At 70.3% G+C, this 161,687-nt stretch carries 163 protein-coding genes and 1 pseudogene; 89 read left to right on the plus strand and 75 right to left on the minus strand.

Annotated features, from left to right (window positions below):
- A partial coding sequence (locus tag JHN63_RS00005; RefSeq protein ID WP_200676511.1) for a maltotransferase domain-containing protein occupies positions 1-828 on the minus strand: 828 nt, incomplete at its 3' end.
- Between the two features lie 72 nt (positions 829-900).
- Positions 901-1,209: a DUF5133 domain-containing protein gene (locus tag JHN63_RS00010; RefSeq protein ID WP_200676512.1), complete on the minus strand. Its 309-nt coding sequence runs from the start codon at positions 1,207-1,209 to the stop codon at positions 901-903.
- Between the two features lie 298 nt (positions 1,210-1,507).
- Between JHN63_RS00010 and JHN63_RS00015 the strand changes: the two genes are divergently transcribed.
- Together JHN63_RS00015 and glgX are read left to right on the plus strand one after the other, a co-directional pair.
- Positions 1,508-2,011 (plus strand): pep a2, encoded by a 504-nt coding sequence (locus tag JHN63_RS00015; protein ID WP_200676513.1) that lies wholly within the window; start codon positions 1,508-1,510, stop codon positions 2,009-2,011.
- A complete protein-coding gene (gene glgX / locus JHN63_RS00020) occupies positions 2,008-4,143 on the plus strand; it encodes a glycogen debranching protein GlgX (RefSeq protein WP_307781769.1) in 2,136 nt (711 codons plus the stop codon). The genes JHN63_RS00015 and glgX overlap by 4 nt, the downstream gene beginning before the upstream one ends.
- 234 nt (positions 4,144-4,377) lie before the next feature.
- Here glgX and JHN63_RS00025 read toward each other — a convergent pair whose 3' ends face one another.
- The gene (locus tag JHN63_RS00025) at positions 4,378-5,181 is read right to left on the minus strand and encodes a VOC family protein (RefSeq protein ID WP_200676514.1); all 804 of its coding nucleotides are present in this window, start codon (positions 5,179-5,181) and stop codon (positions 4,378-4,380) included.
- A 143-nt stretch (positions 5,182-5,324) separates the two neighbouring features.
- Between JHN63_RS00025 and JHN63_RS00030 the strand changes: the two genes are divergently transcribed.
- The 4 genes from JHN63_RS00030 to JHN63_RS00045 all read left to right on the plus strand — a co-directional run bounded on the left by JHN63_RS00030 (position 5,325) and on the right by JHN63_RS00045 (position 8,180).
- On the plus strand, positions 5,325-5,780 hold the full coding sequence (locus JHN63_RS00030) for a MarR family transcriptional regulator (RefSeq protein WP_200676515.1): 456 nt from the start codon (positions 5,325-5,327) through the stop codon (positions 5,778-5,780).
- Positions 5,777-6,655: an ABC transporter ATP-binding protein gene (locus JHN63_RS00035; protein ID WP_200676516.1), complete on the plus strand. Its 879-nt coding sequence runs from the start codon at positions 5,777-5,779 to the stop codon at positions 6,653-6,655. The genes JHN63_RS00030 and JHN63_RS00035 overlap by 4 nt, the downstream gene beginning before the upstream one ends.
- On the plus strand, positions 6,615-7,475 hold the full coding sequence (locus JHN63_RS00040; protein WP_200676517.1) for an ABC transporter permease: 861 nt from the start codon (positions 6,615-6,617) through the stop codon (positions 7,473-7,475). Before JHN63_RS00035 ends, JHN63_RS00040 begins: the two co-directional genes overlap by 41 nt.
- 189 nt (positions 7,476-7,664) lie before the next feature.
- Positions 7,665-8,180 carry a hypothetical protein gene (locus JHN63_RS00045; RefSeq protein WP_200676518.1) on the plus strand — a complete coding sequence of 172 codons (516 nt, stop codon included), beginning with the start codon at positions 7,665-7,667 and terminating at the stop codon, positions 8,178-8,180.
- Positions 8,181-8,221: 41 nt separating this feature from the next.
- On the opposite strand, the gene hemC is transcribed toward JHN63_RS00045, so the two are convergent.
- The 9 genes from hemC to JHN63_RS00095 all read right to left on the minus strand — a co-directional run bounded on the left by hemC (position 8,222) and on the right by JHN63_RS00095 (position 18,443).
- A complete protein-coding gene (gene hemC, locus JHN63_RS00050) occupies positions 8,222-9,157 on the minus strand; it encodes a hydroxymethylbilane synthase (RefSeq protein WP_200676519.1) in 936 nt (311 codons plus the stop codon).
- A 72-nt stretch (positions 9,158-9,229) separates the two neighbouring features.
- Positions 9,230-10,798: a glycosyl hydrolase family 65 protein gene (locus JHN63_RS00055; protein WP_200676520.1), complete on the minus strand. Its 1,569-nt coding sequence runs from the start codon at positions 10,796-10,798 to the stop codon at positions 9,230-9,232.
- Between the two features lie 77 nt (positions 10,799-10,875).
- Positions 10,876-11,652 (minus strand): NPP1 family protein, encoded by a 777-nt coding sequence (locus JHN63_RS00060; protein WP_200676521.1) that lies wholly within the window; start codon positions 11,650-11,652, stop codon positions 10,876-10,878.
- Between the two features lie 152 nt (positions 11,653-11,804).
- A complete protein-coding gene (locus JHN63_RS00065; RefSeq protein ID WP_307781770.1) occupies positions 11,805-12,776 on the minus strand; it encodes an ATP-dependent DNA ligase in 972 nt (323 codons plus the stop codon).
- Positions 12,777-12,934: 158 nt separating this feature from the next.
- The gene (locus JHN63_RS00070) at positions 12,935-13,624 is read right to left on the minus strand and encodes a response regulator transcription factor (protein ID WP_200676522.1); all 690 of its coding nucleotides are present in this window, start codon (positions 13,622-13,624) and stop codon (positions 12,935-12,937) included.
- On the minus strand, positions 13,621-15,144 hold the full coding sequence (locus JHN63_RS00080; protein ID WP_234475546.1) for a histidine kinase: 1,524 nt from the start codon (positions 15,142-15,144) through the stop codon (positions 13,621-13,623). Before JHN63_RS00080 ends, JHN63_RS00070 begins: the two co-directional genes overlap by 4 nt.
- Before the next feature lie 243 nt (positions 15,145-15,387).
- Entirely contained in the window at positions 15,388-16,032 is a 645-nt protein-coding gene (locus tag JHN63_RS00085; protein WP_200676523.1) for a response regulator transcription factor, read from the minus strand.
- A 22-nt stretch (positions 16,033-16,054) separates the two neighbouring features.
- Positions 16,055-17,218 (minus strand): sensor histidine kinase, encoded by a 1,164-nt coding sequence (locus JHN63_RS00090; RefSeq protein ID WP_200676524.1) that lies wholly within the window; start codon positions 17,216-17,218, stop codon positions 16,055-16,057.
- A gap of 460 nt (positions 17,219-17,678) precedes the next feature.
- Positions 17,679-18,443: an SDR family NAD(P)-dependent oxidoreductase gene (locus JHN63_RS00095; RefSeq protein WP_200676525.1), complete on the minus strand. Its 765-nt coding sequence runs from the start codon at positions 18,441-18,443 to the stop codon at positions 17,679-17,681.
- A 354-nt stretch (positions 18,444-18,797) separates the two neighbouring features.
- Here JHN63_RS00095 and JHN63_RS00100 point away from each other — a divergent pair, with 354 nt between their 5' ends.
- Both JHN63_RS00100 and JHN63_RS00105 read left to right on the plus strand, forming a co-directional pair.
- Complete coding sequence (locus tag JHN63_RS00100) at positions 18,798-19,520, plus strand: response regulator transcription factor (protein ID WP_200676526.1); 723 nt, start codon at positions 18,798-18,800, stop codon at positions 19,518-19,520.
- Between the two features lie 358 nt (positions 19,521-19,878).
- Positions 19,879-20,916, plus strand: a complete 1,038-nt coding sequence (locus JHN63_RS00105; protein ID WP_307781771.1) for a cytochrome P450 — start codon at positions 19,879-19,881, stop codon at positions 20,914-20,916.
- A 175-nt stretch (positions 20,917-21,091) separates the two neighbouring features.
- Here JHN63_RS00105 and JHN63_RS00110 read toward each other — a convergent pair whose 3' ends face one another.
- Positions 21,092-21,988, minus strand: coding sequence for a DMT family transporter (locus tag JHN63_RS00110; protein ID WP_234475547.1), 897 nt, complete (start codon positions 21,986-21,988; stop codon positions 21,092-21,094).
- A 68-nt stretch (positions 21,989-22,056) separates the two neighbouring features.
- Between JHN63_RS00110 and JHN63_RS00115 the strand changes: the two genes are divergently transcribed.
- The 10 genes from JHN63_RS00115 to JHN63_RS00155 all read left to right on the plus strand — a co-directional run bounded on the left by JHN63_RS00115 (position 22,057) and on the right by JHN63_RS00155 (position 30,572).
- Positions 22,057-22,911 carry a LysR family transcriptional regulator gene (locus JHN63_RS00115; RefSeq protein WP_200676527.1) on the plus strand — a complete coding sequence of 285 codons (855 nt, stop codon included), beginning with the start codon at positions 22,057-22,059 and terminating at the stop codon, positions 22,909-22,911.
- A gap of 63 nt (positions 22,912-22,974) precedes the next feature.
- Positions 22,975-23,388 carry a hypothetical protein gene (locus JHN63_RS52295; RefSeq protein ID WP_234475548.1) on the plus strand — a complete coding sequence of 138 codons (414 nt, stop codon included), beginning with the start codon at positions 22,975-22,977 and terminating at the stop codon, positions 23,386-23,388.
- The gene (locus JHN63_RS00120; RefSeq protein WP_307781778.1) at positions 23,370-23,915 is read left to right on the plus strand and encodes a tannase/feruloyl esterase family alpha/beta hydrolase; all 546 of its coding nucleotides are present in this window, start codon (positions 23,370-23,372) and stop codon (positions 23,913-23,915) included. The genes JHN63_RS52295 and JHN63_RS00120 overlap by 19 nt, the downstream gene beginning before the upstream one ends.
- A 188-nt stretch (positions 23,916-24,103) precedes the next feature.
- A complete protein-coding gene (locus JHN63_RS00125) occupies positions 24,104-24,754 on the plus strand; it encodes a GntR family transcriptional regulator (protein ID WP_200676528.1) in 651 nt (216 codons plus the stop codon).
- A gap of 61 nt (positions 24,755-24,815) precedes the next feature.
- A complete protein-coding gene (locus tag JHN63_RS00130) occupies positions 24,816-25,565 on the plus strand; it encodes a PIG-L deacetylase family protein (protein WP_200676529.1) in 750 nt (249 codons plus the stop codon).
- Between the two features lie 2 nt (positions 25,566-25,567).
- A complete protein-coding gene (locus tag JHN63_RS00135) occupies positions 25,568-26,272 on the plus strand; it encodes a 4-carboxy-4-hydroxy-2-oxoadipate aldolase/oxaloacetate decarboxylase (protein ID WP_200676530.1) in 705 nt (234 codons plus the stop codon).
- Complete coding sequence (locus JHN63_RS00140) at positions 26,269-27,417, plus strand: 4-oxalomesaconate tautomerase (protein ID WP_200676531.1); 1,149 nt, start codon at positions 26,269-26,271, stop codon at positions 27,415-27,417. Before JHN63_RS00135 ends, JHN63_RS00140 begins: the two co-directional genes overlap by 4 nt.
- On the plus strand, positions 27,398-28,348 hold the full coding sequence (locus tag JHN63_RS00145) for a catechol 2,3-dioxygenase (RefSeq protein ID WP_200676532.1): 951 nt from the start codon (positions 27,398-27,400) through the stop codon (positions 28,346-28,348). Before JHN63_RS00140 ends, JHN63_RS00145 begins: the two co-directional genes overlap by 20 nt.
- Positions 28,349-28,474: 126 nt before the next feature.
- Positions 28,475-29,812: an aromatic acid/H+ symport family MFS transporter gene (locus JHN63_RS00150; protein ID WP_200676533.1), complete on the plus strand. Its 1,338-nt coding sequence runs from the start codon at positions 28,475-28,477 to the stop codon at positions 29,810-29,812.
- A gap of 190 nt (positions 29,813-30,002) precedes the next feature.
- Positions 30,003-30,572: a hypothetical protein gene (locus JHN63_RS00155; RefSeq protein WP_200676534.1), complete on the plus strand. Its 570-nt coding sequence runs from the start codon at positions 30,003-30,005 to the stop codon at positions 30,570-30,572.
- Positions 30,573-30,578: 6 nt separating this feature from the next.
- Here the strand turns inward: JHN63_RS00155 and JHN63_RS00160 are convergent, their stop codons facing one another.
- Positions 30,579-30,992 carry a cupin domain-containing protein gene (locus JHN63_RS00160; RefSeq protein ID WP_200676535.1) on the minus strand — a complete coding sequence of 138 codons (414 nt, stop codon included), beginning with the start codon at positions 30,990-30,992 and terminating at the stop codon, positions 30,579-30,581.
- Between the two features lie 233 nt (positions 30,993-31,225).
- On the opposite strand from JHN63_RS00160, the gene JHN63_RS00165 reads away from it, so the two are divergent.
- The 12 genes from JHN63_RS00165 to JHN63_RS00220 all read left to right on the plus strand — a co-directional run bounded on the left by JHN63_RS00165 (position 31,226) and on the right by JHN63_RS00220 (position 42,455).
- Positions 31,226-31,816 carry a carboxymuconolactone decarboxylase family protein gene (locus JHN63_RS00165; protein ID WP_200676658.1) on the plus strand — a complete coding sequence of 197 codons (591 nt, stop codon included), beginning with the start codon at positions 31,226-31,228 and terminating at the stop codon, positions 31,814-31,816.
- Positions 31,813-33,315, plus strand: a complete 1,503-nt coding sequence (locus tag JHN63_RS00170; protein WP_200676536.1) for a sugar ABC transporter ATP-binding protein — start codon at positions 31,813-31,815, stop codon at positions 33,313-33,315. The genes JHN63_RS00165 and JHN63_RS00170 overlap by 4 nt, the downstream gene beginning before the upstream one ends.
- The gene (locus JHN63_RS00175; RefSeq protein WP_200676537.1) at positions 33,312-34,325 is read left to right on the plus strand and encodes an ABC transporter permease; all 1,014 of its coding nucleotides are present in this window, start codon (positions 33,312-33,314) and stop codon (positions 34,323-34,325) included. Before JHN63_RS00170 ends, JHN63_RS00175 begins: the two co-directional genes overlap by 4 nt.
- Positions 34,326-34,406: 81 nt before the next feature.
- Positions 34,407-35,357, plus strand: a complete 951-nt coding sequence (locus JHN63_RS00180) for a sugar ABC transporter substrate-binding protein (RefSeq protein WP_200676538.1) — start codon at positions 34,407-34,409, stop codon at positions 35,355-35,357.
- Between the two features lie 180 nt (positions 35,358-35,537).
- On the plus strand, positions 35,538-36,449 hold the full coding sequence (locus JHN63_RS00185; RefSeq protein WP_200676659.1) for a LysR family transcriptional regulator: 912 nt from the start codon (positions 35,538-35,540) through the stop codon (positions 36,447-36,449).
- Between the two features lie 98 nt (positions 36,450-36,547).
- On the plus strand, positions 36,548-37,468 hold the full coding sequence (locus JHN63_RS00190; RefSeq protein WP_200676539.1) for a VOC family protein: 921 nt from the start codon (positions 36,548-36,550) through the stop codon (positions 37,466-37,468).
- A gap of 31 nt (positions 37,469-37,499) precedes the next feature.
- A complete protein-coding gene (locus JHN63_RS00195) occupies positions 37,500-38,948 on the plus strand; it encodes an NAD-dependent succinate-semialdehyde dehydrogenase (RefSeq protein WP_200676540.1) in 1,449 nt (482 codons plus the stop codon).
- Positions 38,949-38,954: 6 nt separating this feature from the next.
- Complete coding sequence (locus JHN63_RS00200) at positions 38,955-39,725, plus strand: fumarylacetoacetate hydrolase family protein (protein WP_200676541.1); 771 nt, start codon at positions 38,955-38,957, stop codon at positions 39,723-39,725.
- The gene (locus JHN63_RS00205) at positions 39,722-40,093 is read left to right on the plus strand and encodes a VOC family protein (RefSeq protein WP_200676542.1); all 372 of its coding nucleotides are present in this window, start codon (positions 39,722-39,724) and stop codon (positions 40,091-40,093) included. Before JHN63_RS00200 ends, JHN63_RS00205 begins: the two co-directional genes overlap by 4 nt.
- A gap of 26 nt (positions 40,094-40,119) precedes the next feature.
- Complete coding sequence (locus JHN63_RS00210) at positions 40,120-40,923, plus strand: alpha/beta fold hydrolase (protein ID WP_200676543.1); 804 nt, start codon at positions 40,120-40,122, stop codon at positions 40,921-40,923.
- On the plus strand, positions 40,920-41,423 hold the full coding sequence (locus JHN63_RS00215; protein WP_200676544.1) for a heme-binding protein: 504 nt from the start codon (positions 40,920-40,922) through the stop codon (positions 41,421-41,423). The genes JHN63_RS00210 and JHN63_RS00215 overlap by 4 nt, the downstream gene beginning before the upstream one ends.
- Positions 41,424-41,426: 3 nt before the next feature.
- Positions 41,427-42,455: a methionine synthase II (cobalamin-independent)-like protein gene (locus JHN63_RS00220; RefSeq protein ID WP_200676545.1), complete on the plus strand. Its 1,029-nt coding sequence runs from the start codon at positions 41,427-41,429 to the stop codon at positions 42,453-42,455.
- 51 nt (positions 42,456-42,506) lie between these two features.
- Here JHN63_RS00220 and JHN63_RS00225 read toward each other — a convergent pair whose 3' ends face one another.
- Positions 42,507-42,794 carry a putative quinol monooxygenase gene (locus tag JHN63_RS00225; RefSeq protein ID WP_200676546.1) on the minus strand — a complete coding sequence of 96 codons (288 nt, stop codon included), beginning with the start codon at positions 42,792-42,794 and terminating at the stop codon, positions 42,507-42,509.
- A 247-nt stretch (positions 42,795-43,041) separates the two neighbouring features.
- Between JHN63_RS00225 and JHN63_RS00230 the strand changes: the two genes are divergently transcribed.
- The 5 genes from JHN63_RS00230 (at position 43,042) to JHN63_RS00250 (ending at position 49,565) form a co-directional block, all read left to right on the plus strand.
- Positions 43,042-44,490 (plus strand): aldehyde dehydrogenase, encoded by a 1,449-nt coding sequence (locus JHN63_RS00230; protein WP_200676547.1) that lies wholly within the window; start codon positions 43,042-43,044, stop codon positions 44,488-44,490.
- 33 nt (positions 44,491-44,523) lie between these two features.
- A complete protein-coding gene (lhgO, locus tag JHN63_RS00235) occupies positions 44,524-45,732 on the plus strand; it encodes an L-2-hydroxyglutarate oxidase (protein WP_200676548.1) in 1,209 nt (402 codons plus the stop codon).
- 145 nt (positions 45,733-45,877) lie between these two features.
- The gene (locus JHN63_RS00240; RefSeq protein ID WP_200676549.1) at positions 45,878-46,738 is read left to right on the plus strand and encodes an amidohydrolase; all 861 of its coding nucleotides are present in this window, start codon (positions 45,878-45,880) and stop codon (positions 46,736-46,738) included.
- A gap of 13 nt (positions 46,739-46,751) precedes the next feature.
- Positions 46,752-48,464, plus strand: a complete 1,713-nt coding sequence (locus JHN63_RS00245; RefSeq protein ID WP_200676550.1) for a thiamine pyrophosphate-dependent enzyme — start codon at positions 46,752-46,754, stop codon at positions 48,462-48,464.
- Positions 48,465-48,485: 21 nt separating this feature from the next.
- Positions 48,486-49,565, plus strand: coding sequence for an Ldh family oxidoreductase (locus JHN63_RS00250; RefSeq protein WP_200676551.1), 1,080 nt, complete (start codon positions 48,486-48,488; stop codon positions 49,563-49,565).
- 78 nt (positions 49,566-49,643) lie between these two features.
- Here the strand turns inward: JHN63_RS00250 and JHN63_RS00255 are convergent, their stop codons facing one another.
- The 3 genes from JHN63_RS00255 to JHN63_RS00265 form a co-directional block, all read right to left on the minus strand.
- Entirely contained in the window at positions 49,644-50,579 is a 936-nt protein-coding gene (locus JHN63_RS00255) for an alpha/beta hydrolase fold domain-containing protein (protein WP_200676552.1), read from the minus strand.
- A 254-nt stretch (positions 50,580-50,833) separates the two neighbouring features.
- The gene (locus JHN63_RS00260) at positions 50,834-51,847 is read right to left on the minus strand and encodes a M56 family metallopeptidase (RefSeq protein WP_200676553.1); all 1,014 of its coding nucleotides are present in this window, start codon (positions 51,845-51,847) and stop codon (positions 50,834-50,836) included.
- Between the two features lie 4 nt (positions 51,848-51,851).
- The gene (locus JHN63_RS00265; protein ID WP_200676554.1) at positions 51,852-52,286 is read right to left on the minus strand and encodes a BlaI/MecI/CopY family transcriptional regulator; all 435 of its coding nucleotides are present in this window, start codon (positions 52,284-52,286) and stop codon (positions 51,852-51,854) included.
- A 174-nt stretch (positions 52,287-52,460) separates the two neighbouring features.
- On the opposite strand from JHN63_RS00265, the gene JHN63_RS00270 reads away from it, so the two are divergent.
- The 4 genes from JHN63_RS00270 to JHN63_RS00285 all read left to right on the plus strand — a co-directional run bounded on the left by JHN63_RS00270 (position 52,461) and on the right by JHN63_RS00285 (position 56,031).
- Complete coding sequence (locus JHN63_RS00270) at positions 52,461-53,900, plus strand: glycosyltransferase (protein ID WP_200676555.1); 1,440 nt, start codon at positions 52,461-52,463, stop codon at positions 53,898-53,900.
- A gap of 216 nt (positions 53,901-54,116) precedes the next feature.
- The gene (locus JHN63_RS00275) at positions 54,117-54,860 is read left to right on the plus strand and encodes a polysaccharide deacetylase family protein (RefSeq protein WP_200676556.1); all 744 of its coding nucleotides are present in this window, start codon (positions 54,117-54,119) and stop codon (positions 54,858-54,860) included.
- A gap of 77 nt (positions 54,861-54,937) precedes the next feature.
- Positions 54,938-55,429: a carboxylesterase family protein gene (locus tag JHN63_RS52300; RefSeq protein WP_267953687.1), complete on the plus strand. Its 492-nt coding sequence runs from the start codon at positions 54,938-54,940 to the stop codon at positions 55,427-55,429.
- A gap of 80 nt (positions 55,430-55,509) precedes the next feature.
- On the plus strand, positions 55,510-56,031 hold the full coding sequence (locus JHN63_RS00285; RefSeq protein WP_200676558.1) for a MarR family winged helix-turn-helix transcriptional regulator: 522 nt from the start codon (positions 55,510-55,512) through the stop codon (positions 56,029-56,031).
- Positions 56,032-56,078: 47 nt separating this feature from the next.
- On the opposite strand, the gene JHN63_RS00290 is transcribed toward JHN63_RS00285, so the two are convergent.
- Positions 56,079-57,182 carry a dihydrodipicolinate reductase gene (locus tag JHN63_RS00290; RefSeq protein WP_307781772.1) on the minus strand — a complete coding sequence of 368 codons (1,104 nt, stop codon included), beginning with the start codon at positions 57,180-57,182 and terminating at the stop codon, positions 56,079-56,081.
- A gap of 53 nt (positions 57,183-57,235) precedes the next feature.
- A complete protein-coding gene (locus tag JHN63_RS00295; protein ID WP_307781773.1) occupies positions 57,236-57,901 on the minus strand; it encodes a TetR/AcrR family transcriptional regulator in 666 nt (221 codons plus the stop codon).
- Between the two features lie 146 nt (positions 57,902-58,047).
- Between JHN63_RS00295 and JHN63_RS00300 the strand changes: the two genes are divergently transcribed.
- The 6 genes from JHN63_RS00300 to JHN63_RS00325 are packed head-to-tail and all read left to right on the plus strand — an operon-like array spanning position 58,048 to position 64,141.
- Complete coding sequence (locus JHN63_RS00300) at positions 58,048-59,328, plus strand: acyl-CoA dehydrogenase family protein (protein ID WP_200676559.1); 1,281 nt, start codon at positions 58,048-58,050, stop codon at positions 59,326-59,328.
- Positions 59,325-60,347 (plus strand): phosphotransferase family protein, encoded by a 1,023-nt coding sequence (locus JHN63_RS00305; RefSeq protein WP_200676560.1) that lies wholly within the window; start codon positions 59,325-59,327, stop codon positions 60,345-60,347. Before JHN63_RS00300 ends, JHN63_RS00305 begins: the two co-directional genes overlap by 4 nt.
- The gene (locus JHN63_RS00310) at positions 60,344-61,315 is read left to right on the plus strand and encodes an NADPH:quinone oxidoreductase family protein (RefSeq protein WP_200676561.1); all 972 of its coding nucleotides are present in this window, start codon (positions 60,344-60,346) and stop codon (positions 61,313-61,315) included. The genes JHN63_RS00305 and JHN63_RS00310 overlap by 4 nt, the downstream gene beginning before the upstream one ends.
- Entirely contained in the window at positions 61,305-62,156 is an 852-nt protein-coding gene (locus JHN63_RS00315) for an acyl-CoA dehydrogenase family protein (RefSeq protein WP_200676562.1), read from the plus strand. The genes JHN63_RS00310 and JHN63_RS00315 overlap by 11 nt, the downstream gene beginning before the upstream one ends.
- Positions 62,153-63,301 (plus strand): acyl-CoA dehydrogenase family protein, encoded by a 1,149-nt coding sequence (locus JHN63_RS00320; protein WP_200676563.1) that lies wholly within the window; start codon positions 62,153-62,155, stop codon positions 63,299-63,301. The genes JHN63_RS00315 and JHN63_RS00320 overlap by 4 nt, the downstream gene beginning before the upstream one ends.
- Before the next feature lie 21 nt (positions 63,302-63,322).
- A complete protein-coding gene (locus tag JHN63_RS00325) occupies positions 63,323-64,141 on the plus strand; it encodes an enoyl-CoA hydratase (protein ID WP_200676564.1) in 819 nt (272 codons plus the stop codon).
- A gap of 22 nt (positions 64,142-64,163) precedes the next feature.
- Here JHN63_RS00325 and JHN63_RS52305 read toward each other — a convergent pair whose 3' ends face one another.
- Genes JHN63_RS52305 through JHN63_RS00345 form a run of 3 tightly spaced genes read right to left on the minus strand, consistent with a single transcriptional unit; the run spans position 64,164 to position 67,365 of the window.
- On the minus strand, positions 64,164-65,810 hold the full coding sequence (locus JHN63_RS52305; RefSeq protein ID WP_234475570.1) for an SDR family NAD(P)-dependent oxidoreductase: 1,647 nt from the start codon (positions 65,808-65,810) through the stop codon (positions 64,164-64,166).
- Positions 65,807-66,334 carry a nuclear transport factor 2 family protein gene (locus tag JHN63_RS00340; RefSeq protein ID WP_200676565.1) on the minus strand — a complete coding sequence of 176 codons (528 nt, stop codon included), beginning with the start codon at positions 66,332-66,334 and terminating at the stop codon, positions 65,807-65,809. Before JHN63_RS00340 ends, JHN63_RS52305 begins: the two co-directional genes overlap by 4 nt.
- An 8-nt stretch (positions 66,335-66,342) precedes the next feature.
- Positions 66,343-67,365, minus strand: a complete 1,023-nt coding sequence (locus JHN63_RS00345) for a zinc-binding dehydrogenase (protein WP_200676566.1) — start codon at positions 67,363-67,365, stop codon at positions 66,343-66,345.
- A gap of 124 nt (positions 67,366-67,489) precedes the next feature.
- On the opposite strand from JHN63_RS00345, the gene JHN63_RS00350 reads away from it, so the two are divergent.
- On the plus strand, positions 67,490-68,083 hold the full coding sequence (locus JHN63_RS00350; protein WP_200676567.1) for a TetR/AcrR family transcriptional regulator: 594 nt from the start codon (positions 67,490-67,492) through the stop codon (positions 68,081-68,083).
- A 31-nt stretch (positions 68,084-68,114) separates the two neighbouring features.
- Here the strand turns inward: JHN63_RS00350 and JHN63_RS00355 are convergent, their stop codons facing one another.
- From JHN63_RS00355 to JHN63_RS00375, 5 genes are read right to left on the minus strand one after another with little or no spacing between them, the layout of a single operon-like run.
- On the minus strand, positions 68,115-69,338 hold the full coding sequence (locus JHN63_RS00355; RefSeq protein WP_200676568.1) for an amidohydrolase family protein: 1,224 nt from the start codon (positions 69,336-69,338) through the stop codon (positions 68,115-68,117).
- A gap of 6 nt (positions 69,339-69,344) precedes the next feature.
- The gene (locus tag JHN63_RS00360; RefSeq protein ID WP_200676569.1) at positions 69,345-69,665 is read right to left on the minus strand and encodes a hypothetical protein; all 321 of its coding nucleotides are present in this window, start codon (positions 69,663-69,665) and stop codon (positions 69,345-69,347) included.
- Entirely contained in the window at positions 69,652-70,917 is a 1,266-nt protein-coding gene (locus tag JHN63_RS00365) for an aromatic ring-hydroxylating dioxygenase subunit alpha (protein WP_200676570.1), read from the minus strand. The genes JHN63_RS00360 and JHN63_RS00365 overlap by 14 nt, the downstream gene beginning before the upstream one ends.
- A gap of 4 nt (positions 70,918-70,921) precedes the next feature.
- A complete protein-coding gene (locus tag JHN63_RS00370; protein ID WP_200676572.1) occupies positions 70,922-71,554 on the minus strand; it encodes a carboxymuconolactone decarboxylase family protein in 633 nt (210 codons plus the stop codon).
- Positions 71,551-72,255 (minus strand): SDR family NAD(P)-dependent oxidoreductase, encoded by a 705-nt coding sequence (locus JHN63_RS00375; protein ID WP_200676573.1) that lies wholly within the window; start codon positions 72,253-72,255, stop codon positions 71,551-71,553. Before JHN63_RS00375 ends, JHN63_RS00370 begins: the two co-directional genes overlap by 4 nt.
- A gap of 236 nt (positions 72,256-72,491) precedes the next feature.
- Between JHN63_RS00375 and JHN63_RS00380 the strand changes: the two genes are divergently transcribed.
- The 14 genes from JHN63_RS00380 to JHN63_RS00445 all read left to right on the plus strand — a co-directional run bounded on the left by JHN63_RS00380 (position 72,492) and on the right by JHN63_RS00445 (position 85,488).
- On the plus strand, positions 72,492-73,223 hold the full coding sequence (locus tag JHN63_RS00380) for an SDR family oxidoreductase (protein WP_033282944.1): 732 nt from the start codon (positions 72,492-72,494) through the stop codon (positions 73,221-73,223).
- Positions 73,220-74,659 carry an aldehyde dehydrogenase family protein gene (locus JHN63_RS00385; RefSeq protein WP_200676574.1) on the plus strand — a complete coding sequence of 480 codons (1,440 nt, stop codon included), beginning with the start codon at positions 73,220-73,222 and terminating at the stop codon, positions 74,657-74,659. Before JHN63_RS00380 ends, JHN63_RS00385 begins: the two co-directional genes overlap by 4 nt.
- Positions 74,656-75,861, plus strand: coding sequence for a CaiB/BaiF CoA-transferase family protein (locus JHN63_RS00390; RefSeq protein WP_234475575.1), 1,206 nt, complete (start codon positions 74,656-74,658; stop codon positions 75,859-75,861). Before JHN63_RS00385 ends, JHN63_RS00390 begins: the two co-directional genes overlap by 4 nt.
- A gap of 41 nt (positions 75,862-75,902) precedes the next feature.
- Positions 75,903-77,267, plus strand: coding sequence for an ABC transporter substrate-binding protein (locus JHN63_RS00395; RefSeq protein WP_200676575.1), 1,365 nt, complete (start codon positions 75,903-75,905; stop codon positions 77,265-77,267).
- A gap of 42 nt (positions 77,268-77,309) precedes the next feature.
- Positions 77,310-77,504 carry a ferredoxin gene (locus tag JHN63_RS00400; protein WP_200676576.1) on the plus strand — a complete coding sequence of 65 codons (195 nt, stop codon included), beginning with the start codon at positions 77,310-77,312 and terminating at the stop codon, positions 77,502-77,504.
- 37 nt (positions 77,505-77,541) lie between these two features.
- Positions 77,542-78,915 carry a cytochrome P450 gene (locus JHN63_RS00405; protein ID WP_200676577.1) on the plus strand — a complete coding sequence of 458 codons (1,374 nt, stop codon included), beginning with the start codon at positions 77,542-77,544 and terminating at the stop codon, positions 78,913-78,915.
- Positions 78,912-80,573, plus strand: coding sequence for an OB-fold domain-containing protein (locus tag JHN63_RS00410; protein WP_200676578.1), 1,662 nt, complete (start codon positions 78,912-78,914; stop codon positions 80,571-80,573). The genes JHN63_RS00405 and JHN63_RS00410 overlap by 4 nt, the downstream gene beginning before the upstream one ends.
- Positions 80,570-81,487 carry an alpha/beta fold hydrolase gene (locus tag JHN63_RS00415; protein ID WP_200676579.1) on the plus strand — a complete coding sequence of 306 codons (918 nt, stop codon included), beginning with the start codon at positions 80,570-80,572 and terminating at the stop codon, positions 81,485-81,487. The genes JHN63_RS00410 and JHN63_RS00415 overlap by 4 nt, the downstream gene beginning before the upstream one ends.
- Complete coding sequence (locus JHN63_RS00420; protein ID WP_200676580.1) at positions 81,484-82,068, plus strand: DoxX family protein; 585 nt, start codon at positions 81,484-81,486, stop codon at positions 82,066-82,068. The genes JHN63_RS00415 and JHN63_RS00420 overlap by 4 nt, the downstream gene beginning before the upstream one ends.
- A complete protein-coding gene (locus JHN63_RS00425; protein ID WP_200676581.1) occupies positions 82,068-82,919 on the plus strand; it encodes an NAD(P)-dependent oxidoreductase in 852 nt (283 codons plus the stop codon). Before JHN63_RS00420 ends, JHN63_RS00425 begins: the two co-directional genes overlap by 1 nt.
- Positions 82,920-82,989: 70 nt before the next feature.
- Entirely contained in the window at positions 82,990-84,285 is a 1,296-nt protein-coding gene (locus JHN63_RS00430) for a cytochrome P450 (RefSeq protein WP_200676582.1), read from the plus strand.
- Positions 84,282-84,470 (plus strand): ferredoxin, encoded by a 189-nt coding sequence (locus JHN63_RS00435; RefSeq protein WP_200676583.1) that lies wholly within the window; start codon positions 84,282-84,284, stop codon positions 84,468-84,470. Before JHN63_RS00430 ends, JHN63_RS00435 begins: the two co-directional genes overlap by 4 nt.
- Before the next feature lie 10 nt (positions 84,471-84,480).
- Positions 84,481-84,792, plus strand: a complete 312-nt coding sequence (locus tag JHN63_RS00440) for a DUF1330 domain-containing protein (RefSeq protein WP_200676584.1) — start codon at positions 84,481-84,483, stop codon at positions 84,790-84,792.
- Positions 84,793-84,915: 123 nt separating this feature from the next.
- On the plus strand, positions 84,916-85,488 hold the full coding sequence (locus JHN63_RS00445; protein ID WP_200676585.1) for a TetR/AcrR family transcriptional regulator: 573 nt from the start codon (positions 84,916-84,918) through the stop codon (positions 85,486-85,488).
- Here JHN63_RS00445 and JHN63_RS00450 read toward each other — a convergent pair.
- From JHN63_RS00450 to JHN63_RS00460, 3 genes are read right to left on the minus strand one after another with little or no spacing between them, the layout of a single operon-like run.
- On the minus strand, positions 85,454-86,263 hold the full coding sequence (locus tag JHN63_RS00450; RefSeq protein ID WP_307781774.1) for an alpha/beta hydrolase fold domain-containing protein: 810 nt from the start codon (positions 86,261-86,263) through the stop codon (positions 85,454-85,456). The two genes, JHN63_RS00445 and JHN63_RS00450, sit on opposite strands and share 35 nt — an antisense overlap.
- Positions 86,256-86,975 carry an enoyl-CoA hydratase/isomerase family protein gene (locus tag JHN63_RS00455; RefSeq protein ID WP_200676586.1) on the minus strand — a complete coding sequence of 240 codons (720 nt, stop codon included), beginning with the start codon at positions 86,973-86,975 and terminating at the stop codon, positions 86,256-86,258. The genes JHN63_RS00450 and JHN63_RS00455 overlap by 8 nt, the downstream gene beginning before the upstream one ends.
- 4 nt (positions 86,976-86,979) lie before the next feature.
- Positions 86,980-88,017, minus strand: coding sequence for a ferredoxin--NADP reductase (locus tag JHN63_RS00460; RefSeq protein ID WP_200676587.1), 1,038 nt, complete (start codon positions 88,015-88,017; stop codon positions 86,980-86,982).
- 64 nt (positions 88,018-88,081) lie between these two features.
- Between JHN63_RS00460 and JHN63_RS00465 the strand changes: the two genes are divergently transcribed.
- From JHN63_RS00465 to JHN63_RS00505, 9 genes are read left to right on the plus strand one after another with little or no spacing between them, the layout of a single operon-like run.
- Positions 88,082-89,620, plus strand: a complete 1,539-nt coding sequence (locus JHN63_RS00465; protein WP_200676588.1) for an AMP-binding protein — start codon at positions 88,082-88,084, stop codon at positions 89,618-89,620.
- Positions 89,621-89,655: 35 nt separating this feature from the next.
- Entirely contained in the window at positions 89,656-90,834 is a 1,179-nt protein-coding gene (locus JHN63_RS00470; protein ID WP_200676589.1) for an amidohydrolase family protein, read from the plus strand.
- Positions 90,831-92,258, plus strand: coding sequence for a FadD3 family acyl-CoA ligase (locus JHN63_RS00475; protein ID WP_200676590.1), 1,428 nt, complete (start codon positions 90,831-90,833; stop codon positions 92,256-92,258). The genes JHN63_RS00470 and JHN63_RS00475 overlap by 4 nt, the downstream gene beginning before the upstream one ends.
- Positions 92,255-93,856 carry a methylmalonyl-CoA mutase family protein gene (locus JHN63_RS00480; protein WP_200676591.1) on the plus strand — a complete coding sequence of 534 codons (1,602 nt, stop codon included), beginning with the start codon at positions 92,255-92,257 and terminating at the stop codon, positions 93,854-93,856. The genes JHN63_RS00475 and JHN63_RS00480 overlap by 4 nt, the downstream gene beginning before the upstream one ends.
- Positions 93,856-94,254, plus strand: a complete 399-nt coding sequence (locus JHN63_RS00485; protein WP_200676592.1) for a cobalamin B12-binding domain-containing protein — start codon at positions 93,856-93,858, stop codon at positions 94,252-94,254. Before JHN63_RS00480 ends, JHN63_RS00485 begins: the two co-directional genes overlap by 1 nt.
- Positions 94,255-94,285: 31 nt before the next feature.
- Positions 94,286-95,242, plus strand: coding sequence for an LLM class F420-dependent oxidoreductase (locus JHN63_RS00490; RefSeq protein ID WP_200676593.1), 957 nt, complete (start codon positions 94,286-94,288; stop codon positions 95,240-95,242).
- Complete coding sequence (locus JHN63_RS00495; protein WP_200676594.1) at positions 95,239-96,297, plus strand: CaiB/BaiF CoA-transferase family protein; 1,059 nt, start codon at positions 95,239-95,241, stop codon at positions 96,295-96,297. Before JHN63_RS00490 ends, JHN63_RS00495 begins: the two co-directional genes overlap by 4 nt.
- Positions 96,294-96,746, plus strand: coding sequence for a VOC family protein (locus tag JHN63_RS00500; protein WP_200676595.1), 453 nt, complete (start codon positions 96,294-96,296; stop codon positions 96,744-96,746). The genes JHN63_RS00495 and JHN63_RS00500 overlap by 4 nt, the downstream gene beginning before the upstream one ends.
- Entirely contained in the window at positions 96,743-97,576 is an 834-nt protein-coding gene (locus tag JHN63_RS00505) for an SDR family oxidoreductase (RefSeq protein WP_200676596.1), read from the plus strand. The genes JHN63_RS00500 and JHN63_RS00505 overlap by 4 nt, the downstream gene beginning before the upstream one ends.
- Positions 97,577-97,595: 19 nt before the next feature.
- Here the strand turns inward: JHN63_RS00505 and JHN63_RS00510 are convergent, their stop codons facing one another.
- The 3 genes from JHN63_RS00510 to JHN63_RS00520 form a co-directional block, all read right to left on the minus strand.
- Positions 97,596-97,778 (minus strand): hypothetical protein, encoded by a 183-nt coding sequence (locus JHN63_RS00510; RefSeq protein ID WP_200676597.1) that lies wholly within the window; start codon positions 97,776-97,778, stop codon positions 97,596-97,598.
- A 128-nt stretch (positions 97,779-97,906) separates the two neighbouring features.
- A complete protein-coding gene (locus tag JHN63_RS00515; protein ID WP_307781775.1) occupies positions 97,907-98,677 on the minus strand; it encodes an SDR family NAD(P)-dependent oxidoreductase in 771 nt (256 codons plus the stop codon).
- Positions 98,674-99,435 carry an SDR family NAD(P)-dependent oxidoreductase gene (locus JHN63_RS00520; RefSeq protein WP_200676598.1) on the minus strand — a complete coding sequence of 254 codons (762 nt, stop codon included), beginning with the start codon at positions 99,433-99,435 and terminating at the stop codon, positions 98,674-98,676. The genes JHN63_RS00515 and JHN63_RS00520 overlap by 4 nt, the downstream gene beginning before the upstream one ends.
- Positions 99,436-99,501: 66 nt before the next feature.
- Here JHN63_RS00520 and JHN63_RS00525 point away from each other — a divergent pair, with 66 nt between their 5' ends.
- The 3 genes from JHN63_RS00525 to JHN63_RS00535 are packed head-to-tail and all read left to right on the plus strand — an operon-like array spanning position 99,502 to position 102,883.
- Entirely contained in the window at positions 99,502-100,923 is a 1,422-nt protein-coding gene (locus JHN63_RS00525; protein WP_200676599.1) for a class I adenylate-forming enzyme family protein, read from the plus strand.
- On the plus strand, positions 100,916-102,064 hold the full coding sequence (locus JHN63_RS00530) for a thiolase family protein (protein ID WP_200676600.1): 1,149 nt from the start codon (positions 100,916-100,918) through the stop codon (positions 102,062-102,064). Before JHN63_RS00525 ends, JHN63_RS00530 begins: the two co-directional genes overlap by 8 nt.
- A gap of 57 nt (positions 102,065-102,121) precedes the next feature.
- A complete protein-coding gene (locus JHN63_RS00535; RefSeq protein ID WP_200676601.1) occupies positions 102,122-102,883 on the plus strand; it encodes an SDR family NAD(P)-dependent oxidoreductase in 762 nt (253 codons plus the stop codon).
- A 46-nt stretch (positions 102,884-102,929) separates the two neighbouring features.
- Here JHN63_RS00535 and JHN63_RS00540 read toward each other — a convergent pair whose 3' ends face one another.
- The 4 genes from JHN63_RS00540 to JHN63_RS00555 are packed head-to-tail and all read right to left on the minus strand — an operon-like array spanning position 102,930 to position 106,071.
- Positions 102,930-103,733, minus strand: coding sequence for an acyl-CoA thioesterase II (locus JHN63_RS00540; RefSeq protein WP_200676602.1), 804 nt, complete (start codon positions 103,731-103,733; stop codon positions 102,930-102,932).
- 42 nt (positions 103,734-103,775) lie between these two features.
- Positions 103,776-104,561: an acyl-CoA dehydrogenase family protein gene (locus JHN63_RS00545; protein ID WP_200676603.1), complete on the minus strand. Its 786-nt coding sequence runs from the start codon at positions 104,559-104,561 to the stop codon at positions 103,776-103,778.
- A 2-nt stretch (positions 104,562-104,563) separates the two neighbouring features.
- Entirely contained in the window at positions 104,564-105,679 is a 1,116-nt protein-coding gene (locus tag JHN63_RS00550) for an acyl-CoA dehydrogenase family protein (protein WP_200676604.1), read from the minus strand.
- A complete protein-coding gene (locus JHN63_RS00555) occupies positions 105,676-106,071 on the minus strand; it encodes a nuclear transport factor 2 family protein (protein WP_200676605.1) in 396 nt (131 codons plus the stop codon). Before JHN63_RS00555 ends, JHN63_RS00550 begins: the two co-directional genes overlap by 4 nt.
- A 210-nt stretch (positions 106,072-106,281) precedes the next feature.
- Here JHN63_RS00555 and JHN63_RS00560 point away from each other — a divergent pair, with 210 nt between their 5' ends.
- The 7 genes from JHN63_RS00560 to JHN63_RS00590 are packed head-to-tail and all read left to right on the plus strand — an operon-like array spanning position 106,282 to position 112,501.
- Complete coding sequence (locus JHN63_RS00560; protein WP_200676606.1) at positions 106,282-108,396, plus strand: ABC transporter permease; 2,115 nt, start codon at positions 106,282-106,284, stop codon at positions 108,394-108,396.
- Complete coding sequence (locus JHN63_RS00565; protein WP_200676607.1) at positions 108,377-109,087, plus strand: ABC transporter ATP-binding protein; 711 nt, start codon at positions 108,377-108,379, stop codon at positions 109,085-109,087. Before JHN63_RS00560 ends, JHN63_RS00565 begins: the two co-directional genes overlap by 20 nt.
- On the plus strand, positions 109,084-109,791 hold the full coding sequence (locus tag JHN63_RS00570) for an ABC transporter ATP-binding protein (RefSeq protein ID WP_200676608.1): 708 nt from the start codon (positions 109,084-109,086) through the stop codon (positions 109,789-109,791). Before JHN63_RS00565 ends, JHN63_RS00570 begins: the two co-directional genes overlap by 4 nt.
- Positions 109,788-110,171, plus strand: a complete 384-nt coding sequence (locus tag JHN63_RS00575; protein WP_200676609.1) for a hypothetical protein — start codon at positions 109,788-109,790, stop codon at positions 110,169-110,171. Before JHN63_RS00570 ends, JHN63_RS00575 begins: the two co-directional genes overlap by 4 nt.
- Positions 110,137-110,454 (plus strand): hypothetical protein, encoded by a 318-nt coding sequence (locus JHN63_RS00580; RefSeq protein WP_200676610.1) that lies wholly within the window; start codon positions 110,137-110,139, stop codon positions 110,452-110,454. Before JHN63_RS00575 ends, JHN63_RS00580 begins: the two co-directional genes overlap by 35 nt.
- 26 nt (positions 110,455-110,480) lie before the next feature.
- The gene (locus JHN63_RS00585; protein WP_200676611.1) at positions 110,481-111,776 is read left to right on the plus strand and encodes an amidohydrolase family protein; all 1,296 of its coding nucleotides are present in this window, start codon (positions 110,481-110,483) and stop codon (positions 111,774-111,776) included.
- Positions 111,773-112,501, plus strand: a complete 729-nt coding sequence (locus JHN63_RS00590) for an enoyl-CoA hydratase-related protein (protein WP_200676612.1) — start codon at positions 111,773-111,775, stop codon at positions 112,499-112,501. The genes JHN63_RS00585 and JHN63_RS00590 overlap by 4 nt, the downstream gene beginning before the upstream one ends.
- Before the next feature lie 59 nt (positions 112,502-112,560).
- Here JHN63_RS00590 and JHN63_RS00595 read toward each other — a convergent pair whose 3' ends face one another.
- A complete protein-coding gene (locus JHN63_RS00595; RefSeq protein WP_200676613.1) occupies positions 112,561-113,535 on the minus strand; it encodes an enoyl-CoA hydratase/isomerase family protein in 975 nt (324 codons plus the stop codon).
- 70 nt (positions 113,536-113,605) lie between these two features.
- Between JHN63_RS00595 and JHN63_RS00600 the strand changes: the two genes are divergently transcribed.
- Positions 113,606-114,640, plus strand: a complete 1,035-nt coding sequence (locus JHN63_RS00600; protein ID WP_234475579.1) for a CoA transferase — start codon at positions 113,606-113,608, stop codon at positions 114,638-114,640.
- Complete coding sequence (locus JHN63_RS00605; RefSeq protein ID WP_307781776.1) at positions 114,589-115,884, plus strand: amidohydrolase family protein; 1,296 nt, start codon at positions 114,589-114,591, stop codon at positions 115,882-115,884. Before JHN63_RS00600 ends, JHN63_RS00605 begins: the two co-directional genes overlap by 52 nt.
- Position 115,885: 1 nt before the next feature.
- Here the strand turns inward: JHN63_RS00605 and JHN63_RS00610 are convergent, their stop codons facing one another.
- From JHN63_RS00610 to JHN63_RS00660, 11 genes are all read right to left on the minus strand, one after another.
- The gene (locus JHN63_RS00610; protein ID WP_200676668.1) at positions 115,886-116,611 is read right to left on the minus strand and encodes an SDR family NAD(P)-dependent oxidoreductase; all 726 of its coding nucleotides are present in this window, start codon (positions 116,609-116,611) and stop codon (positions 115,886-115,888) included.
- A gap of 46 nt (positions 116,612-116,657) precedes the next feature.
- A complete protein-coding gene (locus JHN63_RS00615; RefSeq protein ID WP_200676614.1) occupies positions 116,658-117,806 on the minus strand; it encodes an acyl-CoA dehydrogenase family protein in 1,149 nt (382 codons plus the stop codon).
- An 11-nt stretch (positions 117,807-117,817) separates the two neighbouring features.
- Entirely contained in the window at positions 117,818-118,963 is a 1,146-nt protein-coding gene (locus tag JHN63_RS00620) for an acetyl-CoA C-acyltransferase (RefSeq protein ID WP_200676615.1), read from the minus strand.
- Positions 118,956-119,789 carry an enoyl-CoA hydratase/isomerase family protein gene (locus tag JHN63_RS00625; RefSeq protein ID WP_200676616.1) on the minus strand — a complete coding sequence of 278 codons (834 nt, stop codon included), beginning with the start codon at positions 119,787-119,789 and terminating at the stop codon, positions 118,956-118,958. Before JHN63_RS00625 ends, JHN63_RS00620 begins: the two co-directional genes overlap by 8 nt.
- Positions 119,786-120,985, minus strand: a complete 1,200-nt coding sequence (locus tag JHN63_RS00630; protein WP_200676617.1) for a CaiB/BaiF CoA-transferase family protein — start codon at positions 120,983-120,985, stop codon at positions 119,786-119,788. The genes JHN63_RS00625 and JHN63_RS00630 overlap by 4 nt, the downstream gene beginning before the upstream one ends.
- A gap of 16 nt (positions 120,986-121,001) precedes the next feature.
- Positions 121,002-122,600 (minus strand): FadD3 family acyl-CoA ligase, encoded by a 1,599-nt coding sequence (locus JHN63_RS00635; RefSeq protein WP_200676618.1) that lies wholly within the window; start codon positions 122,598-122,600, stop codon positions 121,002-121,004.
- Positions 122,601-122,615: 15 nt separating this feature from the next.
- Positions 122,616-123,755 carry an acyl-CoA dehydrogenase family protein gene (locus tag JHN63_RS00640; protein ID WP_200676619.1) on the minus strand — a complete coding sequence of 380 codons (1,140 nt, stop codon included), beginning with the start codon at positions 123,753-123,755 and terminating at the stop codon, positions 122,616-122,618.
- The gene (locus JHN63_RS00645; protein WP_200676620.1) at positions 123,752-124,726 is read right to left on the minus strand and encodes an acyl-CoA dehydrogenase family protein; all 975 of its coding nucleotides are present in this window, start codon (positions 124,724-124,726) and stop codon (positions 123,752-123,754) included. Before JHN63_RS00645 ends, JHN63_RS00640 begins: the two co-directional genes overlap by 4 nt.
- Positions 124,727-124,728: 2 nt before the next feature.
- Positions 124,729-125,529: an enoyl-CoA hydratase/isomerase family protein gene (locus JHN63_RS00650; RefSeq protein ID WP_200676621.1), complete on the minus strand. Its 801-nt coding sequence runs from the start codon at positions 125,527-125,529 to the stop codon at positions 124,729-124,731.
- Positions 125,530-125,611: 82 nt separating this feature from the next.
- Positions 125,612-126,412, minus strand: a complete 801-nt coding sequence (locus JHN63_RS00655; protein ID WP_200676622.1) for a FadR/GntR family transcriptional regulator — start codon at positions 126,410-126,412, stop codon at positions 125,612-125,614.
- Positions 126,413-126,521: 109 nt separating this feature from the next.
- Positions 126,522-126,692: an Arc family DNA-binding protein gene (locus tag JHN63_RS00660; protein WP_200676623.1), complete on the minus strand. Its 171-nt coding sequence runs from the start codon at positions 126,690-126,692 to the stop codon at positions 126,522-126,524.
- Between the two features lie 28 nt (positions 126,693-126,720).
- Between JHN63_RS00660 and JHN63_RS00665 the strand changes: the two genes are divergently transcribed.
- The gene (locus JHN63_RS00665; RefSeq protein WP_200676624.1) at positions 126,721-127,998 is read left to right on the plus strand and encodes an RNA-guided endonuclease TnpB family protein; all 1,278 of its coding nucleotides are present in this window, start codon (positions 126,721-126,723) and stop codon (positions 127,996-127,998) included.
- On the opposite strand, the gene JHN63_RS00670 is transcribed toward JHN63_RS00665, so the two are convergent.
- Positions 127,955-128,722: an SDR family NAD(P)-dependent oxidoreductase gene (locus JHN63_RS00670; protein ID WP_200676625.1), complete on the minus strand. Its 768-nt coding sequence runs from the start codon at positions 128,720-128,722 to the stop codon at positions 127,955-127,957. The two genes, JHN63_RS00665 and JHN63_RS00670, sit on opposite strands and share 44 nt — an antisense overlap.
- Positions 128,723-129,889, minus strand: a complete 1,167-nt coding sequence (locus JHN63_RS00675) for an acyl-CoA dehydrogenase family protein (RefSeq protein WP_200676626.1) — start codon at positions 129,887-129,889, stop codon at positions 128,723-128,725.
- A 121-nt stretch (positions 129,890-130,010) separates the two neighbouring features.
- Here JHN63_RS00675 and JHN63_RS00680 point away from each other — a divergent pair, with 121 nt between their 5' ends.
- The 3 genes from JHN63_RS00680 to JHN63_RS00690 all read left to right on the plus strand — a co-directional run bounded on the left by JHN63_RS00680 (position 130,011) and on the right by JHN63_RS00690 (position 133,253).
- Entirely contained in the window at positions 130,011-130,391 is a 381-nt protein-coding gene (locus JHN63_RS00680; protein ID WP_200676627.1) for a DoxX family protein, read from the plus strand.
- Positions 130,388-130,855: a peroxiredoxin gene (locus JHN63_RS00685; protein ID WP_307781777.1), complete on the plus strand. Its 468-nt coding sequence runs from the start codon at positions 130,388-130,390 to the stop codon at positions 130,853-130,855. Before JHN63_RS00680 ends, JHN63_RS00685 begins: the two co-directional genes overlap by 4 nt.
- 64 nt (positions 130,856-130,919) lie before the next feature.
- A complete protein-coding gene (locus JHN63_RS00690) occupies positions 130,920-133,253 on the plus strand; it encodes a SpoIIE family protein phosphatase (protein ID WP_200676628.1) in 2,334 nt (777 codons plus the stop codon).
- A 9-nt stretch (positions 133,254-133,262) separates the two neighbouring features.
- On the opposite strand, the gene JHN63_RS00695 is transcribed toward JHN63_RS00690, so the two are convergent.
- Both JHN63_RS00695 and JHN63_RS00700 read right to left on the minus strand, forming a co-directional pair.
- On the minus strand, positions 133,263-133,697 hold the full coding sequence (locus JHN63_RS00695; RefSeq protein ID WP_200676629.1) for a cupin domain-containing protein: 435 nt from the start codon (positions 133,695-133,697) through the stop codon (positions 133,263-133,265).
- A gap of 99 nt (positions 133,698-133,796) precedes the next feature.
- Complete coding sequence (locus JHN63_RS00700) at positions 133,797-134,627, minus strand: aldo/keto reductase (protein ID WP_200676630.1); 831 nt, start codon at positions 134,625-134,627, stop codon at positions 133,797-133,799.
- Between the two features lie 149 nt (positions 134,628-134,776).
- Here JHN63_RS00700 and JHN63_RS00705 point away from each other — a divergent pair, with 149 nt between their 5' ends.
- Together JHN63_RS00705 and JHN63_RS00710 are read left to right on the plus strand one after the other, a co-directional pair.
- Positions 134,777-135,334 (plus strand): HEAT repeat domain-containing protein, encoded by a 558-nt coding sequence (locus JHN63_RS00705; protein WP_200676631.1) that lies wholly within the window; start codon positions 134,777-134,779, stop codon positions 135,332-135,334.
- A 142-nt stretch (positions 135,335-135,476) separates the two neighbouring features.
- Positions 135,477-136,451, plus strand: a complete 975-nt coding sequence (locus JHN63_RS00710) for a TauD/TfdA family dioxygenase (RefSeq protein WP_200676632.1) — start codon at positions 135,477-135,479, stop codon at positions 136,449-136,451.
- A gap of 8 nt (positions 136,452-136,459) precedes the next feature.
- Here the strand turns inward: JHN63_RS00710 and JHN63_RS00715 are convergent, their stop codons facing one another.
- The gene (locus JHN63_RS00715) at positions 136,460-137,488 is read right to left on the minus strand and encodes an LLM class flavin-dependent oxidoreductase (RefSeq protein ID WP_200676633.1); all 1,029 of its coding nucleotides are present in this window, start codon (positions 137,486-137,488) and stop codon (positions 136,460-136,462) included.
- 72 nt (positions 137,489-137,560) lie between these two features.
- Positions 137,561-139,066 (minus strand): metallophosphoesterase, encoded by a 1,506-nt coding sequence (locus JHN63_RS00720; RefSeq protein WP_200676634.1) that lies wholly within the window; start codon positions 139,064-139,066, stop codon positions 137,561-137,563.
- Positions 139,067-139,154: 88 nt separating this feature from the next.
- Here JHN63_RS00720 and JHN63_RS00725 point away from each other — a divergent pair, with 88 nt between their 5' ends.
- Complete coding sequence (locus JHN63_RS00725; RefSeq protein ID WP_200676635.1) at positions 139,155-141,443, plus strand: zinc-dependent metalloprotease; 2,289 nt, start codon at positions 139,155-139,157, stop codon at positions 141,441-141,443.
- A 63-nt stretch (positions 141,444-141,506) separates the two neighbouring features.
- Here JHN63_RS00725 and JHN63_RS00730 read toward each other — a convergent pair whose 3' ends face one another.
- From JHN63_RS00730 to JHN63_RS00775, 10 genes are all read right to left on the minus strand, one after another.
- Entirely contained in the window at positions 141,507-142,397 is an 891-nt protein-coding gene (locus JHN63_RS00730; RefSeq protein ID WP_200676636.1) for an MHYT domain-containing protein, read from the minus strand.
- 153 nt (positions 142,398-142,550) lie between these two features.
- Entirely contained in the window at positions 142,551-142,733 is a 183-nt protein-coding gene (locus JHN63_RS00735; protein WP_200676637.1) for an antitoxin, read from the minus strand.
- An 86-nt stretch (positions 142,734-142,819) separates the two neighbouring features.
- Positions 142,820-144,064 (minus strand): MFS transporter, encoded by a 1,245-nt coding sequence (locus JHN63_RS00740; protein WP_200676638.1) that lies wholly within the window; start codon positions 144,062-144,064, stop codon positions 142,820-142,822.
- A 59-nt stretch (positions 144,065-144,123) separates the two neighbouring features.
- The gene (locus JHN63_RS00745; RefSeq protein WP_200676639.1) at positions 144,124-145,050 is read right to left on the minus strand and encodes a sugar phosphate isomerase/epimerase; all 927 of its coding nucleotides are present in this window, start codon (positions 145,048-145,050) and stop codon (positions 144,124-144,126) included.
- Positions 145,047-145,658 carry a nucleoside deaminase gene (locus JHN63_RS00750; RefSeq protein WP_200676640.1) on the minus strand — a complete coding sequence of 204 codons (612 nt, stop codon included), beginning with the start codon at positions 145,656-145,658 and terminating at the stop codon, positions 145,047-145,049. The genes JHN63_RS00745 and JHN63_RS00750 overlap by 4 nt, the downstream gene beginning before the upstream one ends.
- A gap of 14 nt (positions 145,659-145,672) precedes the next feature.
- A complete protein-coding gene (locus JHN63_RS00755; RefSeq protein ID WP_200676641.1) occupies positions 145,673-147,199 on the minus strand; it encodes a GMC oxidoreductase in 1,527 nt (508 codons plus the stop codon).
- Positions 147,200-147,233: 34 nt separating this feature from the next.
- A complete protein-coding gene (locus JHN63_RS00760; RefSeq protein ID WP_200676642.1) occupies positions 147,234-148,364 on the minus strand; it encodes an ROK family transcriptional regulator in 1,131 nt (376 codons plus the stop codon).
- A gap of 79 nt (positions 148,365-148,443) precedes the next feature.
- Positions 148,444-149,340, minus strand: coding sequence for a carbohydrate ABC transporter permease (locus tag JHN63_RS00765; RefSeq protein WP_200676643.1), 897 nt, complete (start codon positions 149,338-149,340; stop codon positions 148,444-148,446).
- Positions 149,337-150,248 (minus strand): carbohydrate ABC transporter permease, encoded by a 912-nt coding sequence (locus JHN63_RS00770; RefSeq protein WP_200676644.1) that lies wholly within the window; start codon positions 150,246-150,248, stop codon positions 149,337-149,339. The genes JHN63_RS00765 and JHN63_RS00770 overlap by 4 nt, the downstream gene beginning before the upstream one ends.
- Before the next feature lie 7 nt (positions 150,249-150,255).
- Positions 150,256-151,560, minus strand: a complete 1,305-nt coding sequence (locus JHN63_RS00775; protein WP_200676645.1) for an extracellular solute-binding protein — start codon at positions 151,558-151,560, stop codon at positions 150,256-150,258.
- Positions 151,561-152,012: 452 nt separating this feature from the next.
- On the opposite strand from JHN63_RS00775, the gene JHN63_RS00780 reads away from it, so the two are divergent.
- Positions 152,013-154,388 (plus strand): M4 family metallopeptidase, encoded by a 2,376-nt coding sequence (locus JHN63_RS00780; RefSeq protein WP_200676670.1) that lies wholly within the window; start codon positions 152,013-152,015, stop codon positions 154,386-154,388.
- 65 nt (positions 154,389-154,453) lie between these two features.
- On the opposite strand, the gene JHN63_RS00785 is transcribed toward JHN63_RS00780, so the two are convergent.
- From JHN63_RS00785 to JHN63_RS00825, 9 genes and pseudogenes are all read right to left on the minus strand, one after another.
- A complete protein-coding gene (locus JHN63_RS00785; RefSeq protein WP_200676646.1) occupies positions 154,454-155,641 on the minus strand; it encodes a glycoside hydrolase family 64 protein in 1,188 nt (395 codons plus the stop codon).
- A 185-nt stretch (positions 155,642-155,826) separates the two neighbouring features.
- On the minus strand, positions 155,827-156,588 hold the full coding sequence (locus JHN63_RS00790) for a dienelactone hydrolase family protein (RefSeq protein WP_200676647.1): 762 nt from the start codon (positions 156,586-156,588) through the stop codon (positions 155,827-155,829).
- A gap of 97 nt (positions 156,589-156,685) precedes the next feature.
- Positions 156,686-157,306 carry an L-threonylcarbamoyladenylate synthase gene (locus JHN63_RS00795; RefSeq protein ID WP_200676648.1) on the minus strand — a complete coding sequence of 207 codons (621 nt, stop codon included), beginning with the start codon at positions 157,304-157,306 and terminating at the stop codon, positions 156,686-156,688.
- Positions 157,307-157,544: 238 nt separating this feature from the next.
- Entirely contained in the window at positions 157,545-158,771 is a 1,227-nt protein-coding gene (locus tag JHN63_RS00800; RefSeq protein ID WP_200676649.1) for a cytochrome P450, read from the minus strand.
- On the minus strand, positions 158,768-159,985 hold the full coding sequence (locus tag JHN63_RS00805) for a cytochrome P450 (RefSeq protein ID WP_200676650.1): 1,218 nt from the start codon (positions 159,983-159,985) through the stop codon (positions 158,768-158,770). Before JHN63_RS00805 ends, JHN63_RS00800 begins: the two co-directional genes overlap by 4 nt.
- Complete coding sequence (locus JHN63_RS00810; protein WP_200676651.1) at positions 159,982-160,605, minus strand: ATP/GTP-binding protein; 624 nt, start codon at positions 160,603-160,605, stop codon at positions 159,982-159,984. The genes JHN63_RS00805 and JHN63_RS00810 overlap by 4 nt, the downstream gene beginning before the upstream one ends.
- On the minus strand, positions 160,577-160,939 hold the full coding sequence (locus JHN63_RS00815) for a DUF742 domain-containing protein (RefSeq protein WP_200676652.1): 363 nt from the start codon (positions 160,937-160,939) through the stop codon (positions 160,577-160,579). The genes JHN63_RS00810 and JHN63_RS00815 overlap by 29 nt, the downstream gene beginning before the upstream one ends.
- The gene (locus JHN63_RS00820; protein ID WP_200676653.1) at positions 160,936-161,358 is read right to left on the minus strand and encodes a roadblock/LC7 domain-containing protein; all 423 of its coding nucleotides are present in this window, start codon (positions 161,356-161,358) and stop codon (positions 160,936-160,938) included. Before JHN63_RS00820 ends, JHN63_RS00815 begins: the two co-directional genes overlap by 4 nt.
- Positions 161,355-161,687, minus strand: a pseudogene (locus JHN63_RS00825) (ATP-binding protein); the annotation flags it as partial. The pseudogene JHN63_RS00825 and the gene JHN63_RS00820, both read right to left, overlap by 4 nt.

Here is a 161,687-nt window from a genome sequence, read left to right on the forward strand (position 1 = left end):
GGGCGAACCGATCGCCCAGGGGACACCCGCATCCTCGGGCCCGGCGGACAACGAGTTGTTCGGGCCCTTGCGGAAGGCCGTCCCGATCGGATGGATCGGCGGCAGATACACCACGTCGAAGCCCATCGCCGCGATCGCGTCGAGTCGCCGCACGGCCGTACGGAACGTGCCGTGCGGGGTCTCGGAGGTGCCTTCGGAGCGGGGGAAGAACTCGTACCAGGCGCCGTAGAGCGCCCGCTCCCGTTCCACCAGCAACGCGCGGGGCTCGGAAACGGTCACCAACTCCCGTAGCGGACAAGCCTCCAGGACCCGCTCCACATCCGGCGTCAGCGCGGCCACGAACCGCGTCCCCACCGGCAGTGTGTCGTCGCGCAGCGTCTCCGCAGCGGCCAGCACCGCGGCGCGGGCCGGTCCCTCGGGCACCCCGGCGGCGGCGCGCGCGTGCAGCTCCGCGCCCTCCTCCAGCATCAGGCCGACGTCGATGCCGGCCGGGATCTTGACGCGGGCGGCCCGGCGCCAGGTGGCGACGGGATCGCCCCAGGCCTCCACGACGTAGGACCAACGGCCCGGCGCGTCCGGGGTGACCTCGGCGCCCCAGCGATCGCTGCCGGCGGACAGTTCGCGCATCGGGGTCCACGGGCCGGGGCGGCCGTTCTCGTCGCGGAGAACGACGTTCGCGCCGATCGTGCCGTGGCCCTCGCGGAACACGGTGGCGGTGACCTCGAAGGTCTCGCCGACGACCGCCTTCGCCGGGCGCGCGCCGCCGTCCACGGCCGGGCGCACGTCACGTACCGGAATGCGGCCGATGGCTGCCGGGGTCGCGTTCATGGGTCTCACCTCCGCCGTGTTCGAGGCCGGGCTGTTCACCCGGCCGGGGTCCGAGCTGCGCCGGAAGGGGGACTACCTTCCGGCGGGGGAACGCCGGTCGGCGGCGGCGGTGACGGGCGGCCCGCGGTGCACGACAGCCGTCGTACGGGGGCGTCCGTTCTGCTCCTGGAGGTACGAGCCCGCGCTACTGCGCAGATAGCGTTCGGCGGCTTCCGCGGCCTCGCGCGCGCAGCGCTTCCCCATCAGCACGCACAAGGTGTAGCCCGAGTCCTCGAAGGTGGCCCGCACCGTCCGGTCGTCCGGCGACGCGAGCATCACGCGTTCCCACGCCCGATAGCGCCGCAGTTGGCGGGCGACTTCGGCTTTGGCGGGTAGCAGCATGGCGCTGTTCACCTTCCGCCTCGGCGGACCGCGTTTCCCGACCGTCGGGTGGCGGCCGTGCGCGGAGCGGCATGGCTCCGGCACGGCAGTCGAGGCTTTCACTCATGGTGCACAGATGATGACCAAGCGTCTTGTTGGATCTTCAACTACCCCGCCCGTCGCTCGTGTTGCACGAATGGCCTAGCGCTCGCACGCTGGAGCTGACTCAGAAGCGATCATTGCTCACGCTTCGTGTTCGGGGCCCCGGCCCCGCAGGGCGAGGGGAAGCGTGAGCTTCGCCGGTAGGGAGCCAACGACGATGAAGACCGCAGTGCCCTGCTACTACCACCTCGATGTGGACGTCACTCCGGACCGGGTCGGGCAGGTCGGGCGCATCCTGGCCGCCCACCTCCGGCTCTGGGACCTGGAGATCCTCGTGGAGCCCGTCCGCCGCGGCGCCGAGCTGCTGCTGCGGGCCATCGACGAGCACGCCACGGACAAGCACACGTCGATAGAGCTGTGGTGGAACGGCCAGCACCTGATCACCGCCATCGGTGACAACGACCGCGATCTGCGCCCGGACCAGGACCTGCGCGCCTGCCTCGCCCGGATCGCCGCGATGAGCGACGGCTGGGGCTGCTGCGCCACCGACGCCGGAAGCAAGATCATCTGGTTCTCCCAGCGCGCCCGCAGCGGCGAACGCGTCCCGCGTGTCCCGAGGACGCCCGCACCGCGCCTGCGGGAGACGCTCCAGCTCCCCCGCGAGGTGCCTGCCGCCCTGCCGGCCCGTCCGAGACCCGGCCTCCTGGAGGACGCCCGGTGACCGCGAGCCCGCGCAGGAAAGGGGTGTCCGTGTGGAGCGGGCACCCCCATCCATTGGGTGCCTCCTACGACGGGAACGGCACCAACTTCGCCCTGTTCAGCGAGGTCGCCGAACGCGTCGACCTCGTCCTCGTCGAGGACGACGGCAGCCACCGCGACGTTCGGCTGACCGAGACCGACGGCTTCGTGTGGCACTGCTATCTGCCGGGAATCGGGCCGGGCCAGCGGTACGGCTACCGGGTGCACGGCCCGTGGGCTCCGGCCCTCGGACACCGCTGCAACCCGGCGAAACTGCTCCTCGACCCGTACGCCAGGGCGGTGGACGGACAGATCGACAACGACCCCTCGCTGTACGAGCGTTCGGCCGGACCCGCCCCCGGCGACAGTGCCGGACACGGCATGCTCGGCGTGGTCGTCGACCCGGCCTTCGACTGGGGCGACGACCGGCCGCCCCGGCGCCCGTACGCCGACACGGTGATCTACGAGGCCCATGTGAAGGGCCTGACCCGCACCCACCCGGAGGTCCCCGAGGAACTCCGCGGGACGTACGCGGGACTCGCGCACCCGGCGGTCGTCGACCACCTCGCCCAACTCGGTGTGACGGCGGTCGAGTTGATGCCGGTGCACCAGTTCGTGCAGGACGGGGTGCTCCAGGACCGCGGCCTGTCCAACTACTGGGGCTACAACACCATCGGCTTCTTCGCGCCCCACAACGCCTACGCCGCGCACCGTGAACGCGGGGGACAGGTCACCGAGTTCAAGTCCATGGTGAAGGCGCTGCACGCCGCCGGGCTCGAAGTCGTCCTCGACGTCGTCTACAACCACACCGCCGAGGGCAACGAGAAGGGCCCCACCCTCTCCTTCCGGGGCATCGACAACGCCTCCTACTACCGTCTGGTGGACGGAGACTGGGGCCACTACTACGACACGACGGGCACCGGGAACAGCCTGCTGATGCGGCACCCCTACGTCCTTCAGCTCATCATGGACTCGCTGCGCTACTGGGTCACCGAGATGCACGTCGACGGCTTCCGCTTCGACCTCGCGGCCACCCTGGCCCGGCAGTTCCACGAGGTGGACCGGCTGTCGGCCTTCTTCGACCTGATCCAGCAGGACCCGGTGATCAGCCGCGTCAAGCTCATCGCCGAGCCGTGGGACCTGGGCGAGGGCGGCTACCAGGTCGGCAACTTCCCGCCGCTGTGGTCGGAGTGGAACGGCAAGTACCGGGACGCCGTACGGGACTTCTGGCGGGGCGGCGAGCATACGCTCGGCGAGGTCGCCTCCCGGCTCACCGGTTCCTCCGACCTGTACCAGCACAACCGGCGACGGCCGCGCGCCAGCGTCAACTTCGTCACCGCGCACGACGGGTTCACCCTGCGCGACCTGGTCTCGTACAACGACAAGCACAACGAGCCCAACGGGGAAGGGAATCAAGACGGCGAGAGCGCCAACCGGTCCTGGAACTGCGGAGCCGAGGGCGAGACCGACAACCCCGCCGTGCTGGAGCTGCGCGCCCGTCAGCAGCGCAACTTCCTTGCCACACTGCTCCTTTCGCAGGGCATCCCGATGCTCGGCCACGGCGACGAACTGGGCCGCACCCAGCGCGGCAACAACAACGCCTACTGCCAGGACAACGAACTCGCCTGGATCGACTGGGAGTCGACCGACGAGCAGCGCGAACTCGCCGCCTTCACGCGGTACGTCATCGGGCTGCGCGCCGCACATCCCGTGCTGCGCCGCCGCCGGTTCTTCCGCGGCGAGACCGCCGTGCACGCCGGCCAACCGCTGCCCGACCTGGTGTGGCTGCTGCCCGACGCCCGCGAGATGGCCGACCGGGACTGGCAGCGCTCCGACGCGCACTGCGTGGGCGTGTTCCTCAACGGCGACGCCATCGCCGAGCGCGACCCGCACGGCGGACCCGTCGTCGACGACTCCTTCCTGCTCCTGCTGAACAGCTACTGGGAACCCGTCGACTTCCGCCTCCCCGACGCCACCTACGGCGAGCGCTGGACGACCCTGATCGACACCGCCGAACCGCAGGGCACCCCGGACGAGACGGAACACAAGGCGGACACGGAGATGGTCGTAGAGGCGCGCAGCCTGGTGCTGCTGTCGAGGCCCGCCCGGCGCTGAGGGGGCAGGCGGCCGGGCCGCGTCCGCGAAGTCCCGCCCCCCAGAGGGGGTACCCCCAGCCCCGCCGTGCCCGGCACGGCACGCTCCTCCGTGGGAGGTGACCCCACTCGCCGCACCGGGCGAAAGCCCAAGTGAGTCCGGTGCGGGGGCTTCCGCCCGGCGCTCCTCCAGCCTTCGGCCGGGAGGCCCCCGGAGCACGCACCGGACGCCGCGGGGCCCGCCCATGGCTGAGCGTCAGGCGGCGTCGCGCGAGGTCACCGTGAACCGGGCGCCGTCCGGGTCGCGCAGCACGGCCTCGTGGGCGTTCTCCCGCAGGATGCTCCCGCCGTACGCCTCCGTGGCCCGGGCGCAGGACCGGATGTCCGAGACCGCGAAGTGGACCTGCCAGTGCGGCCGGACGGTCGGGTCCGGGGCCGCCTCCAGCGCGCCCGAATCGATCCGCGCCACGACGTTGCCGCCGCTGCGCAGGACCACCTCGCCGCCCTCGTAGCGGACCTCGCAGCTGGCCGGGTCCGCCGACTCCCAGTCGAGGACCTCGCCGTAGAAGATCGCCGCGTCGAAGGCGTCGCGGGTGTGCAGGCGGACGAAGGCCGGGGCCGAGCGGCGCCAGGTCTCCCAGCCGCCCATGAGGTCGCCCTCCCAGATGCCGAAGGTCGCGCCGTCCCGGTCGGCGAGCAGGGCCGCGCGGCCGGGCGGGAAGGAGAGCGGTCCCACGGCGACCGTGGCGCCGCGCTCACGGACCCGGGCCGCGGTCACATCCGCGTCGGGCACCGCGAAGTACGGCGTCCAGGCCACCGCGACCTGCCACATGGAGGCCACCGCGGCCAGACCGGCCACCGGAACGTCGTTCGCCGTGGCGATCCGGAAGCGGTCACCCAGGCGGGCGGAACGCCACTTCCAGCCGAACACGGCCTCGTAGAACGCCTCGGTGGTCTCCACGTCGCGGCTCGTGAGACTGACCCAGCAGGGGGCGCCGAACACCGTACGGGTGGAGACGGAATCCGGTTGTCCGAAGGGCGGTTTCCTGTCGTGGTTCATGGCAGTCGCGTTTCCGATCTCGTGGACCGGCGGCCACCGGTCTCCACCAGTGTCCGACCGGAACCGGTCCGACGGCCTGCCGAGCGGGTGTCTTGACCATCCTTTTGGGTTAGTTACCTCTGCTAAAGAGGTAATCTCCAGATGTGGAGACGGAGAAGTTCCCGGAAGAGCTGGCCGACGCGCTAGTCGGTGTCCAGCGGCTGATCCGCAGGCGATTGCGCAGCGAGATGACCCTGCCGCGACTGCGCGGCGCCGAGGTGGAGCTGCTGCGCCTGGTCGAGGTCCGGCCGGGCATCGGTATCTCGGAGGCGGCCAAGGAGCTGTTCCTCGCGAGCAACTCGGTGTCGACGCTCGTCAACCAGCTCGCCCGGGACGGCTTCCTGATCCGCGAGACGGACCCCGCCGACCGGCGCGCCGCCCGCCTCCAGCTCACCGAGGCGGCCAAGACCCGCCTCGGCGACTGGCACGCACGGCGCGCGGCCCTCGTACGAGGACAGGTCGACCGTCTCGACCAGGCGGACCGGGACGCGCTGCGCGCAGCGATCCCGGCCCTGCACCGGCTGGCCGTCAATCTGCACGAGGAGGCCGAGGACTCATGAAGCCGTCCGTCGACGCTGACACCGACACCGCCACCGAGCGGTCCGCAGCCGTCAGCTGCACCCGGCTCGCCTACTCCTTCGGCGAGACCACCGCGGTGGACGGGCTCGACCTGTCCGTGGGGGAGGGCGAGGTCTTCGGCCTGCTCGGCCCCAACGGCGCCGGGAAGACCACGGCCATCCGCTGTATCACCACCCTCCTGCCGGTCCCGGCGGGCATGGTCCACGTCTTCGGCCACGACACGGCCAAGGAGCAGATGTCCGTGCGCCGCATGCTCGGCTACGTCCCGCAGCAGCTGTCCGCGGACAGCGGCCTCACCGGCCGCGAGAACGTCGCTCTCTTCGCCCGCGTCTTCGACGTACCGCGCAGAGAACGTGCCGCCCGCGTCGCCCAGGCGCTCCGGGCCGTCGACCTCACGGACGCCGCCGACCGGCTGGCCAACACCTACTCCGGCGGCATGGTCCGCCGCCTCGAACTCGCACAGGCCCTGGTCAGCGCGCCCCGCCTGCTCATCCTCGACGAACCCACCATCGGCCTCGACCCGATCGCCCGCACCAGCGTGTGGGAGCACATCAACGCCGTGCGCGAGGCCACCGGCATGACCGTCCTGGTCACCACCCACTACATGGACGAGGCCGACCAGTACTGCGACCGCGTCGGCCTGATGCACCGCGGCCGCATCCGGGCCCTGGGCACCCCGGACCAGCTCCGCGAGGGCCTCGGCGAACGCCGCCGCGCCGCCGGAGCGCCCGCCACCGATCCGCTGCCCACCCTTGAGGACGTCTTCCGGGACATCGCCGGCAGCGGTCTCGAAGACCAGTCAGGAGGTTTCCGCGATGTCCGAAGCACCCGCCGCACCGCGAACCGCGTCGGCTGACCCCGCCCCCGAGTACGACCTGAACCTGCTGCTCATCCCGCCCCAACCCCGGGCCGGCTGGCGCCTGTTGCCCGCCCGCGTCATCGCGATGTGCGCGGTCGAACTCCAGAAACTCCGCCACGACCGCACCGAGTTGTACACCCGGGCCGTCCAACCGGCGCTCTGGCTCCTGATCTTCGGCCAGACCTTCACCCGCATCAAGGCGATCCCGACCGGCGGCATCCCCTACATCGACTACCTCGCGCCGGGCATCATCGCCCAGTCCGCGATGTTCATCGCCATCTTCTACGGCATCCAGATCATCTGGGAACGCGACGCCGGCATCCTCAACAAGCTCCTCGTCACCCCCACCCCGCGCTCGGCGCTGATCACCGGCAAGGCCTTCGCTGCCGGTGTGAAGTCGCTGATCCAGGCCGTCGTCGTGGTCGTCATCGCCGCGATCCTCGGAGTCGCGCTCACCTGGAACCCGCTGAAGCTGATCGGTGTCGGGGCGATCGTGATCCTCGGCTCGGCCTTCTTCTCCTGCCTCTCGATGACCATCGCCGGCATCGTGCTCAGCAGGGACCGGTTGATGGGTTTCGGACAGGCGATCACCATGCCGCTGTTCTTCGGCTCCAACGCTCTCTACCCCGTGGCGATCATGCCCGGCTGGCTGCAGGCGGTGAGCAAGGCGAACCCGCTGAGCTACGAAGTCGACGCCCTGCGCGGGCTGCTGCTCGGCACCCCGTCCCATGTCGGCACCGACTTCGCCGTCCTGCTGGTGGCCGCCGCACTGGGCATCGCGGCCGCCTCCTCCCTGCTCGGACGGCTGGCCCGCTGATCTTGCCGGGGACGTGATGTGCGGCACGCCCCCGGCCGGGATGCGACGGCCGGAAAGCGGATTCTCGCTGCGCAGCGCTTGATCAGTGATCAAGCGGGCGAAAACGCTGGCCACAGCGCATTCCGCTCATTTGACAGTGCGCTGAGCACACAGATAGGAAGCAGCTCTCTGAGGTCGAGAGGGTGCATTGTGTACGAGCCGAACGTGGTCGGGGACTGGCAGGAGTACGACGAACATGCCGGTCTGCGTGTCCGCGTCCACAGCCTGGCCGCCGCCGAGCCGCCACGCGGACGCGACGACGCCGCCGAAGGGCTGACGTACTTCACTCTCCGTGTCACCGTCGAGAACCGCGGCGCGCGGCACTACGGCATCCACCTGGAGGACGGCCAGATCGACGTCAGGCTCGGCCCGGACGGGGAGAGCGCCTTCATCGACTGGCGCAGCTCGCAGTTCATCGAGGGCTTCGACGTCTATCCGCTGCGCCGCGCCACCGCCGTCGTGTACGCGGCCGGCGCGGAGGCCGCCCTGAAGCAGGTGGACGTACAGGTCCAGCTGCGGGTGGAGGAGGAGTGGACCGAACGGCGCCTGTGGGCGGGCGGCATCGGTCTGTGCGAGGAGGCCGTCGCGGCCGGTGCCGGGCGGGACGGCCTGGCGCACCAGGTCAGTAACTTCCTCCGGGACCAGGCGGAACCCGGCACCCCCTGAGACCCGCCGGTCCGAGACCTCGCTGGTCCGAGACCCTTCGGTCAGTGCGGGATGCCGTCGATGATCTCCCGGGCACCCTGCCGCAGCAGTGCCACCGCCACCGAGGTGCCGAGCGTCGCCGGGTCAAGCCGCCCCGCCCACTCGTGGGCATTGAGCCGGGTCTTGCCGTCCGGGGTGAACACACAGGCGCGCAGCGACAGTTCACCGCTCCGGTCCACCTGCGCGTACCCGGAGATCGGGCTGTTGCAGTGCCCCTGGAGGACGTGCAGGAACATGCGCTCCGCGGTCGCCTCGCGATGCGTCTCCGGGTGACCGAGCCCGCTGACTGTGTCGATGACGTCGGTGTCGCCCTCGCGGCACTGCAGGGCGAGGATGCCCGCGCCGATCGGCGGCATCATCACCTCGGGGGACAGCACCTCGCTGATCACGTCGCGGCGGTCGATGCGCTCCAGCCCGGACATCGCGACCAGCAGCGCGTCGGCCTCACCCGCCGCGAGCTTCTCCAGCCGCCGGTTGACGTTCCCGCGGAACGGCACGCACTGCAACTCCGGGTGCGTGGCGGCGAGTTGAGCGACCCGCCGGACCGACGAGGTGCCGATCCGGGTACCGGCAGGCAACTCGTCGAGGGTCAGCCCACCGGGGTGGACCAGGGCATCACGGATGTCGTCCCGCTTCAGGAACGCGGCGAACGTCGTACCGGCCGGCAGCGGCCGGTCGGCGGGCACGTCCTTCACGCAGTGCACCGCGAGATCCGCCACACCGGCGAGCAGAGCGGCGTCCACCTCCTTGGTGAACGCCCCCTTGCCCTCGACCAGGGCCAGATCGCCCATCCACTTGTCACCGGTCGTCTTGACCGGCACGACCTCGGTGCGCACCTGCGGATGGAGGACGGCCAACTCGGCGCGAACACGCTCCACTTGGGCCAGCGCCATGGGCGAGTCACGGGAGACGATTCGGATCAGTTCGGGCACGGACATGCGGACACGATAGACCGTCCGGCACCCCGCCGTGGACCGGACCCCGACACCGGGCGCCGGTGACGCACGGGTTCAGGCCGCGTCGGTGAGCTCCAGGTGCAGGGTGTGACGACCGGTCCCGTCCGCGGGTAGGACCGGTTCCCCCGGCTTGCCGTCGACCGTGCACGACCGCACCCGGCTCCCGCCGCCGCTCAGGGTCACGTCGAGCGTCATGCTCCGGTACGGCAGCCCGCGCAGGCTCACCGGCCCCCAGGTCGACGGCAGGCACGGGCGCAGCCGTAGTGAGTCGTCCGTGAACGTCAGTCCGAACAGGCCGTCGTGGATCAGCCGCAGATACGCCGTCGCCGACCAGGTCTGGTCGGGCTGCGACACGAAGTGGTGAGCGTGGCCGCCGGCGCCGCCCTGCCAGCCGCCGTCGACGGCGCCGGTCACGGAGTTGTACAGCTCGTAGAAGCCGCCGCTCGCGGTCACCAGACCGGCGAGGGTGTCCACGGCCAGCGCGAACGGCTCGGTGCGGCCCGCGACGGCGGCGGCCTGGCCGTACAGCCCGTGGACCATCGGCCAGACCATCACGTTGTGCCGTCCCGGACGCCGGTCGTCGAAGCGCGGGAAGTGCGGCCAGACGTTGACGATGCCGTACGGCTGCCAGTGCGTGGAGTCGAGGAGCTGTCCGGCGCGGCGGGCGTCGGCGACCCCGAGGAGGACGGCGAGGGCCAGTCCCGCGCCCTCCTGGGAGGTGTCGAGGTGTCCTGCAAGGGGGCCCTCACCGTGGACGAGGTAGCCGTAGGTGCCGGCGTCCGCGCGCCACAGGTGCTGGTCGATCGCCGTGCGCAGGCGCTTCGCGTCCGAGCGGAACGAGGCTGCCTGTACGGGGTGGCCGAGGGCCTCGGACATGGCCGCGAGGGCGATATGGGCGCCGTAGTAGAGGCAGTTGGTCGACAGGCACATCAGCTTGTCGGCGTGCGGGTGGTCCAGGACGAAGGACGAGTGGACGGATGTCGAGGCGGGCGGGCTCGGGTAGCCGGAGATGCCGTCGTTCATGAAGCCCGGGCCCTCGAAGAGGCCGAACGACTGGTTGAAGTGCTGCGCGCGGCGGGCCGCGAGGGTGCGCGCGGACGTGTCGTGGGCGCGGGTGAGGAAGTCCCCGTCGCCGGTGACCAGGTAGTGGTGGTGCGCGGCCAGGACCCACACGATCTGGTCCCACCACTGGTTGTCCTGCTGGACGACGAACCCGTCCCGGACGCGGTCGACCACGGACCACAGGGTGTTGCGGCCGACCCCCGGCGCCAGCAGGCTGACCCCGCTCCACGCGTTGACGGCCGCGTCCCGGGTCCAGCGCTGCGGCGCGGGATAGCCGCCACCGGCCCGGACGACCGTGCCGGGCGGGTAGGAGAGCAGGCCCGCCTTGTCGTACACCGCGCGGTCGGCGCCGATGGTGTTGGCGCCGGACACGGAGCGGAGCGCGGACGCGTACAGGGCACCGATCCGGCGTTGGGCGGCCGGGTCGTCGAAGGCGAGGGTGGGCATGGTGTACCCGTTCCCGGGCGCCGGGCCCTGCGCACCCGCGGGGATGGCCGTCGCCCCGGCGATTCCCAGGGCGATGAGCAGTGCCCTGCGCGAGATCCCGCGTTCAGCTGCCACGTTCCGTCCTCTCGGGCCCCCGGGGTCGAGATGATCCCGGGAGCCCTGAGAACGATGCTGCCCTGTGGACGGTACCGTCAGGCAGCGGGGTCGAACGAGATTCCGGAAGGCTTCGCCGACGTGAGGTGGGCCACGAAGTTCGCGTCCTTGAGACCGAAGTTCGCGCTGCCGAAGTCGTACGCGCTCAACTTGTCGCGCAGGCCCGCCGGGTAGCCGTTCCAGCCGACGAGAGGCGGGTACTGCCAGGTGTGCTTGTCGTTCTCCGGCGGCTCGTCGTTCGCGTTCCCCAGCCGGAAGTCGTGCGTGCCGATGCCGTCCTTGTGGTAGACGATCTTGGCGTGGGTGCCGTCGAAGCGGACCTCGGAGGCCGCGTGCACGGTGAACGAACCGTGGTTGGACGTCGACACGTACTGGATGGCGCCGTTCTGCACCCACACCACGACGTGTTCCCAGTCGTTGCGGTGCCCCCCGATGCTGGAGTTGGCGATGGCCTGGTCCTTCTCGAAGTACAGGCCGTACATGTACGCGCACCAGCCGTTGTTGCACTTGTAGCGCGAGTAGCTGTTGGTGTTGTCGAGGTCCGAGGCGTCGTGGCACTCGCCGCTCAGTGAACCCGTCGGTTTCAGGCCGCCGTTGATGGTCCCGTCTGGGCCGATCGCGGGCGTCGGGTAGCAGCCGTCCGTGTCGTAGTCGAAGGCGGGCAGATACGTCTTCTCCGCCGTCTCGGCGTTCGCGGGCAGCGCGGTGGGCGGAGCGGCGAAAGCGGCGGAGGGGAAGGCGATGACGAGCACGGCGGCACCGCCGAGACCGGCGAGCCACCTTCTGCGGCGGGTTCGGGACTTCTGGGACGACACTGCGTCCTCCTCTTGGGCGCAGCCCGGCGGCGGTGGATGACGGGGCTGGGGATGGAAAGGGCTTTCAGAGTCCCTGCTTTTCATGTACGCGCCAAGAGGGTGAGGTGTCACGATGGTGACACGGTGCCCAATACTTGATCTTCGCAAGTTTCTCAGTCGTCCGGCAGATCGGCGGCCGACTCCTCCGGTGTGAGGTCCGGGCGCAGCCGCAGCCAGGACGGCTGGCGCAGCATCCCGGCCCGGGTGCGGGTGCTGTAGCGGACCTCGCCGACCAGCCGGGGCACCACCCAGCGCGCACCGGCCACCGACGGCACCGGATCGAAGGGGCACGTGTCGGTCCCGGCGGCCCCCAACAGCACGGTGAGTTCGGCACGTTCGGCCTCGCTCCAGCCGGTGCCCACGTTGCCGACGTACCGCAGCCGGCCGCCCGCGCGCTGCCCCACCAGCACCGCACCCGGCAGGCCCGTCAGCCGCCCCTTGCCGGGCACCCAGCCGCCGACCAGCACGTCCTCGCTGCGCAGATTGCGGATCTTGATCCAGGCGCGGGACCGCACCCCGGGTTCGTACACCGAGTCCAGCCGCTTGCAGACCAGGCCCTCCAGCCCGTGCGCACGGGTGGCCCGCAGCGCCTCGGCGCCATGTCCGGTGAGCGCGGCGGGAGTTGACCAGTACGGGCCGTCGAGACAGAGCCGCTCCAACTCCGCGCGACGGTCGGCGTAAGGGAGCGCGAGGAGTGGCCGGTTGAGGTGAAGGAGGTCGAACAGCACCAGATGCACCGGTGTGTTCGCGGCCCGGTGCGCCACCAGCGCGGGGGACCCGGCCAGGCCCATCCGGTTCTGGAGCAACTGGAAGTCGGCGCGGCCCTGTTGGTCCAGGGCCAGCACTTCACCGTCCAGGATCGTCGGCGTGGCAGGCAACTCGCCGCCCAGGGCGTGCAGTTCGGGATACGCGCCCGTGATGTCCGCACCGGAGCGGGCACGCAGGAGGACGCTTCCGTCGCCGGGGAGATACACCAGGACACGCTGGCCGTCCTGCTTGGTCTCGTAGGCCCAGCGGGTGTCCTGTTCGGCGGGCGGGAGGGTGCCTGGGGTGGCGAGCATGGGGGAGATGCGGGGCAGGGTCACGGCAGAGGTGTCGACGGACGGCCGGGACGGCACGCGTCCAAGGGGGAGGGTTCGCCCGAACGGGGCTCCGCAGTGGGGGAACGCATGGCTGTTCGTTCATCGGTGACTGTCCCCAACTACCCTGGACCCGCAGCCAGTTGTAGCTCACGTTCGATGGATCAGAACTCGGGGCCCGGCGGTGGCGGCGCCTGTACCAGGCCCGTCTGATACGCCATCACGACGAGCTGGGCGCGGTCGCGGGCGTCGAGCTTCGTCATGGCGCGGTGCACATGTGTACGTACGGTCAGCGGGCTGACGTACAGCTTCTCGGCGATCTCGTCGTTGGAGCGGCCCGCGGCGGCCATGGCCATGATCTCGCGCTCGCGGGCGGTGAGGGCGCCGAGCCGGTCGGGCGCCGTCAGCGGGGCGCCCTGCGCGGGTGTGGCCAGGAAGCGGGTGATCAGGGTGCGGGTGGCGAGCGGGGAGAGGAGTGACTCGCCGGACGCGACCGTGCGGATGCCGGCCAGCAGGGCCTCGGCGGTGACGTCCTTGCCGAGGAAGCCGCTCGCGCCCGCCCGCAGGGCCTGTGCCACGTACTCGTCGACCTCGAAGGTGGTCAGGATGAGGACACGGGTGCCGGACAGCGCCGGGTCCGCGCAGATGGCGGTCGTGGCGGCCAGGCCGTCCGTGCCGGGCATCCGGATGTCCATCAGGACGAGATCGGGGCGGTGTTCGGCGGCCAGCGCGATCGCCTCGGCGCCGTCGGCCGCCTCGGCGACCACCTCCATGCCCTCGCAGGTGTCGATCAGGATCCGGAAGGTGGCGCGCAGAAGGGCCTGGTCGTCGGCGAGGAGTACGCGGATCGTCATGGGGTTCTTTCTTCCGGTTCCGGGGCGCTGGGATACAGCGGCAGTTCGGTGGTGACTTCGAAGCCGCCGTCGGCACGGCGCCCGGCATGGAGGGCCCCACCGACGGAACGGGCGCGCTCGCGCATGCCGATGAGTCCGAAGCCGTGGCTTTGACCTGGGCCGTAGCTTTGTCCTGGTCCTGGGCCTGCGCTTGGTGCTGGTGCTGGTGCTGGTGCTGGTGCGGTGGCCGGTACCGCGCCCGCCCGGTTGTCGCACTGGGCAGGGTGCCGGGTCCGGAAGGTGCCGCCGACGAACCGGGCGCGTTCGCGAAGGCCGACGAGTCCGAGACCGTGGCTTGCGGCTGGTGCGGTGGCCGGTACCGCGTCCACCTCGTCGTCAACGTCGGCAGGGCGTTCGGTCCCGACGGTGCCGCCGACCGACCGGGCGCGCTCGCGCATCCCGAACAGGCCGGAACCCCTGCCCGGGACGGGCGCGGCGGTCGCCACCGGTCTCGCTCCGTCGTCGGTCACCGTGACGGTCAGCCGGTCGTAGGAGTAGCGCAGCCGCACGTGCGCCGACCGGGTCGTGGCGTGCTTGCCGACGTTGGTGAGGGCCTCCTGCACGATGCGGTACGCCGTCAGGTCCACCCCGGGGGACAGGGGGCGCGGCTCGCCCTCCGTCGTCACGGTGACCGTGAGCCCGGCGGTCGCGAACGTGCCGGTCAGTTCGGCGAGTTGGGCCAGACCCGGGCTCGGGGCCAGAGGCGCGCCGGGGTCGTCGGGCCGGCGCAGCAGACCGACCGTGCCCTTCATCTCGCGCAGCGCGGAGGACGTCGTACCGGCGAGTTCCGTCAGGATCCGCTGCACATGGTCGGGGTGCGTGCGCGCGAGGTGGGCCGCGGTACCGGCCTGGGCGTGGGCCAGTGCCAGATGGTGGGCGACGACATCGTGCAACTCCCGGGCGATGCACATCCGTTGCTCGGCCACCCGGTGCCGCGCCGCCTCCTCCCGGCCGCGCTCGGCGTACTCGGCCCGCGTCCTTACCGCCTCCAGATAGGCGTCCCGCAGCCGGACCGCGTTCCCGGCGACGACCGGCAACAGCAGCCAGGCGGCCGGGCCGACGGTCTTGAACGGCCAGGGGTGATGCACCGCGTCCACCACCGTCGCCGTGGTCACCACCAGCACGACCGACGCGAGGAAGTAACGGCGGGCCGTCCTGCGACGGGTGAGAACGGCCAGCCGGTACAGGGCCAGCATCAACGGCCCCAGCATCAGCGGGGTGAGGAGGCAGCCCAGCGCGGCAGCTCCGGCGGCGGTCGTCGCCGTGACCGCGACGACCGTACGAGGACGGCTCCGCTGCCAGAACAGGGCCGCGCAGGAGACCGCGGCGAGCGCGATCGTGGGGCCGACCTCGGTCGGCCGGGGACCGCTCGGTACGCCCAGTTCGCTGCCGAAGAGGAACAGGGCGAACAGCAGGACGGCCGACATGGTGTCGACGGTGCGGAGGTGCTCGTCCGCGTAACGCTGCCAGCTGTCGTTCATGGGTGTCTCCGCCGGGGCTCCTGGGACCGAGGCCGACCGCGGTCGGCGGAGAGCGGCCACGGGACGGAGCACTCCACATCCTCTGCTTCTGCTGGGGGGACAGACCCAGTCTCCCGGGCCTACCCCGTCTTGTCGTCGTACGGCTGCCGACGATCGCGGGTACTGAGAACGCGGATCGCCGCTACTGAGAACGCCGTACGCGCCGCCGGTCGTGTCATCCCCGGGGACGACCGGCGGCGTGTGTCACACGTTCTGCAGATAGGCCAGCACGGCCAGCACCCGCCGGTGCCCGCTGTCGCTCGGCGGCAGGCTCAGCTTCAGGAACACATTGCCGATGTGCTTGCTGACCGCGCGTTCCGTGACGACCAATGTTTTGGCGATCGTCGTGTTGTCGTGGCCCTCCGCCATCAGCTTCAGCACTTCGCGCTCGCGCGGGGTCAGCGAGTCCAGCGGTGAATTGCGGCGTCGGGTCAGCAGCTCGGTCACGACCTCGGGGTCGAGCGCCGTACCGCCGGCCGCCACCCGGTCCAGCGCGTCGAGGAACTCGTCCACGCGGCCGATCCGGTCCTTGAGCAGATAGCCGACCCCGCTCGCGCCGACGCCCAACAGCTCGGCGGCGTACGACTCCTCGACATACTGCGACAGCACCAGCACCGGCAGCCCGGGGATCTTCTCCCGTGCCTCCAGCGCGGCCCGCAGCCCCTCGTCGCGGAAACCGGGTGGCATCCGCACATCGAGCACGGCCACGTCCGGCCGGTGTGCGAGCAGCGCGGGCAGCACCTCGGGCCCGCTGCCGGCGACGGCCACCACCTCGTGCCCGGCGGACGTCAACAGCAGGACCAGGCCCTCCCTGAGAAGGGCGTTGTCCTCGGCGATCACGACCCTCACGACAGTCCCGCCTCCCCTACGCTCACCAGACGCACGGCAGCTCCACTTCGATCACGGTAGGTCCCCCCACGGGGCTGGTCACAGTCACACCGCCGTCGAGCGCGGCGACCCGGCGCTGCATGCCCAGCAGCCCCGATCCGCCCGCCTCGTCGGCGCCGCCCCGGCCCTCGTCGCGCACCCGGACACGCAGTCCGGTGCGGACACGGGCGAGATGGACGTCGGCGCGTTCGGCACCGCTGTACTTGGCCGCGTTGGTCAGCGACTCGGCGATCACGAAGTACGCGGCCGCCTCCACCGCCGCAGGCGCGCGCGGCCCGTCGTGCCCGTCGGTCAGCCCGTCCACGGTCACGGTGACGGAGAGCGCGTTGCTGGCGGCCAGCGCGCGCACTGCGCCGACCAGGCCGCGGTCGGTGAGGATCGGCGGATGGATCGCGCGTACGACATGCCGCAGATCCGTCAGCGCCTCCTCGGCCAGCGTCTGCGCGTCGTCGAGCAGCTTGCGCGCCGCCTCCGGGTCCTGGTCGTAGGCCCGCTTGGCGAGCCCGACACGCATCGACAGCGAGACCAGCCGGGCCTGGGTGCCGTCGTGCAGGTCGCGTTCGATCCGGCGCAGCTCGGCCTCGTGCGCGGCGATCGCGCCCGCCCGGGTCTGCACCAACTCCTCGACGCGTACGGCCAGTCGGGCCTTCGGTGACGGCTTCAGCAGGGCGGTCGACCAGTCGGCGTCCAGGTCCGCGAGCCGGCTGATCAACGGCAGGACGACGGCCTCGCGGCGCAGCAGCCCGCACCACACCCCGTCGACGACCAGACCCAGCGGCCACAACGGCAGCATCAGCGCGGGCAGCACGGCGCCGTACGCGTAGTTGGCCACCAACCAGCGGAAGTCGGTCAGCGTGCCCGGATCGCGCACCGCCGTGCGCACCCGCTCCCGCAGGGTTCCGGTGAGCGGCTGGTACGCCTCGGGGATCTTCAGGCCCGTCCAGGCGCCCGCCTGCTGCCGCTTGGCCCCGGCGATCCGCCGTATCAGCAGCACGGTCTCGGGCAGCATGAACGCGCCGACCACCGTGGCCGTGAGGATCGCGGTGATCAGGAGCACGGTGATGAAGATGAAACACCCGAAGGTCATCGCGACGGTGAGGACCAGCTGCAGTGTCGCCCGGGCCGCCTGCCGCAGGGTAGATCGCATGGAGATCAGGTTAGGCGTGTCGGCCCGGACACGGGGGAGCCGGCGGTCCGACACGGGTGCGACGCGTTCCACCGCGGGTTCGGGAGACCGCTCCCTCGTGGCGTCGGGCGAAGGACGGGATTGTTGAGGCAACACGTCAGCGAAGATCCAACTCTGCTCGATCCGGAGGGAATCACACGGGAACCCGGGTCAGGGCGGTCAGCACGACAGCGCGGACCGAAGTGGTCGGCGGTACCCGGGAGTTGGTCCCGAGTCCCGGCGGCAGCTCGGCGCCGGACGCCGGCGTCGCCTGCCCCGGCCGCCCGCCGTCCAGAGGACCGCTCCTTCGAACTCCCCGACCAGCCCGGCCTGTTGCCCGACACGGACGACGCCGAGCGCCCCTGAAGGTCATGGCCCGGCGGGAACCTCAGGTCGTCCGGCGATGTGACCCGACCGGGGCGGCAGCCCCGAGTGCCGCCCGTCATACGGCACACCAGCCGTCGTCCACGGGCAGCACGACCCCGTTGATGTGCCGGGCCGCGTCGGAGGCGAGGAAGACGAGCGCGGCCGCCTGCTCCTCCGGGAAGGCGATCCGGTCGGAGAGTCCGAGGCCGGGGCCGATCACCCCGGGGCCGTGGGCCCGCGCGTCGACGTCGTAGGTGATGCCGGTCGCGGTGGCCCCCGGGGCGATGGCGTTGGCGCGGATTCCGCGGCTCCGGTACATCACGGCGAGGGACTTCACCAGGCCCACGATCCCGTGCTTGGCGGCGGTGCAGGCGGCGCCCGCCGCGCTGCCGCGCAGTCCGGCCTCGGCGGCGGTGAAGACGATCGCGCCGCGCCCGGCGGCGAGCATGTGCGGCAGCGCGGCCCGGGTCAGCAGGAAGGGCGCCGTCAGGTTGATCCGGAGGACCCGCTCCCACTCGGCGTCGTCGGTGTCCGCGAGGGCCGACATCCGGTCCATGATCCCGGCGTTGTTCACCAGCACGTCCAGTCCGCCGAACGCGTCGACGGCGGTGGCGACCACCGCGTCCACCACCGCCTGTTCGCTCAGGTCGCCGATGACGCGGACGGCGGAGCCGCCGTCGTGCTCGATCTCCTTGACCGTCGCCTCGGCGCCCGCCGGATCGAGGTCCGCGACCACGACCTCGGCACCCGCCAGCGCGAACTGCAGCGCGGCGGCCCGCCCGATCCCGGATCCCGCCCCGGTGACGACGACACTGCGCCCTTCAAGCCCGCTGCCGCGCATGGCGTACTCCTCGTCTCTCACGACCACTGCCGCGCATGCCGTACTCCTTGGTCCGCTGTACGTCGGGCACGGGGAGGAGGGTGTGTCCTCGGACCCGGCGCCGATCTGGGGGAGTGGCCGGCGACCGGGTCCGGGACAGCGCCGACCCCCGTCCCCACGGGTTCGGCGCGGGGGCCGCCTTCCGCTCAAGGCGACCCCGGCTCTGGTGAGCGAGGGCTCAGTTGTGCTCCTGCTGTTGCCAGTCCGCACTTCCGGCGGGCTTGCTTGAGTTAGGCAACCATATATGACTTACTTGAGTCAAGCAAGCGATTGGATATTGCTTGAGTCAGGCAAGCAGGACGGTAGGCTGAGCGCATGTCCACGTACGGCAGCATCAGTGAGACACCCTCTCTCGCCCGCGGTGGCGGGCAACACCTGCTCGTCGCCGTGGACGAGCCGGACAACGCCGAACTCCTCTCCATGACACTGGAGTTGGCGGGCTACCGCATCAGAACGGCCGGGAACGGCACCGAGGTGGTGGCACGGCTGGCGGAGCAGCGGTTCGAACTGGTCGTCATCGACGCCGAGTTGCCGGAGATGGGCGCCCTCGCGCAGGGCCACCGGCTCGTCACGCACCGCCCGCCCGTCCTCCTGCTCACCGGCTGGGACGTCCTCGGCAAGCTGCTGCCCGAACTGGGCGCGGGGGAGCGCGACTACGTCACCAAGCCGTTCCGGATCGCCGAAGTGCTCGCCCGTATACAGGTGTTGCTGCGCGGCCGGGACGGCGGGCGGGACGGCGCGCTGCACTATGCGGACCTGGTGCTGGACGACACCACCTGCCAGGCGCGGCGCGGCCGACGCGTCCTCGACCTCACGCCCGCCGAGTACCGCCTGTTGCGCCACCTCCTCGTCAACGCGCACAAGGTGCTCTCCAAGGAGCAGATCAGCCGCTACGTCTGGGGCGACTTCCGCGGCGACAACGCGATGGAGCAGCTCGTCTCCCGCCTCCGGCGCAAAGTGGACCGGGAAGGTGCGGCGCTCATCCATACGCGGCGGGGCTTCGGCTACTGGCTCGGGCGGGCGACCGGCGAGAGGTGAGTGCCCCGCCGGGGGAGTTGCACAGGATTCGCTGAGCAAATGCGGACGCTCGGTGAAGCGAGGTCGCGGGCGGTGTCACGGTGACGTGGCGGCGCCCTTTTCGCGTTGCGTTCGCGAGTCGGCGTCGTAACGCCATGCCTCGTCAACTCACAGGTAATGCAACTGAGTTGACCCTCGCTGGCATCTCTGTCCAGTTCACGGCAACAGTGGTGACGTGTGATCTGGGCCGTGTCGGGCCATTGTCAGGGAACTGGCCGGAAGGTGTCAGACGGCTCTGTTTGCATGTGCTCATCGAGGCCTCGTTCCCTGCACCCCGGCGCCCCGCCCCACACGGAGCCCTCCACCACCGAGGAGAGACGTGGCCGTCACCCTGACCGGCACCGCGCCCGAAACGGCAGCCGCGGTCCCCGAGTACCCGATGCGGCGGGACGCGCGCTGCCCCCTCGCTCCGCCGCCCGCCGTGCACGGACTGCGCGACGGGAAACCGATCAGCAGGGTCCGCATCTGGAACGGCGCCACGCCCTGGCTCATCACCCGCCACGCCGACCAGCGCGCCCTGCTCACCGACCCCCGCGTCAGCGACGACGACCTGGAGAGCGGCTTCCCCTCCGTCAACGCGCATCGCGCCGAGATCGCCCCGCACACCCCGCGCCTGATCACCAACACCGACGCGCCCGAGCACACCCGGCTGCGCCGGACGGTCAACGCACCCTTCCTCGTCAAGCGCATCGAGGCCATGCGGGCCCCCGTCCAGAAGATCGTCGACGAGCTGATCGACGACATGCCGGCCGGCCCCAACCCCGCCGACCTGCTCACCGCGCTCGCCCTGCCCGTCCCCTCGCTGGTCATCGCCGAACTGCTCGGAGTGCCGTACGAGGACCACGACTTCTTCCAGCGCAACAGCGGTATCGCGCTCGACAGCGCCGCCTCTCCCCAGGAGGCGCGGGAGGCGAGCGGTGCGCTGGCCGCCTGTCTCGACGAGCTCATCGGACTGAAGCTGGAGAACTCCGGCGAAGGGGTGCTCTCCGAGATAGCGGGGCGGGTCACGGCCGGTGAGATGAGCCGCACCGAGGCCGTCCACATGGGCGTCGCCATGCTCATCGCCGGCCACGAGACCACCGCCACGATGATCATCTTCGGCACCCTCGCCCTGCTCCAGCACCCCGACCAACTCGCCCTGGTGCGCTACATGGACGACCCGAAGGCCATCGCCGGCGCGGTCGACGAACTGCTGCGCTACCTCACCATCGTGCAGACCGGCGTCCGGCGGGTCGCCAAGGCCGACATCGAGATCGGCGGTATCACCGTCCGGCCCCAGGCCCAGTTCATCACCGGCACCGATCTGCTCGTCGACGGCGGGCAGGCAGCGTGGGTGCGCCGGCACATGCGGCACTGACGGCCCCGCCCCGGACGCCGGCCGCCCCGGACACCGGCGTCCGGCCCTGTCGTAGCGCAGCGAGTCGTACGGCGGCGGGCTCATCGAGTTCCACGCGCTGCTGAGGCAGTGGCGGGAGGACGGAGACATGGGCGAGCTGCTGGCCGAGTGACGGGCGGGGACGGGTGCCGGTCGGTCAGTCCCGCGCGGTGAGAATGCTCAGCGCGTTCGCGGCGACGACGGCTCCGATGCCCGCCCACTCCGCCCAGCCCAGTTGCTGCCCCAGGCCGATCCACCCGACCACGGCGGCGAGCACCGGGTTGACGCTCATGAACAGCCCGAAGGCCGGAGCCGGCACCCGGCGCAGCGTGAACAGATCGACCAGATACGGCACCGCCGACGAGAGCACCCCGGCCGCCATCGCGCACCCGGCCGCCGCGAGGGTCGGCGGCTGCCGGATCGCGACGACGATCCCGATCGGCAGGAACATCAGCGCGGACACCCCGGCCGCCGTCGCCGGACCCTGCGCCCCGGGGATCCGTCGGCCGACGGTCCGGTTGAGCAGGATGTACGAGGCCCAGCACGCGGCGGCCAGCAGGCCGAGACCCATGCCCAGGTAGTCCGCCGACGGGCGCGGCCGCATCAGCGTCACCACCCCTGCCACCGCGATCAGCGCACAACAGGCGTCCACACGGCGCCGGGTCGCGGCCAGCGCGATGGACAGCGGACCCAGGAACTCCAGCGTCACCGCCAGACCGAGCCCGATCCGGTCGATGGCGGTGTACAGGGACAGATTCATCGTCCCGAACACCACGGCCAGCAGCAGCACCGGCCACCACTGCCGCCAGACGAACTCCCGCAACCGGGGCCTGCCCACCGCGAACAGCACGACCGCGGCGACGTACTGGCGCACCGCGACGACCCCCACCGGCCCGATGACCGGGAAGGCGAGGGACCCGATCGCCGCGCCGACCTGGTTGGACAGCCCGCTGCCCGCCATGGTGGCGACCCCGGCGAGGCCCACCTTCGACGGCTGCGGGGCGCCATGTGGCGTGACGGACAGGGGAGTTGTCGTAGCGGAGGCTCCAGGCATACCCCGATCGTGCGCCCCGCCGACACTTGCGCAAAATGCAACATCGAGACGATCTATACGCTGGAGTCATGGATCTGGAGCTACGGCAGTTGCGCTGCCTCGTCGCGATTGTCGACGAGGGCACCTTCACGGACGCCGCCCTCGCCCTCGGCGTCTCCCAGGCGGCCGTCTCCCGCACCCTCGCCTCCCTCGAACAGGCCCTGGGTGTACGGCTGTTGAGGCGCACCTCGCGATCGGTGACGCCGACGAGCACCGGGCTGCGGGTCGTCGCGCACGCCCGCCGTGTCCTCGCCGAGGTCGACGAGCTGGTCCGGGACGCCACCTCGGGCCACGCCCATCTGCGCATCGGCTACGCCTGGTCGGCGCTCGGCAGGCACACGCTCCCCTTCCAGCGCCGCTGGGGCAGGGCGCACCCGGAGACCGATCTGCACCTGGTCCGGGTGAACTCCGCCACCGCCGGGCTGGAGGAAGGCGCCTGCGATCTGGCCGTGGTCCGCAGAGCACTGGACGACCGGCGGTTCGAGTCGGCGATCGTCGGGCTGGAGCGACGCCTGTGCGCCATGGCCTCGGACGACCCGCTGGCCCGGCGCCGGTCGGTCCGGCTGGCCGATCTCGCCGGACGCACCCTGCTGGTCGACCGCCGCACCGGCACCACGTCCGCCGACCTGTGGCCGCCCGACTCCCGCCCGGCCACCGAGGACACCCACGACGTCGACGACTGGCTCACCGTGATCGCCACCGGCCGCAGCGTCGGCATGACCGCCGAGTCGACCGCCAACCAGTACCCGCGGCCCGGAGTCGTCTACCGCCCGGTGCGCGACGGCGAGCCCATCGCCGTACGCCTCGCCTGGTGGAAGGACGATCCGCACCCCGCCGCCCAGGCCGTGCTGGAACTGCTCACCGCGCTCTACCGCGAGGCCTGAACCGGGTCACCCTGACGGCCCACGCCCGTGGCCTCCACCAGGGGCCCGCTCGACGCTGAGGCCATGAGCCCTGGTCATGCCCGCTCGTCGCAGCGGACGCGGATCGTCCTCCTGGTGGCCGTCGTCGTCGCGGCCCTCGTCACGGGCCTCGCGCTGCTGCCCGACACCTTCTCGGCGGACGCCCACGGGCGAGTCACCAGGGTCACCGCCGTCGGTGACGTGGGCAAGAACCCTCCGGTCACCAAGCCGACGATCGCCTGTGCGGACCTGCTCCAGAAGGACTTCGGGACGCTCGACGACGCGGCGACCTCCGTCGCCTCCGTGACCGTCGTGGCCAAGGGCGACGCGAGCGCGTACGAGTACTGCGACGTCAGGGGCACCGTCGCCCCGCAGATCCGGTTCGAGCTGAGGCTGCCGACCCGGATCTCACCAAGTTCCACGAGGCCGGCGGCAGGCTCATCCAGTGGCACGGGCTGACCGACCCCAACATCCCGCCCACCGGGACCCGGGTATACCGCCAGGCCATGATCGACACGATGGGGCAGGAGAAGGTCGACGACTTCTACCGCCTGTACCTGTTCCCGGGCGTCAACCACTGCGGCGGCGGTGACGGACCCGACAGCTTCGACCTGCTGAGCAGGCTGATCGACTGGCGGGAGACCGGGAAGGTGCCGGGCGCTGTCGTCGCGTCGAAGACCAGTGGCGGCAATCAGCCCGGGGGACCGGCGGGCGGTCAGCTCGGCGGCGGCAGCGCGAAGGCCTCCGCGAGCGCGAGCGGCAGCGCGCCCACCGTCGAATACACGCGGCCCGTCTACCCGTACCCCCAACTGGTCGCCTACGACGGCTCCGGCAACAAGGACGACGCGGCCAACTACCGCGCCTACACACCCGACAAGCTGCCTGACGACCACTACAAGTGGGTCGGCTCCTTCACCTCCGGCTACCAGGAGTGGTGCGAGACGAAGGACGGCAGGTCGATGAGCTGTAGCCGTCACGCGCCGTAGGAGAAGGCGGTTCTCCAGCCCGAGAAGAGTGCGGTTCACTGCCCGTCCAGGGCCGGTCCATGGGCGGGCGGCGGCGTGTCTGCGGTAAGTATGGGCGGAAGCATGCGTGCAATACGGCGGACAAAATTGTTGACAATCTTGTTTGGCTAGATTTAGGTTCGACAGGCACTCACTCAGGGAGGGCAACGATGCCGAAAGAAGCCCGTCCGAGCACCGGGGAGCAGGCCAAGCAACATGCGCTCGCGCAGTTGCGGCAGGCGATCCTGCAGGGCGACATGGCACCGGCACAGCGGTTGGTGGAGAACGAGCTGGCCGAGCAGTTCGATGTGACGCGGGCCAGCATCCGGGCGGCGCTGATCGATCTGGCGGCCGAAGGACTGGTCGAGCGGATCCGCAACCGGGGTTCCCGGGTGCGGGTGGTGACAGTGGAGGAAGCGGTCGCCATCACGGAGTGCCGCATGGTCCTGGAGGGACTGTGCGCGGCCAAGGCGGCCGTCGCGGCCGACGACGACCAGTTGACCGAACTGGTGGACCTGGGCCGGGCCATGACCAAGGCCGTGGCTGACGGTGAGCCGGTGACCTACTCCGAGCTCAACCACGAACTGCACGACAAGGTACGGGAGTTCTCCGGCCAGCAGACGGCCGTGGCCCTGCTGGAGCGGCTCAATGCCCAACTGGTGCGGCACCGCTTCCAGTTGGCGCTGCGGCCGGGGCGTCCGCAGCAGTCCCTGAGCGAGCATCTGGCGATGATCGAGGCGATCACGGCCAGGGACCCACAGGCGGCCGAGGCGGCCGTCCGCGCCCATCTCACCAGTGTGATCGAGGCGTTGCGCGACTGACGCGCGGCGGATCGGCGCAGCTGGGGCGGGCGCACACCTGTCCACCAAGGAGATTCGAGTCATGACGCACGGCAACGCGCCCGCCCCCCCACGATCGACGCTCGTCGTCACGGCGCACGCCGGGGACTTCGTCTGGCGGGCGGGCGGAGCCATCGCGCTGGCCGCCGCCCGCGGTGAGAAGGTCACCATCGCCTGTCTGACCTTCGGTGAGCGCGGTGAGTCCGCCAAGGCCTGGCGCGAGGGCAAGAAGCTGGACGAGATCAAGGCGATACGCCAGGACGAGGCCGAGCGCGCCGCGGCCACCCTCGGCGCCGAGGTCCGCTTCTTCGACGCCGGCGACTACCCCCTGGTCGCCACCGCCGAGTTGACCGACAAACTGGTCGAGGTCTACCGCGCCACCCAGCCCGACGTCGTGCTCACCCACCCCACCGAGGACCCGTACAACGGCGACCACCCGGCCGCCAACCGGATGGCGCTGGAGGCCCGCGTCCTGGCGCAGGCCATCGGATACCCCGGCGAGGGCGAGATCATCGGCGCCCCGCCGGTCTTCTACTTCGAGCCGCACCAGCCCGAGATGAGCGGCTTCAAGCCCGAGGTCCTCCTCGACATCACCGAGGTCTGGGACACCAAGCGCGCCGCGATGGAGTGCCTCGGCGCCCAGCAGCACCTGTGGGACTACTACACCGACCTGGCCGTACGTCGAGGCGTCCAGCTCAAGCGCAACGCCGGCCCGAACCTGGGCCTGGCCCACAAGACGATGGCCGAGGCGTACATGCGCCCGTATCCGCAGATCGCGAAGGAGCTGGCATAACCATGGGCGGCGTCATCGTCACCAACCCCCCGAAGGCGGACGCCCAGGACGTCGAGGCGCTGAGTGCCTTCGGCGTGGCCACCGTCAGCGAGGCCATGGACCGCACCGGACTGCTCGGCCCCTCAATTCGCCCTGTGCAGCAGGGAGTTCGGGTCGCGGGCACCGCCGTCACCGTGCTCAGCTGGCCCGGCGACAACCTCATGATCCACGCGGCCGTGGAGCAGTGCGGCGAGGGCGACATCCTGGTCGTCACCACCACCTCCCCGTGCACGGACGGCCTGTTCGGCGAACTCTTCGCCACGGCACTCCAGAAGCGCGGGGTGCGCGGAGTCGTCCTCAACACGGGCATCCGCGACACCCAGGAACTGCGCGACATGGGCTTCGCCGCCTGGTCCCGTGCCGTCTCCTCCCAGGGCACCGTCAAGGCCACCGGCGGCTCCGTCAACGTGCCCATCGCCATCGACGGCCAGGTCGTCCGCCCCGGTGACGTGATCGTCGCCGACGACGACGGCGTGGTGGTCGTCCCGCGCGAGAAGGCCCGCGAGACCGCCGAGAGGTCGGAGGCCCGCGAGGCCAAGGAAGCGGCCACCCGCGCCGCCTTCCTGGAGGGCCAACTCGGTCTGGACCGCTACGGGTTGCGCGACACCCTCAAGCAACTCGGCGTCGAGTACCGGTCGTACGAGGAGTACACCGGAGCCGGGTCGTGACCGGGCCCGCGGAGGTGCGCTGCATGCTGATGCGCGGCGGCACCTCCAAGGGCGCCTACTTCCTGGCCGAGGACCTCCCCGCCGATCCGGCCGACCGTGACGACCTGCTGCTGCGCGTCATGGGCAGCCCCGACCCGCGCCAGATCGACGGCCTGGGCGGCGCCCACCCGCTCACCAGCAAGGTCGGCGTGGTCTCCGTCTCGGCCGACCCCGAGGCCGACGTCGACTACCTGTTCCTGCAAGTCGCCGTCGACCGCCCCGAAGTGACGGATCGTCAGAACTGCGGGAACATCCTCGCCGGCATAGGCCCGTTCGCCGTGGAGCGGGGGCTCGTGGCCCCCGGTGACGGCGAGACCTCCGTCCGCATCCGCATGCTCAACACCGGGGAACTCGCGATCGCCAGCTTCCCCACGCCGGGCGGACGGGTCGACTACTCCGGTACGGCCGAGATCTCGGGCGTGCCCGGCACCGCCGCGCCGGTGGTGATCGAATTCCCGCAGGGCGCGAGCCCGTTGCTGCCGACCGGGCGCGTCCGTGACGTGATCGCCGGCACCGAGGTGACCTGCGTCGACAACGGCATGCCGGTCGTCCTGATCCCCGCCGCCGTACTGGACGTCACGGGATACGAGACGCCCGGAGACCTGGAGGAGAACCTCGTTCTCGCCGACCGCCTCCGGGAGATCCGTCTGGCGGCAGGGAAGCTGATGGGCCTCGGTGAAGTCGGCCACACCACGATCCCCAAGCTCAGCCTGCTGGCACCGCCGAGGGACGGCGGCGCGGTGACGACCCGCACCTTCATTCCCGTGCGCTGCCACACGTCCATCGGTGTCCTAGGCGCCGCGAGCGTGGCGGCGGGGCTCCTCGTCCCCGGCGGGGTGGGGGAGGGCATCGCGACCGTACCCGCACAAAGTGACCGAATACGTATCGAGCATCCCAGCGGATTCCTGGACATCGAAACCGGCGTCGAGGTCGGATCCGCAGGGTCCGCTCCCGTGGTCCGCAGAACCGCGGTCGTCCGCACCGCACGAAAGATCTTCGACGGCACGGTCTTCCCCCGGCCCGCCGGCATCACACCACGCGATACCGCCCCGACTCCCGCACCCGCACGCCCCCTTGGAGGCAACGATGGCTCCGCCGCTCGGTGACATCGCCCATATCGGCCACGCCCAGCTCTTCACCCCGGACCTGGACGCCAGTGTCGCGTTCTTCACCGACTACCTGGGCCTCACGGTCAACGGCCGGGACGGTGACACCGTGTACCTCCGGACCTACGACGACTACGAGCACCACAGCCTGGTCCTCACCGCCCGCGCACAGCCCGGCCTCGGCCGGCTCGCCCTGCGCACCTCCAGCGAGGAGGCCCTCCAGCGCCGTATCAAGGCGATCGAGGAGGCGGGCGGCACCGGCAGGTGGGTCGAGGACGAACCCGGTCTCGGCAAGCTCTACGTCACCACCGACCCGGACGGCCACGAGCACGCCCTCTACTGGGAGAGCGAGCACTACCGGGCCCCCGCCGAGCTGAAACCGGCGCTGAAGAACCAGCCGCAGGCAAAACCCAACCGGGGCGTCGGAGTTCGGCGTCTGGACCACATCAACTTCCTTGCCGCGGACGTGCTGTCCAGTGCCGAGTTCCAGCAACAGGTGCTGGGCGCACGGCCGACGGAGCAGATCCGGCTCAACAGCGGCCGGATCGCGGCGCGTTGGCTGACGTACACGAACAAGTCGTACGACGTGGTCTACACGGAGGACTGGACCGGTTCGACCGGGCGGCTGCATCACATCGCCTTCGCGACCGACACCCGCGAGGACATCCTGCGCGCGGCCGATCTCGCCATCGACACAGGGGTGTTCATCGAGACGGGCCCCCATAAGCACGCCATCCAGCAGACGTTCTTCCTCTACGTCTACGAACCCGGCGGCAACCGCATCGAGTTGTGCAACCCGCTCACCCGACTCGTCCTGGCGCCCGACTGGCCGCTGATCACCTGGACCGAGGAGGAGCGGAAGAAGGGGCAGGCCTGGGGCCTGAAGACCATCGAGTCCTTCCACACGCACGGAACCCCGCCGGTCGCCTGAGCGACGCGCGGGAGCCGCCGGAGTCACCCCTCACGCGATTGTCGATGAGATTGTTGACAAAAACGTTGACTATCTGGGGGGTGACTCCTTAGCGTCTGGCGCACCAAGCACGAGAGGTAACCAACGATGTCTTCCTCCCCCTCCCCGTCCCCCGCTCTGTCCGCCCGCATGAGCCGGCTGGCCCTCCTGGTCATCGGCCTGTGCTGGCTGGCCGTCCTCTTCGACGGCCTCGACATGTTCATCTACGGCTCGGTGCTCCCGCACCTGCTGGAGACGAAGACCTTCGGTCTCACCCCGGACCAGGCCGGCGACCTCGGCAGCTACGCCACCTTCGGCATGCTGGTGGGCGCCCTGACCGCGGGCACGGTCGCGGACCGGATCGGCCGCAAGCAGCTGATGATCGCCTGCGTGACGCTGTTCTCGCTGGCCTCCGGCATCTGCGCGGTCTCCGGCAGCCTCGAGGTCTTCGGCCTGGGCCGCACCCTCGCCGGCGTCGGCCTCGGCGGGCTGCTGCCCACCGCGATCAGCATGGTCTCCGACTACGCCCCGCGCGGCCGGACCGCCCTCACCATCGGCATGCTGATGACCGCCCACCACGCGGGCGGCATCCTCTCCGCCTACGTCGCCAAGTGGCTGGTGGATCCGGTCGGTTGGCGCGCCGCCTTCTGGGTCTGCGTCCTCCCGCTGCTCTTCGTCCCGGTGCTGCTGAAGTTCCTGCCCGAGTCGCTGAGCTTCCTGGTCGCCAAGGGCCGCACCGACGAAGCGCACGCCCTCGCCGAGCGCTTCGAGGTCGAACTCCCGGCCGCCACCGGCAAGAAGACGGCGGCCGACCGCTGGGACGCCCTGCTCAACCTCTTCCGCGGCGGCGAATGGCTCCAGACCCTGCTGTACTGGTGCGCCTCCTTCGGCGGCCTGCTCCTCGTCTACGGCGTCGCCACCTGGCTGCCCACCTTGATGCGCTCCGAGGGCTACGCGCTCGCCGACGCCCTCACCTTCGTCGTCGTCTTCAACCTCGGCGGCATCGTGGGCATGCTCGCCGCGGGCCGCGCGGCCGACCGCTTCGGCGCCCCGCGCATCTCGTCGATCTGGTTCGCGCTCACCGCGGTCGGCGTCTTCCTGCTCGGTGTCCACATGGACCAGGCGGTGACGATGCTGGTCGTCTTCCTCACCGGCGTCTTCCTCAACAGCGCCCAGACGATGATCTACGCGACCGTCTCCATCCGCTCGACTCCCGACAACCGTGCCACGGCGGTCGGTTGGACCTCGGGCATGGGCCGCTTCGGCGCCGTCTTCGGCCCGTGGCTCGGCGGCCAACTGCTCGCCTCCGGCAACGGCGACTGGGGCTTCACGTCCTTCGCCATCGCCGGTCTGTCGTCCATGGTGTTCATCGGGATCGCCGCCCTGCGCAGCTCGAAGCAGGCCGCGCGGGCCGATGCCCCGCAGGAACTGGTCGGTTCGCACTGACCCGGAAGCACGGACACGGACAGAGCCGGACGCCGGCCACCGCAGGGGATGCGGGGGCCGGCGTCGGTCTGTGCGGCGTGCCGGGTGCCGGTGATCTCCGGCGGGCTGCGCGGAGGCGGGCCGGTGGCCTGCACGGAGGCAGGTCAGAACCCGCTCGCTTCGGTCGGTGAGCCCCGTCTAGGGTTCCGGGATGAGCAATTCCCTTGCGGCCGCTGTTCTCACGACCGCCGACCTGTCCGAGGCGATACGCGCCGTGCGTACCTTGCTGGACCTGGCGGACGTCGGCCAGGGAGAGGTCGACTTCGAAGCCGTGATCAGGTCGTCGGATGTTCTGGCGCGCGTACGTCAGGTACTGCCCGACCTCGAATGGTGGGCGTCGGCCGGCAAGGAGCACGGTTCGTCGGAGGCCGGCGACAATCCTGCGGACTGCCTGCCGATCCGAGTGTTCGACTGGGGCCGTCCGTTGGACCGTGCTGAGCCCTTCATCGCCGCTCTGGGGCCGGATCCCGCGGCTGTCCGGTGGGATCTGGACGAGTGGTCCGCGGTTCCCGAAGCGGGACTGGAGGTGATCTCACAGAAGTACGCGTACCTCACGTTGACCGTGAATTCCCGGGACCTCTACCAGGACGAGCCGTCGCAGGACCACACCGTCCACGTGCACGTCCGGAGCCGGAACGGCTTCCAACTCGCCCGCGCCCATTGGCTCGCCGATCAGGTGGGTGGCAGATTCACCGGCAGGGTGGAGCTGGCACCTCTGTGACCCGGGCTAGTCGTCCGAGCCCATCTGGTCCTCCGCCGACAGGTGTTCCACCGTCCTGCCCGTCTCCGTGAACGTCCGAGTGACGTACCCCGACGAGTACACCCACAGGATGCGCAGCGGGGTGTCGCCGACGTTCCGGAACAGGTGGGGGATCGGTGAGGGGACGTACGTGGTGTCGTACTGCTCCAGCCTCGTCACCTCGCCGTCGACCACCACCTCCGCCTCGCCCTCCAGGATCGTCACGTGCTCGTCGCAGTTGTGCGAGTGCAACGGCGCCCCGGAGCCGACCGGATACACGCTCATCCCACTGGTGATGAGGTTCTCCCCGCCCGCCGACGGCGTCGTCACGAGGGGGGTCGTGACGACGGCACCGCCCCGGTCGAGCAGGGGCACGGACGCGACCTTGATGATCGTGGTCATCCGGAGTTCCTTTCCGCTCACACTCTTCTGCGGCGCCTGACGTTAGGCCCCTCGCGCGGGAATGGGTGCCCTCTGGCGTGCAGCTTTACCTTGCATTTCCAGAGGGGTGAGCTTTCCGGACCCGGCTGTACGGTCGGCACGCATCGCACGGATTCACGCACCGTGCACATGACGCGCCGGAAAGAAAAGGCAGGTATCGGCCCATGAGGCTCCCCGTTCTCACCGAAGAGGAAATGGACCCGCGCCAGCAGGAACTGGCCGCCCGCATCGCCGGCCGGCGCGGCGCGGTCCGCGGCCCCTTCCGGGTCTGGCTGCACAGCCCGGAGATGTGCGAACGGGCCGAATCCCTCGGCGCGTTCGCCCGCTTCGACAGCAGCCTCCCCAAGCACCTGAGCGAACTCACCCTGCTGATGGCCGCCCGCAACTGGGACGCGCAGTACTCCTGGAACGCCCATGTCCACCAGGCGATCGAGGCCGGCATCCCGGAGGCCGCCGTCAAGGCGATCGCCGAGAAGCGCGAAGCCGTCTTCGACAATGAGGCGGACCAGGCCTTCTACCGGTTCTGCCGCGAGATCCTCGACGACCACTTCGTCACCGACGAGACCTTCGCCGCAGCGCTGGCGCACTTCGGCTCCAAGGGCCTGGTCGACACCATCGGCGCCCTCGGCAACTTCACCATGCTCGGCATGTGCCTCAACACCTTCCAGGTGGACCTCCAGGCAGACAAGGAGCCGCCGTTCCCGGACATCCGCGGCTACGGCCGGGTCGCCGCCGGCCGGTCCGACGGCTCCGACGGCTCCGACGGCATCGAGCCACGGCCGTGACAACTCCGGGGGGAGACGCGGTACTTCGCGTCCGGGGCGTCACCAAGAGCTTCGGCGGCGCCGCCGCGCTGAAGGGCGTGGACCTCGACCTGTACCCCGGCGAGGTCCACGCGCTGATGGGCATGAACGGCGCCGGCAAGTCCACGCTGGTACAGGTCCTTTCGGGGATCCACCAGAGCGACGAGGGCACCGTCGAGGTCAACGGCCGGGCCCAGCACGGACTTACGGTGCGCAGGGCCCGCCGGCTCGGCATCGCCTCGGTGCCCCAGCGCCGGGAACTGGCGATGGGGCTCACCGTCGCCGAGAACGTGATGCTGGGCGACCTGCCGACCCGCGCCGGTGCCGTGCGCTGGAAGGCCGTCAACTCCCAGGCATGTAAGGCCCTTGAAGCCCTCGGCATCGACATCGACGTGACCCGCACCGCGGGCTCGCTCACCGTCGCCGAGCAGACCATGGTCGAGGTGGCCCGCGAGGTCAGACGCGGCGGCCGCATCCTGATCCTCGACGAGCCGACCGCCTGTCTGAGCGCCGAAGCGGCCCAGCAGATACGGGAGTTGGTCCGCATCCTGCGCGACGAGGGTGTCGCCGTCGTCTACATCTCGCACTACATCGACGAGGTGCTGGCCGTCGCCGACCGCGTGACGGTGCTGCGGGACGGAGCGGTCGTACGCAGCGCGCCCGCCGCCGAGTTCGACGCCGCCGCACTCGTCCGCAGCATGGTCGGACGGGACGTCGTGTCGCAGCGGGCCCAACGGCCCGCCCCCAAGGACGAGATCGGCCTCACCGTGCGTGGCCTCACCGACGGCCGGGCCGTGCGGGACTTCACCGTCGACGTGCGCAAGGGCGAGATCGTCGCCGTGCTCGGACCGGCCGGGGACGCGCAGTCGCGCCTCTTCGACCTGCTCTCCGGCCGCCGCCGCCCCGACACCGGCCACCTCGCCGTGGACGGAACTCCCGTGCCGTTCGGGCGAGTTCACGCCTCGCTCGGCAGCGGGCTGCGCTGCGTCACCGGTGACCGCCGGGCCCTCGGCCTGGTCCCGGAGCTGTCCCTGGACGAGAACCTGATGCTCGCCGACGACCGCTTCGCCCGCCGCCGCTTGCACCGGCGCGCCCAACTCGCCCGCCGCGCCGCCCCGTTGCGCAGGAGCTACGGCGTGGTCGCCCTCGCAGGCAACCCGCCCGTGGGCGCGCTGTCCGGCGGCAACCAGCAGAAGGTGCTGCTCGCCAAGTGGCTGGGGACCCAGCCGGTCGCCTGCTTCCTGGAGGACCCCACCAACGGGGTCGACATCGCGGCCATGGCCGACATCCACGCCCTCGTCGACGACTTCGCCTCGCGCGGAGTCGCCGTCCTGCTCGCCTCCTCGTCCGCCGAGGAGGTCATGCGCCTCGCCGACCGGGTCGTCGTCGTCAGCGCCGGCCGGACGGTCGCCGAGCACGACATCGACGCCATCACCCACGACGAACTCGTCGCCACCGCTCTCGGAGGTCAACCGCAGTGAGCGTCAAGACAGTTACCGACGCCCCCGGCGTCTCCGATCCGCGAGGGGAGCCCCGCCCTCGCCTCTCGGTGGCCGCGCTGCGCGGTGCCCCGCACACCGGCCTGATCGCGGTTCTTATCGTCGTGATCGTCGGCACCTCGCTGCGCACCGACTCGTTCGCCACCGACACGAACGTCATCAACATCCTGCGCCAGGTCAGCGTCGTCGCCGTGATCGCGGCCGGGCTCACCCTGCTGATGACCGCGGGCGGCATGGACTTCTCCATGGGCAGCAACGTCGCCGTGACGACCGCGGTCGGGGCGCAGTTGCTGGCCCACGGCCACTCCACCGCGTTCACCGTCGTCGCCGCACTCGTGCTGGCCACGCTGATCGGTCTGGTCAACGGGGTGGTCGTGACGTTCACGAACGTCGCCCCGTTCGTCGCGACCCTGGCGATGGCGACTCTCCTGGACGGTGTCGCCCTTCTCGTGCTCGACAGCGTGAGCGTCTCCATCGGCACCAGGATGTTCGCGCTCGGCAACAACAAGATTCTCGGGGTCCCGTACCTCCTGGTCGTCGCGATCCTCGTGCTGCTGGCGACCGCTCTGGTCATGCGGTTCACCGTGTTCGGCCGCGACGCCTTCGCCATCGGCGGCAACGAGCACGTCGCCCGGCTCAGCGGCATCAACGTCACCGCCCGCAAGCTCTCGCTCTACGCCCTCACCGGCGCCCTGTCCGGACTGGCCGGCCTGATGCTGCTGTCCCGGCTCAGCGGCAGCAGCCCCGGCACCGGCGGACTCTCCCTCCAGCTCCAGGCCGTCGCCGCGGTCGTCATCGGCGGCACCGCCCTGGCCGGCGGCTACGGCACGGTCGTAGGCACCGCGCTCGGAGTGGTGCTCCTCGGCGTGGTCGCCAACGCGCTGAACCTGCTCCAGGTCTCCAGCAACTACCAGTCGGTCTCCGTCGGTGGCGTGCTGCTCGTCGCGGCCATCGCCAACGAGATGCACAAGGCACGTTCCGCACGTCATTGACCGACCCTGCCCACTCCCTCCTTGAGCCCTGCTCACTTCACGTTGAGCCCCGCTCACTCCACCCTTGAATGGCGGTTCACCATGAGAATGTCGTTCCGATCCCGCAGAGCCGTGCTCGCCGCGTTCGCCGGCAGCACTCTTGTCCTGAGCGGCTGTGCCAGCAGTGACGACAGCGGGAGTTCCGGCGATGTCACCCTCGGGTTCGTCAACGGCGGTGACACCGAGTTCCACAGCTGTCTCCAGAAAGCGGTCGAGCAGACGGCGAAGACACAGAACGCCAAGGTCTTCACCGCCAACTCGCACCAGAATTCCACCACCGAACTCTCCAACATCGAGGACATGACCTCGCGCAACGTGAGCGCGCTGATCGTGCAGACGGTCAACGTGGACGCGCTGAAGGGCGACATCGCCAAGGCGAAGGCCGCGAACATCCCGATCTATCTGACCTCCGTGGCCACCAGCGACCTGAACGACATTCTCGGCGCGGCCGTGGTCGATCTCGGCAGGCTCGGCGCCCTGGACGCGGGCTGGATCGCGCAGGACGCGGGCGGCAAGAACGTCGAGGTCGGCGTGATCGCGGGGGCGCCCGGCGCGGCCTCCGACCTGATGGTGGGCGGCTTCACGAAGGCATTGCCCAGCACCGCGAAGGTGGTCGCGAACCAGCCGGGCATGTTCAACCCGGTGAAGGCGCAGGACGTGGCCGAGAACATGATCCAGGCCCACCCGGACCTTCAGTACGCGTTCGTCGCCTCCGAGGACATGGCGCTGGCCGCCCGCAAGGCGTTCGACGCGGCCGGCAAGAAGGACGTGAAGATCGTGACCGCCAACGGCACGGACGAGGGCCTGGCCGCCGTCGAGGACGGACGGCTCTCCGCCACCGTGGCCAACTCGGCCATGGCGATAGGACAGACCGCGGTCGAGAACGCGGTCGGTCTGTTGGCCAAGAAGAAGGTTGACAAAATTGCCAACATTCCTCTTTTGTTGGTGACCAAGGACAACCTGAGCAAGGCTCCCCAGTACTGCCCCAAGTAGCGGAGCCCGGTGCCGGGAGCGACACCTGCCTCATTGTTGTCCGAGCCGCCTGTCCGTCACATCGCCCACATGTCCAAGTCGAGCCGCGACCTGGACATGGCGGCCGGGGACGGAGCCATCAGTACGACCGGCACCGCCGCCGGGGCCCACCCCTGGCATCCGTGGGCCTCCGGAGGAATCATGGATCGACTGCTCCTCATGCACAGCTTCGTCACCGTCGCACAGGCCGGCAGCTTCAGCGGCGCCGCGAAGAAGCTGGGCTCGTCGGGCTCGCTGGTGTCGCGCCACGTCGCCGAGCTGGAGCGACAGGTGGGCGTCCGCCTGGTCAACCGCACCGCCCGCTCGGTCAGCCTCACCGAACCGGGCCTGAAGTACGCCGAGTTCGCGGCCCGCATCCTCGACGAGATCGAGGCCGAGGACGCCGTCATCTCCCACCTCCACGACCGCGCCGAGGGCACCCTGAGCATCATCTGCCCCAAGTGGATCGGCAGCCTGGACCTCGGAGACGCGATCGCCGCCTTCTCCGCCGCCCACCCCAAGATCCACGTCCGCTTCGAGCTCGGCGGCATGTCGGACCGTACGTACGACTTCCTCGACAGCGGCTTCGACGTCGCCTTCCACACCCGCGACCTGCGCGACTCCAGCGTGCGCCTCAAGAAGATCGCCTCGCTGCCCTTCGTGCTGTGCGCCTCCGAGACGTACCTGGAGCGCGGCGGCCCGCTCACCGAACCCAACGGCCTGGCCCACCACGACTGCCTGGTCCACGTCAACGACCCGGTCTGGCGCATCGGCCACGGCCACGCCAGCACCCTGCACAAGATCCGCAACATCGCCTTCTCGTCCAACTCGTACATCGCCCTCCAGAAGGCCGCCGTCCACGGCCGCGGCATAGCCCTGCTGCCACAACGCCCGGCCTACGACGACCTGATGAGCGGCGCCCTCCAGGTCCTGCTCCCCGAACTCGCGGTCCCCGACCGCCCCCTGTTCGCGATCTACGGCCCCGGCCAGGCCACCCCGCGCAAGGTCAGCGTCTTCCTGGACTTCCTCGCGGAATGGTTCTCACAGAACCCCATTCCCGCCATCCGTGCGTAGCCGCAAGAAACGATTGCGAATTCAGACGAGCCCGAACCATTGAGGCCTTCACGCCCCGAAATCTAGGCTCGCCGGGCGACCCGCGAAACGAGGCATCCATGGGAATCCAGAGAATCGAATCCGTCACCTACGGCATCGACGACGTAGACGAATGTGTCCGTTTCTTCGGCGACTTCGGCCTGTTCCTGCTGGAGCGCACCGAGGAGCACGCGGTCTTCGAGACACTCACCGGGCAGACCCTCCACCTGGACACCGCGCCCGGCCCGCTGCTGCCGCCGCCGGTGGAGGCCGGACCGACGATCCGCGAGGTGGTCTGGGGCGTCGACACCCCGGAGGAACTGGCCCGGCTGGTCGCCGCCGCGGGCCGCGACCGCAAGATCCACGAGAGCGCCGACGGCGTCCACCGCACCGTGGACGAGAGCGGCTTCGGCGTCGGACTCACCCTGGCCCGGCCGAAGGACGCGGACGTCACCCCCCGACCCGCCAACGCGCTGGGCAGCGTCGACCGCTGGAACACCGCGCTGGAACCGCTCACCCGCGCCTTCCCCCTGCGCATGTGCCACGTCGCGCTGAACATCGTCAAGGAAGGACGCGAGGACGCCGTCGCGTTCTACACCGAGCGGCTCGGCTTCCGGCCCACCGACATCGTCGAACCGATGGGCGTGTTCATGCAGGCACCGGGCGACGACGACCAGCACACCATGCTGCTGTGCCACCGCCCCGACCGCGCGGGCGTCAACCACATCGCCTACGAGGTCCCCGGCTTCGACGACGTCATCGAGGGCGGCAACTACATGATCGAGCGCGGCTGGCGGGAGGCCCGCAAGCTCGGCCGCCACACCGTCGGCTCGAACGTCTTCCGCTTCCTGCACGCCCCGTGCGGCGGCCGCGTCGAGTACGCGGCGGACATGGACCGGGTCGACGACACCTACGGGACCCGCGTCCACGAGACCACCCCACCGCACCACATCTGGGCGCTGCGCTCCAACCGCGACCAGCAGGACGCCCCCGCCACCTGACTCTCCTCCCAGCCTGAGAGGGCACCCACTCATGACCTCCGACCACGGCTACCCCGCCGTCCGCATGTACATCGCGGGCGAGTGGTGCCAGGGCGGCACCGGACGGACCGCCCCGATCGTGAACCCGGCCACCGAGAAGGTGATCGGCGAAGTCCCCCTCGCCACCACCGCCGACCTCGACCGCGCCCTCGACGCGGCCACCGAGGGCTTCCGTACTTGGCGCGCCACCCCTATGGCCAAGCGCTCCGCGATCCTGCACACCGCCGCCGACCTCATCACCGAACGCGCCCCCGAGATCGGCCGCATCATGGCCCAGGAGCAGGGCAAGCCGCTCCGCGAGGGCACCACCGAGGCCCTGCGCACCGCCGACACCCTGCGCTGGCACATCGAGGACGCCCGCCGCGCCTACGGCCGGATCATCCCGTCCGCACCCGGCACCGTCCTCACCGTCCGCCGCGAACCCGTGGGCCCCGTCGCCGCGTTCGTGCCGTGGAACTTCCCCGTCGGCGGCCCCAACCGCAAGCTCTCCTCCGCCCTCTCCGCAGGCTGCTCGATCGTCATCAAGGCGTCCGAAGAGACTCCCGCCACGGCCGCCGCCCTGGTCGCCTGCTACGCCGACGCCGGACTCCCGGCCGGTGTCCTCAACCTCGTCTTCGGTGAACCGGCCGAAGTCTCCGCCCACTTGATCCCCTCACCGCAGATCCGCCTGGTCGCCTTCACCGGCTCCGTCCCGGTCGGCAAGCTCCTCGCGGCCCAGGCCGGCGAGGTCATGAAGCCCACCCTGATGGAACTCGGCGGCCACGCCCCGGTCATCGTCTGCGCCGACGCCGACCCGGTGAGGTCCGCCCGCAAGGCGGCACAGGCGAAGTTCTTCAACGCCGGCCAGGTCTGCACCTCCCCGAGCCGCTTCTACGTCCACGAGAGCATCGCCGACGCATTCACCGCCGAGTTCGTGAAGGCCGCCCAGGAGGTCACCGTAGGAGACGGCCTCGACGCCGACACCACCATGGGCCCGCTCGCCAACGAGCGCCGACTGCTCGCCATGGAGAACCTGGTTTCCGACGCCGTGGAACGAGGTGCTCAGGTACTCACCGGCGGTCAACGCCTCGCGCGCGACGGCTACTTCTACGCCCCGACCGTGCTGACCGACGTACCACCGGACGCGAGGCTGCTGCACGAGGAGCCCTTCGGACCGCTCGCGCCGATCGTCCCGTTCACCGACCTGGACGAGACCCTCGCGCTCGCCAACTCCCTTCCCTACGGCCTCGCCGCCTACGGCTTCACCGAGTCCGCCGCCACCGCCGAGAAACTCTCGGACGCGCTGGAGGCCGGCATCCTCTCCATCAACCACTGCGGCGGCTCCGTCGCCGAGGCCCCTTCCGGAGGAGTCAAGGACAGCGGCTACGGCAGGGAGGGCGGCCCCGAGGCCCTCGACGCCTACCTGATCACCAAGCGCGTCTCCCACCTGCTGGCGGGCTGAACCGCCATGAGGTACACGCGCGTCGCGGTCGGCGGCCGGGCCGTCTGGGGCCGGGTGGGGGAGGAGGACATCGAGCTGCTGTCCGAGTCCCCGATCGAGGGCGACCCCACTGCCATCGGCTCGGTGCCGGTCGCCTCCGCCCAGTGGCTGCCCGTCGTCGTCCCGCCCGTGTTCTACGCGGTCGGCATGAACTACCCGCGGCACATCGCGCACGCGGGTGCCGAGACCCCGGACCGACCCGAAGTCGGGTACCGCGCCAACAACGCGCTCACCGGCCACCGTTCACCCATCGTCAAGCCGGCCGAGGTCGAGGGCCGCTTCGAGGCCGAGCCCGAACTCGTCGCCGTCATCGGCCGCACCCTGCGCCACGCCACCTACGACGAGGCCCGCAAGTCGGTCTTCGGCTGGACGATCGGCAACGACGTGAGCGCCCGCACCTGGCAGCACCAGGACCGCTCCTTCTGGCGCAGCAAGAACAGCGACACGTTCAAGCCGATGGGGCCGTGGATGGAGACCGACGTCGACGCCCTGGCGCAGACCACAACTCTCCGTGTGAACGGGGAGGTTCGCGCCTCGTTCGCCACCGGAGACATGGTCTTCGACCCCTTCGATCACATCGTCGAACTCACCAAGCACATCACCATGCACCCGGGGGACGTGCTGTGGATGGGCGCCGAGTCCACCTGCCAACTCGAACCCGGGGACACCGTGGACATCGAGATCAGCGGCATCGGCGTCCTGTCCAACCCCGTACACAGCGAAGGGAATCCGTCATGAGCAGCGCACCCCGCTACATCCACCACGTCAACTTCCCCACCACCGACCCCGACCGGACCGCCGAGTGGTACACGAAGGTCTTCGGGATGAAGCGGATCATGCCCAAGTCCAACACCCGTGTGGTGCTGATGACCCGGGGCAACTTCGACCTGCACTTCACCCCGGTCGAGGAGATGGAGCGCATGGCGCCCTATCACTTCGCCGTCGAGGTCGACGACTGGGACGACTTCCTCGCCCACCTGGGCGACTTGGGCATCCGGCACACCCGGCCCATCGAACGCCCCGAGAACCAGTCGAAGTTCTGCTACATCCACGACCCCGACCACACCATGATCGAGCTCGTCTTCCACGGCCGCCGCCCCAACTAACGACCCGCGTACAGGAGTTGACCCCCATGCCCATCGCCGACTCCGACGGCACCTCCATCTACTACGAGCGCCACGGCAGCGGTCCGGCGATCCTGTTCGTGCACGGCAGCGGCGGTCACCACGCCGCCTGGTGGCAGCAAGTGGCCGCGTTGCGCGAGGAGTTCACGGTCGTCACCGTGGACCTGCGCGGCTTCGGCAAGTCCGACACACCCGCCTCTCCGCACTCGTCGAAGCCCGAGTTCGACGGGCAGGACTTCCCCGGTGACGTCGTCGCCGTACTCGACCAAGAGGACCTGACCGACGCCATGTTGGTCGGGCAGTCGATCGGTTCCGTCGCCGCCCTGCGCGCCGGGCTGCTGCGGCCCGAGCGGGTCGGCTCCGTCGTGCTCGGCCACTCGCTGGGTGGCATCAGCCACCCCGAGCTGAAGGAGCTCGCCGCCGCCGACCGCGCCGAGGCCGTCAAACTCCCCGTCATCGACCGCCTGTTGACGAAGCGGTTCCAGCAGGAGCGCGCCGACCTCACCTTCCTCTTCCAGCAGATGGGCACCTTCAACGTGGCCAAGATGCAGGACCTGCGGAACCTCGACACCGACGGCCCGTCACTGGACGACATCCAGGCGTCGGGCGTCAAGGTCGCCTTCCTCGCGGGCGAGAAGGACGCGGTGCTCAGCGTGAAGACGGTGACGCGCGCCCACGAACTGCTGCCCGGCTCGCACCTGGAGATCGTCCCGGACGCCCCGCACTCCATGTACTGGGAGACGCCCGCCGAGTACAACGCGGCCGTCGCCCGCCTGCGCCGCACCCTCACCGCACCGAAGGAAGCAGCATGAGCAGCCTCACCCTGGACGCCGCCGAGGAGATCATCGACGCCGCCCACAAACGCGCCCAGTCGATCGGGAAGGCGGTGAGTGTCGCCGTGGTGGACGCGGGCGGTTTCCCCATCGCCATCCGCCGGCCGGACGGCGCCCGCCCGCTCACCCCGGACATCGCCCGCGCCAAGGCGTACACGGCGGCCATCATGCAGCGGCCCGGCAGGATGCTGAAGAAATGGCAGGAGAGCCAGCCGGTCTTCTTCTCCCAACTGTCCCAACTCCCGGGCGCCGCCATGCCGATCATGGCCACCGAGGGCAGCCTCACCATCAAGAAGGACGGCGAGATCATCGGCGGCCTCGGCATCGCCGGCGGCACCGCCGACGAGGACCAGCAGATCGCCGAGGAGGTACTCGCCTCCCTCGGCTACGAACTGGAGTTCGCCGCCTGGGGAGTTGCGGGCAACCCGGCCCCGACCTCGGCGCCGGACTCCCCGTCCTCGCCCGGAAAGGACGCATGACCCATGGCGGACACGTTCAACTACCGCATCGACCACCACGGCAGCCTCGTCCGCCCGACCGAACTGACCACAGCCCGCGCCACCGGCGACCCCGAGGCGCTGAAGGAGGCGGAACTCCAGGCGGTCAAGGACGCGGTCGTCCTCCAGCGCAAGCTGCGTTCCACCGTCGTCACCGACGGCGACTTCCCCCGGGAGGACTTCCGCAGCGCGGTCCTTGACGGGGTGTCAGGTTTCCGTCGCACGGACGAATCCGACGCCGACGGCCTGGTGCGCTGGGTCGCGGAGTCCCTCCCGAAGGCCAACGGCCCGCTGCTCGCGGACTGGGTGGCCCGTCTCGCCGAACTCACGGTGATCGCCCCCAAGGCCGTGCTGCCCTCACCCGCCTACCTCGCGGCGACCACCTTCCAGCCCGGCCACGGCCCTTCCTCCGCACGGGAGTTGGGGGAGGCGCTCGCGGAGATCGTCGTAGCGGAGATCGAGGCACTGGTCGCCCAGGGCGTACGCCTGATCCAGCTCAACAACCCACTCCTGCTGGGCCAGTTGGCCACCGACCCGGCTGCCCCCGGCGCGCTCTCCTTCGAGGACGCACTCGCCGTCGACGCCCTCGCGGTACGCCTGGACGAGCGCCCCGAAGGCGTACGCATCGCGGTGGCCCCCGGCCCGGTCGCCCCCGCCACCCTCGACCGGTCCCGCGCCGAGAAGCTCTACGGCGCGATCGGCGCCGACCGCTGGATCCTGCCCTTCGACCAGGGCACCCCGACCGAACTCGCCCTGGTCAAGGCCCTGCCGGACGAACGCGACTTCTGCCTGGGTGTCGTCGACGCGACCGTGCCCGGGCTGGAGGACATCGACACGGTGATGGCCAGGATCGACACGGTGGGCGAGTTCAAGGACCTGGAGGACGGGGCCGTAGCACCGTCCCGGGGTTTCGCCGACGTGGCGAGCCGGCCGTTGCTGAGCGCCGAGCAGCAGCGGCGGAAGATCGAGCTGGTGGAGACGGTGGCCCGGTACGTGTGGGGCAACGAGTTCTGACCGGAACGGACGAGCCGGGAAGCGCCGAGACGCGCTTCCCGGCGGGATCGGTCAGAGCACCTCGGCGAACGTCACCCTGCGGTCGGTCAGCAGCGGCCAGACGGTCCGCACGATCAGCTCGTCGAAGTGGGCGGCAGCCTTGTGCGCGTCGAAACCCGCCCGGTCGGCGTACTGCTCGTACAGCACGAAACTCCCCGGCACATCCGCCTCGGCGTGCACCTCGTACGCCAGGTTCCCCGGCTCGGCACGGGTCTGCTCCCGCGCCTTCAGCAACGCGGCGCGAACCGTGGCCTCGTCGGCGGGCTCGCAGAAGTAGCGGGCGATGACTGCGTAGGCCATGTCGTGTCTCTCCTGGGTGGATCTGGCGGCGGATCGTCGGTTCCCGGCGGCCTGGCAGAAGCCGTCCGGCCTGCCGATTCCAGCACGGATCAACCCTCCGCCGACCTGCGCGCGGCGCAAGCAATGCCTGCCCTCGCAGGGCTGGTGGCACCGCCCCCACATGGTGTGTTGTCGCATTCGGCCCACTGCGGCCGCCGACTGTGCAGACCGCGGACCCGCACCGCGGCGGACGAAGGAAGTGATCTTCATGCGAAGCCTGGAAACCCTCTCCGGTGGAGAGTGGGTGGCGACCGGCGAGTGGATCGAGGTGTACGACCCCGCCGACGTCCGCACCCCCCTCGCGCGCATCCCCGCCCTCGCCGCCAAGGACGTCACCCGTGCCTACGACCACGCCGAGCGCGGCTTCGCCGTCTGGAAGCGCACCAGCCCCTTCGAGCGGGCCCGGATCTTCACCGACGCGGCCCGGCTGATTCGCGAGCGGGTCGACGAGATCGCCGCCGACGTCACCGCAGAGAACGGCAAGACCGGCGCCGAGGCCCGCGGCGAGACCCTCAAGGCCGCCGACTTCCTCGACTACTACGCGGGCCTGGCCCGCCAGGGCTACGGCACCCTCCTGCACGACGCCCGTCCCGACACCCGCGTGCACACCCAGCGCGAACCGATCGGCGTGATCCTCGTGATCAGCCCCTGGAACGACCCGCTGATCACCCCGGCCCGCAAGCTCGCCCCGCTGCTCGCCACCGGCAACGCGGCCGTGTTCAAGCCGGCCACCGAGACACCGTTGTCGGGCCTGCACTTCGCCCGCGCCCTGCACGACGCCGGCCTGCCCGCCGGTGTGCTCAACGTGGTCACGGGCCGTACCGCCGAGATCGAGGAGGCGCTCCTCGACGACCCGCGCATCGTCGGCATCACCTTCACCGGCTCCAACGAGGTCGGCAACCGCATCCGCCGCCGCCTCGCCGACCGCAACGTCCGCTTCCAGGGCGAACTCGGCGGCAAGAACGCCTCCGTCGTGCTCAAGGACGCCGACCTGCCGTTCGCCGCGAAGACCGTCGTGGCGGCCTCCTTCGGGCAGGCCGGACAGCGCTGCACCGCCACCAGTCGGGTCGTCGTGGAACGGCCGGTGTACGACGAGTTCACCCGCCTCCTGGTCGCCGAGGTCGAGGCGCTGAAGGTCGGCCCGGGCAGCGACCCGGTGACCACCCTGTGCCCGCTCTCCAGCCCCAAGCAGCGCGACAGCGTCCTCGCCCACCTGGCGGGGGCCGTGGACCAGGGCGCCACCGTCCTCACCGGCGGCAGCGCGGACACCGAGGGCTCCCACGCACACGGCTGCTTCGTCCGGCCGACCGTGCTCGCCGACGTCACCGCCGAGACGGCGATCTGGCGCGAGGAGGTCTTCGGACCGGTCCTCGCGGTCCGCGCCGTGGACGACTTCGGGCAGGCGGTGGAGGCCGTCAACGACTCTCCATTCGGCCTGGCCGCCGCCGTGTTCACCCGCGACCTCGCCTCCGCGTACCGCTTCGCGGACGAGGCCGAGTGCGGGCAGATCGCCGTCAACGCCACCACCCCCGGCTGGGACGTGCACCTGCCCTTCGGCGGCTTCCACGAATCCGGCACGGGCTACAAGGAGCAGGGCGACGAGGTCCTGCGCTTCTCCACCCGCGTCAAGACCGTCGCCATCCACTACGGCCCCTGAGCAAGCCGGTGAGACAGAGAGAGGAGGACGCCGATGGCTGACGAGACGATCGGCATCGTCGGCGCCGGCATCGTGGGCCTCGCCACCGCCCGGGAGATCGCCCTGCGCCGCCCCGGCACCCGGGTCGTGGTCCTGGAGAAGGAAGTTGAAGTCGCCGTCCACCAGACCGGCCACAACTCCGGTGTCGTGCACGCCGGTATCTACTACGCGCCGGGCAGCCTCAAGGCCGACCTGTGCGTGCGCGGCGTGGCGATCCTGCGCGAGTACTGCCAGGACCGCGGGCTGCCGTACGACGAGATCGGCAAGCTCGTAGTCGCCGTACGCCAGGACGAGTTGGGCCGGATGGAGAACCTCTACGAGCGGGCCAGGAACAACCACGTGCCCGAACTCCGCAGGATCTCCCAGGCCGAGATCAAGGAGCTGGAACCCCACGCGGGCGGCATCGCGGCCCTGCACTCGCCACGCACCGCGATCACCGACTACCCGGCGATCGCCCGGGAGTTCGCCAAGGACATCGAGGCCTCCGGGGGAGAGGTGCGGCTCGGTTTCCCGGTCACGTCCATCACCACTGTGCCGGGTGGCATCGAGGTCGCATCGGGTCAACAGCGCGTCCTGGTAAGCCGGTTGATCCTCTGCGCGGGCCTCCACTCCGACGCCGTGGCCAAGCTCGCGCAGGACAAGAGGGAACCGAAGATCATCCCGTTCCGGGGTGAGTACATGCTCCTCAAGCCGGAGCGCACCCACCTGGTGCGCGGGCTCATCTACCCGGTGCCGGACCCCCGTTACCCCTTCCTCGGCGTGCACTTCACCCCGCGTGTCGACGGCAGCGTGGAGGTCGGCCCGAACGCCGTCCTGGCCCTGGCCCGGGAGGGCTACAAGCTCGGCCGCGTCTCGGTGAAGGACCTCGCCGGACTCGCCGCGTACCCCGGCTCCTGGAGGATGGCCGCCCAGCACTGGCGGACCGGCATCAAGGAGTACCGCGGCTCGCTGTCCGCGAAGGCCTTCATGAAGGACGCGAAGTCGTACGTCCCCGGTGTCGGCGTCGCCGACGTCGTACGCGGCGGAGCGGGCGTCCGCGCCCAGGCACTGGACCCCGACGGCACGCTCGTGGACGACTTCCGCATCCATCAGGTGGGCCGGATCACCGCCGTGCGCAACGCGCCCTCACCGGCCGCCACGGCGTCCATGGCGATCGCCGAGCACATCGTCGGCGCCGTGTTCGGCACCCCGTCCGCACCCTGAGAATGCCCTGCGTACAGCGGTGTTCCGCGCAACTACTGCTTGCGCTCCCAGCGCTCGGCAGGGCCCCGTCTCCCGCCTAGCGTTCCTTCCGTAAAGACCTTCGCAAAGACCTTCGTGAAGATCCTCGAGAGAAAGAGTTCCGGACATGTTCGTTGTCGACACGCAGATCCACATCTGGAAGGAAGAGACCCCGGACCGCCCCTGGGTCCCGGGCGCGCGGGAGCGCATCCGCCTCAACGGACACCGCGAGGACCCCTTCTCGTACGAGGAGGCCCTGGAGCTGATGGACGAGGCCGGCGTGAACCGGGCCCTGATCCTGCCGCCGTCCTGGGAGGGCGACCGTATCGACTACGCCCTGGAGGCCTGCGAGGCGCACCCCGACCGCTTCGGGATCATGGCGCGCATCCCCCAGAACAAGCCCGAGGAGGGCAAGGCGATGCTGGCGGACTTCGCGCAGAACCCGCATGTGAAGGGCACCCGCCTCACCTTCCACCGGCCGCAGGACCGCAACTGGATGATCGACGGCACCAACGACTGGTACTGGCCGGTCGCCGAGGAACTGCGCATCCCGACGATGGTCCACGCACCCATCTGGAAGCGGGAGTTGGGCGAGATCGCCGCCAAGCACCCCGAGCTGAAGATCATCATCGACCACATGGGCATCATGGCCCGCTGCGTCGACGACGCGATCGGCTACTGGGTCTCGGAGACCGCCGACCTGGCCGCCCACCCCAACATCTATGTGAAGGTCTCGGCGCTCCCCGGCTACTCCACGCAGCCCTTCCCGAACAACAACATCCAGAAGTACGTGCGCGAGATGGTCGACAAGATGGGCCCGCAGCGCTGCTTCTACGGCACCGACATCACCCGGCTGCTCGGGCACGGCATCACCTACACCGACACGATCGAGCAGTTCACCAAGCACTGGGACTTCACGCCCGAGGAGCTTGAATGGATCATGGGCCGCGGTATCTCCGAGGTCCTGAACTGGCCGATCGAGGGCTGAGGAAGCACGAGAGATGACCGACACCACCACATCCCCGGGCGCCGACGGCGGCGACGCTCTCGTCACCGCCTTCAACGCCGTCGGCGCCGACTACATCTTCTGTTCGTCGGGCTCCGAATGGGCCCCCGTCTGGGAGTCCCTGGCCCGCCGCCACCGCGACGGACTGCCCTGCCCGCAGTACCTGGACCTGACCCACGAGACCGTCGCCGTCGGCATGGCCACCGGCTACGGACTCGTCAAGCGCCGGCCGCAGGGCGTGCTCCTGCACGCGGCCCCCGGACTGCTCCAGGGTTCGATGGCCGTGCACGGGGCGCTGCTCGCGGGCGTCCCGATGGTCGTCAGCTCCTCCGAGTCCACGACGTATGGCGACGGCCCCGGCCAGGACCCCGGCGGCCAGTGGTACCGCAACCTGTCCATCGTCGGCGGCCCGCACCAGATCGCGCAGCCCTTCACGAAGTGGTCCAACGAGGCCGCCAGCGTCCACACCCTTCCTACGATGGTGACCCGGGCGGCGGAACTGGCCTGGCGCGCTCCGGCGGGACCGGCGTACCTCAACGTCCCGCTGGAGATCCTCCTGGAGGAGTGGGACGGCCGCGAGGCCAAGCCGATCGTCGCCCCGGGTTCCACGCACAGTTCGCCCGAAGAGGTCGACCCGGTCGCCCAGTTGATCCGCGAGGCCTCCAACCCCGTCATCGTCACCGAGACGGCCGGGCGGGAGGCGGGCGGCTTCGAGGCCCTCGTCGCCTTCGCCGAGGCGTGGAACATCCCCGTAGTCGAGCCCGACTCGGCGGTCTGCGGCAATTTCCCGCGCACCCACCCGCTCCACGCCGGCAGCGACATCGGCCCGTGGATGGACACGGCGGATCTGATCCTTCTGGTCAACTGCCGAGCCCCCTTCTACCCGCCGTCGCGTCGCCCCTCCAAGGCGACGGTCGTCGTCATCGACGAGGTGCCGCAGCGCCCGCACGTCGTCTACCAAGTCCTTTTCGCCGACGCGTACTTGGAAGGCAACGTCGCCAACACCCTGCGCCAGCTGACCAAGCGGGCGAAGGACCTCGACACGGCGGCGGTCGGGGTGCGCCGCGCCGCCCAGGAGCAGCGGCACGCCGACGAGAAGTCCGCCATCGCCGCGGCCGAGGCGAAGGCCTCCCAGGCCGCCGAGGGCATCGACCCGGTGCTCGTCGCCGCGACCCTGCGCAAGCTGCTGGAGGGCCGGGACGGAATCGTCGTCGACGAGACCATCACCCACAGCCGCGTCGTGAAGCGCCATGTCCAAACCGCCGACCCCGACTCGTACTTCTACGTCCAGGGCGGCCTCGGGCAAGGCATCGCGGTCGCCCTCGGCGTCAAACTCGCCGCAAAAGAACGCCCGGTGGTCCTCACCATCGGCGACGGCGCCTTCACCTACAACCCGGTCATCCAGTCGTACGACGCCTCGAACGCCTATGAACTCCCGCTGCTGATCGTGGTGTTCAACAACCGCGTCTACAAGTCGATGAACCTCAACCACCGCAGGTTCTACCCCGAGGGCGCCGCCGCCGACACCGGCGAGTGGCTCGGCACCGATCTGCGCCGGCTGCCCCGACTCGCCGCGTTCGCCGAGCCGTTCGGGATGCACACCGAGACGGTCGACGCACCCGAGGCTCTCGCGCCCGCGCTGGAGCGTGCGCTCAAGGCCGTGACGGAGGGCACCACCGCCGTCGTCGACGTCCTCGTCACCCGCTGAACCAGGAAGGCATCCGCCACCATGTCCGACACCGCAACGCCCAAGCCGGGCAAGGTACTTGTCGCCGCCGACGACCTGCGCACCTTCTCCGCCGCACTCCTGGAGAAGGGCGGCCTGAACGCCGAGCAGGCGCGCACCACCGCCGACGTGTTCGTGTGGGCCGCGCTGCGCGGCGTCGACTCGCACGGCATCGCACGCGTCCCCGCCTACCTGGAGCTGCTCGCCAAGGGCGTGGCCAACCCCGACGCCGACATCACGATCGAGTCCACCGCCCCGGCCGCCGCCGTCCTGGACGCCGACCGCGCCCCGGGCCCGGTGGCCCTCAGTGCCGCTGCCGGCGAGGCGGTAACCCGGGCCAGGATCAATGGAGTTGCCGCTGTCGGCGTGCGCCGTACGGTGCACACCGGCGCCATCGGCTACTACGTGTCGAAGATCGCCGAGCAGGGTCTGGTCGGCATCGGCTATGTCGCCGGGATGCCCAACATGGGCTACACCGGCGTCAAGGGCGCGGCCGTGGCGACCAGCCCGCTCGCCATCGCGGTACCGGCCGACGCCCACGCACCCCTGCTCCTCGACATGGCCACCGCGACCATCGCCCTGGGCAAGATCCGCCAGGCGAAGGCGAGCGGTACCCCGCTGCCCGAGGGTGCGGCGGCCACCGCCGACGGCACCCCGACCACCGATCCCGAACTGGCCGTCATGCCCCTGCCGTTGGGCGGCGCCAAGGGCTCCGGGATGTCCCTCGCCTTCGAACTGCTCACCAGCGTGCTGGTCGGGGCGCCGATCTTCGCCGCCTTCCACTCGGACGACCCCCAGGGCCGCAAGCACCGCCAGAACGCGCTGCTCATCGCGCTCGACCCGGCGGCCTTCGGTGACCCGGACGCCTTCACCGCGGCGGTCGACGGAACGCTGGCCACCCTCAAGCGACTGCCGCCGGCGGACGGCGCGGAGGGCGTCTTCTATCCCGGTGAGCGCAGCGCGGCGGTCGCCGAGGGGCGGGGTGCGAAGGGCATCCCCGTCGCGCCCAAGGTCTGGCGCGAACTGACCGAGGCGGCAGCGAAGTTCGGCCTCACGCCGCCGGAGCCGGTGCCCTCGGCCTGACCCGGCAGGACTTCGCCGACTGTCCGAGGAGGGGGAGGGCGGTCGGCGAAGTACGTTGTCCGGCAGCGGAATTCGAGTTCAGGCCGAGCCCACGGCTTCCCGTACCTGACGGGCGATCAGGGCGTAGGAGTGCAGGGCTCGTTCGTCGTCCGTGCCGTCGTAGCCGTGGTCGGCCCCGGCGACATCGACGTGCTCGACCAGGGCGCCAGCCGTCCGTAGCCGCTCGGCGTAGGCGACGCCTTCGGCTTTGAGGAGGTCGTACTCGGCCGTGATGACCAGGGCCGGGGCGATGCCCTTCAGGTCCGCGGTGTCCGACGGATGGGCGGGCGACACCAGCCGGTCGGCACGCACGCTCGGATCCGGGACGTACGACGTGTCGAAGACCTCCGCCATCCAGGGCCGCAGCACGGGCTTGGCGATGGCGGAGCGCTTGTCCTTCGCGCTGGTCGCGAGGTCCAGCGGGGGATAGTGCAGCACCTGGAGCGCGATCGAGGGACCGCCCTCCTCCAGGGCCTGCCGGGCCACCGCCGCCGCGAGTCCGCCTCCGGCACTCTGCCCGCCCACGGTGAGCCGGTCGCCGTCCCAGCCCTGCTCCCCGCCGTGCTCCGCGATCCACCGGACCACCTCGAAGGCCTGCCGGGGCGGTGCGGGGAAGGGGTGCTGCGGTGCGACGACATAGTCGACGTTGACCACGACGACGCCCGCCTCCGCCGCGAGGAATCGGCACAGGGGGTCGTCGAGTTCGGTCAGCGGAACGACGTAACCACCGCCGTGGAAGTTCACGTGCACCGGCGGAGGAGGACCCTCTCCGGCCGGCAGATACACCGTGGCGCGCGCCGGAGCGACGCTGGTCGGGATCGTCAACTCCCTTGTCCGGCGCGGGAAATCAGGAAACCGCTGATGCGAGGAGGCGGCGGAGCCGCGCCCGCTCGGGCGCCGGTCGGCCAGCACGGAGAGACGCTGCAGGGACTTGGCGGCGAAGGCGGCCACCGCGGGCCGGGCCAGAACGGACATGCCGCTCCATTCGTGATGCGTGGAGTCGCGCGACGGGGGAGCCCGGTCGCCAGGATGACGGGGGTCGCTCGCCAGGTTTTCAATCGACAGGATTCCTGGCGATGGGTACGGCGACGATAACACGGGCGTATGGCGAGCGGACGGTGTGATCGGCGCTGTTGAGGGGGCGTCCCTCGTGGTGCCGCGTCGGCCTGCGCGGTGGGCGTCGGGGCGGCCAGGGGCGTCCGCGCGGAGGAACGAAGGCGGCCGGACTCTCAGTGGTGCCGGACGGGCCCGTCGTGTTGACCGTGTTCACAGCACGGCCCGTGCGGTGCGACGGACGGAGCCGGCGTGGCCGGGGCCTGAGCCGCCTGAGCCGTCACGCACGCCGCGTGCTGTGCGGTCTCGAGCATCTCCTCGCTGTCGGTCGCGGCGTCCGCCAGGCTCGCGCAGCACAGGACGAGCAGCGCGGCGCCCGCGACGAACGGCAGCGCCCGGCGCGGGGGAGGTGGCGCGAGCAGTGCCCGCACCCGCTGCGGTACCGCTCCGCCGGTCGCGGCCAGTGCCGGGCGGGGACGGCTCGCCGAGGTGGCGAGCGCGGCACGGCCCACGGCATGCGCGACGACCGTACGGTCGCCGACGCGCACCGCCGCCTCCTCGTCGGCCCAGCGCTCCAGGGCGAATCCGCCCGCGGTGGACAGCGGTCGTAGCAAGGGATTCGCGGCGGAACAGAGCCGCCAGAGGGTCTGGAAGAGGTGGTGCCGGCCGTGCAGATGTGCGCGCTCGTGGGCGAGGAGGGCCTCGCGTTCGCGGTCGTTCAGGCAGCGCAGCATGCCGCGCGACACCACGATCCGGCCGGGCGTCCCCGGCAGCGCGAACGCCTCCGGCAACTCCATGTCCAGGACGGCCAACTCCGTGTCGCCGGGCAGCAGTCGGCACTCGCGGCGGGCCCAGCGCAGATGCCGCAGCTGACGTACGGCGGCGACGGTGAGACCTGTGAGGGACGCGAGGAGGGCGAGTGCGGCGGCCGCGGCGACCGTGAGGTAGACCGGGTCGGAGGCGCGCACGGCCGCGACCGACCAACTGCCCTCCTCGGCGACCTCGGGGATCTGCACCAGTCCGGCGAACGCCAGCAACGCCAGCGAACCCAGCCAGCCCAGCGACGCCACCAGCGCGCCGGAGGCCAGCGACCAGGCGGCCGGGCGCGGCGCCAGCCTGTGGGCGGCGCGGGGTGCGAACACCGCGAGGACCATGGTGATCAGGAGGGGGACGTACACGCTGATCAGCACCGGATCACGGTCCTTCGACGGCGTGGTCGCTGCGGTCGGCGTGCTGCGCCTCGTCGTGCCCGGAGAGCAGTCGGTGCAGCAACTGCTCGTCCTGCGCGGAGAGTTCGGAGACGAAACGGGTGAGCACCGCCTCGCGGTCGGTGCCGTGCTCGAGCAGGGAGCGCATCCGGTCCGCGGTGTGGGTCGCCTCGTCCCGGGCCGGCGCGAACGCGTATCCGCGGCCCGCGCGGTGCCGGACGAGCATCCCCTTGTCGTACAGGCGCGACAGGATCGTCAGCACGGTGGTGTACGCGAGGTCTCCCGGCAGCCGCTCCCTGACCTGGCGCGCGGTCTGTGGCCCGTCGGCCCCGTAGAGGGCGGCGAGAACGCCGTTCTCCAGCTCACCGCGCGCCCGCCTGCCGGACGTCGCACCGGGCTCGTCGCTCCTCCGGTCCTGCACTGTTCACCCCACCGCCTTCCGCCGCTCGACGGCCCAGCCTACCCGTCGACCTACTACGGCCTGTAGAAGTGCGCCAAGGGCTTTGCGAACCCGATCTCCTACATGTTGTACGAGCTTAACTACTACATGTTGTAGAGTTTCGCCGCTCCACTCCATCTGCGGAGGAAAAAGCCCATGCCCCACCTCGGAAGTTCGGTGCATCTGCGTGCCCTCGCGGCCGCCACCCTGCGCCCCCGGCAGACGCCCCCGACCGACCGTCCGCCGTCGGCCGAGCGGGTCGTGATCGTCTCGGCCAGCGTCGGAGCCGGCCACGACGGCGCCGCCACCGAACTGGAGCGACGGCTGCTGGCGGCCGGTCTCACGGTCGACCGGCTCGACCTGCTGGACGTGCTGCCCGCGCGGCTCGGCCGACTGGTCCGGGACGGCTACCACCGGATGCTCGTCCGGGCACCGTGGGCCTACCAGCGGATCTACAGCAGCACCGAACGTGCCGGAGGCGGCGGCCCGCTCGCGCGAGTCCTGCTGCGCTCCGCCGAGGAACGGCTGCTGCGCGCCCTGCCCGCGGACACCGGCGCCGTCGTCTCGACCTACCCGGGCGCGAGCCGGGTCCTGGGCAACCTCCGGCTCGACGGCCGACTGACGGTCCCCGTCCTCACCTACCTCACCGACTTCTCGGTGCACCCGCTGTGGGTGGCCGACGGCGTCGACGTCCATCTCGCGCTGCACGCCGTGCCCGCCGCGCAGGCCCGGGCCGCCGGTGCGCGCGACGTGCGGGTGTGCGGCCCGGTCGCGGACCCGCGCTTCCACCCGGTGGACGCGCGGGAACGCGCGGCGGCACGCACCCGCTTCGGCCTGCCCGAGAACGCCCCTCTCGCTCTGCTGGTCGCCGGTTCCTGGGGCGTGGGCCCGGTCCGCCAGGTCGCCCGGGACCTGCGCGACTGCGGCGCGGCCGTACCGCTCGTCGTCTGCGGCCGCAACGGGACACTGGCCGACCAGCTCCGCGCGGACGGCATCGAGCACGTCCACGGCTGGGTCGACGACATGCCCGGCCTGATGCACGCCGCCGACGTCCTGGTCCAGAACGCGGGCGGTCTGACCTCCCTGGAGGCCTTCGCCGCAGGCCTGCCCGTCGCCAGCTACGGCTGCATACCCGGCCACGGACTGACCAACGCCGCCGCCCTGGACGAGGCGGGCGTCGCCGCGTGGATCCGGGACCCGGCCCAACTCAAGCACGTCCTGGGCGAGTTGATCGACGGCCCACGAGGACTGCTGCAACGGGAGGCGGGCCTCGCCCTGTTCGCGGGCAACCCCCACGGCCCGGACCACAGCCCGGCCATCGAGACGGCCAGGGTCTTCCGCACCGGCACCGGACCCCTTGCCGCTGCCCCCGCTGTCCGGCGGACCACCCTTCCCGCCGCCCGGCGACTCGCCACCACCACCGCCCTGGCCTGCGCGGTCTGGGCGGGCGCGGTCGGGACGGCGGTCGCCACGACGGAGAGCGGCCCGGGCCTGATGCACGCGATAGGACAGAGCTTCGACCTCGACGACCTGGGCCACGCACACCACGTGGTTCATGCACCGCACGGGGCTTATGCGAAGGGGCACCACGCATGAGCGCCGAAAGCCTTCTTCTTACGGATACGGCGGCGAGTGCCGTTCCGTGCGTCCTCGCCCGCGCGGGCGCTACGTCCGTCGTCGGCTGGGCGAAGGGCGGCCACTCGTGACCGTCGTACGCCTCCGCTCCTTCTCTACGACCGCCTGCGTCGCGCCACGCATGCATGCCCCCGCGCACACCACGTCGGTCGCGGGTTGTGAGAAGGGCTCTCTCTCATGACCGCCGCCCGCTTCCTCCGTACGACCGCCCGCCTCGCGCTCCCCGCACTCCCGATTCTCGCCGCCGCGTACGCCGCTCCGGTCCTCTCCACCTACGGCCCGTTGCGCAACCGGGTCATGCCCCGCCTCGCCGGTCGCGGCCGGACGGACCACGTGGCGCTCACCTTCGACGACGGACCGGACCCGCTGTCCACCCCGTTGTTCCTGCGCCTGCTCGACGAGCGCGGAGTCCACGCCACGTTCTTTCTCCTCGGCAGCCAGGCGGTACGTTCGCCCGGCCTGGTCCGTGAGATCGCCGCTGCCGGACATGAGATCGCCGTTCACGGCTGGCACCACCGCCCGCTGCTGCTGCGCGGGCCGCGCGCCACACACGAAGACCTGGCCCGCGCCCGCGACACGGTCGGCGACCTCACCAGGCGCACGCCACGGCTCTTCCGCCCGCCCTACGGCGTGATGTCGACCGCCGCCCACCTCGCGGCCCGCCGCCTGCACCTCTCGCCGGTGTTGTGGACGGCCTGGGGCGAGGACTGGAGGGCGCGCGCCACAGCGGAGTCGGTCCACCGGACGGTCATCGAGGATCTGCGCGGCGGTGGCACTGTCCTGCTGCACGACTCCGACTGCACCTCGGCACCCGGCTCCTGGCGCGCCACCCTCAACGCCGTGCCCCGCATCCTCGACACCTGCGCGATGCGGGGCCTGTCCGTGGGGCCGCTGCGGGAGCATGCTGTGGATCCGCTCTGAAGTCGACGATATTGTCCGCGCTCCTCGGAACCGGGACAGGCGCCGACGCGGCGGACCGCGCAGCTTCCGCTGCCCCGTTGACGAGCCCGCTCCGGACAGACACCGGCCGGGTCTCCGGAGTGGCGTCCATGGTCTCCGGTGTCACTGTCTTCAAGGGCCTGCCCTACGCGGCGACCTCGGCGGGCGCCAACCGCTGGCGCCCGCCGCAGCGGACGAGTCCATGGACGGGCGTGCGCGTCGCGGACACATTCGTGGACATCTGCCCGCAGCGGACGATGAGTTCGGCCCATCTCTACTTCCGGCGGGCCAAGTCCTCGCAGCTGCTCTTCGGCGGCCCTGCGCTGTGTATGGCGCAACTTCGCCTACGTCTTCGGCAACATCTACGCCACCGACCCGCCTTGAACCGCCATCGACCGCATGGTCGCCGACAACCTGTCCGGCCACGTGGTGAACTTTGTGACCCACGGCGACCCGAACAGCCAGAGCCGCACCTGCTGGTCCGCAACGAACCACTGCTTCACGAGCCGGAGGCATTGGTGACATCGGCGCCGGCGGTGTACGGCCGGTGAAGTACTGTCGTCGCCGTAGTCGGGGTAAACGTACGCAGTAACTTACTTGACTTACGCAACAATATGGTAAAGTGGGCCTCATGTCCACACCATCGGTCCCCGAAGCCCCCGCCTCCCCGGAGGTGACCGAGATCGAGCGAGCCCTCACTCGGATCACCTACCTGAGCACGCGCGCCCGCCAGCACGACCGGCTCATGGCCCTCGCCGGTGTGCCCCTGGACCGTGCGGCGGTGGCGTTGCTCCGGCAGGTCGCCGACTCCGACCCGCTGCGCCCGGGGGAGCTGGCGCAGCGCCTCGGGGTCGAGGCCTCGCATGTGACGCGGACGGTGCAGCAGTTGCAGAAGTCCGGCTACGTCACCCGCGTGCCCGACCCCGACGACCGCCGAGCCCAGCGGATCGAGCTGACCGAGGCCGGGCGGAAAGCCGTCAGCAGCGTGCGGGACGCCGGTGCGCGCGGCATGCAAATGGCCCTCTCGGATTGGTCGACGGACGAACTGCAGCAACTGGCAACGCTGTTCCACCGCATGGTCGACGACTTCCTGAAGCACGCGGTCGAGGACGACGGCGAGCCGGAGGTCGCGGCGCAGGCCGGAACTGTCTGAGTTCCGGGTACGGACCGTCCGGGTGCCGGGTACGGACGGCGTCGATGTCACCCGAGGTCGGCGACGATCTGCGGGAGGTCGGTCGTGGTGCGGATCCCGGGAGCTGCCGCGCAGACGAACGGCACGGCGTTCACCGCACGGTTCGCGGTGTAGGAGGGGGACATCGAGGCCATCAGGTCGAGGGGTACGGGGAACCGCAGGTCGATGTCGAGCGGTGCGTCCCCCTCGACCGAGACATGCCAGCCGGTCGCGCGGAGGTCCCAGGCGGGGTCGAGGTCGGTGGTGCAGTACCAGTTGGCGCGGAATCGCAGCAGGGGGCGGCCCTTGCGTAGTCCGGACACGGTGATCCGCTGCGCGGCCACCGTGCCTGCGGGCAGCGTTCCCGCGGCGATCCGCGTGCTGCGGCGCGCGGTCGCGACCTCGCCGACCGCCTCCACCGAGTCGAGCGGTGTCGACAGCGCCTCGGCGAGCAGGCGCAACGACGGCCCGAAGCTGTCGCGCAGCCCGGCCAGGCGCTGTTCGCCGAATTCGGCAGGAGGCTGACCGAAGCCCATCACCTCGAACAGCAGCCCGGGGGAGTCCCGTTGGGAGAGGTCCGCGAACTCGTCGATCGTCAGCGCGTCGAGCCGCCGCTGGATCGAGGTGAGCGTCAACGGCAGTGCCTCGGTGATGAATCCGGGACTGCTGCCCGTGCTGTGGACCGAGCTGCCACCCTGCTCGCACGCGTCCTCGATCCGCTTCCGCGTGACCGGATCCAGGCTGGGCGCGTGATGGAACTCGCCGCGCGTCGACACGACGTTCACGCCTGACGAGAGCAGCGCACACACCTCGTCGAAATCACAGCTTCGCGGGGTGTAGAGGGCGCAGTCGGCGCCCAGCGCCAGGATCTCGTCGATGTCGTGCGTGGCGACGACCCCGGTCGTGCCGAAGTCGCCCCCGCTCAACTCACCCGCGTCCAGGCCCGACTTGGCCGGCGTATGGACATACACGCCGGCCAGGGTCAGGTTCGGATGCTCCAGTACGGCACGCATCGTGCGGGCACCGATGTTCCCGGTGGCCCACTGCACGACCCGGTAGCGCTGCACTCCATGCCGTAGCGGCTCGGTCATCGCCCACCTCCCGTTGCGGTGGGCGAGAACCGTACTCTCCACTATGGAGAGCGTCAATCACGAACGAAAGGCCGTCAAATGCGCACAGGCCGCCGTCAGTTGCGTACGGGGACACCCGAGAGGCCGCCGAGACAGAACTGCCAGACCTCCTCGGCGGTGACCGCCGCCGCGTGGCTGTCGGACGGAACGCCGTTGCCCTGTGCGACGAACATGACCGTCTGCATCAGGAGCGAGGCCTGGCGGCGCGGCTTCCCGGCGGGGAGGACGCCGGCGTCCTCGGCCTGCTGGACCAACTCCGTGAACACCGTGAGCAGAGGGAGATGAGCGGTCGCCACCTGCGTGGGGTGCTTCACGAGGAGTTGCAGCGCGAAGTCGCTGAACAGCGGGCGCTCCACGCCCGGGTTGGACAACGACTGCTCGAAGAGCATCTCCACCCCGAGCCGCAGCGCTTGAAGCGGATCCGACTGGGAACCGGCTGATTCGCGAATCTCCGCAGCCGACTTGGACAACGCGTCCTCGAACAGGGCGAGCAGTAGCTCGTGTTTGCCGTCGAAGTGCTGGTAGAAGCTGCGCAGTGACTGTTTGGAGCGGTCCACGACCTCCTGGACGGTGAAGTCCGTCGTCCGCTTCTCCGCTATGAGTTCCTGCGCCGCGTCCAGGAAGCGCTGCACGCGTTGTTCGGCGCGGAGCTTTGCGGCACGGGTGGAACGCTCAACGGCGCGCTGGCGCCAGGCTGGTTGTTCTTCGGGGACAGCTGTCACATGAAGAACGATACTCCACTTCAGCGGTAACACCTGGGCTTCCCCTACCGAAGCCCACACCGCAACTTTCGAGACCCTTACTTGCGTGAGACGAGAATGATATTCTCATCTTCATTCGTCCCGGGTTGGCAGGAGGTTCGTCTGACATGGCATGGGACTTTTCCACCGAGCCGGAGTTCGAGGAGAAGCTGGAGTGGATCAGGCAGTTCCGCGTCGAGCGTGTGGAGCCGCTGGACCTGCTGTACCCGGACCGGGCGTACCACCCTCTCGACGATGAACTCGGCCCGGTCGTCGGGGCGTTGAAGCAACAGGTCCGCGACGAGGGCCTGTGGGCACCGCACCTCGGCCCCGAGCTGGGCGGCCGCGGCTTCGGCCAGGTCAAGCTGGCGCTCATCAACGAGATCCTGGGGCAGTCGAGTTGGGCCCCCGTCATCTTCGGCACGGCCGCCCCCGACACCGGAAACGCCGAGATCATCGCCCGCTACGGCACCGACGAGCAGAAGGAGCGCTACCTCCGGCCGCTACTGGAGGGCGAGTGCTTCTCCTGCTTCTCCATGACCGAACCGCAGGCCGGCGCCGACCCCACGATGTTCACCACGCGCGCCGAACGCGACGGCGACGACTGGGTCATCACCGGCCGCAAGTTCTTCTCCTCCAACGCCCGCACCTCGAAGTTCGTCATCGTGATGGCCGTGACGAACCCCGACGTCAGCCCCTACAAGGGCATGTCGATGTTCCTCGTGCCCAGCGACACCCCCGGCGTCCGCATCGAGCGCCACCTCGGCATCATGGGCGAGGCCACCGACGAGGGCATGCACGCGCTCATCGCCTACGACGGCGTCCGCGTCCCCGCCGACGCACTGCTCGGCGGCGAGGGCCAGGCCTTCGCGATCGCCCAGACCCGGCTCGGCGGTGGCCGCGTCCACCACGCGATGCGGGTCGTCGGCCAGAGCCAGAAGGCGCTCGACATGATGGCCGAACGCGCCCTGTCCCGCGAGACCCAGGGCGAGCGGCTCGCGGACAAGCAACTCGTCCGCGCCGACCTCGCCGACTCCTACGCCCAACTCGCCCAGTTCCGGCTGTTCGTGCTCTACACCGCCTGGCAGATCGACCGGTACCAGGACTACAAGCGGGTCCGTAAGGACATCGCCGCCATCAAGTTCCTCACCCCGAAGGTGCTGCACGACATCGTGTACCGCTCGATGCATCTGCACGGCGCCCTCGGTGTCTCGAACGAAATGCCGTTCTCCGACATGTGGAACGGCGCAGCCGTCATGGCGGTCGTCGACGGACCCACCGAGGTCCACAAGATCACTGTCGCCCGTGACGTGCTGCGCGGCTACGAAGCTGCCCCCGGTCTCTGGCCCACCCAGCACCTGCCCACCCGCCGCGAATGGGCCCGGAAGCAGTTGGAGGACCTGCTGTGACGCTCGCCGACACGGAATCGCTCGCCCGCTGGCTGGACGGCCAGGGCATCGCCCCCGGCGAACCCGTCGAGACCTCGTACATCTCCGGCGGCACCTCCAACGACATCTACGGCATCCGGCGCGGCGAGGTGAGCATGGTGCTGCGCAAACCGCCGGAGAAGGTCCCGCCGGGGCGCAACGAGACCATGCTGCGTGAATACCGCGTTCTCAACGCCCTCAACGGCACGGACGTCCCGCACCCCGAGGCGATCGCCGTGTGCGACGACACGAGTGTGCTCGGCTCCTGCTTCTATCTCATGGCACACGTCGACGGCTGGTCCCCGATGAACTCCGGCGGCTGGCCCGAACCGTTCCTCGGCGATCTCTCCCTGCGCCCCGAGCTCGCGTACCAACTCGTCGAAGGCATAGCGAAGTTGGGCAACGTAAACTGGCGGGCCCAGGGCCTGGAGGGCTTCGGCAGGCCGGACGGTTTCCACGACCGGCAGGTCGACCGCTGGCTCGCCCACCTCGCCAAGTTCGAGTTCCGCGAGATACCCGGCCTGGAGAACGCCGCTGCCTGGCTGCGGGAACACCGTCCCGCCCACTGGGAACCCGGCATCATCCACGGCGACTACCAGTTCGCCAACGTCATGTTCCGGCACGGCGCACCCGCCGAACTCGCGGCCCTGGTCGACTTCGAAATGGCCACCGTGGGCGACCCGTTGCTAGACCTCGGCTGGGTCATCATGGGCTGGCCGGACGCCGACGAGGACCGCACCCAGAAGGGGTACGTCGACTACACCGGCATGCCCGACCGGGCCGACCTGCTGGAGCACTACGCCAAGGTCAGCGGACGCGACGTCAGCGAGATCGACTACTACGTGATCCTCGCCCGCTTCAAGATGGCCGTTGTCCTGGAAGGCGGCTACGCCCGGCATGTGAAGGGCGAGGGCGGCAACCCGAAGATGGCCCACTACGGCGACGTAGTCCTCCAGATGGCCGCGCAGGCGGCCGAACTCGCCGCGACGACCCGGCTATGAGAGCCGCCCGCTGCAACGCCGTCGGCGGCCCGGTGGTCGTCGAGGACATTCCCGAACCAGTCGCCCCCGAAGGGGAATTGGCGGGTCCGGACGGCGGCATCCCGGTCGACGTGCACTACGCCGCCGTCAACTTCGCCGACGTCCTCGTGATCGACGGCGCCTACCAGGTGAAGGCGGAGCCGCCCTTCACCCCCGGCAGCGAATTCGCCGGCGTGGTCGCCGCGTCCGCGCACGGATTCGAGAAGGGCGAGCGGGTCTTCGGCTCGATGTTCGTCGGCGCCTTCGCCGAACGCGTCACCGCCCGCCCCGCCGGCCTGAGCCGCATCCCCGAGGGAATCCCCACCGAGCGCGCGGCGGCCTTCGGGGTCAGCCACACCACCGCCTTCGACGCCCTCCGCCTGGTCGCCGACGTACAGCCGGGGGAGCGGGTGGCCGTCCTGGGCGCGGCCGGCGGGGTGGGCCTCGCGACCGTCGAACTCGCCGCACTGCTCGGCGCGGAGGTCGTCGCCGTCGCTTCGACGGCGGAGAAACGGGCGGTGTGCGCCGAGCAGGGCGCACAAGTGACCCTGCCGTACGGCGACTTGAAGCGGACCGTGCGGGACGCGGGCGGCGCCGATGTCGTGATTGACCCCGTCGGCGGGCCGTACGCGGAGGAGGCGTTGCGGGCCATGCGCTGGGGCGGTCGGTTCGTGAGCGTGGGGTTCGCGAGCGGTGAGATCCCGCGGATCCCGCTCAACCTCCCGATGCTCAAAGGGGTCAGCGTGCACGGCTTCGACCTCGGAGGCTGGGCGCGCCACCGGCGGGACGACCTGGTCGCCGCCCGCACCGAACTCCACGGACTGTTCGCCGCCGGGAAGATACGGCCCCGCGTCCACGCCGTGTATCCGCTCGCCGAAGTCGCCGCCGCGCTCAGCCTCGGGCGCCGCGCCATCGGCAAGGTCCTTCTGGAGGTCGCGCATGGAGTTTGAGTTCGACGACGAACAGCGGCTGCTCCAGCGAGTGGTCCGCGAGACGATCACCAAGTCCCGGTCGCTGCCCGAGAAGCAACTCTGGGACACCTACCTGGAGTTGGGCTGGCTGGAAGCCCCGCCGGTGGAACTCGCCATCGTCCTGGAGGAGTTGGGGTACGTCGCCGACCCGACGCCCTTCCTCGCCACGGCGACCTGGTTCGCGCCACTGGCCGGACGGCTGCCGCGCGGCTCGGGCACCGGAGTCTTCGACGGGGTGGGCCGGTTCGTCCTCGACGCCGACCGCGTGGACGAGATCGCCCTTCTCACCTCCGAGGGCGTGGTCGTACGGAACGGAGAGGACCTGGCGGCCGAGCGGCTGTCCGTGTTCGACCCGACTCTGCATGTCGCCCGGGTGGACGCGCCGGACCTGGTCGGCGGCGTACCGGACCTGGCCCTGATGGGCCTCGCGGTCAGCACGGTCGGCAGTTGCCGGCGCATCCTCGACCTGGTCGTCGCCCATGTGAAGGAACGGCACCAATTCGGGGTGCCCATCGGCTCGTTCCAGGCCGTCAAGCACAAGGCGGCCGACATGTACGTCGCCATCGAACGCGCCAAGGTGCTCGCCTACTTCTCCGCGCTCACCATCGCCGAGGACGACGCGCGCCGCGGTCGGGCCGCCGCCATGGCCAAGGCCGCCGCCGGAGACTGCCAACGGGTCTGTTTCCGCAACGGGTTCCAGCTCTTCGGAGCCATGGGCTACACGTGGGAGAACGAACTGCAGATCCACCTCAAGCGGGCCAAGGCCGGGGACCTGCTCCTCGGCACGGCGTCCGAGCACAGGAAGGCGCTGCTGGTATGAGGCTGGCCCCCGACCCCGAGGTCGAGAAGTTCCGCGCCGATTTCAGCGCCTTCCTCGACACCCACCTGCCCACCCCCGAAGAGGCCACTGTCCGCTCCAAGTCCAGCGCGGACATACCGGATTGGGCCCGGCGCTGGCAACGCAAGCTCTTCGACGCCGGCTGGCTGCTGCCGGCCCAGCCGCCCGAGTACGGCGGCCGCAACGCCACCCTGCCCCAAGTCGTCGCGCATCTGGAGGAGTTGTCCCGGCGGCGGATCTACCACAGCTTCAACCCGCAGGGCCTCAACATCATCGCGGCCTCACTGCTGACCTTCGGCACCGAGGAACAGAAACGCGACTGGGCCGTACCCCTGCTGCGCGCGGAGATCACCGCGTCGCTCGGCATGAGCGAACCCGGAGCGGGCTCCGACCTGGCCGGGCTGCGCACCCGCGCGGCCCTCGACGGCGACCACTTCGTCGTCAACGGACAGAAGGTGTGGACCTCGGGCGCGCACGACGCCGACGTCCTGCTCACCTTCGTCCGCACCGACCCCGACGCCCCCAAGCACAAGGGCATCAGCGTCCTGCTCATCCCCACCGACTCCGAAGGCCTGGTCAGGCGGCCGTTCGGATCGATCGCCGCACCCGACGACCTCGACTTCAACGAGGTGTTCTTCACCGACGTCCGCGTCCCGAAGGAGAACCTCGTCGGCCTCCTCAACGAGGGCTGGCGCGTGGCCAACGGCTCGCTCGGTCATGAACGGACCCTGCTGTGGGTGCACTACGCCGAGCGCATGGACGGCCTGATCCAGGACTCGGCCTGCGACGAGGAGTGGTACGCGACGCTCCAAATGGACGTCCAGGCACTGCGGTTGCTCGGCCACCGGCTGCTCGGACCCGACCGCAACCCGGCGGAGATCTCGGTGCTCAAGCTGCTCGGCTCCGAGGCCGCGCAGAGCGCCGAACTGCACGCCCTCGAACACCACGGGACCGAGGCGCTGCTGCATCCGGTGCAGACGGGGCCGTACACCCATATGAACCTCGGGACGTTCACCGCCAGTTGGTTCGAGCGGTACGCGCGCAGCTTCGGCGGGACCATCGCCGGCGGCACCTCCGAGATCCAGCGCAACATCATCGCCGAGCGCATCCTCGGCCTGCCCCGCTAGAGCCGACGGAAGACGGGACCCATGACAGACACAGCGGACACGGTGGACACGGACGAGGTCCTCTACGAGGTCGACGACAGGGTCGCGGTCATCACCCTGAACCGGCCCGAGGTCGCCAACGCCCAGAACGCGGTTCTCCTCGACGCGTTGGACGCCGCCTGGCGCCGGGCCGCCGCCGACGAGGAGGTCAAGGTGATCCTCCTGCGAGGCAACGGGAGACACTTCTCCTCCGGCCACGACCTCAAGGACCGCTGGCCGGCACCGAACGAGATCACCCTGGAGTGGATCTACAGTGCCGAATCCCGCCGGTACTTGGAGTACACACTGCGCTGGCGCAACGTCCCCAAACCGTCGATCGCCGCGGTCCAGGGCAAGTGCATCGCGGGCGGACTGATGCTCTGCTGGCCCTGCGACCTGATCGTGGCCGCCGAGAACGCCGAATTCTCCGACCCCGTCGTGCACATGGGCATCGGTGGAGTCGAATACCACGGCCACACCTGGGAGTTGGGCCCACGCAAGGCGAAGGAGATCCTCTTCACCGGACGGGCCGTCACCGCCGAGGAGGCGGAGAAGGTCGGCATGGTGAACAAGGTCGTCCCCCTCGATCAACTGGACACCCAGGCAATGGAGTTGGCCCGGCAGATCGCCCGCATGCCGTCCTTCGGCCTCCGCCAGGCCAAGCGCGCCGTCAACCAGAGCCTCGACGTCCAGGGCTTCTACGCCGCCATCCAGTCCGTGTTCGACATCCACGAGACAGGACACGGGAACGCGTTGAGCGTGAGCGGATATCCCATTCTCACCAAACTCGACGCCATGAAGGATCGCCTCAAAGAGCAGTAGGCCGCGATCGCAAGGGTCGTCATCACTCGCGCGCGGTGCTCGCGCCCCGGCTCATCGCCAGCACCGCGTCCCGGCGGCTGAGCGCCCCGAACGGTGAACCGCCGGTCGGGGCGGGGCTGCCGTAGATCCAGGTGGGGCCGTCGGAGAGATGGTCGAGCGCCTCGGCGGCCACGTCGGCGGGGTCGGCCAAGTCACCGCCGTAGGAGCCCCCTTGGACGCCTTCGGTCCGGCGCAGGGACGGGGTGTCGGTCCTGCCGAGCACCAGCCCCAGAACGTCCACCCCGCTGCCCTGCCACTCCGCCCACAGGCTCTCCGCGAGGATGAGGTCGAACGCCTTGGACGCGCCGTAGGCGGCGAGCGTGGCGCCACCGGCCCACGCGGCGCCCGAGGTCACCAGGACCACGGCTCCCCGCTTGCGCGCCACCATCGGGCCGCCGAAGCGGTAGGCCGCTTCGAGTACGGCGGCGCAGTTGCGCTGCACCAGCCCGAGGTGCGTGCCGAGTTCCTTGTCGAGGAACGGGACGCTGCGGTCGTCGCTGCCCGCGTTGTAGACGAACAGGCCGACCTCCAGATCGACGGTCGCCTCCTCCAGCTCCGACAGGGCGCTCGGGGAGCTGAGGTCGAGCGCGACGGTACGGACCTCGACGCCGTACCGGTCCCGGATCTCGGCGGCGGACGCCTCCAGCACGGGCAGCCGCCGGGCCACCAGCACGATGTTCATCCCCTGGGCGGCCATCCGGTGGGCGAACGCGGCTCCCACCCCGTCCGACCCGCCGGCGACGACACCCCACGGCCCGTACTTCGTGGTGAGCGATTGAGTCACTTCGTTACTCCTCGACAAGTTCATCCAGGACGACCGGAGAACCTTCTTCTCGACCGCGTCCGACGACAGCACCGTCCCGATGATTCCGAGGTCGGTCCCGGTGCCGCGCGCCACCTCGCGCACCACGCGGACGTCCTTGCTCATCAGGTCCGCCAGCCGCTCCGCGACCGCCTCGACCGACCCTCCGCCGGCGACGACACCGAGCGCCCGACTGGCACCGCTGCCGTGCTGCAGCGCCGCGAGAATCGCCTTCTCGTCGATGCCCAGCGACCCCGCCACCCGTACCGCGTCGACCGCGAGTCCGACCTGTGCCACGAACAAGGCGTTGTTGACGAGCTTGACCCGCTGACCGTTGCCGACCGGCCCCACGAACAGGACCGGCGAGGCATACGTCTCCAACAGCGGGCGCAGCGCCTCCAGTTGGGCCTCGTCCCCGCCGACCCACAGAGTGAGACGGCCCGCGGCGATGTCGTGCGGGCCGCCCGACAGCGCGGCGTCCAGCACCCCGACACCACGCTCCGCGCCCGCCTCGGCGAGCAACTCCGCGGTGCCGGGATGGGACGTGGTGTGCTGGATGAGCGTCGCCCCCGGTTTCATCCCAGAGAGCGCGCCTTCCGCACCGAGGCAGGCCGCTCTCACCTGTTCGTCCTTGAGTACGGCGACGAACACCGCGTCGGCGTCGCGGACCGTCGCCCCGATCGTGTCGGCCCGCGCGAACCCGTCCTCTTGGGCTGCCGCCAGGGCCTCCGGTCGACGCACATGGACCGTGACGTCATGCCCGGCGGCCACCAGTCGGTCGACGATCGGCCGCCCCATCCGGCCCGCCCCGATGAACCCGATCCTCAACTCTCCTCCAGCGAAGCGGATTTGCCGGACGGCGCGAGCATCGCTCGGGGCCCGTCGGTGCCGTCGAGGTTGGCGTTGATCCGCTCGGCGATCCGCCACCCCTCCGAAGTGCGCACCCAGCGCCAGGTGTTGGCGGAGACCTGGAACACCCAGAACCGTCCGGCGTCGGCGTCCCACCGCAGATGCAGCGCGTGGCTGCGGCCGGTGGCCCGGTCGCCGTCGACGACGACGTGCGGCGCGGTCAGCACATGACCGCAGCCGTTGTGGATCACGCTCTGATGGCCCGGTCCGTGGACCATGCCGACGATGCCGTCCCAGCCCTCCATCCGCAGATGGGGGACAGCGTCGAAGACACCGTCCTCGGTCCAGAGCGCAGCCGCGGCCTCCCCCGATCCGCTGTCGACCGCCGGCCCGTACTGGGCGACGAGCTGCGTGATCTCGACCTGGTCCTCCAAGGCGCGCACCTTCGCCGCCAACGACTCGACGGCTGCGCGTAGTTGGGCAAGTTCGTCGGTCTCGCTCATGAGTGTGGTCAGCTCCCTGGTACGACGATGATCCGGGCCGGCCCGTTCGCGTCCCGCGCAGCGTCGAGCGCGGCCTGGACCCCGTCGAGGCCGACGGTGTGCCCGAGCATCGGCCCGACATCGAGGCTGCCGGAGCAGACCGCCCGGAACGCCTCGTCCCAGTGGTCCATCGACGGGCCGCCCCCGAACTGGATGTTGATGCCCTTCTGTTTGGCGGTCAGGGTGTGCAGATGATCGCCCTCCGGCGGACCGCCGACGGAGAAGATCCGGGTACCTCGCTCGCATCCCTTGATGATCGAGTCGAGAACGCCGGGGACGCCGACGCACTCGAACACGACACAACTCGCCCGCGGACCGGCCGCGTTGCGCCAGGCCTCGTACGGCGAGACCTCGGCCGGATCGACGACCACATCGGCGCCCATGGCCAGCGCGGTCGCGCGACGTGAGGCCTCGAGATCGGCCGCCACGATCGGACCGACGCCGAGACTCCTGAGCCGGCCGATCGCCGAGAGGGCGATGGCGCCGCAGCCGATCACCAACGGCGCCTCGTTCGCCGTCAGTTGGGCGCGGGACGCGGTCGACCAGCCCACCGAGATCGCGTCGGCGACACACACGACCTCGCTCGGCAGATCCGACACCACGACCCGGGTGATGGCCTCGGTGAGCAGGAACAACTCACCGAATCCGCCCGGGGATTCGGGGCTCTGGCCGATGATCCTGCGGCCGGCGGGCGTGTTCAGTACGGGCAGCGAACTCACCCGTGTACCGACCGGGATCCGCCGCTCGGTGCCGGGGCCGTAGTCCACGACCTCGGCGCAGTACTCGTGACCCATCACGATGTCGACGTCCCTGTCGTACGTCGACATTCCGCTGTCGTCGTCGGCGCCCGCCTCCGGATGGTCCATGAAGTGCAGATCCGACGCGCAGATCCCGCACGCCAGCGAGCGGACGAGGAGTTGGCCCGGTCCGGGGACCGGATCGTCGACGGTCCGTGCCTCGACCGTCCCGCCCCGCAGCACAGCAGCACGCATCAGACTCTCCTCCGCATTCCGAAGTCCGTCCCCTTCGGACTGTAGCCACACAACGGGAATTACAGAAGACGGTCTCCTATAATTGAAGAACGCCGGAACACCGCCCGGTCACTACAATCACGGCATGGCAGAACCGCGCCGCGCCCCGGGCCGTCCCCGCGACACGAGCATCAATGAACGGGCCCTCGCGGCGACGCGCGAACTGCTCGTCCAGCGCGGCTTCGACGCCACGACGATCCAGGCTGTGGCCGAGCACTCCGGTGTGCACGCCTCCGCCATCTACCGCCGCTGGCCGTCCCGGATCGAGCTGATCGAGGAGGCCACGTTCCCCGGGCTCAGCCCGTTGATCGTCCGTCCGACGGGGGATCTCCGCCGTGACCTCCGCCGGTTCGTCCGTGCCTACTTGGCGGCCTTCGGCGCCCCCGCGGCCCGCGCCGCGGCGGCCGGACTCTTCGCGCACTCCCAGACGTCGAACCGCCCCCGGCCGCCGGAAATGTTGCTGCGCGTGTCGGCGCGACCGCAGTTCCAGGACATCCTGCGCGCCGCGCCGACCGGTACCGTCGACCCCACCGTGGACCCGGACGACGTCTTCGACATGATCCTCGGCGCCGTACTGACCCGCACCCTCCTGGCCACGGTCACGGCCCGCAACCGCCCCGTCGAGCGCACGGTCGACATGATCCTGCGGATGCTACGACCCCTCGACGGGCCTCTCTGATCAACTCGCCCGTCCGGACGGGGTGTTGGTCTCAGCGGCGTTCGTCGCGGAACACCTTCCCGCCCTTCATCACGAACCGGACGTCCGTCATCACGGAGACGTCCTCCAGCGGATTGCCCGGCACCGCGATGAGATCGGCGAGCAGGCCTTCGGCGATGCGGCCCCGGTCGTCGGCGTCGATCAACTCCGCCGCGTTGACGGTCGCCGCCTGGAGCGCTTCCAGGGGAGTCATGCCACGGTCGACCAGGGCGATCAGCTCCTGCGCGCCGCGGCCGTGCGGAATCGCCGGCGCGTCCGTGCCCAGCGCCATCCGGACACCCGCCTTGCCGGCCCTGGACACCACCGTCTTCGCCCGGGGGAAGATCTCGGCGGCCTTCTCGACCAATTCGGGCGCGGAATGGGACATGTCCATCCCATCGATGAGAGCGGTGGTCGGCACCAGGAAAGTGCCCCTCTCCGCCATCAGCGCGATCGTGTCGTCGTCGAGCAGGAAGCCGTGCTCGATGCAGTCGATGCCCGCCTCCACCGCGGCCCGGACGGCGTCGGCCCCGTGCGTGTGGGCCGCCACCTTCAGCCCGCGCCGGTGGGCCTCGTCGACGATGGCACGCAGCTCCTCGTCGGAGTAGTGCTGCGCGCCGGGGGTGCCCGTGTGGGACATCACGCCCCCGGACGCACAGACCTTGATGAGCCGTGCCCCGTGCTTGATCTGGTAGCGGACGGCCTTGCGCACCTCGTCGACACCGTTGGCAATGCCCTCCTCCAGGGAGAGAGGCATGATTCCGGGGGCGTACGCGGCGAACATCGTGGGGTCGAGGTGTCCGCCGGTGGGTGTGATGGCGTGCCCGGCCGGCACGATGCGCGGTCCGTCGATCCAGCCGGCGTCGATGGCCTTCGCCAGCGCGACGTCCAGCAGATAGCCGCCCGTCTTCACGAACAGGCCGAGGTTGCGGACCGTCGTGAAGCCCGCGCGCAGGGTCCGCCGGGCGTTGCCCACCGCGCGGAGCATCCGAAGCGGGGGATCGTCCTGGACGGGGGAGAACGCGAGGGTCTCTCCCCGGCCGCCCATCAGGAGGTTGACCTCCATGTCCATGAGACCGGGCAGCAGAGTCACATCACCGAGGTCGAGAACCTCGTTCTCGCCCTCGCCCTCGCCGCCGCCGCGCGTGATGCGGTCGCCGTCGACCGTGACGATGCCCGGCTGCTCGAACTCGCCCGTCTCCACGTGCAGTACACGCGCCGCCCTGAGTGTGAGCACGACGGGTCAGACCTTCGGCTCGACGACTAGGTCCATATAGGCGGCCCCGCTGTCCGGCACCCGGGCCTGCTTCCAGACCTCCACCGGGAACGACACGTTCACCAGGGAGAACAGCAGGAGCAGCAAGTTGCGCTCCTGCTCCGGGAGTTCGGTGAGGGGGAACTTGTCGAGGTGGTCGGAGGCCTGTTCCAGCAGCGGGAACGCGGCGTCGTAGAACGCCTGCATCTCCTCCATGGAGCTGGCCAGGCGCTTGGTGTAGCGATCGCGCTCGGACTCCAGGACCCACTCGCTGAACGGTTCGAGCGCCGCGAACTCACTGGGCAGCATCGGTGTGCTCCTTGACGTAGTCGGCGACCGTCTTGTGCAGATGGCGGAGCAGCAACTCCTGGTCGCAGAGCGGGAATTCGGTGACCACCCGGCTCTTGAGCATGGTCTGGGTGGCCTCCAGCGTGTTGCCGTCCTGGAGCGCGTACTCCTTGAACGTCACCGCGGCCAGCTCCTGCTTGAGCCGCTCGCGCGCCGTCTTCGCGGGCACGAAGTACAGGTTGGCCTCGAAGAGGTGCTTGTCCACCGCCGTCGGCCAGTAGTGGTACGTCAGATACCAGCCCGGCTTCCAGATCAGCAGGGTCATGTTGGGGAAGAACTCGAAGGAGTCGTTGCCCCAGGCGCGGTGCCCGCCCGGATTGAGACCGGGGGGAAGCGGGTCGAGGCCCTCGATGTCGGGCGCCTCCCACGGCCCGAACAGGCCGCTGCGCAGGACGCGTTCGATGGGCTTGACGATGGTCAGGTCCTTGGGCGGGGACATGCCTCCCCAGGAGGAGATCATCGAGTGCGGGGGGTGGATCTCGTAGTGCAGCGCCTCGTACCCGACGTTGAAGAGCTTGTCGGCCTCGTCCTTGACGGCCTGCTTCATGTGCAGGACGGGCGCGTGGTAGAACTCCGCGAACGCGTCGATGAACAGCTTCCAGTTGCTGCCGATCTCCGCCTTGTACGTGAAGACCTCGGTCATCTCGTGGAAGGGGTAGCCCTCGAGTCCCTTGGCGAACTCGCCCAGATACTCCTTCAGCGGCTGCGCGTCCGGGTCGAGGTTGACGAAGACGAACCCCTCCCAGACCTCGCAGCGGACCAGCTTCAGGCCGTAGTCCGCCTTGTCCAGGTCGAAGAACTCCTTCTCCTGCTGGACGAAGGTCAGATCGCCGTCGAGGCTGTAGCGCCAGGCATGGTACTTGCAGGTGAACTGACGGCAGGTGCCCTTGACCTCCTCGCCCGGATAGTCGTTCCACACGAGCTTGTTGCCGCGGTGGCGGCAGACGTTGTGGAAGGCGCGGATCTCCTTGTCCTTGCCCCGCACGATCACCAGTGAGGTGTCGGCGACCGCCAGCTCCTTCGTGAAGTAGCTGCCGACCTTCGGCACTTGCTCGACCCGACCGACGTTCAGCCAGGTCTTCTTGAAGATCGCCTCCTTCTCCGCCTCGTAGTACGCGGGGTCGATGGAGTCCTCGTAGTTCACCGGGCTCGTGCCCAGCTCGGGGTAGTTCTCGGTCCAGCTTCCGGCCGCCGGCTTGGCGAAGTGTGGCATGGGATCACCCCTCTCGCTTGTGAGAATACCATTCTCTTTTTGGGAAACTGAAGTTCTCTTCCGAGATCGCAGGATCGAGTTCCACGCCGAAGGTGTTGAGGGCCATCGTGAGCATCGTGTAGGTGCCGACCGTGAAGACCAGGTCCATGAGCTGGTGTTCGTCCAGGTCGGCGGCGAGTGCGGCGTAAGTCGCGTCCGAGAGGCCCGAGTCGGTGTCGAGTTCGTCCACCGCCCGGTTGAGCAAGGTGTCGGCGCCGGTGCGGACCTCTTCGATCTCGGCCTCGGTCACCCCGTGCTTCCGGCCGATCAGAACGTGACTCGCCCACTCGTATCTGCTGCCCCGCCGCCACGCCACGCGCATCACGGCCAGCTCGCGGACGCGCACCGGCAGGGTCGTGGTGTTCAGGTGCATGTTGAACGTCAGGAACGCCCGGGCCAGGGCCGGATGCCGCTGGAAGAGCCCCAGGACATTGGCCTCCGGCAGCTTGCGGTGGGGGTTGATGACCGAGAACAGTTCGTGGTCCCACTCGTCGTACGGCACCGGGAAGATGCGGACGCCGGAGTCGCCGGTCGGCTCGCCGTTCTCGTGGTGCGCGGTGGCGTTCTCGCCCTGCTCGTGATCACCGTTCTCGCTCACGTGTTCCGCCCGCCGTTCACGCCCAGGATCTGGCCCGTGATGTAACCGGCCTCCTCGGACGCGAGGAAGGCGCACGCCGCGGCGATGTCCTCGGGGCGCCCGACCCGCCGTACCGGAGTGCGCTGGATGTGTTCCTCGACCGTCCCGCCGAGCAGGTGGCGCTCCTCCGAGCGGCGCAGCATCGGTGTGTCGATGAAGCCGGGCGGAACCGCGTTCACGGTGATGCCCTGCGGTCCCAGCTCCAGGGCGAGCGCCTTCGTCAGTCCGTTGACCGCCGACTTCGCCGCCACGTAGTGCGTCATGAACGGCTGGCCGGACTGCGCGCTGGAGGAGGAGATGTTGACGATCCGGCCCCAGCCGGCCTCCACCATGTCCGGCAGGACGGCCTGGACGCAGTGGAAGACGCCGTGGAGGTTGACGTCGATGACGCGCTGCCAGGCCTCGAAGGTGAGGTTGACGAAGCGCTTGTAGCCCTCCGTCCCCGCCGCGTTGACCAGAACCGTGACCGGGCCGAGCTGCTCCCGGATCTCGGCCAGCGCCTCGTCCACCTGGGCCCGGTCGGAGACGTCGGCCTTCCGGGAGAAGCCGCTGTCGGACGGATTGAGGTCGAGGGTGGCGACCTGGAGACCGTCTGCCTCCAGGCGTTGCGCGATGGCCAGTCCGATGCCGGAGCCGCCGCCTGTGACAAGGGCTGTCCTCATGCCGGAACCCCCTGCGTCTCGATCATGAAAATCTCCCTTCCGGATCTGAGAAGCGTATTCTCGTCTCCGGTACTTCCGGAAGTGCCGCGCAGGCGGGGGTCGTTCGCCGCACTCCGTGCACCTGTCAGGCATCGGTCAGGATGACATTCTCGCTTCCGGATGGTTGATTCGCGTATAAGGAGAATGTAGTTTCCGCTTCATTGGAGCAAGCCGCCCATCCATGCGAGGAGAACAGGATGCGGTTCCAGGACAAGGTGGCGATCGTCACCGGAGCGGGACAGGGAATCGGCGAGGACTACGCCCGGGCGCTGGCCGCCGAGGGCGCACGGGTCGTGGTCGCGGACATCAACGAGGAGCAGGGGCAGCGGGTCGCCAAGGAGCTGGACTCCGCGCTCTTCGTCAAGGTCGACGTCGGAGACCCCGCCTCGGCCGACGCGCTGGCCGCCGCCACCGTCGCCGAGTTCGGCCGCATCGACTACCTGATCAACAACGCCGCGATCTACCACAGCATGCGGCGCGAGGGCCTGACCACCGTCGACCTCGACTACCTCAACCGCTTCATCCAGGTGAACCTGATGGGCGCCCTGTACGTCACCCGGGCCGTCGTCCCGCACCTGACCGAGGGCGCCGCGATCGTCAACCAGTCGTCTGCCGCCGCCTACATGGCGAGCGGCTACTACGGCCTGGCCAAGATCGGCATCAACCACCTCACCGCGTCGCTGGCCGCCGAACTCGGCGGCCGGGGCATCCGCGTCAACGGCATCGCCCCCGGCCCCACCGACACCGAGGCCACGGCCACCGTCGTACCGGTCGAGTTCCAGCAGCGGATGACCCAGGCCCTGGCCATCAAACGGATGGGCACCCCCGGCGACCTCACCCCCACTGTGCTGTTCCTGCTCTCCGACGACGCCGGCTGGCTGACGGGACAGACCATCAGCGTGGACGGCGGACAGGTGGTGCGACTGTGACCCGCCTGCTCATCGACGGCCAACTGGTCGACGGGGAGCGGACGTTCCCCTCGCTCAACCCCGCTACCGGCGAGGTCTACGGCCACGCCCCCGAGGCCACCACCGCCCAGGCCGAGGCGGCCGTAGCGGCGGCCCGCACCGCCTTCGACACCACCGCATGGGCCACCGACGTACAACTGCGCATCCGCTGTCTCGACCAACTGCACCAGGCGCTCCTCGACCACGTCGAGGAGTTGCGCGAGCTGACCATCGCCGAGGTCGGCGCGCCCCGCATGCTCACCTACGGCCCCCAACTCGACGACCCCGTCAAGCTGGTGCGCTTCTACGCGGACCTGCTGCGCAAGTACCCGCTCACCGAGGATCTGGGTGAGGTCGAGATCCGGGGCCAACGCCACCGCCGCTGGGTGGAGAAGGAGGCGGCCGGGGTCGTCGCGGCGATCATCGCCTACAACTACCCGAACCAACTCGCCCTGGCCAAACTCGCCCCCGCGCTCGCGGCCGGCTGCACGGTCGTCCTCAAGGGCGCCCCCGACACCCCGCTCACCACCCTGTTCCTCGGCCAACTCATCGCCGAGCACACGGACATACCGCCCGGCGTCGTCAACGTCCTCACGTCCTCCGGGGCCGACGTCGGCGAGACGCTCACCACCCACCCCGACGTCGACATGATCACCTTCACCGGTTCCACCGCGACCGGCCGCCGCATCATGGAGGCCGCGAGCCGCACGGTGAAGAAGGTCTTCCTGGAACTCGGCGGCAAGTCCGCCATGATCGTCCTCGACGACGCCGACTTCGCCACCGCCGCCATGTTCGCGGCCGGCACCATCTGCTCGCACTCCGGGCAGGGGTGCGCGCTCACCTCCCGGCTGCTCGTGCCCAGGGAGCACCACGACGAGATCGTCGAGAAGGTCGCGGCGGGCCTCGGCCGCATCCCGCTCGGCGACCCCGCCGACCCCAAGACCTTCGCGGGCCCGCTCATCAGCGAGCGCCAGCGCGACAAGGTCGACGGCATGGTCGAGAGGGCCGTGGCCGCCGGTGCGAACCTCGTCACCGGTGGCGAGAAGGTCGATCCCGGCTTCTTCTACCGGCCGACCCTCCTCAGCAACGTCGATCCGGACAGCGAGATCGCCCAGGACGAGGTCTTCGGCCCTGTGCTCGTGGTGATTCCGTACGACGACGATGACGACGCCGTCCGCATCGCCAACAACTCCGTCTTCGGCCTCTCCGGCGGCGTCCAGAGCGCCGACGACGAGCGGGCCATCGCGCTCGCCCGCCGGATCCGCACCGGCACCTTCAGCATCAACGGCGGCAACTACTTCGCCGCCGACGTGCCGTTCGGCGGCTACAAGCAGTCGGGCATCGGCCGGGAGAGCGGCGTGCCCGGCCTGGAGGAGTTCCTGGAGTACAAGTCCTTCGCGGTCGTGGTCCGGTCATGATGCCGCTCGACGGAATACGCGTTCTCGAAGTCGCCATGTACGGCTTCGTGCCTTCGGCGGGAGCCGTCCTCTCCGACTGGGGAGCGGACGTCATCAAGGTCGAGCACGCCGTTACCGGCGACCCGCAGCGCGGTCTGAGGCAGACCGGCACGATGCGCGTCGAGGGCGACCCCAACCCCAACGTCGAGCACGCCAACCGCGGCAAGCGCAGCCTCGGCCTCGACATCTCACGCCCCGAGGGCAAGGAGGTGCTGTACGAACTCGCCCGGCACGCCGACGTGTTCCTGACCAGCTTCCTTCCCGGCCACCGGGACAAGTTCGGCATCGACGTCGACGACATCCGTACCGTCAACCCCCGCATCGTCTACGCCCGGGGCAGCGCCTTCGGACCGCGCGGACCGGAAGCGGGGAAGGGTGGCTACGACATGACGGCGTTCTGGGCCCGCGCCGGCACCGCCGCGAGCATCACTCCCGAGGGCACGGACGGCATCATCAACCCGCCGTCACCGGCCTACGGCGACACGATCTCCGGCACCAACCTCGCCGGCGGCATCGCGGCGGCGCTCCTGAAACGCGAGCGCACCGGCGAACCCTCGGTCGTGGACGTCTCCCTGCTCGGCAGCGGACTGTGGGCGATGGGCCATGCCACCGCGCTCTCCCTGCACCTCGGCAAGCCGTGGATCCCGCCGCCCGTCGGCACCCACGGCTCCGTCGCGAACCCCCTGTCCGGGCTGTACGAGACCTCCGACGGTCACCACCTGGCGTTCGTCATGATGCAGCCCGGCAAGTTCTGGGCCGATGTGTGCCGCCACATCGACCGCCCCGAACTCGCCGACGACCCGCGCTTCGACACGGCCGAGAACCTCATTGCCAACACGGCGGAGGCCGTCAAGATCCTGCGCGAGGTCCTCGCCACCCGCACCCTCGCGCAGTGGAGCCGGCGCTTCGCCACCCTGGCCGGGCCGTGGGCCCCGGTGCAGGACTCCCTGCAAGTGGGTGAGGACCCACAGATCAGAGCCAACGAGTACCTGCTGCCGGCAGGAGAGCTCGAACTGGTCAGCAGCCCCGTGCAGTTCGACGTGCAAGCCCCCAGCCTCGGTCCCGCACCCGAGTTCGCCGCCCAGACCGAGGAGATCCTTCTCGAGCTGGGCCTGGACTGGGACCGCATCATCGCGCTCAAGGCGGCGGGCGCCGTCACCTGACCACCCGACAGCGGGACTCACATTCTCAACGAGGAGAACCGATGAGACGCTTGCTCATCCCCGCGCTCGTCCTGGCCCTCGCGGCCGCGGCCGGATGCTCCGGCCGCACCAAGTCCGCGGACACCAGCAGCCCTTCGACCACCGGAGCCGCCGACACCGCGACCGCGGACTTCGGCACGCTGAAGTCCGTGTGCGGCAAGGGGACGCCCAAGACCGTCACCAGTCAGGGCGTCACCAGCTCCGAGATCAAGGTCGGCGTCTTCAGCGACGTCGGCTTCACCAAGAACCCGGAGTTCGGGAACGCGGCGAAGGTCTTCACCTCCTGGTGCAACGCCGCCGGCGGCATCAACGGCCGCAAGATCACACCCGTGACGCACGACTCCGCGCTCATGCAGGTCAACCAGCAGATGATCGGGGCCTGCCGCACCGACTTCTTCGAGGTGGGCGGCGGCGCCGCCCTCGACGGCCTGGGCGTCAAGACCCGATTGAAGTGCCTGCTCCCCGAGTTCCCGGCGCAGGTCACCTCCGAGATCGGCGCGGACCTCCAGGTCATGGCCATGGGCGCCTCGACGGGCTATTCGCCCTACGCCGGTTACTTCTCCTGGCTGTTGAAGGAGGCGTACCCGTCGTCCGCGAGCGGCGTCGGCATCATCACCGGCGACGTGCCCATCACCAAGCTCCTCGCGGGCCAGGACAAGGAAGTCCTCACCGCGATGGGCGGCAAGGTCACCTACTCCGACCTCTACCCCGCGCAGGGTGTCTCCGACTGGACGCCGTACGCCCAGTCCATCAAGACGAAGAAGGTCAAGGGACTCGTCTTCCTGGGGGACTTCACCCAGTTGGCGAAGCTGGAGCAGGCGCTCACCAACATCGACTACAAGCTCGACTGGATCGACGCGAACAGCAACGCCTACGGCCCCGCCTTCGTCAAGCTGGCCGGTCCCGCGCTCGGTACACAGACCAACTTCGCCTCCATCAACGGATACCCGTTGGAGAAGGCCGACGACAACCCGGCGACGAAGGAGATGGTCGCCCTGTTCAAGAAGTACGCGCCCGACGCGCAGCTCACCCTGCCCGCCATGCAGGCCTTCTCCAGCTGGCTGCTGTTCGCCACCTCGGCCCGCGACTGCGCCGAACTGACCCGCAGTTGTGTCCTTGAGAACGCCAAGAAGCAGACCGACTGGACCGGGGGAGGGCTCCACGCCTCGGTCAACCTCTCCTCACCCGACGAGCCCCTGAAGTGCTTCAACGTCGAGAAGGCCACCACCAGCGGCTGGGTGCCGGCCGACTTCAAGCCCACCGAGGGCGTCTACCGGTGCGACGCGCCCGCCTACAAGTTCAAGGGGAACTACGGCAAGCCGCCGACCCTGGCCGACGTCGGCAAGTCGCTGTCCGACCTCAAGTAACCACGCCACAGACCCCGTTCACCACGGCAGGAAGGAAGGACCGTGAAGGTACGAGTCGACCCGGAGCGCTGTCAGGGCCACACGCTCTGCGCGATGCGCGCACCGGACACCTTCGAACTCAGCGAGATCGACGGGCACTCCTCGGTCGTCGAGGAGGAAGTCCCCGCCGATCAGGAGGCGGACGTCCGCGAGGCGGTCCTGTCCTGCCCGGAGCGGGCGATCTCCCTCATCTCCTGACCCTCATCTCATCCACCGAGCAGGAGAGGACTCCGCAATGACCACGGAAGACGCGGCCGTCGACGACGGCGGCCGCAAGCACCCCCAGGTGCACTTCGACCGGCACACCCCCGACTACCGCGACCGGTTCGAGGACATCACCCACGAGCTGCACGGCACGTGCCCGATCGCCTGGACGGAGACCCACGGAGGCCACTGGGTCGCCAGCGGCAACCGCGAGGTCTTCGAACTCGCGCGGTCCGCGGAGTTCCTCTCCAACGACCACGACGTGAAGGGGGAGCGGCGCGGATACAACGGGATCTCCATCCCCGCACCGCCCCCCGAGCGGAAGGGCCGGGGCGGGTTCCTGGAGATGGACCCGCCGGACCAGCGCTACTACCGGCAGACCCTCAACCCGTATCTTTCGCCGGCGGCGATCCAGCGCTGGATCCCGTTCGTCGACGAGGTCGTCCGCGCGAGCATCGACGAGAAGATCGAGTCCGGGCACATCGACTTCGTCGACGACCTCGCCAACATCGTCCCCGCCGTGCTCACCCTGGCGATGATGGGCATCCCGCTGGAGCACTGGACCATCTACAACGAACCGGCCCACGCCTCCGTCTACACCCCGCCCAACTCACCCGACATGCAAAGGGTGTTGGACCTGAGCCGCAAGATGGGCATGGACCTCATGGCTCAGCTCGCGGAGATCCGGAAGAACCCCCGCCCGGGCCTGGTGGACGCGCTGGTCCGCGCCGACATCAACGGCCGCAACCCCGACGACGGCGAACTCCTCGGCGTGTGCGCCCTGTTGATCGGCGGCGGCTTCGACACGACGACCGCGCTCACCGCCCACTCCCTCGAATGGCTCTCCCAACACCCGGACGAACGCGCCCGGTTGAGCCGTGACCGCAAGACCCTCCTGGACTCCGCGACCGAGGAGTTCCTGCGCTTCTACACCCCGGCACCCGGAGACGGCCGCACCATCACCGCCGACTGCGAGATCGCCGGCACCGAGTTCAAGGAGGGCGAACGCCTCTGGCTCTCCTGGGCGATGGCCAACCGCGACCCCTCGGTCTTCCCCGACCCGGACCGCATCGACATGGAGCGCAAGGGCAACCGGCACAGCAGCTTCGGCCTCGGCATCCACCGCTGCATCGGCTCCAACGTGGCCCGCACGGTGTTCAAGCGGATGGTGACGGCCGTACTCGACCGGATGCCCGACTTCGTGTGCGACCCCGAAGGCGCCGTCCACTACGAGACCATCGGCGTCATCCAGGGCATGCGCCACCTCCCCGCGACCTTCACCCCGGGCGAACGGCTCGGCGCCGGACTCGACGAGACCCTCGTCGAACTCCAGAAGATCTGCGACGAACAGCGCCTCGCCGAACCGGTCACCGTCCGCAAGTCCAAGGCCCGGATCGACTCATGACGGACCATCAGCGTCCGGCGCCGGTGATCACGGAGGAGAACGCGTTCTTCTGGACCTCCGGCGCCGACGGCCGGCTGCGGGTGGCGGAGTGCGGGTCCTGCGCGGCCCTCATCCACCCACCGCAGCCGGTCTGCCGGTACTGCCACGGCCACGACATGGGCGTCCGGGCCGTCTCCGGCCGTGCGACGCTGATCGGCTTCACCGTCAACCACCGCTTCGCCCTGCCCGGTCTGCCCGCGCCCTACGTCGTGGCCCAGGTCGCCCTGGAGGAGGACCCCAGGATCCGGCTCACCACCAACGCCGTCCAATGCACCCCGGACGAGCTGGAGTTGGGCATGCGGATGGAGGTCGTCTTCGAGGAGGTCGAGGACGCCTGGCTGCCCCTGTTCCGCCCGGCGCGCGGCCGCCCGGCCCCCGACCCGCTGCCGCTCGCCGAGGTCGACACCCACCAACTCGCCCGCCGCGTACGGCCGATGGTGACCACGGAGAAGTTCGAGGACAAGGTCGCCATCACCGGCATCGGTATGTCGGAGATCGGCCGCCGCCTCCTCGTCCCACCAGTGTCCCTCACCGTCCAGGCCTGCCAACGCGCCATCGCCGACGCCGGGTTGACCGTCGCCGACATCGACGGCCTGGCCACCTACCCGGGCGCCGGAGCCGCGTACGGCGGCTTCGGCGAAGGCGGGATCACCGCCCTGGAGTCGGCCCTCGGTCTCGAACCCACCTGGTACAACGGCGGCAGCGAGACCTTCGGCCCCTGCGGCTCACTCATCTCCGCGATGCTCGCCGTCGCCGGGGGACTCGCCCGTCACGTCCTGTGCTTCCGCACGGTCTGGGAGGCGTCCTACGGCGACCTCGTGCGCCGCGGCAGAATCGCGCAGGACCCACCGCGCAAGCTGGACGGCTGGATGAAGCCCTTCGGGGCGATCTCCGCCGCCCACACCCTCGCCCAGAACGCCCAACGCCACTTCCACCGCTACGGCACCACCCGCGAGACCCTCGGCTGGATCGCGCTCAACCAGCGGGCCAACGCGGCACTCAACCCCACAGCGGTCTACCGCGACCCGCTGACCATGGACGACTACCTGGGCGCCCGCCCCATCACCACCCCGTTCGGCCTCTACGACTGCGACGTCCCCTGCGACGGAGCGGTCGCCGTGATCGTGTCGGCCGTGGACGTGGCCCGGGACCTCGCCCAACCGCCCGTCCTGGTCGAGGCGGTGGGCACCCAGATCCTGGAACGCCTGGAATGGGACCAGAGCACACTCACCCACGAACCCCAGGTCCTCGGCCAGTCCGCCCACTTGTGGTCCCGCACCGCGCTGCGCCCCGAGGACGTCGACGTGGCCGAGCTGTACGACGGCTTCACCTTCAACTGCCTCTCCTGGCTCGAGGGGTTGGGGTTCTGCGGCATCGGCGAGGCCAAGGACTTCCTGGACGGAGGCAAGAACATCGCACGGGACGGCGTACTGCCACTGAACACCCATGGCGGACAGCTCTCCCACGGCCGCACCCATGGCATGGGACTGGTCCACGAGGCGATCACCCAACTGCGCGGCGCGGCCGGGCCGCGACAGGTGTCCGGCGCACGGGTCGCGGTGGCGAGCAGCGGCGGACTCACCCCGAGCGGCGTGATCCTCTTCCGGGCGGACGGATGAACTCACGCACCACGGAGGTCGTTTCGCGGGTCGTCGACGTCGACGGCATCCCCATGTCGGCGCTGCTGTGCGAGGCCCGCGAACCGCGCGCGGTGCTCGTCGCGCTGCACGGGGGAGCGGTGACGTCGCGCTACTTCGACTACCCGGACCAACCTCGGCTGTCCCTCCTGCGCACCGCCGCGGCACTGGACTTCACGGTCGTCGCCATCGACCGTCCCGGATACGGGAGTTCCGCTCCGTACGGCGAGAGCATGGCTTCCCCCGCCCGCCGCGTGGACCTCGCCTACGGAGCGGTGGACCAGGTGCTCGGCTCGCGTCCCCGCGGAGCGGGACTGTTCCTCTGGGCGCACTCGATCGGCTGCGCCCTGGGTGTGCACATGGCGGGAGACGAGCGGCGGAACGACCTTCTCGGCCTGGAGATCGCCGGTACCGGACGCCGTCACGCGCCCGGCGCCGTCGACATCCTCGACTTCAGGCGGCGTGACCCGGACGTGCCGAGACGGCCCGGACCCGGCCTGCGCGACCTGCTGTGGGAGCCGTCGCGCCTGTATCCGGACGAGGTCGTCGGCGCCGGCCGTATCCAGTCACCGGGTCCGCCGTACGAGGCCACCGTGGCCCGCCGCTGGCCGCTGGAGTTCGCCGACGTCGCGGCCCGGGTCCGGATTCCCGTCCACTACACGCTCGGCGACCACGAACGTGTGTGGAGCTCCGGGCCCGCGGCCATGGCCGACATCGCGAGCCTCTTCACCGACTCCCCGCGGGTCGTCACCGACGAACAGGCCGACAGCGGCCACAACTTGAGCATCGGGCGCACCGCCACCGGGTACCACCTGAAGATCCTCTCCTTCGTTGAGGAATGCGTTCTCGGACATGAGAACGACGAGATCGACCATCTGCCGAGGAGGGCCGGATGAGTGACGCCGAGATTGCGGTACTGCTGCTCGTACGCGTGGCCGTAGGACTGATCATGATCATGCACGGGCTCAATCACTGGCGCGGCGGCGGCCGCATCGAGGGCACCGCCCGCTGGTTCACCGGACTCGGCCTGAGACAGGGCGTGCTGCAGGCCTGGGCCAGCGTGTTCACCGAGGTCGGCGCGGGCGTCCTGCTCGTCCTCGGCCTGCTCACCCCGCTGGCCTGCGCGGCCGTGATCTCCGTGATGCTGGTCGCGGGGCTCCTCGCCCACCGGCGCAACGGCTTCTTCGTCTTCAAGGACGGCTACGAGTACGTCCTCACACTCGCCGTCGTCGCCCTGGCCATCGCGGTACTGGGCCCCGGCCACTGGTCCGTCGACCACGTGGCCGACATCGACGTCACCGGCTGGACCGGCGGCGGAATCGCCCTGGGCGTGGCCGTGCTGGCGACCGGGGGACTGCTGGGCACGTTCTGGCGACCGGAGCGGCAGCAAGCCGAGGCCGGACCGGAAGCCGACGTCGCGTCACCCCGGCCCGAGCCGGAGAACACCCCCGAGCACGTCGACCAGGAGGCCCGCTGATGCGCGTCGGATTCATCGGGCTGGGCAATCAGGGCGCTCCCATGGCCCGCCGGATCGTCGAGGCGGGCTTCGCCACGACGCTCTGGGCGCGCCGCCCGGCCACGCTCGCCGCGTTCGCGGACACGGCGGCGCAGCGGGCCGCGTCCCCCGTCGAACTGGCCGCCGCCAGCGACCTGGTGTGCGTCTGCGTCGTCGACGACGCCGATGTCGAACAGGTCGTCACGGGCGAACAGGGCGTGCTGACCGGGCTGCGCCGGGGCGGGGTGATCGCCGTCCACAGCACCGTCCACCCCGACACCTGCCGGCGGCTCGCCGAGCGCGCCCAGGTGCACGGCGTCTCCGTGGTCGACGCGCCCGTCAGTGGTGGCGGGAACGCGGCGGCCGAGGGCAGGCTGCTGGTGATGGCGGGCGGCGAGTCGGGCACGGTCGCCTACTGCCGCAAGGTGTTCGAGGCGTTCGGCGATCCGGTCGTCCATATGGGCCCGCTGGGCGCGGGACAGATCGCCAAGCTCCTCAACAACCTGTTGTTCACCGCCAACTTGGCGACCGCGGCCGACACACTGGCCCTCGCACCGGAGTTCGGCATCGAGCGCGGCGCCCTGGCCGAGGTCGTCCTGCACGGCAGCGGATCGAGCTTCGCGCTCGACCGGGTGCGGGCCGCGGGCGGCACCCTCGACCGACTCGCCGAACGTGCCGGACCGCTGCTCCGTAAGGACGTGCGGCTGTTGGCCGACCTCGCCGAGACGGCGGGCGCCCCGACGGGCAGCGTGCTGGCGGCGGCCCACGCGGCCCTCGACCACATGGGGCAGGGACGCCTGACGGCAACCTCAACTCCCGTTCCACGAAAGTGAAAACGTGCCTCTCGCCAATGGAGAACATTGATATCGTCGCTCGTCGTCAGACTGGTGACCGAAGGGAATCGTGCACACCGTGAAGGACTTCGAGGCGATCGACTTCTTCCAGGACGACCAAGTCGTCGCGGACCCCTATCCCTACCTGGCGGCCTTGCGCGGGAAGTGCCCGGTGCACCGTGAGAGCCACCACGACGTGACGATGGTGACCGGGTACGACGAGGCGATCCAGGTCCTCAACGACGCCGATACGTACTCGTCGTGCCTCTCGGTCACCGGACCCTTCCCCGGGTTCCCGGTCCCGCTGGACGGCGACGTCGACGTCAGCGCGCTGATCGAGCAGTACCGCGACCAACTCCCGATGAGCGACCAACTCCCCACCCTCGACCCGCCCATGCACACCGATCACCGCGGACTGCTGATGCGGATGATCACCCCGCGCCGCCTGAAGGAGAACGAGGCGTCGATGTGGCACCTCGCCGACGCGCAGTTGGACACGTATCTCGCGGGCGGAGAGGGCGACTTCATCAGCGGGTTCGCCGGCCCCTTCACCCTGCGGGTCATCGCCGACCTGCTGGGCGTGCCCGACGAGGATCGCAACTCGTTCGTGGAGGGCCTCGAACACCACCCCCAGGGCGGCATCGGCAGCACGGACGGCGAGGTGGCGTACTCGCCGCTGCAGTATCTGTACGGGCAGTTCTCGGCCTATGTCGAGGAGCGTCGCCTGGAGCCCCGCGAGGACGTGATCACGGGCCTCGCCCTCGCGAAGTTCAGCGACGGCTCGACGCCCGACGTCGCCGACGTGGCGCGCGTCGCCACGAACCTGTTCGCGGCCGGCCAGGAGACCACGGTCCGACTGCTGAGCAACGCCCTCAAGCTGATCGCCGAAGACCCCGATCTGCAGCGGCTGTTGCGCACCGAGCGCGACCGCATCCCGAACTTCATCGAGGAGACGCTGCGCACCGAGAGCCCGATCAAGGGCGACTTCCGGCTGTCCCGCGTCCCGTCCACCGTGGGCGGCGTCGACATCCCCGCCGGCACCACCCTCATGGTTCTCAACGGCGCCGCGAACCGCGACCCGCGCCACTTCGAGGACCCCGAGACCTTCGACCCGGCCCGCGCCAACGCCCGGCACCACCTCGCCTTCGGCCGCGGACCCCACACCTGCCCCGGCGCCCCACTCGCCCGCGCCGAGGCCCGCGTGGGCATCGAGCGCATCCTCGACCGCACGACGGACATCAGGATCTCGGAGAGCGTGCACGGCCCTGCCGACGCCCGGACATACCGTTACCTGCCCACGTACATCCTGCGCGGACTCACCCATCTGAACCTGGAGTTCACGCTCGCCGAGGAGTCCGCCCGATGAAGGCCGTCGTCGACGCGGACCGTTGCCGGGGTCACGGAATCTGCTGGTCGATCTGCCCCGAGGTCTTCGACCTGACTGACGACGGATACGCCGAGGTGCTGACCCCCGAAGTCCCCGCAGAGTACGAGGAACAGGTCCGCACGGCACTGGGCAGCTGCCCCGAGCGCGCGATCACACTGACCTGAGGAGAACGGGATGCCCAAGGGGTACGTCATCCTGACCGAGTCCATCAAGGACCCGGCCGGGATGGACGCCTACAGCCGCGCGGCCGGTGCGTCGATGGCCGAGGGCGGCGCCTGTGTCCTCGCGGTCGACGGCCGGCCGCAACTCCTGGAAGGCGAGTGGCACGGTGACCGGACCGTCGTTCTCGAATTCCACTCCGTGGAAGCCGCGCGAGCCTGGTACGAGTCGGAGGCCTACCAACGCGCGAAGCCCCTACGGCAGGCCGCCGCCGACACGAACGCCGTGATCGTCTCCGGCTTCGAGCCGCCGTCCCGGGGTGCGTGAGATCGGACGGCCCGACGGGCCGCCGTAGGACGGTCAATGGTTCCGTAATGGCCGGAAGGGTCGCCCGATCGCGACGGCAACCGTAATGTCACATGGGTGTTGCCGGGGTGGAAGGGGTGCTCGATGACGACGGCCCGACACGAGGAGATCCTTGGTGCCGCGCTGGCGGTGTTCGCCGAGCGGGGCTACAAGAAGGCATCCATCGACGCCGTGGCCGAGCGCGCCGGCCTGACCAGACAGGGCGTACTGCACTACTTCCCGAGCAAGAAGCGCCTTCTCCTCGCTCTCGTCCAGCTCCGCGAGGACCTCGCCCGGGAACACCTGGCAGCCCTCCACGCGGACCCCGGCGAGGACCTGCCCGGGCTGCTCGCCGAGGTCATCACCTACGACCACAAGAATCCCGGTCTCGCCCAGATCCACAGCGTTCTCGTGGCCGAGGGCGTCACCGGCAGCGACGAGGCAGTGCGGTTCTGCCAGGACTACTACCGGTCGATCCAGGACCACACCGTCGAGCACCTCACCGCGCTCTACGGCGAGCGCGTACCCAGCGGCCTGACCCCCCGAGCCGCCGCCACCGCCGTGGTGGCGATGCTCGAAGGGGTCCAGCAGCAGTGGATGCTCGACGAGGAGCAGACCGACTACCCCGAGATCATCCGCGATGTCATGGGCGTGCTGCTCGGGCCCACGCCTGTATGAAATCGGCCATGGCCGTGACGCCCTCGGGATGCAGACTCACCGCGTCCGGCCGTACCCGGAGATCCACCGTGACACCGGAGTGGGCCGCGCGGGCCGCGAACGACAGGGAGTCGTCCAGCAGCGGATCGGTACCGGCGACCAGGAGTTGGATCGGCGGCAGCCCGTGCAGATTGGCGTGCAGCGGGCTCAGCAGCGGGTTGGTCCGATCGGCGCCGGCCGCGAACCGGGCCGCGTGCAAACGGAGTTCGTCGATGTCGAAGCCCGGATCGGCGGCCGCGTTGAACAACAGACTCGGCGCCTCCAGCGTCAGGTCGAGCAGCGCCGAACTCAGCACCGCGCACTCCGGCTGCCGCGCCCCCATGTCCCGCAGCCGCACCAGCAGCGAGGCCGCGAGCCCGGCCCCCAAGCGCTCACCGGCCAACGCGACCGGACCACGGGCCTGGCACGAGGTGTACACGGCATGCACGTCGTCCAGCGCCCCCGGGAAGGACGACCGGTACCGCGGGCACACCACAACGGCCCCTGTGCGCAAGGCGATCCGCTCGGCGAGGTCGACCGCCGACTCCGGCGAACCCGACAACTGCCGGTCCCCGTGGAGATAGAGGACGACGAGATCGGTGGCGTCCGGCGGCCGTACGATCGGCCCGACGGGGCTCGACTCGACCCGTACCCGCCCGTCGCCGGCCGCCGCACGGTCCGTGTCCGCCCGTACGTCGGCCAGGTCGGAGTTGCTGAGATCGGTGGCTCCGGTTGCCCCAACTCGTGTGTCACCCACGGGACATCACCCTCTCCGCTGCCTGCCAGTGCTCGTCGGACACCCAGAGGCGGGCGAAGGCGCGGGCCGCCTCCTCCTCCGGGACGGCTCCGCTCATCACGCGTTTGATCTCCCGCGCCGGATTGGTCGCGAGGGATCTGGCCAGGGTGCGCCAGCCCTCGGCGAAGTCGGCGCGCGGCAGCACCAGTTCGAGCAGTCCGACGCGCTGGGCCTCGGCCGCGTCGAGGACCGTTCCGGCGCCCGCGAGCATCAACGCCCGCCCCTTGCCGACGAGTTGGGCGAGGCGCTCGGCGCCGCCCCACGCGGGCATGATGGCCAGAGCGACTTGGTTGAAGCCGATCCGGATGTCGTCGGCGGCGACCCGAATGTCGGCGGCCACCGCGACCTCGGCGCCGCCGCCGAACGCGTGCCCGTTCAACGCGGCGATCACCGGTCCGGGGAAGGCCGCGATGCGATCGCAGATCCCCCTCATCCGCAGGGCCATGGCCATCGCGTCCTCCTCGGTCCGGATCGCACTCAGCTGCTTCAGGTCCCCGCCGGAGACGAACGCCCGGTCACCGGCACCGGTGATGACCAGGGCCTTGGCGCCCGCGGCCGCGTCGAGCACCTTGTCCAGTTCGTCCATCGTGGCCGGGGCGATGGCGTTGCGGGCCCGCGGGCGGTCGATGGTGACGACCGCCAGGCCCTCGTCGAGTTCGAGATCTACGTCCATGGCCTCAGTCCTCGTATACGACAGTGACGTGCGAGGTGGTCGGCTCGCCCTGGCAGGTCAGGACCCAGCCCTCGGCGACCTCGTCCTCGTCGAGCGCGTTGTTGACGCGCATCTTGGCCTCGCCCTGGGTGACTTGGGCGATGCAGGTGGCGCAGTTGCCCGCCTCGCAGGAGAACGGCGGGGCCAGTCCCGCCCGACGCGCACTCTCCAGAAAGGTCTCGCCGGAGCGCTGCGCGAGCGTGTGCCGCTTGCCGGAGAGCACGAGCGTGACGGTGCCGTCCTGGTCGGGGGACTCCTCCGGTTCCTGCTCGGTGTTCTCCGGGGGCGGGCGATCGGCGGCCTGCGCGAACCGCTCGACGAAGATCCGCTCCGGAGCGACTCCGTGGGTGAGAAGCGCGTTCTCCACCAGCTCCATGAAGGGCGCGGGCCCGCAGAGGTAGAAATCCGCGTCCGTGTCGCCGCCGGCGAACTCCCGTACCTGGTCCGCCGTGACGAAGCCCTCCCAGTCGTCGAGGTGGTGCCGGATCTCGAACCGTCCGGGGTACCGCTGTGCCAACTCGCCCAGTGCGGAGGCGAAGATGACGGCGCCCGCGTCCCGGTTGGCCGACAGCACCCGCACCGGGCGCCCGGTGCCGGCCAGCGCCGACTTGGCGAGCGAGAGGATCGGGGTGATCCCGCTGCCCCCGCAGAACGCCACGACCGGAGCGGTCAACTCGCGTGCCGTGACCGCCTCTTCGCCCTCCCGCAGGCAGAACACCCCTGCGGGCAGCGTGGTCTCGACGATGTCGCCGGGTGCGAGATGGTCGTGCATCCAGTTGGACACCAGACCGCCCGGAACCCGCTTCACCGTCGTCATCAACTCGGCGTCCGTCTCCGGCGAACTGGACATCGAGTAACTGCGCAGCGTGCCACAGGCCTTGATCGTCACGAACTGGCCCGCCCGGTACGGGAAGGGCGCGTCGAGTACGTACGTCCGGGTGTCGGGCGTCTCCTGGATGATCCGTGTGATCCGCACCGGGTGGAACCCGTGGTCTCGTCCCATGTGTGGAATTTACCTTCTCGCTCTGAGAGAGTGCAATTCTCAAAGACGAGAGGAAGTTCCTGTCGTGCGAACGATCCCCACTGAACTGGTCGACCGCTACGAGACGGAGGGCTGGTGGACCGGTGAGACGATCGGTGACCTGCTGGCACGGGGACTCGCGGCGGCCCCGGGAACCGTGTTCCGTGTGCACTCGGCCGTACGGCCCTGGGAAGGCACCTTCGCCGAAGTCGAACTGACCGCCCGCCGACTGGCCGCCGGGCTGCGCGCACGCGGTGTCGGCCCCGGTGACGTCGTGGCCCTCCAACTGCCCAACTGGATGGAGGCGGCGGCGGTCTTCTGGGCGTCGGCGTTCCTCGGCGCGGTCGTGGTGCCGATCGTCCACTTCTACGGACGCAGGGAAGTCGGCTACATCCTGGACACGGTCGAGGCCAAGGTCTTCGTCACCGCCGAACGGTTCGGGCATCTGCGCCACGACCCCGAGTTGAGCGCGAAGATCCCGGTGGTCGGCGTCGTGGGCCGGAACTTCGACGAACTACTCGCCGACGAACCGCTGTCCGGCATCCTGCCCACGGGCCCGTCCGACCCCGCGCTGATCGCCTTCACCTCCGGAACGACCCGCGACCCCAAGGGAGTTGTGCACAGTCACAACACCCTGGCCTTCGAGACCCGCCAACTGGCAGGCCGCTACCCGCCCGACCGCGGTGACCAGCTCACCTCCGCGCCCGTCGGCCACTTCATCGGCATGGTCAACGCCTTCCTGATCCCCGTCCTGGACGGCTCCCCGGTCAACCTCGCCGACACCTGGGACCCGGCCCTCGCCCTGGAGTTGATGGCCCGCGAGGGACTCACCGTCGGAGGCGGCGCCGCCTACTACATGACGAGCCTGCTCGACCACTCCGACTTCACCCCCGCCCACCTGGCAGGCATGAAGTACGCGGGCCTCGGCGGCGCGGCCGTACCGAACGCGGTGACCAGACGCCTCGCGGACCTCGGCATCACGGTCTTCCGGGCCTACGGCAGCACCGAGCACCCCTCGATCACGTCCTCCAGCCACACCGCGCCCGAGGACAAGCGGCTCTACACCGACGGAGAAGCGCTGGCGGGAGTGGAGATCCGGCTGGCCGAGGACGGCGAGATCCTCAGCCGCGGCCCGGACCTCTGTCTCGGCTACACCGACCCCGCCCTCACCGAGCGGGCCTTCGACGAAGACGGCTGGTACCGCACCGGCGACATCGGCCAACTCGACGAGGACGGCTATCTCACCATCACCGACCGCAAGGCGGACATCATCATCCGCGGCGGCGAGAACATCGGCGCGCTGGAGGTGGAGGAGGTTCTCCTCGCCCTGCCGGCCGTCGCCGAGGCCGCGGTCGTGGCCGCCCCGGACGCCCGCCTCGGTGAGCACGCGGCAGCCGTCGTACGACTGCGGTCCGGCCACCGCGAACCCACGCTCGACGATCTCCGCGCCCACTTCGCCGCGGCGGGCCTGGCCCGCCAGAAGTGGCCGGAGGAACTGCACGTCGTCGAGGACTTCCCGCGGACCGCCAGCGGCAAGGTCCAGAAGTTCGTTCTCCGCAAGGATATTGCCGCCCATCAAGAGTGAGAATAGGATTCTCGCAATCTGCGAAGGAGGATCTCATGCCATCGCGCGTGCCGCCGTATCCACTGTTCGACGCGGACAACCACCTGTACGAGACGGAGGATGCGCTCACCCGGTACCTGCCCAAGCAGTACGCGAGCGCCATCCAGTACGTGCAGGTGAAGGGCCGTACGAAGATCGCCATCCGCGGTCAGATCAGCGACTACATCCCCAACCCCACCTTCGAGGTCGTGGCCAGGCCCGGCGCGTGGGAGGACTACTTCCGCGAGGGGAACCCGGAGGGCAAGTCCCACCGGGAGCTGTTCGGCGAGCCGATGCGGTCCATCCCCGCGTTCCGCGAGCCCGGGCCGCGCTTGGCGCTCATGGACGACCTGGGAATCCAGCAGACCCTGATGTTCCCCACCCTCGCCAGCCTGGTCGAGGAACGGATGCGGGACGACCCGGAGCTGATCCATGTCGTCGTCCACGCGCTCAACCAATGGCTGCACGAGACCTGGCAGTTCAACTACAAGAACCGCATTTTCACCACCCCGGTGATCAGCCTGCCCATCCTGGACAAGGCGATCGCCGAACTGGAGTGGTGCCTGGAGCGCGGAGCGCGGGCGATTCTCGTACGGCCCGCCCCGGTCCCCGGCTACGGCGGCTCGCGGTCCTTCGCGCTGCCGGAGTTCGACCCGTTCTGGAAGCGCGTCGAGGAGGCGGGCGTGCTGGTGGCCATGCACTCCTCCGACAGCGGCTACTCCCGCTACTCCAGCGACTGGGAGGGCAAGAGCCAGGAGATGACGCCGTTCCAGGCGCAGGTCTTCCGCATGATGTCCGAATGGCGTCCGGTCACCGACGCGGTCGCGTCCTGGGTCTGCCACGGAGCCCTGTTCCGCTTCCCGGAACTCAAGGTCTCGGTCATCGAGAACGGCTCTTCCTGGCTGCTGCCCCTGCTCGACCAACTCGGCAGCACCTACAAGAAGCAGCCGAAGGGCTTCCTCGGCGACCCGGTCGAAGAGGTCAGGAACCGCATCCACATCAGCCCGTTCTGGGAGGAGGACATGGCCGCGCTCTCCGAGGTCGTCGGCGTCGAGCGCGTCCTGTTCGGGTCCGACTACCCCCACCCCGAGGGGCTCGCCGACCCGGTCTCCTACATCGACGCGATCCAGGGCATGAAGGAGGCCGACCAGGCCAAGATCATGGGCGGCAACCTCGCCCGCCTGATCGGCGTATGACTTGGGAGAGCATCCCGCAGATGGTGCTGAGCGCGGCCGACCGCTTCGGTGACGCCGAAGCCGTGGTGGACGGCCCGCTCCGCCTCACGTTCACCGAGCTGGTCGAACGGGTGCGTGTGGCTGCGGGTGCGTTCGCGTCGGCCGGGGTGGAGCAGGGCGACCGCGTCGCGATCTGGGCGCCCAACTCCGCCGAGTGGATCATCGCCGCCTTCGGTCTCATGACCGCGGGCGGTGTGGTGGTGCCCGTCAACACCCGCTTCAAGGCGGACGAGGCACACGACATCATCGTTCGCAGCGGTGCGAAGGCCGTTCTCGTCCAGGAGGGCTTCCTCGGCCTCGACTTCAAAGCACCGCCCGGTGTGCCGGTCATCGACGTCAAGTCCGGCTTCCTGGCGAGCGGTTCGCCCTTCGAGCGGAAGGTGACCGGCGACCAGGTCAGCGACATCGTCTTCACCTCCGGCACCACCGGCCGGCCCAAGGGCGTCCTGATGACCCACGCCCAGACACTCCGGCTGTACGCCGAGTGGTGCGACCTCGCCGGGGTCAGGGAGGGCGACCGCTATCTGATCGTCAACCCGTTCTTCCACATCTTCGGCTTCAAGGCGGGCATGGTCGCCTCGCTCATCCGTGGCATGACCATCCTGCCCGTACCCGTCTTCGACGTGGACCACGTCCTGGACCTGGTCGAGCGCGAGAAGGTGACGGTCCTGCCCGGCCCGCCCACGCTCTACCACTCCCTGCTCACCGACCGCGGCTCAAGAGACCTGTCCTCCCTGCGAGTTGCGGTCACCGGAGCCGCCGACATCCCCGTCGAACTGATCCGCCGGGTGATGACCGAACTGCCCTTCACCTCGATCATGACGGGCTACGGCCTGACCGAGGCGGGGACAGCAACGGCCACCCGGCCGGGCGACTCCTTCGAGGACATCGCGACCACCGTCGGCACCCCCTGCGACGGCGTCGAGGTCCGGATCGCGGACGACAGCGAGGTGCTGGTCCGCGGCTACAGCGTCATGCGCGGCTACTTCAACGACCCCGAGGCGACCGCCGAAGCCATCGACCAGGACGGCTGGTTGCACACCGGAGACCTCGGCACGCTCGACGAGCGCGGCTATCTGCGGATCGTCGGCCGCAAGAAGGACATGTTCATCGTCGGCGGCTTCAACGCCTACCCGGCCGAGATCGAGGGCTTCCTGATGGAACACCCGGCGGTCGCCCAAGCCGCCGTGATCGGCGTCCCCGACGAACGGATGGGACAGGTCGGCAAGGCCTTCGTGGTACCCCGAGGGCCGCTGACCGCCGACGAGTTGATCGAGTGGAGCCGGCGCCGGATGGCCGGGTTCAAGGTGCCCCGGTCCGTGGAGTTCCTGACGGAACTGCCGCTGAACGCCACCGGAAAGGTGATGAAGGACCTCCTGCGATGACGCCTCCCACACCGCCCCAGGACGACGACCTCGTCCGGACCGCGTCCGGCCTGCCCCTCAAACCGGTCTACGGCCCCGACGACGTCCACGCCGAACCGCCCGCGCCGGGCAACTTCCCCTTCACGCGCGGCAATTACGCCACCGGATACCGGGGACGGCTGTGGACGCTGCGCCAGTACTCCGGCTTCGGCACCGCCGAATCGTCCAACCGCCGCTACCACTACCTCCTCCAACAGGGCGGCACCGGGCTGTCGGTGGCGCTCGACCTGCCCACCCAGTGCGGCTACGACTCCGACGACCCCGAAGTGGGCGAGGAGGTCGGCAGGGTGGGCGTCGCCGTCGACACCCTCGCCGACGCCGAAGTCCTCTTCGAGGGCATCCCGTTGGACAGGATCAGCACCAGCTTCACCATCAACGGCACCGCCGCGATCCTGCTCGCCTTCTACGTTGCCGCGGCCGAACGGGCGGGCGTGCCCCGGGCGAAACTCACCGGGACGATCCAGAACGACATCCTCAAGGAGTACGCGTCCAGGGGCACTTGGATCTGGCCCGCCGAACCGTCCCTCCGACTCATCGCCGACACCATCGAGTTCTGCGCTGCCGAGGTACCGCGCTTCAACGCGATCTCGGTCGCGGGCTCGCATTTCCGGGACGCCGGCGCCAACGCCGTTCAGGAGATGGCCTTCACCCTCGCGGACGGGGTCACCTACTGCGACACGGTGCTCGCCCGCGGCCGTATGACGATCGGTCAGTTCGCGCCGCAGGTCTCTTTCTTCTTCTACACGCACGGCGATTTCTTCGAGGAGATCGCCAAGTACCGGGCGGGACGCAGGCGTTGGGCCACCATCGTGCGCGAGCGGTACGGCGCGGACAGCGACAAGGCCGCCATGTTCCGCTTCGGCTGCGTCGCCGGAGGCGCCTCGCTGTACGCACCGCAGGCCCAGAACAACACCGTCCGGGTCGCCTACGAGGCACTCGCCTCGGTCCTCGGCGGGGTCCAGTCGATGTTCACGGCCGCCTGGGACGAGCCGTTCGCCCTGCCCAGCGAGGAGTCGGCGACCCTCGCGCTGCGCACCCAGCAGATTCTCGCTCATGAGACGGGCGTCGCCAGGGTCGCGGACCCGCTCGGCGGCTCGTACTTCGTCGAGGCGCTCACCGACGCCACCGAGGCGCGCATCGTCGAGATCATGGAGGACCTGGAGCGGTACGGCGGCATGGTCCGGGCCATCGAGGACGGCTATCTGCAGACCCTCATCGCCGACGAGGCCTACCAGGTGCACCGCGAGGTGGAGGCGGGCACCCGGCCCGTCGTCGGCGTCAACCGCTTCGTCTCGGACGAACCACCGCCCGACCTCGCCACCTACGAACTGGACGCGGAGGGCCGCGACCGGCAGCTGAAACGGCTCGCCGACGTCAAGGCCACCCGCGACGCCGCCCTCGTACGACAACGCCTCACCGAACTGGCCCGCGCCGCGGAAGGTACCGAGAACCTCATGCCCATCCTGATCGACTGCGCCAACGCCTACTGCACGGTCGGCGAGATGGTGGCCGCGCTCAAGGCGGTCTGGGGCGAGTTCCAGCAGCCGGTGGTGTTCTGATGAACGCCCGCGTACTGGTCGCCAAACCGGGCCTCGACGGACACGACCGCGGAGCCAAGATCGTCGCGCGGGCGCTGCGCGACGCGGGATTCGAGGTCATCTTCACCGGGATCCGACAACGCGTCGACGACATCGTGGCGGTCGCCGTCCAGGAGGACGCTTCCGTCGTCGGCCTGAGCATTCTCTCCGGCGCACATCTCGCTCTCACCACCCGGGTGATCGAGGCCCTGCGCGCCACGGGGTCCGAGGACATCGCCGTCGTGGTCGGCGGCACCATCCCGCCGGCCGACGTACCGAAACTGCTCACCGCGGGAGCCGCCGCGGTCTTCCCCACGGGCACACCCCTCGACGCCCTCGTGGCCGAGATGCGCGCCCTGACATCCGTCACCTCGCCCTGACCCGGCGGCAAGCCGAAAACCTGGAGGCAGCGTGCGCATCGGAGTGATGATCGGGCCCGAGCGCGGGGACTCGGTCCGCAAGGTCACACGGATGATCGACGACGTGACATGGGCCGAGAAGGCGGGCTTCGACACCGTGTGGGTGCCGCAGATCCCCACCGACTTCGACGCGCTCACCGCGATCGCGCTGATGGGCGCGCGGACCGACCGGATCGAACTGGGCACCGCAGTCGTGCCGTTGCAGGCCCAGCACCCCATCGCCCTCGCCCGGCAGGCCATTTCGGCCCAGGCCGCGGCAGGAGGACGGCTCGCGCTGGGCCTCGGCCCGTCCCACCACTGGATCATCCGCGACATGCTGGGACTGCCGTACGAGAAACCGGCCGCCCTCACCCGCGACTACCTGGACGTCCTCGACGCCGCGTTCGACGGAACGGGCGTGGTCGATGTCGAGAACGAGACTTTCACCGTCCACAACCCGCTCACCCTCGCCCCCGTCGCCCCACTGCCGGTCCTGCTCGCGGCCCTCGGCCCGGTCATGCTGCGCCTCGCCGGGGAGCGGGCCGACGGGACCGTGCTCTGGATGGCCGACGAACGCGCCGTCGCCGAACATGTCGTCCCACGCATCACCAAGGCCGCCGAGAGCGCCGGACGACCTGCACCGAGGATCGTCGCGGGCATCCCGGTCTGTCTGTGCAGCCCCGACCGGGTCGACGAGGCCCGCGAGCGCGCCAACCGCATCCTCGGCGAGGCCGAGATCTCGCCCAACTACCAACGGGTTCTCGCATACGGCGACGCCCGCGACATCGGAGATCTGTGCGCGGCCGGCGACGAGAACGCCATTGCCGCACGCTTCAAACGGTTCGCCGACGCCGGGGTCACCGACCTCTCCGTACGGCTGCTGCCCATCGGCGACACCCGCGACGAGCTGGTCGCCTCCAAGTACCGCACCCGCGACATGCTCGCCGCCCTCGCCACGGACCTGCGATGACCACCGGACCGCTCGACGGCATCCGCATCCTGGAAGTCGGCCACATGCTGGCCGGCCCCTACGCCACGATGATGCTCGCCGACCTCGGCGCCGAGGTCACCAAGATCGAACCGCCCGGCGGGGACATCTCCCGCCAGGTGAGCGACGCCTACTTCGCCAGCCTCAACCGCGGCAAGCGCAGCATCCGCCTCGACCTCACCACCGCCGACGGACAGGCCCGACTCGGTGAACTCGTCGCCGACGCCCACGCGTTGCTCGTCAACCTCAAACCGTCGGCCATCCACCGACTGGGCCTGACCTACGACGTCCTGCGCACGTGGAACGACCGGATCGTGTGCGTCGCGCTCACCGGCTACGGCCTGGACGCGGGCGACGAGCCCGCCTTCGACTACGTCGTCCAGGCGGCCACCGGCGTCGCCGCCCTCACCGGCGACCCGGACGCGCCACCCACCCTGCCCGGATATTCCTCGGCGGACAACTCCTCAGGTCTGACAGCCGCGTTGGGACTCCTCGCGCAGATCGTCTCCGGACGCGGCGGCCAAGTGGAGGTGTCGCTACGGGATGTGATGCTCTCTCAGCTCAACTACCGCGCGTCCGCCTACCTCAACGAGGGCGTCGAACCACGCCGGTTGCCGCTCGGCGCGCACTCCTACTACGTACCGGCCCAGCTCTTCCCCACCGCAGAAGGCCACTTGGCGCTCTTCATCACCCACGACGGCTTCTGGAAGTCCTTCGCCGCCGAGGCCGGTATCCAGGGATTCCCCACCATGGCCGAACGCGCCGAGCGCCGCGAGGAGGTACTCGCCGCGGTGACGGACGCCCTGGCCGGTGACACCGCCACGGCCTGGGAGGCGCGGCTGCGTCCGCTCGGGGTTCCGGCGGCCGCCGTACGGACGCTGCCGCAGGCGTTGGCGGCGACACCGGAGGCCGTGGTGAGGGCCGGGGACTTCCGGCTGGTGCGCGGTTCCGTGCGGGTCGCGGGGTACGAGCCCGACTACGGGCCGCCGCCCCGACTGGGTGAGCATGACGTTTCCGGGGTGGTGGGAGAGCCGTGAGGGCGGAGGACCAGTTCCATCTCGGGCTTGTCGTCGTGGACTTCGAGGGGACACTGGCCGAATTCACGGCCGCGTTCGGGTACGAGTGGTGCGCCGAGATCGGCGGGGCGGTACCGCTTGCACTGCCTGGCGGAAACGCCGTTCTCGACATCAGCTGCGTCTACTCCCGGACGCAGCCCCGACTGGAGATCGTCCGCCGTGTCCCCGGAACCCTGTGGGAACCGGTGGTCGGAGGTGTGCACCACGTCGGCTACTGGTCCGACGACGTGGCCGCGGACGCGGCCGAACTCACCCGGCAGGGCTTCGTGACCGAGGCGAGCCGGACCGGCTCCGGCGGCGCGCCCTTCGCCTTTCTGCGCGCCCCGAGCGGCCTCCTCGTGGAACTCGTGGACCGGGTGGCACGGCCGGGGCTGGAGAAGCTCTGGGGCGATGGAGGAGGGGACGCATGACGACCGTGGGCATAGCGACCGGGGCCGGGCGCGGCATGGGACTGGCTTGCGCGCGGCGGCTCACCGACCTGGTGGACACGCTGCTGCTGGTGGACCGCGACGAGTTGGCCGTGACCGCCGCGGCGAAGGAACTCGCCGCCACGGACGGGGAGATCGAGGTCGAACCCTTTGTCCTCGACATCACCGACACCGACGGACTCTCCCGACTAGCCGTCCGCACGGCCGAATTGGGCACCCTCAGGGCTGTCTCTCATGCCGCCGGGATCTCGCCCACCATGGCCGACTGGCGGCGCATCTTCGACGTCGACCTCGTCGGCACCGCACGCCTCGCCGAGGCACTGCGCCCGCTCGCCACCGAGGGCACCGCGATGGTGTGCTTCGCCTCGATGGCCCCGCTCCTCGGCAACCTGGACGCCGATCCCGCCGTAGCGGCGATCCTGGACGATCCACTCCGGGACGACTTTCTGGAGCGGCTGCGGGACGCCCTCGGGCCAGCCGTCGAGAACACCGGTCTCGCGTACGCGTGGGCCAAGCACGGGGTGCACCGGTTCGTACGGCGGGAGGCGGTGCGGCTGGGACCGTACGGTGCCCGGGTGTGTTCCGTCTCGCCAGGGGTCATCGACACCCCTCAGGGGCAACAGGAGGCCTCGGCCCAGCCCGCCATGGCCGCCCTGGTGGAGCAGACGCCTCTGGGGCGGGTGGGCCGGGCCGAGGATGTCGCGGCCGCGGTGGCCTTCCTGCTGTCGGACGAGGCCGCTTTCGTTTCCGGAATCGACGTTCTCGTCGACGGCGGGGTCTGTGCGGCGGTACGGGAACGCGCCGGGCGCTGACCCGTCGGGCATTGACCCGTCAGCGCCGACGGCCACTGCGTCGGGCGGACCAGCCGGACCCCACGCCGGCCGAGTGCGCGGCGAGGAAGGCGAGCCCGAGCAGCATGAGGCTGGTCGAGCTGAAGACGATCTGGGTCGAAGTCTCGGTGACACGGATGATGAAGGCGATGAAGAAGAGCGCCGCTGCCACGAATGCAAGCATCTGAAAACCCCTACGGATAGACGGCGCGCCACCGGTGATCCCGGTGACCGCGCCGTTGTCTCCCGAGTGCCCCGGATGCTGCCGGACAGTCATACGCGTCCCGCGTCGTGTGCGGCCCCAACTGCCTTTCAGGCGAGGGATTCCGAGCGCTGGACGGTCCCCGTGAGGCCGGTCGTGTCCTGGCCCGCGAGCAGGACGGCGGCCCGCGCCATCGCCTCCGGCGGCTCCACCATCTCCGGCGGGATCTCCCGGCCACCGCCACCCGCCTGCCAGCCCTCGGTGAGCACCACCCGTGACGGAGCAAGGCAGTTGACCGCGATGTTGTCCTTCCTCAGATCGGCGGCGAGGCCCAGGTAGAGGCGCTCGACCGCCGCTTTGGACACCCAGTACGCGTTCGCGCCCCGGTCCGTCATGCCCACCCCGCCGGTCGTCACGGCCACCAACGAGCCACCGCCACGCGCCCGTACGTGCGGAATGACCGCCCGGGTCACGAGGAACACCCCGGTCAGATTGACGTCCAGACACAACTGCCAGCGTTTGAGCGGCGTCGACTCGACCGGGCCCAGCCACAGCACCCCGGCATTGGCGATGAGAATGTCGATTCCGCCGAACTCCGCGACCGTGGCGGCGACGGCCGCGTCGACCGACGCCTCGTCGCTCACATCACAGGGCACGGGCAGGGCGCGCCCGCCCGCCGCGACGATCCCGTCCGCGACCGAGTGGATCGTTCCCGGCAGCCGACCCTCCCGCTCGGAACGCGCGGCAACGGCGACCGAGGCGCCCGCCTCCGCGAGCGCCACCGCGACCGTACGGCCGATGCCACGGCTGGCGCCCGCGACGAACGCGACCTTGCCCTTCAACTGCCCGCCCACGCCCGTCACTTCACCGATGTCGGTCACTTCGGCGGGAACCTGAGGGCACCGTCGAGACGGACGACCTCACCGTTGAGATAGTCGTTCTCGACGATGTGCTGCACGAGACCCGCGTACTCGGTCGGCATGCCCATGCGCCTCGGGTACGGGATCTGCGGACCCCAGTAGGCCTCCAACTGGTCGCCCGCCTTGCCGTAGGCCGGTGTGTTGAAGGTGCCCGGCGCGATCGTGACGACCCGGATGCCGAGCGGGGACAGGTCGCGGGCGGCGACCAGGGTCATGCTGACGACGCCGCCCTTGGCGGCCGCGTAAGGGAGTTGGCCGATCTGGCCCTCGTACGCGGCGATCGAGGCCGTGTTGACGACGACGCCCCGGCCGCCGTCCAGCGGCTCCTGACGGGCGATCGCGGCGGCGGCCAGGCGCAGCACGTTGAACACGCCGGTCAGATACACGTCGATCGTCTTGCGGAAACCCGCGAGGTCGAGGGGCGAGCCGTCCTTGCCGACGAGCCGGCCGCCGCTCGCCGGGCCGCCGTGCGCGTCCACCGAGATCCGCAGCGGTCCCGCCGACTCCGCCTCGGCCAGCGCCGCTAGGACGTCGTCCTCGTCGGTGGCGTCGGTGCGCACATAGCGGACACCCAGCTCCTGCTCCAGGGCCTTGCCCTTCTCGTCGGCCAGATCGGCGACGACGACCTTCGCTCCCGCCGCATGCAGTCGACGGACGGTGGCCTCGCCCAGACCGCCCGCCCCGCCGACGACCACCGCGGAGCTCCCACTGATCTGCATCAAGGATTTCCTCTCTTGCGAACAGCGCTCTAGTGAGACGAGAATAGCATTCTCATGAATATAACCATGATTCTCGAGATGGTGGCCTCGGGCGGCGACCGACCGGTGGTCACGGCGAACGGCCGCTCCCTGACCGCCTCGGACCTGCTCGCCCGCGCCCGTGCCGCCGCGCACCGCTTCCAGGGCCACCCGGCCGTGCTGTATCTGAGCCCCAGTCACCTCGCCTACCCCGTGGCCCTGTTCGGTGCCGCCCTGGCGGGCGTCCCGTTCATCCCTCTCAACTACCGTCTCGGCGAACACCAGTTGGCCCGTCTCCTGGCCCGCCATCCCGGTGCCCTCGTCCTGCGCCCCGCCGACCTCGACGCACTACTGAGCGCCGAAGAGGGCACTGAAGCAGCGGAGTTGGCCCATGCCCAGGATCAGGACTCCGTGGCCGTGGTCCTCTACACGAGCGGCACCACCGCCGAACCCAAGGCGGCACTGCTGCGCCATCGGCACCTGCTGGCCTACGTCCTGAACACCCAGGAGTTCGCCTCCGCCCAGGAGGCCGACGCGTCACTCGTGGCCGTCCCGCCGTACCACGTGGCCGGGTTGATGAACCTGCTCACGAACCTCTACTCAGGCCGCCGCCTGGTGTACCTGCCCGCCTTCGACGCGGGGGAGTGGCTCGCGACCGCCCGCCGCGAACAGGTCACCCACGCACTCGTCGTCCCCACCATGCTGGCCCGCATCGTCGCGGAGGCCCCGGACGGCGACGCCGGCACTCCCACGCTCCGGAGCCTCGCCTACGGCGGTGCCAGGACCCCGCGACCCGTGGTGGAACAGGCACTGCGGATCTTTCCCGGTACGGGGTTCGTCAACGCGTACGGCCTGACGGAGACGGCCTCCTCGGTCGCGGTCCTCGGGCCCGACGACCACCGCGAGGCGCTCGCGGCCTCCGACCCGGCCGTACGGGACCGACTCGGCTCCGTGGGGCGGCCGTTGCCCGGAGTCGAGATCGAGATCCGTGACGACGACGGAAGGCCGGCCGCCGCCGGGGAGACCGGGCTCGTGTTCGTGCGCGGGGAGCAGATCTCCGGCGAGTACGGCGGTCGTAGCGCCCTCGACGCGGACGGCTGGTTCCCCACCCGGGACCGGGGCCGACTGGACGCCGACGGCTATCTGTTCATCGAGGGACGCGCCGACGACACCATCATTCGCGGCGGCGAGAACATCGCTCCCGCCGAGATAGAGGACGTTCTCGTCGCCCACCCCGGGATCGTGGAGGCGGCGGTGATCGGCGTGCCCGACCCGGAGTGGGGGCAGCGGATCGTGGCCGTCGTGGTCGGCGCGGGCGACCCGGCGGAGGTCCGCCAGTGGGTCAAGGACCGGCTGCGCTCCTCCAAGACCCCCGACACGATCGTGTTCCGCGCCGAACTCCCCAAGACCGAGACCGGAAAGCTGCTGCGCCGCACCCTGCTGGCCGAGTTGGAGACCACCCATGCCTGAAGCAGTCCTCGTGTCCGCCCTGCGCACCCCTGTCGGTACCGCCGTCAAGGGCACCCTGCGGGACACCACCGCGTTCGACCTGGCCCACCACATCGTCGCCGCCGCAGCCGCCACTGACGGGCTCGACCCCGACACGTTCGACGACGTGATCCTCGGCGAGGGCCTCTACGGCGGTGGGGTCGTGGCCCGGCACGCGGCACTGACCGTCGGCCTCACGTCCGTACCCGGCCTGGCCCACAACCGGCACTGTGCCGCCGGTCTCGCGGCGGTGCAGAGCGCGGCGGGCAGCATCCGCGCGGGCATGGACGAACTTGTCATCGCAGGCGGCGTCAACTCGGCTTCCACCTCCCCGAAACAGCGTTTCCGCGTCGACGGCGAGTGGGTCGAGCCGTGGAGCCCCCCCACACATCCCGACCGGCCAGAAGCCCCCAACCTGGACATGTCGATCACGGTCGGCTGGAACACCGCCGTACGGGCCTGCCTCAGCCGCGCCGACATGGACGCCTGGGCGCTGCGCTCGCACCAGAACGCGATTCGCGCCATCGACGAAGGCCGTTTCGACGCGGAGTTGGTGCCCATCGACACACCGCATGGCCTGTTCTCCGTCGACGAACACCCCCGCCGCACCACGAGCCTGGAGAAGCTGGCCTCGCTCAAGCCGCTCCACCCGGAGATAGACGGCTTCTCCATCACGGCCGGCAACGCGGGCGGAGCCAACGACGGTGCCGCCGCGCTGGTGGTGGCCAGCGACCGACTGGGCCTGCCCGCACTCGCCGTCGTCCGCGCATGGGCATCGGTCGGCGCCGACCCTGCCGAGACGGGCCTCACCCCGGTGAAGGTGATCCCCAAAGCCCTTGCCCGCGCGGGACTTTCGACGGCCGACGTCGACCTCTTCGAGATCAACGAGGCCTTCGCAGCCGTGCCCGTCGCCGCGGTGAAGCTGCTCGGTCTCGACCCCGACCGCGTGAACGTCAACGGCAGTGGCTGCTCCCTCGGCCACCCGGTCGCCGCGACCGGCGCCCGGATGCTGGTCACGCTCGTGCACGAACTGCGCCGCCGCGGCGGGGGTATCGGCCTCGCCGCGATGTGCGCGGGCGGCGGCATGGGCTCAGCCACGGTCATCGAGGTACCGGCACCGTAGCGGGCGAGTTGCCGGTCCCGGTGGTGGAGAGCGCGTCGATGTAGAGAAGGGAACAGTGTGGAGGGCTTGAAGGAGAAGGTCGTTCTCGTGGCCGGCGCGGCCACCGGGCTGGGGGCCGCCTCCGCCCGGCGGCTGGCGGACGAGGGCGCCAGGGTTGTCGTGGGTGACCTCGATCTCGACGGAGCCCGCCGGACCGCCGCGGCGATCGCCGACGCCGGTGGCCAGGTGGTCGCGGTGGGCTTCGACATCGCCGACGAGGACTCGGTCGGCGAACTCGTGCGGACCACCGTGCGGACGTACGGCGGACTGGACGCCGTGCACATCAACGCGGGCGACATGGGCGCGGTCTCCCGGGACACCGACGTCGTCGACATGGACCTCGCGGTGTGGGACCGGACCTTCGCCGTCAATCTGCGGGGCCACATGCTCGTCACCCGGTACACCGTTCCCGAACTCCTCGCCCGGGGCGGCGGCGCGATCGTCTACACCTCGTCCATCGCGGCCTTCACCGGCGAGGCCGCCCGCCCCGCGTACTCCGCGACGAAGGCGGGCATCAACGCCCTCGCCCGCCATGTCGCCTCCCGCTGGGGCCGCGAGGGCATCCGTGCCAACGCGGTCGCACCGGGGCTGATTCTGACCCAGGCCATCCAGGAGGGCGCCGCACCGGCCCTGTTGGAGAGTCTGCTCGCCCGTACCCGCAGTACCCGGCACGGCCGCGCCGACGACATCGCCGGGATGGTGGCCCACCTCATCTCCGACGAGGGCACCTGGATCAACGGTCAGGTCATCAATGTCGACGGCGGCACCGTCATGCGCTGACCACCTCGCCGTCGAATCGCGTCTACGCGGGGCCTACGGGGTGCAGCTACGCGACCGTACGGAACCGCAGCAACGCCTCCTGGGCGAACGAGGCGACCAACGACCCCTGCGCGGTGAGCACATCGCCCCGGCCGTAGCAGCGACCGTGCGCGAGAAGCGGGCTCCGGTGGCGCAGGAGAAGCCAGTCGTTTGTGGTGAAGGGGCGATGGAACCACACCGTGTGCGCGGTGACGGCGGAGGAGAACGCCGTTCCCGAATCGTGCTGGGTGACTCCCTCCAGCGGGCGGAGCGCCGTACCGATCAGACTCAGATCGCTCGCGTACGCCGTCAACGCGGGGGCCAGTTCAGGGGTGACGGCCGGCGTCCGCATCCACAGGTCGTACTCGGGTGCCTCCGACTTCGCCGAGTCCACGTCGGCGGTGGCTCGGGTGTCCCAGGGAAGCAGCGACAGCTCAACGTCGTGCTCCGCCCCCGGCACCGAGGGCATCGGGAACGCGATCTGCTGGTCGGGACCCCCCTCGTGGGAGTGCAGGGACACCGCCGCCACGGCCGCGACCCCCTGCGTCTGCCGCGCGACGACCGTCAACGTCGCGAAGGAGCCGCCTTCATGATGACGCGTCACCTCGTACCGCACCGGTTCCTGGGGCCGCCCCGCCCGCGCGAACTGCACATGCAGGCTTTTCACCGCCTTGTCCGGGCAGGCCAGTTGGGCCGCGCGGAGACTCTGGGCGAGCAACTGACCGCCGAAGATGCGGTGATAGCCGAGTCGTTGGTTGCGGCCCTCGAACACGTCACCCGGTCGGGTGTCGAGGTCCAGGCAGGAGAGCAGGTCGCTCCACAGATCGGTCACTGATGTCACTCCTCGGTCGATCACAGGTGAACGAGCTGTCGATCACAGGTGGACGAGCCGTGGCGCTGACCCGCCGGCCCGCAGCAGTGCCCCCGCCTCGCGCGTCAACTCCCGTGCGCTGCCCAGCAGTCCGTCCAGCACCACGGCCCGCCGCACATGCCGGTGCAGATCGTGCTCGGCGGTGAAGCCGATTCCGCCGAGGACCTGTTGGCAGTGCCGGGCCGCCGTCAACGCCGCCCGCCCGGCCGCCGCCTTGGCCAGCAGCGCGCCCAGCTCGTCCGACGCGGCCACCAGGGTCGCCTCGGCACCGTCCAACGCCACGAGGGTCTCGGCAAGCCGATGCCGTACGGCCTGGAATGAGGCCAGCGGACGGCCGAACTGCATGCGGTCCGCAGCGTGTTGGAGAGCCAGGGCGAGCATGGCGTGGCCGGTCCCGAGCAGCCACCAGCCGAGCGCGACTCGGCCGGCGGCGAGCGGCACCGGAACTCCGGCGGGCACGGAGCGCAGGGGAAGCTCGGTGTCCAGGGCCGTCCCGGCGGCAGCGTCGTCGCGCTCCCAGGCGATCCACGTCCCGCCCGTGAACGGCAGCGGCAGTGTGCCGCCGACCGGACGGCCCGCCGCGTTCAGCAGGACGTCGTTGAGGAGCGGTGCGTGGGCGCCCGTCTCGCCGAGCAGGCGGAAGGCGAGCGGGACGGCGATGTCCGGCTGTTCCGCGAGCAGTTCGGCCCAGCCGAGGTCCGACAGCGCGGTGTCCAGCGCCTGCCCCGAGGCCGCCGTCATCATCTTGCGGAGCGTCTCGGCGAGCAGGTCCCGTTCGGCGGCGTCCACGACTACTCCTTCCCCAGGTCGAGCAGTCGGCGGGCGATGATGTTCCGCTGGATCTCGGCCGTACCGCCGTAGATGGTCGCCGCCTTCGCGTACAGGTACTCCGAGCGCCACGGCGAGTCCGTCAACTCCAGTACGCCGGGCAGCAGATCGCGCACGGTCTCGAAGAGCTGTTGCTCGGCGGTGGTCAGCAGCACCTTGTCGACCGAGGTCTCCGCGCCCAGCCGCTCGCCCGCGGCCAAGCGGCGCTGGGTGGCGTGGGAACGGCAGCGCACGGTGTGCAACGCCAGGTAGGCGGCGCCGAGTTCGGCGTCGTCCGGGACCCTCGTCTCGGCCAGCAGGCGGTCAAGTCGAGTGTAGAGATGGGCGATCCGGTGCCAGAAGCAGGTGGAGCGCTCGTGCGGGAGCAGGTCCATCGCCAGGCGCCAGCCGTCACCGGGGCGGCCGAGCATCCGGTCGGCGGGCACGATCACGTCGTCGAAGAACACCTCGGCGAACTCGTCCACGCCGTGCATCGTGCGCAGCGGCCGGACGGTGATGCCGGGGGTGTCCATGTCGACGAAGAACGCGGTGATCCCGTCGTGGCCCGGCGCGGTGCGGGTCAACAGGACGCAGCGGGCGGCGAATTGGGCCAGGCTCGTCCACACCTTCTGGCCGCTGATCACCCAGTGGTCGTCGCGGGGAACCGCCCGCGTGGTGAGGGAGGCGAGGTCGCTGCCGGAGCCGGGTTCGGAGAAGCCCTGGCACCACTGCTCCCGGCCGCTGAGCAGGCGCGGGACCATCTCGGCGGCGAGTCCGGGAGGGGCGTAGGAGATCATCGTCGGGGCGAGGACCTCGATCATCGAGTAGATGCCGGCTTCGGCCAGCTCGCGGGTGGCGACCTCCTCGCCGAGTACCGCCCTCAGCACCGCGGGCCCGCCGAGCCCCCTCACCTCAGCGGGCCAGCCGTACCGCATCCAGTCCGCGTCGTACAACGCCCGTCGGACCCGGGCGAGTTGGGCGACCTGGGCGTCCAGGGAGTGGTCGGGGCCGGGGGACAGGTCGTGCTCGTCCAGCCAGCCGCGCAGATCCGAGCGGAAGTCGGCGACGTTCACGTACCCGGGCGCCGAGGAGACGTTCATGTTCCCGGGCGCTGATAGGCGTGCGGGCGACCCGAGTCGTGCGCTCCGCTGCGGCGGATGAACGTCATCGCGCGCGTGCGCAGCCGCCACCCCCCGTCCGTGCGGACGTAGGTGTCGTTGTAGTAGCCGATCCGTAGGTCGTGCGTGGCGTGGTCGACGAAGCACAGCGGCTGGGTGCCGGTCGCCGTGTCGCCGGACAGCTCGACGGCCGGCGTGCCCGTGAGGAACAGCCCCTTGGGGGCGGCGGCGACCAGCGCCGGGAACTCGTCGAGGCCGTAGGAGTCCCCGAAGGCGCTGTACGTGCCGTCGGGCGTGAAGACCCCCAGCACCCCGTCCAGATCGCCGCGGGTGATGCACACCGCGTAGCGGGCGAGAAGCTGCTGGATCTCCATCAGGTCGTCGGTCGGACCAGAGGGAGGAGCCGGAACAGGCAAGGAGGACAAGGACTTTCCACCCTTCACCATGAGCGAGAATGGCATTCTCTCAGATGAGTGGCAGATTTCCACGGTGGGCGAGGCGACGTCAACAGTCTCTGTCTGAATGGTTGATTCTCCGTAGATGAGAAGCTAGTTTCCAGCGATGGAGAGGGGAGATCCGACGCGATGGACCAGTTCCTCACCTTCGGGATCGTCGGCCTGAGCACGGCCGCGATCTATGCCGTCATCGGCAGTGGGCTCGTGCTCACCTACACCACCACCGGCGTGTTCAACTTCGCGCACGGCGCGGCCGGCACGCTGTCCGCGTTCATGTACTGGCAGTTGACCGTCGGCTGGGGCTGGCCCGTTCCGGTCGCCCTGGTCGTGGTGCTGCTCGTGCTCGCCCCGGCCTTCGGGCTGCTCGTCGAACGGTTCGTACTGCGCCCCGTCCAAGCCCTCGGCGAAGCCGAACGGCTCGTCATGACGGTCGCGTTGCTCAGCGGACTCATCGCGGCGGCGCGCTGGATCTGGGACCCGAACGTGGCGCGCCCCCTGCCGATGTTCTTCGCCGACCGCAAGCCCTTCCACCTCGGCCCGGCCGTCATCACCTGGCACCAGGCGATCACCATGGCAGTGGCCGTCGCCGTCGCGATCGGCCTGCGTATCCTGCTCTACCGCACCCGCGCCGGAGCAGAGATGCGCGCGGCTGTCGACGACCGGGCACTGGTCGGCCTCACCGGCGCCGACCCGGTCCGGGCGGGCCGGGTCTCGTGGATCCTGGGCACTCAACTGGCCGCGATCGGCGGCATCCTGATCGCCCCGACCGTCACACTCGACGCCGCCCAGCTCTCCCTGCTGATCGTGAGCGCGTACACCGCGGCCGTCTTCGGCAGGCTGCGCAGCCTGCCGCTCACCTTCCTCGGCGCGGTCGTCGTCGGCTGCATGGAGAGCTATCTGACCGGCTATCTGCCGCAGAACGAATACCTTCCCGGACTACGGCTCGCCGCCCCCGCGCTCCTCCTCTTCCTCGCCCTGCTGGTGTTCCCGCACCGACGCCTGCGAGGCCGCGAACGACGGCTGGCCCGCGTGCCGGTACCAAGCGCGCGAGGCACGCTCGTCTTCGCCGCGGTGGTCGTCACCTTCGGCGCGGTACTGGCCTCCCTGCTCGGAGAAGCCGACCTCATCACCTACGGAGCGATCTTCTCGCTGGGCGTAGTGGCACTCTCGTACGTTCCCCTCGCCGGGTACGCCGGACAGGTCTCCCTGTGCCAGCTCAGCATGGCCGGCATCGGAGCCGTCGTCTGGGGACACCTCGGCGCCCACGGCGAACTATGGGCGCTCGGAGCCGCGATCCTCGTCTCGGCGGCGGCCGGAGCACTGGTCGCCCTGCCCGCACTGCGACTCTCCGGCGTGTATCTCGCCCTGGGCACAGCCGCGTTCGCCGTGATCCTCGACCGCTGGATCTTCACCATCCCGGCCTTCCACGTCTTCGGCCTGCGGATCGCCCTGTTCGACCAGGGCTCGGTCGACGTCTCCGGACCCCACCTCTTCGGCCTACGACTCGACAGCGGAAGGGAGTTGATGGTGTTCGCCGCCGTCTGTCTCGCCCTCGCCTCGATCGGTGTGGCCACCCTGCGCCGCAGCCGCTTCGGCCGGCGGCTGATCGCCCTGCGCGACAGCGAGGCCGCGTACGCCACCCTCGGCGGCAACCTCCTGGTCGCCAAGGTCGCCGTGTTCGCCCTCGCCTCCGGCATCGCGGGACTCGGCGGAGCTCTGTACGGAATGCAGCAACGCACCGTCACCGCCGACCAGTTCAGCCTCATCGCGGGACTGCCGATCTTCCTTGTCGCCGTGGTCGGCGGACTCGGCGCGGTCGGCAACGGACTCTTCGCCGGCACCGCCTTCGTCGGCCCGACGAACGCCCTGATCGCCGTCGCCCCCGGCACCGCGAACCTGGTCGCCCTGCTCCCCGGCCTCGCCGGCGTCGGACTCGGCCACAACCCCGACGGCATCGTCTCCCGCTTCCGCCGCCAGTGGGAGCCCCTCGCCCGCGACCGCATCGCGCTCCCCGCCCTCCTCTGCGTCCTCGCCCTGGCCTGGGCGCTGCGCTTCGGCGACGTGATCAACGACTGGGCCTACTACGGCGGTTCACTCCTTCTCGCCGTGGCGCTCCGCTCCTGGGCGGACGCACGGCAGGCCGTTCCGGCCGAGCCGGAGATCCCCGTCGAGTGGTGGGGCCTACGGCGCGAGTGGCGCCTCGAGGACGAGGAGGTGCTGGCCCGTGGCATCGCTGCAGGTTAGTGGAGTGACCGTCTCCTTCGGCGGAAACCGCGCTCTCGACGGGGTCGGCCTGACCGCCGAGGCGGGCCGGGTAACCGGACTCATCGGACCCAACGGGGCAGGAAAAAGTACCCTGTTCGACGTCGCGTCCGGACTGCGCAGACCGTCCTCCGGGCAGGTCCGGCTGGACGGCCGGGACGTCACCCGGGCCCGCCCCTCCGCACGCGCCCGGCACGGACTCGCCCGCACCTTCCAGCGCCTGGAACTGTTCGGTCGGCTGAGCGTGCGCGACAACCTCCTCGTCGCCGCCGAACTCGGACCCGAACGCCGCCGGGCCGACCAGGTCGTCACCGAGATCCTGCACCGCCTCGACCTCACCGGCCTCGCCGACACCTCACCGGACGCCCTGCCCACCGGAGTCGGCCGCCTCGTCGAGGTGGGACGGGCCCTCGCGATACGCCCGAAGGTGCTTCTCCTCGACGAACCCGCCGCCGGACAGGACGCGGAGGAGACCGAGCGCTTCGCGGAACTCCTGCGCGCCCTCACCGGCGACGGCACCGCCGTCGTCCTCGTCGAGCACGACATGAGCCTCGTGATGGCCGTCTGCGACGAGGTGTACGTCCTCGACCTCGGCAAGATCATCGCCGTCGGCCCGCCCGAGGTGATCCGCAGCGACGAAACGGTACTCGCCGCCTACCTGGGGGACGCGTGAGCGCACTTCTCGAACTGCGCGGCATCCGCGCGGCCCACGAACGCATCACCGTCCTGCACGGCGTCGACCTCGACGTCGCCGCCGGACAGGTGGTCGCGCTGCTCGGCCCCAACGGCGCCGGAAAGACCACCACCCTGCGCGTCGCCGCCGGAGTCCACCCCGCCGAATCGGGCCAACTCCTGCTCGGAGGACGGGACATGACCGGCGCCGACCCCCGCGACCTGGCCCGCGCCGGGGTCTGCCTCATCCCCGAAGGACGAGGTGTGTTCCCGAACCTGTCCGTCCGCGACAACCTCCTCATGATGACCTTCACCGGCCGCGGCCGCGAAGAGATCGAGGAGATCGCGTTCGCCCGCTTCCCCGTCCTGGCCCGGCGCGCCGGACAGGCGGCGGGCACCCTCTCCGGCGGCGAACAGCAGATGCTCGCCCTCGCCCGCGGCCTCGCCACCGACCCCGCCGTCCTGCTGCTCGACGAACTCTCCATGGGGCTAGCCCCGTTGGTCGTCGGCCGGCTCTACGAGCAGGTCGGCGAGATCGCCCGGCAGGGCGTGGCAGTCCTGGTGGTCGAGCAGTTCGCCGCCGCGGTCCTCGACATCTGCGACCATGCCGCCGTTCTCGTCCGCGGCCGGGTCGAACGGCAGGGCCACCCCGACGGCGGCCTGCGCGCCGAACTGTCCGCTCTCTACCTGGGGAGTTCCACATGACGTCCACCGAGACGCGAGCGGACCGCTTCGTCCGCGAACTCACCGTCCTGAAAATCCCGGACCCCGCCGCCGGCAAGGCCGCTCTCTGGCTGCGCGCGGGCGCCGCCCTGATGACGATCGGCGTCGTCCTCGGCGTGAGTGCCTACTTCATCTCGCACAACACCAGCGACCCACTGGTGCAGAACGACGCTCTCACCCTGGGCCTGGCCGCGGTCGCCGGGAGTGTCGTCGGTTCCGCGCTCTTCCTGCGGTACTCGCTCACCGGCTTCCTGCGGTACTGGATGGCGCGTCAGTCCTACGACGTGGAACTCCTCGCCGACCGCCTGCTCGAAAGGGAACTCCGCCATGACCCCACCGGCACCGACGCCGCGCCCCGGTGACCAACTCGCCAGCACCGTCTGCGGCACCCGCGTGGTCGTCATCCGCGCACCCGCCGACGTACGGCCCCAACTCGCCTGCGGCGGCAGCCCGTTGGTCCCCGCGGCCGAAGCGCCTCCGGCGAAGCCCGGACCGGCCGGCACCACCACCCTCATCGGCAAGCGGTACGTCGACGCCACCGGGACGCTCGAACTGCTCTGCACCGCCTCCGGCGCGGGCGAACTGACCTGTGACGGCGCTCCCATGACCCTGAAGGCGGCCAAGCCGCTGCCCGCCTCCGACTGACCGACCCACCCCCGTAAGGAGCCGTCATGGACCGCGACGACCTCATCCTCATCAGCGTCGACGACCACATCATCGAACCCCCCGACATGTTCGTGAACCACCTCCCGGAGCGCTACAAGAAAGAAGCGCCCCAACTGGTCCACCGGGACGACGGAACCGACGTGTGGCAGTTCGGCGGCGCGACCATCACCAACTCCGCGCTCAACGCGGTGGCCGGCCGGCCCAAGGAGGAGTACGGCGTCGAACCCCAGGGTCTCGACGAGATCCGCCCCGGCTGCTACGACGTGCACGAGCGCATCAAGGACATGAACGCGGGCGGCATCCTCGCCCAGATGAACTTCCCGTCCTTCCCCGGCTTCTCGGCCCGGCTCTTCGCCACCGAGGACACGGACTTCTCCCTCGCGCTCGTCCGGGCCTACAACGACTGGCACATCGACGAGTGGTGCGCCGCCTACCCGGGCCGCTTCATCCCGATGGCGCTGCCCGCCATCTGGGACGCGGAGCTGTGCGCGGCGGAGGTGCGCCGGGTCGCCGAGAAGGGCGTTCACTCGCTCACCTTCACCGAGAACCCCGCCGTCCTCGGCTACCCGAGCTTCCACGACCCGTACTGGAACCCGCTGTGGCGCGCGCTGTCCGACACGGACACCGTCATGTCGGTGCACATCGGCTCCTCCGGCAGGCTCGCCGTCCCGGCCGCCGACTCGCCGCCCGACGTGATGATCACGCTCCAGCCGATGAACATCGTCTCCGCCGCAGCGGACCTGCTCTGGTCGCCCCCGATCAAGCAGTTCCCCCATCTGAAAATCGCCCTCTCTGAAGGCGGAACGGGGTGGATCCCGTACTTCCTGGAGCGCCTCGACCGCACCTTCGAGATGCACTCCACCTGGACCCTCCAGGACTTCGGCGGCAAGCTCCCCTCCGAGGTCTTCCGCGAGCACTTCCTGACCTGCTTCATCACCGACAAGCTGGGTGTACGGCTGCGCCACGACATCGGCATCGACAACATCTGCTGGGAGGGCGACTACCCGCACAGCGACTCGCTGTGGCCCGACGCCCCCGAGCAACTGCACGACGTGCTGACGAGCTGCGACGTCCCCGACGACGACGCCCGGAAGATCACCTTCGAGAACGCGATGCGCTGGTACTCCTTCGACCCCTTCGCGCACATTCCGCGAGAACAGGCCACCGTGGGCGCACTGCGCAAGGCGGCCGAGGGCCACGACGTCTCCACCCGCTCCCGCAGTCACCAACTCATCGAGCCCGCCGAGAAGTTGGAGGCGTTCCGCTCCAAGGCACGGGCGGCCGTGGCGGCGGCCCGATGAGCGACCTGGTCCTGACGGAACGGGTCGGTGCCGTCCTGGTGGCGACCCTGAACCGTCCCGAGGTCCGCAACGCCATGAGCCCGGAGCTGATCGACGAACTCTCCGTCGTGCTGCGGGAAGCGGACACCGACCCGGCGGTCCGGGCGATCGTCCTCACCGGCGCCGGAACGGTCTTCTGCTCCGGCATGGACCTCAAGGCGTTCGCGAAGGGCGGCGGCCGGTTCGACGGCCTGGTGTGGTTCTTCCGCGAGGGCATCGCCACCCCGGTGATCGCCGCCCTCAACGGCTCGGCACTCGCCGGCGGCTTCGAACTCGCCCTGGCCTGCGACCTGGTCGTCGCCGCCGAGGACGCCAAGCTGGGGATCGCCGAGGTGAGACGGGGCCTGTTCGCCGCAGGAGGCGGTACGACCCTCGCCGACCGGGTACCGCTGGCCGTCGCCCTGGAGATGGGCCTGACCGGCGACCTCGTCACCGCGACGGACGCCAAGCAGTTCGGCCTGGTGAACCGAGCCGTACCGGCGGAGAAGGTGCTGGAGGAGGCGCTGACCCTGGCCGGACGCATCGCCGAGAACGGCCCTCTCGGCGTCGCGATGACCAAGAAGCTGATGCGGGAACGCCGTTGGGCCGAACCGGCAGAGGTCGAGTCGGTGTTCAGGAGCGCCGACGCGGCGGAGGGCGCACGCGCCTTCGCCGAACGCCGAAGCCCGGTGTGGACCGGGAAGTGACCGAACCCCGGTGTCCCCGACGACCGTCTCTGTGGCTGTCGGGGACACCGGAGGGAAGCTCAGGAGCGGACCGCTTCCTGCGAGTCGGCAGTCACGTCGTCCATGTCGGTGATCTCGTCGACGAGCCCCCAGTGCAACGCCTCCCCGGCGCTCAACTCCACCCCGGACAGGGCGAGATACGCCGTCCGCTCCCGCCCGACCCGGACCGGGATGCTGGCCGTACCGCCCGCGCCCGGAATGAGTCCCATCCCGATCTCCGGCAACCGGATCACCGTGTCCGGCGCGGCGACCACCCGCCCCGCGAAAGCCGCGAGCTCGATCCCCGCGCCGACGCACGCACCGTGCAGATGGGCGGTCACCCGGGGAGCACAACGGTGCAGGAGCGCGCCCGGACTGCGATGAACCCGCACCAGGTGGGCCTGCGCCGGATCACGCGACGTACCGAACTCGGCGAGGTCGCCGCCGCTGCAGAAGGCGGGACCGTTGCCGTGTAGATCGACTCGGCTGATCGACGGGTCGGCCACGGCCACCTGAAGTGCCTCGCACAGCGCGTCCCGCGTCGCCGCGTCGAACGCGTTGCGCACCCAGGGCCGGTCCAGGGCGATGGACAACCGGTCACCGTCACGATCGAGCCGTACGGGAGTCTCGGCGGGGCGGGGAGTGCGCCGGGGCGCGGCGGCCAGCCAGGACCGGAAGGCGGTTCCCCCTTGAAGCGTCGAGTAAGCGAGGGATTCGAGAATCAGCCTGTCGGGGATCGAGAGGCCACCGCCCATCCGCAGCACCTGGACCAGCGCGACGGAAGCGGCGGGTCGGCTCTCGACGATCCGACCCAACTCCCGGGCCGTGGCCTGCGGATCAGCACACCCCACCCAGGGCCGGGGCGGATCGGGAACAGCGGTGAGCAGGATGTCGCACACCTCGACCGGGTCCCCGGGTTCCGCCGCCACACCGACCACAACACGGTCGCGATCGCAGGCGTCCGTCTCATGCGCGAGGGTGCGGTCCAGGTCGACGGTCACGAAGGGCGACTCCACAGTGATCTCCCTCCAGGTGTCGACCGGAGTGTAATTTGAGATCACCTGGGGAGAGAAGGGGGTTCAGCTCATGGAGAACCACGCTCTCCGCGCCTGGATGGACTCCGTCGAGCCGTTCCTGGCCCCCCTTGCCGACATCGCCCGCTCATTCACGGACCTGACGGGTGTGCCGGTCGACCTGCCGACCGCCTTGTTCCTACGCGCGCAACTGGCCGGCCTGGAACGCCCGGGCAGGACATCGGCCAACGGCTCCTGCCACCTCCTGCGAACCGCAGACGGCTGGGCCGCCGTGAACCTGGCCCGTCCCGACGACCTGGCCGCCGTACCCGCGCTGCTGGCCCTTCTCGGCTCGCCGGACGAGGCCGGAGGCCTGCGCACGGCGCTGCCGCGGGTCACAGCGGCCGAAGCCGCCGAGTCCGCGCAGTTGCTCGGCATCGCGGCCGCGGCAGCGGGATCGGCCCAGGGAGTACGGCCTGCGGTCCGCGTCGAGCGGTGGGGTGAACGGAGCGGTCCCCGCGCGATGGCGGACCTACGGATCGTCGACTTCTCCGCGCTCTGGGCGGGACCGCTGTGCGCGCGGCTGCTCGGGTTGGCGGGCGCGCGGGTGCTGAAGGTGGAGAGCGCGACACGACCCGACGGAGCGCGCGTGGGGACGCCCACCTTCTACCGCTGGCTGCACGACGGGCACGCGAACAGGGTCGTGGATTTCGCCCCCGGCGCGTTGGACGAGATCGTCGCGGAGGCCGATGTCGTCATCGAGGCGTCACGGCCCCGCGCACTGCGTCGGCTCGGTCTCCGCGCCGAGGAGTTCCTCGCCGCCCGCCCCGGCCGGGTGTGGGTAGGCATCACCGGATACGGACGCGAGAACGACCGTATCGCTTTCGGAGACGACGCTGCCGTGGCCGGCGGCCTGACGGGCGTCGACCCGAACGGTGACCCCGTCTTCCTCGGAGACGCGCTCGCCGATCCCGTCACCGGCGTGTTCGCCGCCCACGCCGCGGCCCGTTCCCTCGCCGCCGGAGGCGGAGAACTGCTCTGCGTTTCCATGGCGGCGTGCGCCGCGACGCTCGCGGACTCACGAACCACGGTCTCCCCGCCGTGCTGATCAGGAACGTGGAGGTCGAGGGCCACGCGACGGCGGTGGACGTACGGATCGACGGCGGCCGGATCGCCGAGATCGGGCCCGGACTGACGGGTCCGGGTGACGTGGACGGTCGGGGCGGTGCGCTGCTGCCGGGCCTGCACGATCACCACGTACACCTCGCGGCGCTGGCCGCCGAAGTCGCCTCCGTGCGGGTCGGGCCGACGGAGGTCCGTGATCGTACGGCGTTCGCGGCGGCCCTGGCGAGTGGGCCGCCGGGGGAGTGGGTGCGGGCGGTCGGCTACCACGAGAGCGTCGCAGGGGAGTTGGACCGCTGGACGCTGGACGCCCTCGCGCCGGATCGGCCTGTGCGGGTGCAGCATCGGACCGGTGCGCTATGGGTGTGGAACAGTGCCGCGCTGCGGGCGGCCGGGCTGGACGGCGATGGGCGGTTCTGGCGCGAGGACGAGCGGCTGCGCGGGTTCGTGCCGCCAACGCGGTTGGATCTGGAGGGAATTGGACGGCGGGCAGCGGCGCTCGGCGTCACGGGGTTCACCAACGCCGATCCGCACCCCGCGAACGGGCTCACCCAGATGCTGTCGGTCCTGCCGCAACGGCTCCTGGTGATGGGCGTCGACGAGCCCGTGAAGCTGATGCTCGACGATCCGACTCTCCCCACTCCCGCCCAACTCTCGCGCACCATAAGGGAGATCAGGCCCCGGCCGGTCGCCGTGCACTGCGTGACGCGGGTGCAGTTGCTGGTGACGCTGCTCGCCCTGGACGAGGTGGGGCCGGCCGACGGCGACCGGATCGAGCACGGTTCGGTGATCCCGGCCGAGACGATCCCGTGGCTACGACGCCTCGGGGTGACGGTCGTGACCCAGCCCCACTTCCCGGTCGAGCGGGGCGACGCGTACGCCACCGACGTGGACGCCGACGACCTGCCGCACCTCTACCGCTGCCGGAGCCTGACCGAGGCGGGCGTTCCGCTCGCCGCCGGCACCGACGCGCCGTACGGCACCTCGGACCCCTGGGCGGTCATGCGAGCGGCCACCGAGCGGGACGAGGGCGAACGACTCGAACCCGCCGCGGCGCTACGGCTGTTCACCGGCGAGCCCCAACACCCTGCCCGGACCCGGCGGTTGAAGGTCGGCGCGGTCACCGACCTCTGTCTGCTCCACGTACCGCTGCATGAGGCACTCCGCGACCTGTCCGGGCAACTGGTCCGTGCCGCCTACGTGTCAGGCCGTCGGATCACGCTGCCCTGACCTACACGCTGTACCCGCCGTCGACTCCCAACGCCTGCCCGGTGATGAACCCGGCCCGGTCCGAGGCCAGGAACGCGACCGCCTCCGCGATGTCGGTCGCGTCGCCGAAGCGGCGCAGCGGGATGTTGCGCCGGGTGACGGCGAGCGCGGCCTCGTCCAGTTCGCCGGAGCTGATCAGTCGGCCGGCGATACCGTCGTTGAGCATGCCGGGAGCCACGCAGTTCACGCGGACGCCGTACCGGCCCTCCTCGGCGGCCAGCGCCCGCGCGACCGCCTCGACCGCGCCCTTCGCGCCCGACGACAGCCCGTCCCGTACCGGGAAGCGGCGGGTGGCGACGGTCGTCACGGCGACAATGTTGCCCCGGCTCGCGCGCAGCAACGGCAGCGAGGGATGCACCAGATTGAAGAACGCCACGGCGTCGCCCTCGAGTTGGGCGCGGTACTCGCCCGGCGTGACCTTGCTCAGATGCCGCATCGGCACGTGCGGGCCCGCCGCGTACACGAGGGTGTGGATGCCGCCGGTCACCTCGGCCACGGCCTCGGCTGTCGCGGCCTCGTCGGTCAAGTCCAGCCGTAGCGAACGGACTTGGCGGCCCAGCTTGGTGACCTCGGTGGCGATCGCCTCCGCCGCCTCCTGGTTGGCCCGGTAGGTGAACGCGATGTCGCTGCCGCGCTCGGCGAGGAGCCGGACGACCGCCGCCCCGATCCCGCCCGAGCCGCCCGCCACGAACGCGACACCTGGTCTGCTGGAGAAGTCCGGCACCGTAACCGCCTCACAATCCGAGGGACTTGGCGATGATGACCTTCATGACCTCGCTGGTCCCGGCGTAGATGCGGGTGATGCGTGCGTCCGCGTAGAGCCGGGCGATGGGGTATTCCAGCATGTAGCCATAACCGCCGAACAGTTGCAGGCAGCGGTCGACCGCACGGGCCTGCATCTCGGTGCAGAACAACTTCACCTTGGCTGCGTCGGGTCCGCTCAGTTCACCGGCGACGAGTTCGAGCACCGCCCGGTCCAGCATCGCCTGCGCCGCCTCGATCTCGGCTGCCACGGCGGCGAGTTCGAACTTCGTGTTCTGGAAGGACGCGACCGTCTTCCCGAACGCCTTGCGCTCCTTGACGTACGCGATCGTGGTGTCCAGAGCGGCCCGCGCCTGCGCGACCGAGCCGACCGCCACCGTCATCCGCTCCTGCGGGAGATTGTGGCCGAGGTAGCCGAACGCGGCGCCCTCCTCGCCGAGCCGGTTGGCGACCGGGACCCGTACGTCGTCGAAGGCCAACTCCACAGTGTCCTGCACCTTGATGCCCAGCTTGTGCAGCACCCGGCCGCGCGTGAAGCCGGGCATGCCGTCCTCGACGACCAGCAGGGTGAGCCCGGCGCGGCGGTTGTCCGGGTCGGTCGACGTCCGCGCCACGACGATGACCAGGTCGGCGAGAAGTCCGCCGGTGATGAAGGTCTTCGCACCGTTCAGGACGTACGAGTCCCCGGCGCGCACGGCCGTCGTACGGATCCCGGCGAGATCGGAGCCGGTGCCCGGCTCGGTCATCGCGACGGCCGTCAACAGCTTCCCGGAGGCGAGGCCGGGGAACCAGCGCTCACGCTGATCCCGGTCGGCGTAGGCGAGGAAGTACGGGAGAACCACGTCGAGTTGGGTGCGCACAGTCCCCAACGTCACCAGGGCGCGGGCCGCTTCCTCCTGGAGGACGACGTTGTAGCGGTAGTCGTCGAGTCCCGCACCGCCGTACTCCTCGGGGACGGCCATGCCCAACAGGCCGAGCGAGCCCAGCTGTTCGAAGATGGTGCGGGGGAGTCGGCCGGTCTCCTCCCACTCGGCGTAGTGAGGTACCACCTCCTTGCCGATGAAGTCCCGCGCTAGCCGGCGGAACGCCTCGTGGTCGTCGGTGAAGACGTCTCGGCGCACAACATCCCCTGTCAGGAAGCGAGTTCTACGACGGTGGCGTTGGCGGTGCCGCCGCCCTCACACATGGTCTGCAGTCCGTAGTGGATCCCGTGGTCCCGCATGTGGTGGATCATGCGGGTCATCAGGACGGCACCCGACGCGCCGAGCGGATGCCCGAGCGCGATGGCGCCGCCGAGCGGGTTGAGCAGGGCCGGGTCGGCGCCGGTCTCGGCCAGCCAGGCGAGCGGGATCGGCGCGAAGGCCTCGTTGACCTCGAAGACGCCCACCTCCGGCAGCCCGATGCCGGCCTTGCGCAGCACCTTCTCCGTCGCCGGTATCGGCCCGGTCAGCATGAGGACCGGATCGGAGCCGGTGACCACGCCCGCGCAGTAGCGCACGATGGGTGTCAGGCCGAGTTCGCGAGCCTTCTCCGGGGTCGTCACCAGCAGGGCTGCCGCTCCGTCGGATATCTGGGAGGAGTTGCCCGCGTGGATCACCCCGTCCTCCTGGAAGGACGGTTTCAACTTCGCGAGAGTGGCGCTGCTGGTACCGCGCCGTATGCCTTCGTCCACAGCCGCCGAGCCGGTGTCGGTCGTCACCGGCACGATCTGCGCGTCGAACGCCCCGCCGTCCCGCGCGGCAGCCGCCCGCTCGTGCGACAGCGCGGCGAACTCGTCGAGCACACCCCGACCCAGCCCCCACTTCTGTGCGATCTTCTCGGCGGAGACACCCTGGTTGAAGGAGAACCCCTCGTAACGGGCGAGCACTCGGGGGCCGTACGGCGTCCCGCCGGCCCGCGAGGCGCCGAGCGGGACCCGGCTCATCACCTCCACCCCGCCCGCCACCACGACGTCCTGCTGGCCGGACATGACCGCCTGGGCGGCGAAGTCCAGCGCCTGCTGGCTCGAACCGCAGGCCCGGTTCACCGTGGTCCCCGGGATGGTCTCGGGCCACCCCGCGGCCAGCACCGCGTAGCGGCCGATGTTGCTCGACTGGTCGCCCAACTGGCCGACGCAGCCCCACACCACGTCGTCGACGACCCCGGGATCCAGCCCCGTGCGGTCGACGAGGGCGTTCAGGACGACGGCGGAGAGGTCGGCCGCGTGCACACCGGCCAGAGCGCCGTTCCGTTTGCCCACGGCGGTGCGGACCGCTGCCACCACCACTGCCTCACGCATCACGTGTCCTGTCCTCCATTGCTTTCGGCGCCGGTGTTCTCGGAACGGCCCAGTGCCCCGTGTAGTGGGCTGGTCGCCGCTCCGTGAACGCCGCGTAAGCCTCCGGGACGTCTGTCGTGGCGAAGTTCATGGCCTGCGCCCGTGCCTCACCGGCAAGGGCCTCACGCAGGGTGCGATCGGCGTTCTCGTTGAGGAGTGCCTTGTTCTGGGCGAGGGCGACGGGCGCGCCCGCCACGAGGCGGGAGCCGAGGTCGTCCACGAAGACGTCGATCTTGTCGGAGTCCACGACCCAGGTCACCAGGTTCAGCGCGTGGGCCTCCTCGGCGTCGATCGTCTCGGCCAGCAGCACGAGCCGCTTCGCCTGCTGCAACCCCACCAGCTTCGGCAACAGCCACGAGCCCCCGCAGTCCAGGGACAGGGCACGGCGCGCGAAGATCTGCGAGAACGTGCTGTCCGGAGTGGCCACGACGAAGTCGCATCCCAGCGCCAGGTTCCAACCGGCGCCGACCGCAACGCCGTTCACCTTGGCGACGGTGGGGATCGGCAACTCGTGCAGCAGCAGCGTGACTTCGGTCAGGGTCCGCATCCGGTACAGGGGATGCTCGTCGCTGACACCCTTGCGGATGTCGGCCCCGGAGCAGAAGGCGCCGCCTGCACCGGTCAGGACCAGCGCCCGCACCGTACGGTCGCTGCCCGCCGCGGAGAGCGCCGTTCTCAGGGCGTCCCACAGTTCGGCGTCGATCGCGTTCTTGCGCTCCGGCCGGTTCAGCGTCAGCGTCCGAACACCGTCGGCGTCACTCGTGAGAAGCACCGGCGGCACGCTCATCGCACCGCTCCCTGCGACCGGAGAACCGCGATCTCCTCGTCCGCCAGCCCGAGTTCGGACAGAACGGAGTCCGTGTGCTGGCCGAGAGCGGGAATCGCGCCCATCGGCGGGTCGTACCCGGCGATGACCGGGGGCGGCAGCAGCGCCGGGACCGGACCGGACGGCGTGTCGATCTCCCGCCACCGGTCGCGGGCCTGGAGATGAGGGTGGGCGATGACGTCGCTGGTCGTGTTGTAGCGGGAGTTGCCGATCCCGGCCGCGTCCGCGCGATCCTGCACGTGGGCGAGATCGTGCCGTGCGCACCAGGCGCTGATCTCCGGCTCCAGCAGGGCCCGGTGCTCCACCCGGCCCGCGTTGCTCCGGAAGCGCGGGTCGTCCGCGAGGTCGGGCCGGCCGATCAACTCCCGTGCCAGGCGCTGCCATTCACGGTCGTTCGTCGTGCCGAGGATGACGGTGTGGCCGTCCGCGGTGCGGTGGGCGCCGTACGGTGCCACGGCGGGCGAGCTCAAGCCGAGCGGCTGCTGCTCGATGCCGGAGTGCTGGGTGTAGATGAGCGGGTAGCCCATCAGTTCCGTCATCGTGTCGAAGAGGCTCACCGCGACGGACGAGACGCCCGGCCCGACTCCGCGCCCCTTGCCGCACAGCAGCGCGACGACGGACAGGGCGGCGTACAGGCCGCTGCACACGTCGGCCATCGGCGGTCCCGGTTTGGCCGGTGCTCCGGGGTGGCCGGTCACCGAGCAGGCGCCCGACTCGGCCTGGACGAGGAGGTCGTAGGCGCGCTTGTGGGAGAGGGGGCCGCCTGGGCCGTAGCCGTCGATCTCGACGGCGATGAGACCGGGGTGACGGGTCCTCAAGTCGGTGGGGGAGAGGGCGAGTTTGGCCGTGGTGCCGGGTGTGAGGTTGGAGACGAGGACGTCGGCGCGCTCCAGCAGGCGGTGCAGGACGCCCATGCCGCCGGGTGTCTTCAGGTTCAGGGCCACCGACTCCTTGCCCCGGTTGACCCAGACGAAGTGCGCGCCGAGGCCCTTGACGACGTCGTCGTAGTGGCGGGCGAAGTCGCCGCCCTGGGGGTTCTCCACCTTGATCACGCGGGCGCCGAAGTCGCCGAGCGTGCGGGTGCACATGGGAGCGGAGATCGCCTGCTCCAACGCGACCACGGTGATTCCGGTCAGCGGCCCGGTGGTTGTCGTCATCTCGGAGGGCGCCATCTCAGAACGCGTCGTCGTGGATCGCGGCCGTGAACCGTGCGCGGAGTTCGTCCTTCAGTACCTTCTGGCTCGCGTTGCGCGGGAGGTGGTCGACGAAGCGGACGTGCCGGGGGACCTTGAAGTTCGCCATGTTCTCGCGGGACCAGGCGATGACCTCGGCCTCGGTCGGTGTCCGGTCCGGTGGTGCGACCACGTAGGCGCAGCCGACCTCGCCGAGCCGTTCGTCGGGAACCCCGATCACGGCGACCTGTTGGACGCTCTCGCAGCCGAGAAGCAGCTTCTCTATCTCGGCCGGATAGGCGTTGAAGCCGCCGACGATGTACAGCTCCTTCTTGCGGTCGACGATCGCGAGGTTGCCGTCGTCGTCGAGCCGCCCGATGTCCCCGGTGTGCAGCCAGCCCTCGCCGTCGATGGTCGCCGCGGTGGCGTCGGGGTCGTCCCAGTAGCCGCGGGTGACGTTGAAGCCGCGGACGAGGATCTCGCCGTCGAGGCCGATCGGGACGTCGAGCCCGTCGGCGGCGACGATCCGGACCTGGACACCGGGAATGGCGCTTCCGGTGGTGTGCGCGACGGTCTCCTCGGAGTCCCCGACGCGCGTCGTGGTGACCAGCGCCGTCGACTCGGTCAGGCCGTAGGCGCTCATCACGATGTCGAACGACAACTCCGTCTTCATGGCGCGGATCAGCGATTCCGGAATCGTCGTGCCGCCGGTCATGGAGACCCGCAGCGACGACAGGTCGTGCGTGGCCCGGTCCGGGTGGTTGACCAGGTCGTGGAAGATCGTCGGCGGCCCGAGCAGAATGCTCACCCCCTCCCGCGCGATGAGGTCCAGCGCGCGGCCGGCGTCGAAGACGGGCATGGGAATGACGGTCACGCCGTGCATGAGCGAGGCCAGCCATCCCGCCTTGTATCCGAAGCAGTGGAAGAACGGCGGGATCACCAGGAAGGTGTCGGAGGGCCGGAACGTGTACTCCTCGGCCATCCACCCGTAGGCGCGCAGGGACTGGCCGTGGGTGAGCATCACGCCCTTGGGGTGGCCGGTCGTGCCGGACGTGAACATCACGTCGGACACGTCGTCCGGCGTCAACCGGTCTATCGACGCATGGGCGGCGGACGGCGAAACGCCCTCTCCGGCGCGGAGAAAGTCGTTCCAGGTCAGTTCGGCGCTGCCCTGCGGGCCGAGGACGGACACCGTCTTCCGCAGGGCCGGCAGTCCGGAGTCGGCCTTGCGCAGTTCGCCGATGTAGTCGTTGCCGAGGAAGGGCGAGGCGAACACGGCCGCCGCCTCCGACTTCCGCAGGATGTAGGAGATCTCCTGCGCCTTGAACCGCGTGTTGAGCGGAACCAGCACGCCCCCCGCGCCGTGGATGCCCAGCGCGGCGAAAATCCACTCCGCCGAGTTGGGGGCGCACAGCCCGACCCGGTCCCCCGGCTCGACGCCGAGCGCGATGGCGGCGCGGACCGAATCGACCATCTGCCCGGCCAGCTCCTGGAACGTCCAGCGGCGGTCACCGTCGATCAGCGCCGTGGCGTCCCCGAAGCGACGGGCCGCCAGCCTGATGACATTGGGGATGCTCAGGAATTCGTCGTCGTAGCGCATCAGTTGGCTCCAGGGCTAACCGTTCGAGGGCAGATGCAGGATCCGCTTGGCGATGATGTTCCGCTGGATCTGGGAGGTGCCGCCGTAGACGGAGGCCGCACGGGAGTAGAGGTAGTCCCCGAACAACTCGCCTCCCTCACCGGCGAGTTCGTCCGGGAACACCTCAAGTGCCGTGTCGTAGAGCCGCTGTTCGGTCCTCGTCATCAGCAGTTTGTCCACGGACGACTCCGGTCCCGCGACCTGCCCGGCGAGGCGTTCGGCGGTGCGGCGGCGGGCGTGCGCCACCAGGACCTCGTAGTCCACGACACACCGGCCGATCCGGGACAACAGCCCGTCGGGCAGGCCGCCGTGCCGCTCGGCGGCGTGGCGCCGCAGCCGTTCGACGAGCAGCCCGTACTTCGAGATGTGCCCGGTGTCGAGGGCGTTGCGCTCGTACGACACCGTCGTCATCGCCAGCGCCCAACCGACGCCCTCGGCGCCGACGCGCTCCGACTCCTCGACGCGGACGTCGTCCAGGAACAGCTCGCAGAACTCGTCGTCGCCGTTGGCCGCGCGCAGCGGTCGTACCGTCACGCCCGGCCGGTCCAGCGGCAGAACGAACGCCGAGATCGACTTGTGGGCCGGTGCCGCGCGGTCGGTACGGGCCAGCAGCAGACACAGGCCGGAGTACTGGGCGTAGCTCGTCCAGAGCTTCTGACCACGCACCGTGTAGAAGCCGTCGTGCCGCTCGGCGAAGGTGCTCATGCCCGCCAGGTCCGAACCGGCACCCGGCTCGCTGAAGCCCTGGCACCACACCTCGTCGCCCGCCAACATCCTTGGCAGGAACCGCAGTCGCTGCTCCTCGGAGCCGAACTCCAGCAGCGCGTGGGCGAGATAGCCGATCCGGGGGACGCCCGGGGCCCGGCAGGCGCCCAGTTCGTCGCTGATCGCCACCTGGTGCAGTGCGGTCAGCCCCCGGCCGCCGTAGGGCTCCGGGACGTCGAGGCCGACCCAGCCGCCCGAGTGCAGCAGCCGATGCCAGCGGCGCAGGAAGACCGGTACCGGTTCGCCCGACTGCCGCTCGGGGAGCGGGTGTTCGGCCAGCCAGGCACGGAACTCCCGCCGCAGCCGGTCGAGATCGGCCGGATCGCCGAAGTCCAGCGGGGTGTCGGTCATCGCGTCACCTCCGGTACGGCCAGTGCGGGCAGCAGGTCGGCCGTCGTCGCGAGCAGCGTCGCGCCCAGCCGCACCTTGCGCAGATACAGGTGCGCGGTGTGCTCCCACGTCTGCGCGATACCGCCGAAGACCTGCATCCCGGCGTAAATCGCCTCCAGCGCCGAGGAGTTGACCTCCGCCTTCGCGACCCGCGCCGCCGCCAGGGCCCGTTCCGGGGGTACGTTGTCGAGACACCAGGCCGCGTAGCGCGTGACGCTCGTGCACGCCTCCACCAGGACCGTCGCATCCGCGAGGAGATGCTGTACGGCCTGGAAGGAGCCGATCGGCTGTCCGTACTGGCGGCGGACGCCGGCGTATGCGACCGCCTGCTCCACGAACGAGCCCGCCGCGCCGACGAGTTCGGCGGTCACGACGACAAGGGCGTAGGCCTGCCAGCGGAGTCGGTCGGGTGGGGTGAGACGGCCGATGACCTCGACGGGGGCGTCCGACGGCACCGAACGCACCGCGCGCACGAGGTCCGTGCTCGGTGCCGCCGGGCCCAACTCGACCCGGCCGACCGTCCCTTCGACGGTGACGCCGAGCGCGCTGTCGGCGCCCTCACAGTCCCAGGCGACGAGATCCGCCAACGCCTGCCCGGGGAAGCGGAGTTCGCGGGTGAGCGCGATGGTGGGGGCCGCGCGGGTGTCGGGCTCGGCGCCGAGGAGACGGAGCAGCTCGGGAGCCAGCAGGACCGTGCCGAGCAGCGAGGTCGTGAGCGGGCGGCGGCCGTGCTCCTCCGCGAGCAGCGCGCACTCCTGTGCGGTCGCCGCCGGGGGAGAGGTGCGCCGTAGATCTGCCAAACCCACTTCGTCCAGGGCCTGTTGGGCGGACGAACGGGACGACGGTTTCACCTCGTCCGCCGAGGTCACGCCGAACCGGGTGGCGAGTGAGCGCACCATGTCGCGGACCAGGACGAACTCCTCGCGGTCCACGCTCAGCGCTCCTCAGGGGGGTTCGCGCGCCGTTCGGCGCGGGAGGCGAGTTCGGTGATGATGCGGATGTGGTCCGGGCTGGTCATCGTGGCCCGTTCGGCCATCAGCGCCGCTTCCATGCCGCCCCGCGACACCTGCTCGACGACCGCGGCGAGGGCCAGCTTGGTGGCGCGCAGGGCCTCGGCGGGCTGTGCCGCGAGCCGGTGGGCCAGGGCGAGCGCCTCGCGCATCAGGTTGTCGGGCGCCACCGTGCGGTTGGCGAGGCCGAGTTCGACCGCCTTGGGGGCGGGGATACGGTCCCCGGTGTAGAGGTACTCCTTCACGCGCAGCAGGCTGGTGAGCATCGGCCACAGGGTGACCCCGCCGTCGCCGGCCACCAGGCCGACCGAGATGTGCGGGTCCGCGAAGTAGGCGTCCTCCGCGATCAGTACCAGGTCGCAGGCGAGGGCGAGGCTGCAACCCAGGCCCACCGCCGGGCCGTTGACTGCGGCGATCACGGGCAGCGGGAAGCGGATCATCTCGGTCTGGATGGTGCGGTCGAGGCGGATGGACCGCTCCCGCAGCTCCGGGTCGGTGTGGTGCCGTAGGAGATGGTCGAAGTCGCCGCCCGCGCTGAACGCCCGTCCCGCGCCCGTGAGGACGACGGCCCGGGCCAACGCGTCGTCCGCGAGCTCGCGCCACACCTCCGACAGACGTCGGTGCAGTTCCTCGGACACGCCGTTCAGCCGGTCGGGGCGGTTCAGGGTGACGATGCGGACGTCTCCGTCGGCGGCCACGGTCAGCACGGGACTCACCTTGCTCATACCGCGATGGTATTAAAGGTCAGACCGAAACTGTCAATGGTGTTGCACGAAGAAGAGAATCATATTCTCGTTTACGGGTGGGTCAGTTCTCGGGATCGGTGAGCTCCACGCCGTCCCGGTGGTCCACCTCGGCCGCGGCGCGGGCGAAGCCGCACACGTGGCGGGTCATGCGGCGGGCCGCGGCCTCGCTGTCGCGGTCCCGGATGGCCTCGGTGATCCGGGCGTGGGCGCGGGCGGTGAGCTTGCGGATGTCCGCGTCCATGAACTGCTCGATGTCGGTGGCCGCGTGGATCGACTGGGAGAGAGCGCTCATGAACCCGATGAGAAGCTCGTTCTCACCCGCCCTCGCCACCGCGTTGTGCCAGCGGATGTTGGCGCGCAGGAAACGCTGGATGTCCTCGTCCGCGGCGACGAGGTCCGTGTGGGCGTCGTCCAGCTCCGCGAGGTCGGCGTCCGTGCGGCGCCTGGCCGCCAGTGCCGCGCACGCGGGCTCGATCGCCTCCCGGGTCTCGTGCAGGTCCTCCAGCCGGATCCGCTGCCCCCGGATCACCAACCGCACGGTGTCGGCGAGCGATTCGCGCCCCGGCCGGTGCACGAAGGCGCCGCCCCCGCGCCCCGGCCTGATCTCCAGCAGCCGTTCGACCTCCAGGACGCGCAGCGCCTCGCGCACCGTCGCCCGGCTCAGCCCCGTCTGCTCCACCAACTGCCGTTCCGGCGGCAGCGCCGTGCCCTCCGTGAACTCCCCGGAGAGGATCCGCTCCCGCACCTCCGCCGCCAGTACGTCCGAGGCCTTCGGGACGGTGAGCGTGTCGAAACGCGGGCGGGGTCCACCGGCCGCCGCGCGCCCCCGGACGGTGCGAGAAGGGTGTTCGGCGCTCTGCACAGGTTCAGGCCTCTCGTCGAAAGCCGCGCTCTTCGGCCTCTTTGGCTGAACCATTCAACACAGGACGCGCGCCGGGTGCCACCGGGTATCTCCGAGGATGCCCCGGCCTTCAGGATCGCCGTCGGGGCGATTCGGCGTCAGCAATGGCGGCGTCGCGCTCACCCTCCAGCCGATAGATGATCTCGGAGTTGAGAGACCTGCGGGCGGACTTGGCCTGAGCGGTGAGCCACTGGTGCAGTTCCGTGGGGAGCCTGAGCGTGATCTTTGTTTCTTCAATCATGCCCCTAGCGTAGTGGTAGCCTGGTGGCATGACGACCCTGAAGGAAGCCGTGGATGCTGGACGTGCCCGGTACACTTACCGGCTCCGCGTGTCGTCGACCGCCCGAACGGCCCTTGAGGCGGAGTGGGCGCGCTGCCGGTGGATCTGGAACGAGTGCTGCGCCCGATCGAAGAAGGCGTACGCCGACGAGGAGAAGTGCGGCCCGGCCCGTCTCGACAAGATGCTGACCGAAGCCCGCACCGCGAACGCCTGGCTGCGCGAAGGCAGCTCGGTGCCGCAACAGCAGACGATCCGCGACTTCGCCAAGTCCCGCGCCAAGGCCCTCAAGGACATCAAGGCACGGCTGCCGCAGCACCAGCGGGCCGGGATGCCGAAGTGTAAGAAGAAGCGCGTGGCCGACCCGACGCTGAACTACACGCAGCGCGGGTTCCGACTCAAAGACGGCCGCCTGCATCTCGCGGGCGGGATCGTGCTGAGTGTGGTGTGGTCGCGGGACCTGCCCAAGCCGCCGTCCTCCGTCCGCGTCTACCGCGACAGTCTTGGCCACTGGTACGCCTCGTTCGTCGTGGCGACCACCACCGAGGCCCTTCCCGCCACCGGCCGTGTGATCGGCATCGACTGGGGAGTGAAGGAAACCGCGACCACCACCAGCGACGCCCACGACCTCCCGCATCCCCACCACGGCAAGACCGCCACCACCCGTCTCGCCCGTTACCAGAAGCAGATGGCCCGCCGCTGTGCCTCCCGAGGCAAGCCGCAGTCCAAGGGCTACCGGCAGGCACAGGCCCAGGCCGCGAAGGTCCACAAGAAGGCCGCCCGGCAACGGCAGGACACCGCCCGCAAGCGGGCCAAAACCATAGTCCGCGACTTCGACCAGCTCGCGATCGAGGACTTCCACCCGAAGTTCCTGGCGAAGTCCACGATGGCCCGCAAGGCGGCGGACGCCGCGATCGGCACGACCAAGACGGCCTTGCTGGACATGAGCCGCAAGCACGGCCGGACCGTGCACCTCGTACACCCCGCGCACACCACCATGGACTGCGCACAGTGCGGAGCGAGAACCAAGCACGCACTTCCTCTTTCAGAACGTACCTACACCTGCACCGCGTGCGGAACCGCGTCCCCCAGGGACAAGAACTCCGCCCGCGTGATGCTTGTCCGGGCTGGTCTCAACCCGGCTGGTGCTGATCGTGTAAGAGCTGCCGGATCGCCGGTCCGCAGCCGACGTGAGCCAGGAATCCCCCCACTGGGCGGGGGAGGTTTCAAATCACCATGCCGCCGTCCACCGGCAGCACCTGCCCGGTGATGAAGGAGGCCGCGTCCGAGGCGAGGAACACGAAACTGCCCGCGATCTCCGCCGGCTCGGCCCACCGGCCCAGCGGGATCCGGGCCAGCATCCGGGCCGAGAACCTCTCGTCGGTGCGGATGGTCTCCGTCATGGGCGTGGCGGCCAGCGGGGCGAGCGCGTTGACCAGCACCCTCCGGCGCGCCAGTTCGCGGGCCAGCGACTTCGTCAGCCCGATGATCCCGGCTTTCGCGGCCGAGTAGTTGACCTGCCCGAGCGTGCCGACCAGGCCCGCCGACGACGTGACGTTGATGATCCGCCCCGTGCCGTCGTCCGGCAGGAACGGCAGCGCGGCCTGCGAGCAGTGGAAGGTACCCATCACATGGATGTCGAGGACCCGCCGGAACGCTTCCTCCTCCAGCTTGTCGAACATGGCCGGCGCGATGACCCCGGCGTTGTTGACGAGGATGTGCAGCGTCCCGCCGGCGAGCGCAGCCGCGCGCGCCACGGCCGTGTCGGCGGCCGACCGGTCCCGTACGTCGAGTGCTGCACTGTCCGCCGTGAGTCCCGCGGCGTCGATCTTCCCGGCGACGGCCGCGGCGGCCGACTCGTCGACGTCGGTCACCAGCACCGCGGCACCCGCGCGCGCCAGCGCCTCGGCGACCGCGGAACCGATGCCGCCCCCGGCGCCGGTGACCAGCGCCGACCGGCCCGAGAGGTCGAACAGCCCTGCGCTGTCGGTCATTCAGTAGCTCCTCGGGAGTCCCAGCGTGTGTGATCCCAGGTAGTTCAGGATCATTTCCTGACTGATCGGTGCGATCCGCATGAGGCGGGCCTCGCGGAAGTAGCGCGACACGCCGTACTCCTCGGCGTAGCCCATGCCGCCGTGGGTCTGCAGGGCCCGGTCGGCGGCCGTGAACCCGGCGTCGGCGCACAGGTACTTGGCGGTGTTCGCCTCCCGCCCGCAGGGCCTCCCGTTGTCGTACAGCCACGTCGCTTTGCGCAGCACGAGTTCGGCGGCGTCGAGATGGGCCAGGGAGTCCGCGAGCGGGAACTGGATGCCCTGGTTCATGCCGATCGGACGGCCGAAGACGACCCGCTCCTTGGCGTACCGCACCGCCTTGTCGAGCGAGGCCCGGCCGATGCCGAGAGCCTCCGCCGCGATCAGCATGCGCTCCGGGTTGAGGCCGTCGAGGAGGTAGCGGAAGCCCTGGCCCTCCTCGCCGACGCGGTCCTCGACGGGGATACGAAGGTCGTCGATGAAGAGTTCGTTCGAGGTGACGGCGTTGCGGCCCATCTTCGGGATCGGGCGCACGTCGATCCGGTCGCGGTCGATGTCCGTCAGGAACAGGGTCATCCCGTCTGTCTTCTTGACGACCTCGTCCGCCTTGCTGGTCCGGGTCAGGAGAAGGATCTTCTCCGACTCCATCGCCTTCGAGATCCAGACCTTGCGGCCGCTCGCGACGTAGTGGTCGCCGTCGCGCCGCGCGTACGTCGTGATGCTCGCGGTGTCGAGTCCGGCGCCCGGTTCGGTGACGCCGAAACAGACGTGCAGGTCGCCGCTCGCGATCCGGGGGAGCGTGCGGCGCTTCAGCTCCTCGGAGCCGTGCACCACCACCGGATGCATGCCGAAGATGGAGAGATGGATCGCGCTGGCCGCGTTCATGCCGCCGCCCGACCGCGCCACCTCTTCGAGCAGCAGGCTGGCCTCGGTGATGCCGAGGCCGTGGCCGCCGTACGCCTCCGGGATCGTGATCCCGAGCCAGCCGCCGGCCGCGACGGTGTCGTAGAACTCCGTCGGAAACTCGTGCGCCTGGTCCTTCGCCATCCAGTACTGGTCGTCGAAGTCGCGCAGCAGTCCGGCGACGGACTTGCGGATCGTTTCCTGGTCCTCGGTCAGTTCGAAGTCCATGCACGGGACCCTTCTCCGGTTCCGAATGCGAAACATATCAAAGGTCAGACCGAAGCAGTAGGGGACCGATAAAGGCCTACCGTCGAGTAATATCGCGCGGCAGGCCATCGGAGGAGGAACCGTGTCACGGTCCGAACGCTCATCGCTGCTGCTCGCCGGTCTGTTGGCGACTGCGGGGGTCGCCCACCTCGCCTCGCCGAGACAGTTCGACAAGACGATCCCGAGCGTCCTGCCGGGCAGGCCCCGCACCTGGACGTACGCGAGCGGTGTCGTCGAGCTGGCGCTGGCCGCGGGGATCGCGGCACCGCGCACCCGGCGAACGGCCGCGCTCGCCGCTGCGGGCTTCTTCGTGGGGGTGTTCCCCGCCAACGTGAAGATGGCGCTGGACTGGCGGGACCGCCCCACCCCGCAGAAAGCCGCGGCCCTCGGGCGACTGCCCCTGCAAGTACCCCTCGTACTGTGGGCCCGTAGTGTCGCGAAGAATGGGGAGGGACAGTCATGAGCGGTCGCCTGAACGTCGGTGACAAGGTCGAGGACTTCACGCTGCCGGACGAGACCGGCGCCGAGCGCAGCCTCACGGAACTGCTCGCCGAGGGACCGGTGGTGCTGTTCTTCTACCCGGCCGCCCTGTCGGCCGGCTGCACCGCCGAGGCCTGCCACTTCCGTGATCTGGGCGCCGAGTTCGCGGCGGTCGGCGCGCGGCCCGTCGGCGTCAGCGGTGACACGGTCGACAAGCAGCAGGAGTTCGCCGGGAAGCACACCCTCGGCATGCCGCTCCTCTCGGACGCCGACGGGACGATCCGCGAGCGGTTCGGGGTGAAGCGCGGATTCTCGCTCGCGCCCACGAAGAGGGCCACTTTCGTCATCGGAGAGGACCGCGCGATCCTGGAGGTCGTCTCCAGCGAACTGCGGATGAACACCCACGCCGACCGCGCCCTGGCCGCACTCCGCGCCCACCGGACCTGACCCAAGGGCGGCAAATGCCCTATCGCGGTTGATGCCACGCGGTAAAGGGACCATCCTGGACGATATGGAGCAGGCCTCCGCCACGGCGGTCATCAATGCCCGAGGCATCGTGACGGGGTGGAGCGACGGTGCCCGGACACTGACGGGATACCCGGCCCAGGAGGCCGTGGGCCGGTCGGTGGCGGCACTGCTCGCCGAACCCCCCTCGACCACGGCCATGACCGCTCTGACGGGCACACTGGTCCTACGGCACCGGGACGGAACCCCGCTCCGGCTCACCGCGCGGGCCTGCCCGCTGCTCGGCAGCGACGGCGCACCCGCCGGATACGTCATCACCGCCGAACCGCCCGCCGCTCCCACGCTGGCGGAGCAGGCCTTCCAGCAGGCGTCGATGTCGCTCTCCGTCTTCGACACCCAGCAGCGCTACCTCCGCCTCAACGGCGTCGCCTGCCGGGTGATGGGCGTGCCCGAGGATGTCCTGATCGGCCGGTTCTTCCCGGAGAGCGTCGAGGACGCCGAGCACAGCCGGAGCTTCCTGCACAACCTGCGGCTGGTCGCCGAGACGGGCAGGCCGGTCCGCTACAACAGCTGGGCGGGCGCTCCCGCCCTGAACAGGGAGCACGCCTGGAGCATCGAGATGTGGCCCGTCAAGGACGACTCCGACGAGGTGACCGCAGTCGCCCTCGCGGCGTTCGACAGCACCGAGCAGTACCTCGCCCAACAGCGGCTGGCCCTGCTGAACGAGGCGGCGGCCGGCATCGGCACCACCCTCGACGTGGTCCGCACCGCCGAGGAACTGGTGGAACTGCTGGTCCCGCGCTACGCCGACTTCGCCAGCGTCGACCTGCTGCCGTGGGTGCTCGGCGCGGAAGAACCACCACCGGACCTGGACGAGGAGATCGTGCTGCGGCGGGTCGCCCACGGCTCCGTCGAAGAGGGCACACCGGGCGCCGCCGTGCACTTGGGACAAGCGGACACCCACCCACCGTCCTCGCCACCCGTGCGCGCCCTGCGTGAGGGACGGGCGGTACGCAGCCAGGCCGGCGAACCCGACTTCGTGCGCTGGATCGAGGACCGCAACACGCGTTCCCCTGAAGGCCGTTCGCACCGCGAGGGCGTCCACTCGATGATCGCGGTGCCGCTGCGGGCACGCGGCACCACACTCGGCGTCGCGGTGGGCGTCCGGATGGCCCACCCGGACGACTACGCGGCCGACGACGCCGTACTGGCCGAGGAGTTGGCCAGCCGGGCCGCCGTCTGCATCGACAACGCGCGCCGCTTCGCCCGCGAGCGCTCCACCGCGCTCGCCCTCCAACACAGCCTGCTGCCACGGGACTTGCCCGGGCAGGCGGCGGTCGAGGTGGCCCACCGCTATCTGCCCTCCGGGTCGCTCGCGGGCATCGGTGGCGACTGGTTCGACGTGATCCCGCTGTCCGGCAGCCGGGTCGCCCTGGTCGTCGGTGACGTCGTCGGACACGGCATCGCGTCCTCGGCGACCATGGGCCGCTTGTGCACGGCCGTCCGCACGCTCGCCGACGTGGACCTGCCGCCCGACGAACTCCTCACCCACCTCGACGACTTGGTCACCCACCTCGCGACGGACGACACCGGCGACGAGGTCGCGGAACTCGGCGCCACCTGTCTCTACGCCGTCTACGACCCGGTCTCGCGCCGCCTCACCATGGCAGCCGCCGGACATCCACCGCCGGCCGTCGTGCTGCCCGACGGGACCGCGAGCCTCGTCCCGATGGCCGCGGGACCACCGCTCGGCGTCGGCGGACTGCCCTTCGAGGCAGTGGAGTTGGAGCTGCCCGAGGGGGCCGTCGTCGCGCTGTACACGGACGGCCTGATCGAGGACCGCGACCGCGACGTCGACCACGCGACCGCCGAACTGTGCCACGCCCTCACCGCGTCCGCCGAATCGCTGGACGCGCTGTGCGACTCGGTGCTGAAGGCCGTGATGCCGGAGGAGCCCAGCGACGACGTGGCCCTGCTGCTCGCGCGCACCCGCGCCCTGGGCGCCGACCGGGTCGCCACCTGGGACATCGAACCCGACCCCGCCCATGTGGCCGGCGCCCGGCAGGCCGCCACCGAGCAACTCACCGCCTGGGGACTGGACGAGGAGTCCTTCGTCACCGAACTCGTCGTCAGCGAACTCGTCACCAACGCCATCCGGTACGGCGAACCGCCCATCCAGCTCCGGCTGATCCGCGACCGGGCCCTCATCTGCGAGGTCTCCGACGGCAGTTCCACCTCACCGCACCTGCGCCGCGCCCACGCCTACGACGAGGGCGGACGCGGACTCCTCCTCGTCGCGCAGCTCACCCAGCGCTGGGGCAGCCGGCAGACCGACGGCGGCAAGACCATCTGGGCCGAACAGCCGCTGCCGCCGGACTGACCCGAGGACCTACTCGAAGGGGCAGCCGGGGTTCGGCGCGTCCTCCGAGAACGGCGATCCGTGCGGCAGGACGTACAGCACGTCAAGGACGAGAGGCGTGTTCCCCAGATTGCGGCCGATGTGCACGTTGCCCGAACCGGCCGGCTCCTGGATGGGGCTGCCCGCCCGGTACACGCCGTCGGAGGCGCAACTGGAGTCGAAGTGGCTGAGCGTGCCCTGCTTGACGTAGCCGTACAGCGGGCCGTCGTGGTAGTGCCAGCCGGTGGCCTGGCCGGGCGGAATGGTGATCTCCCGCAGGGTGTAGTCGGTGTCGCCGATGGTGGTCTGGCTGATCAGGCGGGCGGTGACTCCGGGCCCCGCCGGTGTCGCCTGGGCGGTGCCGCCGACCAACAGAGCGGCGGCGGCCACCGACCCGGTCACGGCGGTACGGAACGCGGTGCGCATACGAGAGCCTTCCGGTGAGATCGTGAACGTCCGCCGTGAACATAGAGGCAGGGAAGGCGAGTTGGGGGCGGAAACACGCAACTTCCACCCCCGTGACGCTCAGAATTCCTCGTGTGTCTCCGGGTCTCCGCCCAGCCGCTGCGGCATGTGGTCACAGAGGGCGGCCAGTTGGGCCGGGCCCAGCTCGAAGCCGAAGATGTCGAGGTTCGCGCGCTGGCGGTCCGGGTCCGCCGACTTGGGAATCGGGACGGCGCCGAGTTGGGTGTGCCAGCGCAGCACCACCTGACCGGGCGTCACGCCGAAGGCCTCCGCGACCGTCACGACAGTGGGGTCGTTCAGCAACTCCGAACCGCGCCCGAGAGGACTCCAACTCTCGGTGAGAACACCCTTCTCGGTATCGAAGGCGCGCAGTTCGTCCTGCGGGAACAGCGGGTGCAGCTCGATCTGGTTCACGGACGGCAGGACGCCGGTCTCCTTCTCCAACCGCTCGATATGACCGGGCGTGAAGTTGGAGACACCGATCGACCGGACGAGACCCTCCTCACGGAGTTTGATCATCGCCTTCCAGGAGTCGACGAACTTGCCGACCCGGGGCAGCGGCCAGTGGATCAGATACAGGTCCACGTACTCCACGCCGAGCCGCGCCCGGGACTCCTCGAAAGAAGCGAGGGTCTCCTCGTAACCGTGGTGGCGGCCCGGCAGCTTCGTCGTCACGAGGATCTCCTCGCGCGGTACGCCGCTTCGGGCGATGCCACGGCCGACGCCGGTCTCGTTGCGGTAGTTCGTCGCCGTGTCCACCAGGCGGTAGCCCATGCGCAACGCGCCGTCGACGGCCTCCTCGGCCGTCGCGTCGTCCATCGGCCAGGTGCCCAGGCCGATGGCAGGGATCTTCGTTCCGTCGTTGAGCGTGTGCGTCGGGATGCTGATCACGGTCGGACCTTCCCTTGACTGTGCGGTACACCCAGTATGGGCGGCCGGAACCACGGCCCGCGAGGCAGGACCGTCCGGCCGAGCGGAAAAGGCTCTGTGGCGGCCGAGTTCGGGCGCGCAGACTCGTCGTACGGAGGGGAGGACCCCTCATGTCACCGACCGACACCCCCGCACCCGTACTCGTCGACGCGCTGGGCAGCGAGCCGCGCCGCCCCGCCGCCTTCCGTGAACTGCTCCGGCGCGGTCCGGCCGCCGTGCCCGCCGTCCGCGAGGGCTTGCGCCACACGCGCCCGCTGGTGCGCGAGCAGTGCTGCAAGCTACTGGACGAGTTGCTCGTCCCGGACGTCGTGGACGAGTTGACCGCCCGGCTCGACGACCCCGACGCGCGCGTGCGGAGCGCCGCCGTGCACGCCCTGTCCTGCGACCGCTGCAAGTCGGACGCGGCGGCCTGCTTCCCGGACCGCCTCGCGCTGCTGCCCCGGGCGATCCGGCTCCTGGAGCGGGACCCGGATTCGCAGGTGCGGGCCATGGCCGTAGAACTCGTCGGCCTGTGGGTGCACAGCCGTCCGGGCGCTCTCGCGGCCCTTGCCCGCGCCCATGACGAGGACCCGTCACCGTCGGTCCGCAAGAAGGCCGGGTGGTACACGCCCGGCGGCCCCGTCCACCGCCGGACCGCCCCGAGGCCCGCGCGTGCCGTGCGGCGCTGAACCGAGTACACCCGGGAGCCCTGTCGCCCCGCGCGGTGATCGCTGTCACGATCTTCCTTGGAACCTGTACGACCTGGGTACGACCCGGAAGGGGCGACTCGGCAGGGACGACCGACCGAGCAGGTACGACGACGGAGCGCGCATGACGACGGACAGCGGTACGACGGACGAGGCGGTGCGGGTGGACGGCATGGAGGTGCGGCCCGCCGCCGGACACATCGGGGCCGAGATCACCGGTGTCGACCTGGCCGGTGACCTCGACGACGCCGTGGTCGCCGCGATCCGGGCGGCGGTGCTGCGCTGGAAGGTCGTGTTCTTCCGGGACCAACGGCTCGACCACACCGGGCATGTGGCGTTCGCGCGGCGGTTCGGGGAACCCGTCGTGCTCGGGCGGCGCGGCAGCGCCTCACCGGCCGGCTTCCCCGAGGTCGAAACCACCGCCGACCGGCTGGAGTTGGGCGGCCGGTTCGGCATGGAACACGAGGAGTGGCTGGAGCGGCGCCGGCACACACTCCTGCGCGGCTGGCACTGCGACCACGGCGCCCGCGTCGACCCGCCCGCCGCGACGATCCTGCGCGCCGAGACCGTCCCGCCGTACGGCGGCGACACCACCTGGTCGAATCTGGCCGCCGCGTACGCCGGACTCTCGCAGCCGGTGCGGGAGTTCGTGGACGGACTGCGGGCCGAGCACCGGCTCGGCGTCGGTTATCAGCCGCGGCCCGGCGACGACGCGTACGCCCGCCACCTCCTGGACCACCAGGTCGCCTCGGTGCACCCGCTGGTCCGGGTGCACCCCGAGACGGGCGAGCGGGTGCTGTTCGTCAACGGCTACTACCTGGAGCAGATCACCGACGTCTCCCGCGCGGAGAGCGCCGCGATCCTGGAGATGCTGCTGGCGCAGGCGACCCGGCCCGAGTACACGGTCCGGTTCCGCTGGGAGCCGGGCAGCGTGGCCTTCTGGGACAACCGGGCCACCATCCACCTCGCCCCCGGCGACAACGCACACCTCGGCTTCCCCAGGACCATGCACCGCGTGATGCTCACCGGCGACATACCGGTCGGCGTCGACGGCAAGCCCTCGGAGCCGATCGTCGGCACCGAGCCCGGCCGCTGGTGATACGGAGGTCAGGCGGCGGGCTGCCAGCCGAGCGCCGGACCCAGCTTCGTCGCCATGTCCGTGAGGATCTGTACGTAGTCCTCGTGCTCGAAGGTGAACGGCAGCGCGAACGCCACCTCGTCGATCTCCCTGAACGCGGCGTGCGCGCCCAGGAGTTCGGCGATCTCCGCCGAGGTGCCCACGATGTCCGGCGCGAACATCAACCGGGCCGGGCCCTGCGGTGACGTCGTACGGGGAGTGCGCTTGCGGGCGAACTCCTCGTACTTGGCGCGCTGTTCGGGAGACGCGGAGTCGGTGGGGATCACGACCAGCCCTTGGGAGACGCGGGCGGCCTCCCCGTCCGGGTGGTGGGCGCGGAACGTACGGACGTGGGAGAGCTGGATCTCCGCGAAGTCCCTTGACTCGTCCGGCCCTTCGGCCTTGACGACGCTGCTCGTCAGGAAGTTCATGCCGTGCTCGCCGGCCCACTTCGCCGAGCCCGTGCTGCCGCCGCCGTACCAGAGGCGACGGCCAAGACCGGGCGAGTGCGGCTGCACGCGGTCGGAGAACACCTCGAAACCCTCGACGCCGCTGAAGTCGGTGGCCGGCTTGCCACGCACGAAGTCCAGCAGCCGCCGCACCCGCTCGTAGCTGAAGTCCTCGACGTCGGCCGTGTCGGGGTAGAGCGCTTCCTTGAGCTGGTCGTAGTGCATCGGCGGTCCGACGCTCACGCCCGGGTTGATCCGGCCCCCGGACAGGATGTCGACGGTCGCCAGGTCCTCCGCCAGCCGCAGCGGGTTCTCCCAGCCGAGCGGGATCACCGCCGTGCCGAGTTCGATCCGGCTGGTGCGCTGCGAGGCCGCCGCCATGACCGCGACGGGGGAGGAGATGCCGTACTGGAGATGGCGGTGGCGCAGCCACGCGCTGTCGAAGCCGAGGCGCTCGCCCAGTTCGATGATCTCCAGCGTCGACTCGTGGCCCCGGCGCGGGTCGGCCTCGTCGAACAGGCCGATCGTCAGGAAGCCCAGCTTCCGCAACGGGCGTGAGGTGGGCGGCACGGGCTCCTCCGGCGGTCGTACGTCAGTTCTGTTCTGTCCCGATTGTGACAGGTGAACATTGCGGGCGTGTGATCAGCGCAGCGGGATGGTGATCTCGTCCTCGACCGGCGGATCGATCTCCTGGGGATGGTTGCCGGTGGCCGCGAAGCAACGCAGCCGGACCGCCTCCGGAGTGACGTCCAGCCGCAGGAAGCACTTGAAGAACGGCGGGCTGTACGTCACCGAGCCGGGCGAGAACAGCTGCGTGTAGATCTTGCGCACCGGGAGCCTGAAGTGCGAGGTGCGGTCGGGACGGCCGCCCGCGCCCAGCAGGCTCGCGACCAGCCGGATCCGTCGGGTGACATGGACCGGCGGGCCCGGGGTGCGGGTCGGCGGGATGCCGAGGCGCTCGCAGATCACGGCCGACGCCTCGGCCTCGGTGAGGGTGAAGAAGCGGCGCAGGTGCAGCCGGCGCCCGTACAGCCTGCTGTAGAAGGCCAGGGAGTCGCCGCGCAGCGGATAGCAGCGGAAGTCCTGCTCGGTGACGTTGCCGATGTCGACGCGTGGCACGGTGTGGGTGGCGTGCATGAACGCGCCGCCGCCGCCCGAGACCACGTACTGGAGCGTGCGCCCGCCGTCCAACCGCACCGGATAGCGCTGGTAGTTGTGGATGTCGCCGCCGATCGCCGCCACGAAGTGGTGCTCCGGATCGCGGACGATGTCGTCGACCGTACCGCCGCCCTCGATGGCACACGGGTCGTACTTGCCGTCCACGTACAGGGGCGAGCCGGTGATCAGGATCTTCGGCGTCGGCCCCTTCGCCACCTCCCGCAGCCAGGCGCTCTGTTCGGCGTCGATCGTGCCCAACAGGCCGGTGTCGATACCGATGATGCGCACCGGTCCCGCGTCGATCGCCCAGTACGGGCCCGGCTGGATCGCCTGTTGGTCCGGCGAGGAGCGCAACTGCCGTGCCTTGTCCAGGTGTTCGCCGTCGGTCGGGCTGGGGTGGTGCCACAGCAGCGAACGCCACCAGGCACGCGAGAGCGGTCGCGGTGCCTTCGGTTTCGGCAGCGCGGGCGCGTCGTCGCAGAAGACGCGCATGAAGCCGCCGAGGCCCTCGTACCAGTCGTGGTTGCCGGGTATCGCGTAGATGGGCGCCGGATAGGCCTGGTACGGGCGGAAGAACTTCGTCTCGTAGTCGTCCGCCGTGCCCACCGGATAGATGACGTCGCTCGCGACGACGGCGAAGTCCGTGCCCTGACTCACCTTCAGAAACCCCGGCACGACCGCGTATTGGGGATCGTCGCCCTCGCCGGTGTCACCGATGACCATGAAGGAGAAGGTGTCCGGACCGCCCCGCCGGATCACCTTGTCGGCGGGTGCTCCGGCCGCCGTGCGCTGCGCGACCCAGCGGCTGCGGGTGGTGCCGGTCGGGTCCCCGAACCAGGACGCCAACACCCCGTTGCGCGCTGCCCACAGGGTCCTCGGGTCGAGCCAGGAGACCTTCTCGACATGGGTCGGCATCAACTGCTGGTACGCGCCGCGCACCGCGGTGCCCCAACCGGCGCCCTCGGCGGTATCGCGTGAAGATTCAGACACCGGCGAACCGTAACAACGAGCCATGAAGGGCGGAGAGGCGGGGGCCTGGCAACATCAACTCGACGATGCTCGACCGAAAGGCCCCCGCATGCCCGGCGCAGCCGACTTCATCGACCTGATCCCCGACCCCGAACTCCGGTCGGACCGGCTGCTGTTGGGCATCCGCCACTTCGACGAACCCTTCCTCCTCACCGTCTCCCTCTCCCAGGGGCTCGGCTCCGGCGACCTGTGGCTGGACCGGGGCAGGGCGGGCAAGGCGCGGCTCGCGGAGTTCCGCCGGATCGGCGACCGGGTCCTGTTCGCCGTCCGCAACAAGCACTTCCTCGCCTTCGGCGACGCGGCCGCCGTACGCGCCGGGAACGAGTCGTTCGCGCTGTCCGTCGTGTGGAGCGGGCCCGTGCTGCGGGAGGAGAACGGCGCGGCGGTCGTGGACGCGACCGGCCTGGTCGTCGCCGACCACGACCGGGTCGCCGAGCATCTGTACGCGCACGAGCAGGGCGACTACACGATCGACGAGTCCGCGAGCCTCCCGCTCGTCGCCGACAGCCGCACCGGACCGCGTGCCGTCCGGCTGCCCGCGCTGCTCACCTTCCGCGGCCCCGGCCGGGGACAGGCGGTGCGGGCCGTCGCCGCCGACCCGCGCGCCCTCACCGTCGTCCAGCAACTGAACCTGCTGCGACTGCCCGCGTCCCCGCTGCCGGTACGGCGCTACCACCCCGCCTCGGGCGGCTACGGCATCGGCTACGCCGACCACGGCCTCGTCGGCCGGGCGAGCACCCAGGTCAAGCTCCAGCCCCGCTTCCGCGCGGAGGCGGGCGGCGCCCCGATCGTCTTCCGGATCGACCCGGCCGTCCCCGAACCCTTCCGCTCGGCGATCGTCGAGGGCGGCAACTGGTGGCAACAGGCCTTCGCCCGGATCGGACTCCCGGGCGCCTACTGGGTCGAGCCCGGCGACGAAGGCTTCGACCCCTACGACCCGGACGTCAACGGCGTGGTCTGGGTGCACCGCTCGGGCCGCGGCTGGTCCCTCGGCCAGGGACTGACCGACCCGCGCACCGGCGAGATCCTGCACGCCCGGGTCCGCCTCGGCTCCCAGCGCGTCGAACAGGTCCGCGCGCTCGGCGAGGCACTCCTCGCCCCCTACGGCCGCCCGGACGAAGCCCAACGCCTCGCCGCCGTCGAGGAGTTGGTGCTCGCCCGGCTGCGCCAACTCGCCGCGCACGAGATCGGCCACGCGCTCGGCTTCATGCACAACTTCGCCAGCACGGGCCACCCCGAGCCGTCCGTCATGGACTACCCGTACGCACGCATCCGCGTCACGGACGAGGGCGCCCTCGACCTGTCCGCCGCGTACGGCACGGGACTCGGGCCGTGGGACCACTTCCTGGTCGCGCACGCCTACGGCCGGTTCGACGCCGGTGGCGAGCAGGCCCGGCTCTCACAACTGCGGCGTGAGGCAGCCGAGTCGGGCCTGACCTACCTCTCCGACGAGGACGCCCAGGGCCCGGACGCCGCGCACGCCGACGCCGTGACCTGGGTGAGCGGACCGGACGCCCTCCAGGCGCTGGACACCATGCTGAGGGTCCGCCGTATCGCCCTGGGCGGATTCTCCCGCGGGGTGCTGCCGCCCGACCGGCAGACCGGCGAACTGGAGGAACGGGCCGTCCTGTTGCAGCTCCTGCACCGGCACGAGGTGACCGCGGTGGCCCGACTGGTCGGCGGGGTGCGCTACACGTACGGCCTCGCGGGCGAGGACGGCCGGGGCACCCGGCCCGTCGAGCCGGCCACCCAGCACACGGCGCTCGGCCGACTCGCCGAACTGCTGCGGGCCGAGCAACTCGCCCTGCCCGGCGCGGTGTTGGACACTCTCACCCCGCCCGCGATCCGCTACGACCGGACGGACCAGTACCTCGACACGGGCGCCGGGCGGATCTTCGACCCCTTCGAGGCCGCACGGGTCGCGACCGCGCTCGTCACCAAGGAACTGCTGGACCCGGCCCGGCTCAACCGGGTGGCCTGGCAGCATGCCACCGATTCCGCGTCTCCCGGTCTCACCGACCTCGTCGACGCGCTCCTGGCCGCCACCTGGCGCCGTACCGACCCGGTACCCACCGACCTGCCCGGCGGAGCCGCCGTCCAGCACGCGGCGGACTGGACCCTCCTGAACCATCTGCTGACCCTGCTCGACGACCCGGCTCTGTACGCACCGGTACGAATGGCACTGCGCGGAGCCGTACGGCGGCTCGGGACGGAGCTGCGCTGCGAGGGCGACGAACAGGCACGTGAGGCGGGGGAGTTGATCCGGACGTTCCTCGCCGACGCCGGGTCGGTGCGCGTCGACCTTCTGCCCAGGGTGCCGCCGGGGGCACCCAACTGAGCATGTCGTACGCCGTGTCACCGACTCTTGTGGTTCAACTCCGGCGGTCCAGTGCGGTGTTGCTCACCACTCGCCGGGGCGCTTCGGGGCCCCGTACGGGTCCGGTCGGCCGACCGTCGGGTTGTTCCCTGTGTCGAAGAGCGAGTCGGGGCGCCGGGTGGGCTGCTTGCCGTTCCGGTCAGGGCCGACCGGGTGGCGGGCGAAGGAACGGTCCCAGTCGCCCTCGCCCATCACCAGCAGCGGGTCGAACATCACGACGACCCCGGCCAGCAGCAGGAAGATGGCCGGCCCCAACAGCATGGGCAGCAGAATCGAGTTGGCCGAGTCGCCGGTCCATGCCCCGCCGGTGCCGTGCAGATGGACGCTCACGGCGGCCATGCCCGTGTAGTGCATCCCGGACACGGCCACGCCCATCACCAGGCTGGCGCCCAGGCTGGCCAGGAAACCCCGGATGGAGACGGCCGCCCACAGGGCCGCCGTGGCGGCGACGACGGCGATCACCACGGAGAGCGCGACCGTGCTGGTCCGGTACTCGATGTCACCGTTCAGCCGCAGGGCCGCCATGCCCAGATAGTGCATGGCGGCGACCCCGAGGCCGGTGATGACTCCGGCCGCGGAGAGTGTGGCCGTGGTCGCGCCGCGGTATCCCACGGCGAACACACCGATGCCGACCACGGCGATCGCCACGGCCAGACTCAGCACCGTGAGGCCGACGTCGTAGCCGATCCGGGTCTCCTCGACCTGGAAGCCGATCATCGCGATGAAGTGCATCGTCCAGATGCCCGTGCCGATCGACGTCGCGCCGAGCGCGAGCCAACCCGCCTTCCACGACTGCCGGTTGTGCAGGGACCGCACCACGCAGCGCAGTCCCAGGGCCCCGCCCAGACAGGCCATCAGATAGGCCGCCACCGGAGTCACCGCACCGTAGCGGAACCCGTCGATCGTGCCTTGCATGAGCCAACTCCCCCCAGAGCTATGGCTTCCTGTGGGGGGAGTATGTATGGATCAGGGCCCGATCGCGCAACCTTTTCACGTCAGCAGTCGATTAACTCTCCGCTTTCCGGGGGGCACTTCGGTCCCATCGAGGGCGATACGGGACAGAAGGCGTCAGGGCTGTTGCGGCTTCTCGCGGTCGATGAAGTCCTTGGCCTTGTCCTGCGCCATGTCGACCTGCTTGGCGTGCTTGCCGCCGGTGCGTTCGTCGATCATGTCTCCCGCCCGGTCCACACCTTGCTTGGCCTGGTCGGAGTGCTGACCCAGCATTCCCTTGACCTTGTCCATGAACGACATGGGTGTCCTCCTTCGGACGTGCGTTTGCCCTCTCAGCATCCTCCGGCTTCCCGTGTGCCGCATTTCGGTGGTCATGGGGCGTGGGCTCAGGTGCGCACCAATGGCTCGATCCCGTCGGTGGCGCGGGCCTCGCGGGTGCGGGACACGGCGAGCAGAAGTGCCTGGAGGACCGCTCCGGACAGGCCCACCCACAGGGCGAACCGATAGCCGACCCGGTCGGCCAGGAGTCCGCCCAGGGGCGCGCCGATCGCGACCGTTCCCCAGTTGAACGAGCGGATCGTGGCGTTCATCCGGCCCCGGAGCCGGTCCGGCGTGACCGCCTGGCGGTAGCTCATCTCCACGGGGCTCTCCAGCGAGATGGCGCCGGAGACCACGAAGAAGGCCAGTGACACCGAGACCAGCGCCCACGGTCCACGCTGGGCCAGGACCAGCGGCAGCCAGCCGACGGCGGCGACGACACGGCCGACGATCAGGACGGCGCCGACGTCGAACCTCCGCGCCGCGCGTCCGGAGAACGCGCCGCCGAGCACGCCACCGACGCCCGCGCAGGCGTACGCCACGCCCAGACCGAAGTCCCCGATCCGCAGCTCACGCAGCGCGAAGACCACGAAGACCGTGCTGACGACGGTGTTGAAGAGGAGCATCAGATGCGAGGTCAGCGCGATGGACGCCAGGGTCCGATGGCGATAGACCCAGGCCACGCCCTCCCGAAGTTCGCTGAGCAGACTCCGGCGCGCGCCTCGGTCGGGAACGGGGTCGGGGGCCCGCACCGAGCTGAGCAGCAGGCCGGACACCAGATAGCTGACGGCGTCCACCAGCACGGCGAGCGGAGCGCCGACCAGCCTGATCAGCACTCCCGCGAGCAGCGGCCCGGTCGACCCGGCCGCCGCGTCGGCCTGCCCCACCCGGGCGTAGCCCACGTTGAGGAGTTCCTTCGGGACGAGCTGCGGCACGTAGGAGTGGCTGGCCGCCTCGAAGAACAGGCAGAGCAGCCCGAAGGCGAAGACGCACGCGCACAAGGTGGCGATATCGAGCCGGTCCAGTGCGTACAGCAGCGGGATCGCGCCGAGGAGGACGGCCCTGCCGAGATCCATGGCCACCATGACCGGCTTGCGCCGGCACCGGTCCACCAGCACCCCGGCCAGGAGCCCGAAGAGCAGATAGGGCGCCCAGCGGGCCGCGTTGACCAGACCCACCTCCGTGGCGGACGCGTTCAACGTGACGGCGGTGAGGATCTGCAGCGCCAGCCCGGTGATCTGCGAACCGAACGAGGAGATCGCGGAGGCGGTCCAGAAACGTACGTACCCGGGGACGTCCACCAGGCGCGGCATGATCGGACCGTATCAAGGAAGCGCTTTCGTACGGCAGTTGGGCCACCGGCGACTACCGGTCACGGCAGTACCGACGACGCCACTGCCCTCCCCGCGAGCAACGCGGCGACCGGATCGGCCGCCTCGTCCAGCTCGATGAGCACCGTGTCGGCGCCGGGCGTACGGGACATCACCTCGGCCCAGCCCTTCCAGTCGACGATGCCCGAGCCCAACTCGGCCATGTAGGGCTGCTGTTGCGCGAAGACCGTCTCGTCGATCGTGAGTTCCACGTCGATGGGCCTGACCGCGTCCTTCCAGTGCGCCAGCGCCACGCGCCGCGCGTGCCGGTCGGCCACGGCCACCGGATCGCCTCCACCGAGGGCGATATGGCAGGAGTCGGGGCACAGCCAGACGTAGCGCGGGTCGGTGAAGGCCATGAACAGGTCGATGTCGCGCTCGTACCAGAGGGTGCTGTTGGACTCCGTGTGGAAGGCGAGCCGCACGCCCTGCCGGGAGACGGCCTCGCCCACCGCGTGCGCGATGTCCGCCATACGCGTCATGTACGGGGCGTCGACGAACAGGGGCGGCCGGGTCCCGAAGGTCGTGCGCATCGGCAGGCCCGCGACGAGGAGTTCGGCCCCCACGTCGACGAGGAAGGCCGCGCGTCGTTCGGCGTCCGCGACGATCGCGGGGAGGTTCCCGGGGTCCCGCCAGTCGGGGCTGTCCTCCCCGGCGACGAACGCGCTCACGACGGACAGCCCGCGGGACACCAGCTCGCGGCGGAAGCCCTGCGCGCTGCCGAAGGCCCGCAGCGCCGACGCGATGTCGCCCGGCGCGAAGGTGAGTTCGAGGCCGGTGACGCCGGCCTCGTCGAGCGCGCCCATCACCCGGTCCCAGAAGCGCTCGGGGTGAGCGAGTGCCCACGCGCGCACGGCGTCCGCGGAGGGGAGGTGCCAGAAGTCCGGGTGGTAGAAGGTGACGATGTCGGTCGCGAAGCGTGGACTCATGCGGTGCCTCCGCGTGCGTTGTAGACGACGATGCCGTCCGTCTCGTCCACCGCCTTGCGGTAGTTGCGGAACACGGTCAGCGCCTCGTCCCGCAGCACATCTCCTACGACCTCGATGCCGCGCGCCTCGAACTGCCCGGCCCAGTCCGCGCCGAGCGGGCCCTCGTCGAACGTGGTGATCTCCTCCAGTTCCGGGCCCTCGCCCGCGACGACCAGCGTGCGCACCCCGGACCACAGCGTGGCGCCGTAACACTGCACGCAGGGGCGCCAGTTGACGACGAGTTCATGGGACGGGAGGCCGGTGGCGCCCAAGTCCCAGTCGCCTACGGCCCGTTGGGCCAGCCCGAGCGCCATGACCTCGGCGTGTGCGCTGGAGACTCCCGAGGCGAGGACGACGTTGACGCCCACCGAGACGATACGGCCGGTGTCTCGCTCGGCGACGAGGGCCGCGAACGGACCGCCGTTGCCCTCCCGCCAGTTGCGGTCCGCGAGCCGGTGCACGAGGCGCATCCGGTCCGCGCGGCCGGGGACGACGGCGGGCACGTCGGCCACCTCGTCGTCGATCCACGCGGGCAGCGCCACGCGGTACTCCTTCACGATGTCGATCACGTCCGTGCTTCCTCTCAGTGCGCGGCGAGCGGCGCGGTTCTGTTGGTGACCGCCTGGGCGGCCCGTACGGCCGTCACCGCGCCGGTCAGGGTCACGTTGGCGGCCATCGCCGTGGGGATGACCCCGGTGCCGGCGACGTACAGGTTGTCGAAGCCCCACACGCGGCCGTCCGGGTCGCACACGCTGGTGCCGTCGTCGGCGGTGCCCGAGCGGACGGTGCCGGTCAGATGCAGGGACGAGCCGGGCGGCAGCAGGGCGAGTTCGGTCGCGGGGTCGAAGGGGCCGAACTCCTCGGCCAGGGAACGGACTTCGGCCAGTCCCCGGTCGATCAGCGCGCGATCGGCGTCGGAGTAGGCGAACTCGACGCCGATACGTGGCAGTCCGGCGAGGTCGGTCCCCGACTCCGAGAAGACGAGCCGGTGTTCGGGCCGCGCCTCGACGGGCACGAGCAGCGACATGCCCACGCCGTGGGCGAGAGGCCGACCGCTGTCGTCGACGTACGTCCGGTTCATGATCTGGTGGTGGAACGGCTGCGCGGGCCCGTTCTGCGGCACCCACAGCGAGTCCGTGCTGAACTCGCCGGGGCGGGGCAGCGGCAGCTCGTCCAGGGCGATGCCGAACCGGTCCAGATCCAGCAGGACTTGGGCCGTGATGAACGCGTGCTCGTTGAGGTGGCGGCCCAGCGCGGCGGGGCGGATGCCCGAGGCGAACAGCAGTTGCGGGGTGCGCAGCGCGTCGGCGCACACGATCACGGTGTCCGCGTGGAGCACGGACTCCGTGCCGTCCGCGACACTCCGTAGCCGGGCGCCGCCGACCCGGCCGTCCGAGACGAGCAACCGGGTGGCGAGCGTGCCCGTGAGCAGGGTGAACGCCGGGTCGCCGCCCGCCGCGATCGCCGGGAAGATCGTCCCGGGTGCCGTGCGGGGCATGGGGCCCGAGTCCGTCGCCGTGACGGCCATGGGCATCGGCTGCGGGCGTCGGTCCTCGGGCGCGGTGTCGTCGTAGCGGCGGCGCAGCACGTCGAGGACGATCCGGCCGACCTCGGTCGGGCCGATGGGGGAGGGGGAGACGGCGAGCAGACGGCGTGCGGTGTCCAGGTCGGCCGCCCAGCGGGCCGGGTCGCCGAAGTCGAAGACCTCGTCCCCGGCGGGCCATGGGGTCGCGGCGGTCCAGTGGACGCCCATGCCGCCCGCGTTCCACGCCAGTGCCGTCGCGGGCATCGCCTCGCTGTCCTCGCCGAAGGCCAGCGCGTGGACCATGCCCGGCGGCAGACCGGTGAGGCCGCCCGCGACCTCGCGCACCACCTCCGCGCCGGTGTACATGCCCTGGACACCGGACTCGACCCGTTCGTTGTACCGCGACCACAGGGCCGGGTCGGCGACGTCGTGCAGATGCAGTCCCGGTGCCCCGCCGATCGCGCTGCCGCCGTCGACCATGGTGATACCCAGTCCCGGATCGCTCTCCCGCAGCAGCCGGGCCACGACGGAACCCATGATGCCGCTGCCCACGATGAGGACGTCGGTGTGCGGGGTGTCGGTCACAGGGAGACTCCAAAATCGTTTGTCGTGGGGGGAGTTAGGCACTGGGGGCGAGCGGGCCGAACAGCTCGGTGTCCATGCGGTCGAGCGCCAGTTTCACCGCGCCGATGAGCGCGGCGTCGCGGCCCAGCCCGGTGGCGCACAGTTCGATCGCGGGGGTACGGGCGACGCGCATCGCCTCGCGCACCCGGGGGAGCAGCACGTCGGCCGCGTCCTCCAGACCGCCGCCGAGCACGATGAGCGAGGGCGCGACCGTCCACGACAGGGTGGTGAGGATCGAGGTGATGTTCTCGACGAACTCGTCCACCTCGGCGAGTGCTTCCGCGTCACCGGCGCGGGCCGCGTCGAAGCGCTCCTGCGCCACCTTGCGCTGGTCCGGTTCCGGTGAACTCAGCAGGGCCACCGGGCGGTCGGCGATCGTGCCGGTCGGGATCGACTGGGCCTCGACGATCTCGCCCGCGGCGCCGTCCAGACCCCGGTGCACGGCGCCCCGGATCAGGATGCCGAGGCCGGTCCGGTTGCCGAGGTGCGCCCAGACGACGTTGTCGTGGTCACCGGCCACACCGCGCCAACGCTCCGCCAGCGCACCTAGGTTGGAGTCGTTGTCCGCGAACCAGGGCATCCCGATCCGCCGCCGCAGTTCGTCGGGCAGATGCACGCCCTCCCAGCGCGTGGTGTGCACCAGACGTCGTACGACCCCCTCGTCGTCGATGGCGCCGCCGCCCGCCACAGCGCCGGCGCGCAGCCGGTCCGGGGAGCCGCCCGCGTCGACGAGCGCCTCCCGCACCAGGTCCGCCGCGTCGTCGAGCGTGACCTGCGGGTCCTGGTAGGCGCGCAGCCGGCGGTGCGCCCGGCCGACGATCCGGCCGCGTACGTCGGCGACGACGGCGGAGGCGTCCACGGTGTTGATGCTGACGGCCGCCAACAGGGCGTGTTCCGCCCGCAGTTCGTACCGACGGGCCGGTCGCCCGGCGGAGCCGCTGGTCGGTATCCGCTCCAACTCGGCCACCCAGCCCGCCTCGACGAGCGAGTCCAGGATCAGCTCGATGGTACGGCGGGACAGACCGGCCTGCTCGGCGAGCGCGGTCAGGGTCGTGGGTCCCGAGGACACCGCGAGCGCGCGCAGGACGACCGAGGTGTTGACGCGCCGCACGGCGCTCTGGTTCATCCCCGACATCAACACCCCTCCGCCTCCTCGGACCTGCCCAGCCCGACCGGGACGAACACACCCGTCTCCGTCACAGGTGTCATCGCATCCCCGATCCGGCGATGCCCTGCACGAAGTAGCGCTGCAGGAACAGGAAGAGCACGAGGACCGGCAGCATCACGACGATCGCGCCGGCGAGCACCAGGCCGTAGTCGGTGACGTGCTGGGCCGCCTGGCTGGTGGCGGCGAGGCCGACCGGGAGGGTGTAACTCGCCGTGCTCTGGGCGACGATGAGCGGCCAGATGAAGTTGTTCCACGAGTTCAGGAACGACATGATCGTGATCGTCGCGACCGCCGGACCGGCCAGCGGAAGGAAGATCCGGAAGAAGATCCGGAACTCGCCCGCGCCGTCGATGCGCGCCGCCTCCAGCAACTCGTCGGGCACCGACTGCGCGTACTGCCGCATGATGAACACCGACAGCGGGAGCGCCACGCCGGGCAGCGCGATCCCGGTGAGGGTGTCGGCCAGACCCATGTCGACGGTGATCACGAACTGGGTGACGAAGACCGTCGTGAACGGCACCATCATCGCCGCCATCACGGCACCGAACGCCAGCCGCCTGCCCGCGAATTCGAGCTTGGCGAGGGCGTATCCGGCCGCCGAGGCCGCCACGATGTTGCCGATCACCACCATGAGGGCGACCAGCACGCTGTTGGTCAGGAACCGCCCGAAGCCCTCGGTCCGGAACAGCCGCACGAAGTTGTCGAGCGTGACGTGCCGCGGCAGCCACGCACCCGGATCGGAGCGGATCTCGTCCAGGCCGCGCAGCGAGCCGCTGACCACCCAGAAGAAGGGCAGCAGGGTCAGCAGCGCGCACAGCACCAGTGCGCCGTACAGCAGCGGGCGACCAACGGACCGTGTGCGTACGGCGGTTGGGTCCTCGACGGTGGCGGCGGTCAGGTCGGCGTCGTTCAGCGACGCGGCTACGGCGGTCATGTGCGGGGCCTCAGCAGTCGGAACTGGACGGCACTCACCAGCAGCACGAGCAGCAGCATCACGAAGGACGCGGCCGAGGACATGCCCAGTTGGCCGGACCCGAACTGGTGGTAGGTGTACAGCGACACGGACTCGGTGGACCCCAACGGGCCGCCGTCCGTGAGGAGATAGGGCTCGTCGAAGACCTGGAGATAGAAGACGGTCAGCAGCACCGACACCATGAGGGTGGTCGGCAGCAGGAGCGGCAGGGTGATGTGCCTCAACTGCCGCCATCTGCCCGCCCCGTCGAGCGCGGCGGCCTCGTACACGTCCTCCGGCACGGCCTGGAGTCCGGCCAGGAACAGCACCATCGCGGTGCCGAAGTTGCGCCAGACGCCGAGCAGGATGACCACGGGCATCGCGAGGTGCGGATCGTCCAGCCAGTTCGGCCCGGCCAGGCCGACGTAGCCCAACGCCTTGTTGACGGTCCCGCCCGCGTTGAAGGCGTACTGCCAGATGAGAGCGACAGCGACGACGTTGGTGACGACCGGTGCGAAGAAGACCGTACGGAACACCCCGCGCAGCCGCCGGATCCCGGAGTTCAGTGCCATCGCCAGCCCGAAGCCGATCGCCATGGTCAGCGGCACACCGACGGCGACGAACACGGCGGTGTTCAGGATGTCCCGCAGAAAGGTCGGATCCTGGAACAGGCGCAGGTAGTTGTCCAGGCCGGTGAAGTCGACCGCGAGCGGATGGCGCAGGTCCGAGCCGCGCAGATCGGTCAGGCTGAAGCCGAGCGCGGCCACCGTGGGGATCGCGGTGTAGAGCAGGAACACGACGGCGAACGGCGCGAGGAACAGCCAGGCGACCGCCGTACGACGGGAGGTGCGTGCCCTGCTCCGTCTCCCCGGGGCGAGCGTGGTGGTCATCCGCGGCTCACTCCGCTCCCGTGCCGAGGCTCTTGGCGTACGCCTGGATGCTCGCCGCGGCCTTCTCCGCGGTCTGGGTGCCCTTGGCCACGGTCTCGACCTCCTTGCCCAGCCGGGTGGCGACCTGCTGCCAAGTGCCCACCTGCGGAAAGGCCTTGGTGTTCTTGAGCTGGGTGAGGAAGGCGTCGAGGAGCGGCTGCTTCTTGACGATCGGATCGTCCCAGGCGGAGATCACCGCCGGCAGCGAGCCGTACGCCGAGTACTGCGCGACCTGCGTGCTCGGCTTCGAGACATGGCGGACGAACTTCCACGACGCGTCCGTGTTCCCGCTGTCCGCGAGGACGCCCCACGTGCCCCCGGCCGAGAAGGAGGTGCTGCCCGAGGCGCCGGCCGGCAGCGGAGCCGTGGCGACATGGGCCGCCGTCCAGCCGGTCTGCTTCGCGGCGGTGTCGAGCTGCCCGAGCACCCAGGGGCCGGTGATCATCGTGGCGGTCTTCCCGGACACGAAGTACGGCTGGGAGTCGAGGAAGGTGGGGGTGGCGGTGTCGGCCGAACCCGAGGTGAAGAACGACGCGTTGTACTTGAGGGCGTCGACCATCGCCGGTGTGTCGAGGTTCCAACTGCCGTCGGACGAGAGGAGGTTGCCGCCCGCCTGCCAGGCGTACATCGCCACGTCCTGGCCGTTGAAGATGTCCCAGCCGTTGTCGGCCGCGAGACCGTGCCCGGCGCCGGCGCCCTTCAACGCCTTGAAGAACGGCACCATTTCGGCCCACGTGGTCGGCGCCGTGACGCCCGCCTTCTTGGCGAGGTCGGCGCGGTAGACGAGGGCGTACGTGTACGCGTACCAGGGCACCGTGTAGGCCACGTCCTTGACCAGACCGGCGTCCCACAGGCTCTTGAAGAAGACGCCGGAGTCGACGAGCCCGTCCGGCACCGGCCGCAGGATCGACGGGTCGAGGAACTGGGCCTGCGACTCGGGGAAGAACTGGGCCACATCGGGGCCCTTGCCCGCCGCGATCGCGGCCTGGAGCTTCGTGTAGTAGTCGGCGTTCGGTATCAGCGTGAACTTCACGGTGACGTCCGGGTTCGCCGCCTTGAAGGGCTTGATCACCTTGTCGAGGACGTCGGCGTCGCCCTGGGCGGCCCAGACGTTGACGGTGCCGGTGGCCGGTTTGTCGTCGATGGACTCGGCGGTGGCCTTCGCGGTGGCCGTGGCGGTGTCGCCGCGCCCACAGCCGGCGAGGGCGAGGGTGCCGAGCAGTGCGGTACCGGCGGACAGTCTGAGGACGCCGCGGCGGGAGGGGTTGGACACTCGGGACTCCTGTCTCATGGGGCGCTGAGGACAGTGCTGGGATTTCCGGGAGCTGCGGGATTTCCGGGCAGCGCGGGATTTTCGGGAAAAGCAGCGTTATCGGTCCGGCGGCCGTAATGCGGCTGATGGGACCTCTGTGGCTGACTGCGACGTTAGGAAGGGTCTGTTTCGCCGGCGTGGCTCAGCCGTCACGAATAATTTCGGAACTTGTAGCGAAATCCCTGACAGAGGGAAAACCCTTGAGTGCCCCTGACCTGCGTGACATGGACGGGTCAACGCTGTCATCCTCCACGCAGCCACCCCCACGGATCCTCCACGGATTGGTCAAAGTTCTCCCAGTCCCGCACAGCTCAGCTCTTCCCGGACAGCAGACCCGGCTGTCCGGTCTGTCACCGGCCGCGTTCGCGGTCGTCGCAGTAGGAGTAAGAGTGAGACGCATCCCCCGTAAGCGGATGGCGGTAGGAGCCCTGGTCTCCACCGCCGCTTTCCTGGCCGTCGGCGTCCAGTCGGTGCCGGCGACCGCGAAGCCCGCCTCCCCCCACCCGAGTCCGCTGCTCACCGGCAGCCTGGAGGCGAAGCTCACCCCGGCCCAGCGCACCGCCCTGGTGAAGAGCGCCACCGCGAACAGCACGACGACCGCCCACACCCTCGGCCTCGGCGCCAAGGAGAAGCTGGTCGTCAAGGACGTCGTCAAGGACAACGACGGCACCGTCCACACCCGCTACGAGCGCACCTTCGCCGGTCTCCCCGTCCTCGGCGGCGACCTCGTCGTGCACACCCCGCCCGCCAGCAAGGCGACCGGCACGGTGAGCGCGACCTTCAACAACAAGCACACCCTCACGGTCCCCTCGACGACCCCCTCGGTCGCCAAGTCGACCGCCGAGACCAAGGCCCTGACGACCGCGAAGGCCCTCGACGCCAAGGCGCCGAGCACCGACAGCGCCCGCAAGGTCATCTGGGCCGGCACCGGCACCCCGAAGCTCGCCTGGGAGACGGTGATCAGCGGCTTCCAGGACGACGGCACCCCCAGCAAGCTGCACGTGATCACCGACGCCACCACCGGCAAGGAGCTCTCGCGCTTCGAGGGCATCGAGACCGGCACCGGCAACACCCAGTACAGCGGCACGGTCTCGCTCAGCACCACACTGTCCGGCTCGACCTACCAGCTGTACGACACCACGCGCGGCGGCCACAAGACGTACAGCCTCAACAACGCCACGTCGGGCACCGGCACCCTGATGACCGACTCCGACGACGTGTGGGGCACGGGCTCGGGTTCCAACACCCAGACCGCCGGCGCGGACGCGGCCTACGGCGCCCAGACGACCTGGGACTTCTACAAGAACACCTTCGGCCGCAGCGGCATCAAGAACGACGGCGTCGCCGCCTACTCGCGCGTCCACTACAGCACGGCGTACGTCAACGCCTTCTGGGACGACGACTGCTTCTGCATGACGTACGGCGACGGCACCAGCAGCACCCACGCGCTGACCTCGCTGGACGTGGCCGGCCACGAGATGAGCCACGGCGTCACCTCCAACACCGCCGGTCTCAACTACACCGGTGAATCAGGCGGGTTGAACGAGGCGACCTCCGACATCTTCGGCACGGGCGTGGAGTTCTACGCGGCGAACTCCACCGACGTCGGTGACTACCTCATCGGCGAGAAGATCGACATCAACGGCGACGGCACGCCGCTGCGTTACATGGACGAGCCCGACAAGGACGGCGGCTCCGCCGACAGTTGGTACTCCGGCGTCGGCAACCTCGACGTGCACTACTCGTCCGGCCCCGCGAACCACATGTTCTACCTGCTCTCCGAGGGCAGCGGCACCAAGACCATCAACGGTGTCACCTACAACAGCCCGACCTCCGACGGCGTGGCCGTCGCCGGTATCGGCCGGGCCGCCGCCCTCCAGATCTGGTACAAGGCGCTGACGACGTACATGACGTCCAGCACCAACTACGCCGGGGCCCGCACCGCCGCGCTCAGCGCCGCCGGGGCCCTCTACGGCACAAGTTCCGCGCAGTACGCGGGAGTCGGCAACGCCTTCGCCGGCATCAACGTGGGCAGCCACATCACCGTGCCGACCACGGGCGTCACGGTCACCAACCCGGGCAGCCAGTCCTCGACCGTCGGCACGGCGGTGAGCCTGGCGATCACGGCCAGCTCCACCAACAGCGGCACCCTGACCTACGCCGCGACCGGACTGCCGACCGGCCTGTCGATCAGCAGCTCCACGGGCGCCATCACCGGCACCCCGACGACCGCGGGCACGTACAGCACCACCGTGACCGTGACCGACAGCACCGGGGCGACGGGTACCGCGTCCTTCACCTGGACCGTGAGTTCCAGCGGCGGGGGCGGCACCTGCACCTCGACGCAGCTCCTGGGCAACGCGGGCTTCGAGTCGGGCAACACCACCTGGACCGCCACCAGCGGGGTCATCACCAGCTCCAGCAGCCAGGCGGCGCGCACCGGTTCGTACAAGGCCTGGCTCGACGGCTACGGCTCCACCCACACCGACACGCTGTCCCAGTCGGTGACGATCCCGAGCGGCTGCACGGGGACGACGTTCACCTTCTACATCCACATCGACACCGCGGAGACCACCACCAGCACGGCGTACGACAAGCTGACGGTCACCGCCGGTTCGACCACGCTCGCCACGTACTCGAACCTCAACGCGGCCAGCGGGTACGTCGCGAAGTCCTTCAGTCTGTCGGCCTTCGCGGGGACCACGGTCGCCCTGAAGTTCAGCGGCGTCGAGGACTCCTCGCTCCAGACCAGCTTCGTCATCGACGACACCGCCGTCACGACCAGCTGATCCGCTGCACCTGTTCCGTCCGGCACCCCGCACGCGCCCCCAGGCGTGCGGGGTGTCCGGTTTCCTCAGCTCAGCGGGTCCAGCGTCAGATAGGCCTGCTGCGGGTTCCCGTCGTTCACCAGGGACTCCTGGGCGCCGACGTCGTCGAACGCGAACGCGTACGCCTTGCCGTCCGCCATCTGCGCGTGGATCTTGCGCGCGTACTGGTTGGTCACCGTGTCCACGTAGAAGTTCGCGGTGGTGGTGTCCGGCTGGTTGGGGTTGACCAGGAGCGTGGAGCGGTTGAAGCCCGCGCACAGGGTGCGCGAAATGGGCCCGCGCACCAGGTCGTTGGGCGCGTCGAGGTACTTGTAGCAGCCGAAGACGCTGGCCGCGTCCGGCTTCTGGAAGGTGGTGACGACCGCTCCGGAGCTGTTGGTGAAGTTCATGACGCTGCCCGACACCCGGCCGTAGTACTTGGTGGTCGGCTGGTTGGCGAACGGTGTCACGGTCAGGGTCGAGGACGCGTACTTCGACCAGACGCGGTTGATGTAGTCGTCCATCACCGTGCTGGGCAGGGCACCCGTCTCAATGCCGTACGTCGGTGAGAGCGCTCGCAGCACCGTGCCGTCGGAACGGGTCTGGATCAGGTTGGCCCAGCCGCCCGGCTGTCCGCGCAGCGCGTTGAAGAACCCGGTGTAACCACCCGACTTGAGGTGCCCGGTGGTGGCCGTGCTCCCGTCGGACCGCTGCACCCCGACCGCGTACGGCGCGGAGAACATGTCCACCTGGGTGCTGTTGATCCACAGTCCGGAGTCGTTGAGCGTGTACTCGGACCAGCTGAAGAGGATGTTGCGGTTCGGGTCGGTCGGGTTCTGCACGGCCGGCTGCACCAGGCCGCCGGTGGTCAGCTTGAACACCAGCTTCTGACCGTACGAGAAGTAGAGACGGCCCGAGAACTTGGGGATCCGGATGGTGCTGGACTGCCCGGCCCCCGGGCCCGCGATCGACGCGTCCGGTGCCGGGGTGGGCGGGTTGCCACCGGCCGGCCAGGCGTGGAACGTGCCGGCCGCGTCGGCCCAACCCTGCTGGCCGGTCGCGAGGTTGGTGCCCAGGTCGTAGATGTAGACCGCGTCGCCGCGGCCCGAGTTGTTGGTGATCTTCAGCGGGATCGTGGCGGGTACCGCGGCATCCGCCGTCAGCGGTGTGGCCACCGCGAGCATCGTGGCCACCGCGGTCGCGGCGCCCAGGCGGCGCAGGATTCTGACGAGCACTGCTCACCTCCGTGTGGGGGGTGTACGGGAAATTGGTCCGTACCTGTGTGAGAGCGCTCTCAGAGTCGCGCCGAGCCGCGTGTGTGTCAATGAGTTGAACGAAAGGTGCCCACGGCAACTCGCGCCGTGGGCACCAGGGTTGGATGCCGTGGGCACCCGGGGAGATCAGGGGACGCAGTCCTCGGTCAGAAGGTGCGCTCCAGCAGGTCGAGCAGCGCGACCCAGTGACGCTCGTCCGCCTTCGCGTCGTACGAGGAGGTGTCGGCCTGCGTGTAGCCGTGCCGCGCGCCCGGGTAGACCTCGCAGCGGTGCCGGACGCCCGCCGCGGTGAGGGCCTCCTCGAACCGCTTGATCTGCTCCTCGGGCAGCGAGTGGTCCTGGTCGGCGTGGCCGAAGTACAGCTCTGCGGTGATGTGTTGGGCGGCGAGGTGCGGGCTGCCCGGGTCGTCGGTGGCCAGTTGCCCGCCGTGGAAACCGCCCACCGCGGCCACCCGGTCCGGGTAGGCGCCCGCGGTGTACAGCGCCAGCCGGGCGCCCATGCAGTACCCGGTGATCGCCACCGGCCCGTCGGTGACCAGCGGGGAGTCGGCCAGCCATTGCAGATAGGCACCGGCGTCCCGCTCGATGAGTTCGGGGGTGCGCGCGAGGCCCATGATCAGCGGGCCGACCTTCTCGAAGATCTCCGGCCGCGCCTCGGGGTCGATGAACTCGGGCAGCTCGACCACCGGCGCGCGACCCTGCCGGTAGAACACGTTCGGCACCAGGACCGTGTAACCGGCCTCGGCCAGCCGGTCGGCCATCGACCTGAGGTGGGGGCGCAGACCGAAGGCGTCCTGGTAGAGGAGCACGGCCGGACGGGGGAGTTCGTCGCCGGGGTGCACGAGATAGGCGTCGGCGATGCCGTCCTCGGTGGGGATGTCCACGGCTGTGCCCTGTATGGCGGTCATGGTGGGGGTGCCTCCCTGCGGATGGGCGCCCGGCCGGCTGCCGGCCCGGCGTGTTCCGATCATCGTGGCACGCCGGGTCACGGTTCCTCGGCCGGGGTCACTCGAAGCGGGAGACGTCCCCCGCGCCCTTGCGGACGATCTCGGCCTCGCCGCTGGAGAAGTCGATGACGGTCGTCGGTTCGGTGCCGCAGTCCCCGGAGTCGACCACCCCGTCCACCACGTGGTCGAGCCGGTCCTTGATCTCCCAGCCCTGGGTCATCGGCTCCTCCTCGTCGGGCAGCAGGAGGGTGCTGGACAGCAGCGGCTCGCCCAGCTCGGCCAGCAGCGCCTGGGTGACGACATGGTCGGGGATGCGCACGCCCACGGTCTTCTTCTTCGCGTTCAGCAACTGGCGCGGCACCTCCTTCGTCGCCGGCAGGATGAACGTGTAACTGCCGGGCGTGGAGGCCTTGATGGCGCGGAACACGTCGTTGTCGATGTGCACGAACTGGCCCAGCTGGGCGAAGTTCTGGCACACCAGCGTGAAGTGGTGTTTGTCGTTCAGCTGCCGGATCGTACGGATCCGCTCCATGCCGTCACGGTTGCCGAGCTGGCAGCCCAGCGCGTAGCAGGAGTCGGTCGGGTACGCGATCAGCGCACCCGAGCGCACACTGTCCGCGACCTGGGAGATCGTGCGGGGCTGCGGATTGTCCGGATGAACGTCGAAGTACTTGGCCACCCGCCGAGCTTATGCCGTGCCCGCGCCGGTCGCCGCGCGGGCCCGCTGCCGGTCGTCGGTCCGGGGGTGTACCCCGGCGGATCGGGGGCAGCAGACGAGAGCGCTCGGGTCTCTCTCCCCCCCCCGAACCCGGGCAGGATCGGCTCCGCCCGCGGCCCGCCCCCCGGGCCGCGGCGGGGCGGTTCCACCGGTGCCGGCCGCGCGGGGGTCCGTGGCCAGGCGTATGTCGGGCTCGGTCTCAGCCGCGCAGCCGTACCGGGATCTCCTGCCAGCCGAAGGCGATGAAGGACGGCACCTGGCGCAGCTCGTCCGGGTCGACGGCGAGCCGGGCGTCCGGGAAGCGGTCGAAGAACTCGGGGAGCGCGGTCAGGGCCTCCACACGGGCCAGCGGCGCCCCGATGCAGCGGTGCACCCCGATGCCGAACGACAGGTGGTCGTCGGCGCCGCGGGCCGCGTCGAAGACGTCCGCGTCGGGGCCGTAGTGCGCGGGGTCGAGCCCGGCCGCCGCGTACGTGGTGATGATGGCGTCCCCGGCCGGGACGGTGATGTCGCCGACCGTGAGGTCACTGACCGCGAAGCGGAGCGGCAGCGAGGCTATCGACGGGTGGACGCGCAGGGTCTCGTCCACCACCGCGTCCCAGCCGATCTTCCCGGCGCGTACGTCCGCGAGCTGCTCGGGACGCCTGAGCAGGGCGACGATCGCGTTGCCGATGAGGTTCACCGTCGTCTCGAAGCCCGCGCCGATCACCAGCAGCAGCGTGTAGAGGAGTTCCTCGTCGCTGAGCCGGTCGCCGTCCTCGTCGCGCACCCGGATCAGTTCGGTGGTGAGGTCGTCGCCGGGGTGCTCGCTGCGGTGGGCGATCAACGCGGGCAGCACCGTGCCGATCTGCTGCTGCACGAACGCCGCGTGCTCCGGGGTCGGGTCCGAGGTGTCCATGATGGCCGCGATCAGCCGACCGGTGTCGGCCACCAACTCGTCGGGCACACCGAACAGTTCGCAGATGATCCGCATCGGCAGGGGATGGGCGAGAGCCGCCTTGATGTCGACCACCTCGGCGTCGTCGGCCGCGACCGCGTCCAGCAGCTCCGCCGTGATCGTCTCCACCCGGGCCCGCATCGCCTCGGTGCGCCGGTGCGTGAAGCTCGGTGCCACGAGTTTGCGCAGCCGGGCGTGGTCGGTGCCGTACGTGGAGAGCATGTTGATGACGCCGATCCAGCCCAACACCCAGCCCCAGGAGGGGTGTTCGCCCATCTCGGGCCACAGGCGCCAGTGCAGCCGAGGATCCCTGCTGACCTGCGGGTCGAGGATCAGTTCCTTCAGGGTGTCGTAGCCGGTGGGGGCCCAGGCGGGGATGCCGCCGGGCAGCTCGACGGGCACGATCGGGCCGAGGGCACGCAGCTTGGCGCTCTCGGCGGCCATGTCGGCGCCGAACGGGTCGAGGGCGATGCGGTCGGGCACGGTCACGACAGGTCTCCTGGCTGGTCGGGGGAGCGGGGGCTGAACCGCACGGGCAGCGACGTGAGCGAGCGATGGAAGGGGCCCGGCCGCCAGGTCAACTGCTCGCGGGCCACGACGGGTTCGAGGTCGGGCAGCCACAGGGTGAGCCGCTCGATCGCCTCCGTCGCGATGAGCAGGGTGTGTTGCTTGACCGGGCAGGCGTGCGGGCCCGCGGACCACGACAGGTGCGAGGCGTCCTTGGGATGCCGTCCGCTGACGACCTCCTGCTCGGCGAAGTGTGCGAGCGCGCCGTACGAGACGACGACCGGTATCGCCGGCCCGATGCGCGCGCCGTGGAAGGTGACGGGGGAACGGGCGTAGTGGATCCCGTAGTTGGCGAGCGGGGTCTCGTGGTGCAGGACCTCCACCACGGCGTCCATGACCGGGCGGGCGCCACTGGTCAGCGTGGAGTAGTACACCGAGGTGCCGAGGATGCGGGACAGGGCGTTGGACACCAGGTTCGCGGTCGGCTCGTGGCCCGCGCCGAGGGTGAGGAACACCTGCCAGGTGACCTCCTCCGGGGTGAGTCCGGCCGGATGGTCCAGCAGCCAGCTCGGCAGGTCGTCGCCGCGCGACTCGGCCTTGGCGGCGATCAGTCCGAGGACGTAGCCGCCGAACTCTGCCTCGCCCGCGGCCGCTTGGGCGCCGCCCTCCATCATCATGCCCAGCGCCCGGTCCAGCCGCTCGCTCTGGCCCTCCGGCAGCCCGAAGAGGCTGTTGAAGACCAGCGCCATCAGCGGCCGGGCGAACTCGCCCACCAGATCGGCCTGTCCGCGCGGTCCGATCCGGCTCACCAGGACATGCACCGCGCGGTGCACCCGCGCCCGCAGGTCGTGCGGCTCGATCCGTTCGAAGGCGTCGATCAGCGAGGCGCGGAAGCGGACGTGCGCCGAGCCGTCCGAGAACAGGGAGTTGGGCCGCCAGCGCATCATGCCGAGGACCGGCGAGTCCTCGGCGACCGTCGACTCCCACGGCCGGGGATCGTGCGAGAACGTGTCGGTGTCGCGCAGCAGCTCCAGCGCGGCCCGCCGCTCGGTGACGACGAACGCCGGTACGCCCGGGGCGAGTTCGGCCCGGCCGACCGGACCCTGGGCGCGCAGGGCGGCGTAGTAGCCGTAAGGGTCCAGCGCGAAGCCGTCCTCCCACAGACGGACCGGGCGGGTGGGCGAGGTGGTGGTCACCGGTGCTCCGGGGGGTCGCGGTCGATCAGATGCTGGACCAGGGCGAGCAGCGCGTCGAGGGACGAGTCCGTGTCCCGGGCGTCACAGGCCACCAGTGGTGTGCCGGGCTCCAGGTCCAGGGCGGCGCGCAGTTGTTCCACGGTGTGGTGCCGGGGCGCGTCCGGGAAGGTGTTGACGGCGACGGCGTACGGCAGCGCGCTCTCCTCCACCAGCCCGAGCACGTCGAACGAGGCGTCGATCCGCCGGCTGTCGACCAGGACCAGCGCCCCGAGCGCGCCGTGGGCGATGTCCTCCCACAGCGCCCGGAACCGCTCCTGCCCGGGCGTGCCGAACAGATACAGCACGATCCCGCCCGGCAGGCTGATCCGGCCGAAGTCGATGGCGACGGTCGTCGTCGACTTCTCCCGCACCCCGTCGAGATCGTCGACCGGGACGGAGGCCTCGCTGAGCCGCTCCTCGGTGTGCAGCGGCCGGATCTCCGACACGGAGTCGATCAGGGTCGTCTTGCCCACACCGAAGGGGCCCGCGACGAGGATCTTGACCAACTCGCGTGCGGTGTCCGGCAGATGGATGCCGCTGGTGGTGCTGCCGCTAGTGGTGCCTGAGGGCGCGTAGGCCATCTGCGACTCTCTTCAGCAGGTCGGGGTCGAAGCGTTCGGCGGGCGGGATCGGCGCGCGGGCGAGCACCAGGCCCCGGTCGAGGAGACCGGCGGCCAGCACGCGCACCGCGGACACGGGCAGCTCCAGCAGGGCCGCCGTCTCCAGCACCGTCAGCGAACCGCCGTACAGGGCGTCCAGCAGGGCGAGTTGAGCCGCGGGCAGCTCGGCGGGCGCGGGTTCGCCGCTGCCGCTGAGCACCGTCAGCCGTTCCAGATGCGGGCGGCTGGGCCGGGCCACACCGCCGGTCGACAGATACGCGGGAACGAGAGGACGGCCGCCGCGGCGGCCCGTCATGCCGACGCGCCGCCGTCAACTCCCCGCGGAGCGGCGGCCATCGCCTTCTCGCCCAGCCGCGCCACCTGTGAGTGCACCCGGTGCGCCAGCAGATCCAGCCGCACCTCGCTGTCTCCGTAGGCGGCCACGCATGTCCCGTGATCCGTGGGGACGATGAGGACATAGCCGTGGTCCGACTCGATGACCACCTGCCGTATCTCCGCCCGTTCCCGGTCGGCGAACGCCGCCGCGGCGGTACGGCACGCGCCCTGCACCGTGCTGGTGATCGCGGCGACCCGCTCGCCCGAGGCCTGGGACAGCGCGTCGGTGTACCCGCGCACCAGCCCGTCCCGGGTCAGCAGCACGGCCGCCACCACATGCGGCACCTCCAGTATCGGATCGAGCACCCACGCGGTGTCGCCCCCATCGCGGCTGATCATCTAGCCGCTCCCCCTTCGTAGTCGGTCTGCTGTGTCTCGTGAGCTGTCACTGCTTCTACGGCCGTCTCGGCGTCGTCCATCGCGGCGCGCGCGGCGGCGGTGCCGGACTGGAGGGCGCCGAGTGCGGCGGCGGCCTGCTCCGGGCGGCGCTCGGGTTGGCGTGTCTCCGGCGCGACCGGTACTGCCGGTGCGGCGGCCGGGGTGCGGCGACGGCGCCGGGGCAGGCCGCCCGCATCGGGCACGGCGTGATGCCCGGACGCATCGGCCACGGCCCGTTCGTCGTGCTCGGAGCCGTAGGAGTGGGCCGGTGCGGGGGCGGATGTGCGGGT

Source organism: Streptomyces sp. MBT65 (assembly GCF_016612545.1).
In the GTDB taxonomy this organism is placed as follows: domain Bacteria; phylum Actinomycetota; class Actinomycetes; order Streptomycetales; family Streptomycetaceae; genus Streptomyces.

What these genes read in the sequence shown, in the direction of transcription:
- JHN63_RS00130 (WP_200676529.1), top strand. Translation starts at nt 24,816, where the DNA reads ATGACGCACGGCAACGCGCCCGCCCCCCCACGATCGACGCTCGTCGTC.
- JHN63_RS00190 (WP_200676539.1), top strand. Translation starts at nt 36,548, where the DNA reads ATGGGAATCCAGAGAATCGAATCCGTCACCTACGGCATCGACGACGTA.
- JHN63_RS00205 (WP_200676542.1), top strand. Translation starts at nt 39,722, where the DNA reads ATGAGCAGCGCACCCCGCTACATCCACCACGTCAACTTCCCCACCACC.
- JHN63_RS00665 (WP_200676624.1), top strand. Translation starts at nt 126,721, where the DNA reads ATGACGACCCTGAAGGAAGCCGTGGATGCTGGACGTGCCCGGTACACT.
- JHN63_RS00285 (WP_200676558.1), top strand. Translation starts at nt 55,510, where the DNA reads ATGTCCACACCATCGGTCCCCGAAGCCCCCGCCTCCCCGGAGGTGACC.
- JHN63_RS00150 (WP_200676533.1), top strand. Translation starts at nt 28,475, where the DNA reads ATGTCTTCCTCCCCCTCCCCGTCCCCCGCTCTGTCCGCCCGCATGAGC.
- JHN63_RS00155 (WP_200676534.1), top strand. Translation starts at nt 30,003, where the DNA reads ATGAGCAATTCCCTTGCGGCCGCTGTTCTCACGACCGCCGACCTGTCC.
- JHN63_RS00025 (WP_200676514.1), bottom strand. Translation starts at nt 5,181, where the DNA reads ATGAACCACGACAGGAAACCGCCCTTCGGACAACCGGATTCCGTCTCC.
- JHN63_RS00125 (WP_200676528.1), top strand. Translation starts at nt 24,104, where the DNA reads ATGCCGAAAGAAGCCCGTCCGAGCACCGGGGAGCAGGCCAAGCAACAT.
- JHN63_RS00160 (WP_200676535.1), bottom strand. Translation starts at nt 30,992, where the DNA reads ATGACCACGATCATCAAGGTCGCGTCCGTGCCCCTGCTCGACCGGGGC.
- JHN63_RS00220 (WP_200676545.1), top strand. Translation starts at nt 41,427, where the DNA reads ATGGCGGACACGTTCAACTACCGCATCGACCACCACGGCAGCCTCGTC.
- JHN63_RS00590 (WP_200676612.1), top strand. Translation starts at nt 111,773, where the DNA reads ATGAGCGACCTGGTCCTGACGGAACGGGTCGGTGCCGTCCTGGTGGCG.
- JHN63_RS00495 (WP_200676594.1), top strand. Translation starts at nt 95,239, where the DNA reads ATGACCACCGGACCGCTCGACGGCATCCGCATCCTGGAAGTCGGCCAC.
- JHN63_RS00255 (WP_200676552.1), bottom strand. Translation starts at nt 50,579, where the DNA reads ATGTCCGTTCTGGCCCGGCCCGCGGTGGCCGCCTTCGCCGCCAAGTCC.
- JHN63_RS00505 (WP_200676596.1), top strand. Translation starts at nt 96,743, where the DNA reads ATGACGACCGTGGGCATAGCGACCGGGGCCGGGCGCGGCATGGGACTG.
- JHN63_RS00090 (WP_200676524.1), bottom strand. Translation starts at nt 17,218, where the DNA reads ATGCGATCTACCCTGCGGCAGGCGGCCCGGGCGACACTGCAGCTGGTC.
- JHN63_RS00200 (WP_200676541.1), top strand. Translation starts at nt 38,955, where the DNA reads ATGAGGTACACGCGCGTCGCGGTCGGCGGCCGGGCCGTCTGGGGCCGG.
- JHN63_RS00415 (WP_200676579.1), top strand. Translation starts at nt 80,570, where the DNA reads ATGAACTCACGCACCACGGAGGTCGTTTCGCGGGTCGTCGACGTCGAC.
- JHN63_RS00420 (WP_200676580.1), top strand. Translation starts at nt 81,484, where the DNA reads ATGAGTGACGCCGAGATTGCGGTACTGCTGCTCGTACGCGTGGCCGTA.
- JHN63_RS00470 (WP_200676589.1), top strand. Translation starts at nt 89,656, where the DNA reads ATGCCATCGCGCGTGCCGCCGTATCCACTGTTCGACGCGGACAACCAC.
- JHN63_RS00705 (WP_200676631.1), top strand. Translation starts at nt 134,777, where the DNA reads ATGTCACCGACCGACACCCCCGCACCCGTACTCGTCGACGCGCTGGGC.
- hemC (WP_200676519.1), bottom strand. Translation starts at nt 9,157, where the DNA reads ATGTCCGTGCCCGAACTGATCCGAATCGTCTCCCGTGACTCGCCCATG.
- JHN63_RS00620 (WP_200676615.1), bottom strand. Translation starts at nt 118,963, where the DNA reads ATGCGTGAGGCAGTGGTGGTGGCAGCGGTCCGCACCGCCGTGGGCAAA.
- JHN63_RS00405 (WP_200676577.1), top strand. Translation starts at nt 77,542, where the DNA reads ATGACCACGGAAGACGCGGCCGTCGACGACGGCGGCCGCAAGCACCCC.
- JHN63_RS00395 (WP_200676575.1), top strand. Translation starts at nt 75,903, where the DNA reads ATGAGACGCTTGCTCATCCCCGCGCTCGTCCTGGCCCTCGCGGCCGCG.
- JHN63_RS00575 (WP_200676609.1), top strand. Translation starts at nt 109,788, where the DNA reads ATGACGTCCACCGAGACGCGAGCGGACCGCTTCGTCCGCGAACTCACC.
- JHN63_RS00520 (WP_200676598.1), bottom strand. Translation starts at nt 99,435, where the DNA reads ATGCAGATCAGTGGGAGCTCCGCGGTGGTCGTCGGCGGGGCGGGCGGT.
- JHN63_RS00695 (WP_200676629.1), bottom strand. Translation starts at nt 133,697, where the DNA reads ATGCGCACCGCGTTCCGTACCGCCGTGACCGGGTCGGTGGCCGCCGCC.
- JHN63_RS00015 (WP_200676513.1), top strand. Translation starts at nt 1,508, where the DNA reads ATGAAGACCGCAGTGCCCTGCTACTACCACCTCGATGTGGACGTCACT.
- JHN63_RS00245 (WP_200676550.1), top strand. Translation starts at nt 46,752, where the DNA reads ATGACCGACACCACCACATCCCCGGGCGCCGACGGCGGCGACGCTCTC.
- JHN63_RS00310 (WP_200676561.1), top strand. Translation starts at nt 60,344, where the DNA reads ATGAGAGCCGCCCGCTGCAACGCCGTCGGCGGCCCGGTGGTCGTCGAG.
- JHN63_RS00770 (WP_200676644.1), bottom strand. Translation starts at nt 150,248, where the DNA reads ATGACCACCACGCTCGCCCCGGGGAGACGGAGCAGGGCACGCACCTCC.
- JHN63_RS00780 (WP_200676670.1), top strand. Translation starts at nt 152,013, where the DNA reads ATGGCGGTAGGAGCCCTGGTCTCCACCGCCGCTTTCCTGGCCGTCGGC.
- JHN63_RS00550 (WP_200676604.1), bottom strand. Translation starts at nt 105,679, where the DNA reads ATGAACGTCTCCTCGGCGCCCGGGTACGTGAACGTCGCCGACTTCCGC.
- JHN63_RS00240 (WP_200676549.1), top strand. Translation starts at nt 45,878, where the DNA reads ATGTTCGTTGTCGACACGCAGATCCACATCTGGAAGGAAGAGACCCCG.
- JHN63_RS00820 (WP_200676653.1), bottom strand. Translation starts at nt 161,358, where the DNA reads ATGATCAGCCGCGATGGGGGCGACACCGCGTGGGTGCTCGATCCGATA.
- JHN63_RS00425 (WP_200676581.1), top strand. Translation starts at nt 82,068, where the DNA reads ATGCGCGTCGGATTCATCGGGCTGGGCAATCAGGGCGCTCCCATGGCC.
- JHN63_RS00375 (WP_200676573.1), bottom strand. Translation starts at nt 72,255, where the DNA reads ATGAGGACAGCCCTTGTCACAGGCGGCGGCTCCGGCATCGGACTGGCC.
- JHN63_RS00390 (WP_234475575.1), top strand. Translation starts at nt 74,656, where the DNA reads ATGATGCCGCTCGACGGAATACGCGTTCTCGAAGTCGCCATGTACGGC.
- JHN63_RS00675 (WP_200676626.1), bottom strand. Translation starts at nt 129,889, where the DNA reads ATGGACTTCGAACTGACCGAGGACCAGGAAACGATCCGCAAGTCCGTC.
- JHN63_RS00740 (WP_200676638.1), bottom strand. Translation starts at nt 144,064, where the DNA reads ATGCCGCGCCTGGTGGACGTCCCCGGGTACGTACGTTTCTGGACCGCC.
- JHN63_RS00670 (WP_200676625.1), bottom strand. Translation starts at nt 128,722, where the DNA reads ATGACCGACAGCGCAGGGCTGTTCGACCTCTCGGGCCGGTCGGCGCTG.
- JHN63_RS00135 (WP_200676530.1), top strand. Translation starts at nt 25,568, where the DNA reads ATGGGCGGCGTCATCGTCACCAACCCCCCGAAGGCGGACGCCCAGGAC.
- JHN63_RS00525 (WP_200676599.1), top strand. Translation starts at nt 99,502, where the DNA reads ATGATTCTCGAGATGGTGGCCTCGGGCGGCGACCGACCGGTGGTCACG.
- JHN63_RS00040 (WP_200676517.1), top strand. Translation starts at nt 6,615, where the DNA reads ATGTCCGAAGCACCCGCCGCACCGCGAACCGCGTCGGCTGACCCCGCC.
- JHN63_RS00765 (WP_200676643.1), bottom strand. Translation starts at nt 149,340, where the DNA reads ATGACCGCCGTAGCCGCGTCGCTGAACGACGCCGACCTGACCGCCGCC.
- JHN63_RS00380 (WP_033282944.1), top strand. Translation starts at nt 72,492, where the DNA reads ATGCGGTTCCAGGACAAGGTGGCGATCGTCACCGGAGCGGGACAGGGA.
- JHN63_RS00365 (WP_200676570.1), bottom strand. Translation starts at nt 70,917, where the DNA reads ATGCCACACTTCGCCAAGCCGGCGGCCGGAAGCTGGACCGAGAACTAC.
- JHN63_RS00455 (WP_200676586.1), bottom strand. Translation starts at nt 86,975, where the DNA reads ATGGACGTAGATCTCGAACTCGACGAGGGCCTGGCGGTCGTCACCATC.
- JHN63_RS00250 (WP_200676551.1), top strand. Translation starts at nt 48,486, where the DNA reads ATGTCCGACACCGCAACGCCCAAGCCGGGCAAGGTACTTGTCGCCGCC.
- JHN63_RS00640 (WP_200676619.1), bottom strand. Translation starts at nt 123,755, where the DNA reads ATGACCGACACCCCGCTGGACTTCGGCGATCCGGCCGATCTCGACCGG.
- JHN63_RS00660 (WP_200676623.1), bottom strand. Translation starts at nt 126,692, where the DNA reads ATGATTGAAGAAACAAAGATCACGCTCAGGCTCCCCACGGAACTGCAC.
- JHN63_RS00580 (WP_200676610.1), top strand. Translation starts at nt 110,137, where the DNA reads ATGACCCCACCGGCACCGACGCCGCGCCCCGGTGACCAACTCGCCAGC.
- JHN63_RS00010 (WP_200676512.1), bottom strand. Translation starts at nt 1,209, where the DNA reads ATGCTGCTACCCGCCAAAGCCGAAGTCGCCCGCCAACTGCGGCGCTAT.
- JHN63_RS00215 (WP_200676544.1), top strand. Translation starts at nt 40,920, where the DNA reads ATGAGCAGCCTCACCCTGGACGCCGCCGAGGAGATCATCGACGCCGCC.
- JHN63_RS00340 (WP_200676565.1), bottom strand. Translation starts at nt 66,334, where the DNA reads ATGAGCGAGACCGACGAACTTGCCCAACTACGCGCAGCCGTCGAGTCG.
- JHN63_RS00635 (WP_200676618.1), bottom strand. Translation starts at nt 122,600, where the DNA reads ATGCGCTACGACGACGAATTCCTGAGCATCCCCAATGTCATCAGGCTG.
- JHN63_RS00725 (WP_200676635.1), top strand. Translation starts at nt 139,155, where the DNA reads ATGCCCGGCGCAGCCGACTTCATCGACCTGATCCCCGACCCCGAACTC.
- JHN63_RS00095 (WP_200676525.1), bottom strand. Translation starts at nt 18,443, where the DNA reads ATGCGCGGCAGCGGGCTTGAAGGGCGCAGTGTCGTCGTCACCGGGGCG.
- JHN63_RS00210 (WP_200676543.1), top strand. Translation starts at nt 40,120, where the DNA reads ATGCCCATCGCCGACTCCGACGGCACCTCCATCTACTACGAGCGCCAC.
- JHN63_RS00035 (WP_200676516.1), top strand. Translation starts at nt 5,777, where the DNA reads ATGAAGCCGTCCGTCGACGCTGACACCGACACCGCCACCGAGCGGTCC.
- JHN63_RS00815 (WP_200676652.1), bottom strand. Translation starts at nt 160,939, where the DNA reads ATGACGGGCCGCCGCGGCGGCCGTCCTCTCGTTCCCGCGTATCTGTCG.
- JHN63_RS00225 (WP_200676546.1), bottom strand. Translation starts at nt 42,794, where the DNA reads ATGGCCTACGCAGTCATCGCCCGCTACTTCTGCGAGCCCGCCGACGAG.
- JHN63_RS00320 (WP_200676563.1), top strand. Translation starts at nt 62,153, where the DNA reads ATGAGGCTGGCCCCCGACCCCGAGGTCGAGAAGTTCCGCGCCGATTTC.
- JHN63_RS00070 (WP_200676522.1), bottom strand. Translation starts at nt 13,624, where the DNA reads ATGACGATCCGCGTACTCCTCGCCGACGACCAGGCCCTTCTGCGCGCC.
- JHN63_RS00345 (WP_200676566.1), bottom strand. Translation starts at nt 67,365, where the DNA reads ATGCGTGCTGCTGTGCTGCGGGGCGGGACGGTCGAGGCACGGACCGTC.
- JHN63_RS00690 (WP_200676628.1), top strand. Translation starts at nt 130,920, where the DNA reads ATGGAGCAGGCCTCCGCCACGGCGGTCATCAATGCCCGAGGCATCGTG.
- JHN63_RS00275 (WP_200676556.1), top strand. Translation starts at nt 54,117, where the DNA reads ATGACCGCCGCCCGCTTCCTCCGTACGACCGCCCGCCTCGCGCTCCCC.
- JHN63_RS00735 (WP_200676637.1), bottom strand. Translation starts at nt 142,733, where the DNA reads ATGTCGTTCATGGACAAGGTCAAGGGAATGCTGGGTCAGCACTCCGAC.
- JHN63_RS00080 (WP_234475546.1), bottom strand. Translation starts at nt 15,144, where the DNA reads ATGAACGACAGCTGGCAGCGTTACGCGGACGAGCACCTCCGCACCGTC.
- JHN63_RS00555 (WP_200676605.1), bottom strand. Translation starts at nt 106,071, where the DNA reads ATGGAGATCCAGCAGCTTCTCGCCCGCTACGCGGTGTGCATCACCCGC.
- JHN63_RS00650 (WP_200676621.1), bottom strand. Translation starts at nt 125,529, where the DNA reads ATGAGCAAGGTGAGTCCCGTGCTGACCGTGGCCGCCGACGGAGACGTC.
- JHN63_RS00625 (WP_200676616.1), bottom strand. Translation starts at nt 119,789, where the DNA reads ATGAGCGTGCCGCCGGTGCTTCTCACGAGTGACGCCGACGGTGTTCGG.
- JHN63_RS00435 (WP_200676583.1), top strand. Translation starts at nt 84,282, where the DNA reads ATGAAGGCCGTCGTCGACGCGGACCGTTGCCGGGGTCACGGAATCTGC.
- JHN63_RS00100 (WP_200676526.1), top strand. Translation starts at nt 18,798, where the DNA reads ATGTCCACGTACGGCAGCATCAGTGAGACACCCTCTCTCGCCCGCGGT.
- JHN63_RS00230 (WP_200676547.1), top strand. Translation starts at nt 43,042, where the DNA reads ATGCGAAGCCTGGAAACCCTCTCCGGTGGAGAGTGGGTGGCGACCGGC.
- JHN63_RS00195 (WP_200676540.1), top strand. Translation starts at nt 37,500, where the DNA reads ATGACCTCCGACCACGGCTACCCCGCCGTCCGCATGTACATCGCGGGC.
- JHN63_RS00790 (WP_200676647.1), bottom strand. Translation starts at nt 156,588, where the DNA reads ATGACCGCCATACAGGGCACAGCCGTGGACATCCCCACCGAGGACGGC.
- JHN63_RS00440 (WP_200676584.1), top strand. Translation starts at nt 84,481, where the DNA reads ATGCCCAAGGGGTACGTCATCCTGACCGAGTCCATCAAGGACCCGGCC.
- JHN63_RS00165 (WP_200676658.1), top strand. Translation starts at nt 31,226, where the DNA reads ATGGACCCGCGCCAGCAGGAACTGGCCGCCCGCATCGCCGGCCGGCGC.
- JHN63_RS00810 (WP_200676651.1), bottom strand. Translation starts at nt 160,605, where the DNA reads ATGGCCTACGCGCCCTCAGGCACCACTAGCGGCAGCACCACCAGCGGC.
- JHN63_RS00460 (WP_200676587.1), bottom strand. Translation starts at nt 88,017, where the DNA reads ATGGGACGAGACCACGGGTTCCACCCGGTGCGGATCACACGGATCATC.
- JHN63_RS00300 (WP_200676559.1), top strand. Translation starts at nt 58,048, where the DNA reads ATGGCATGGGACTTTTCCACCGAGCCGGAGTTCGAGGAGAAGCTGGAG.
- lhgO (WP_200676548.1), top strand. Translation starts at nt 44,524, where the DNA reads ATGGCTGACGAGACGATCGGCATCGTCGGCGCCGGCATCGTGGGCCTC.
- JHN63_RS00560 (WP_200676606.1), top strand. Translation starts at nt 106,282, where the DNA reads ATGGACCAGTTCCTCACCTTCGGGATCGTCGGCCTGAGCACGGCCGCG.
- JHN63_RS00350 (WP_200676567.1), top strand. Translation starts at nt 67,490, where the DNA reads ATGGCAGAACCGCGCCGCGCCCCGGGCCGTCCCCGCGACACGAGCATC.
- JHN63_RS00315 (WP_200676562.1), top strand. Translation starts at nt 61,305, where the DNA reads ATGGAGTTTGAGTTCGACGACGAACAGCGGCTGCTCCAGCGAGTGGTC.
- JHN63_RS00760 (WP_200676642.1), bottom strand. Translation starts at nt 148,364, where the DNA reads ATGAACCAGAGCGCCGTGCGGCGCGTCAACACCTCGGTCGTCCTGCGC.
- JHN63_RS00180 (WP_200676538.1), top strand. Translation starts at nt 34,407, where the DNA reads ATGAGAATGTCGTTCCGATCCCGCAGAGCCGTGCTCGCCGCGTTCGCC.
- JHN63_RS00410 (WP_200676578.1), top strand. Translation starts at nt 78,912, where the DNA reads ATGACGGACCATCAGCGTCCGGCGCCGGTGATCACGGAGGAGAACGCG.
- JHN63_RS00685 (WP_307781777.1), top strand. Translation starts at nt 130,388, where the DNA reads ATGAGCGGTCGCCTGAACGTCGGTGACAAGGTCGAGGACTTCACGCTG.
- JHN63_RS00710 (WP_200676632.1), top strand. Translation starts at nt 135,477, where the DNA reads ATGACGACGGACAGCGGTACGACGGACGAGGCGGTGCGGGTGGACGGC.
- JHN63_RS00110 (WP_234475547.1), bottom strand. Translation starts at nt 21,988, where the DNA reads ATGCCTGGAGCCTCCGCTACGACAACTCCCCTGTCCGTCACGCCACAT.
- JHN63_RS00730 (WP_200676636.1), bottom strand. Translation starts at nt 142,397, where the DNA reads ATGCAAGGCACGATCGACGGGTTCCGCTACGGTGCGGTGACTCCGGTG.
- JHN63_RS00510 (WP_200676597.1), bottom strand. Translation starts at nt 97,778, where the DNA reads ATGCTTGCATTCGTGGCAGCGGCGCTCTTCTTCATCGCCTTCATCATC.
- JHN63_RS52295 (WP_234475548.1), top strand. Translation starts at nt 22,975, where the DNA reads ATGAGCCCTGGTCATGCCCGCTCGTCGCAGCGGACGCGGATCGTCCTC.
- JHN63_RS00445 (WP_200676585.1), top strand. Translation starts at nt 84,916, where the DNA reads ATGACGACGGCCCGACACGAGGAGATCCTTGGTGCCGCGCTGGCGGTG.
- JHN63_RS00600 (WP_234475579.1), top strand. Translation starts at nt 113,606, where the DNA reads ATGGAGAACCACGCTCTCCGCGCCTGGATGGACTCCGTCGAGCCGTTC.
- JHN63_RS00270 (WP_200676555.1), top strand. Translation starts at nt 52,461, where the DNA reads ATGCCCCACCTCGGAAGTTCGGTGCATCTGCGTGCCCTCGCGGCCGCC.
- JHN63_RS00630 (WP_200676617.1), bottom strand. Translation starts at nt 120,985, where the DNA reads ATGACGACAACCACCGGGCCGCTGACCGGAATCACCGTGGTCGCGTTG.
- JHN63_RS00475 (WP_200676590.1), top strand. Translation starts at nt 90,831, where the DNA reads ATGACTTGGGAGAGCATCCCGCAGATGGTGCTGAGCGCGGCCGACCGC.
- JHN63_RS00530 (WP_200676600.1), top strand. Translation starts at nt 100,916, where the DNA reads ATGCCTGAAGCAGTCCTCGTGTCCGCCCTGCGCACCCCTGTCGGTACC.
- JHN63_RS00480 (WP_200676591.1), top strand. Translation starts at nt 92,255, where the DNA reads ATGACGCCTCCCACACCGCCCCAGGACGACGACCTCGTCCGGACCGCG.
- JHN63_RS00485 (WP_200676592.1), top strand. Translation starts at nt 93,856, where the DNA reads ATGAACGCCCGCGTACTGGTCGCCAAACCGGGCCTCGACGGACACGAC.
- JHN63_RS00745 (WP_200676639.1), bottom strand. Translation starts at nt 145,050, where the DNA reads ATGAGTCCACGCTTCGCGACCGACATCGTCACCTTCTACCACCCGGAC.
- JHN63_RS00585 (WP_200676611.1), top strand. Translation starts at nt 110,481, where the DNA reads ATGGACCGCGACGACCTCATCCTCATCAGCGTCGACGACCACATCATC.
- JHN63_RS00115 (WP_200676527.1), top strand. Translation starts at nt 22,057, where the DNA reads ATGGATCTGGAGCTACGGCAGTTGCGCTGCCTCGTCGCGATTGTCGAC.
- JHN63_RS00325 (WP_200676564.1), top strand. Translation starts at nt 63,323, where the DNA reads ATGACAGACACAGCGGACACGGTGGACACGGACGAGGTCCTCTACGAG.
- JHN63_RS00360 (WP_200676569.1), bottom strand. Translation starts at nt 69,665, where the DNA reads ATGCTGCCCAGTGAGTTCGCGGCGCTCGAACCGTTCAGCGAGTGGGTC.
- JHN63_RS00145 (WP_200676532.1), top strand. Translation starts at nt 27,398, where the DNA reads ATGGCTCCGCCGCTCGGTGACATCGCCCATATCGGCCACGCCCAGCTC.
- JHN63_RS00185 (WP_200676659.1), top strand. Translation starts at nt 35,538, where the DNA reads ATGGATCGACTGCTCCTCATGCACAGCTTCGTCACCGTCGCACAGGCC.